This window comes from Salinarimonas ramus (genome assembly GCF_014645695.1).
Taxonomy (GTDB): Bacteria; Pseudomonadota; Alphaproteobacteria; order Rhizobiales; family Beijerinckiaceae; genus Salinarimonas; species Salinarimonas ramus.
The window spans coordinates 57,325-279,457 of the sequence record NZ_BMMF01000001.1; the positions used below are offsets into that span (position 1 = coordinate 57,325).

A 222,133-nucleotide genomic window follows, 5' to 3' on the forward strand; every position below is an offset into this window, starting at 1 on the left:
CGCGGCACCGACCCACCCCTTCTAGACTACCCCATCGAGCCGGGCGACGGAATCGCCGATCCCGGCCGATCTGGATCGTGGCCCGAGAGAGCAACGATCTATGGTGAAACTGCGGCGGCGGCCGCGGCGCGGTCCGCGAGGCGCGGCGCGAAGAAGCGCTCGACGGCGTCGCCCATGGCGGCGGTGGCGCGATCGCGCCATTCGCGCGAGGTGAGCAGCGCGATGTCGCGGCGGCTCGACAGGTAGCCGAGCTCCACCAGGACCGAGGGCACGTCGTAGGCCCGCAGCACGACGAAGGCCGCCTGCCGGTGCGGATTCTTGTTCAAGCGCGCGACGCCGTCCATCTGGTCGATGAGCGTCGTCGCGAAGACGTGCGAATAGCCGCGCGTCTCGCGCTCGGCGAGCTCGCGCAGGATGTCGGCGACCTCGTCGCGCGCCTCCTGCGTGTCGAGGCCGGCGAGCGCGTCCGCGCTGTTCTCGCGCTCGGCGAGGGTCGCCGAGGCGCGGTCCGAGGCGGTGTCGGAGTTGGTGTAGACGGTGAGCCCGCTCACCTGCGGCGCGGAGGAGAGCGAATCCGCGTGGACCGAGACGAACAGGTCCGCCTGCGCGCGCCGCGCGAAGCCGACGCGCTCGCCCAGCGGCACGAACACGTCCGCCTCGCGCGTCATCAGGACGCGGAAGCGCCCGCTCTCGGCGAGGCGGTCGCGCAGCGCCAGCGCGAAGCCGAGCACCACGTCCGCCTCCTCGACGCCGCCCTGGGCGATGGCGCCGGGATCGATGCCGCCGTGGCCGGGGTCGATGACGATGGTGGGCCGCGGATCGACGAGCGCGCCCTCGGGCGCGAGGGCGGGCCTCAGCGAGGCGAGGCCGTAGGCGTCCGCGTCGGCGGCGACGGCGGCGGCGAAATCCGTCGCTTCCACGGGTGCGAGGGTGAGCGTGAGGAGATGGGCGCCGTCGTTTCGCGAGACGAGGGCCGTCCCCACCACCCGCGCCGGCGCGGCGAGATCGATGACGACGCGCGCCCGGTCCGCCGCGAACAGGCCCCAGCGCATGGAGGCGACGACGCCGCCCGCGGCGCCGGCCTCCTCGGCGGGGACCTGGAAGTTGACGGCGGGGAGGTCGAGCACGATCCGCTGCGGGCGGTCGATGGCGAAAGCGCGGGCTTCCACGGGGGCGTTGAGCGTGAAGGTCAGGCGCGTCTCGGCGCCGACCTCCTCGATCGCCGCCGCGATGGCGACGATGCCGGCGGCGCGGGCGGGGGCGAGGAGGCCCGAGACGACGAGGATGAGGCACGCCGCGAGAACGGCCGCGAGAGGCCGCATCCTCGTCGACACACGCGCTCGCGAAAGCGCTTTGCGCATCGCCCTCTCCTCGAACCGGAACGCCGCGCCGCGACGAGGCTCCGCCCAGATCTCCACACGCACGATCTCCTACCCGATAGCCGGGCCGTGGTTAACGAAAGCTTGCCCCGCGCGGTTGCGCGTCTCGATCGCGTGTTTTTCGTGCAACATAGGTCTCGCGTCTTGCCAAAGCCGACATCCCCTCGGTAATAGAGAAGACCCCGTCCGGCTTTGCCGAATCCGGCGGCGTCGCGCGGAGACGGCCCACTCGCCCTCCGCCGGCGCGCCGAGGTCCTCCGCGGGAGCGGAGCGCCAGGACACCGAGATCCGGACAGGTCGCACGGCTCGGCATCCGCCGAGCCATGAGCGCGATGACCGGCCGAGCCGGCCCATCGAATTCGAGAGGATCGCAGGGCATGGGCGCACGCACGAGAGAGGTTGTCCTTCTCGTCGACGTGCTCGTCCGTGCGCGCAACGCCGCCTCCGCACCGCGCCCCGCGGTCGGTCGGGCCGGCTCGGCGCGCGCCACGTCCGGATCCGCGGTCAACCCCACCTGCGCCCGTACCGGGCGCCAAGCGGCGTTCGGCCCGACGTCTTCCTCCCCCGCCCCGACCCGCCCGATGCCGCGCCTCCACGCGCGCCCGGCGACGCGATCGCGGGGAGGCCACGCGACGGCCGACGCCATGTCGAGAGCTTTTCATGGCGAACAAGATGCTGATCGACGCCTCGCACCCGGAAGAGACCCGGGTCGTGGTCGTCCGCGGGTCGAAGGTCGAGGAATTCGACTACGAATCCGCCAATCGCAGGCAGCTGCGCGGTAACATCTACCTGGCCAAGGTCACCCGGGTCGAGCCGTCCCTGCAGGCGGCCTTCGTCGAGTACGGCGGCAACCGGCACGGCTTCCTCGCCTTCAGCGAGATCCACCCGGACTACTACCAGATCCCCGTCGCCGACCGTCAGGCGCTGATCGAGGACGAGGCCGCCGCCGAGCGCGAGCGCGAGAGCGAGGAGGAGAAGCGCTCCAAGCGTCGCTCCCGCTCCCGCAAGGCCAAGGGCGACGAGACCACGTCCGAGGAGACGGGCGGCGGAGACGACGACGAGAACGGCGACGACGAGGACAACGTCGAGCAGCTCGGCGGCGACGCGCTGGAGGAGATGCCCGAGCGTCCCCGCGCCCCGCGCAAGCAGTACAAGATCCAGGAGGTGATCAAGCGCCGCCAGATCCTGCTCGTCCAGGTCGTCAAGGAGGAGCGCGGCACCAAGGGCGCGGCGCTCACCACCTATCTCTCGCTCGCGGGTCGCTACTCGGTCCTGATGCCGAACACCGCGCGCGGCGGCGGCATCTCCCGCAAGATCACCTCGGCCGAGGACCGCAAGCGCCTCAAGACCATCGCGCAGGACCTCGAGGTGCCCGACGGGATGGGCGTCATCCTGCGCACGGCCGGCGCCTCGCGCACCAAGGCCGAGATCAAGCGGGACTTCGAGTACCTGATGCGCGCCTGGGAGAACGTGCGCGAGCAGACGCTCTCCTCCACGGCCCCGGCGCTGACCTACGAGGAAGGCTCGCTGATCAAGCGCGCCATCCGCGACCTCTACAACAAGGACATCGACGAGGTCATCGTCTCGGGCGACGAGGGCTATCGCGAGGCCAAGGACTTCATGCGCATGCTCATGCCGAGCCATGCGAAGGTGGTGAAGGCCTACAAGGACCCGACCCCGCTCTTCGCGGCCTTCGGCGTCGAGGCGCAGCTCGATGCGATGTTCTCCAACCAGGTTTCGCTCAAGTCCGGCGGCTACCTCGTCATCAACCCGACCGAGGCTCTGGTCTCCATCGACGTGAACTCGGGACGCTCCACCCGCGAGCACAACATCGAGGACACGGCGCTCAAGACGAACCTCGAGGCCGCCGACGAGGTGGCGCGCCAGCTGCGCCTGCGCGACCTCGCGGGCCTCATCGTCATCGACTTCATCGACATGGAGGAGAAGCGCAACAACCGCGCGGTGGAGAAGCGCCTCAAGGATGCGCTCAAGACCGACCGGGCGCGCATCCAGATCGGCCGGATCTCCTCCTTCGGCCTGCTCGAGATGTCGCGCCAGCGCATGCGCACGGGCGTGCTCGAGAGCTCGTCCGTCGTCTGCCCCACCTGCGCCGGCTCCGGCTTCGTGCGCGCGACGCCCTCCGTGGCGCTCTCGCTCGTGCGCGGCATCGAGGAGACGCTGCTCAAGGGCGCGACGCACAATCTCAACGTCCGCACCCATTTCGCGGTGGCGTTCTACGTCCTGAACCAGAAGCGCGTGCACCTGCGCGAGCTCGAGGAGCGCTTCGGGGTCGCCATCACCATCGTCGTCGACGAGACGCTCGACACCTCCACCGCCTACGCCATCGACAAGGCGGAGCCGGCGGCGGGCGGTGCCGGCCGCGCCACGGGCGTGCGGGCCGAGACCGTGCGCACCGTCGAGGTCGAGGAGGCCGAGGCCGTCGTCGTCGAGGAGGTCGAGGCGCGCGACGAGCCGGAGGAGCGCGAGGAGCGCGAGGAGCGCGACGCATCGGGCGAGGGCCGCAACAAGCGCCGCCGGCGCCGCCGTCGTCGCGGGCGCAGCAACGGCGAGGCGCGCGAGGGCGGCTACGACGCCTCCGATCGTCGCGATGACGAGGGCGACACCGGCGACGAGGGCGCCGAGGAGGCCGAAGGCTCCGAGGAGACCGTCTCCGCCGAAGGCGAGGGCTCGTCCGACGGCGAGCGGCGCCGCGAGGGTCGCCGGCGCCGCGGGCGCCGTGGCGGGCGTCGCGATCGCCGCGACGTTCTGGCCGACGGTGCAGAGGGCGGCGAGGGCGACGAGAGCGTCGCCTCCGAGGACGACGAGGATGCCGTCACCGCCGATCCGGTGACGGAGCCCGTCGCCGAACCGATCGCCGCCTCCGCGAGCGCGGACGAGACCGTCGGCGAGGTGCCCCCCGCCGAGGCGCCGGCCGCCACCGAGGCCGAAGCGGCTCCCGCCACCGAGGCCGAAGCGGCTCCCGCCGCCGAGGCCGAGGAGAAGCCGAAGAAGCCGCGCGCGCCGCGCAAGCGCCGTCCGCGCAAGGGAGAGGTCGAGGCGCAAGCCGCCGCGACCGAGGCCGTCGTCGAGACGCCGCCCGCGCCGGTCACCGTCGACGCGCCGGAGACCGCGAACGGCGCCGAGCCGGCCGCACCCGACGCGCCGCTCTCGGACGGTCTCGCCGACGGCGCGGCCGAACCCGCGTCGACCGCGTCCTCGGACGAGGGCGAGAACCCGCCCGAGCCCGTCACCGTCGTGCTGACCCCGCCCGACCCGAACCGGCCCAAGCGCGCCGGCTGGTGGTCGCGGGCGAAGTCCGTCCTCACGGGCGACGAGAGCTGATCGCTCGACCATCGCATGAAGAAGAGCCCGCACGGCATGGACCGTGCGGGCTTTTTCATGGGCCGGAGCAGACGCTCAGGCGCCTTTCGAAAGAGCCAGCGCGCGGGCGTAGACCTCGCGCTTCGGCAGGCCCGTCTCGGCGGCGACGAGGGCGGCGGCGTCCTTGATCGAGTGGCTCGCCAGCGCCCGATGGAGGGCGGCGTCGAGCCCGCTCTCGGCCTCCTCGCGCTTGGTGTCCTCAGACGCCTCCCCGATCAGGACGACGATCTCGCCCTTGGGCGGGCCTTCCTGCGCGAACTCGGCGGCGAGGCTCTCCAGCGTTCCGCGGCGCACCGTCTCGAACATCTTCGTCAGCTCGCGCGCGACGACGGCCCGTCGCGGCCCGAGCACGGCGGCCCCGTCCGCCAGCATCTCCGGCAGGCGATGGGGCGATTCGAACAGGAGCAGCGTTCCCGGTATGCCGGCGAGCGCCTCGAGCCGCGCCCGACGCGCGCCGCTCTTCGCCGGCAGGAACCCTTCGAAGAAGAAGCGGTCCGACGGCAGCCCGGAGACGACGAGCGCCGAGAGGATGGCGGAGGGCCCGGGAATCGGCACGACGCGGAGCCCCTCCCCGATCGCCTCCTGCACGAGCTTGTAGCCGGGGTCCGAGACGAGCGGCGTGCCCGCGTCCGAGACCAGCGCCAGCGCCTGGCCCTCGCGGACGCGCTGGAGCATGCGCTCGCGCACGCCCTCCCCGGAATGCTCGTGATAGGACACGAGCGGCGTCGTGATGCCGTAATGCGCCAGCAGATGGCGGGTCACCCGCGTGTCCTCGGCGAGCACGGCGTCCGCGGCGGCGAGCGTCGCCAGCGCGCGGAAGCTCACGTCCGAGAGGTTTCCGATGGGGGTCGCGACGACGTAGAGGCCCGGCTCCAGCGGCTCGGCCTCGGCGGCGAGGCCGAAGGCCGTGAAGACGCCGCCCTCCCCGCGCCCGGGCTTGGGTGCGCGGCGCGTGCGGTTGTCGATGGGACGCGGCATGACGGGTGCGATCCGTTTTTCTGGTGTGAAAGGGCGGCCTGCGGGCTGGGCAGGGCCGCGCGCTTAAGTAAAAATTGCGTCAACGCCGATCCCGTGTCACGAAACGCCGGGACGATACGCGACGCGCGGGCGGCACCTTAGGCCGACCGCGGGAGACGAGGAAAGGGTAGCGTATGGACGCGTACGGGCAGATCGCATCGCGCCGCGTCGCCACGGCGACGCGCGGCGGCGGCATCGGACGGGCGATGCGCGGGGCGCTCGCGGGCCTCGCGACGCTGGCTCTCGCCGCCTGCACGACGCCGCTGACCGGGGGCGACAATCCCTTCGCGGCGGGCCCGACGCCCGCGGCGCCCGCGGGCGAGCGTCTGAGCGAGGGCAGCGTGCCGGTCGCCATGCTGCTGCCGCTCACCGGTGCCGGGCAGGGCCAGGCGGCGGCGGAGGACATGCGCAACGCGGCGAGGCTCGCGCTCTCGGAGTTCAACACGCCCGACATCCGCCTCACCGTCTACGACACGAGCGGCACGCCCGAAGGCGCGAGCGCGGCGGCCCAGGCCGCGCTCTCCGAGGGCTCGGAGCTGATCATCGGCCCGCTCTTCGCCGGATCCGTCCAGGCCGCCGGTCAGGTCGCGCAATCGCGCAACGTGCCGGTCCTCGCCTTCTCGACGGACGCGACGGTGGCGAGCCGCGGCGTCTACCTGATGGGCTTCCTGCCCCAGCCGGAGGTGGAGCGCGTCATCGACTACGCCGCGCAGAACGGCCGGCGCGCGGTGGCGGCGCTGATCCCGCAGACGACCTACGGCAACGTGGTGGAGGCGCAGTTCCGCGAGACGGCGGCGCGGCGCGGCGTGCGCGTCGTGCAGGTGGAGCGCTATCCTGCCGGCCAGCCTCAGCAGGCGGTGACGCGCATCGCCGGCGTCGCCGCGGGCGCCGCCCCGCAGGTGGACGCGCTCTTCATTCCCGAATCGCCGCAGGGACTCGTCGCCGTCAACGCCGCGCTGCAGGCGGCCGGCTTCGACCCGGCGCGCGTGAAGCCGCTCGGCACCGGGCTGTGGAACGAGCCCTCCGTCATGGGCCTGCCGATGCTGCAGGGCGGCTGGTACGCCGCGCCCGAGCAGACCGGCTTCCAGAACTTCGCGAGCCGCTACGGGCAGGCCTTCAACGAGCAGCCCATCCGCATCGCCTCCATCGCCTACGACGCGGTGTCGCTCGCCGCGGCGCTGAACCGCACGCAGGGCACGCAGCGATTCGCCGAGGCCGTGCTCACGAACCGCTCGGGCTTCGCGGGCGTGGACGGCGTCTTCCGCTTCCGGCCCGACGGGCTGAGCGACCGCGCGCACGCGGTCTACGAGGTGCGCGGCGGCGGCGCCACCGTGGTGAGCCCCGCACCCCGGGCCCTTCCGGACGCCTGAGCCGACGGGCAGGCTGGCCCCACGGGGCCGCCGCCCTACGTCAGGCCATTCCGGTTCGCAGAAGCGCGCGCGACGGCCGGGTGCCGTCGCCGCGGAGAGGAATGACAGATGGAGTTCGACGGTATTCTCGTCGGGGTCGCGATCGGGCTCGTGCTCGTCGTGCTGGTTCTGGGTCTCGCCAACATGCTGCGCGGAGGCAGCGCCAATCGCTCGCAGCAGCTGATGCGCATGCGCGTGCTCCTGCAATTCGTCGCGATCATCGTCATCATGGGCGTGATCTGGTGGCGGGCCGCGTGACGCCCACCCGCCGCCGCCGAGGCGCTGGAGCGGCTCGCGCGCCTTTCGGGCGGGTTGTCGCCCGATTGTCGCCATATTCGGGCACGAAGCGGGGGAGAAAGGCCGCGTGATCGGGCATCGATCCGCATTTCGCCTTCCCATCGCCCGCTTCAGGCGCTACGACCCTTCTGTGAGGAGTAACGCATCCATGCGCGTCGCGATCATCGCATCGGCACTCGTCGGCGGCCTCGCCGCGGGTCCCGCTTTCGCCGCGGACGCGACCCCGATGCCCGATCCCGTGCCCGTCCCGACGCCCGTGGGCCTGCACGGCGGCTTCCTCTCCGAGGCCCGGTTCGGCGTCTTCTCCGTCGATCCCTTCAGCGAGAACGGCAGCGAGACCGCGGCGCTCCATGCCGAGCTCCTGTTCCAGAAGCCGTTCACCCCCGCCGACCTCTTCACCAGCTATTTCGTGCCGCGCCCGCATCTCGGAGCGAGCCTCGATCTCGACGGCGGCGTGAGCTTCGCCTTCGCCGGCCTCACCTGGACGTTCGATCTGGGCGAGCGCGTCTTCGTGGAGGCCTCCATCGGCGGGGCGCTGCAGGAGACGCGCGCGGCCGCCTACACGAGCGCCGGCCTCGCCGACGGCGTGGCCGCAGGGTGCGGGCCCAGCCTGCGCGAAAGCGCCTCGCTCGGCTACCGCTTCAGCGACACCTGGAGCGTCGTCGCCTCCGTGGAGCACCTGTCGAACGACGGGCTGTGCGACGAGCCGACCAGCATGACCAATTTCGGCGCGCGCCTCGGCTATTCCTTCTGAGCCGCCGCCCTATCTCCGGCTTCCGACATCGCGACGAGAAGGAGGCGGACGTGGTCGTCCTCAACCGCATCTACACCAAGACCGGAGACCAGGGCACGACGGCGCTGGCGAGCGGCGCGCGCCGCCCCAAGCACGACCTGCGCGTCGAGAGCTACGGCACGGTGGACGAGACCAACGCCTGCATCGGCATGGCGCGGCTCCACACGAAGGACGCCGGCGACCTCGACGAGATGCTCGCGCGCATCCAGAACGACCTCTTCGACCTCGGCGCCGACCTCGCGACGCCCGACACGGGCGAGCCCCTGCCCTACGAGCCGTTGCGGGTCATCGACAGCCAGGTCGAGCGGCTCGAGCGAGAGATCGACCAGCTCAACGCCGATCTCGATCCGCTGCGTTCCTTCGTGCTGCCCGGCGGCACGCCGGCGGCGGCGGCGCTCCACCTCTCCCGCACCGTCTGCCGTCGCGCCGAGCGGCTCGTCGTCGCGCTCTCGCAGAAGGAGGGCGAGCCGGTCTCGCCGGTCGCCATCCGCTACCTCAACCGCCTCTCCGACTTCCTCTTCGTGGCGAGCCGCTGGATCAACGCCAAGGGGACGGGTGACGTGCTGTGGGTGCCGGGGAAGACGCGGTGAGCGCACCTTGCGCCGCTCGTCGCATGTCGGAAAAGCGGGAGCGTTCGTCGCCTTTCGCGCGTTGACAGGGTGGAAGGCGCCTCTGTACGGTCCGCACGCTTTCGTATTCCCGCCCCACTCGGCCCTCCGGAGCGGCGGAGGACGCGGGGCCGCGGCGCAGCGCACCACGACAAGGACGGTCAGCACATGAAGATCCTCGTGCCCGTGAAGCGGGTCGTCGACTACAACGTGAAGATCCGGGTCAAGCCGGATGGATCCGGCGTCGACCTCGCCAACGTCAAGATGTCGATGAACCCCTTCGACGAGATCGCGGTCGAGGAAGCCATCCGTCTCAAGGAGAAGGGCGTCGCGACCGAGATAGTGGCCGTCTCCATCGGCCCGCAGCAGGCGCAGGAGACGATCCGCACCGCCCTCGCCATGGGCGCCGATCGCGGCATCCTGGTGAAGACCGACGGCGTCGTCGAGCCGCTCGCGGTGGCGAAGATCCTCAAGGCGATCGTCGCCAACGAGAGCCCCGATCTCGTGATCATGGGCAAGCAGGCGATCGACGACGACTGCAACCAGACGGGCCAGATGCTGGCCGCGCTGCTGGGCTGGGCGCAGGGCACCTTCGCCTCGAAGGTCGAGCCCGCCGAGGGCACGGTGGACGTCACCCGCGAGGTGGACGGAGGCCTGCAGACCGTCACGCTCAAGCTCCCCGCCATCGTCACGACGGACCTGCGCCTCAACGAGCCGCGCTACGCCTCGCTGCCCAACATCATGAAGGCGAAGAAGAAGCCGCTCGAGGAGACCACGCCGGACGCGCTCGGCGTCGACGTCGCGCCGCGCCTGCAGGTCGTCTCCACCGCCGAGCCGCCCAAGCGCCAGGCCGGCGTCAAGGTGGGCTCCGTGGAGGAGCTGGTGCAGAAGCTCAAGAACGAAGCGGGAGTGCTCTGACATGGCGATCCTCGTCCTCGCTGAACACGACAACAAGGCTCTCAAGGACGCCACGCACAAGACGCTCGCCGCCGCCGCGCAGATCGGCGGGCCCGTGCACGTCCTCGTCGCCGGCTCCGGCGCGAGCGCGGTCGCCGAGGAAGCGGCGACCCTCGAGGGCGTGGAAAAGGTGCTCGTCGCCGATGCGCCCGCCTACGAGCACTTCCTCGCCGAGCCGACGGCGGCTCTCCTCGTCTCGCTGGCGGACGGCTACGACGCCCTCGTGGCGCCGGCCTCGACCACGGGCAAGAACGTCATGCCCCGCGTCGCGGCGCTGCTCGACGTGATGCAGGTCTCCGACATCGTGAAGGTGGTGGCGCCCGACACGTACGAGCGCCCGATCTATGCCGGCAACGCCATCCAGACGGTGAAATGCGCCGAGCCGGAGAAGGTGATCACCGTGCGCACGGCCTCCTTCCAGGCGGTCGGCACCGGCGGCTCCGCCGCCGTGGAGCAGGTGACTGCGGCCGAGGACCCGGGCCTCTCCTCGTTCAAGGGCGAGGAGATCGCGCATTCGGACCGCCCAGAGCTGACGTCGGCCAAGATCATCATCTCGGGCGGCCGTTCGCTCGGCTCGACGGACAATTTCAAGACCTACATCGAGCCCATCGCCGACAAGCTCGGCGCGGCCATGGGCGCCTCGCGCGCCGCGGTGGACGCAGGCTATGCGCCGAACGACTGGCAGGTCGGCCAGACCGGCAAGGTCGTGGCGCCGGATCTCTACATCGCGGTCGGCATTTCAGGTGCCATCCAGCATCTGGCGGGCATGAAGGATTCGCGCGTCATCGTCGCGATCAACAAGGACGAGGAAGCGCCGATCTTCCAGGTGGCCGATTACGGCCTCGTGGGCGACCTGTTCCAGATCCTGCCCGCGCTCCAGGAGGAGCTCGGCAAGTAAGGCGGGGCTTCTAGGGCGGGACCCGGCGGCCGGCACCTGATCCGGCCGCGGGCGCCACCCGAAAGCGCGGCGCGGGCGGCCGAGGCGTTTCGTCGAGCCCTGCTCGCGAGGATCGCCTTTGGCATCCGCGTCGTTCGTGTCAGTGTAGGCCGGTGAGGGTGCGCCGCGGACGGCGCGACACCGGGATCGTTCGAGGAGCGAGGAACGTCGCATGGAGATCAAGACGGTCGGCGTCATCGGCGCGGGGCAGATGGGCAACGGCATCGCCCATGTCTGCGCGCTCGCGGGTCTCGACGTCCTCCTCAACGATCTCAGCGAGGACCGGGTCACCGCGGGCCTCGCCACGATCAACGGCAACCTCTCGCGCCAGGTCGCGAAGGAGCTGATCAGCGACGCCGAGCGCAAGGCGGCGCTCGACCGCATCCGCCCCGCGGTTGGGCTGGAGGCGCTCCAACCGGCGGACATCGTGATCGAGGCAGCGACCGAGAACGAGCAGGTCAAGCGCTCGATCTTCACGGCGCTCTGTCCCGTGCTGCGGCCCGAGACGATCATCGCCTCGAACACCTCGTCGATCTCCATCACCCGCCTCGCGGCGTCGACCGACCGGCCGGAGCGGTTCATCGGCATCCACTTCATGAACCCCGTGCCGCTGATGCAGCTCGTCGAGCTGATTCGCGGCATCGCGACGGAAGATCCCACCTTCGAGGCGTCGAAGGCCTTCATCGACAAGCTCGGCAAGACGACGACGGTGTCGGAGGACTTCCCGGCCTTCATCGTCAACCGCATCCTGCTGCCGATGATCAACGAGGCGATCTACACGCTCTACGAGGGCGTGGGCTCCGTCGACGCCATCGACACGGCCATGCGGCTCGGCGCGAACCATCCGATGGGCCCGCTGCAGCTCGCCGACTTCATCGGCCTCGACACCTGCCTCTCGGTGATGCAGGTGCTGCACGACGGCCTCGCGGACACGAAGTACCGTCCCTGCCCGCTCCTCGTGAAATACGTCGAGGCCGGCTGGCTCGGCCGCAAGACGAAGCGCGGCTTCTACGATTACCGCGGCGAGCACCCGATTCCCACGCGCTGAACCGACGACCGCGCGGGTCGTGCGTCAGCGCGCCCGCGTCTCCAGCGCGGCGAGGGCTTCCGGCGTGTCGACGTCGACGAGGATGCGATCGTCCGCGAAGGGCAGCTCCACCACGTCGTCGCGCGCCAGCAGGATCCCGCCAGCGCCGCGATCGCCGTCGAGCGCAGCGATCTCCGGTGCGAGCCGGCGCGCGATCAGCACAGGATTGCCGCGCCGTCCCTCGTGAACCGGCACGATCGCCGCGGCATCGGGCACCCGTTCGTGGGCCGCGATCAGCGCGTCGAGGATGTCCGGCTCGAGCAGCGGCATGTCGCCCAGGCACACGAGCGCCCCGCTGGCGTCCACCGGCAGTGCCGCGAAGCCGGCCTTCAGCGAGGTCGAGAGCCCCTGCGCGTAGTCCGCGTTCTCGACGAACGACACGGGCAGCCCGTCGAGCGCCGCACGCACCTCGGCGCCGGCGCGCCCGATCACCACGACGACCGAATCCGCTCGGGAGGCGCAGGCGGCCTCGGCGACGCGTCGCACCAGAGCCGTGCCCCCGAGGCGCGCCAGCACCTTCGGCGCCTCGCCGAAACGCGAGCCGAGCCCCGCCGCGAGCACGATCGCGGCGACGCTCACGCCTCGTCCTCGGCGGTGTCCGGCCCCGTGCTCGGCTCGCCGCTACGCGGTTGCGGGCGCGAGACGATCTCCATCAACAGCCCGCCGACGCCCATGCGCACGATGTCGGCGCGCGTCACGGGCACGTCGGCGAGGAGGCGGTGAAGCACCCAGTCGAAGCCGTTCTCCTTGGGCGAGCGCGCGCAGCCCGGCGCGCCGATCACGGGTCGGCCGGCGATCTCGCCGACGAGGAGGAGGTTTCCCGGATCGACCGGCATGCCGAAATGCATAACGTGCCCGCCGGCGGCCTCGATGGCCGCGGGAATGACGTCGCGGCGATCGGCGATGGCCGAGGCGCCGAAGACGACGATCAGCTCGGCGTCACTCGCTGCGAGGCGGCGCAGCGCATCGGCGAGCGCGCCAGGCGCGTGGGGCGTGCGCAGATCGTCGACGATGCGCGCACCCGCCGGAGCGAGGCGCGCGTCGAGGACCCGCAGCGTCTTGTCGACGATCGTGGGCTTGAGCGCAGGAAGCAGCGTCGAGACGACGCCGACCCGCGCGCGCCGATAGGGCGCGACCGCGATCCCGCCGCCTCGCGCGGCGTCGATCGCCGCTCCTAGGCATGCCTTCGGCACGGCGTAGGGGATGATCTTGACCGTCGCCACCATCTCGCCGGCGACCACGGGCTTGAAGTCGGGGAGCGTCGCGATGGTGATCGCCTCGTCGACCCCGTTGATCCGGTCGATGGCGTCGACATCGACGCGAAGTATGCCAGCGGCTTGCGCGAACAGGTTCACCCGCCCGGTGAACGGCGCGTCCGCGCGAAGCCCCTCCCCCGCGGCCGCCTGCGCGAGGCGCGCGGCGGCGGCGTCCTCGCCGACGTCCCCGGGCTCGAGCCGCACCGCGACGATCTCGTCGATCCCCGCGGCGACGAGCGCCGCGACCTCCCGCTCCCCGATCGAAGCACCCTTCTTGAGAACGATTCCCGGCGCCTTCAGCGAGTGCACCGAGAGCGTGCCGATCGCCTCGCGGACGGGGAGCGTGGCGAAGATCATGGCCGGCGCCGGCGATCGCGGCGCAGCTCGCCCACGATCTCGCCGAGCACCGAGACCGCGATCTCGGCGGGCGACACGGCGCCGATGTCGAGCCCGATCGGCGCATGGATGCGCGCGATGGCGGCCTCGTCGAACCCCGCATCGCGCAGCCGCTCGACGCGCCGCGCATGCGTCTTCTTCGACCCGAGCGCGCCGATGTAGAAGCACTCCGCGCGAAGGCCCGCATCGAGGGCGGGATCGTCGATCTTCGGATCGTGGGTCAACGCCACGAGAGCGGTGTAGCGGTCGAGCGGACGGCTCGCCAGAGCCTCGTCGGGCCACACGTCGAGCAGCTCGACGTTCGGAAACCGCTCGGGCGTCGCGAAGGCGGTGCGCGGGTCGACGATGGTGACGTCGAAGCCGGCGATTCGCGCCATGGGTGCGAGCGCCTGCGAGATGTGGACGGCGCCGATCACCAGGATGCGCGTCGGCGGGACCTGGACGTTGAGGAAGACCTCGCCTTCCGGGCTCTCGGCGACGATGCCGGACTTGCCGCGACGCAGCGCATCGTGGAGCGCGCCCGCGAGCGGATCCGCGTCGATCTCCGCCTCGCGCACGAGCCGCTGCTCGCCGCTCGCGAGATTGGTGACGAGGATCGCCGCGCGGCGGGCGGCGCGCTCGGCGTTGAGGGCGGTGAGGAGAGGAAGCTTCATGGCGAGATTCTCCTTCCCAGTAGGGGAAGGTGGCACCGGCGTGAGCCGGTGACGGATGGGGCGCGGCGCGCGAGCGACGCGTTCCGCGAAGCGGAAACCGCGGTGTCCGCTGCCGCCGTCGCTCTTCGGCTTCGCCGAACGCGCGTTCCGCGCGCCCCATCCGTCTCGGCGCTGCGCGCCGATCCACCTTCCCCTACAGGGAAGGAGAATGCGCTGCACCGGCCCGTAGCGCCCCTCATTCCACCCGCTCCACATATACCCGTATCCGCCCGCCGCAGGAGAGGCCGACGCGCCAGGCGGTCTCGTCGGCGACGCCGAACTCGAGCATTCTCGGCGCGCCGCTCTCGATGACGTCGAGCGCGTCCGAGATGACGGCGCCCTCCACGCAGCCGCCGGAGACCGAGCCGAGAAAATCACCTTCCTCGTCGATGACGAGGTGGGAGCCCACCGGGCGCGGGGCCGAGCCCCAGGTCTCGACCACGGTGGCGATGGCGACGCCGCGGCCGGCCTCGCGCCAGGCCTGGGCGGCTGCGAGGATGTCCTCGTCGGTGGCGACGGGCGTCGCTGCGTCGGTCATGGCGGACCTCCTTCGTTCGTCAAGCGACCGCACGCAGCCAGGTGCGCGGGTCGGCGTCGCGGGAGCGGCTGGCGGAGAGCGCGTCGCAGAGCGTCTCCATGCTCCCGATATTGTGGATTGGCCGAAATTCGTGGACGTGCGGCAGCATCGCACGGATTCCCGACGCCCGCGCCTCGAAACGCTCGTAGCGCAGGAGCGGGTTGAGCCAGATCAGCCGGCGGCAGGAGCGCTTCAGGCGGTCCATCTCGAATTCCAGCGTGTCGTCGACGTCGCGCTCCAGCCCGTCGGTGAAGAGCAGCACCGTCGCCCCCTGCCCCAGAACCCGACGCGACCAGTCGCGGTTGAATCCGTGGAGGCAAGTGGCGATGCGCGTGCCGCCCTCCCAGTCCTTCACCCGCCCCGCCGCGCGGGCGAGCGCCTCGTCCGGATCCCGGTTCGCCATCTCGCGGGTGACGTTCGTCAGCCGCGTGGCGAAGACGAAGGAATGGACGCGCCGCCGCCGCTCCGCCATGGCGTGGAGGAAGTGCAGGAACAGGCGCGAATAATCCGCCATCGAGCCGGATATGTCGAGGAGGGCGACGAGCGGAGGCGGCTTGATCACCGGCGCACGCCAGGCGACGTCGATGGAGGCTCCGCCGGCGCGCATGGACCGGCGCAGGGTGCGGCGCATGTCGACGACGGCACCCTTCGGGTCGGCGGCGAAGCGGCGCGTGGGACGCACGTCGTTCGGCAGGTCGAGCGCGGCGATGAGGCGCTTGGCCTTGGCGATCTCGCCGGCGGACATCTGGGAGAAGTCCTTGTCGCGCAAAACTTCGCGGTCGGAGACGGTGAGGCGCGCGGAGAAGCGCTCCTCCTCCTTCGGCGGCGGGCGCTCCTGCTTGGGCGGATTGAGCCCCGCCTCCACCCGCGCCGCGCCGGCCTTTGGCTTGTCCTCCGGCTTCTTGGCGCCCGGCGCCATGGGGGACATCTGCTGGATCAGCTTCTCGATCAGCGCCCGGCGCCGCCAGAACAGGCGAAACGCTTGGTCGAACAGGATCGTATGCTCATGGCGCTTCACGAAGACGGCGTGCAGCGTCCAGTAGAAGTCCTCGCGCTCCCCGATCCGCGCGGCCTCGACGGCGGCGATAGCGTCGAGAACGGCACCCGGGCCCACGGGCAGGCCGGCGGCGCGAAGCGCGCGGGCGAAATAGGCGATGTTGTCGGCGAGCTTGCCGGGCGTGGGGTCGGAGGCGTCAGTCATGGACGCACTCCCCCTCCTTCCCTGTAGGGGAAGGTGGCTCGGCGAAGCCGAGACGGATGGGGCGCGCGGGACGCGCGTTCGGCGAAGCCGAAACGGACACGGCAGATCGCCGGGCGGACCCCACCCCTAGCCGGCTACGCCGGTATTCCCCTCCCCTACAGGGAGGGAGAGGCGCTGCGCATGCCATCACCCCCGCGCCTCCGCGCGCACGCGATCCAGCACGTCCTTGGCCTTCGAGCCTTGCATCTTCTGGATGTCGTCCTGGTACTTGAGCAGCACGCCCAGCGTGTCGGAGACGAGATGCGGGTCGAGCGCGACGGCGTCGAGCTCGACGAGCGCGGAGGCCCAGTCGAGCGTCTCGGCGACGCCGGGGACCTTGAAGAGGTCCTCCTTGCGGATAGCCTGGACGAAGGCGACGATCTCGGCGGAGAGCGCTGCGGGGGCGCGGGGCGCCTTGGCGCGCAGGATGGCGAGCTCGCGCTCGGCGTTCGGATAGTCGACCCAATGATAGAGGCAGCGGCGCTTGAGCGCGTCGTGGATCTCGCGGGTGCGGTTCGAGGTGAGGATCACGATCGGCGGGTGCTCGGCCTTGATCGTCCCGAATTCGGGGATCGTCACCTGGTAGTCGGAGAGGATCTCCAGCAGGAAGGCCTCGAAGGCCTCGTCCGTGCGGTCGAGCTCGTCGATCAGCAGCACGGGCGGGCCGGCGGGATCGGGCTCCAGCGCCTGGACCAGCGGGCGCTTGACGAGGTGGCGCTCGGAGAAGACGTCCGATGTGAGACGCCCCTTGTCGGTCTCGCCGGCGGCCTCCGACAGGCGGATCTCCATCATCTGCCCGGCATAGTTCCATTCGTAGACCGCGGCCGAGACGTCGAGCCCCTCGTAGCATTGCAGCCGGATCAGCTTGCGGCCGAGGGCCGCCGCCAGGACCTTCGCGATCTCGGTCTTGCCGACGCCGGCCTCGCCCTCGAGGAAGAGCGGGCGCCCGAGCTTCAGCGCGAGGAAGAGCACAGTGGCGAGCGGGCGGTCGGCGACGTAGCCGGCCTGCGCGAGGAGCCGCTCGGTGGCGTCGATGTCGGCGGGGATCTGGGACACGTGAGCGCGGCCTCCTGCAACGCGATCCGGGCAGGCGCACGGAGCGCCCGCCCGGTGAACTTCACGGGACACGAAACGGCGACGCGCTCACCGCGCCGTCGCGGCCTCCACGGCGCGACGGGCCATGACGCCGACCAGGTGCGCACGATACTCCGCATCCGCGTGGATGTCCGCGTTCATCATCGAGACGTCAGCCTTCATGCCCGCGAGCGACTTCGCGGAGAAGCGCGTCTTCAGCGCCTCCTCGGCCTCGCTCCAGCGGAAGACGCCGTTGGCGCCCGCCCCCGTCACCGCGACGCGGATCTCCGAGCCACGCTTGGCCACGAACACGCCCGCCAGCGCGTAACGGGAAGCCGGGTTGCGGAACTTGGCGTAGGCCGCCTTGGCCGGCACGGGGAAGGCGACCTTGGTGATGATCTCGCCTTCCTCGAGCGCGGTGTCGAACATGCCGGTGAAGAAGTCGTCGGCCTCGATCTTGCGCTTGTTGGTGGTGATCGTCGCGCCCAGCGCGAGGCAAGCGGCGGGGTAGTCCGCGGCGGGGTCGTTGTTGGCGACCGAGCCGCCGATCGTGCCGCGCGCGCGCACGGCGGGATCGCCGATGATCTCGGCCATCTCGGCGAGGCCGGGGATCGCCTCGCGGACGACCTCGGAGGTCGCGACCGCCGCATGGGTCGTCATCGCGCCGATGACGACGGAGCGGCCCTTGCGCTCGATGCCCTTGAGATCGTCGAGGGCACCGAGATCGATCAGGTTCGCGGGCGAGGCGAGACGCTGCTTCATGGTGGGCAGGAGCGTGTGGCCGCCGGCGAGGATCTTGGCGTCCTCCGCCTTGGCCAGCATGGCGGCCGCCTGCCGCAGGCTCGTCGGCTTGTGGTATTCGAAGGCGTACATGGCTTCAGTCCTCGAAGGGTCGGGCGTGCGGCGCGCCGCCTCGGGCGCGCCGCTCGGCGAAATCGGATGATCACTCGGCGGCGATGGCCGGGGCCGCCCTGCGGACCGCGTGCCAGACGGCGCGCGGAGTCGCGGGCATGGCGATGTCCTCGTGGCCGAGCGCGTCGGTGATCGCGTTCATGACCGCCGGCGGCGCGGCGATGGCGCCGGCTTCGCCGCAGCCCTTGATCCCGAGCGGGTTCGACGGGCAGGGCGTCGAGGTCATGCCGACCTGGAAGGACGGCAGGTCGCCCGCGCGCGGCATCTGGTAGTCCATGTAGGACGCCGTCACGAGCTGCCCCGATTCGTCGTAGATCGCGCCTTCCATCAAGGCCTGGCCGACGCCCTGGGCGATGCCGCCGTGGACCTGGCCCTCGACGATCATCGGGTTGATGACGACGCCGAAATCGTCCACCGCCGTGAAGCGGTCGATCCGGGTCACGCCGGTATCGGGGTCGATCTCGACCTCGCAGATGTGGACGCCGGCCGGGAAGGTGAAGTTGGTGGGATCGTAGAACGCCCCCTCCTTCAGCCCCGGCTCGAGATCCTGGCCGGTGAACTTGTGGGCGATGTAGGCCTGGAGCGACACCTCGCCGAAGGCGAGCGAACGGTCCGTGCCGGCCACCTTGAAGCGTCCTCCCTCGAACTCGATATCGCCCTCCGACGCCTCGAGCGCGTAGGCGGCGACCTTCTTGCCCTTGGCGATCACCTTGTCGATCGCCTTCGAGATCGCCGACATGCCCACCGCGCCCGAGCGCGAGCCGTAGGTACCCATGCCGAACTGCACCTTGTCGGTGTCGCCGTGGACTATGTTCACGGTTTCGATCGGCACGCCGAGCCGGTCCGCGACGAGCTGCGCGAAGGTGGTCTCGTGGCCCTGGCCATGCGAGTGCGAGCCCGTGAGGACCTCGATGGAGCCCGTCGGGTTCACGCGCACCTCGGCCGATTCCCACAGGCCGATACCGGCGCCGAGCGAGCCGACCGCCTGCGAGGGGGCGATGCCGCAGGCCTCGATGTAGGACGAGTAGCCCATGCCGCGCAGCTTGCCGCGCTTGGCGCTCTCGCGCTTGCGCTTGCCGAAGCCCTTCACGTCGGCGATCTCCATCGCCTTCTCGAGCGAGGCAGCGTAGTCGCCGATGTCGTAGTTCATGATGACGGGCGTCTGGTGCGGGAAGCGCTTGATGTAGTTCTTCTTGCGGAACTTCGCAGGGTCCATGCCCAGCTGGCGCGCCGTCACCTCGACGAGGCGCTCGACGACGTAGGTCGCCTCCGGCCGGCCGGCGCCGCGATAGGCGTCGACGGGGGCGGTGTTGGTGTAGACGCCGTCCACCTCCGCGTAGATCGCCGGGATGTCGTACTGGCCCGAGAGCAGCGGCGCGTAGAGGTATGTCGGCACCGAGGACGAGAAGGTCGAAAGATAGGCGCCGAGGTTCGCCACCGTGTGGACGCGAAGCCCGATGATCTTGCCGTTCTCGTCCACGGCCATCTGCGCGCGGGTGACGTGGTCGCGGCCGTGGGCGTCGGCGAGGAAGGCCTCCGTGCGGTCCGAGGTCCACTTCACCGGGCGCCCGACCTTCTTCGCCGCCCAGACGCAGACCGTCTCCTCGGCGTAGATGAAGATCTTCGAGCCGAAGCCGCCGCCGACGTCCGGCGCGATCACGCGCAGCTGGTGCTCGGGCGCGATGCCGATGAAGGCCGACAGCACGAGCCGCGCCAGGTGCGGGTTCTGCGAGGTGGTGTAGAGCGTGTAGCCGCCCGTCCCCGCATCGTACTCGCCGATGGCCGCGCGGGTCTCGATCGGGTTCGGGACGAGGCGGTTGTTGGTGATGTCGAGCGTCGTCACGTGCTTCGCGCGGGCGAAGGCCGCCTCGGTCGCCCCTTTCTCGCCGAGATGCCACTCGTAGACGACGTTGTCGGGCGCCTCGTCGTGGACGACGGCGCCGGCGCCCCGGGCCTTGGCGGTGTCGACCACCGCGGGGAGCGGCTCGTAGTCGACCTCCACGGCTTCCGCGGCGTCGCGCGCCTGCGCCAGCGTCTCGGCGACGACGACGGCGACTTGGTCGCCGACGTAACGCACCTTGCCCTGCGCCAGCGCGGGATGCGGGCCCGCCTTCATGGGCGTGCCGTCCTTCGAATGGATCATCCAGCCGCAGATCAGGCCGCCGATCTTGTCGGCCGCGAGATCGTCGCCCGTCAGGATCGCGACCACGCCCGGCATCGCGGCGGCGGCGGACGTGTCGATCGACTTGATGCGGGCGTGCGCGTACGGCGAGCGCACGAAGGCGGCATGCGCCTGGCCGGGACGCGCGAGATCGTCCGTGTAGCGGCCCTGGCCGGTGATGAAGCGCTGGTCCTCCTTGCGGCGCACGGGCGCGCCGATACCGGTACTCGTCATGGCATGATCCTCCCAGAACGCCTCTTTGCGGGCGGTTCTTCAAGTCTTGCATGAAATGTCGGCGGAGCCGCGCAGTGTCGGCGCGATCGATATGGACTCCGGAAGAATGGGATCGTGGGCGCGTGCGCGATCACTCGGCCGCCTGGCGCACGGGCTCGCCGCCCGCCATCGCCTTGGCGCCGGTCTCCACCGCACGGACGATGTTGTGATAGCCGGTGCAGCGGCAGATGTTGCCCTCGAGCTCGGCGCGGATCGTCTCCTCGGAGAGATCGCCGCCGAGCCGGTTCACCATGTCGACGGCGGTCATGATCATGCCCGGGGTGCAATAGCCGCACTGCAGGCCGTGATGCTCGCGGAAGGCCGCCTGCATCGGGTGGAGATCGGCGCCGTCGGCGAGCCCCTCGATGGTCGTGACCGCGGCGCCGTCCGCCTGCAGCGCCAGGGTGGTGCAGGCCTTCACGGCGGCCCCGTTCATGTGGACGACGCAGGCGCCGCACTGGCTGGTGTCGCAGCCGACATGCGTGCCGGTCAGGCGCAGGTGCTCGCGCAGGAACTGCACGAGCAGCGTGCGCGGGTCGATGTCGGCGGTCACGGCCTTGCCGTTCACCGTCATGGAGACGATGGCCATGGGTGTGGTTCCTCCTCTCGCCCGGCGCATTGGCCGGTTGTACCGTGCGGTGAGTACCGCCGGATCGGCTTGGACGACGAGAGCGGCCGACGCCGGGATCGGCGACGCGCCACCTTCGAATGCGTCGAATTCGAGTGTGAACCGCCCGAAAACGGCGGTCAAGCGGGTGAGGTCGCGACGAAAGGACGATATCCGCGCCGCATCACACGGGATTCTCGAAAGGAAGCGCGATCAGCGCGCCAGTAGGCGGATCATCCGCACCGCACCGTCACCGTAGGTGGCGAGGGCCGGAGAGACGGCCACGTCCGGCAGGGGCTCGAAGCCGCGGCGCGCCCAGAACGCCTCCTTACCCGACACCGCCACGAGATCGATGCGCGAAACCTGCGTTCGTGCGCGCGTCTCGAGCCGTTCCAGCGCCGGCGCGGAGAGGCCCCTTCCTTGCGCAGCCGGTGCGATCGCGAGATCGTGAAGCTGAACCGTGTCGGGCGCTTCCGGCAGCTGCGCGAGCAGCGTGTCGAGGGCGGGCGGCGCCGCGATGGTCCAGGGATGCGCGATCATGTAGCCGGCAATGGACGCGTTCTCCTCCAGCACGAGGCAGAAGCCGGGCGCCAGCGCGAGGCGCTCGGCGAAGATCTCGGGGCGCTCGGGATAGGCGGGGTGGACGACCTCCGCGATCTCGATGACCGCCCGCAGATCCTCCCGCCGCATCTCCCGCCAGCGCACCTCGATCATCGCCCGATACCGTTTCGCATCCGTCGCCTTCGCCTGCGGCGCGCCCTGGCCTAATCTGCCGGCCGGCGCCCCGCAAGACGGGCGCGGGTCAGACGAGAGGAGTGCGCCATGACCATCGTCGTCGACGGAATCCGCTTCAACGTCCGGCTCGACGGGCCGGAGACCGCGCCGGTCCTCGTCCTGTCGAACTCGCTGTCCTCGAACCTCGCCATGTGGGAGCCGCAGATGGCGGCGTTCAGTCAGCGCTACCGCGTGCTGCGCTACGACCAGCGCGGGCACGGCGGGACGCAGGTGTCACCGCGCCCCTTCACCATGGATCGCCTGGCGGACGACGTCGTCGGCATCCTCGACGCGCTGGGCATCGCCAAGGCGCATTTCTGCGGCGTCTCCATGGGCGGCATGACCGGCATGAGCCTGCTGCGGCGCCATCGCCATCGCATCGACCGCGCGGTCTTGGCCAACACCGCGGCGCAGATGGGCCCGCCGGACCTGTGGAACCAGCGCATCCGCACCGTGCGCGCAGGCGGCATGGAGGCCGTGGTCCATGCGACCGTCGAGCGCTGGCTCACCGCCGGCTTCCGCGGCTCGTCGCCGGAGGCGGTGGCGATGATCCGCAAGATGATCCTCTCGACGCCACCCGAGGGCTACGCCGCCTGCTGCGCTGCGATCCGCGACATGGACCAGCGCGAATCGATCCGCGGCGTGACGAACCCCGTCCTCGTGATCATCGGCGCCCACGACCCCGCGACGACGCCGCAGGCCGGCGCCATCGTCGAGGCGGCGATCCCCGGCGCGCGGGCGCTGACGCTGGACGGCGCGCACCTGACGAACATCGAGCAGCCGCAGGCCTTCTCGCAGGCGGTGATGGACTTCCTCGCCGCGATGCCTTGACGCTCGAAACAGCAGGACTTACGTCTCATCGCGTTCGCTCACAGGAGCCTTGATGCGAGAGCTTGTCGCCGTGCGCTGACCGGGCCGCGATCGTCGCGGTCCACGAGGCACGCCCGTACGCCGATTAGACACCGGACGCCGCGACGCGGCCTTCCGGGGCGGCGGGTGCACGTCCACGCGACACGAGCTCTCCATCATCATGAACGTCTCCAAGCACGAGCAGCGCGTGCTTCACGCGCTCGCGCAGGGCGGATTCATCCGCCATGTCCGCGACGGCCGCCGCATCGTCGGCGCCGATTGCTTCAACCGGGAAGGTCACCGGCTCGCCGGGTTCTCGCTCGACCTGTTCGAGCGCATGCGCAAGCGCGGCCTGATCGCCTCGCGCGGCGGGCTGCCCTATCGCATCTCGCAACGCGGGCTCGAAGCCGTCCGAGCGCAGCTCGACAATCGGTAAGAGGTGTCGTCCGCCGCGAGCCGAGGCGTGCGGCAGACGCCCTCCCCCTCTTCGAGCTTGCTTCGTCAGGCGGCGCAGGCGAAGTCGAGCGCGGCCTCGACATGGAGCATCGTCGTGTCGAAGAGCGGCAGAGAGACGTCCTCCTGCGCGAGGAGGAGGCCGAGCTCGGTGCAGCCCAGGATGATCCCGTCGCAACCACGCCGCGCGTGGCTGGCGACGAGCGCGAGCACGCGCGCCTTCGAGCCGGGCTCGACGACCCCGCGGCAGAGTTCCTCGTAGATGATCGTGTGGACGAGCGTCCTGCCAGGCCCGTCGGGAACGACCGGCATCGCGCCGTGCACGGCGAGGCGCTCGGTGAGGAACGGCTCCTCCATGGTGAAGCGCGTCGCGAGCAGGAGCGGCCGGCGCACGCCCGCCCGGCGCAGCGCGAGCCCGGTCGCATCGGCGATGTGCAGGAGGGGCACGGGCGCTGCGCGCTCGATCTCGGCGCAGACCTTGTGCATCGTGTTGGTGCACAGGACGAGGGCGTCCGCACCCTGAGCGGCGAGGCCCGCGGCCCCGCTCGCCATCAGTCGCCCGAGCCCGTCCCAGTCGCCGCGGGCCTGCATCGCCGCGATCGGGGCGAAGTCGAAGGAATGCAGGAGGAGCGGCGCCGAGGAGAGGCCTCCGCGGCGCGCCCGGACGCCGCGATTGAGCGCCGCGTAATAGAGCGCCGTGCTCTCCCAGCTCATGCCGCCGAGCAGACCGAGCTTCCTCATCGCGCCCTCCGCGCCGACCCGACAGAGATGAAACTCCCACGGGCGCGAAAAAGGCAAGAGGAATTAAGAGACCAGAAGAAAGTCCCAGCGCGACGCTCGCACTCGGAGCGGCGTCAGAGGCTCACAGCCAGCCCTGCAGCTCGCGGGCGACGACGTGGTCGATCACGCGCATCCCCTCCTCGCTGTCGTTGAGGCACGGCAGGTAGGCGAACTTCTCGCCGCCATTGTGCTCGAAGATCTCGCGGTTCTCGCCGTCGAGCTCCTCCAGCGTCTCCAGGCAATCCGCCGAGAAGCCCGGGGCGACGATGGCGAGGCGCTTGACGCCCTTTTCGGCCAGCCCCTTCACGGTCTCGTCGGTGTAGGGTTGGAGCCACTCGTCGGGCCCGAAGCGAGACTGGAACGTGAGCATCCAGCGCTCCTTCGGCCAGCCCAGCGTCTCGCGCAGGAGCCGCGAGGTCTTGGCGCACTGGCAATGGTAGGGGTCGCCCTGGAGCAGGTACTTGCGCGGCACGCCGTGGAAGGAGGTGAGGATCATCTCCGGCTCGAAGTCGAGCTTGGCGAGCTCCTTCCTCATCGAATCGGCGAGCGCGTCGATGTAGACCGGATCGTCGTGATAGGGCGGCGCCACGCGCACGCTCGGCTGCCAGCGCATGGTCATCAAGGCCTCGAAGGCCTTGTCGCAGGCCGTCGCCGAAGTCGCGGCGGAATATTGCGGATACATCGGCACGAGCAGGATGCGGTCGCAGCCCTGGGCGAGCAGGTTCTCGAGGGCGGGCTTCACGGCGGGCTGGCCGTAGCGCATCGCCCAGTCGACGACCACGCGATCGCCGGCGATCTGCTTCAGGTGCGCCTGCGCCTGCTCGGCCTGCGAGCGGGTGATGGTCTTGAGCGGCCCCTCGTTGCGCTCCTTGTTCCAGATCAGGTCGTAGTCGCGGCCCTTCTTCTTGGGGCGCGTCTGCAGGATGATCAGGTTGAGGATCGGCCACCAGAGCCAACGCGGCGTCTCGATCACGCGCTTGTCGGAGAGGAACTCCTTCAGGTAGGCGCGCATCGGCCAGTAGGACGTCGCCTCCGGCGTGCCGAGATTCATGATCAGCACGCCCAGACGGCCGGCCTTCACCTGCGGATGGTCGGAGGGGAGCTTCACGGCGCGGAACTGCGCCTCGCGCGCGTCCGCATGGCTGCGAGCGGCCTCGACGTCGAAGGAAGAAGGCTGGACGATCTCGTTCATCGAGCGGAGGTCCTCGGTTCTCTCGTGCCGGCGCGGCCTCGGGCCGCGAGCGGGCGAACGCGCTGCGCCGCCGGGCCGTACATAGCGACCGCGACGCTCATCGCCAACGTATACGCTCGATTTAAGAACGGAGATGGCTACGCGACAAGACAAAGCGTTCCTTGGGCGCTATTGTCGCGCCCGCGATCCTTCTCGAGAGGCAATCACACATGTTCAGAGCTACCATGCGCGGCGTCCTCGCCGGCGCCGCGATCCTCGCCACGGCCGGCATCGCGGCCGCCCAGGAGGAGACGAGCGTCACGATCAGCTTCGTCTCGGTCAACGACATCGACCGCATGGGCGAGAGCCGCGACGGCCGCGGCGGCGTCGCCCGCCTCGCGGCGGTGCTCGAGGCCGAGCGCGCGGAGAACCCCAACACGTTCCTGATCCACGCCGGCGACACGATCTCGCCGTGCCTGCTGTGCGGCTTCGACCAGGGCGCGCACATGATCGCGCTCTTCAACGAGCTCGACCCCGCCGTCTTCGTGCCCGGGAACCACGAGTTCGACTTCGGCCAGGAGGTCTATCTGGAACGCGCGGGCGAAGCGACCTTCCCGCTTCTCGCCGCGAACCTGCGCACCGCCGACGGCCAGCCCCTGCCGGGCCACGAGGACGGGCGTCTCGTCGAGGTCGACGGCGTCACGATCGGCTTCTTCGGCCTGATCACCGCCACGACGGCGGAGGTCTCGAGCCCGGGCGACCTGCAATTCGCCGACGAGGTCGAGACCGCCCAGGCCCAGGCCGCGGCGCTGCGCGAGGCGGGCGCCGACATCGTCGTCGCCGTCGCCCATACCGGCTTCGAGACGGACCTGGAGATGCTGCGCGGCGGCGTCGCAGACCTGCTGCTCACCGGCCATGACCACGACCTGCGCGTCATGTACGACGGCCGCGCCGCCATGGTGGAGAGCTCGTCCCAGGCCGACTACGTCGTCGTCACCCACCTCGACGTCACCGTCGAGATCGACGGCGACGAGCGCGAGGTCTCCTGGCGCCCGCGCTTCGAGATCGTCGATTCCGCCACCGTCGAGCCGAACGCGGAGATCGCGGGCCTCGTCGCCGGCTACGAGGAGGAGCTGTCCGCCGCCCTCGACGTCGAGATCGGCGACACCGCCATCGCGCTCGATTCGCGCCGCGCCAGCGTACGCTCGATGGAGACCGCCATCGGCAACGTGATCACGGACGCCATGCGCGCCGCGACCGACGCCGACGTCGCGCTCACCAACGGCGGCGGCATCCGCGCGGACCGCACCTACGATCCCGGCACGACGCTGACGCGCCGCGACGTCTTCTCCGAGCTGCCCTTCGGCAACGCGACGGTGCTCGTCACGATCTCCGGCGAGGACCTGAAGGCCGCCCTCGAGCACGGCTATTCGCGCCTGCCCGAGCCCGCGGGCTCGTTCGCGCAGATCTCGGGCATGTCGGTGGTCGTCGATCCGTCGGAGGCGCCGGGCGCGCGCGTGCAGGAGGTGACGGTGGGCGGCGAGCCGCTCGACCCGAACGCCACCTATCGGCTGGCCACGAACGACTTCCTGCTGCGCGGCGGCGACGGCTACGGCATGCTCGCCAACGGCGAGACGCTGGTCGACGCCGCTGCGGGCCAGCTCATGGCGAGCCAGGTGATCGACTACATCGCGGCCAATGGCGGCATCGGCGAGATGACCGTCGGCGAGCGCATCGTCGTCCAGGAGTGAGCCTCGCATCCGAGGCGTCCTCCGGTCCCACGACCGGAGGAGCGATGAGCCGGGCGCTCGCGGAGTTCCGCGGGTGCCCGGACGCCGCGGGCTGGACCGCCCTGCCCTTCTTCCGCGACGGCGGCGCCGAACGCGTCGCCGCCGCGATAGACGCCCGGCTCGCGGACGGCGCCGCCCTCGTGCCGCCGCCGGATCAGGTCTTCGCGGCGCTGACGCTGACGCCGCTCGAGCGCGTGCGCGTGGTGATCCTGGGCCAGGACCCGTACCCGTCTCCCGGCGACGCCCACGGCCTCGCCTTCTCCTATGTCGGTACGCGCCGCCTGCCGCCTTCCCTCAAGACGATCCTCGCCGAATGCGCACGGAACGGCGCCGCCGTCACGCCCGGCCGCGGAGACCTGTCGGGCTGGGCGCGTCAGGGCGTGCTCCTGCTCAACACCGCGCTGACGGCGGAAGCCGGCAAGGCGGGCGCGCATCTCCGGCTGGGCTGGTCACGCCTCGCCGACGAGGCCGTCGCCGCAATCTCGGCGGAGCGCCCGCACGCCGTCTTCCTGCTCTGGGGCGAGAAGGCCCGCGCCCGCGCCGCCCTCGTCGACCGCGCGCGCCACCTGGTGCTCGAGACGGGCCACCCCTCCCCGCTCAACCGCCACCGCGACTTCACCGGCTGCGGCCATTTCGCGAAGGCGAACGCCTGGCTGGAAGGACACGGGCTCGGCGGGGTGGATTGGAGCGTGTGAGGGCGGGGAGCGGGACGACAGAACGGCCCCACCGCCCGCGCTGCGCGCGGACTCCTCCCCTCCGGGGAGGACACGGGGTCGGCATTTGTCGCCAACGTCGATGAAGCCCGCCGACCGCCACCTCCCCGCAGGGGAGGACGACGACCCGAGGGTCGGAGGGTGGGGAGGGGGCGGGCCGGCCCGCAGGACGATCGCCCCTCGCCCGAACCACTCTAGCCCCCTCCGGCCCTCGCTTCGCTCGGTCCACCTCCCCTGCGGGGAGGTTTCGCCTTACTGCCCGATCTCGGCCTTCACGGCGTCGACCTCTTCCGTCGTCATCTGCGCGACCGTGGTGATCTCGCCGTCGACGATGCGCCACTTGCGGAAGGGCCCGGTGATGTCGCCGTTCTCGTCGAACGAGACCGCGCCGATCACGCCGACGTAGCGGATCGCCTGACCGTCGGCGATGAGGCCGAGCGCGCGCTCGAACTCCTCGGGGCCCGCATGGATCACCTCGCCGCCCTCGGCGGTGACGGCGCGGATGCCTTCGACGATGGCTGCCGGCTCGGCGGAGCCGGCCTGGGCGATGGCGAGGCCGAGGATCGCGGCGGCGTCGTAGGCCCGGTCCGCCGCCGGCGCGCCGGCGTCGAAGCCGCCCGACATCGGCGGATAGGCGGCCTGGAAATACTCGGTCGAGGGCGTCGTCGTCGTGCCCGACGACGTGCCGTAGGCCTCGTTGAGGAATTGCGGGCCAACGCCCTCGATGAAGTCGCCGGAATTCATGCCGTCGTTGAGCAGGAACTTGGCCGGCCCGCCCTGCGAGATCCAGGTGCGCGCGATCGTCGTGCCGTCGCCGGGATAGGAGACGAGGTAGAGCGCGTCGGGATCGCCCGCGAGCCCGGCCGTGACTTCCGGAGCGTAGGAAGCCTGGTTCTGGTTGTAGGGCGTGACGGAGGTGATGGTGCCGCCGAGCGCCTCGTAGGCCTTGGTGAATTCCGCCACCATGTTCACGCCGAAATCGTTGTTGACGTGGATGATCGCGAGCTCGCTCAAGCCCTGGTCCATGGCGTATTTCGCCGCCGCCGTGCCCTGCAGCGCGTCCGACGTGATGGTGCGGAAGAACATGCCCTTCGACTGGCCCTCCTGCGCGATCCGCGTCAGCGTCGGCGAGGAGGAGGCCGGCGAGATCTGCACGACGCCCGCGTCCGCCGTGACGGAGGTGAGGATCGGGATCGAGACCGAGGAGATGATGCCGCCGATGATCGCCGGGACACCGACGAGATCGACGAGCTGACGCGCCTGGTCGACCGCCACCGAGCCCTGGCTCTGCGCGTCGCGCAGGTCCATCTCCAGCCGGCAGCCGGCGACGCCGCCGGCGTCGTTCAGGTCGCCGAAGGCGAGCTCCACCGACTTCGACGCCGCCTGGCCGAAGCGCCCCGCCGGCCCCGTCAGCGAGACGACGACGCCGATCGTATGCGCGCAATCCTGCGCGAGGACCGGCTGCGGCGCGACGAAGGCGCCGGTGGCCGCGATCGCCGCGGCGGACACCATGGATGCGAGACGCACGTTCTTCCCCTTCGGTTCTCTGTCTTGGGCGCCGGCCGCGAGGCCGCGCGAGACGAGTGTCGAAGACGGCGAAGCCTTTGGCAAGAGCGCGCTCACGTTGGGGAAGTGCCGGTCAGCCGGGCACGCCGCCATCGGCCCGCAGCAGCCCGGCCACCGCCTCGAAGGACGACACGATCGCCCGCCGCTCGCCGGAGGACAGGCGCGCCAGCCCGTCGAGCGCCACGGGTGGCAGCAGCGTCGGCGCGTCCGCGAGCGCGCTCTCGCCCGAGGCGGTGAGCCGCGTGTGCACGATCCGCCTGTCGGCGGCGTTGCGGTAGCGCTCGACGAAGCCGCGCTCCTCGAGCTTGTCGAGGATGGAGACCACCGTGCCGGCCGACAGGTGGCAATGGCGCGAGAGCAGGCTCGTCGTCACCTCCCCGCGCGTGGCGACGGCCTGCATCACCACGATCTGCGGGATCGTGAGCCCCGAGACCCGCGAGACCGCCTTCGAGCGCGTGTCGATCGCCTGCGCGATGACGCGCATCGCCGTCGTCAGGGCGTGGATCTCGTCCTCGATCTCGGCCGCCCGCATGTCCTCTACCGAAGCGTAAGCCTGCGCTGGAACGAAGCGCAGCCGTTCGTCGTTCGTCATCGGCAAACCTCCGGAGATCATTTGACATCAAAATGTTCGAGCTGTAAACATTCGTGCTCGAACGATCTTCGGAGAGACGCCCCGACCGCCCGCGTGCGGGGGCACAGGAGAAAGCGACGACACGACCATGTGCGGAATTTGCGGCGAGCTCACCTTCGACGGCTCACCGGCCTCGGCCGACGCCATCATCCGGATGACCTGCGCGATGGAGCGGCGGGGACCGGATTCGGAGGGCGTCGTCGCCCGCGGACGCGTCGCCTTCGGCCATCGCCGCCTGCAGATCATCGATCTCTCGTCGAAGGGCGAGCAGCCGATGGTGGACGCGGCGCTGGGCCTGACGCTCGCCTTCAACGGCTGCATCTACAACTACCCGGAGCTGCGCGCGGAGCTGGAGGGGAAGGGCTATTCCTTCTTCTCGACCTCCGACACCGAGGTGATCATCAAGGCCTACCACGCCTGGGGGCCGGACTGCGTCCAGCGCTTCAACGGCATGTTCGCCTTCGCCATCCACGAGCGCGAAAGCGGGCGCGTGGTGCTGGCGCGCGATCGCTTCGGCATCAAGCCGCTCTACTTCGCGAACACGAAGAGCGGCCTGCGCTTCGCCTCCTCGCTGCCGGCGCTCGTCGCGGCGGGCGACGTCGATCGCACGATCGACCCCGTGGCGCTGCAATTCTACATGAGCTTCCACGCCGTCGTCCCGGCGCCGTACACGATGCTCGAGGGCGTGCGCAAGCTGCCGCCTGCGACGATCCGGATCATCGAGGAGGACGGCGCCACCACGGAGCGGCGCTTCTGGTCGCTCGATTTCGGGCGCTCCGCCGAGGACGAGGAGCGCTCCTTCGAGGAATGGCGCGACCTGACGCTGGACGAGCTGCGCAAGGCGGTGGCGCGCCGCATGGTGGCGGACGTGCCGGTGGGCGTGCTCCTCTCGGGCGGCGTCGATTCGAGCCTGATCGTCGGCCTGCTCGCCGAGGCGGGTCAGTCCGGGCTGCGCACGTATTCGATCGGCTTCGAGGAGGCGAACGGCGAGAAGGGCGACGAGTTCGTCTATTCCGACCTCATCGCCAAGCACTACGACACCGACCACACCAAGATCTTCATTCCCTCCACCGACATGCTCGACGCGCTCCCCGAGACCATCCGGGCGATGTCCGAGCCGATGGTCTCCTACGACAACGTGGGCTTCTACCTGCTCTCGCGGGAAGTGGCGAAGCACGTCAAGGTCGTGCAGTCCGGACAGGGCGCGGACGAGGTCTTCGCCGGCTATCATTGGTATCCGAAGGTCGCGGGCTCGAACGATCCCGTGGGCGACTACGCCGCCGCCTTCTTCGATCGCTCGCACGCGACGTTGAACCAGCATCTCGGGCCGGAATGGCGGCTCGAGCGCGACGAGGCGCGCGCCTTCGTGGAGGCGCATTTCGCCATGGCGGGCGCGACCGACCCCGTGGACAAGGCGCTTCGCCTCGACAGCACCATCATGCTCGTCGACGACCCGGTGAAGCGCGTCGACAACATGACCATGGCCTGGGGCCTCGAAGCCCGCGTGCCCTTCCTCGACTACGAGCTCGCCGAGCTCGCAGCCCGCATCCCGTCGCGCCACAAGCTGGCGCACGGCGGCAAGGGCGTGCTCAAGGAAGCCGCGCGCAAGGTGATCCCGGCGGACGTCATCGACCGGCCGAAGGGCTACTTCCCGGTGCCGGCGCTGAAATACATCGAGGGCCCCACCCTCGACATGGTCCGCGACACGCTGACCTCGCAGAAGGCGCGAGAGCGCGGCCTGTTCTCCGACACCTACCTGAAGCGGCTCTTCGACGATCCGCGCTCGGCGATCACGCCGCTGCGGGGCTCCGAGCTGTGGCAGGTGGCGCTGCTCGAGAGCTGGCTGCAGAGCCACGGCATCTGACGCGCGTGGGGAACCCGCGCGCGCGCAGGAAGAACCGATCCGACCACCCGTGAGAGCACCCGGGGGCAGACCATGACCGACCCGACCAGCACCGAGGCCGACATCTCGCGTGGCGATCCCGCGCGCCTCGACCCTCAAGGCGCGCTCGCACGCCCCAACGCCGTGATCGATTGCGGCTGGGGGCGGCTGCTCTTCGGGCAGACCTTCGAGGATCTGCACGACCTCGCCGAGACCATGCGCGGCGAGCGGCCGGACCGGCGCGACATAGCCGTCTACGTGCGCGACCCGCACGTGGCGCTCGCCGCCGCGCCGCAGGAGATGTTCCTCGACCCGTCGCACACCTACCGCCTGGAGCTCGCCAAATACGTCCCGAGCGAGCGCGCGCATCCCGGCTTCTCGGTGCGGCGGCTCGATTCGCGGGCGGATGCGGATTCGGTCAACCGCATCTACGCCTCGCGCGCCATGGTGCCGGTGCCCCCCGAGTTCTTCTGGGCGCGTCGCGACAGCCGCGCCATCATCCACCTCGTCGCCGAGGACGACGTCTCGGGCGCCATCGTCGGCACGGTGACGGGCGTCGATCATCTCCGCGCCTTCAACGACCCGGAGAAGGGCTCCTCGCTGTGGTGCCTCGCCGTCGACCCGCAGGCGACGCAGCCCGGCGTGGGCGAGGCGCTGGTGCGCGCGCTGGCCGAGCTGTTCAAGGCGCGCGGCGCCGCGTTCATGGACCTCTCGGTCATGCACGACAACGAGCACGCCATCGCGCTCTACGAGAAGCTCGGCTTCGAGCGCCTCCACGTCTTCACCTTGAAGCGCAAGAACCCCATCAACGAGAAGCTCTTCGCCGGACCCGGCCCGGAGGAGGAGCTCAACCCCTACGCCCGCATCATCACCAACGAGGCACGCCGGCGCGGCATCGACGTCGAGGTGACGGACGCCGAGGGCGGCTTCTTCCGCCTCACCTACGGCGGGCGCTCGGTGCATTGCCGCGAGGCTTTGTGCGAGCTCACCAGCGGCGTCGCGGTCTCCATCTGCGACGACAAGGCGGTGACGCGGCGCATGGTCGAGCGGGTCGGCGTGATCGTGCCCGAGCAGATCGTGGCGGGCGACGACGTGGCGCTCGAGGCCTTCCTGCAGAAGCACGGCTCGCTCGTGGTCAAGCCCGCCCGTGGCGAGCAGGGCCGCGGCGTCGCGGTGGGCATCGAGACGATGGAGGATCTGAAAGCCGCCATCGAGGTCGCGAGGGAGCAGTGCGAGCGCGTGCTCGTGGAGCAGAAGGTGGCGGGCGAGGACCTGCGCCTCGTCGTGATCGACTACCGGCTCGTGGCCGCCGCCGTGCGCAGGCCCGCCCGCGTCGTCGGCGACGGCGAGCGCACGATCCGCGAGCTGATCGAGCGCCAGAGCCGCCGGCGCATGGCGGCGACGGGCGGCGAGAGCCGCATCCCCCTCGACGGCGAGACGGAGCGCTGCGTCGCCAAGGCCGGCTTCTCCCTCGACGACGTCGCCCCCGACGGCACCGAGGTCGTGGTGCGCCGCACGGCGAACCTGCACACCGGCGGCACCATCCACGACGTCACCGCCCACGTGCATCCGCGCCTCGTCGAGGCGGCGGTGAAGGCGGCGCGGGCGATCGACATTCCCGTGGTCGGCATCGATTTCATGGTTCCCTCCCCCTACGAGCCGACCTACGCTTTCATCGAGGCCAACGAGCGCCCCGGCCTCGCCAATCACGAGCCGCAGCCGACGGCCGAGCGCTTCGTCGACCTGCTCTTCCCCCTGTCCATCCCCGCCGCCGTGCGGCACCACCATTTCGAGCGCAGAGACTGATGCAACGGCTGACGATCGACACCGCCTATCTCCGGGACAGGCTCGCCGAGCTCCTCGGGATCCCCTCCCCGACCGGCTACACGGATTCGATCGTCCGCCACGTCTCCCGCGAGCTGGAGCGGCTCGGCCTCACCTACGAGATCACCCGGCGCGGCGTCGTGCGCACCAAGATCAGCGGGCGGCGCCGCAAGCCCGCCCGCGCGCTCGTGGGCCATCTCGACACGCTGGGCGCGCAGGTGAAGCAGCTCAAGGACAACGGCCGCATCGAGCTCGTGCCCATCGGCAATTGGTCGGCGCGCTTCGCGGAGGGCGCGCGCGCCACGATCTTCTCCGAGAAGGGCACCTATCGCGGCACGATCCTGCCGCCCAAGGCGTCGGGCCACGCCTTCAACGACGAGGTCGACACCGCGCCCGTCGGCTGGCAGCACGTGGAGCTGCGCGTCGACGCCATGAGCCGCACGCGCACCGATCTGCTGCGGCTGGGCATCGACGTCGGCGACATCGTCGCCATCGACCCGCAGCCGGAATTCCTCGAGAACGGCTTCATCGTCTCGCGCCACCTCGACAACAAGGCCGGCACGGCTGCCATGCTCGCCGCCATCAAGGCCTTGGCGGACGCGCAGCTCGAGCCCGAGGTCGACACCTACTGGCTCTTCACCATCGCCGAGGAGGTGGGGGTGGGCGCTTCCTCCGCCTTCGGCGAGGACGTCGCCGCGGTCGTCTCCATCGACAACGGCGTCACCGCGCCCGGCCAGAACTCGGACGAGTTCGGCGTGACCATCGCCATGGCCGACCAGACCGGGCCCTTCGACTACCACCTCACCCGCAAGCTCGTGCGCCTCGCCCGCGAGAACGACATCCGCTTCCAGAAGGACGTCTTCCGCTACTACCGCTCGGATTCCGCCGCCGCCCTGGTGGCGGGCCACGACGTGCGCACAGCGCTCATCACCTTCGGCATCGACGCCTCCCACGGCTATGAGCGCATCCACATGCACGCCCTGCGCTCGCTCGCCGAGCTGATGACCGCCTACGTCGCCTCCCCCGTCGAGATCACCCGCGACGTCAACGAGATCACCACGGGCCTGAGGGGCTTCACGCACCAGCCGATGTCGAGGGCCGAGCAGAAGGCGGCCCTGCCGCCGGCGGATGATGCGGGGGTGTGACGACGGCCGTCGCCTCAATCAACAACCGATATCGCCGCAGCCCTTTTTTTGGTTGTAATATGAGATTCTAAAAATCTTTGATGAGTAGGAACTGAAGCGACTGCAGTTAGTTGCGATCTCCAGAACGTACACCTGGAGACACGTATGATGGACAATCAACAATTTACGGCGCTTGCGCGCGAAGCATGGGACGAAGCCGCCCCGATCCACTGGAAGCACACCCAGCGACTGGTTGCCGCATTCGAGAATCCTGAGACCAGCTTCGTCACGCCTTTGCACGCCGCGGAGCTCGAACGGGCAGGGCTCGTCGGCGCAGAAGTGGCGCAGCTCAACTGCAACAATGGTCGCGAGCTGATCTCCATGACACGGCTCGGCGCGCGACGAGGCGTCGGCTTCGACATCTCCGCGGAGTTCATCGATCAAGCGAAGCGTCTCGCGCGCGCTGCGGATGCACCCTGCACCTTCGAAGCCACGGACGTCTACGACATAGTGGATGATCATGACGGACGCTTCGACCTCGTCGTGGTCACGTCCGGAGCGCTCTGCTTCATGCCCGATTTGAACTCCTACGTTCGCGTCGCCAGGCGTCTGCTCAAGCCGGGGGGCCGGCTTAACATCTACGATTGTCATCCGATCGTCGACATGCTCGAGCTCGACCGGGATCGTCGGAACCGGCCGGTGGAGTTCGTGAGGTCGTATTTCGACAAGACCCCGCTCCGCCACCGCTCGGGCCTCGACTATGTCGGTGGGTCTACATACGATGCGAAGGAAATCTACTATTTCCACTATACGTTAGAAGATATCCTTACTGCAGTTCTCGCGGCGGGGTTCGAGCTGGAGACTTTCAAGGAAACAGGCGAAGATCCTTCCGACGCCTACAAGTCCCTCGAAGCATCGGACATCAAGCCACCTCTGAGCTTCATGCTCACCGCGCGGGCGGTCTGATGGAGGCGAGCCGAACCGCCGCAGCGCTGATCGTCAGCGTCGCGCTCTACTCGATCGTCCTCGGCGGCGCTTACGCGGCTCTGGCGGTCGATCTCGCCTCGCGCGGCTACGGCGCGTGGGAGGTCGCGATCAATGCGGCGATGACACCGGTGGGTCTCGTCATCGCGGCGATCGCGCTGCCGCGCCTCGTTCGAGGACCGGTGTTTCCCTGGCTCGTCGTGGCCGTCGGTGTCTCGGCCTGCGTCATGGTCATGCTGGCGGCGATGCAATCCTTCGCCGCCTGGCTGGCGCTGCGCTTCGTCCTGGGGCTCTCCGCGAACACCTTGTTCGTCGTCGCCGAGAGCGCCTTGATGATCGCCATTCCTGAGCGAAACAGTGGCCGATTCCTGAGCATCTACAATGGTGTCGTCACCGGCGGCTATGCGCTCGGGCCGCTTCTGCTCGCGCTGTTGCCGACAGCGACGGCTACCGCGCTGCTTGCCGGAGCCGTCCTCATCGTCGCCGCCTCGCTTCCGCTCTTCGTCGGCGTTCCGCGTCGCGATCTTCTGCTGCCTCCACTCGAGGTGGGGTCAGGGCTCGTCGTTTTCGCGGTCGCCGCTCCCGCGCTCGTCATCGGCTCAGCGGCGACTGCGATCTTCGACAATGCCGTCCTTTCGTTGTTTCCGGTCTTCGCCATGGAGAGCGGCTCTACCCGAGAGACGGCGCTCGTGCTCCTCGCCATCCTCCTCGCAGGTGCGACCGTGCTGCAATGGCCGATCGGCGCGCTTTCGGACAAGCGGAGCAGCCTGGGCATGCTCCGTGGCTGCGCGCTCGTCACGGCCGCTTGCTGCGCGACCTTCCCGATCGCTGCGAGCAGCTTTCTCGCGCTCGCCTTCCTCGCTTTCGTGTCGGGCGGCGCCGCTTTCGGTGCGTACTCCATGGTGCTCGCGCTCGTGAAGGAACGCTTTCCCGCCGGTTCGCTCGTCACGGCGAACGCAGCGCTGGGCGTGACCTGGGGGCTGGGCGCGCTGATCGGCGTTCCAGTCGTGGGCGCGGGCATGGACGCGGTCGGGCCCGGGCTGCTCGGTCCCCTCGTCGCGCTGCCTTTCCTCGTTCTCCTCGCCGCGAGCCTCGCTCCGATCGGTGCCCGCGCAGCGCGGTCGAAGCAGAGGCAGGCACGTTGAAGGAAAACCAACGTCATGAGAAATGCGCCTCCCTCCTGGAGCTTGATCTCCATCGAGCAGCTTACGCGCTCGGATCTCGAAGAGCTGTTCGCCGCGGCGTACCGGCATCGCTCGGCGCTCGAAAGCGGTGAGCCGTGCAGCATGTCATCCGAGGCGATCGTCGCGACGCTGTTCATGCAGCCCAGCACGCGTACGCGGCTCAGCTTCGAGGCGGCCGCTCTGCGGCTGGGTGGAAAGATACTGAGCATGTCCGATCCGGCGGCGTCGCGCGCAGGATCGGAGTGGAAGGAAAGCTTGGCGGACACGGCGCGCGTGCTGAACGGCTATGCAGATGTGGTCGTGCTCCGCCATCCGGTCGTCGGCTCAGCAGCGCATTATGCGACGATGAGCACAGTTCCCGTCGTCAATGGCGGCGACGGAGCCGGACCCGGTTCCGAGCACCCGACGCAGACCATCTTAGACCTGTTCACGATCGACGACCTGTGCGGATCGGTGGACGGAGCGACCGTTTGCGTCCTCGGGGATCTGAGCCAGAGGTGCGTTCATTCGCTGTTGGCGGGCTTGAGCCTCTTCTCCGATGTCACCGTTCTCGCGAAGACCGAAGAGACCACCCGCTTGACCGAGCGCGAACTGCAGCGCCACGCCCGTCATGGCCTGAAGGTGGAATATGTCGATGACTTGGCGGAAGCCTTGCGCCGCAGCGACATCGTCTACGCCTGTGGTCACGAAGACCCGACGCACGAGATCCCTCTCGACATGCGGCTCGATCCCCGAACCCTGAGAGGAGCAAGGCCGGATCTGCGGATCCTCCATCCCTTGCCTCGCGGTGTCGAGCTGCCCACGAGCCTGGACGGCACCGCACACGCTGCCTACTTCGAGCAGGCGGCGAATGGCGTCCCGGTGCGCATGGCGGTGCTCGAACGCATCCTTTCGAGCTGCGGCTCAGCCGTCGCGTGACATCGTCACTCCAACGCCACCCTGATCGCCACATCCACCTTCACCAGCTCCGCCGCATCGAGCCGCTCGACCCGCGACTTGATCTTCTGCAGAAGCCGCGCGCGGTCGCCCTCGGGGGCGACGAGCGGGGTGCGGGAGAACAGGTCGAGGGGGTCGACGCCGAGCGCTTCGGCGACCTTCTTGATGGACTTGAGCGTCGTCTGGTTGTCGGCCCGCTCCAGGCGGCCGATGAGCTGGTCGGACACGCCGGCGCGCTCGCCGAGCTGCGCCTGGGTGAGCCCTCGCGCCTCGCGCAGGTCGCGCACGTTCGCGCCCAGAACGAATTCCACCTCCACGAGCCCCCTCCCCCGAAATTTCCCCCGCCACCCTTGTAACGTCCGCACTCCGCGCTGCGTATATATCCCGAGCGCATCGAGAGAAGGACGAGCCCGCATGAACTCCCCCGCCCGCCGAATCGCCCGCAGCCTCGCGACGGGGATCGGCGTCGCCGCGCTCGTCGTCGCCTCGGCCGCGTCGGCGCAGGACGTGCCCGAGACGCGGGACTTCCCGCAGATCCTGGAGGAGGCGCGCGGGCAGACGGTGTACTGGAACGCCTGGGGCGGGGACCCGGCGACGAACGACTTCATCGCCTGGGTGGGCGAGGAGGTGGAGGAGCGCTACGGCGTCTCCCTCGTGCACGTGAAGCTCTCCGACACGGCGGAGGCGGTCTCGCGCGTCGTCGCCGAGAAGGCGGCGGGGCGCGACGACGGGGGTGCCGTCGACCTCATCTGGATCAACGGGCCGAACTTCCTCGCCATGAAGGACCAGGGCCTGCTCTACGGCCCCTTCGTCGAGGCGCTGCCGAATTTCGATCTCGTCGACGTCGAGGACAAGCCCTCCAACGTCGTCGACTTCACCGTGCCCGTGGACGGCCTCGCCGCGCCCTGGCGCGTGGCGCAGGTGGCCTATCTCTACGATGCCGAGCGGGTCGCCGCCGACACGGTCCCCGCCTCCATCGCGGAATTGGGCGAGTGGGCGGCGGCCAACCCGGGCCGCCTCACGCATCCCACGGCGCGCGACTTCCTGGGCGCGACCTTCCTCAAGCAGGCCCTCGTGGAGCTGGTCGCGGACCCCGCCGCGCTCCAGGCGCCGGCGGCGGACGCCACCTACGAGGAGACCGTCGCGCCCGTCTGGGACTGGTACGAGGCCTTGCGCCCGCATCTCTGGCGCGCAGGCGCCGAGTTCCCCGAGAGCGGCCCGGCGCAGAACCAGCTCCTCGCCGACGGCGAGACGGACATCGCCATCACCTTCAACCCCGCGGAAGCGGCGGCGGGCGCCATCCAGGGCCGTCTGCCGGAGACGACGCGGGTGTTCTTCCTGGAGGACGGCACGATCGGCAACACCTCCTTCGTCGCGATCCCCTACAACGCGGCGAACGCCGAGGGCGCCATGGTCGTCGCCGACTTCCTGATGTCGCCGCAGGCCCAGGCTCGCGCCCAGGACCCCGCCAATCTCGGCGCCTTCACCGTGCTCGACCTCTCCGCGCTCTCCGCCGAGGAGCGCGCCGCCTTCGACGTCACCGACGCGCACCCGGCCATGCCCGCCCCGGAGGAGTTCGTGCGCGTCCTCCCCGAGCCGCACCCCTCCTGGATGACGCGCCTCGTCGAGGATTGGGAGCGGCGGATCTCGGGGTGAACGCAGACGGCATCGAGGACGACGCCCCCTCCTTCCCTGTAGGGGAAGGTGGCGCGCCGCGAAGCGGCGTGACGGATGGGGCACGCCGACAGGCGTGCTCGGCGAAGCCGAGAGGGGCGCGCCGACCTTGCGCCTCGTCTGCAGGCGACGCACCCCACCCCTAGCCGGCTTGCGCCGGCATTCCCCTCCCCTACAGGGAGGGAGACGACGACCCGCCCATGACGACCCGCCCATGACATACCGCCCATGACCACCCGCCCCGACGTCCTGCGCGCGGCGCCGGCGCTCACGCTGGCGCTCTTCCTCGTGCCGATCGGCGCGGGGCTTCTAGGCACGCTCGCGCCGGCCTTCGGCGTCCTGCCGGCGATCGGGGAGAGCGGATTCACGCTCGACGCGTGGCGCACGCTCGCCGAGCAGCCCGGCATCGACGCCTCGATCCGGCTGACGCTGACGAGCGGCCTCCTATCCACCGCGCTCGCCCTCGTCTTCGCCTGCGGCTTCGCCGCGCTCGCCTCGAGCCGGCCGGGGATCGCGCGGCTCGAGCGCGCTCTGGCGCCGCTCCTCGCGACGCCGCACGTCGCGGTGGCGATCGGCCTCGCCTTCCTCGTCGCATCGTCTGGCCTGCTGGTGCGCGTGGTCTCGCCCTGGCTCACCGGCTGGGAGCGCCCGCCCGCGCTCGCCATCGTGCGCGATCCCTACGGGCTCTCCTACGTGGCGGGCCTCGCGATCAAGGAGACGGCGTTCCTCGTCCTGATGGTGCTCGCCGCGCAGGGGCAGGTGCGCGCGGCGCAGGCGCTCGCGGCCGCGCGGGCACTCGGCTACGCGCCCCTCGTCGCCTGGGCGAAGGTGGTGCTTCCGGCGATCTACCGGCAGATCCGGCTCCCGGTCTACGCGGTGCTGGCCTTCTCGTTGTCCAACGTCGAGGTCGCCCTCGTGCTCGCGCCGGGCACGCCGCCGCCGCTCGCGGTGCTCGCCATGCGCTGGTTCTCGAGCTGGGACCTCTCGCTCTACCCGGTCGCCGCCGCGGCCGCGACGCTCCAGCTCGCCGTCGTCGTCGCGGGCATCGGCGCGTGGCGCGTGGCGGAGGCTTTCGTCAAGCGCATCCACCGGGCCTGGTGCGAACGCGGCCGGCGGACCGGGCTCGCCGGCCCGGTGCTGGCGCTCGGCGGCGCCGGCGGCGTCGTGTCGGGCGTCGCGATCCTCGCCGCCATCGGCGTCATGGCGCTCTGGTCGATCGCGGAGAACTGGCGCTACCCGGACGCCCTGCCCCGCGCGCTGTCGCTGCGGACCTGGGAGCGCGCGCTGCCGACGATGAGCGATCTCGTCTCCACGACGGCCGCCATTGCCGCGGCCGCGAGCCTGCTCGCGGTGATCCTCGCCCTCGCCTGCCTGGAGAACGAGGCGCGGCGCGACCTGAAGCCCGGCGCGCGCGCGCTCTGGCTCCTCTACGTGCCGCTTCTCGTGCCGCAGATCGCTTTCCTGTTCGGCGCGCAGGTGGCGCTCGTGCGGCTCGATCTCGACGGAACGCTCACCGCCGTGATCTGGGCGCATCTGCTCTTCGTGCTGCCCTACGTCTTCCTCTCGCTCGCCGACCCGTTCCGCGCGCTGGATCCGCGCTATGCGCGCATCGCCGCAGGACTCGGGGCGAGCCCGTGGCGGACGTTCTTCACGGTGAAGCTGCCCATGCTCGCGCGCCCGGTCGCAACCGCGTTCGCGGTGGGCTTTTCCGTCTCCGTGGCGCTCTATCTACCCACGTTGTTCGCCGGCGCGGGACGCATCATGACGCTGACCACCGAAGCCGTGACCCTCTCCTCGGGCGCCGATCGCCGGGTCGTCGGCGTCACGGCCTTCCTGCAGGCGGCGCTGCCGCTCCTCGTCTACGCCGCCGCGCTCGCCGGCCCGGGCCTGATCGCGGCGCGGCGGCGGCGCGTCACCTTGCGGGAGGGCACGCCGTGAGAGGCCTCGTTCTCGACGACGTCGCCATCACGCTCGACGCGCGCCCCCTCGTCGGGCCGCTCTCCCTCGACGTTGCGCCCGGCGAGGTCGTGACGGTGATGGGCCCGTCCGGCTCGGGCAAGTCGACGCTGCTCGCCTACGTGGGCGGCTTCCTCGCCAAGGCGTTCGCCGCGCGCGGGCGCGTCCTCGTCGACGATCTCGACGTCACCGGCATGCCGCCGGAGAAGCGGGCCGTCGGCATCCTCTTCCAGGACGACCTGCTCTTCCCCCACCTCACCGTCGGCGGAAACCTCGCCTTCGGGCTTCGCGCGGGCGTGCGCGAGGCGTCGCGCCGGCGTGCCATCGTCGAGGAGGCACTCGCTCAGGCCGGTCTCGCCGGCTTCGCGGACCGGGACCCGGCCACCCTGTCCGGCGGCCAGCGCGCCCGCGTCGCGCTCCTGCGCACGCTCCTCGCCGAGCCGCGCGCGCTCCTCCTCGACGAGCCCTTCGGCAAGCTAGACGCCGCCCTGCGCCAGGACGTGCGCGCCTTCGTCTTCGCCCGCGCCCGCGACCGCGGCCTGCCGACCCTCATGGTCACGCACGATGCCGAGGACGCCCGCGCCGCCGGCGGGCGGGTGGTGGAGGTGGGCTGAAAGGCTAGGTTCTGTTCCACCGCCGATAGACGTTGTCGTGCGGCCCTACGTCGACGGCGGTAAAGAGGTCGTCGCTCTCCTTGCGGAGGATGACGCGGTCACCATGGGCGCAGTTTATGATGAAATAGCTGTCGGCGCCTTGGAGAGCGCGAAAGCGCAGGCTCGGCAGCTTCGGCTCGCGCTGGAACTTGTCGAGCGCTGCCATGGCACCCTTGCGCCGATCGGGCGGCAGCTTTCGTGCGCCGGCGACGAATGCCGAGTCGATGGCTATGCGGATGGTCACCGACGGCTCAGAACAGCGCGCTGCGGAGGTAGCGCTCCATCTCGGCGGGGTCGTCGAAGACGGGGGCGTCCTGCCGGCTTCCTGCGAGCTCTGCACGAGCGGCCCGGAGGAAGTCGGCGAAGTTCTCGCGCTCCTCGAAGCGCCGCTCGACGACCCGCCGGACGCGGCGGTTGATCTCTCGCATGTCGTCCTGATGCGCTCTGGACACTGCGGCCGCGTCCCGGATGACACGCCGCCACACCCGCTCGTGGGCCCGTGCCTGCGCCTTCACCGATTTCTGCCGCTCGGCCAGCTCCTCGATCATCCGCTCCAGGGCGGCGATGTCGTCGGAATTCCCACGCCGCTCGGTCAGGCTGGGCCAGAGTTCCTCGCGCAGGGCACGACCCTGCCGGATCCACGCGTCCGAACGTGTCTCGAAGTCCGTGACCACCTCGCGGAGGTACGCCGCGTAATCGTCGGGGTCCCTGCCGGCGAACGGCATGAACGCCGGCGCGTCGGTCACCAGCGCATGCGAGAAGGCGTGGATCATCCGAGGCTGGAACGTCATTCACGGGCTCCCTGACGCTCGGACCATAGACCAGCCGGCACCCGCCGGAAACCGAATCCGTCGCAACGCCCTCACCGCGAGGTGCGGATCACCGGGAGGTCGAGGTCGCGGACCTTCTTGCGCAGGGTGTTGCGGTTGAGACCCAGCAGCTCGGCGGCGCGGATCTGGTTGCCGCGGGTGGCGGTGAGCGCGGCCGCGATGAGCGGGCCTTCCACCTCGCGCAGGATGCGGTGGTAGAGCCCCGGCGGGGGCAGCGTATCGCGGAAGTTCGAGAAATAGCGCGTCAGGTGGCGCTCCACCGACCCTGAGAGCGTCTCGGGCGCCTCCGGCTCGTTGGGGTCGCCGCCGACCACGCTCTCGATGGGGCGCACGTCGAGCTCGCCCTCGATGATCGGCGCGGTGATCGTGTCCTGCGGATAGAGCGCGGCGAGGCGGCGGATCAGGTTCTCGAGCTCGCGCACGTTGCCGGGCCAGCGATAGCGCTTGAGGCGGTCCATCGCCTCCGAATCCATCTGCTTTCGGGCGAGCCCCTCCTTCTCGATCTGGGCGAAGAAGTGCCGGGCGAGGTCGGGGATGTCCTCCACGCGCTCGCGCAAGGGGGGCAGGCGCAGCGGCACGACGTTGATGCGGAAGAACAGATCCTCGCGGAAGAGCCCCTGCTGGATCGAGATGCGCAGGTCCTTGTTGGTGGCGGCGACGATGCGCACGTTGGTCTTGATGGGGGTTCGCCCGCCCACCGTCGTGTACTCGCCTTGCTGGAGAACGCGCAGGAGCCGCGTCTGCGCCTCCATCGGCATGTCGCCGATCTCGTCGAGGAACAGCGTGCCGCCCTCCGCCTGCTCGAAGCGCCCGGCCGAGCGCTGGGTCGCGCCGGTGAACGCCCCCTTCTCGTGGCCGAAGAGCTCGCTCTCGATGAGATCGCGCGGGATCGCCGCCATGTTCACGGCGACGAAGGGCCCGGAGCGACGCTTGCCGTAATCGTGCAGGGCGCGGGCGACCAGCTCCTTTCCGGTGCCGCTCTCGCCGGTGATCATCACGGTGAGGTCGGTCGGCATGAGGCGCGCCAGCGCCCGGTAGATCTCCTGCATGGCCGGCGAGCGGCCCACCAGCGGGATGTCCTCCCCCTCCCCGTCCCCGGCCGAGACCGGCCCGCGCGGACGCGAGAGCGCACGCCCGACGACGGCGACGAGCTCCTTCAGGTCGAAGGGCTTCGGCAGGTACTCGTAGGCGCCCCGCTCGGAGGCCTTGATCGCCGTCATGAACGTGTTCTGCGCGCTCATGACGATGATCGGCAGCTCCGGCCGCAACCGCTTGATGCGCGGGAGCAGGTCGAAGGCGTTCTCGTCGGGCATCACCACGTCGGTGATGACGATGTCCCCGTCCCCCTGCGCCACCCAGCGCCAGAGCGTCGCGGCGTTGGAGGTCGAGCGCACCTCGTAGCCGGCGCGCGAGAGCGCCTGGTTGAGCACCGTGCGGATGGCGGCGTCGTCGTCTGCGAGGAGGATGTGTCCGCTGGGCATGTGAGGCACTCTCGGGGGATGTCGGTTACGCGTTACGAGCCGCGGCCGTCCTCGGCCGTATGCATCGGGAGCAGCATGCGGAACGTGGTCTTGCGCGGTGCGGGATCGCACTCGACGATCCCCCCGTGGTCGCCCACGATCTTCGCCACCAATGCAAGTCCGAGGCCAGAGCCGTTGGCTTTCGTGGTCACGAACGGGTCGAAGAGATCGGGAACGAGCTCGGGCGGGATGCCCGGCCCGTTGTCGCGCACCGCGATCTCGATGGGCAGGGAGACGCGCTCGGCCGAGCCCGGCACCGCGAGGCGCACGCCCGTGCGAAAGGCGGTGGAGAGCACGATCTCGCCCTCGAGCGCGTCCGGGCCGATGGCCTCGGCGGCGTTCTTGACGAGGTTGAGCACGACCTGGACCAGCTGGTCGCGGTTGGCCAGCACGTGGGGGATCGACGGGTCGTAGCTCTCGACGATGCGCAGATGGCGCGCGAAGCCCGACAGCGCGAGGCGCTTCACGTGATCGAGCACGCTGTGGACGTTCACCGGCACCCGCTCCACGGGCCGCTGCTCGCCGAACAGCTCGACGCGCTCGACGAGCTTCACGATCCGGTCCGCCTCGTCGCAGATGAGGCGCGTGAGGGCGCGGTCGTCGTCGGCCGCGGACTGCTCGAGGAGCTGCGCCGCGCCGCGGATGCCCGACAGCGGGTTCTTGATCTCGTGAGCGAGCATGGCGCCGAGCGCCGTCACCGAGCGCGCCGCCGTGCGGTGGGTGAGCTGGCGGTTCATCTTGTCGGCGATGGTCCGCTCCTGGATCATCACCACGACCTGCTCCGCGTCCTCGGGCATGGGCGAGGCGATCACGTCGACGATGCGCTCCATGCCGAGCCGCGGCCCGCCGATGTCGACCCGGTACTCGCTGACCGACACGCCCCGGCGGCGGACCTCCTCGATCAGGTTCAGAACCGGCGAGCCGAACGGCATGTAATCGCTCAGCTTCTGGCGGCGCAGGACGCGCTGGCTCGCCTCCAGGAAGGCCTCCGCCGCGGCATTGGCGGACAGGATGACGTGCTCGGGTCCGACGGTGAGGACCGGAAGCGGCAGCGCGTTCATCACCGCGTCGGTGGTGGGTGTCTTCATGCGGCGTCCCGGAGCGGATGGGTGTAGACGGCGCCGATCAGCGCGAGCACCTCGGCGGGGTCGTCGCTGGTGACGAGCCTCGCGCGCGCCGCCTGCGGCAGGGCGAAGCCGTCGGCGCGGGCGTGATCGGCGAAAGCGGCGAGGTGCTTGCGGGCGTGGCGCACGGCCATGCGTGCGCCGTAGAGCGCGAGCAGCCCCTCGTAATGCGCTCGCATCGCCGAGACCTTCGCCTCGGCGCTCGGCTCGGACGCGTACTCGCCGGCGAGACCCGCGCCGATCGTCGCGACGAGCCAGGGACGGCCCGTGGCCGCTCGGCCGATCATCACCGCGTCGGCGCCCGAGCGGGCGAGGCAGACGCGGGCGTCGTCGAGCGTGGCGATGTCCCCGTTGGCGACGAGCGGGAGAGTCGTCGCCGCGCGCACGGGGCGGATCGCGTCCCAGTCGGCGTTGCCCTTGTAGAATTGCTGGCGCGTGCGGCCGTGCACGGTGATCGCCTGCGCCCCCGCCACCTCCGCCCGGCGCGCGAGCTCGGGCGCGTTGCACGAGGCGTCGTCCCAGCCCAGCCGCATCTTCACCGTGACCGGGATCGACACGGCCGCGACCGTGGCCTCGATCAGGCCCGTCGCGTGGTCGAGGTCGCGCATGAGCGCGGAGCCCGCCCAGCCGCCGGTGACGCGCTTGGCGGGGCAGCCCATGTTGATGTCGACGGCGTCCGCGCCGTTCGCCTCGGCGAGGCGCGCGGCCTCCGCCATCCAATGCGCGTCGCAGCCGGCGAGCTGGACGACGTGGGGCGAGACGCCCTCGCCCTCCGCCCGCACCCTCGTCTCCTCGTCGCCCTTCACGAACTCGTCGGAGGCGACCATCTCGGAGACGACGAGGCCGGCGCCGAAACCGGCCGCGATGCGGCGCATGTGCAGGTCCGTCACGCCCGACATGGGCGCGAGCACCGCGCGGCGGCGGATCGCGACGGGACCGATCCGCCAGGTCGGGTCGGGACGGGTCTCGTCCGAGGGGCTGCGATTCTGCTGCATCGTCATTGTGCTCAACAATTAGCCAAGCCTGCCAAATTGGCAAGTGCGTGAAGTGCATGGCTCCCGGCCGTGTCCTGGCCTCCAGGCGTCGCGTCGGCGTCTCCGAGCGCGTTGCCTCGGGAAGCGGCATTCTCTATCACCACAGGCGTGTGACAGCGCGAACGGGAATCGTCGTGTCCGAACCCTCCCGCATCGCCGCTCTCGTCGTCGCCGCGGGCCGCGGCGCGCGCGCCGGGGCCGGCGATCCCAAGCAATACCGCCTCGTCGGCGGAGAGAGCGTCCTCGGCCGCGTCCTCGCGCTCCTCGGCGCGCATGAGGCGATCGACCGCATCCTCGTCGTCACCCATCCGGACGACGGCGACTTCTACGCCCGCACCACGACGGCGCTAGCGCCCGCGGCACGCGAGAAGCTCCTCGCGCCGGTGCAGGGCGCGGCGACGCGCCAGGGCTCCGTCGCCGCCGGCCTCGCGCGCCTGGCGGACGGGGCGGCGCCGGAAATCGTCCTCGTCCACGACGCCGCGCGCCCCTTCCTGACGCCGGATCTCGTCTCGCGCGCCATCGCGGCGGCGCAGGCGCACGGGGCCGCGATCCCGGGCATCTCCGTCGTCGACACGATCAAGCGCGTCGACGAAACGGGACGCGTCGTCGAGACGCCGCCGCGCGCGACGCTGCGCGCCGTGCAGACGCCCCAGGCCTTCCGCTTCGCTCCGCTCGCGGAGGCGCACCGCACCGCCGTCGCCGCGGGACGCGACGACTTCACCGACGACGGCGCGTTGATGGAATGGGCTGGTCACCCGGTCGTCGTGTTCGCCGGCGAGGCGGGGAACGTCAAGCTCACCCATCCGCAGGATTTCGCCGCCACGGGCGGCCCGGAGACGCGCATGATCACGAGGCTCGCCACCGGCTTCGACGTCCACGCCTTCACCGTGGGCGACCACGTCTGGCTCGGCGGCGTGCGCATCCCGCATACGCGCGGCGTGCTCGCCCATTCCGACGGCGACGTCGTGCTCCACGCGCTGACGGACGCGCTGCTGGGCGCGTTGGCGGAGGGCGACATCGGCACGCATTTTCCGCCCTCCGATCCGCAATGGAAGAGCGCCTCGTCCGACCGTTTCCTCGCCTTCGCCGCCGAGCGGGTGCGGGCGCGCGGCGGAATCATCGATCTCCTCGACGCGACGATCCTCGCGGAGGCGCCCAAGGTCGGACCGCATCGCGAGGCCATGCGCGAGGCGATCGCGCGCGCGGCCGACATTCCGGTCTCCCGCGTCTCCATCAAGGCCACGACGACGGAGAAGCTCGGCTTCACCGGCCGCGGCGAGGGCATCGCCGCCCAGGCCGCCGCGACGATCCGCCTGCCGGAGGAGGACGCGTGATCTTTCCCGACGAGATGCGCGAGCGCGCCACCGCCCTCCTCGACGCCTACGCGACGGCGGGCCTCACCATCGTCACGGCGGAGAGCTGCACGGGCGGGCTGATCGCGGGGCTCCTCACCGACATCCCCGGCTCCTCGCGCGCCGTGGAGCGCGGCTTCGTCACCTATTCCAACGAGGCCAAGATCGAGTGCCTCGGCGTGCCCGCGGCGACGATCGAGGCGCACGGTGCGGTGAGCGAGGAGACCGCCCGCGCCATGGCCGAGGGCGCGCTCGCGGCGTCGCGCGCCGACGTCGCCGTGTCCGTCACCGGCATCGCCGGCCCCGGCGGCGGCTCCGCGGAGAAACCGGTGGGCCTCGTCCATTTCGGCTGCGCCCGCCGCGGCGGCGCCGTGCGGCACCTCGAGAGGCGCTACGGCGATCTCGGCCGCTCGATGGTGCGGCTGCGGACGGTGGCGGATGCGCTGGAACTGCTGGAGGAGGCGCTGCGGGAGGGGTGACGCTTCCCAGTAGCGGCACCCGGCACCGCCCTCACCCGTAGATCGCGTCCGCCCGCTGCTCGAACGCCTCCGAGAACTTGCGGAAGGCGCGGTCGAACATCGTGCCCATGAGCATGCCGAGCGCGAAGCTCTTGAATTCGTAGTTGATGTAGAACTCCACGTCGCACTGGTCCTCGCCCGCGGGCTTGAAGGTCCAGCGGTTCTCCATGTAGCGGAACGGGCCGTTGACGTACTCGACGTCGATGCGCAGCCGCGCGCGGTCGAGCGTGACGCGGCTCGTGAAGTTCTCGCGGATCGCCTTGTAGCCGACGGTCATGTCGGCGACGAGGGTCTCGACCCCCTCCCCGCTCTGCACCTTGCGGCGGACCTTCAGGTCCTCGCAGAGCGGAACGAACTTGGGGTACTGCTCGACGTCGGCGACGAGGTCGAACATCCTCGCCGGCGTGTGACGAACGCGACGTGTGGTGCGGAATGACGGCATGGGCGGCAGGCGGATCAGCGACCGAGCTTCGCGAGACGCGCGGCCTTGAGCCGGGCGAAATCGTCCCCGGCATGGTAGGACGAGCGCGTCAGCGGTGACGCGGAAACGAGCAGGAAGCCTTTCGCGTAGGCAGTCGTCTGGTACGCCTTGAACTCGTCGGGCGTCACGTAGCGGATGACGGGATGGTGCTTGCGGGTCGGCTGCAGATACTGGCCGATCGTCAGGAAGTCGACCTCGGCCGAGCGCAGGTCGTCCATCAGCTGGAGCACCTCGTTGCGCTCCTCGCCGAGCCCGACCATGATCCCGGACTTCGTGAAGATCGTCGGGTCGAGCTCCTTGACCTGCTGGAGCAGGCGAATCGAGTGGAAGTAGCGCGCGCCGGGGCGCACCTTCAGGTACTTCGAGGGGACGGTCTCGAGATTGTGGTTGAACACGTCCGGGCGCGCCGCGACGACGATCTCGAGCGCACCGGGCTTGCGCAGGAAGTCGGGCGTCAGGATCTCGATCGTGGTCGCGGGCGCGCGCGCGCGGATCGCGCGGATGACGTCGGCGAAATGCTGCGCACCGCCGTCCTCGAGGTCGTCGCGGTCGACGGAGGTGACGACCACGTGCTCGAGGCCGAGCTTGGCGACCGCGACGGCGATGTTCTCGGGCTCCTGCGCGTCGAGCGCCTGGGGCATGCCGGTCTTCACGTTGCAGAAGGCGCACGCGCGGGTGCACGTGTCGCCCATGATCATGAAGGTGGCGTGCTTCTTCTCCCAGCACTCGCCCACGTTCGGGCAGCCGGCTTCCTCGCACACGGTGACGAGCCGGTTCTCCTTGACGATCCGGTTCGTCTCGGCCCAGCCCGGCGAGCCCGGCGCCTTGACGCGGATCCAGTCCGGCTTGCGCTGGAGCGGCTGATCCGGCCGGTGCGCCTTCTCGGGATGGCGCGGACGCGCATCCTTGGCGGCACCATCCTTGGCGCGGATGTCCTTGGCGAGGAGGTCGAGGACGACGGTCATGCTCTCCCGATCCGGCTTGACCGCGCGAGGCACCCGCGCGGCTCGTGACGTCGCCCTGATCTAGGGCGTCGCCGCGCGAGACGCAAATCCCACGCGGCGACGCAACGCACGCCCGATGCAGACCAGGCCCGCGCCGGCTGCGACCGTCGCGCCCTCAGCGGCCTCTGCGGCCCTGGATCATGCCCAGGATCCAGAGAAACACGATGGCGCCGATGGTCGCCACCACGATGGAGGCGATGTTGAAGCCCTCTCGGAACTCGAAGCCGAGCAGCGAGGCGATGAAGCCGCCGACGAAGGCGCCGATGATGCCGACGACGAGGTTCGTCAGGAGACCGTGATCGCGGCCGGTGACCTTCTCGGCGATGAAGCCGGCGATGATGCCGACGACGATCCAGGCGATGATGGACATGCTTTCAGCTCCCCGCGGGATGATGATCGTGCCCTCGCAACGCCGAGCCAAGCTCGGGCGTTCCGCCGCCGCTCAGCCTCGCGTGGCGTAGCGGTCGAAGAATCGTTGCGCCGCCGCCTGCGCCGCCGGCAACGCCGCGCGCGCCTGCTGCAGATCGAAGCGCGCCTGGTCCATCTCCCAGCGCAGGTCGTCGATGCGGTCGCGCATTTCCTCGATGCGGTCTCGCCGCTCCGTGGCGGAAATCGCGCGGTCGTCGCGCAGCTCGTCCATGCGCCGGCGCAGACGATCGCGCTCGCTCTCGCCGTTGCGCAGCCGGCTCTCCGCGGAGGCGACGCGCCGCTCCGCCGCCCCCAGGCGCGATCCGATCTCGCGCCCTTCGAGGAACGGCCCCGCGACGCCCGCCGGGCACAGGCCGTGGTAGGAATCGTTCTCGCGGCCGGTGGCGAAGCCGTTCTGCGGCGTGCAGTAGAGCAGCACGCCGGAATCCCAGCCGCTGCGATAGGCCTCGACGTCGGGCACGATGTTGAAGTTCGCGCACACCCGCGCGTGGCTCTCCAGCCGCGAGGGCGCATGCCCCTCCGCGCCGTCGCGCTGGCCGATGCTCGACCAGTCCTCGGCCTGGCACTCCTCGCGCGTGATCGTCGCGCAGCCCGACAGCCCGAGCGCCAGGACCGCCAGTGCGGGCAGCGCGAGCGCCAACGTTCTCGACCTCATGGATGTCGCCCCCGATTACGATGGGGAATGGTTAAGCTGCGATGCGGTGTGGGGCAAGAGGTGAAGACGAGCGCCGGCATGGGCGGACCGGCTCAGGCTCGCGCGTTGCGATAGCCGAGTGCCGCCACGCCGGCGGCGCCGAGGAGCGCCAGCACGACGACGCTCCAGACCGCGCCCCAATTGGCCACGGCGACGGCGACGAGCGCCCAGACGACCGCGACCGCGTAGAGCGGGATGGCCGGGAGGCGCAGGAGAACGAGCGCTGCCAGCATCAGGGCGCCGAGGAGGCTCGCGATCGCCCAGCCGATCTGCCCGAGCCAGATCCCGAAGCCCGCCCCGAAGAGCCCGATCGACACCCAGGACGCCGCCGTGAGCCAGCCCGCATAGAGCGCGACCGGCGCACGCAGGAGCCAGCGATCCGTCGCCGGCGTCCGGGCGAGCGCCACGAGCGCGAGGATCAGCATCACCCAGATCAGCACGGTGGCCCAGAGCGCGCTCGTCTGCGCCACGGCGAGCCAGGCGGCCCCGATGACGAGGCTCCCCGCGAGCGGCCAGCGCGGGCGATCCCACGCGGACTCGTCCCCGCGCCGCACGAGGCCGAAGGCGGCGGAGGTCAGGAGCCACAGATAAATCACGCCCCAGATGCCGAACGCGTAGCCCGCCGGCTGCACCGGCGGGTCCACCTGCGGGATCAGGAAGAGCTCCGGATCGAAGCCCGCGAACGGAAATGCCAGCGGCGCCGTCGCGAAGGCGAGCGACGCCGCCGCGACGAAGACGGCCTTCATGCGGCTTGTGTCGGAGGCGCTATCGCGGGGCGAGTGCGGGGGTGCGGGTTCGGGCATCGGCGAGTGCGGTCGGCGCTCCAGCGAACGGGGTTCAGCGCGCGAGCAGCTTCATGACCGCGGCGCGCGTGTCTTCTGGAGCTTCGGCGTAGCGCCGACGCAATTCTTCGAGTTCGCCATCGGTCGTTTGGCACGTCTCTCCGCCCCGCCGTCGGCCGGCGGCGCCGCCGCTCGCAGCGAACCGCATCCCCCACCAGGCCGTGATCTCCCTGCCGCGTTTGGCCAGCTCGCCCCGAAGCCCGTAGATGACGAGCACTGCGCCAATCCAGGGAAGGACGATCAGAAATTCGTGCATCTCTTCAATCCTCCGCTGTTGCGAGCCGCAGCGACAACGAGATGATAAGCAGCACTCCGACATACGACAAGACGAGAGAAACGTCGGTAATGGTCGCACCGTTCGCGCTGGCCGCGCGAAGTCCCGTGTTCCAGTGGAGCGCGATCGCGACGGTTGCCAAGCTGACGACGAGGCCTATCCAGAACGCCCATTGCAGGCGATCGTGCCGGCGTGCCGCCGCCGCGTCGAGCACGACGATCGCGCTGAGCCCGACGAGCACCAGGAGGAGATCGCTGGCGAAGGGCAGATAGGAGTCGAGCTCGCGCAGCCCGGCCAGTCCCGACGGCGTCCCACCGATCGACGTCACCAGAGGAAGAGCGACAAGAACCACGGCCGTAGCCCAGGAGCCCAATGCGTTGGGATAGCGCGCGCCCGCCCAAATCACGGCGGCAGCGCTACCAAGGAAAACGACGACCATGAGCGTCAGAAGCATGTAGGCACTCGTAGAAGTGAGTACCAGAGCCTATCAGCCGACAGCCTTGCACGCAAGAAAAGCACGCATCCTCACGTGTGGATCACCCGTCCATACGCATCCAGCACGCTCTCGTGCATCATCTCCGAGAGCGTCGGGTGCGGGAAGACCGTGTGCATCAGCTCTTCCTCGGTGGTCTCGAGGTTCATGGCCACCACGTAGCCCTGGATGAGCTCGGTCACCTCCGCGCCGATCATGTGGGCGCCCAGCAGCTTGCCGGTCTCGGCGTCGAAGATCGTCTTGACCATGCCCTCGGGCTCGCCGAGCGCGATGGCCTTGCCGTTGCCGGCGAAGGGGAAGCGCCCGACCTTGACGGACAGCCCCTGCTCCTTCGCCTTGGCCTCGGTGAGGCCCACGGACGCCACCTGCGGGTGGCAATAGGTGCAGCCGGGGATCATGCCCTTGTCCATGGGATGGGCGTGCATGCCGGCGATCGTCTCGACGCAGATGACGCCCTCGTGCTCCGCCTTGTGGGCGAGCATGGGCGGGCCGGCGACGTCGCCGATGGCGTAGATGCCGGGCACGTTGGTGCGCCCGAGGCCGTCGGTGGCGACGACGCCGCGCTCCATCTTCACGCCCAGCGCCTCGAGCCCGAGGCCCTCGACGTTGCCGACGACGCCCACCGCCGAGATCAGCTTGTCCGCCGTGATCTGCTGGGTGCCCTTGTCGGTCTCGATCGTGGCGGTGACGTCGTTCGCTCCCTTCTCCACCTTGGTGACCTTGGCGGAGGTGAGGATCTTGATGCCCTGCTTCTCGAAGCGCTTGCGCGCCATCGCCGCGATCTCGGCGTCCTCCACGGGGAGGATCTGCGGCATCACCTCGACGACGGTCACCTCGGCGCCCATCGTGCGGTAGAACGAGGCGAACTCGATGCCGATGGCGCCCGAACCCATGACGAGCAGCGACTTCGGCATCTCCTTGGGCACCATCGCCTCGAAATAGGTCCAGATCAGCTTGCGGTCCGGCTCGATCCCGGGCAGCGCGCGCGGCCGCGCGCCCGTGGCGACGATGACGTGCTTGGCCTTGTAGGTGCCCGGGCCGAGAGCGCCCTTGGGCGCGGGCACCGGCGGGCCCTCGACGGACTTGGTGGCGGGCTTGACGGTCACCTCGCCGGCCTTGGCGATGGAGCCCTCGCCCCAGATCACGTCGACCTTGTTCTTCTTCAAGAGCATGCCGACGCCGCCGTTGAGCCGGCCGGACACGCCCCGCGAGCGCTTGACGACGGCGCCGATGTCGAAGGACACGCCCTGGGCGGACAGCCCGTAATCGCCGGCATGGCTCATGTAGTGGAAGATCTCCGCCGAGCGCAGCAGCGCCTTCGTCGGGATGCAGCCCCAGTTGAGGCAGATGCCGCCGAGGTGCTCGCGATCGACGACCGCGGTCTTCATCCCCAATTGCGCGGCGCGGATCGCGGCGACGTATCCGCCGGGACCGGCGCCGATGATGATGACGTCGTAGGTGTCGGCCATGATCGCGCTCTCTCTCGTTCGTTCGTCGTCAGGCGCCCGCGACGGGGCGCGCCAGGAGGATCCAGCGGCTCTGCGGCGCATAGCGCGCGTGGAGCCGCACGGGGCGCGTGTCGCGCTCGGTGAAGCCGCGGCGCTCGAGATGCGCGCGGAAGCTCTCGTTCGTCTCGTGGGTGGTGATGGCGAGCGTCTCGCAGCCGGCGGCCCGCGCCCGTCCGACGCCCGCGTCGATCAGCGCGGAGCCGATGCCGCGGCCGCGATGCTCGGGCATCACCGCCAGGTCGCGCAGGAAGTAGGCGCCGTGGACCTGGGCCAGGAGCTCGTAATGCGAGCGCTGGTCCGGGGGCAGCCGCAGCATGGCGACGCGGCCCATCCGCCGGGTCAGCCGCAACGCCACGAGCGCGCCGACGACGTCGCCGTCGTGCTCGGCGACGACCGCGTTCTTCCACGACATCTCGCCCGCCGGCCGCCCGATCTCGTCGGCGGCATCGTCGAGCCAGCTCCGCCGCCCGCGGGCGCCGCGGGCGAACAGGCTCGCCACGTGCCCCGCATTCGCCATGTCCCACAGGACCGCGATCGTGCGCGCGTCCGCAGGGGTGGCGGGGCGCAGAGTGACGGGAGCGAGGGTCGCGGCGTCAGGCATGGGCTGCGACGGGCTCGGCGAGACGGGCGTGGACCGTGTCCATCACGCTGTCGATGTCGGTCAGGACGGTGTGGTTGGTGAAGCGCAGGAGGTCGAACCCTTGCGCCTCCAGGGCCGCGTCGCGTACGGCGTCGCGGGCCCGCTGGGCGTCGTAGGAATGGCTCGCGCCGTCGACCTCGATGATCAGCTTGTGCTTCAGGCAACAGAAATCGACGACGTAGGGGCCGAGGGGGACCTGGCGGCGGAAGTGCGTACCCTCGAGCGCGATCCTGCGCCGAAGATACCACCAGAGACGCTTCTCGGCGGGAGTCATCTGTCGACGGAGCGGGCGAGCGGCTCGGCGAGCAGCCCCCGAGGGCGATCTTGCTGGTGGCTGATTCCAAGCCATGCCGCTCTCCCTCTTCGATCCTGCGGCACTGCACCGGCGGCCGTATGGGCCGGAGAGCGCGCGCCCTGCATCACTACCCCCATCCGCCCCCTTCGGGGGCACCTTCCCCACAAGGGGGAAGGACGGCTGCCGGCATTGCTTACCGAGAAAGCTCCGACCGGACGTCCGGCGCCGGACGGTCTCCCCTCCCCCTTGTTGGGAGGGGCCGGGGGTGGGGGTCGCACAGGACGATCACCACGCCTATGCAGCGCGATGGACCGACCTGACGCCGTCCCCGGTCGTCACCTCACACCAGCATCCCCATCGGCTGCTCGATCAGCTCGCGGAAGGCCGCCAGCAGCTCGGCGCCGAGCGCGCCGTCGACCACGCGGTGGTCGCACGAGAGCGTCACGGTCATCGCCTGGACGACCGCGGGAGCGTCGTTCTTGACGACGACGCGCTTCTCGCCGGCGCCCACCGCGAGGATCGACGCGTGCGGCGGGTTGATGACGGCGGCGAACTCGCGGATGCCGAACATGCCGAGGTTGGAGACCGCCGTCGTGCCGCCGGTGTACTCCTCTGGCTTCAGGCGCTTGTTGCGGGCGCGTCCGGCGAGGTCCTTCATCTCGGCGGAGATGGCCGACAGCGTCTTCGTCTCGGCCTTGCGGATGACGGGCGTGAACAGCCCGCCCTCGATCGCCACCGCGACGCCGACGTCGGAATGCTTCAGCTTGAGGATGCGATCCTCCGCCCAGACGGCGTTGGCGTTCGGCACGCGCTGGAGCGCCATGGCGAGCGCCTTGATGACGAAGTCGTTGACCGAGAGCTTGTAGGCCGGCTTGCCGTCCTTCGACGGAGCGGCCGCATTCAGCTGAGCCCGCAGGGCGAGCGCGGCGTCGAGCTCGACGTCCACGGTCAGGTAGAAATGCGGGATCGTCTGCTTGGACTCGAGCAGGCGCTTGGCGATCGTCTTGCGCATGCCGTCGAGCTGGACCTCCTCGAAGGAGCCCGGCTCGAACATCGCCTTGACCTGATCGGCCTTGAGGCCCTGCGCCATGGTGGCGCCCGCCGTCGCGGCGGGGGGCGTGGGCACGGCCTTCTGAGGCATTGCGTCCGCCGCCGGGGCGGCAGCGGCCTGGGCCGGCGCGGCCTTCGCCGTGCCGCCGGCGAGCGCCGCGCGGACGTCGCGCTCGATGACGCGCCCGTGCGGGCCCGAGCCCTTCACCTGCGCGAGGTCGAGACCGCCCTCCTTCGCGATGCGCTTGGCGAGCGGCGAGGCGAAGACGCGCCCACCGGAGGAGGCCTGCGCGGGCTGCGCCGCCGCCGGCGCGCCGCCGGGCGCCTCGTTCACGCGGGCGTAGGACATGTGGCCCGCCTCGCCGCCGCCGGCCTTGGTCGTGTTCTCCTGCGGGGCGGCGGGAGCGGGTGAGGGAGCCGCGGCCGGCGCAGGCGCGGCGGCGCCGCCGCCGGAGGCCGGCAGCTCGACGCTCTTGGGGTCCTCGCCCTCCTCGGCGATGAGCGCGATCACGTCGTTGACCGGCACGTCCGCCGTGCCCTCGGGCACGACGATCTTGGCCAGCACGCCCTCGTCGACGGCCTCGACCTCCATGGTCGCCTTGTCGGTCTCGATCTCGGCGAGGATGTCGCCGGACTTGACCGGGTCACCCTCCTTCTTCAGCCACTTGGCGAGGTTGCCCTTCTCCATCGTCGGGGACAGGGCGGGCATCAGGATGGTGATGGGCATCGTCGCTTGATCCTGATCTCGAAGGGATCGTCAGTTCACGGCGCCGGTGGTGCCGGGATCGGTGGGGCGGTCGAGCTCGGCCTCGATGCCGGCGCGGATGGCGGCCATGGCCTCCTCCTCGCTCATGCCGGCCTCGAGCGCGTAGATCCGCGCGGCGTGGCGCGCGAGATCCACGAGGAGCAGGCCCCAGGTGAACGGGTCGTCGAAGGAGCGGCGCAGCGTCACGGAGACGCCGCCTTCCACCACGCTCGCCCGAAGCACCTCGTGCCCGCCCTTCTCCAGGGCGTCCGGCGGGGCCTCGAGCTCGTGGAAGAGGCGGGTGTCGTCCTCGTCTGCCATGCCGCTCTCCTGCTCAGCGATAGCAGACGGCCTTGACCGCCTCGACCACCTCGGCCACCGACGGCAGCGCCAGCTTCTCGAGGTTCGCCGCGTAAGGCATCGGCACGTCCTTGCCGGTGACCCGGGCGACGGGAGCGTCGAGATAGTCGAACGCGTCCGCCTGGACGCGGGTCGCGATCTCGGCGGAGACGCCCGATTGCGGGAAGCCCTCCTCGACGCACACGCAGCGCCCGGTCTTCATCACCGAGGCGACGACCGTCTCCGAATCCATCGGGCGGATGGTGCGCAGGTCGACGACCTCGCAGGAGATCCCCTCGCCTTCCAGCTCGTGCGCGGCCTTGAGCGCGTAGGTCATGCCGATGCCGAAGGAGACGATGGTGCAGTCCGTCCCCTCGCGGTGGATCTTGGCCTTGCCGATCGGCACCGTGAAGTCGTCGAGCTTCGGCACCGGGAAGGACTGGCCGTAGAGGATCTCGTTCTCGAGGAAGATCACGGGGTTGGGGTCGCGGATGGCGCTCTTGAGGAGCCCCTTCGCGTCCGCCGCCGTGTAGGGCATCACGACCTTGAGGCCGGGCACGTTCGAGTACCAGGCGGCGTAGTCGTGGCTGTGCTGGGCCGCCACGCGCGAGGCCGCGCCGTTGGGCCCGCGGAACACCATCGGCGCGCCGAGCTGGCCGCCGGACATGTAGAGCGTCTTCGCGGCCGAGTTGATGATCTGGTCGATCGCCTGCATGGCGAAGTTGAAGGTCATGAACTCCACGATCGGCCGCAGGCCCGCGAAGGCGGCGCCCACGCCCAACCCCGCGAAGCCGTGCTCGGTGATCGGCGTGTCGATGACGCGGCGCGCGCCGAATTCCTGCAGGAGCCCCTGGGTGACCTTGTAGGCACCCTGGTACTCCGCGACCTCCTCGCCCATGACGAAGACGGTCTCGTCGCGGCGCATCTCCTCGGCCATCGCGTCGCGCAGCGCCTCGCGCACCGTCATGGTCACGAGCTCGGTGCCGGCGGGGATCTCCTGCGTCGCGTCGTAGACGCCCTCGGGGCGCATGACCGCGGGCGCGGCCGGGCGGGCCACTGGCTCGGTGCCGCCCGTGGGCGCGGAGCCGGCGGGCTCGGCCGCCATGCCTTCGGCCGCCATCTGGGCCGGCGCGCCATCCTGGGCGGGCGCGGGCGCGGGCTCGACCTTCGCCGCCGACGGGCCGGCGGAGGCGGCGGCGGAGACGTCCTCACCCTCCTCCGCGATGATGGCGATCGGCGTGTTGACGGCGACGTTGTCGGTGTCCTCGGCGACGAGGATCTTGGCGAGGACGCCTTCGTCCACCGCCTCGACCTCCATGGTCGCCTTGTCGGTCTCGATCTCGGCGAGGATGTCGCCGGATTTCACCGTGTCGCCTTCCTTCTTGAGCCACTTGGCGAGCTTGCCCTGCTCCATGGTCGGAGAGAGGGCGGGCATCAGGACGTCGATGGGCATGGACCAGCGCTCTTCTATCGACGGCAGACGCGCGCCCCGCCGGGCGGGGGCGCGCTGCCGGATGGAGGGGAGATCAGTGGAGGATGTCGGTGAACAGCTCGGACACGTCGGGCTCCGGATCGCTGGTGGCGAAATCGGCCGCCTCGTTCACGATCTTGCGGATCTGCCCGTCGATGCCCTTGAGCTCGTCCTCCGGCACGCCGAACTCGCCGATGAGGCGACGGCGGACCTGCTCGATGGGATCGTGCTCCTCGCGCATGCGGGAGACCTCGTCCTTCGTGCGATACTTCGCCGGGTCCGACATGGAATGCCCGCGATAGCGGTAGGTCAGCATCTCGAGGATGTAGGGCCCCTCCCCCGAGCGGGCGTGCTCGACGGCCCGCGCGCCGGCCTCGCGCACGGCGCGGATGTCCATGCCGTCCACCTGCTCGCCGGGAATGCCGAAGGAGATGCCGCGCTTCGAGAAGTCCGACTGCGCGGCCGAGCGCGTCACCGACGTGCCCATGGCGTAGCGGTTGTTCTCGATGACGTACACGACGGGCAGCTTCCAGAGCGCCGCCATGTTGAAGCTCTCGTAGACCTGGCCCTGGTTCGCGGCGCCGTCGCCGAAATAGACCAGGCTCACCGCGTCGTCGCCCTTGTAGCGATTGGCGAAAGCGAGCCCGGTGCCCAGCGGGACCTGCGCGCCGACGATGCCGTGCCCCCCGAAGAACTGCTTCTCCTTGGAGAACATGTGCATCGAGCCGCCCTTGCCCTTCGAGTAGCCGCCGCGGCGGCCCGTGAGCTCGGCGAGGACGCCCTTGGGGTCCATGCCCGTGACCAGCATGTGGCCGTGATCGCGATAGCCGGTGATCACCTGGTCGCCGTCGTTCGACGCCATCTGCATGCCCACCACCACGGCCTCCTGGCCGATGTAGAGGTGGCAGAAGCCGCCGATGAGGCCCATGCCGTACATCTGGCCGGCCTTCTCCTCGAAGCGGCGGATGAGCAGCATCTCCCGATAGGCGTGGAGTTCCTCTTCCTTCGAGAGCGTGGGGGCGTTCGTCGCCGCCCCCTTCGCCGCCCGCCCCTTGCTGGGGCTCTTACCGGCAGCGGATTTCGCAGCAGCGGACTTGGCAGAAGCGGACGCGCCCTGCGTCCGACGTGCAGCCGTGGCCATGCACACCTCCGAACGTTATCCTCGGCCCTGTCTTAGCCCAACTAAAGTCGGAAAGCGAGAGCGCAAGAGACCGTGCGCAGATGTCTCGGCCGGCTGACAAGTTCCTTATTTGCAATGATTTTCAGCGATCAACTGTATCTCAGTTGATCGATCGCGCCGCGAGAGCCGGCGCGGGTCGCAGCTCGGGATCGACCATGATGACGACGTCGTTGCGGTGCACACGCCCGAGCATGACGCGCGCCTGCTCCTCGAGCAGGTCGCGGTCGATCTGGTGAGAGCGCACGAGACCGATGCGGTGCTCCCAGTCGGCGCGCTCCTGCTGCAGCGCGCCCAGCGTCGCCTCGATGCGGGTGCGCTCCAGCTGCAGCTCGCGCTTGGCGTCGAGCCCCCGCTGGCCCGACTGGGCGTGGTGGACGAAATAGCCGACCGCGAGGCCCGACACTCCGTAGAGCGCGAGGGGAATCAGGACGGCGCGGAGACGTTTCTTGACGACCATGCCGCGATGGTCGACGCGGGTGGTTAAGGAAGCGTTTCGCAGATGCCGCCCACGCCGACGGAGCGCGTTGCTGCGGCCCACAGCCCCGTAACCGCCCCACGGGGCGGTCGACGAGCGCAGCGAGGCGGGTGGGGCGAGGACGCCTTCGACGTGGCGCTCGCCCCCTCCGGTCCGCTGCGCGGCCCACCTCGCCTGCGGGGAGATCGCGGCCGCCTCAGAGGCGGCCCTTGAGCGCGCCGCGCCCGGCGTAGATCGCGCTCGTGCCGAGCTCTTCCTCGATGCGGATGAGCTGGTTGTACTTCGCCGTACGATCGGAGCGGGCGAGCGAGCCGGTCTTGATCTGCCCGCAATTCGTCGCGACCGCGAGATCCGCGATCGTCGCGTCCTCGGTCTCGCCCGAGCGGTGCGACATCACCGCCGTGTAGGACGCGCGGTGGGCCATGTCGACCGCCGCCAGCGTCTCGGTGAGCGAGCCGATCTGGTTGACCTTGACGAGGATCGAGTTGCCCACGCCCTCGGCGATGCCGCGCGAGAGGCGCGTGACGTTCGTCACGAACAGGTCGTCTCCGACGAGCTGACAGCGGTCGCCGACCTCGCGGGTGAGGGCCGCCCAGCCCTCCCAATCGTCCTCGGACATGCCGTCCTCGATGGAGCGGATCGGGTAGTCGGCCACGAGCTTGGCGAGATAGGCCGCCTGCTCGTGCGGCGAGCGGCGCTTGTTGCCCTCGCCCTCGTAGACGTAGGCGCCGTCCTTGAAGAATTCCGTCGCCGCGCAGTCGAGCGCCAGCACGACGTCGTCACCGGGCTTGTAGCCGGCCTTCTCGATCGCCTTCATGACGAAGTCGAGTGCCGCCTCGGCGGAGGGCAGGTTGGGGGCGAAGCCGCCCTCGTCGCCGACATTGGTGTTGTGGCCGGCATGCTTCAGCTCGGACTTCAGCGTATGGAAGATCTCCGAGCCCACGCGCACGGCCTCGGCGAGCGAGGGCGCGCCCACCGGCATGACCATGAATTCCTGGAAGTCGATGGGATTGTCCGCGTGCGCGCCGCCGTTGACGATGTTCATCATCGGGACGGGGAGCGTGCGCGCCTGCGTGCCGCCCACGTAGCGGTAGAGCGGCAGGCCGCAGGAGATCGCGGCCGCCTTCGCCACCGCCAGCGAGACGCCGAGGATGGCGTTGGCGCCCAGCCGCGCCTTGTTGGGCGTGCCGTCGAGGTCGATCATCGCCTGGTCGACGGCGACCTGGTCCTCGGCGTCCATGCCGGCGAGCGCGTCGAGGATCTCGCTGTTGACCGCGTCCACGGCCTTGAGCACGCCCTTGCCCTTATAGGCGCCGGCGACGCCGTCGCGCAGCTCCACCGCCTCGTGCGCGCCCGTGGAGGCGCCCGACGGCACCGCGGCGCGGCCCATCGCGCCGTCCTCGAGATAGACGTCGACCTCCACGGTGGGGTTGCCCCGGCTGTCGAGGATCTGGCGGGCGAGGATGTTGGCGATGGCGGTCATGCGTCTCTCCGTTCGTCGAAGGCGAGTGCCCGGGGGCGGCCATGCGCGCACTTACGCCCCACGCGCCCGGCTTGCAAGACGGGCGGCGGCACGAAGCGTCGATGAACGAAACGGCGTGGCGTCAGCGACGCAGGCTGGTAGCCGGCTGAATTGCGGCGGCGCCGAAGGTGCGGGTGAAGCCCGCGGCCGGCTGATCGGGCGCAGCGAAAAAGATGCCGACGAGATGCGTCGGATCCTGCGCGCCGCGCAGCTCCGCCGCGGGGGCGGCTCCGGGGAGCGTCGCGCCGGGAATCGGGGCCGACGGAACCGGCGCCGACGCGGATGCGGGAAGCGAGGCGTTGACCGCGCGCGGCGCCACGGAGGCGAGCTCGCTCGGGCGCAGCGGCGGGGCCGGGAGCGCCACCGTCTGCGGGGCCGAGGCGAAGGCGAGCGTCGGCGCCACGGGGCGATCCGCCGCCGCGAGCGGGATGCGGTCCACCTGCGGCACGCCGCCGGCGGAGGCGACCTGGATCGTGGTGGCGCCGTCGATGGGCATCTGCGCCAGGCGACCGTCGGTGCGCAACGTCGCCATCAGGATCTCGTCGTCGCTGCCCTCCGTCGAGGCGGGGCCGACATAGTCGACCCGCACCCGCGCCGTGCCCGCGCCGCGGAAGGCGAGCGTGTCGGCGACGGCGCGCGAGACGTCGATGATGCGGCTGCCGTGGAACGGCCCGCGATCGTTGACGCGCACGATGATCGAGCGGTCGTTGTCGAGATTGGTGACGCGCGCGTAGCTCGGCAACGGCATCGTCGTGTGGGCCGCCGACAGGGCGAAGCGGTCGAACACCTCGCCGTTGGCCGTGCGCCGGCCGTGGAAGCGCGCGCCGTACCAGGAGGCGAGACCCTCCTGCGAATAATCGGGGTCGTGACGGGGAACGTAGGTGCGCCCGGCGATGGTGTAGGGCCGCCCCACATGCTCGCGCCCGCCGCCCTTGGGCACCGCGGAATTCTCGTCGACCACCCGCTCGCTCGCCGAGACGCCGAGCTTCGGGTCCACCGCAACGCGCGTGCCGCAGGCCGCGAGCGTCAGCGCCAGGGTCCCCATCGCAGCGATCCGGATGAGATGCCCCGCCGCGCGCGTCGATCCCGTCATGTCACAAGGCCCCGTGTCCAGCCGCCCTTCCCCGGGCGATCCTCAGCCGACGCGCGAGCGAGTCGGGAGGAGGCCCGCCGTCGCGCGAAGGCACGATTTGCGCGGACTATGCCCAGATTGGGGCGGAATTGACAAGAGAATGCCGTGTTTCGGGACGCCCCGGCGAATGTTCGTGGTGGCATCCGCTTTCGTTCCTGTTCCGCCCTCGCCTCCGCGCGCGAATGCGGCCCGCCTGTGGCTTTCGCGCGACACCCGGCTGCACGAGCCTTCCCACGCGCCCCCGAGCGCGCTAGGAGTGTGCGGCCGGAAGGGTGGCCGAGTGGTTTAAGGCAGCGGTCTTGAAAACCGCCGTGGGGGCGACTCCACCGTGGGTTCGAATCCCACCCCTTCCGCCACCGACGGCGATCGACGTCACGCCCACGGGAACGAGCGTCTTCGGCCCTTCGCACACGTTCACAAGAGCCAGATGCCGTCGGCCGTCGAGGGGGCGACCAGTGCCACGTTCTCGGGGCTCTCGGAGAAGGAGACGAGGGCGTCCGCGCGGGCGAGACCCCGCGCCAGTTCTCCCTGCCAGTAGGCGGCGCCGCCCTCGTCCGGGCTCCGGCCCAGGACGTTCTGGTAGAGGGCGTCGACGAAAGCGGCATCGCTCACGCTCGTTCCGTACTTCTGCTGAAACTCCGCGCTCGTGATGAAGGCTGCCGCCGCATCGCGCAGAGCCATCCCCTGGTCGAGCGCGCGAACCCAGAAGCCCAGACCCTCGGCGTCGGGGGCGCGTGCGAAGGCGGCCTGGTAGAGGCGGTAGCCTGCACCGGCCGTTCCTGCGGTGTCGAAGGCGAGAATGCCGTCGGAGAATTGAAGCCGTTCGACCGAGAGCAGCGTATCCGTGCCGTCCCGCGTCGGGGCTGTATCGGCAACGACGAGCCGATCCGCGCTTCGCGTCACCACGTAGGCGTCGCGAAGCCCGGTGAAGGTCGCGGTGTCGGTCCCCTCGCCGCCGAAGAACGTGTCGTCGCCGCCGCGGCCGACGAACACGTCGCGCCCCGTCGCCCCGTGAGCGGTGTCGGCCAGGGCGCCGCCCAGGAACGTGTCGTCTCCGGCGAGGAGCGATCCGAGGTTCGAGACCACGAAATCCTGAAGGCTTCGGCCGATCTCCGACCAGGTCTGATAGGTCTGGTAGCCGCCGACGGCCTGGACCGACAGCACCACCTCCGACACCGTGCCGACCGCCGTCTCCGGAGACGTGCCGGAGAACTCGCCTCGAAGCTCCATGCGGAGCCGGGCGCCCGCGGGATCCTGGTAGGTGAAGGCGATGCTCGATCGCTCGAACCGCTCGACGTCGATGCTGTCGGGAATGAGCGGACCGATGAGCGACTGCGCGGTGTAGCCCAAGACGTTCGTTCCGACGACCTCGATACGCATTTCACGAGCCCCCTCGATTGATCTTGGGTCTCGTTAGCATTCATTACTTAATTTATGTCGAAAGTGCTCGGTCGAAATTGGTAGAGTCCGTCTCGAACGGACTGATCGGCGATACCGCCTTGCCTCTGCGCGTCCAGCGACGTCGGAGCGCACGCCCGCGCTGCTTGCACGAACGAGGAACGCCGCGCATGGTTCGACCTGCAGTCACCAGGCCGTGCGGATCGTCGGCGGCCGGGGTCCCGCGTACGCGAGAGCATCATGCGCAAGCTCGTCAAGATCCTCCACTCCGTCGCCGCCGCGGGCCTCATCGGGGGGCTCGCGTGCTACATGGTGCTGCTGGTCGCGGTGCCGGTGGAGGATGCGGCGGCCTATGCGGGCTTGCGGGCGGCGATCTCGGCGTTGAGCAGCTGGGTGCTCCTGCCCTCGCTTGCCGTCGGGCTCGTGTCCGGACTCCTGTCGATGATCGTGCACAGGCCTTTCCAGGAAATGGGCTGGGTGTGGATCAAGGCCGGGCTCGGCATCCTCATGTTCAAGGGCACGCTCACCATCGTCAGCGCCAAGGCGGACGCCGCCGCGGCCATCGCGCAGCGCATCGCCGCCGGCGCCGCGGGGCCGGAGGCGCTCGACGAGCTCCTCGTGCTCGAATGGGGCACGCTCGCCGTCGTCATGGCGATCGCGGTCGCGAATGTCGTGCTCGGCATCTGGCGCCCGCGCCTCGTGCGCATTCCCGAGCGGCCGCGCGAGACGAGCCGCGCGCCGTCCTGAGGACGCGAAGCGGCGCGCCCGCGAAGGCGCGCCGCCGATCGTCGCGTCACATCTGCTCCTTCTGCGCGCCGCTGTCGGGGCGCGCCTTGCCGAGCGAGGGCTCCTGCCCCATCGGCTGGGCCGGGCGCATGCTGAACTGGCCGCGGCCGTCCAGCGAGGGACCGGAGGTCCAGCGGCCCTGCGGGGCCTCCTTGTCGAGGGAGGTGTTGAGGAAGACGTAGGAATGCTCCGTCGCCTCGGCGCTCTGGGGCGTCGAGTTCGGGATCGGCAGCGTGCCCTCGAAGCCGCCGTTCTCCTCGATCACCGCGAGCCATTGCTGCTGGTGCATCGTGTCGCGCGCGATGAGGAAGGAGAGCATGTCCTTCATGCCGGGATCGTCCGTGAGCTCGTAGAGCCGCGAGGCGAGCACGCGCCCGCCCGCTTCCGCCGTGGCGTTGGCGAGCATGTCGGCGCCGAGATTGCCCGTGGCGTAGACGTGGCTCATGTCGAAGGGCACGCCGTTCGCGTTCACCGGCATGGCCGAGAGGCCCGACGAGAGCAGGTGGCGCGGGTTCATGCCGCCCAGGATCGCCGCGACGACCGGGTCCTTGGCCGCCTCGTCCTTCATGTGGGCCGGAGCCTTCTCGAGGTTGAGCGCGACCGCGTGGCCGAGGAACTCGATATGCGAGAGCTCCTCGGTGGCGGTGGCGATGAGGAGGTCGCGGTACTTCGGATTGCCGCGCGCTCCCATGGCCTGGAAGAAGTACTGCATGGCCACGCGGATCTCGCCCTCGACCCCGCCGATCGCCTGCTGGAGCATCTTGGCGAAGAGGGGGTTCGGCTTCTCGACGCGGACCTCGTACTGAAGCTTGCTGTTGTGGAAGAACATGGTCGCTCCTCGTTGGCGTTTCAGGCACCGCCCGAACCGCCTGAGGCGATCATGGTTCCCCAACGAGAGGAGGCAATGAACCAGCCTGGGTAGCGTGACCATTCGCGATCCCGCAACGCGCGCGAGGCGCGCCGCGAGACCGCGCGGCTGGAGCGTTCCGCCTCAGGCGATGCCGACGTCGAGAACGATGCCCGACGCGATGGCCGGCGCCACGAGGGCGACGTTCTCCGGGCTCTCGGAGAACTGCACCAGCACGTTCTCCCGCGAGCGCCCGCCGGCGAGCTCGCCGAGCCAGAAGGCGTTGCCGCCGTCGTCCGGCCCGCGGCCGAGGACGTTCTGATAGAGGAGCGCGACGAAGGCCGCGTCGCTCACGGTGCCGGGGCTGCCGTAGGTCGCCGCGAATTCCGGCGAGGCGAGGAAGAAGGTCGCCGCGCCGATCAGGTCCTGCTCGCCGCGATCGAAGGCGTTCGTCCAGAAGGAGACGCCGCCCTGGTCGGGCGTGCGGGCGAAAGCCGCCTGGTAGAGCCGATAGGCCTGCCCAGCGGTGCCGTCGAAGTCGAAGGCGAGCGTCGAATCCGTGAAGACGAGGCGCTCGACGTTCGTCAGTCGATCGATACCGTCGCGGCCGGACGTGGTGTCGCTGACGATGAGCCCCGCCGCGCCGCTCGTCACGGCGTACTCGCCGCGCGCGCCGGAGAACACGGCGGCGTCCCGGCCGGCGCCGCCGTCGATCGCATCGTCGCCGCGCCCGCCCTCGAGCCGGTCGTTGCCGCCCGCACCCGCGAGCTCGTCGGCGCCGTCGAGCCCACGCAGCCGGTTGTCGGCCCCGTCGCCCATCAGGCGATCGGCGAAATCCGTGCCGCGCACCTGCTCGACGCCGATCAGCGTGTCGCGATCGCCGAAGCCGTCGATGGCGAAGCCCGCGGCGAGATCCACCATGACGCCGGCGGCGCCCCCCTCGTTGGCGTCCATCTCATAGCGGACCTCGTCGACCCCGCCGCCGAGATCGATGATGTCATCGCCCGCGAGCCCGCGAACCTGGTTACGGCCGTCGTCACCTACGAAGCGATCGGCGAGGAGCGTACCGCGCACGAGGTCGATGTTCGAATGCCGATCCTCGTGCCCGAACGTGTCGATCGCCGTTCCCGTCGACCAGTCGAAGACGATGCCCCTGTCCCCGCCGAAGAACCGCTCTCCCGCGTAGGACACCTGCTCGAACCCGGATCCGCCCTGGAACGTGTCGTTGCCGGCATACCCGACGAAGAAGTGGTCGCCGTTCTCGGTCAGCGCGATGAAGACGTCCGCGCGATTCGTCCCTTCGGCATTCTCCATGCCGGAGAAGCGATCCACCTCGTCCTGGCGCGCGGCGCCGCCGTGACGGGCGGTCCCGGCGTTGAAGTCGACGATGACGCCGATCGCCGTCTGGTCGATGGTCTGAGCGCCGGTCTCCAGGATGAAGTGCATGCTGTCGTAGCCGCCGCGCCCGTCGAACACGTCGTTGCCCGCATTGCCGGCGAACTGGTTGTCTCGGTCGTCGCCGACGAAGCTGTCGTCGAAGCGCGTCCCGCGCACGCGCTCCACGCCGATCAGCGTGTCGCGGTCGCCGAAGCCGTCGATGGCGAACTGGCGGGAGAGATCGACCTGGATGCCGCTCGTGCCGCCGTACTCCTCGTCGAACGTGTAACGGACGTCGTCGAAGCCGTCGCCGAGATCGAAGATGTCGGCGCCCGCGAGCCCGGCCGCGCCGTTGGACCCGCTGGTCCCGCGGAACTCGTCGGCGAAGGCCGTGCCGAGGGCGAACTCGATCGATTGCAGGCGATCCGCCGCGCCGAACGTGTCGCGCCCCGGCCCGCCGCCGAAATCGACCAGTACGCCTCCCGGCCCGCCCTCCTCGGCGTAGTTCACCCTGTCGAACCCCGCTCCTCCCTGGAGCGTGTCGGCGCCGTCGCCACCGATGAAGCTGTCGTCGCCGTCTGTGCCGGGAAGGGTCTCGGACGCGGGCGTACCGTTGATGTCGGCCATGGGCGTATCTCCGAAGGGTGGAAAGCGGCAGGAAGCGGGTCGCGGCGCGCGGGTCAGTCGAAGATCAGGATCGTCCCGTTCGACGTCTCGTAGCGGGTGTCCGACTGCGGCGTGACGGTCTGGCAGGATTCGTCGCCGTTGCGGATCTTGGTCCAGCGCGAGCACAGCTCGTTCCCGGCGATGCGCCAGCTGCCGGTGTCGGTCTCGATGCCGGGGATGTTGCTCGTCAGCGCCTGTGCGCCGTCGGCGTCGATCGTCGTCGTTCTCGCGAAGCCGCGCTGAGGCACCTCGAAGCGATAGGTCTTGCCGTCGACGAGCGCGCGGATCTCCTCGCGGCTCAGCGTGCCTTGCGCCCGCGCGTCAATATCGGCGGCGGCGAGGCCGGCGAGCACGATGAAAGCAGCGGACAGGTTGATGATCGAGCGCGCCGGCATCGGACGTTTCTCCATCTCCGCGAACGGCCGTTCCGGCCATCACGGAGCGTTCGCCCACATGGAGCGGGAGCGCATGACCCAGATGGGTCATGGTCGCCATTCGACGAAACGACACGCGGGTAGCATTACGTCAGACGTCCGTGAGCCGGGTCATCAGCTCGAGCAGGTCCGCCTGTCGACCGGTGCCGGTCTTGGCGTAGACGCGCTTGAGGTGATTGCGCGCCGTCTCGTAGCTGATGCCGGCGCGGCTCGCGGTCTCGCGCAGGTCGCGATGGTGCCCGAGCAGCGTGCACAGGCGTGCCTCCGCGGGCGTGAGGCCGAAGGCGTCCGCGAGGCCGCCGGCGGAGGTGCTCGCGCGGGGTGCGTCGACAGGGGTCGCGAGGCACAGGAGCCGCGCGCCGAGGAACGGCTGGGCGAGCGACGGCGGGACCGAAGCGAGCCGCAGCGCGAGCGCGGGCAGGCCGCTCGCGTCGCGCAGGAGGATCGGCGCGCCCGTGCCGAGATCGAGCGGGCGGCGCGCGGCACCGGCGATCGCCTCGTCGAGCTGCACGCGCGCACGCTCGTCCGCCGGCTGGAGACGCCTGCCGCGGACGAGGAGGTCGCGCCCGAGCAGCGCATCCGCCGCCTCGTTCCGGGCGACGACGACGCCCCGGAAATCGAGGGCGAAGACGGCCTTGCCGATGAGCGCGAGGCCGTCGAGGGTTCCGGCGAGCGCGCGGCGACCGACGAGCTCCGAGAGCGTCGCGGCCTGGGTCATCTGCGCGCGCAAGGCGCCGACCGCCCGTTTGTCGGCCTCCTCGAACCGCCCCTGCCCCATCGTGCGCTGGAAGGAGAGGCCCCACCAGGACGCGCCCGCGCGAAAGCCCACGGCGCAGAACCAGCCGAAGCCGTTCGCGCGCACGAAGTCGTTGTAGTAGTCGGAGCGCGCGATCTCGTCCTCGGTGGCGACGTTCTCGTCCGAGACGACCTGCCCCAGCCGCGTCAGCGGCGCGCCGCGGGCGCGCAGGTCCCGCAGGCACCAGCCCTCCTCGAAGAAGACCCTCGCGAGATCCGCGAGTCCCGGCGAGAACGGCACGTCGCCCGGCGCCACGCCCATCGGCAGGAGGATCGCGCCCTCGCTGCCCGCCATGCGCGAAAGTCGGTCGAGCGTCGCCGGCCACGTCCGCGGGTCCGCGACCGAGGTTGCCAGCAATTCAGAAACGTTCTCGTCGCTTCGGCCCAATTCCATCGTGGCGGCCCCCACGTCGCCTTCGGTCTCCCATCTTGCTGTCGCGGCGCGCAACGGGCAACAGTCTCTCCCGCGGACGAGCGCATCGTTCGCCCACCCGCGAACGGAGCCCCCATGGAAGACCAGAAAGCAGCCGCGCGGCGCGATGCGGTGAGAGATCTCCTCGAGGAGGCGCACCACGTCCTCTCCCCCGGCTTCGGCTTCCGGCTCTGGGACGGGACGCGCGTACCGGCCGCCTGGCCCGCGGACGGCCTCGTGGTGACGCTGGCCGACGAGGGCGTCGTCGCCGCGCTGGTGCGGCGCCCGCGGCTCGACACGCTGATCAAGCTGCACGTGGACGGGCGCATCGAGCTCGAGAACGGCACCTTCTTCGACCTCGCCGCCGCGCGCCCGAAGGGCAAGGTCGGGCGGCTCGCCAAGGGCATCTCGAAGACGAAGGCCCTTCGGGTCGCGACCGCCTTCTGGCGCGTCGACCGCGGGCCGGTGAGCGTACTCGACCGGGTGCGCGGCGACGAGATCGACCGCGACGGTCGCCCCGAGACCAACCGCGCCAACGTCGCTTACCATTACGACGTCTCGAACGAGTTCTACCGCCTCTTCCTCGATGCGGAGATGGTCTATACCTGCGGCTACTTCACCGAGGATCACGAGGACATCGACCGCGCGCAGGCGGACAAGCTCGACATGATCTGCCGCAAGCTACGTTTGAAGCCTGGCGAACGCTTCCTCGACATCGGCTGCGGCTGGGGCGCCCTCGTCTGCCACGCGGCGCGGCATTACGGCGTCGAGGCGCACGGCGTCACGCTCGCCGCGGAGCAGCTGGCTCTCGCCAAGGAGAAGGCGGAGCGCCTGGGCATCGCCGATCGCGTGACCTTCCACTTCAAGGACTACGTCCAGATGGAGGGCACCTTCGACAAGATCGCCTCCATCGGCATGTTCGAGCAGGTCGGCATCGCCAACCACCCGACCTATTTCGCCACGGTGAACCGCCTGCTGCGCCCGCAGGGCCTCTATCTGCACCACACCATCGCGCGGCGCGCCAAGAAGAGCGACAAGCGCTTCATGAAGATGACGGCGGAGTATCGCGCGCTGGTGCGCTACATCTTCCCCGGCGGCGAGCTCGACCATCTGGGCATGTCCATCACGAACCTCGAGCGCGCCGGCTTCGAGGTGCACGACGTGGAGGGCTGGCGGGAGCACTACCAGCGCACGACCTATCTCTGGTGGAAGCGCCTGCTCGAGCGCCGCGGCGAGGCGGAGGCGCTGGTGGGGCCGGAGAAGGTGCGCATGTGGCTCCTCTACCTCGCCGGCTGCTCCATGGCCTTCGCCCGCGGCGGCGCCTACATCAACCAGACGCTCGCGTCGAAGCGCATCCGCGGCCCCTCCGGCCTGCCCTGGACCCGCGCGGATCTCTATCGCTGAGGCGGTTCAGGCGCGGTTCAGGTGGCGAGGACGAGAGTGGTGCCCGAGCCGCCGGAGCGGCTCTTGCCTCCACTTTCGCCCGCCCGTCGCGCCTGCCGGCACGGGCGGGCGCTTTTTCGCCCTCAGTAGAAGATCAGCATCAGCACGACGACGAGCCCCACGATCGCGAGCAGCAGCCGCGCGAAGGGCGGCGGCGCGCGGCGGGCGGGGGGCGGGCGTCTGGGATTGCGCATGATCGAATCGCGGGCTCGGCCGATGGCGGGAGCGGGAGGATAGCGCGATTCGCTCGGACCGGGGGCGCGGAGGCGCGATCCATCGCCGCGGCCCTGTTGCCGAACGGTGACGATCCGGCCTCCCCTGGGTTCGCTCCTGCGTGGCGATAAAGACCTGTTAACCATGATTGCCGAGTCTGCTGGGCGTGACCTCGAACGGACCCGGCCCGATGACCAGACGCCTCGCCCTGACGCTCCTCCTCGCGGCGCCGCTGCTGGCCGCCTGCGGCACCGCCGATCGCCAGCGCTACGGCTTCACGGAGCCCACCCGCAATCCGCTTCTGGCGCAGCTGCGGGCCTGGAGCCGCCCCCTCGCCGAGCCCGCGCCGCCCGCGATCGAAATTCCGCCGGACTACGCCGTCGTCGAGACATCGGTCTGGATCGAGGCCCCGCCCGCGGCTGCGGGCTCGGCGCAGCCTGGCTTCGGCGAATTCCCGGCCGAGGCCCTGGCGAGCATCTCGTCCGACGTGCCGCCGCGACGTGATCCGGGCATACTCGTCCAGCCGATGCTGGAGGTGCGCCTCCCCGCAGCGGAGGAAGCGCCTGCGGCTGCGGATCCGCCCGCGACGCTGCCCGCTCCCGCCGCCCGGCCCGCGGCGACCGCCTCGCCGGCTCCCGCGGCCCGCGCGGCGGCGGCACCGGCGGTGCGCGCCGCTCCCACGCTCCCGATCGATCCCGCACCCGCGCCGGCACCCGGCGAGCGTCTGCAACGGCGGAACGGGAGCGGGTACGACGTGCTGTGATCGATAGCGGGCGTTGAACCAAATAAAGTCAAGGAGCAATTCATTGGAGCTGGTGTTCGCGGCCACCAGGCCTGCGACAGCGTGTGAAAGCGTCGGGCGCGCGGATACGCTGCGCCGCGTCACCTCTGCTTTCGGAACATCCGATGACGACCGACGCTCCCGCCCCCGCCGCCGACATCCGTATCGATGCCCTGATCTCCGCAGACCCGCTGCGCTGGAACGTCGAGAACCCCTACGGCACCGGTGTCCGCCTCACCTTCTCCTTCCCCTCCGCGCCGCCGGCGCATGCGGGCGCGGACGATCTCGTCGGCTGGCGTCCCTTCGACGCCACCGAGATCGCGGTCACGCGCGCGATCTTGCGCGACCTCTCGCTCCTCGTCGGCATCGACTTCGTCGAAGTCCAGGGGACCGGCGACCTCGTCTTCGCCAACAACTACAATCCCGGCGTCCTCGACGGCGGCTATGCGGGCTATGCCTATCTCCCGAACTCCACGGGCGGCGCGTCGGACGGCGACGTCTTCATGAACCACAACGAGACCGCCAGCATCGGCGAGGGTGCCTACGCGCCCGGCGGTCGGCAATTGTCGACGCTGGTCCACGAGATCGGGCATGCTCTGGGGCTCAAGCATCCGCGCGACTACCAGCCGCGCGAGCCCATCGAGAACAAGACCGACGTCCCGCCCTTCCTGCCGGAGGAGCTCGACACCAGCGCCAACACGGTTATGACCTATGTCGACCCGGCGCTCGGCAACCAACGGGTCGATTTCGGGCCCTTCGACATCCTCGCGCTCCAGTTCCTCTACGGTGCGCGGCGCGTCGCCGAGGGCAACGACGTCTACCGCTTCACCGACGCCGACGGCGCGACGTTCCGCACGATCCACGACAACGGCGGCATCGACACGATCGACCTCTCCGCGCTGACCAGCGCCGCCACGATGGATCTGCGGGCGGGCGCGCTCTCCGGAATCGGCGTCTCGCCGTCGGGCGCGCCGAACGTGGGCAACGTCTCGATCATGCTCGACAACCCGCGCGTGGGCCTCACGACGCTCATCGAAAACGTCGTCGGAACCGCCTTCGGGGACACGCTCGTCGGCAACGCCGCCGCCAACCGCTTCACGCCGGGCGCGGGCGCCGACCGGGTCGACGGCCTCGCCGGCCTCGATGTCGTCGTCGCGAACGTGCAGCGCGCCGAGGTGACGGCAGCGCGCACCGCCGCCGCGGACTGGACGGTCACCCTCCCCGACGGCGCGGACACGCTCGTCAACGTGGAGCGCATCGTCTTCTCGGACGGCGTCCTCGCTCTCGACATCGAGCTCGGCACCGACTTCTCCAACGCCGGCACGGCCTACCGGATGTATCAGGCGGCCTTCGCCCGCACGCCCGACGCGGGCGGCCTGGGCTTCTGGATCAACGCACTCGACAAGGGCCTGTCCGTGCGCGACCTCGCCGGCGGCTTCGTGACCTCGGCGGAGTTCGCCCAGACCTACGGCGCCGCCCCGACGACGGAGGCGCTCGTCGACGGCTTCTACCGCAACATCCTCGGTCGCGAGGCGGAAGCCGGCGGACGCGCCTTCTGGATCGGCGTCATGGACAGCGCCCCCACCGGCCGCTTCGACGCGCTGGCCGGCATCTCGAACAGCGCCGAGAACCAGGAGCGGCTCCTCCCCACCATCGGCCAGGGCATCTTCCTGCCCGGAGACGTGCTGGTGGCGTGACGTCCGCCGACTGGGCGAGCGTGGGGCGCGGCCGGGAACGGCCGCGCCCCTCTTCATGTCGCCTCCATCGATTCCCCCGCGCTTGAAACCTCCGCCTCCGCCGCTCCGTAGCTGCCTGCCGTCGTCACGACCAAGCGACGGACGGCCAGACCTACGCCTGCGTCCCGCACCCGCGGCGGCGCGGGTCCACGGAGCAACCGACCTCGGCCGGGCATCAGGCCGGCCGGGCGTCCAGGAGGAACAGCAACATGGCGCATCTCTCGCAAGGGACCATCCCCGCGGCTCGTCTGGGCAGCCTCGGTGCGAGCTACGACCAGCTCATGGCATCGGACGCCTTCTACAAGGTCGATCTCGTCGCGCTGAACAATTCAGGCGTCATCGGCGGAGCCTTCCTCGCCCTCGACTTCGAGACCAACATGCTGACGGTGATCACCGCGGCGGCAGGCGTCGAAGCCGGGCAGATCCATCCGCAGCACATCCACGGCTTCCCCTCCGCCACGCAGGACGCGAACGTGCCCTCGATCGCGCAGGACGACGACGGCGACGGTTTCGTCGAGCTCATCGAGGGCTTCGAGACCTACGGGCCGGTGCTCCTGAACCTCACCTCGCCCGCGGGTGCGGGCGCCGAGGGCTTTCCCGCGCCGACGGACGGCGACTTCGTGTTCCTGCAATCCTACGACCTCGACGCCCTGATGTTCGATCAGGACCCCGACGACGCCACTCCCGCGGTGGCGCTCTCGCAGATCCTCACCGGCGACAACCTCGTCTCGCGCGAGATCGTGCTGCACGGCCAGAGCCTGCGGGAGGGCCAGGGCTCGGGCGAGGGCGAGGCCGACGGCACCGCCGGCTACAAGCTCGTCCTGCCGATCGCCGCGGGCGAGATCGAGGCGCTCAGCGGCGAGGAGGTCGCCTACCAGTTCGGGGCGGGCCGCTTCCAGGCGGGCGACCTCGTCGCCGCGCTCGACGTCCAGGGCAATGCCGGCCAGGCTTTCCGGCTCTTCGACGTGTTCGACCGCGATCCCGATCGGGCCGGCCTGAGCAGCTGGGTCGAGTTCCTGGACGAGGGCGGATCGTTGGCGAGCATGGCGAGCGCGTTCCTCCTGTCGAACGAGTTCGCGACGAAGTTCGGCGCGGCGAGCGCGCTCTCGAACGAGGAGTACGTGAACATCCTCTTCGCCAACGTGCTCGACCGCGAGGCCGACGCCGAGGGCGCGGCCTTCTGGAGCGGCCAGCTCGACGCGGGCCTCAGCCGCGAGGCGGCGCTCGTCGCCTTCACCGAGAGCGCCGAGAACCAGGCCCAGGTCGCCCCGCAGATCTCCGCGGGCATCCTCCTGGACGCGACGACGATCATCTGAGGGAGCGGCACGCCGGCGCGGGGGCGCCGGCGTGCTTTCGCCGCAAGGCCTCGCACGCCGCTTCGCCGACCCTGCGCCAGCTTGACCATTGGAGGCTGCCACCACATAACGAAAGGCGATAGGGGGTCTCGCATGCCACTTCCGGGAGAGGACGCCGGTGCACCGGTACCGATGTCGTCGAAACGCCTCGAGAAGATGCGGACGAACCCCCGGAACGACTGGACCATTGAAGACATTGTTAAGGTCTGCCGAGATCTCGGGATGAATTGTCATAGGCCGAGCAGTGGTAGCCACTATACTGTGTCTAGCGGCTTCCTCGTCGGTGCTTTGACCGTACCATACAAAAGGCCGATTAAGCCTGTCTACATCAGGCAGCTTGTAAGCTTGGCGGACGCGCATGTGCGAGCGTCCTCGGGAGGAGCAGGGGAATGACCAACAGGTTCTATCCCGCGATCATTGTCGAGCTGTCCGAGGAGGACGGCGGCGGCTACCTCGCCTACGCTCCCGATCTCGTCGGGTGCATGGGTGACGGCGATACGCCCGAGGCGGCGCTCCACGACCTCCAGGCCGCAGTGATCACGTGGTGCGAGGAGATGGTGCGGCTCGGACGAGACATTCCCGCTCCCGGAGCCGCGCGCCGAGCCGCCAAAACCCGCGAGGAAACGCTCCTGAAGATCATCCGAGAGCAGCAGGACGCTCTCGATCGGCAGGGACGCCAATACGATCAGCTGAGGGCCGAGATCCACGAGCTTCGTGAGCAAGTCGACCGGATCTTCGCAGAGATGCAGGAGACTGCCGCGACTGAAGGCGATTGGCCCTATGCGGCGAGAGGTAATCGAGCCGTCCTGTCGGGTGTCGTCGAGGTTCGTCACTGATTCGGACTAGGCGTTGTCTAGCTGGCCTCGATCAACCTTCCGCCGCTCGCGGCTGCACCCACTCGGCCCAGGTCGGATGCGGAATCTACCCGATTCCCTGCGCCTCGAGCGCCGCGCTCAACGTCCCCCCTCCCCCGTCAGAAATCCTTGCGCGCGCAGCCACTCGGCGAGAGCACGGCGAATGAGCTCGGGACGCGTTGGCTTCGGCTCCTCGGACGCCGCAATCGCCGCGTCGACGGCCTGCTCCATCTCAGGGCGCAGCCGAACCTGTACCGGCGCCCCCTTACCGATCGCGGGCCTGCCGCGCGATTTTCTGGTCGGCTGGATCGGGTCGGCAGGCATCACCCATCCTTCGCGCGCGGCTGCACCCATTCGGCCCAGGTCGGATGCGGCACGAACTCGACGCCGTGCGCCTCGAGCGCCGCGCGAATTTTGCGCACGGTCGCCGGCTTCAGCTCCTCACCACTCTCCAGCCGCGTCAGCGTGTTCGTCGAGACGCCGGCCTCGACCGAGAGATCGCGCACGGTGAGCCCAGCCAGGGTGCGCGCGATCTTGTAGAGCATCATCCGCTGGAATTCGGGGGTGGTGGGAAGGAGCGTCATTCGCGTCACCGTCGCGCTTTTTCGCTTGTCCGAAGCGAATCTTCTTGTATGCTCCGAATCGCTACAGCGTTGCGCATCATCGCGAGATCATAGCGGCTTCGGGCCGCAATGGAGTCCTCCATGCATGAAACCAAACGAGACCCGGCGCCCGCCGCCGGCCGACCCCGCGCGCCCGAGCTCGCCGACGCCCTCACCTTCCTCCAAACCGCCGCCCACCTTCTCGCCGGCCTGAGCATGGCCATCGGCAGCCTCGACGAAGAGGAGGCGCAGGCGCTGTCAGCGATCGTGGCGCCGGCCCGGGAGGCGGTGGGGAATGCGGCTTGGCTGGTGGAGGCTGTTCAGGGGCGCGCGAACGGCTGCGCAGCGATGCCTCACGCTCAAGCCACTCAAACGTCATCCTTTGCGGAGTGATGAACGACTACCCCGCAATGATGTGCACGTACCGCGAGTGGACCCATCCGTATCGGCACGGACCGGTATAGGGTTGCCGGATCGGCCAGGACGTGGAAACCCCGCACTGTGTCAAGTCGTGACCAGGCTCATAGACGACGGCGAGCCAAGGACCGCTCTCGTCGCAAATCGCAACGACCTGTCCGTTGAAGACACGCGAGATCTCCGAGAACTGGCGCCCCCCTGGACCGCTGCGTACGGACAAGAAGCCGTCACCGTTGGGATCGAGACCGATAACCTGTCCATACCCCCAGCAGGCATCGTAATCCGAACTCCCACCGACCATCACCGGGACGTCGATATACGACTGCGCGGCTGCTTCCTCTTGGCAGACGAGCGCGGCGAAAACAAAACTCAGGGCAATCCAGTTCTTGGAGGAAGGCATTCGACGGCTCCGGGCTCGAGCAGCGCACCATCATCGACGAATGCACCGAAGCTATGCAACGAAAATCACCGATGGCGACCCCGGCAGGGCTCGAACCTGCGACCTAGTGCTTAGAAGGCACTTGCTCTATCCAGCTGAGCTACGGGGCCGTGGGGGAAGGGATAGCAAGGGATCGGAGGCGGTGCAAACCGTCGCCGCGCACGCGCCGCGCGTCCGATCCCGGCGCGCGCCGTCAGTGCGTCCAGGGCGTGACGCGGTTGTGCTTGAAATTGTCGGAATACGAGATGACCTTGCGGGTCGGCTCCTCGGGCTCGTCCACCACGTAGGCGATGCCCTCGCGCTCGGCGTAGGCGATGGCCTGCTCCTTCGTGTCGAAGGTCAGCTGCACCTGCTGGCGGGTGTCGGTGGAGCTGGTCCAGCCCATCAGGGGCTCGATCTGGCGGGGGCTCTCGTTGTCGAAGCGCAGGACCCAGCGCTTGGTCCGCGCCTTGCCCGAGGAGGTCGCCCCGCGAGAGGGCTTGAAGATCCGTGCCGTCATGTCTCGCCTCGCCTGCAAGCCGGCTGGTCGGGGCGGCCGGATTCGAACCAGCGACCCTCTGCTCCCAAAGCAGATGCGCTACCAGGCTGCGCTACGCCCCGACACGGCCGGCACCCTTCGCGAGATAGAAGGTCGAGCCCGCCTGCGCAAGCTCTTTCCCACACCCCGCATCACCACTGCGCGTCGCGGAACGGGCGTATCGCCCCTCACTCCGCGAAGAGCGGATGCTCCACCCGGTCGCCGGGCTCGATGCCGAGACGGCTCGTCACGCCGCCGTTCAGCTCGAGCACGGACAGGACCGGCTGGCCCGAGGGGATGGTGCGCTCGGACAGAGGCTCGGTGTTCTGCGCGATGCGCACGATCGTCCCGTCCGCATCGATGAACAGCATGTCGAGCGAGATGTAGGTGTTGCGCATCCACATGGCCAGCGGCTGGACGCGCTGGAAGTCGAACAGCATGCCCTGGTCCTGCGGCATGGAGCGGCGGAACATCAGCCCCCGCGCGCGCTCCTCCGGCGTCGCCGCGAGCTCCACCTGGAAGTCGTGGCGCCCCTCGTCGGTGACGATGACGAGCGGCTGCAGCTCCTGCGCCGAGAGCGGCCGCTGGGCGGCTGCAGCGAGCATCGCCAGCGCGACGAGAGCGGCCGCGGCGAGGCCGCGCGCATGGGCGAAGAAACGGTTACGCATCACGCGGGGGAGACCCTCTGTCGAGCGGCGGATCGATGCCGCGGAACCCTCAATGCGACGACGGCATGGCACTCTCGGCCATGCGCACCTCGGCCGCCATCAGGCCCTTGGGCCCGTCGCCGAAGCGCACGTAGACCTGCTCGCCGGGCTTGAGCTCGGCGATGCCGTAGCGCCGCAGCGTCTCCATGTGGACGAAGATGTCCGGCGTGCCGTCCCCGCGGGTGAGGAAGCCGAAGCCGCGCAGGCGGTTGAACCACTTGCACACCGCGAGCTCGAGGCCCGACGTCGGCGTCACCGTCACGTGGGTGCGCGCCATCGGCAGCTCTGACGGGTGGATCGCGGCGCTCTCGTCCAGCGAGAGGATGCGGAAGGCCTGGTAGCCCCGCGGCCGCTGCACGGCCTCCACCACGATGCGCGCGCCCTCGGCCGCCGTCTGGTAGCCGTCGCGCCTCAGGCAGGTGACGTGGAGGAGGACGTCCGACATGCCGTTGTCGGGGACGATGAAGCCGAACCCCTTGGCCACGTCGAACCACTTGATCACGCCGGCGATCTCGATCAGCTCGAGCGGCCGGTCGGCGGCCGCCTCGCTCTCCCGCGCCGGGCGTGCGGAGGTGCCGGCCTGGAGACCCACCTCGCTCTTGCGACCGACATTCACGCTCCGCGCGTCCGCCGATCCCGGGTCGATTTCGTCAGACATGCACTACACCGATCGAACCACGCCGCTTGATTCTTAAGATCAGGATAACACCCAAATCGGCGAACGAAAGCCCGAAAGAGCGTCATTGTCGCGCTGGTGCGACAGTCGAATCGAAAGTACTGGCGTCTCATGCACTTGCGGGGACGTACCGAGAATTGGATTCGCATTCGCCGGAGCAGGTGCTGGCCGCGAGGCGGCTCGCGAGAGCACAATGTCGCCACACGATGCCGCCGCATTGGCCATCCGGCGGTCGACGAGGAGGACAGGATGAAGGTCGTCGGCGCGGGCGAGACGAAGGGAGCCGGGCGCGAGCGCTTCGCGGCGGTGGATGCCGCACGCGGCGTCGCGCTGGTCGCGATGATCGTCTACCATTTCGCCTGGGACCTGTGGTTCTACGGCCTCGTCGCCGTCGAGGTGCCCTTCGATCCCGCCTGGCGGGCCTTCGCGCGCACCATCGCGTCCTCGTTCCTGATCCTGGTGGGCGTCGGCCTCGTCCTCGCCAGCGACGCCGGCCTCGACGCCCGCGCCTACCTGCGGCGTCTCGCGAAGATCGCGGGCGCGGCCGCGCTCGTGACGGCGGCGACCTTCGTCGCCTTCCCCGACAGCTTCATCTTCTTCGGCATCCTGCACATGATCGCGGTGGGGAGCGTGCTCGCCCTGCCCTTCCTGCGGCTCCACCCGGCGCTGACGGTGCTCGCGGCGGCGGCGGTGCTGGCCGCGCCGTTCCTCTATGCCTCGCCCGCCTTCGACACGCGCTGGCTCGCCTGGATCGGCTTCTTCGAGACGGCGCCCGACACGAACGACTTCGAGCCGGTCTTCCCCTGGCTTTCCGCCGTGCTCGCCGGCGTGGCGCTCGGGCGGGTGCTGCTCGATACGCGGCTGCGACCGCGCCTCGCGGCGATCCGGCTGGACGGGCGCCTCGGGCGCGGGCTCGTGGCGATGGGGCGCTGGAGCCTCGTGATCTACCTCCTGCACCAGCCGATCCTGCTCGGCGCGCTCTACCCCGTCGCGCTGCTGGCGGGGGACGGCGTGCGGGCCGAGCAGACGATGAATTCCTGCCGGCGGACTTGCACGGAGGCGGGCCGCGACGAGGCGTTCTGCACGCGCTATTGCGACTGCGCGCTCGGCACGCTGGAGGCGGAGGGGCTGATGAGCGCGCTCGACGGCCCCATGAGCGAGGCGGAGCAGACGCGGGTCGACGTCATCGTCAACGGCTGCGTTGCGCAGAGCCTCCGCGCGAGCCCCCCGCCGGAATGAGGCGGCGTCAGTGCGTCGCGAATTCCCGCCGTACGCCGTCGAACAGCTCCGCGTGCGCGCTGCCCTCGCGCCAGAAGACCGGCGGCTCGCCGAAGGGGGCGGAGACCTCGACGTCACGGCCGCCCTCGTGGGTCTCGCCGGACCAGAGATGGACCCAGCGCTCGCCCGCCGGCAGGTACGCCGTCCACGAGCGCTCGCCGGCGCGCCAGACCGGCGCGACGAGGAGGTCGCGACCGTAGAGATAGGCGTCCTGGATGTCGTAGGTGCGCGCATCGTCCTCGTAGTGCAGGAAGAGCGGGCGCTGGCACGGCAGGCCGGTCTCGCCCGCCTCGGCGACGAGGGTGCGCAGGTAGGGCACCAGCGCCTTCCAGATCCGCGTCGCGCGGGCGAAATGCGCGAGGAGCTCCGGGCTCTCGTCGAACTGGATGTTCTCGCGCGGGCGGTTGCCCTCGTGCGTGCGCATGACGGGCGTGAAGGCCGCCATCTCCGCCCAGCGGATCATCAGCTCGGCGGTGCGCACGTTGCCGAACAGGCTCGTGTACCCGCCGATGTCCGAGTGGTGATAGGCGTTGCCGACGAGGCCCGCCGAGAGCGCGCCGCAGATCACGGTGACGAGCCCGTCGTGGCGGGAGAAGTCCACCGACTGGTCGCCCGCCCACAGGAGCGGGCAATGGCGCTGCACGCCCGTGAAGCCCGCGCGCATGAAGAACAGGGCCTCGCCGGTCATGCCGCGGTTCTCGACGGCGCGGGCGTTCACCTCCGCCCACAGCACCGGCCAGGCATTGTGCATCAGCATCGGGTCCGAGCCGTCGGAGAGGACGACGTCGACGGGCAGGTACTCGCCGAAATCGGCCATCCAGCCGGACAGGCCGAAATCCAGCATCTCCTGCCCGATCACCCGCTCCTCGAACCAGGCGCAGGCGCCGGGCGAGGTGAAGTCGACGACGCCGCAATCGAACTCGCCGAAATCGACGCGGTAGGTCTCCCCCGCATGGTTCTTCGCGAGGTGCCCCGCCGCCTCGGCCTCGGGAAAGAGCGTGCCGTCGACCGCGAGATAGGGGTTGACGTAGCCCATGAAGCGGACGCCGCGGTCCTTCAGCGCCGCGATCGCGTCGGCGAGGCCGGGGTACCAGCTCTCGTTCGCCCGCCAGTCCCAGAACAGGCGCCGACCGAAGGAGGTGTCGCGGATGCCGACCCAGTCCTCGCACCAGAGCGCGGAGACGGCGCAGCCGGCCTCGAGATATTTCTCGAGCCGCGCGAAGGAATTGGCGCCGTCCTTCAGCCCGATGATGGCGCCGTTCATCACCCAGTCCGGCAGCGGCGGCTGGCGGCCGAAGCGCTCGAAGAGGCGCGAGACCAGCGTCTCGAGGCGCGGCGCGCCGAAGAGCTCGATGCGGCTCGGCACCGCCCACGCCTCGATCTCGTGGAAGGTGCGGCGGCGGAAGTCGAAGGCGGAATAGGCGGTGGTCTCGACGTGCAGCGCGTAGCGGCGGGTGGAGAGCCAGGTCGGCTGGGGGTAGTTCGTGTGCCAGTAATCGCCGCCGGCGCCGCCCATCTTGTCGGCCTGGAAGGTGATCTCGCTCTTCTTGTCGCGCCCGACGCCGGGCTCGGACGTCCAGAGCGGGAACTTGCGGCCCGAGAGGTCGAAATACGACATCTGCTCGCCGCCGCCGTAGACCCGCTCGAAGGGCTCGGCCTCGATGCGCAGCCAGAACCGATCGATCGCCGCATCCGCCTCGACGAAGACGATGGCGCCGGCATCCGCGTCACCCTCGATTGCGGCGACGAGGCGCGGCTTCGCCTCGGGGCTCGTCGAGAAGGCGATCAGACGCCCGGCGATCGCGGCATGGCGCAGGCCGACACGCTCCTCGACATGGTCCTCGATCTCGAAATTGCCCCGATACATGGCGATCCGCGGCTCGCCGCGACCGACATAGATGCAGGGCCGGTCCGGCCGGTGGCGCAGGATCAGGCGCTCGCCGAGATAGAGATCGAAGCCGTCGTCGACGTCGACGATGTGCATGGAGGGCCGCTTTCGTGTCGCTGTGGGGTGGTTCGTGTCAGTTCTGGGTGAGCCCGGCATCGACGAGGAAGTTCGAGCCGGTGCAGCCGGCGCTCTCCTCGGAGGCGAGGAAGAGCGCCATGCGCGCGACGTGGCTCGCGTCGAGGCGGAATTTCAGCGCCTGCAGGTCGATGAATTGCTGGTTCAGCTCCGGCGTCAGCCAGAGCTTCTCCTGGCGCTCGGTGAGGATGGCGCCGGGCACGATGCAGTTGACGCGGATGCCCGCCGGTCCGAGCTCCCGCGCCAGCGTCTTCGTCAACCCGTTGATGGCGGCCTTCGCCGTCGTGTAGCCCACCATGCCCGGCCGCCCGCGCATCCAGGAGATCGAGCCCAGCATGATCACCGAGCCGCCGCCGCGCGCGGCCATTCCCGGCGCGAGCGCCTGGGTGGCGAAGAAATGGTGGTCGAGGTTGAGCGCGAGCGCGCGGCGCCAGTAATCCGGCTCGACGCTCTCGATGGCGTGCCGGTCGTCGCGCCCCGCATTGTTGACGAGCGCCGCCACGCCCTCGTAGCGCGCCTCGATCCGCGCCAGCGTCTCGCGCAGGGCCGCGATATCGGTGATGTCGCAGGCGTCGAAGGCGGCGCCGGTCTCCTCGGCGAGCGCGCGGCCGGTGTCCTCGTCGATGTCGATGAAGGCGACCTGCGCCTCCTGGGCGGCGAAGGCGCGCACCATCTCCGCGCCGATGCCCGAGGCGCCGCCGGTGACGACGACGGCGCGGCCCTTCAGCGAGCGGTAGCGGGCGGTCTCGTAGTCGTGGGTGTGGTGCGCCATCTCAGACGTCCGGATCGAAGAGGGGCTCGAGCCGCCCCGGCACGTCCACGTCGAGCGCGAAGAGCCCGCCCGCATGCGGCTCGCGGGCGAGCTCGTCCGCGGGGCGTCCCGCGCGGGCCGTGGTGACGTAGAGCGTCTTCAGCTCGCGCCCGCCGAAGGCGACCATGGTCGGGCAGCGGGCGTGGATCGCGATCTCGGCGAGGAGCGCGCCGTCGGGCGACCAGCGCTGGATTCGCCCGCCCTCGTAGAGCGCGGTCCAATAGCAACCGTCGACGTCGAGCGCCGCCCCGTCCGGCCGCGCCCGATCGACGGCGTCGGCGTCGAGCCGGCAGAAGACGTCGCCGTCGCCGAGCGTGCCGGTCGCGGGGTCGTAGGCATAGCGCGTGACGGTGAAGCGCGGCGTGTCCGCGTGAAAGACGCTGCGCCCGTCGGCGGAGAAGGCGAGGCCGTTCGAGGTCATCAGGCCGTCGAGGAGCCGCGTCAGCCCGGAGCGATCGAGCCTGTAGAGCCCCGCGCGCCCGCCCCGCTCCTCGTCGATCGTGCCCACCAGGAAGCGCCCCGCCGGGTCGACGGCGCCGTCGTTGAAGCGCGACCAGGCCTGATCCTCGGGATTGTCGGCGAGCTTCCTCAGGATCTCCCCGTCGCGCCCGACGAGAAAGACCCCCGAGCGCATCCCGGCGATCAGCGCTCGGCCCTTGGTCAAGCCGATGCAGCCGATGTCCTCGGGCACGCCCGCCACCGCGTGCGCCCCGCTCGCGGGATGAAAGCGGTGGATCGCGCGGCCCTTGATGTCGACGAAGTAGAGCGCCTCCTCCTGCGCGTCCCAGAGCGGGCTCTCGCCGAGCTCGGCGGCGCAGTCGAGGACGAGGCGGACCTCGTGGGAGGCGGCGTTCATGGCAGGCGCTCCACGGCGATACGGGCGCTCGCGACGATGCGCTCGTTGGGCGCGAGAATGCGCAGGCCGTGGTCCTTGACCTCCGGCATGCGGTTGATCGCGTCGGGCATGTGCGACACGGGCTCGACGCAGAAGAAGTCCTTGCCCGGCGGCACGAACACGACGCAATGCGTGAACGCGGCGTCGGCGGAGATCGCGAGCGCGAGCCTCAGGTCCGGGAAGACGATGTCGGCGCGCCCGCCGAATCCGGAGAAGGCGTTGTCGAGGGTGACGCTCGCCACCTCCTTTGCCGCCGAGAAGTCGAAATCGCCGGTCGGCGCCTCGCGTCGCACCGGGATCTCGCGCTCGTCGGAGATCCAGACATTCGTCGCGCGAAAACGCAGCGTCGTGCCCGGGCGACGTGGGAAATAGGGGTGGAAGCCCAGCCCGCAGGGCATGGGCCGCGCATCGCGGTTCTCCACCGCGAGCGTCATGACGAGGGAATGGGGCTCGAGCGCGTAGGTCAGCTCCGCGCGCATGCGGAAGGGCCACGAGCCGGCAGCGTCGCCCTGCGCATCGTGATCCAGGACGAGCGTCACGGCGTTCTCCGAGCGCGGTCCCACGGCCCAGGCGCTGCGCCAGCCGAAGCCGTGGAGATAATGCGGGCTCTCGCCGAAATTCGGGACGAGCCGATGCTCCTCGCCGCAGAAGGCGAAGCGGGCGCGGTCGATGCGCCCCGAGAACGGCACGAGGGGGAAGGAGGCGGTCTGCGTGGCGTCGGCGCTCGCCAGCATCTCGGGCGTCGTCTCGCGCATGACCGCAACGTCGCCCACGCGAAAGCCGGTTATCGCCCCGCCGATCTCGGGGGCGAGGTCGAGGGCGAGCTCGCCGTTCGTGAGCGTCAGGATGTCGGTCATGGCGGCTCTCCCCTCTTCGCGCCTGTCGGCAGACGATCAATAGGCGGCGGTCGGGCCGCCAGCTGGGGACGCGTTCGCGCCGCGCAACGTTCCGAGCCAATCGGCGGCGCGGCCCGTCATCATGGCGACGTCGGACGCCACCGCCGCGAACGCGTAGCCGTAATCGAGGAAGCGGGCGACCATCTCCGGGTTGGGGCCGACGATGCCGATGGGCTTGCCGACGGCCGCCGCACCCTTCGCGGCATCGGCGATGAGGGCCTGCACCTCCTCGTGCCCCACCTGCCCCATCCGTCCCATGGCGGCGGAGAGGTCGCCGGGGCCCACGAAGAGCGCATCGACGCCGGACACCGCCGCGATCTCGGCGAGCCGCGAGATGGCGCGCGGCGTCTCGAGCTGCACGATGACGAAGGTCTCGGCGTCCGCGCGCCCGAGATAATCGCTCGCGCGCCCGAAGCGCGAGGCGCGGTGCACGGCGGCGACGCCGCGCACACCCGCCGGCGGATACTTGGCGAAGGAGACGGCGTTGCGCGCCTCCTCGGCGCTCTCGACGAAGGGCACCATCACGGTCTCGGCGCCGAGATCGAGAACCCGCTTGACCATCACCTGGTCGTTCCAGGGCAGCCGCACTACGGGCGCCGCGCCCGTGCAGCCGATGGCGCGCAGGATGTGGGCGAGGTCGCCGAGGTCGATCGGCACGTGCTCCATGTCGACGACGAGGAAGTCGAAGCCGACATGCCCCATCGCCTCGGCGGTGGAGGGCGCCGCCGCCATCAGCCAGGAACCGAGCGGCGCCGACGGGCCTGCCGCGAGGCGGCGCTTGAAGCGGTTGGTGATGTCGATCATGACGGCCTCAATAGATCGGCGGCTCGGGGACGGAGGGTCCCGCGGCGAGGAAGTCGAAGTCGCAGCCCTCGTGCGCCTGGCTGACGTGGCGCTGGTAGAGGGCGGCGAAGGAGCGGTCGTAGCGGTAGGCGGTGGGTGTCCATTCCGCGCGGCGCCGGGCGATCTCCGCCTCGTCGACCTTCATGTCGATGCGCCCGGCCGCGACGTCGAGCACGACGATGTCGCCGGTGCGGAGCAGACCCAGCGGCCCGCCAATGGCGGCCTCCGGCGAGACGTGGAGGACGCAGGTGCCGTAATGCGTGCCGCTCATGCGTCCGTCGCAGATGCGGACCATGTCGCGGATGCCGGCCGCGAGCAGCTTCTTGGGGATCGGCAGATTGCCCCATTCCGGCATGCCGGGCGCGCCGACGGGGCCGGCGTTGCGCAGGACGAGAATCGTGTCCTCGGAGACGTCGAGATCGGGATCGTCGAGCGTTTTGTTCATCTCGCCCGGGCTGTCGAAGACGAGCGCGGGCCCCTCGTGGCGCAGGAATTTCGGGTTTGCGGCGGAGGTCTTCATCACCGCGCCGTCGGGGGCGAGGTTGCCGCGCAGGACGGCGAGCGTGCGGCCCTTCTCCAGCGGCACGGCCGGGTTCTCGAGATCGCGGATGACGTCGTGGTTCCAGCACTGCGCGCCAGCGAGCGCCTGACCGAGCGTCCGTCCCTCGATCGTCGGGCGCGAGAGGTCGAGATGCGCCTCGAGCTTCGCCAGGAGCGCCGGCAGCCCGCCCGCGAACCAGAAGTCCTCCATCAGGTAGTCGCCCGACGGGAACAGGTTGGCGAGAACCGGGATGCGCGCGGAGACCTCCGCCATGTCGTCGAGCGTGAGATCCACGCCAGCGCGCCGCGCCATGGCGACGAGATGGACGGCGGCGTTGGTCGAGCCGCCCATCGCCATGTAGGCGACAAGCCCGTTCTGGAAGGTCTCGCGCGAGAGGATGGTGGAGGGGCGAACGTCGTCCCAGATCATCGCGACGATGCGCTCGCCGCAGGCGGCGGCCATGCGCGAATGGCCCGAATCGACGGCCGGGATCGAGGACGCGCCGAACAGCGTGAGCCCCATCGCGTCGACGATGGAGGTCATGGTGGAGGCCGTGCCCATCGTGTTGCAGGTGCCGGCCGAGCGCGTCATGCGGCTCTCGAGGTCGACCCAATCCTGCGCGGAGAGGCGGCCGGCGCGGTACTCGTCCCAGTATTTCTTGGTGTGGGTGCCCGCCCCGGTCTTCACGCCGCGCCATTGCCCGTTGGACATCGGGCCCGCGGGGCAGAAGATCACCGGCAGGTCCATGGAGATCGCGCCCATCAGCAGGCCCGGCGTGGACTTGTCGCAGCCGCCGAGCAGCACCGCGCCGTCGACCGGGTGCGAGCGCAAGAGCTCCTCCGCCTCCATGGCGAGGAAGTTGCGGTAGAGCATGGTGGTCGGCTTCACCATCACCTCGCCCACGGAGAGCGCCGGCAGCTCCACGGGATAGCCCCCCGCCTGCCACACGCCCCGCTTCACCGCCTGCGCGCGCTCGCGCAGATGGGCGTGGCAGGGGCTCATGTCGGACCAGGTGTTGAGGATCGCGACGACGGGCTTGCCCATGAACTCCTCGCGGCGCATGCCCATCTGCTGCGTGCGCTGGCGATGCGCGAAGGCGCGCATGTCGTCGGCGGCGTACCAGCGCTGGGAACGCAGGCTCTCGAGGGTGCGGCGGGTCATCGTGTCCTCCCGTCATCCATCTTAGCGCTGCGAAATTTCGGCGCAAGACGGCTCGTGAGCGACGGGGATGGGCGGGGATGCACGCGCATCCAGATGTCATCCCGGGCGCCGAACGGCGACCCGGGACCCAAGAACACCGGTGCTCGCTGTAGCGTGCGCGATAGCGGGCGCGGCCACGAACGGTCTGCATCATCGGCACATGGACGGACGCGCTTCCGCGCGCCCTGAGGCCGACCATGCGTGTTCTGGGTCCCGGGTCCGCTTCGCGGCCCGGGATGACAGAGGGAGCGTTTGACACCGCACCGCTCATCCGCCAACGTCGCATCATCATAGCGCTACGATCAGGGACCGAGCATGGACGATGCGGGGCCGATCCGGCGGCGAGCGCGCCGTAAGATGCAGGCGGTGACCATGTCGGAGGTCGCCGCCGCCGCGGACGTGTCCGCATCCACCGTCTCGCTCTATTTCCGCCGTCCCAAGAGCGTCTCGCCGCCTGCCCGCGAGGCCATCGCCAGGGCGGTGGCCGAGCTCGGCTACGTGCCGAATCTCGTCGCCGGGGGGCTCGCGGCCGCGTCCTCGCGGGTGGTGAGCCTCATCGTGCCCTCCGTGCGCAACGCCTTCTTCGCCGAGACGGTCTCGGCGCTCGAGGCGGCTCTGGTGCCGCACGGCCTGCAGGTGCTGCTCGGGCATACCGAATACGACCTCGCCCGCGAGGAGGCGCTCGTGCGCGCCGCCCTCGCCTGGGCGCCGGCGGCGATCGTGCTCACGGGGCTCGAGCACAATCAAGACACGCGCACGCTCCTCGAGAAGGCACGCGTGCCGATCGTCGAGATGTGGGAGCGCGGCGCGGCGCCGATCGACATGGGGGTGGGGTTCGACCACGGCGCGGTCGGCGCCTTGGCGGCGCGACGGCTGATCGCGCGCGGGCGCCGGCGCCTCGTCTTCTGCGGGGCACGCATGCAGGAGGATCGGCGCGCGGCGCAGCGCGCGGAGGGCTTCGCCGCGGCAGCCCGGGAGGAAGGAATCGACGCCGCGATCCTCAACCACCCGGGTCCAGCGGACCCGCAGGCGGGCGCCCTCCTCCTCGACCGGGCGCTGCGCGAGGTGCCCGGCATCGACGCCATGGCGGCGTCGAACGACTTCGTCGCCATGGGCGCCCTGTTCGAGGCGCAGCGCCGCGCGCTCGCCGTGCCCGACACGCTCGCCCTCGTCGGCTTCGGAGACCTGCCCTTCGCCGCCGCTTGCGTTCCCCCGCTCACCACGATCCGCCCCGCGGGCGACCTCGTCGGGCGCGAGGTCGCCCGCCTCGTGATCGCGCGCATACGCGGCGAGACGGTGCTGGACCGGGCGGTCGACACCGGCTTCGTGCTCGTCGAGCGCGTCTCGGGCTGATCCGCCCGCCGAGGCTCACGCTGTCGTCGCCAGGAAGTCCCGCGCGAGGTCGAGATCCGGCCGGGTGAGGCCGTGGCCGACGGGAAGCGTCTCGTGGGTCACGGCGGCCCCGGCCTCGCGCAGACGAAGGGCGAGATTGCCCACGTCGGCGGCGGGCACGATAGGGTCCATGGCGCCGCTGACGATCAGCACCGGCGTCGCCTCGAGCCCGCCTGCAGGCGCTTCGCGCAGCGGCGTCATCGCCCGCCACAGCACGGCGCCGGCGAAGACACCGGGATGGCGCCACATCAGGGCCGCCGCGATGTTCGCGCCGTTGGAGAAGCCCACGGCCACCGGCGCGGCGAGCCCGTAGGCCTCGCGCATCTCGACGACGAAGCCGGCGAGCTCGTCGGCGCGGGCGCGCACGTCCGCCTCGTCGAAGACGCCCTCGGAGAGGCGCCGAAAGAAGCGCGGCATGCCGTTCTCGAGCACCTTGCCGCGCGGGGAGACGTATCCGCGGCCCGGCGCGATCTCCGGCACGAGGGGCACGAGGTCGTGCTCGTTCCCGCCCGTTCCGTGCAGGAGGAGGAGGGGCGCACGCGCCGGATCACCCGGCGCGTGCGTGTGGACGAAGGAGAGGTCGGCCATGGTTCGGGCACTCCTCACAGGGGCGGCAGGACGGCCTCGATGCGCGCGCGCTGCGGCTCGAGGAAGGCGGGGAGCTTGAGCGACTCGCCCAGGCTCTCCGCCGGCTCGTCGGCGGCGAAGCCGGGTTCGTCGGTGGCGATCTCGAAGAGGACGCCGCCGGGCTCGCGGAAGTAGATCGAGCGGAAATAGTTGCGATCCTTCTGCTCGGTCGCCGGCAGGCCCATCGCCGCGAGGCGCTCGGCCATCGCCGCCTGATCCGCGTCGCTCGCGGCGCGGAAGGCGACGTGGTGGACCGAGCCGGCGCCGAGCCGAGGCCGCGCGGCCGCGCTCTCGACGAGCTCGACGGCCGCACCGACGGACGCCGTGCCCTCGAAGCGCACGCGGCCCGCCTCGCGCGCGGTCTCGGTGAAGCCGAGCACCTCGGTGAGCACGGCGGCCGTGCCCTCGATGCCGCCGACTTCCAGCGTCACGCTCTCGAAGCCGCGGATGGCGTCGGCGGGGTCGATCCCCTCCACCGCCCAGGCGGGTTCGTTCTCGGCGCCCTCGACGCCGACGAGCGCGAGGCGCATGCCGTCGGGATCGCGGAAGGTCACGACGGGCCGGCCGAAGCGGGTCGTCGGCCCCTCGTGATCGACGGACGCCTGCACGAAGCGCGCGAGCCAGAAGCCGATCGCGGCCTTGGGCACGCGAAACGCCGTCTCGCCGGTCTCGCCCGCACCCGCCCGGCCCGGAGCGGCGTTCGCCCAGGGGAAGAAGGTGAGGATCGTCCCCGGCGCGCCGTCGGCGTCGCCGAAATAGAGGTGGTAGGTGCCGGGATCGTCGAAGTTGACGGTCTTCTTCACCAGCCGCAGCCCGAGGATTCGGGTGTAGAAGTCGCGATTGCGCCGGGCCTCGCCCGAGATCGCGGTGACGTGGTGGAGGCCGGTGCTCTTGGTGTCGCCCAGGGTATGGCTCATGGCGCATCTCCGAAGAAAGGTGGCGCGCGGTGCACGCCTGTCTTGCCGAAGAATGTGCGATGAGGAAAGCAGAATGGGAGCCTGGAAAGGTCGTTCTTGCGCCGACGCAATCGCGCGCCTTGCCCTCAGCCGGCGAAATACGCCTCGAGCACCCGCCCGTAGATCGCCTGGAGCTGCTCGAGCTCGGCGACAGGCACGCGCTCGTCGATCTGGTGCATGGTCTGGCCCACGAGGCCGAATTCCAGGACCGGGCAATGATCCTTGATGAAGCGCGCGTCCGAGGTCCCGCCCGTCGTCGAGAGCGCTGGGCGGATGCTGGTCTGCGCCTCGATCGCGTCCTGCACCTGGCCCACGAAGGCGTTGGGCTCGGTGAGAAAGGCGACGGCGTTCGTGTCCTCGAAGCTCGCCTCGAAGCTCACCGCGTTGCCGGCGGCCTCCTCCAGCCGACGGCGGATCTCCGCCTCTAGCGACGCGGGCGTCCACAGGTCGTTGAAGCGGATGTTGAAGGCGGCGCGCGCCTCGCCCGGGATGACGTTGGTCGCCGGGTTGCCGACGTCCACCGTCGTCACCTCGAGGTTCGAGGCGCCGAAATGGTCCGTCCCCTCGTCGAGCGGCGTCGCCTTCAGGCCCGCGAGCAGCCGCACCATGCCCTCGATCGGGTTTCGCGCGAGGTGCGGATAGGCGACGTGTCCCTGCTTGCCGTGAACGACGAGCGTGCCGGAGAGCGAGCCGCGCCGGCCGATCTTGATCATGTCGCCGAGCCGCTCGGGATTGGTCGGCTCGCCGAGGATGCAGGCGTCGAAGCGCTCGCCCTTCGCCTTCGCCCAGTCGAGCAGCTTCACGGTGCCGTTGATCGCCGGCCCCTCCTCGTCGCCGGTGATCAGCACGGCGATGGAGCCGGGGAAATCCGGGCGCGTCGCCACGAAGTCGAGGGCGGCCGCGAGCATCGCGGCGATGCCGCCCTTCATGTCCACCGCGCCGCGCCCGTAGAGCACGCCGTCGACGATTTCGCCGGAAAAGGGCGGATGCGTCCAGCGGCCCTCGTCGCCGGGGGGCACGACGTCCGTGTGGCCGGCGAGGACGAGGACGGGCGCCTGGGTGCCGATGCGCGCGTAGAGGTTCTCGACGTCCGGCGTGCCCGGCGCGGAGAAGACGGGACGCTCGACGGCGAAGCCGGCGGTTTCCAGCACGTGCGCGAGGAGCGCGAGCGCGCCGCCTTCCGCGGGCGTCACGGAGGGGCAGCGGATGAGCGCCTGGGCGAGATCGACGGCGGAGCGGGGGTTCATCGGGCGATCAATCGCGCAGGAGCTCGTTGATGCCGGTCTTGGCGCGCGTCTGCGCGTCCACGCGCTTGACGATGACGGCGCAGGAGAGCGAGGGGCCGGGCGAGCCGTCCGGCAGCGGCTTGCCGGGCAGCGCACCGGGCACGACGACGGAATAGGGCGGGACCTTGCCGCGGAAGACCTCGCCCGTCTCGCGGTCGATGATCTTGGTCGAGGCCGAGATGAAGACGCCCATCGAGAGCACGGAGCCCTTGCCCACGACCACGCCCTCGACGACCTCGGAGCGCGCGCCGATGAAGCAATCGTCCTCGATGATGGTGGGGCTCGCCTGCAGCGGCTCCAGCACGCCGCCGATGCCGACGCCGCCGGAGAGATGCACGTTCTTGCCGATCTGCGCGCAGGATCCGACGGTCACCCACGTGTCGACCATCGTGCCCTCGTCCACGTAGGCGCCGAGGTTCACGAAGGAGGGCATGAGCACGACGTTCTTCGCGACGAAGGCGCCGCGGCGCACGACGCAGTTCGGCACGGCGCGAAAGCCCGCGTCCCGGAAGCGGCCTGCGTCCCAGCCGTCGAACTTCGAGGCGACCTTGTCCCACCACACGGCGCCGCCCGGCCCGCCCTCGATCACCGCCATGTCTGCGAGGCGGAACGAGAGGAGCACGGCCTTCTTCAGCCATTCGTGGACGACCCAGTTCTCGCCCACCTTCTCGGCGACGCGGGCGCGGCCCTCGTCGAGCGCGGCGAGCGCCTCCTCGACGGCGGCGCGCACGTCGCCCGTCGTCGACGGGGAGATGCTGGCGCGGTCCTCGAAGGCGGCCTCGATGGTGCTGGCGAGGGCGGAGAGGTCGGTCATGGGCGCGGGCTCCGGCGATTGGCTCGCCGGTGCTTAGCAACGCCCGCGCCCCAGGTGAAGCGCTAATGCGCCCTCCCCGCCTGCGCCGGTCGCGCGGAGGGCGTCAGAAGCGGCGCTCGACCTCGTTCGTCACCGGCGGTCCCGCGAGAACGCCGACGCCGGCGCCGACCGGGCCGGCGACCGCGGCGCCCACGGCGGCACCGCCGATGCGCTCTTCGGTGGTGGAGCAGGCGCCGAGCGCGAGACCCGCGGCGGCGACCAGTATGAGTGCGATCCGGTTCATTGCTTATTCTCCCTCGCGACAAGGCTCTGCGCCCGCAACGCGCGAGAGCCGGAGGGGGTTCGCCGGAGAGGTTCGCCCCTTGCATTATGGCGGAGGAGCTAACGAATGTTGTGGACGTCCGGACGCCGATGGCTGCAGATCGACGGGGTATCTCACGCTCCTGGTCGAGAACCGGTGAGGATCATGAACGTCGTCTCACTCGCCTTAACGAGAAGAAATCGCGCGATGAATTCCGACGAGCCGGCCTACAACCTGTTTCGTCGGCGTGAGGAGCCGCAGCTCTACTGCGCGGTGCCCGAGGATTATCCCGTGCCCGCCTTCATCGAGGCGGAGGCCTGGGATTTCGGCGGCAGGCTCGACAACGCCATGGCTTCGCCACTGGGCTTCGACCCCGAGGCCGCCCGCCACGGCGTCACGCTGACAGGCTACTATCTCTTTCTCGCGAACCACGCGAGCAATCTGCGCGCGATGCCGGAGACGGCAGGTCGTTGAGCGGACTGTTTTGCACCCTTGCCCTCGCTGCGGGAAGCGCGCACCCTCACGGCACCGTGCCCGTGACGCCGTCGCTCAGGGCGCGCGCGAGGACGAGGCCAATGCCCCATGAACGCTCGCGGGACGCCGAGCACCGATGAACGCACAGCCTCTCATCAGGCGCCTGTCCCGCTATGTCGCGCTCACCCCGGACGACGAACGTCTCGTCGAGGAGGCGGCGCGCGAGCGCGTACGCCGCGTCGGCCCTCGCGAGGACGTCATGCGCGAGGGCGAGCGCCCGCGTTGCCTCTACCTGCTCGTGGACGGGTGGGGCATGCGCTACAAGTCGCTGGAGGACGGGCGCCGGCAGGTGCTGACCTTCGCCCTGCCGGGGGACCTCTGCGAGCAGACCGCGCTCCTCCTCGAGCATGCGGACCACAGCCTCGCGGCGATCACGCCGATCACCGTCGCGGAGATCGCGGGGCCGCGCCTCGCGGAGCTGACGACGGCGAGCCCCCGGCTCGCCACCGCGCTCGCCTGGTCGGACCTATGCGGGCATGCGCTCCAGCGCGAATGGACGGTCAATCTCGGCCAGCGCACGGCGCTCGAGCGCATGGCGCATCTCATCTGCGAGCTGTACTACCGCCTGCGCGCCATCGGCCACACACACGGGCTCGCCTATGAGCTGCCCGCGACGCAGGCCATGCTGGCGGACGCCACCGGCATCTCCGCGGTCCACGTCAACCGCACGCTCCAGGAGCTGCGCGCCGCCGAGCTGATCACGCTGCGCGGCCGGCACATGACGATCCACGATCTGGAGGCGCTCGAGACCGCCGGCTTGTTCAACGCCTCCTACCTCCATCTCGACCAGAGCGCACGTAGCACCTCGGGCCAGGCGGACGTCACGCCGATTCCCGCGCGCTCCGTCGCAACAGAGCCGTGACGGGGCGCGCGCGATGATCGACCCCGACGCCTGGCCCGCTGGTGATTGCGATGCCGCCCGCGCCATCCGGGCGCACGATTGGGCGGCAACGGCGCTCGGGCCCCTCGACACGTGGCCGGAGGCGCTCAAGGGCGCCGTGGGCACGATCCTCCACGCGCCGATCCCCATGGCGATCGTGTGGGGCGAGGACAGCATCCAGATCTGCAACGACGCCTTCGACGAGAAGATCGGCGGCGACGGCCGCGCCTGCGTCGGGCGCCCGGCCTCCGAGGTGTGGGCCGACGTCTGGCCCACCGTCGCCGCCGACGTGGCGCGCGTGCGCGCCGGCGAGAGCGCCGTCGAGCGCGAGGACGTGCGCCTCGCACGCAGAAGCGGCGAGCGCACGGAAGAGACCTGGTGGCGCTGCTCCTTCTCCTCGGTGCCGGACGCGCGCGCGCCGAACGGCGTAGGCGGCGTCCTCTTCGTCGCCGTGGAGATCAGCGACCGCGTCCGCGCGCGGGAGGACGCGGATCGCACAGGCGCGCGCCTGCGGGCGCTCGTCGAGAACCTCCCACACCTCGTCTGGCAGTCGCGCGACGAGGGCCGCTGGACCTGGGCGAGCGCGCAATGGATCGAGGCGACGGGCCTCTCCTACGAGGCGAGCCTCGATCTCGGCTGGCTCGCCGCCGTCCACCCCGAGGATCGCGAGCGGGTGCGCGAGGCCTGGGCCGAGGCCGGCCGCACGGGACGCCTGGAAGTCTCCCACCGTCTCCTCCTCGCCGACGGCCGGACGCGCTGGTTCCAGACCCGCGCCCACGCCTCGACGCCGTGCGCCGGAGGCGAGCGGGAGTGGGTCGGCTCGTCGAGCGACATCGACGAGATGCGCCGCCTGCAGGACCAGCAGAAGCTGCTGCTCGGGGAATTGCAGCACCGCGTACGCAACATGCTCGCCATCGTCCGCTCCATCGCGCGGCGCACCGGCGAGACGGCGCAGGACGCGGCCGATTTCGGCTCCCATTTCGAGGGGCGCCTCAACGCCTTCGCGCGCACGCAGGCTCACGTCGCCCGCGATCCCCGCGCGGGGCTCGACCTCGAATACCTCGTGGCCGAGGAGCTCACCGCCTGCGCCGCCCGCGAGGGCGCGCGGGTGACGATCGGCGGGCCGAAGGTGCAGATCAAGAGCAAGGCGGCGGAGACGCTGACGCTCGCGATCCACGAGCTCGCCACCAACTCGGTGAAGTTCGGCGCGCTCGCCGGGGAGACCGGCGCCGTCGCCGTCGTCTGGGACGTGGAGCGCGAGGCCGATCCGCCGCTCCTGCGCCTGACGTGGCGCGAGACCGGCATCGCTCCCGATCCGCGCCGCCCGGCGCGGGAGGGCTTCGGCACGGAGCTCTTGCGCCGCACCCTCCCCTACGAGCTCGACGCGGCTGTGCGCTACGAGATCGGCGCGGAGAGCGTACTGTGCGAGATCGTCATGCCGCTAAACCGCCGCACGCTCGCCTGAGCGCGCCTCACCAACGCAACCAGCGCCGCCCGGCGAGCGCCCCGGCGCCCGCCACGACGAAGGCCGCGAGCGTGTACCAGGTGGCGACGAACAGCGGGCTGTCGTCCGTGCAGTGCATCGCGTAGAGCACCGCGCCCACCCCCGCCGCGGCGAGACCGGCGACCGCTCCCGCCAGCCGCGGGCGAACCGGCGCGCCCCGCCGGAGCACCACGATCAGCGCGGCGAGGACGGGTGCTGCGAGCAACGGGATCGAGACGAGGCAGGCGATCGCGTTCTCGCCGATCCAGGCGTCCGCCCAGACGGTCGCGGGAAGCGCGGCGAGCTCGAGCCCCGCGAAGATCGAGGCCGCCGCCGGGGCGGCGAGGAGCGCCGTCGCCCAGCCGCTCGCCGGCGCGCCGGGGCGCGCGAGACGCAGCGCGAGGCCCATCGCGGAGATCGCGAGGACGAGGCCCAGGAGCGGCTTCGCCAGAAAACGCAGCGTCTGCGCCGCGCTCGCCACGTCCGCTCGCGGCCCGAAGCCGACGAGGAAGAGCGCGAGCGTGCCGGCGATACCGAGCGCCAGGGCGGGAGCGGCCGAAGCCGCGAGAGACCGCCGCGGCGCGAGATCCGCCGCCAGCGCGTCGATCAGGTCGTCCGTACGCATCGCTGTCGTCCTCATCCCACCATGCCCGCTCGAAGATCGGCCAGCTTGCGCAGGCCTCGATGCAGCGCGACCCGCACGGCGCCCTCGGTCATGCCGAAGCGCTGCGAAGCCTCCGCCACGCTCGCGCCCTCGAGGCCGATGGCGCGGACGACCTCGCCCGCGCGGCCCGAGAGACGCGCCACGACGCGATCCATGTCGGACGCCGTCGTCGGATCCTCGTCCGGCTCGGCCGGCAGGATCTCGGTGAAGTCGGAGATGTCGACCTCCGCGTGCCGATACCGCCGGCGCATCTGGTCGACGATCTTGTAGCCGGCGATCGCGAACACCCAGGGGCGGATCGGCTCGCCCTCGCGCCAGGTGTGGCGCTTGACGTGGATCGCCAGCAGCGTCTCCTGCACCGCGTCCTCGACGTCCGCCCCCGAGAGCCCGTAGCGCGCGCCCTTCGCCCGGATCGAGGCCCGGATGGCGGGTGCGAGCTCCGCGAGCAGACGACGATAGGCGCCCTCCTCGCCGCGGTTGGCGGCGCGCATCAGGCTCGACCAGTGCGTCTCGACCGGATTCGTCATGGCAGACCTCTCTTCGTGCCAAGAGGTCTCCCTGTTACACCCGATCGTGCCTCACGCGTCGTCACGGGCCCGTGCGGCATGCGCACGAGCGCGTGAGCCGCTTCGTGAGGATCGCTCACGGAAGCGGGAGCATCGGTCCCGAAGAGGGGGAGATCAGTCGAACTCGCTCGCGCCGTCCTGCGGGAAGTACGGGTCGTAGGCGGTCGGGCGCGCGTCGTCCGCGGGGGGGCGCGCGGCGGGGAAGTAGGGATCGTAGGCGACGACGGCGGGGCGCTCCCCGTCCGCGGGAGCGCGGGCTCGGTCGTCTCGGCGGTCGAGATCGTCGTCGTTCATGGAATCGCCTCCGCACGCGAGGCGTCCGTCCTACACCCGTGCGGCGGCTGTGGTTGTTGCTTGCCGGCAACAGGAGCCGGCGAAGCGCCCGGCGGCCCGCCTCAGCCTGTGACGAAGTCCCGCTCCGTCACGCTCTCCGGCGCGACGTCCTCCACCGAGAGATTGGCGACGGAGGCGGACGGCGGGCCGCTGCGCAGGGCCACGAGATAGGCCTCGATCGCCTCCCGCGATCCCGCGACGACGCTCTCCACCGAGCCGTCCGCGCGGTTTCGCGCGTGCCCGCGCAGGCCCAGCTCCCGCCCGCGGGCGGCGGCGAAGGCGCGAAAGCCCACGCCCTGCACCCGCCCCGCCACCACGATCCGCACCGCCGCGTCCGTCATGAGAGCCCTCCCGCTCGCTGAGGCCGTCTTCCGTCACATGGTGCGAACGCACCCGGAGGGCGAGGGATGCGCCTCAGCGCTTCGGCCAGATCCAGATCGGCGTGGGCGGATCGTCCGCGAGCCGCGTCTCGCCGAGGCTCTTCTCGAGGCGGTGGACCATCGCCTCGGGCGTGCGCGCGAGCGCCTCCGCCAAGGCGGCGGCGTGGGTGACGACGAGCACCTGCGTGCGCGCGCTCGCCGCCACGACGAGCCGCGCGAGGGGCGCGATCAGGTCCGGATGGAGGCTCGTCTCCGGCTCGTTGAGCACGAGCAGCTCCGGCGGGCGCGGCGAGAGCAGCGCGGCGACCAGCGCGAGATAGCGCAGGGTCCCGTCCGAGAGCTCGCGGGCGCCCAGCGGACGCAGGAGGCCGGGCTGGCGCATCGCCGTCTCGAACAGCCCGCCCTCCATGCCGATCTCGACGCGCGCTCCGTCGAAGGCGTCGGCGACGGCGTCGTCGAGAGCCCGCCCGTCGCCGATCTCGCGGATGGTCTGCAGCGCGGCGGCGAGATCGCCGCCGTCGCTCGCGAGAACGGGGGTACGGGTGCCCACCCGCTTGCCGCGCATGGGGGCGTCGGGATCGGTGCGCAGGTGGTCGTAGAAGCGCAGCCGCCGCATGCGCTCGCGAAGCGCGAGGAGCTCGGGCGCGCCGCGGGGATCGGCGGCGTGGGTGAGCATGCCGTCGTAGGGCGCGAGGTCGGAGAGGACCACGCGCAGCCGCCCCTCGTCGTCGGCCACCCGCACCGCCGGTCCTCGCCGATCGGCGAGAATCACCGGGCGCGCCCGCATCGGGCCGGAGAAGACGGTCTCGAGCTTGTATTCGGGATCGAGCCCGAAGGCCGAGGAGGACTTGATCGGCATGCCGAGATCGACGGCGTAGCCGAGCCCCTCCCCGCTGAAGCCGAGCTTGAGCGCCACGCTCTCGCGCCGCACCGTGCCCTGCACCGGCACGGAGCCGTCGCGCATGCCCAGCGAGATCCGCTCCGGCCCCGCCCAGAGCGTCGAGGCGAGGCCGCCCTCCTGGGCGAGCGAGGCGACGAGCCGACCTTGCGCCGCGTCGGCGAGGAGGCGCAGCGAGCGGTAGAGGCTCGACTTGCCCGATCCGTTCGGCCCGGTCACCACCGTGACGCGCGAGAGCGGCACGACGATCTCGCGCAGCGAGCGATAGCCCGAGACGGCGATGGCGGTGAGCATGGGGCGTCGTCCTGTCCGGGGGTGTGGCGCCACTATGCCGAGCCCGTCGGCGCGCGTCAGCCCGGGACACGACGGGAGCGGGAGGCGCGGGAGCAGGACCGGATGAGCAGCCGCGCACCTTTGCCTCGGCGCGTCGCTTCGCTACACATCGAAGCCGAGCGCCCGCCAGCGGCGCGCCGGAGGAGCCCCAGGAGGAGCCCCATGCCCAAGGCCTACATCATCGCCCGCGTGACGGTCACCGACCCGGAGCGCTACGCCAATTACGTGAAGGGCGCCACCGAGGCGATCCGCAAGTACGGCGGTCGGGCGCTCGCACGCGGCGGGCGCATGACGAGCCTCGAGGGCGAGGCGCGCCCGCGCAACGTCGTGCTCGAGTTCGACTCGCTGGAGCAGGCGGAGCGGTACTACAACTCGCCGGAATACCAGGCGGCGAAGTCGGAGCGCGAGGGAGCGGCGATCGCCGAGATCGTCGCCGTAGAGGGAGCGGAATGATGGCCAAGGGCTTCTGGATCGCGCGCGTCGACGTCCGCGACGCGGACGCCTACAAGAACTACGTCGCCAAGAACGGCCGGGCCTTCGCGAAGTACGGCGGCCGTTTCCTGGTGCGCGGCGGCGCCTTCGAGACGGTGAAGGGCGAGGCGCGGGCGCGCAACGTCGTCATCGAGTTCCCGTCCTATCAGGCGGCGCTCGACTGCTTCCACTCGCCCGAGTACCAGGAGGCGCTCGCCGAGCAGAAGGGCGGCGCCGACGTCGACCTCATCGTCATCGAGGGCTACGAGGGACCCCAGCCCGGTGAGGGCTGATCCGCCCGCCGGCTACCGGATCCGATCCGCGGCGGAGGCCGACGTGCCGCTCCTGCCGGGGATCGAGGCTTCGGCCGCCGCGCTCTTCGCCGGCTGGCCGGGAGCGCTCGCGGGCGACGGGCCGACGGCGCCGCCGGAGGCGCTCGACCTGTGCCGCGTGGCGGGCACGCTGTGGGTCGCCGCCGACCGGGAGGACGCGCCCGTGGGCTTCCTCGCGGCGGGCGATCTCGACGGCTTCCTGCACGTGCACGAGATCTCGGTGGCGCGCGAGCACCAGCGCCGCGGCCTCGGGCGCGCGCTGATGGCGGCGGCGATCGATTTCGGGCGCTGGGCCTTCATCCCCGCCGTCACGCTGACGACGGACCGGATCGTGCCCTGGAACAAGCCCTTCTACGCCACCCTCGGCTTCGTCGAGCTCACCCGCGACGGGCTTCCGCCGGGCCACGCCGCCAAGCTCGCCCACGAGCTCGACCTCGGCTTCGACCCCGCCCGTCGCTGCGTCATGGCGAAGGTGCTCTGAGACGCATTTCCCCTTCCGCCGCCTTCCGAGACGGACCGAACCGCCCGCTTCGTGCGTTCGCCGAGCGAAACGCCACGCGAGATGGGGGAGGTCAGGCGTGATCGACGAGATCCTCTATTCCGGCGAGATCCCGCTCTGGGACGTCACGATCCGGCTCGCCGCCGCTGCGCTGGGCGGCATGCTGCTGGGGCTCGATCGGGAGCTGCGCGGGCGCGCGACGGGGCTGCGCACGCACGGCATGGTCAGCCTCTCCTCGTGCGTGATCACGATCTCGGCCTTCCTGGTCTACGAGCAAGCGATCGCCACGGGAGACCAGGTGACGGTGGACCCGCTGCGCGCCATCCAGGGCCTCGCGCAGGCGATCGGCTTCATCGCCGCGGGCGCGATCTTCGTCTCCAAGGGCGACGTGCGAAACCTCACCTCGGCGGCCAATCTCTGGCTCGCGGCCGCCTTCGGCATCGCGCTCGGCGCCGGCCAGTACACGCTCGCCGCCGTCGCCGTCGTGTTCGGCGTGATCATGATGTCGGTCGTGCGGATCGTCGAGCTCAAGCTCCACCTGAAGCACCCGCGCGACCAGGATTGACCGGCGACGCCCGCCTCATTCGCACAGGCGATAGTCGTTCCTGCGCTCGCGCTGGTCGAAGTGCAGGTGGTCGTCGTGATAGGCGTCGGAGCCCGGGCCGAGCACGGTGCGGAAATGCGCGCAGGCTCCGCGGCGGATCTCCCGCTGGAAGCGCGCCTGCGGGCTCTCGACGCCGCCCCGCGGCTCGACGGCGAAGGCCTCGCCCTCGGCGAAGTCCATGCCCGTGATGTCGACGGCGTTGGCGAAGGCGTGCTCGGAGAGACGGGCGTTCGGCTGCCGGTTGCGCCCGCGGCAGACGTAGGCGCCCGCCGTGTAGAGCGTCTGCGGCTCGGCATCGAGATGCTCGCGCGCCGCCGGCAGCAGCGCCTGCTCGCTCCAGTGCGCGAGCGCCAGCGCGACGTCGCACTGCACGGTCACCGCGGGCTGGAGCGCGATGCCGTCGAGCGCGCTCACCCGCAGCGGCAGCGCCGTGCCGCAGCGCCCGTCGCCGTCGATGGCGGGACGCTCCTCGAAGGCGACGTCGAGTGCCGCGAGATCGCCGAGGCAGGCCTCGTAGGCGGCGCGCTCCTCGGGCGTCGGGGAGAGCGGCGCGCGCGGCTCGTCGGGAAGGACGGCCTCGGGCTCCTCGACGACGGGGCGGCGGGGCGGATGGGGCGCGTCGTCGGTGCGGGCGTCCTCGAGGGCGGTTTCCTCGTCCGGCACGGCGCCCTCCCCGCTCTCCGCCTCGTTCTCGTTTTGCGGCTCGCTCGCGTCCTCCTCCGCGAGCTCGTCGGCATCGTCCGGCCGCGCCACCGGTAGCGGCGGATCGAGGGCGAGGCGCCGCGCGTCCGCTGGCCGCTCGGGGGGCGCGGGAGGTGTCCCGCCGTCCGCCTCCTGCGCGAGCGCGCCGCCCGCGGCGAGCGCCAGGGCGGCGGCGCCGGCGAGACGCAGAGCCCGCAGCCTCATTGCACGAACTCCACGGGGATGCCCTGCTCGACGAGGCCCGCCAGCTCCTCGGCGTCCCAGTTCGTCAGGCGCACGCAGCCGTGGCTGTAATCCTTGTCGATTTCGTCGGGCGTCGGCGTGCCGTGGATACCGTAGGTCGGCTCGCTGAGGTCGATCCACACCGTGCCGACCGGATTGTTCGGACCGGGCGGGATCTCGAGCTGCCGGTCGAGATCGCCCTGCTGGAAGTTCACGTCCGGGCGATAATAGTAGGCCGGGTCCATCGCCACGGCGACGATCTCGTGCGTGCCCGAGGGCGAGGGCGTTTCGGCGCTGCCGATCGTGGCGGGATAGAAGACGACGATCTCGCCCGCCTCGTCGAGCGCGCGCAGCGCCCCGAGCGAGCGGTCCACCGCGATCCGCGCGATCGTGCCCTCCTCCAGTGCCTCGCCGGGACGCGCCACCAGGATCTCGGTGCCGGCGCTGCCGAAATCGGCGTCCGGGTTGAGCGCCTCGAGCAGCTCCTGGTCCATGTGGAAGCGCTCGGCCAGCATCTCCTGCGGCCCGCGATAGGCGAGACGCTCCATCTCCGCGAGCTGCGCATAGTCGTCCGGGATGCTCTCGACGAAGGGTCCTTCCAGGTCGTCGGCCGTGATGACGTAGCGTTCGAGCACCGGCTCCACGTCCCCGGCGAGGAGCGCCTCGACGATCTCCGGCGCCAGCGGATCCGCGTCGGCGAACCCCTCGCGCCGTGCATAGGCGGAGAGCGCCTTCTCCACGTTCTCGCCGAGATAGCCGTCGACGACCCCTGGCGAGACATTCGCACGGTCGAGCAGGACCTGCAGGCGGAGAATCAGCGGGTGACGCTCGCCGGCCACCGGTCGCTCCTCGCCGAGCCGCGCAGCGTTCACTTCTGCCGGATCGAGCGCGGGCTGCGCGAAGGCCGGTCCGGCGAACGTGGCGGCGCAGCCGATGAGGAGTGCGCGAAGGCTGTTTCGGGCGATTTCGGGACGCATCGGGGCTCGGCTCCGCATCGTTGAGACGCTCCATCAACGCGCGCGGCACGATTCGGGCTCCGCCGATTCGATCCTGCGTAAACGTCGTTTCGCTCCCGGCGCGACGTGTGGTAGACGGCTTGCGCCGTCCCGAGCGGCCCCGTGGCGAAATTGGTAGACGCACCGAACTTAAAATTCGGAGCCCGCAAGGCGTGCCGGTTCGAGCCCGGCCGGGGCCACCACCGCAACGGATTCCTCGCACAGCAAGAGATTTGCGCGATGTCGTCCGCGGACGACGCGTTGCGCCAGCGCAATGCGCGGCAATCCTGCGAAGCAGTATTTCATAGACCCTAATTAAAATTTGGTCGATTTTGGTCGTGAGAATTGCTCGGTACGGTCCTCGCACAGTGTCCGGTACGCGTCGCGTTCGGTTTCATTCGGAAACAGTGAGCAAGGCGCCTTGGCATACGTTGGTGAGGAGGCGTTTCGATATGGCGAACTTCAGAGATGGACGTTTAACATTGAGAAAACCAATCTGCGCCAAAGTTCGGTGCGATTGGGGAATTAAGGGGGGCGCAGAGGCCGCGTGCAACACAGCGCGGTGCAATCGCGATCGGAGAACCGTCGGCGTGCGCCATAATCCAACCACTGTTCACGTTTTTCTCGAAAGCCGAGGTTCCCTGCCAACTGCGCGCAGGTTCGTGAGGGTGCCGCGCGGGCGAGCGGCGCCTGCGCCCAGACCGCGAGGATGCGAGTGATGCAGGGACGCTCCAACGCCCCCGAACCGCCGGCCAAGCCGGCGAAAGAGCGGACGCTCCCCATCGACAAGGACGCGTTCGCCCAGCGCCTCTGGCACGCCATCAAGCGCAGCGGCCTGACCTACAAAGAGACGGCGCGGCGCGCGCAGGAGCACCTGCCGCCGGGCATGCGCATCTCCGACGTCAGCGTCTGGTCCTACGCCAAGGGCCGCAGCCTGCCCCGGCGCATGACGCACGTCGAGGCGCTCGGCCGCGTGCTCGGCGTCGAGACGCAGGAGCTGCTCGGCTCGGTCGACCTGCACGGGCCCGGCGCCGCGAACCAGGACGAGCCGAACTTCACCGGCGTCCACGTCGACGATCTCGGCGACGGCCGCGCCATGCTGCGCATCGCCACCGCCGCGCCCTGGCCCGTCGCGCTCGAGGTTCTGCGCCTTCTCAAGGGCGAGGAGAGCGAGGACGACGGGTCGGACGATCCCGTCGACGCGGATCCGCACGAGCGCGACGCGGATACCACGGAAAACCGCGACGACACTATCTGACTTTAACGACCCGCTCTCAGAATCGACGCAATGTCCCCCGACCGTTCGGCCGCGTGCCGGACGGTCCGGGAACGCCGGAACCGACATCGGAACAGGGCGACGGGGCCCGCACGGCTCTCATGCCGGCCGGCCCCGCGCGGCAGCGTCGAGAGTACCCATGAAGCAGCAACGTCGATTCGCCATCGCGCCGTCCTTCGTGCGCCTGATCCGCCGCGAGCGGCCGGGCACGCGCATTCTGGAAGGCCATTTTCCGGACCAGCCGGACCGGCGCTCGCACGTGCGGCTGGAGGGCGAGCGGTGCGAGCTCGTCCTCGAGACGCTCCAGGACGGTGCCGTCGCCGGCGAGGAGCGTACGGAGGTCTCGCGCGCCCAGGGCGAGATCCTGCTCGACGTGTGCGCGGGCAAGGTCAGCTACGAGCGCATCCGCATGGATTCGGGCGACGGGCCGATCATGGTCGTCGACCGCTATCTCGCGCCCTCCACGGCGGCGCTGGTGCGCGTCGCCTTCGACGGGCCCGACGAGGGGGCGGCGTTCAAGCCGCTGCCCTGGTTCGGGCCGGAGCTCGGCGCGGAGGACGCCATCGAGCCGCGCGCCCTCGCGCTCGGCGCGCGCCCCGCGCTCTACGAGGGGCCGATCCCGGACGCGGCGCTCGATTCGCTCCTCGATCTCCTCGACCAGCGTGCGCCGCGCTTCTCCGGCCGCGGCGGCGACGACGCGGTGCTGAACGCGCTCAAGCGCCTCGCCCGTACGGACGCGCCGCCGCGGCAAGCACCTTCGCAGACTGTGCCCGCACCGGCCGCTTCGGCTTCACCGGCGGTCCCGCCGGCCGCTGCCAAGGCTCCGCCCTCACCCGCCCCCTCCCCGGCTCCGTCTCCGGCTCCTTCCAACAACGGCACCAAGCCCGCGGCGAACGGCGCCCGCCCCGCCGCGCCGCCGCCGGCGGAGGCGTCCGAAGCCGGCGCCGAGGACGCGCTGTTCGAGCCGATGGAGCCCACGCGCCCCACGAAGCCCGGCAACGGCTCGGCCGAGCGCTCCTCCTGACCGCGCGGGCCGTGCGCCAGCCGTGAAGCTCCGACCTTGTCACCGCGCCAAGCTCGGGCCATGTCTGGCCCGGGCGCGCCCACGCTCGCGTGCCCGAGAGCCCGCGCCGACATCCATCTCCGAGAGGCCCCGCGCATGATTCGCTTCGAGACGCCCGCGCGCCCGACCCCGGCCGCGCCAGAGCGCCCGCACGTCGTCTCCCTGCACGGCCGCGAGGTCCGCGACCCCTTCGCCTGGATCAAGGCCGAGAACTGGCGCGAGGTGCTCGACGATCCCGCCGCGCTGCCGGCGGACGTGCGCGCCTACGTCGAGGCCGAGAACGCCTACGGCGAGGCGGTCCTCGCCGGCACGCAGGCGCTGCGCGAGACGCTCGTCGAGGAGATGCGCGGGCGCATCAAGGAGGACGATTCCTCCGTCCCCGAGCCCGACGGACCCTTCGCCTACTACACGCGCTTTCGCGAAGGCGGCGAGCATCCCCTCGTGTGCCGCCAGCCGCGCGACGGCGGCGAGGGAACGATCCTCCTCGACGGAGACGCGCTGGCGGAGGGCCACGGCTACTTCGCCTTCGGCGACATCGCCCATACCCGCGATCACGCCCGCCTCGCCTGGTCCTGCGACACGGAGGGCTCGGAGAGCTACGTCGTGCGCGTGCGCGAGCTCGCCACCGGCGAGGACCTGCCGGACCGGCTGGAGCGCGTGGCCGGCGGCCTCGTGTGGAGCGCCGACGGGCGCGCGCTCTACTACGTGGAGCGCGACGACAACCACCGCCCCGCGCGCGTGCGCAGGCATCTGCTCGGCACGGCGCAGGAGGACGACCTCCTCGTCTATTCCGAGGGCGATCCGGGCTGGTTCGTCAACCTGGCGGAGACCCGCTCGCGGGAATACGGCGTCATCGCCCTCGGCGATCACGAGACCTCGGAGGCCTGGCTTCTCGACCTCTCCGACCCGGAGGCGACGCCCCGCCTCGTGGCGAAGCGCGAGCGCGAGGTGCGCTACGACGTCGAGCAGCGGGGCGACGCGCTGATCATCCTCACCAACGCCGACGGGGCGGAGGACTTCAAGCTCGTCACCGCGCCGCTCTCGGAGCCGCAGCGGTCGAACTGGCGCGATCTCGTGCCCCATCGCCCGGGCACGATGATCCTCGACCACGCGGCCTTCTCGCGCCATCTCGCGCGGCTCGAGCGCGAGGACGCGCGCCCGCGCATCGTCCTCCTCGACCTCGCCACCGGCGAGGAGCACGCGATCCGCTTCGACGAGGAGGCCTATTCGCTCGGCATGAGCGGGGGCGCGGAATACGACACGACGCGGCTTCGCTTCGTCTATTCCTCGCTGACGACGCCGAGCGAGACCTACGATTACGACATGGCGAGCCGCGAGCGCACGCTGCGCAAGCGCCAGGAGGTGCCGAGCGGCCACGACGCGTCCGCCTACGTCACGCGCCGGCTGTTCGCCACGGCGCCGGACGGGGCGAGCGTGCCGATCTCGCTCCTGCACCGGGCGGACACGCCCATCGACGGATCCGCTCCGGCGCTGCTCTACGGCTACGGCTCCTACGGCATCGCCATGCCGGCGTCCTTCCGCGCCAACGTGCTCTCCCTCGTGGATCGCGGCTTCGTCTTCGCCATCGCCCACATCCGCGGCGGGACGGAGAAGGGCTGGCGCTGGTACACGGACGGCAAGCGCGAGAAGAAGGCGAACACCTTCAAGGACTTCATCGCCTGCGCCGAGACGCTGTGCGAAGCGCGCTACACGACGCGCGGGCGCATCGTCGCCCATGGCGGCAGCGCCGGCGGCATGCTGATGGGTGCCGTCGCCAACATGGCGCCGACGCTCTTCGCCGGCATCGTCGCGGAGGTACCCTTCGTCGACGTGCTGAACACCATGCTCGACGCCGAGCTGCCGCTGACCCCGCCGGAATGGCCCGAATGGGGAAACCCGATCGAGAGCGCGGAGGCGTTCGACCAGATCCTCGCCTACTCGCCCTACGACAACGTGGCGCCTCAGGCCTATCCCGCGATTCTCGCCATGGGCGGCCTGACCGACCCGCGGGTGACCTATTGGGAGCCGACGAAGTGGGTGGCGCGGCTGCGCGCCACGATGACGGGCGGCGGGCCGGTCGTGCTGCACATGAACATGGGCGCGGGCCACGGCGGCGCCTCCGGGCGCTTCAAGCACCTGGAGGAGGTGGCGCTCGCCTACGCCTTCGCGCTGGCGAGCGTGGAGAGCGCGCGATGATCATCGGCATCGGCTCGGATCTGTGCGACATCACCCGCATCGAAGGCACGCTCGGGCGCTTCGGCGAGCGCTTCACGCACCGCGTCTTCACCGAAGGCGAGCGGAGGAAGAGCGACCGGCGCGCGGCGCGCGCGCCCTCCTACGCGCGGCGCTTCGCGGCCAAGGAGGCCTGCGCCAAGGCGCTCGGCACGGGCTTGAGCAGCGGCGTGTTCTGGCGGGACATGGAGGTGGTCAACCTGCCCTCCGGTGCGCCGACGATGAAGCTGACGAACGGCGCCGCCGCGCGCCTCGCCGCCATCACCCCCCCGGGCCACCGCGCGATCGTCCACGTGACGCTCACCGACGACCCGCCGCTGGCGCAGGCCTTCGTGATCATCGAGGCCCTGCCGGAGACCGGCGGCGCCTGAGTCTCACGCCCTGCGGCAACGGCGAATTCCACCGGCGACCCGACGCGATTGCGGGGCGGGCGCCTTTCGGATAGACCCGGCGGGGGGAGTTCACCCGCGCGCCCGCGCCGCGGGCTCGGTGAGGACCAGCGAGTTGACGAACGACGTGAACGACGAGGCGCAGGCCCCCGGCACGAAAGGCCGCCCCGTGAAGACGAAGCACAAGAGCGACGGCGGCATTCTCGAGACGGTGAAGGTCGTCGTCCAGGCGCTGCTCATCGCGCTCGTCGTCCGCACGCTGCTGTTCCAGCCCTTCAACATTCCCTCGGGCTCGCTCGTGCCGACGCTGCTCGTGGGCGACTACCTCTTCGTCTCGAAATACTCCTACGGCTATTCGCGCTACTCGATCCCGTTCGGCCCGCCCGTCCTCGACGGGCGCGTGTGGGGATCCGAGCCGCAGCGCGGCGACATCGCCGTCTTCAAGCTGCCGGCGGACAATTCCACGGACTACATCAAGCGCGTCGTCGGCCTGCCGGGCGACCGCGTGCAGATGATCGACGGGCGCCTCTACATCAACGGCGAGATCGTCGAGCGCGAGGAGGCGGAGCCCTTCGTGACCACCGACGCCTTCGGCCGCACGGTGAGCGTGACGCGCTACCGCGAGACCCTGCCGGACGGCACCGAGCACTTCATCATCGAGCGCGACGGCGATCGCGGCTTCTGGGACAACACCGAGGTCTACACGGTGCCGGAGGGCCACTACTTCATGATGGGCGACAACCGCGACAATTCCACCGATTCGCGCGACCTCTCCAGCGTCGGCTTCGTGCCTTACGAGAATTTCGTCGGGCGCGCGGAGATCATCTTCTTCTCGATCGACGAGGACGCCTCCGCCTGGCGCCTCTGGGAATGGCCCTGGACGGTGCGCTGGGAGCGCATCCTCGACCAGATCCGCTAGAGAGCGCGGCATGGGCGCCGAGAAGCGAGGCAAGGAGACGGCCGGCGCCCTGGAGGCGCGCATCGGGTACGCGTTCGCCGACGGCGAGCTGCTGACGGAAGCGCTCACCCACATGAGCGCGACGAAGGAAGGCCGCGGCGCGCATTACCAGCGCCTCGAGTTCCTCGGCGACCGGGTGCTCGGCATCGTCGTCGCCTCGCTCCTGTTCGAGACCTACCCCGACGCCAACGAAGGCGAGCTCTCCAAGCGCTTCTCGGAGATCGTGCGCAAGGAGACCTGCGCGGAGGTGGCGCTGGGCTGGGACGTCGCGCCCCACATCGTCTTCGGGCACGGCATCGGCCGCACCGCGGCGCGGGCGAACAAGTCCATCCTGGGCGACGTGTGCGAGGCGATCATCGGCGCGGTCTACGTCGACGGCGGCCACGAGGCGGCGCGGCGCGTGGTGGAGGCCGGCTTCGGCGACATGATCCGCCAGACGCGCCCGGTGCCGCGCGATCCCAAGACGGTGCTGCAGGAATGGCTGCAGGGGCGCGGCAACCCGCCGCCGCGCTATGCGCTCCTCGATCGCTCGGGTCCCGAGCACGCTCCGCTCTTCACCGTGGGCGTCGAGATCGAGGGGATGGACACGATCAGTGGCGAGGGACCGAGCAAGCGCGCCGCCGAACAGGACGGCGCCCGGGCGGTTCTCGTCAGGCTGGGGCTTTGGAAGGACGCCGATGGCGGAGCATGAGGACGACCTCCCGCAGGAGGGAGAGGACACCGCGGACGCGCAGCCGACGGGCCCGACCCGCGCCGGCTTCGTCGCGCTGATCGGCGCGCCGAACGCCGGCAAGTCGACCCTCCTCAACCAGCTCGTGGGCACGAAGGTGTCGATCGTCTCGCGCAAGGTGCAGACGACGCGCGCGCTGGTGCGCGGCATTGCGATCGAAGGCCGATCGCAGATCGTGTTCGTCGACACGCCGGGCATCTTCAAGCCCAAGCGGCGCCTCGACCGGGCGATGGTCGGCTCCGCCTGGGGCGGCGCCGCGGACGCGGACGCGGTGTGCCTTCTGGTCGATGCGCGCAAGGGCGTCGACGAGGAGGTCGAGGCCATCCTCGAGAAGCTCGCCGAGGTGCGCCGCCCCAAGATGCTCGTCCTCAACAAGATCGACGTCATCGAGCGCTCGAAGCTCCTCGCGCTCGCCGCCCAGCTCAACGAGAAGGGCACGTTCGAGCACACGTTCATGATCTCGGCGCTCAAGGGCGACGGCACGGCCCGCCTGATGGAGACGCTCGCCGGGATGATGGCGGAGGGGCCCTGGCTCTACCCGGAGGATCAGGTCGCGGACGCGCCGCTGCGCATGCTCGCCGCCGAGATCACGCGCGAGAAGATCTACGAGCGCCTGCACGAGGAGCTCCCCTACGAGAGCCACGTGGAGACCGAGAGCTGGGAGATGCGCAAGGACGGCTCCGCACGCGTCGAGCAGACGATCTACGTGGCGCGCGAGAGCCAGCGCAAGATCGTCCTCGGCGAGAACGGCCGCACCATCAAGGCCATCGGCCAGGCGGCGCGCATCGACATCGCGGAGGCGGCGGAATACCCGATCCACCTCTTCCTCTTCGTCAAGGTCCGCGAGCGCTGGATCGACGATCCGGAGCGCTACCGGGCGATGGGGCTCGAGTTCCCGCGGGGTTGAGAAGGCCGCCGACGGCGAGCCGCGAGGGCCCGACGCCGATGCAGGGCGCTGCAGATCTCCCCTCTCCACGGGGGAGAGGGGAGCAGGTCGGCACATGAGGGTTTGCCCATGGAGTGGACCGACGAAGGCATCGTTCTCGGGGCGCGCTCCCACGGCGAGACCGGGGCCGTCGTCGATCTGCTCACCCGCGCGCACGGCCGGCATCTCGGCTACGTGCACGGCGCCCGCTCGAAGCGGCTCGCTCCCGTCGTCCAGCCCGGCAACACCGTCTCCGCCTCCTGGCGGGCGCGGCTCGACGAGCAGATGGGGACATACACGCTGGAGGGCGTCACCCTGCGCTCGGGAGCGCTGATGGCCTCGCGCCTCGCGCTCTACGGGCTCGCGACCATGAGCGCGCTCCTGCGCCACCTGCCCGAGCGCGATCCGCATCCGGGCCTCTACGCCGCGGCGGACGCGCTCGTGACGCATCTCGACGATCCCGAGCTTTCGCCACGGCTGTTCGTTGCGTTCGAGCTCGTCCTGCTCGCGGATCTCGGCTTCGGGCTCGATCTCGGCCGCTGCGCCGTGACCGGCACGAGCGAGGATCTCGTCTACGTCTCGCCCAGGACCGGCCGCGCCGTCTCGCGCGACGCCGGCGCGCCCTATGCCGAGCGCCTCCTCCCCCTTCCCGCCTTCTTGGGCGCGCGTGACGACGGCGAGGACCCGACGCCCGAGGAGATCGCGCAGGGCTTCGCGCTGACGGGCTTCTTCCTCGAACGCCACGTCTTCGCGCCCCAGAACATCCCGGCCCCGCCGGAACGCACGCGCCTCCTCGCTGTCGCGACGAACCAGACGGGCTGAGGGAGCGGCGAGGGAGGTCTCGCCGGCGGCCTCACTCCATCACGGCGGCCTTGAGGATGCAGACCATGGTCGCGCGCCCGGTCTCGTCGCCGACGCAGCGCACCGTGTGCGGCCGATCGCAGCGATAGCGCAGGGTCTCGCCCTTGCGCGCCCGCTGCACGACGCCCGCGACCTCCACCTCGAACTCGCCCTCGAGCACCGAGAGATGCTCCACCGAGCCGCGCTGGTGCGCGTCCGAATCGAGGACGCCGCCCGGGTCCGAGGTGATGTCGTACCATTGCAGCCATTCGACGGTCTTGATCCAGCCGATGATGGCGAGCTTCATCTTGCCGTCGTCGGAGACCAGGATCGGCGTGTCGGGCCGCGAGGACTTCTGGATGAAGGGCTCGTCGTCCACGGTGGCGAGCACGCGCTCGATCGAGACGTCGAGCGCCTGGGACAGCCGCCAGATCGTCGCCAGCGTCGGGTTCGTCTCGTTGCGCTCGATCTGGCTGATGATCGACTTCGCGACGCCCGACTGCTCGGCGAGCTCGGAGAGCGAGAGATTGTAGGCCTTGCGCAGCCGCTGGATCGTCTTGCCGAGCTGTCCCGAGAGCACCTGCGCTCCCGCCTCGAGCTCACGCGTGCGCTCCCTGCCCTCGACGCCCATCGTCTCTTTCCCGCTCGCCGGGGCGTTCCTTCGAACGAACGCCCGTTTGTCACTTCAAACGCACCATGCCGAACGGCGCCGGCCGGCGCAAGGGATTCGGGAGGGATTCGCAACCATTCCCGGGCCTCTACGGGGTGTCCACGCGTGCCGACGCTTCAATCGGCCTCGAGCCCGAAGCGCGCCACGACCCCGGGCTGGATGGCGCCGGCGTGCATCGTCAGGAGAACGAGTCGCGCATCCAGGCTCTCCCCCTCCTCCAGCGCGCGCTCGACCCGCGCCTCGACCCGCTCGAGGGCCGCCTCGCCGTTGGCGTGGAGGAAGGCCTCCGGGCCCACCATGCAATAGGCGAGGATCTCCGCCGCCGGCCCGTAGGCCAAGGGCGAGGGCTCCGCCCCGCCCGCCTCGTCCTTCATCAGCGAGACGGCGGCGAGCTTGATCGGCTCGCGCACGATCGCCGGATGGACGTCCACGCGCCGAAGCGCCTCGTCGAGGCGCCGCAGGTCCTCCGAGCGGCCGAACCGGCCGAACAGCCCGATGGAGGATCCGCGCTTCACCGCCTCAGAGCGCGCGTTCGAGCACGAGCTCGCCGCGCGGCCCCTGGATCGTCAGGCGCGGGCCTTCCGTGTCCCAGCGCTGGGCGGCGCGCAGCGCCTCGAGGAAGCCGCGCTCCTTCTGCATCGTGGCGTTGTCGCACTCCCGCCGCGTCAGCGCGAACGGCCCGACCGCGAAGCCCTGGTCGCGCAGGGGATAGGCGGTGGCCGAATAATTGTTGCAGCCCGAGAAGCCGCGCAGGCGCAGCGTCTCGTCCAGCGTCAGCGCCGGGCGCTCGCCCTCGAAGGCGCGCCCGTTGAGGCTCGCCGCCTCGAAGGTGACGCCCGTGGGGAATTGCTTGGGCATCATCGGCGGCGGCACGGCGCTGCCGGGCTGCGGCTGCTGGGACGGGTCGGGCGGACCGAAGCCCTGGGCCAGCCCCTGCGGCGCATAGGCGAGCGCGGCGAGAAGGGCGAAGGTCGCGAGGCGCGACACGGTCATGGGCGGGAAACTCCGGTCTGACGAGACGCGCGGGACATTAATGAGACCCGCGCCCGCACGCAAGAAATTGCGGGGCTCGCGTGATCCGCCTGCGCGGGGCGGGCGTAAGCCTCATCGAAGTTCGGTCATGAGCTTCCTTCCCGCGGCGCTCCCCCTTCCCGCGCGCGCCGCATACTTCGAGGCCGCCCGCTCACCGGGCGGCCTTTTTTTGGCGAAACGCCCTTTCGTCAGGCCTGGCCGTCGAGCCTCGCCTCCAGGCGGGCGAGAAGCGGGTTCTCCGAGCGGAAGACGTAGTCGAGGCTGCGCACCGTCACGTCGGCGCCGCCGGAGGCGACGAGGGCGTCGACGAGGGCGAAGACCTCGGCCTTCGGGCAGTGCAGGACGACCTCCGGCGCCGTGATGCCATAGGGCGCACGCGCGCCGAGACCTTCCGCAGCGGCGATCGCCGCCTCGGCGGCATCCGACGCGATCCGCGCGCGGACCTCACGCGTGGTGCGCGCCTCCTCCTCCGCCGCGATCCGGCCGAGGATCGTGCGCGCCGCCGCCCGCGCTTCGGGCGTCCAATCCGCGCGCAGCGAGGCGACGAGGTTCGCCTCCGAGCGCAGCATCACCCCGTCGTCGAGCACCTTGAGCGCGTTGGCGACGAGGGTCGCCCCCGTCGTCGTGATGTCGACGACGATCTCGGCCGCGCCCGCGGCCGGCGCGCCTTCGGTGGCACCCAGCGATTCGACGATTCGGTAATCGGCGAGCCCGTGCTCCGCGAAGAAGCGGCGCGTCAGGTTCACGTACTTGGTCGCGACGCGCATCTTGCGCCCGTGGCGCACGCGCAGGTCCACCGCGACCTCGTCGAGGTCGCTCATCGTGCGCACGTCGATCCAGGCCTGCGGCACCGCGACGACGACGTTCGCCTGCCCGAAGCCCAGCGGCGTGAGCATCGTGACGACCCGGTCGGCGTCCTCCACCTGCTCGCGCACGAGATCCTCGCCGGTGATGCCGAGATGCGCCTGACCGGTGGCGAGCTGGGTCGTGATCTCGCTCGCGGAGAGGAACTTCACCACGACGCCGGGCAGGCCGGCGATGATCCCGTGATAGTCCCGCGCGCCGCGGCTCTGCTGGAAGGCGAGCCCGGCGCGGGCGAAGAAGGCGGCCGCGTTCTCCTGCAGGCGCCCCTTGGACGGAACGGCGATGACGAGGGGAGCACTCATCCGGGCGCTCATCGGGCCACCTCCGGGCTTGCCGCGATGCGGTCGATCCAGAACGAGCAGCCCACCGCCGGCACGGGCTCGTGCGCGCCGAGCCGCGTGAGGAGCCGGTCGTAGCGCCCGCCGCCGACGAGCGGCTTGCCGCCGCTCTCCCCGGTCGACACGGCCTCGAAGATGAAGCCGGTGTAATAGTCGAGGTTGCGCGCGAAATCCGCGCGGAAGGCGAGCGCCGAGACGTCGACGCCGCGCGCCGCGAGGAAGCCGGTGCGCTCCTCGAAGAGCGCCAGCGCCGGCTCGACGGCGAGCCCCGCCTGGCCGGCGAGATCGCGCACGCGCCCGGCGACGTCGTCGGGATCGCCCGAGATTGCGAGATAGGCCGAGAGCACGTCGCGCGCCTCCGCCGAGAGGCCGTTGCCGCGCCGCCCCGCGCGGGCGAGGAAGCGCTCGGCGATCTCCCCGGCGCTGCGCCCGCCCACCGTGCTGATCCCGGCGATGGCGAGCACGTCCTCGACGAAGGCGTGGGCGGCCTGCGGATCCTGCCCCTCGAGCGCGGCGAGGAGGCCGGCATGCTCGACGAGATCGGGCGCGGGCTCGGCCTCCAGGATCGTCGCGGCGTGGCCGGAGACGATGGCGCGGATGAGCCGGCTCTTCGTCGCGGGCGCGACGCCGAGCGCGTCGATCATCGCCTCGAGCAGGCCGACGTCGCCGAGCTTCACGCCGCCATGGGCGATACCGAGCGCGTCGAGGGCCTCGAGCGCGAGCGCCAGCACCTCCGCGTCCGCGGCGGCGACGTCGGCGCGCCCGATCGACTCGATGCCCGCCTGGCGGAACTCCCCCGTCTCTCCGGCGCGCAGCCGGAAGACCGGCCCGCGATAGCAATAGGCGGCGCTCCCCGTGCCGTGGGCTGCGAGGTGCGCCCTGCAGACGGGGATCGTGTATTCCGGCCGCAGGCACAGCTCCGCGCCCTGCGCGTCGCTCGTGACGAACATGCGCCGGCGGATGTCCTCCCCCGAGAGGTCGAGGAACACCTCCGCCGGCTGCAGCACCGGCGGCTCGAGCGGCGCGTAGCCCTCGCGGTCGAAGAGGCCGAGGAGGATCTCCTCGGCACGTGTCTCAGATGCGTTCATGGTCCCGCTCCCGGCGCGACCTCTAGCAGCACCCGCGCCCCGGGGGAACGGGGAAGTCCGCGCAGGGTGAACGGGTGGTGGCGGGCGCGCGACCTTTCCGGAGGGGGGAGCCTGCGGTGGGGGCGTTTCGGTCGTCCTGCATGCCGGCCCGCCCCCGCCCCACCCTCCGACCCAAGGGTCGTCGTCCTCCCCTGCGGGGAGGAGACGCGTCGCGCCCGTCTTCGGCGTTTTCCTCTTCGGCGTTTTCCTCAGGACCAGTAGCGCTCGGGGTCGGTCAGGCGGGCGTGGAGGTCGTCCATGACGTCGGGCAGCTCTTGCAGCACCTGGCCGTTCCAGTAGCGGGCGATCCGGAAGCCCTCGCGCCGCAGATGGGCGTCGCGCGCCCGGTCGCGCGCCTCGAACGGGGCCTCGCCGTGATGCGCGCCGTCGATCTCGACGAGGAGACGCGCCTTGAGGCAGGCGAAATCGACGACGTAGGGGCCGATCGGCACCTGCCGGCGGAAATGATAGCCCGCGGGCCGCAGACGACGCAGCGCCGCCCACATCCGGCGCTCCTGCGGCGTCGCCTCGAAGCGCAGCCGCTGCGCCGTGGCGGTGGAGACGGTGCTCGACGGGCGGCCGACGGCTTGTCTGGGCATGGGCGATGATCCTGTTTTGTTCTCGCTGGACCGTAGCACAAGCGGGGCGAAATGCAACCCCATACCGTCAGCCGCATCCTCCCCGCAGGAGAGGAGTCCGCGAAGCGGACGGTGGGGCCGCTCCGTAATCCGATACACTGGCCCGCCCCCACCCCACCCTCCGACCCTCGGGTCGTCGTCCTCCCCTGCGGGGAGGTGGCGCTCCCGGCCATCGCGACGCGTTGCGCCCACCGCCTGCGCGTGGGACAAACGCGGACGCACCACCCGCCCCCACCCGTCCCGCATCGTCCACGAGAGCCGCCCCATGCGCTTTGCCGGAACCGCCGACTACGTCGCGACCGAGGATCTCTCGGTCGCCGTCAACGCCGCGATCGCGCTCGAGCGCCCGCTCCTCGTCAAGGGCGAGCCCGGCACGGGCAAGACGGTGCTGGCGGAGGAGATCGCCAAGGCGGTCGGTGCGCCGCTCCTCACGTGGTCCATCAAGTCGACGACGAAGGCGCAGCAGGGGCTCTACGAGTACGACGCCGTCTCGCGCCTGCGCGACAGCCAGCTCGGCGACCCGCGCGTGTCGGACATCGCAAACTACATCCGCCGCGGCAAGCTGTGGGAGGCCTTCACGGCGCCCGAGCGGCCCGTGCTCCTCATCGACGAGATCGACAAGGCCGACATCGAGTTCCCCAACGACCTCCTGCAGGAGCTCGACCGGATGGAATTCCACGTCTACGAGACCGGCGAGACCGTGAAGGCGGCGCGCCGGCCGATCGTGGTCATCACCTCCAACAACGAGAAGGAGCTGCCCGACGCCTTCCTGCGCCGCTGCTTCTTCCACTACATCAAGTTCCCCGACCCGGAGACCATGGCGGCCATCGTCGAGGTGCATTATCCCGGCATCAAGCAGCGGCTGGTGAAGGAGGCGCTCGACGTCTTCTTCGCGCTTCGCGAGGCGCCGGGGCTGAAGAAGAAGCCCTCCACCTCCGAGCTGCTCGATTGGCTGAAGCTGCTCCTCGTCGAGGACGTCGCCCCCGAGGTGCTGCGCGAGACGAGCGCGCGAAAGCTCATCCCCCCGCTCCACGGCGCGCTCCTCAAGAACGAGCAGGACGTGTCGCTGTTCGAGAAGATCGCGTTCATGACCCGCAAGGGTGGGTGACGCACAAGAGTGAGGCGGACGGGTCGCCGCGCCCGGCGCCTCAGCGGTCGATGGCGGTGCCGTCCTGGAGGGCTTCGCCGGCGCCTTCCAGCGCCTGGCCGACGGAGTTGCGGGCGCCTTCGAGGGATTGCTCCGCCTGGGGGCTCAGCGAGACGAAGTCGAAGGACACCAGGATGCCGACGACGACCACGACGGCGACGGCCAGAACGAGAAGAGAGCGGATCACGGGGGACCTCCCGAACCTCGGGTGACGGGGAATTCGGGGGCGAGAACGCCGACCGAGCGTGGCGGTTCCCGCGCGCCCTTTCCCGACACCCCTCCCCTCGCCGCCCGCGTCAGGGGCTGCCGCCGCCGCGCACCCGCTCCCGCTCGATCGCCCGCGCCTGCCGCGCGAGAGACGCCGCCCGCTCCTCCGGCGGCAGCCGCCGCAGGCGCAGATGCTCGAGGAGGCGGACGAGCCAATACGTGGCGAGCATGAGGGCGGCGGTGGCGAGGATCCAGAGGAGGAGGTGGAGGATGGCGGACATGGGATGGGCCTCGTTCCGTCGGCGGGATGACGGAAAACCTACGTCAGAAGGGTTAGCCAAGCAAGCTGACCATTCTCGCGTTCTTTCGCTGATCGGCACTCCCGCACAGCTTCGCGCCGAGGTGGAGACTCGGCGTGACGCTCAAGGAATTGCTAGGTTCTAACGTGAGGGCCGCGCGCAACGCGCGGGGTTGGTCCCAAGCGCTTCTCGCGGAGAAAGCCGGGATGGCCGTCAACTCCGTCGGACGGATGGAGCGCGGCGAGATGGGCCTGTCGTTCAAGCGCATCGACGCGGTCGCCAACGCGCTCGACGTCGAGCCCGCGGCCCTTTTCGCCGTCGAGCCACCCGTCACCCCCACGCCCGAGAAGGCGCGCCTCCTCCACCGCATCCAGGTGCTGCTTCACCGGATGAGCGAGGAGGAGCTGCTCCGCTTGATGCGGGTGGTCAAGGCGGTGGAGACCTGATGCAGGGGGAATAGCCCCTCTCCCCTCGGGAGAGGGGTTGGGGTGAGGGCCTGCCCCGCCCCGGCCGACGCCCGCCCCCGCTCCGCCGGCACCGAGCGCACAGGCCGCCCCCTTGCACCTCTCCCGCGGGGAAAGGGGTTCTGCCGGCGAGCGCCGGCACAGGGGAGCCCCTCGACCCCGTACCCATCCCCCTGGTGGGTCGGGGACCCGTCATCCCCCCCGGAGCCGTCGCGCCCGGCAGGATGGTGGGTGTTGACGGTGGGCCGCGAGGGGCGAGGATCACCGATCGTCACAGCGATCGTACCGGACATGCAGCGAGCCGCTTATTTGTGGATCTTCCGATTGGAACTCAGCTATCAGCTGCCCAACTGTGACGCGTGGCCAAAGATGACTGATAAAGTGTACGTGTGGTCCCGCCGCCCAGTGGTTTCCGCGCCGCTGCGCGTCGCGTTGGTCGAAATATATCAAGTGCCACTCATCGAGGCGGATAAACAGATGACCCCTCAGGACTCTGCGTTCCTTAAAGGTGGTCGCTATCTTTGTGGCAGCTTTATCCGCTCTTCCACTCAACACGGAACCTACGCCGGTACTGCATAGAGCGAGCAGCTCCTCAGCTGAGGGGTCTAAGTGCTTCGGCACAAAATCTCGCTTAAGCAAGTGGTATTGCCATGGAAGAAAACCTTGCTTGCATGCGAGGACAATTTGAGCAAGCGCCGGGCGTGTGAACACGGCGTTACGAGCAAGCCTCCTTATCTCGCTTTTCCGCTTAGCCGAGAAGAAAGAAAGAATGGCCGCGACTTCATCCCTCTCCGCAGCGGCATCCATTCAGGTATCCTCTTCGGGTTAGGCCAGTAGAGGCGAGCAACAGTGTGACAGAATTTATTGCCTAGCTGCACCATACCACAAGCCCTCGCCCCCTGTTGAGTCGAGAACCCGTCATCCCCCTGGAGCCGTCGTGCCTCGGCTTTCGCCGACGCGCGCAGCGCAGGTCACCGCGCCCGCAGGCGGATGCCTGCGGGCGCGAGGCATTTCAACCTACGCGATCGGCCACACAATTGAAATTTGTATCAGCAGATTAGCGACCGCGAGAACAAGTGGTATCAATCGGATCCAGCTTGGCTTCCCTCGATTAGGAGGCCGCACTCGTCGCTTTCTCCTCTTACTGCCCATGGATGCACCTCAGTTGGCTCAGACGCGCTCCGGTATTCTCCGGTAGCAGAGGCCCGCAACATGCGCCCCTAAAGCCTGAACCGTGCAATCGGCAGAACGTTCACTCGAAAAATTTCGGAATTTTCCTAGTGCAGCTTTTGTTCCAACGCTGCTAAAATATCGTAAGTAGCTAACCCGCTCGTCGAGCACGTGACAGGCTAAGAGCACGTCAGCGCCGCTACGCGCAATTGTTTCAACATACATTCCGAAGAGCGCATCAGCGCCAGCCTACATCCAAATGAAACTAAGTTTGAGGATGCCGGTCCTTATCAACCCCTGGTGCTGTTGGATTGCGATCGATCGGATGCCTGAACTCGATTCTGGTGCTGGCCGATAATGAGCTCGATGGAACGGATCACCGTTGTTGTCTGGGCTACGATCTCTCTGTGGAAAGTTAGTTTGCGTGAGCGGCTATCATGGTGACCCTGTTGATAATGGGGAAATTGGGTGTTCTCTTGTGTGTGGGCGAGAATCGTGCCCCAACATGTAGGGACTGGCAGCCTGTTGCGTTTCTCATCGAACCAAGCTATGGCCGGCCCCTGCGAGAAACATGCTATCGCTACCGGAGCAGCGGGGACGGGAGAGAGCGATGCACAGCCGCACGATATCGGTGACGATCGAAAGAGGAGAGAGCGGACGCTATTTCGCTAGAAGCTCCGACCTACCGGGCTTCGCAATGACGGACTTAGATCGAATCCGCCTTATATCAGACGTTCCAATCGGAATTGAAGAGCTTCTTACAGCACAATTCGGTGCGGTGTTAGTCACAGCACTGCCGAGTGAGGCAGACGACGACACGCTGAAATTTCAAGCGACTTTAGACGACGAGCAGGTCCGCGCGTTCGAACATCATTAATCGCAGAGTTCGCCGAGGCGACGAATCTCGTCCTCGCGCTCCGCAGCGGTAAGCGTGACCGGATCGAGGACGTGAACGAAATCGTTTGTCCTCAAGCTCTTGTAGACGCTCGTTCGCCCCTCGGAGTGGCGCACAAGCCCGAGCTGCTTAATCTTGGCCCAGAATTGATCGATCGTAAGGCCTTCAGTGATCTCGTCCATCAGCGCCTCCGCGGAGCATGGCTGCACGATCGATTCGTCGCGCCATACTGATTAGTACCACTGAACAGATCGGAGGTCCCAAATGCGCACAAGCCATATTGGTCCCATCCACATTGTTTTCCACACCAATCGACAGCCGGCCACCTAGGGAAAACGATTCTCCATTGCAATTTCGTGACAGCGCGAATGGAGACACGTTCTTTGTTCGTTCTGAAGCCCACTCGATGGCACCGCCTCAGTAGCTTCCTCACCAGTTTAAACATGAAAGACGTCGCTACAGAACTGATGCCAGAGACTCCCGCGTGCCCATGTTTTTTTCTAATGCGGCGCTTCAATTATCTGCTTTGCCTCTCACAGGATGAGCAAGCGCCGGAAGTTGACGACATGCTCGAAAGAAAATCGCCACATTTCCGGCAAAGCGCACCAGGTGGCAGGCAACGTGATGAAAACACAGCTTCATGACGCTCGACCGCAACCCATTCCGGCACTTGGCATACCTCAACTATTCGCTCAATCTCTCTCAGAGATTTTACTTCATCTTCTGTAACAAGGAGTCCAACGGCATATCGATCCGCTTGCCATTCAGTGGTCTGCCAAGGCTCCGCGCCTTTGACGGCAAATTCACCTTGTTGACTGAAGAAATGCGCGTCTCCTTCATGAAGAACTAAATGCGCGCACTCGTGCGCCAACGCGAACCTGCTTTCGGCATCACCAAGCCTCGCGTCGCGCAGGATATCCGAGTCGACATGAACACTGAGGTTCACGAGATCCGCGTAAGCCGGCGCGCCGCATTCCTCTATCATCGCCACTACATGCGTCTTTCTTCCCCCGAAAAAACGTGGCAATGCGCTTTCGATGAATTCTGCTACATCGAAATTCGACTCCAGGACGCCCAACGCGTAGTGCCGAAGCGATGCTGCCCTGCTGTAAAGGCGCTCCTCCGCCCATATATGCCGAGCTTTGTAGTTGCGGAAGAGCATGGACGCAGTCGCCTAGATTCAAGAGCACCCGGTAGTGCCACCGCAGGTGTCGCATTTTAGACAAGTACCATTTCTGACGAGTGTGAAGTTTGCGCACTCCGGGCACGCCTCGCCCTCATAGCCCTTCAAGCGAGCCTCTGCTCGGCGGCTTGCAACACCAGCGTCTGCGCTGGAGAACCCCATCTTCACACCTTCGCTCGGCGCCGCAGAAGCAGCCGCAAGCTCCCGCTCCGCCACCGGCTCGGCCTTCAGCGCCGTCGCCGTGCGCGCGCCGCCGCTCGACCCCGGCATGCCGGCGTCGCGGGCGAGCGCCATCACCAGGGGCTGGGGCACGGGGCCCCCGGCCCCGCCGGGGATGAGCATCAGCTTGTCGGTCTTGCCGCGGGTGAAGCCGCGGGAGACGAAGGTGGCGGCCGGGCTCGGCGCGGGGGCCTGCTCGGAGAGGCTCGACTGGCTCTCGCCCTTGCCGAGCACGTCGTGGCCGATCTCGCTCGGGTCGACATGGGCGAGGTCGTAGCGGCCGAGATAGGAGATCGCGAGCTCGCGGAAGACGTAGTCGAGGATGGAGGTCGCGTTCTTGATCGACTCGTTGCCCGTGACGAAGCCCGACGGCTCGAAGCGGGTGAAGGTGAAGGCCTCGACGTATTCCTCGAGCGGCACGCCGTACTGGAGGCCGAGCGAGATGGCGATGGCGAAGTTGTTCATCATCGCCCGGAAGGCCGCGCCCTCCTTGTGCATGTCGATGAAGATCTCGCCGAGGCGCCCGTCGTCGTACTCGCCGGTGCGCAGGTAGACCTTGTGGCCGCCCACGTTCGCCTTCTGGGTGTAGCCCTTGCGGCGGCCGGGGAGCTTCTCGCGATCGCGCACGCGCTCGACGCGCTCGATCACCCGCTCGACGATCTTCTCGGCGACCTCCGCCGCGCGGGCGGGGGCGGCCTTGGCGATGAGGGCCTCGACGGCGTCCGCCGCCTCGTCCTCCTCCGCCTCGTCCTCGATGAGGGCGGCGTTGAGCGGCTGGGAGAGCTTCGAGCCGTCGCGATAGAGGGCGTTGGCCTTCAGCGCCAGGCGCCAGGAGAGCATGTAGGCGCTCTTGCAATCCTCGACCGTGGCCTCGTTGGGCATGTTGATGGTCTTGGAGATGGCGCCCGAGATGAAGGGCTGCGCCGCCGCCATCATGCGGATGTGGCTCTCCACCGAGAGGTAGCGCTTGCCCACGCGCCCGCAGGGGTTGGCGCAATCGAAGACCGGGTAGTGCTCGGGCTTCAGGTGCGGCGCGCCCTCCAGCGTCATCGCCCCGCAGACGTGGATGTTGGCGGCCTCGACGTCCTTCCTCGAGTAGCCGAGATGGGCGAGGAGGTCGAAGGCGGGGTCGGCGAGCCGCTCGGCGGGGATGCCGAGGGTGCCCGTGAGGAAGTCCTCGCCGAGCGTCCACTTGTTGAAGACGAACTTGATGTCGAAGGCCGACTTCATGCCCGCCTCGAGGGCCGCGATCTTTTCCTCCGTGAAGCCCTTGGACTTCAGGCTCGTCGGGTTGATCGCGGGCGCCTGGGCGATGGAGCCGTGGCCGAGCGCGTAGACCTCGATCTCGGCGATCTCGTGCTCGCGATAGCCGAGCGTGCGCAGGGCGTCGGGGACGGCGCGGTTGATGATCTTGAAGTAGCCGCCGCCGGCGAGCTTCTTGAACTTCACGAGCGCGAAATCGGGCTCGATGCCGGTCGTGTCGCAATCCATGACGAGGCCGATCGTGCCGGTGGGCGCGATCACGGTCGCCTGGGCGTTGCGGTAGCCGTGCGTCTCGCCGAGCGCGAGGGCGCGGTCCCACGCCGCCTTGGCGCGGTCCACGAGGTTCGGCTGCGGGCACGAGGCGTGGTCGAGCGGGACGGGGGTGACGGACAGCCCCTCGTAGCCCGCGCTCTCGCCATGGGCCGCGCGGCGGTGGTTGCGCATGACGCGCAGCATGTGATCCGCGTTGTCGGCATAGCCCGGGAAGGCGCCGAGCTCGGAGGCCATCTCCGCGGAGGTGGCGTAGGCGACGCCCGTCATGATGGCGGTGAGCGCCCCGCCGAGCGCGCGGCCCTCGTCGGAATCGTAAGGCAGGCCCATCGTCATCAGGAGCCCGCCGATATTGGCGTAGCCGAGCCCCAGCGTGCGGTAGCGGTAGGAGAGCTCGGCGATCTCCTTCGAGGGGAACTGCGCCATCAGGACCGAGATCTCGAGGACCATGGTCCACAGCCGGCAGAGGTGCTCGAAACCCTCGACGTCGAAGGTCTTGGCGTCGCGGTGCCAGAACTGCAGCAGGTTCGCGGAGGCGAGGTTGCAGGCCGTGTCGTCGAGGAACATGTATTCCGAGCACGGATTCGAGCCGCGGATGCGGCCGGATGCCGGGCAGGTGTGCCAGTCGTTCATCGTGGTGTTGAAGTGCAGCCCGGGATCCGCCGAGGCCCAGGCGGCGTGGCCGATCTTCTCCCACAGCTCACGGGCCTTGAGCGTCTTCTTGGTCTTGCCGGTCTGGCGCCAGGTCAGCGACCAGTCGCCGTCCTGCTCGACGGCGCGCAGGAAGTCGTCCGTGATGGAGACGGAATTGTTGGAGTTCTGGCCGGCGACGGTGAGGTAGGCCTCCGAGTCCCAATCGGTGTCGTAGATGGGGAAGTCGATCTCGGTGTAGCCCTGGCGCGCGAACTGGATGACGCGCTTGATGTAGTTGTCCGGCACCATCGCCCGGCGCGCGAGCTTGATCTCGCGCTTGAGGACGGGGTTCCTCTCGGGGTCGAAGCAGGCCTCGCCCGTGGCGTCGCCCTCGACCTCGCAATTGATGCAGGCCTTCATCACGGCCTTGAGGTGCTTGGCGTTGAGCTTGGAGCCGGTGACGAGGGCGGCGACCTTCTGCTCCTCCTTCACCTTCCAGTCGATATAGGCCTCGATGTCCGGGTGGTCGATGTCGACGACGACCATCTTCGCCGCGCGGCGCGTGGTGCCGCCGGACTTGATGGCGCCCGCCGCGCGATCGCCGATCTTGAGGAAGGACATCAGGCCCGACGACTTGCCGCCGCCCGACAGCCGCTCGCCCTCGCCGCGCAGGCGCGAGAAGTTCGAGCCCGTGCCGGAGCCGTACTTGAACAGGCGCGCCTCGCGCACCCACAGGTCCATGATGCCGCCCTCGTTGACGAGGTCGTCCTCGACGGACTGGATGAAGCAGGCGTGCGGCTGCGGGTGCTCGTAGGCGGTCTTCGACTTCGTCAGCTTACCCGTCTTGTAGTCGACGTAGTAATGGCCCTGCGAGGGACCGTCGATGCCGTAAGCCCAGTGCAGCCCGGTGTTGAACCATTGCGGCGAGTTCGGCGCCACCATCTGGTTGGCGAGCATGTAGCGCAGCTCGTCGAGGAACGCGGCCGCGTCCTCCTCCGAGGTGAAGTAGCCGCCCTTCCAGCCCCAATAGGTCCAGCAGCCCGCGAGCCGGTCGAAGACCTGGCGCGAGGAGACCTCGGAGGTGTAGCGCTCCTCCTCGGGGAGCTCGGCGAGCGCCTTCGCGTCGGCGACGGAGCGCCACAGGAAGGAGGGAACGTCGTTCTCCTCGACCTTCTTGAGACGCGCCGGCACGCCGGCCTTGCGGAAATACTTCTGCGCGAGGACGTCGCAGGCGACCTGCGACCAGGTCTCCGGCACGTCGATGTCCGCCAGCCGGAACACGACCGAGCCGTCCGGATTGCGGATCTCGCTCGTCGCCTTCCGGAAGGTGATGCCGGCATAGGGATCACGCCCCGCACTGGTGTATCGCCGCTCGATCCGCATCGTCCCGTATCCCTGGTTCTCGCCGGGTCGCCGCATGCGACCCCGTTGTCAGCCCGAGCGACCGTGTGCCGGTCGCCCCCTCCTCGTCACCGCCGTCACGCCGCGCGGGTTCCCGAACAGGCGCGCGGACCCGTTCGCGCGAGCATCTGGGCTCGCGCGTGATGGGATGCCGCATCCGTTCTGGATGTCGCCCGACGTGAGGCCTTCCGGCCCGCCGCCGCTCGTGTCGGTCGGACGAGGGAAAGCTGTCACCAGCCGGGGCGGACGTCAACACCTAGTGCTGCGGCTCGTCCCCAGCCCTAGATATGGTGTGGGCTGTTAAGATTGTGGATAGTTCGAAGACGGCCCGTTAAGCCGTTCTCAGCGTTCGAATTTTCCGAGCCCGCAGCGTGACGCGGGCGCCTCGCGGGGGAAAGCTTCGCCGGCTGGCCATCCACAAGAGCTTGCGGGGAATTGCGCCGGCGCCGCGACGGCCCGCTCCGGCCGACGGCCTCCCACCGGGGCTGCGCGAGCGGCGCCAAGCCACTCGTTTTCAAGGTTTTGAAGGCGCTGGCGGCGGGATCCACCCGCAGAGAATCGGTTGGCGGCGAAAGGAATCCGATTCGGCCACGAAAACGGCTGGATCGGGGTGCGTTCAGGCTCCGCTCAGGATTTCCACCGTAATGTCGCGGGGATCGCACCCCGCCCTCCCGCCGAGCCCTCCGATGTCGCTCCCCTCCTCCAGCCGCTTACGCGCCACCGCCTGCGCCACCCTCGCCCGGCTCGGGCTCCTCGGCCTCGTCCTCCTCGCCGGATTCGGCATCGGCGAGACCCGCGCCGCTCGCGCGCCGGCGCTCGACGTGACGCCGACGCAGGCGCTCGTCGACCCCGCGCCGTGAGGGCGGTCTTCTCCGCCTGCGGGACCTACCGCTACCGGCTCGAGCGCGATGCGCCGGACGAGACGAGCGGCGGGCCCGTCGCCTTCGTCATGCTCAACCCGTCGACCGCCGACGCGGACCGGGACGACCCGACGATCCGGCGCGTGCGCATCCTCGCGCGCGGCTTCGGCTTCGGGCCGATCGTCGTGGCGAACCTCTACGCGCTGCGGGCGAGCGACCCGCGGGCGCTCGCCGCCCATCCCGATCCCGTGGGCCCGCAGAACGCGGCGCACCTCGCCGCCCTGGCCCGAGAGGGACGCGACGTCGTCTGCGCCTGGGGCGTCCACGCCGACCCCGCGCGGGCCGCGGCGACGATCGCGCTCCTCGGGCGAGCCGGCGCGCGGCTCTGGCATCTCGGCCTGACGAAAGCGGGCGCGCCGCGCCACCCGCTCTACGTCCCGCGCGACGTGCCGCTCACTCCACTCTCGCCCGCGTAGGGGAAGCCGGCGCTTGACAGCCCGGGATCGCGGCGGCACTCTTCCAAAACGTTTCGGACGAATGCCGCGCAGACGGTGCCGCCGTAGCGTCTCGCATTCGCGATCCGAAACGTTTCGGGAGCGTCCGCGAGCCGGAGGAAACGCGTGGGAGGAGAGGCGTCATGGAGCGCCGTCAACCGCGGCTGAAGGAATTGTCGAGCGAGCTCGGCCTGTCGATCACGACGGTGTCGCGCGCGCTCGCCGGCTATTCCGACGTCTCGCCGGCCACCCGCGAGCGGGTGCGCGAGGCGGCCGCGCGCTCGGGCTACGTCCCCAACCGCGCCGGGCGCGCGCTGAAATCAGGCCAGACCGGCTTCGTCGGCCTCGTCGTGCCGGTGCGCGACGCGCAGTTCATCGACGCTTTCCTCGGCGAGTTCGTCATGGGGCTCGGCGAGGCGCTGGCGGAGGCCGGGCGCGACCTCGCGCTCACCACCGCGACGCGCCGGCAGGACGAGCTCGACGTCCTCGCCCACGTCGTGAACGCGGGCCAGGTCGACGGGATGGTGGTCAGCCGCACCACCTGCGACGACCCGCGGGTGCGTTTCCTCGTCGATCGCGGCGTGCCCTTCGTGCTGCACGGACGCGTGCTCGGCGAGAGCCGGCCTCACGTGTGGCTCGACACCGACGGCGAGGCCGCCTTCGCCGAGGCCGCGCGCCGGCTCATCGCGCTGGGGCACCGCCGCTTCGGGCTCGTCACCTTCTCCGACCCGATGACCTTCGTGCATTACCGCCGCGCGGGCCTCGAGGCGGCGCTGCGCGACGCGGGTCTCGCGCTCGCGCCGGAGGCCGTCGCCGCCGCGCCCCGCGGCGATCGGGAGGCGCTCGCCGCCGCCATCGCGCGCGTCCTCGACATGCCGGCGAGCCAGCGGCCCACCGCGATCCTGTGCATGACGGACACGCTCGCCATCGCGCTGATGGAGGCCGCGCGCGAGCGCTCCATCGCCGTCCCGGCGGATCTCTCCGTCATCGGCTTCGACAACCTGCCGGTCTCGTCCTTCGCGCGGCCCGGCCTCACCACCTTCGACGCCCGCATCCACGAATGCGGCGTCGACGTCGCGCGCATGCTGCTCGACGTCATCGCCAACGGTCCCGCCGCGGTCGAGCCGAGGCTCGTCGCGGCGGACTTCATCGCGCGCGACAGCCACGGCCCGGCGCCGGGAGGACGTGGCCCCTAGCGCGCGCCGGCGGCCGCCGGGCCGCATCCCGCATCGCGGAAGAGACGGCCCGCAAAGAGGCCTTCGCGAGACGGACACCCGAGACCGACACCAGACACCGTAACGGGAGGACACGACATGAGACGCCACCTGACGACGACTTCAGCCCTCGCCACCCTGACGCTCGCCGCCTTCGCCGCGACCTCCGCGCCCGCCCCCGCGGCCGCCCAGGAGCTGCTCTTCTGGTCGACGCAGGCGCGGCCCGTCGAGGAGGCGCAGGGCATGCGCGAAGAGGTTCTCTCCGGCTTCGAGGGCGGCGCCGTCGACTACCAGCCGCAGGACGCCGGGCCCTTCATCACGCGCCTGCGCGCCGAGACCGAGGCGAACGAGGGCACCATCGCCGTCGTCGGCGCGCTCCATGGCGAGCTGACCGCCTTCGCCGACGCCTTCGCCGATCTCTCCGCCATCGACGTCTCCGCCGCGAGCCCGGCGCTCGTCGAGCTCGGCCGGCTCGGGACCGACGAGCAGCGCTACGTGCCCTGGATGCAGGCGACCTACCTGATGGCGGCGAACCGCGCGGCGCTCGAGCACCTGCCCGAGGGCGCGGACGTGAACGCGCTCACCTGGGACCAGCTGATCGAATGGGGCCGCGCCATGGAAGAGGCCACCGGCTCGCCGAAAATCGGCCTGCCGGCGGGCCCGCAGGGCCTGCGCCACCGCGTGGTGCAGGGCTATTTCTACCCGTCCTTCACCGATTCCATGGTGACGCGGTTCCGCTCCGACGACGCGGTGGCGATGTGGGAGACGGTCAAGGAGCTGTGGGAGGTCACGAACCCGCGCTCGACCTCCTACAACTTCATGCAGGAGCCGCTTCTCGCCGACGAGGTCTGGGTCGCCATCGACCACACGGCGCGCCTGGCGGAAGCCTTCAACCAGCGCCCCGACGACTTCATCGCCTTCCCCGCGCCCGCCGGCCCGACGGGCCGCGGCTTCATGCCGGTCGTCGCCGGCATCGCCGTGCCCGCGACGGCGCCGGACCAGGAGGCGAGCCTCGCGCTCGTGCGCTACATGCTCCAGCCGGACACCCAGATCGCGACGCTGCGGGCCACGAACTTCTTCCCCGTCGTCGACGTGGAGCTGCCCGAGGACATGCCGCCGTCGGTGCGCGCGGCGGGCGCCGCGATCGCGCTCCAGTCCGGCGCGCCCGACGCCAATCCCGGCCTCCTGCCGGTGGGTCTCGGCGATCTCGGCGGCCAGTTCAACCAGGTCTACGTGGACACGTTCGAGCGCATCGTGCTCGCCGGCCAGCCGATCGAGCAGGTGCTCGACGAGGGCGCGCAGGAGCTGCGCCGCATCGTCGACGAAGCCGGCGCGCCGTGCTGGGCGCCGGACGCCGCCTCCGAGGGCCCCTGCCCGGTGGAATGAGCCTCGCCACCCGGGCCGCACATCGTGCGGCCCGGGTCCCCACCCGCTGACGCGGGAGCGCCGTCGCGCGCTTCCGAGGAGCCGATCCATGCCCTCGCGCGCCCTGCCCTACCTCCTGCTCGCGCCGGCCGCCCTCTTCCTCGCCGCCTTCTTCCTCTATCCGGCGGTGCAGGTGGCGGTGATCGCGTTCACGCGGGGAGACGAGGTCGGTCTCGCGAACTTCGCCCGCATGGCCGGGCACTGGAAGTTCGACACGGCCTTGTGGAACACGATCCTGCTCGCGGCCGTGGTCGTGCCGCTGCAGCTCGCGCTCGCCCTCTTCATGGGGCAGATCGTGACGCAGATGGGCCGCGGGCGCGATCTCGTGCTCTACGTCTTCACGATCCCGCTCGGCATATCGGATCTCGCGGCGGGCATCATCTGGCTCGCGATCCTCGAGCAGAACGGCTTCCTCAACTCGTTCCTCTACCATCTCGGGCTCCTGGACAGCCCGGTGGCGCGCCTCTCCTATCAGAACACGCTCGGCCTCTTCGTCGCCGTCGCCATCGCCGAGATCTGGCGCGCGACCGCGATCATGCTCGTGATCCTGGTCGCCGGCATGGGCCTCATCCCCAAGGAATACAACGAGGCGGCCGAGGTGTTCGGCGCCTCGCCCTGGCAGCGCTTCGTCAAGGTCACGCTGCCGCTGCTCAAGCCCAGCCTGCAGACGGCGCTGATCCTGCGCACCATCCTCGCCTTCGAGGTCTTCGCGGTCGTCGCCGCCCTCGCGGGCACCTCGATGCCGATGCTGATGGGCGAGACCTACGCCTGGGAGTTCCAGCTCCAGGACCGCGGCGTCGCCGCCTCCTACGCCCTGGTGATCCTGGGCATCTCCATCGCCTCCACGCTGGTCTTCCTGTGGTGGCTACGCACCCCCGAGGAGGCGCGCGCATGACGGCGACGGCCCCCCTCCCCGCCCACGGCGCGGCGCCCTCAGACGAGATCGCCCGCGCCCTCGATCTCGCCCGCGCCAAGCGTTGGCTCGTCGCCGCCGTCGTGACGATCCTGTGCCTGTGGGTGCTCGTCCCGATCTATCTCGTGCTGGTCAACGCCCTCTCGACCCCCTCGGAGGTCTCCGGCTGGCCCAAGAGCTTCGTGCCCTCCTTCGCCATGGAGAGCCTCGCCTTCTTCGCGGGGTATCGCGGCGTCGCGGAAGCGCTGCTGAATTCCGTCATGGTCGCGGCGATCACGATGGTGCTCTCCATCGTCATCGGCGCGCCCGCGGGCTACGCGCTCGCGCGCTTCGACTTCGCGGGCAAGAACGCCTTCCGCATCCTCGTCCTGATGACGCGCGCCTTCCCGCTGCCGCTCCTCGCTCTCCCTCTGGCGGTCGCCTACATCCAGATCGGGCTCGACGACACGATCCTCGGCCTCGCCTTCGTCCACACGATGCTGGCGATGCCCTTCGCCGTCCTGATCACGGCCTCGCTGTTCATGGGCGTGCCCTTCGAGCTCGAGGAGGCGGCCTGGACGCTCGGCTGCACGCGGCTCCAGGCCTTCGTGAAAGTGGTTCTGCCGCTGGTGAGCCCCGGCATCGCGGCCTCGGCCGTCTTCGCCTTCGTGGTCTCCTGGAACGAGGTCTTCGCCGCCGCGGTGCTGACCATCGAGAACCGCACGCTGACCGCCTTCCTCCTCCAGAGCCTGAACGTCAGCCCGCTCCACCTCAAGTTCGCAGGCGCGGCGGTGCTGGTGCTGCCCGCCCTCCTCTTCCTCTTCGCGGTGAGGAAGTACCTCTTCGCCATGTGGGGGATCGCCAACCGATGAGCGCGAGCCCGGCCACCTTCTCCTCGCCCCCTCCGGTCCGCTGCGCGGCCCACCTCCCCTACGGGGAGATCGCGGCGTCACGCCTCGCAACCACGTCGACGACGGCCGCCGACCCGACACCGCCCCACGGGGCGGTCGGCGAGCGCAGCGAGACGGGTGGGGGCGAGCGCACACGCCTCCTGCCACCTTCGAAGGAGCGCACCCATGGCTGAGATCACCGTCGCAGGCCTCGAGAAGTCCTACGGCTCCTTCACGGCGCTCCACGGCATCGACCTGCACGTGGAGGACCGCGAGTTCCTGGTGCTGCTCGGCGCGTCCGGCTGCGGGAAGACGACGCTCCTGCGCTGCATCGCCGGGCTGGAGACCGCGAGCCGGGGCGAGATCGCCATCGGCGGACGGCGGGTCGACCCGCTGCCGCCCCGGGCGCGCAAGATCGCCATGGTCTTCCAGAACTACGCCGTCTTCCCCCACCTCACCGTGTTCGAGAACATCGCCTTCGGCCTGCGCATGAAGAAGATGCCCAATGCCGAGGTGGACGAGAAGGTCCGGCGCGCCGCCACGATGATGCACATCGAGCAGTTGCTCGCGCGCTATTCGGGCCAGCTCTCCGGCGGCCAGCGCCAGCGCGTCGCGGTGGCGCGCGCGCTCGCCATGGAGCCGGAGGTGCTGCTGATGGACGAGCCGCTCTCGAACCTCGACGCGCTCTTGCGCCTCGAGATGCGCGCCGAGCTCAAGGGCGTGCTCCAGGAGAGCAGGACGACGACGATCTACGTCACCCACGACCAGGTGGAGGCCATGAGCCTCGCCGACCGGATCGCCGTCATGCACGGCGGGCACATCGTCCAGCACGCCTCGCCCCTCGACGTCTATCGCGATCCCGCGACGCGCTTCGTCGGCAGCTTCATCGGCAATCCGCCGATGAACTTCCTGCCGGCGACCCGCACGACGGCCGGCTGGGAGGTCGCGGGCCTGACGATGCCGGGACCCGCGATCGATGCGCACACGATCGAGTTCGCCGTGCGCCCGGAGGACCTGACGCCCGCCGAGACCGGCCTGACCGGCCGGGTCAAGGTCGTCGAGCCGCTCGGCGCGCATCAGCTCGTGACGATGGACGTCGCGGGCCACCATTTCCGCGTCGTGCTGGAAAGCGATCTCGTCGTGCGCCCGGGCGAGACCCTCCGGCTCGCGCCGCGCCCCGAGCGCGTGCGCTGGTTCGACCCGACGAGCCAGACCGCCATCGACCGCTCCCTCGTGCCCTCCTGAGAAGCCGTAGCCATGACGACCTCCCCCCGCGACGACGACCGCCTGCGCGCCGAGGCGATCGCGATCCTGCGCGAGAACGACCTCGGCGCCTACACCATCCCGACGAAGGGGCTCTACCCGTTCCAGTGGAACTGGGATTCCTGCCTCGTGGCGCTCGGCCTCGCGCGGATCGACGAGGACCGCGCCTTCCGCGAGATCGAGACGCTGTTCGCGCACCAATGGGAGGACGGCTTCGTCCCCCACATCGTCTTCCACGCCGACGCGCAGAGCTACTTCCCGGGTCCGGACGTGTGGGACACGCGCCGCGCGACGCCGACGAGCGGCATCACCCAGCCGCCGGTCGCGGGTTTCTGCCTGCGGCGCCTCTACGAGACGGCATCCGACCGGGAGGCGGCCGCCGCCCGCACCAAGGCGCTCCTGCCGCGGATCGCCGCCTGGCACCGCTGGTTCCACGCGACCCGCGACCCCGAGGCCACCGGCCTCGTCGCGATCCTCCATCCCTGGGAGAGCGGGCGCGACAATTCGATGGATTGGGACGAGGCCCTCGCGCGCGTCTCGCCCGAGGGCGTGGGCGAGTACGTGCGCCGCGACACGAGCCACGTGGACGCCGCGCAGCGCCCGACCAAGGCCGAGTACGACCGCTATTTGCGGCTCGTCCAGATCTTCCGCGGGCTCGGCTGGGATCACGGGGCGCTGCACGAGGCCTCGCCCTTCAAGGTCGTCGATCCCGGCTTCAACGCGATCCTGATCCGCTCGGCCGAGGATCTCGCTGCGCTTGCGGAGGCGCTGGACGAGCCGGCGATCGCGGAGGAGGCCGCCCGCCACGCCGCCGCAGGCCGCGCGGCGCTGGAGGGCCTGTGGCACGAGGGGCTCGGGCAATACGCCTGCTTCGACCGGGCGGCGGGCGCGCTCGTCGAGAGCGCCTCCATCGGCGGGCTGCTGCCGCTCTTCGCCCTGGAGCCGGGACATGCCCGCGCCGCCGTCCTGGCGAAGCGCATCGAGACCGTCTGCGCACGCGCGCGCCACCCGGTCCCCAGCCACGACCCGGCCGATCCGCGCTTCGATCGCCTGCGCTATTGGCGCGGCCCGCTCTGGCTCGTCGCCAACCGCATGATCCTCGACGGCCTCGCCCGCCACGGGCACGTCGACGCCGCGACGGCGATCGCGCGCGACGGCCTCGCGCTCGTGGCGCGGCGCGGCTTCGCCGAATATTTCGACCCGCTCGACGGGCGCCCGCTCGGCGGCGGGCGCTTCAGCTGGACGGCGGCGATGGTGCTGGAGTTCCTGGACCTGATCGAGGAGTGAGCCGAGCTCACCCGACGAAGGCGCGCTCGACCACGAAGTGGGCGGGCTTGGCGTTCGAGCCCTCCTCGAGGCCCGCCGCCTGGCAGAGCGCGCGGCAATCCCTCGTCATCTCGATGGAGCCGCAGATCATCACGCGGTCGGTCGCGGGATCGAGGGGCGGCAGGCCGAGATCGGCGAAGAGCCGGCCGGACGAGATCGCATCCGTGATGCGGAAGGGGTGCGGGTGCGGCTCGCGCGTCACCGTCGTGTAGAAGGTCAGGCGCGGCGCGGCGATCTCGCCCACGAGGGGATCCTCGACGAGCTCGCGCACGGTGCTCTCGCCGTAGGCGAGTTCCGCCACCCGCCGGCAGCTCTGCGTGAGAATCACCTCGTCGAACTTCTCGTAGGTCTCGGGATCGCGGATGAGGCTCGCGAAGGGCGCGATGCCGGTGCCGGTGGAGAGCATGTAGAGCCGCTTGCCGGGCGCCAGCGCGTCGAGGACGAGCGTGCCCGTGGGCTTCTTCTTGATCAGGATCTCGTCGCCGATCTCGATGCGCTGCAGGCGCTCGGTGAGCGGGCCGCCGGGGACCTTGATCGAGAAGAACTCGAGCTCGTCGTCCCAGCTGGGGCTCGCGATGGAATAGGCGCGGAAGACCGGGCGCTCGCCGCCGGGCAGGCCGATCATCACGAACTCGCCGGACCGGAAGCGCAGCGACGAAGGACGCGTCGTGCGGAAGCGGAAGAGCCGGTCGGTGTAGTGCTCCACGAGCGTGACGCGCTCGACGTGGCAGTCGACGGGCAAAGCGGTGATGGCGCCGGCGGCGGCGTTGTCCGACATCGGATCCTCTTCGTGCAGGGCCTCGGGGCGTGATTACGCCCCAACGAGCTGGACGGTTCGCGAAGCGATAGCACATCGCCGTTTCGCAGCGCACCACGTACGAAACCAGACCCGCCGGCGCAAGCCCGCGTTCCGGACGCACCCTTTATGCCAAATCAAGGGTTGCGATGCAACGCCTCAGGCGCGTGGAACGCCTCAGTCCGTGCCGGTGGACAGCCCGAGCCCGCCCTCGCCTTTGGCGAAGGTCTCGTCGAAGGAATAGCCGGCGCCGCGAACGGTGCGGATCGGGTCGAGCGTCTCGCGGGTGTTGATCGCCTTGCGCAGGCGCCCGACATGGACGTCGACCGTCCGCTCGTCGATATAGACGTCGTGGCCCCAGACACCGTCGAGCAGCTGCTCGCGTGTGAAGACGCGGCCCGGGCTCTGCATCAGGAACTCGAGCAGCCGGAACTCGGTGGGGCCGAGATGCAGCTCGCGCCCGGCGCGACGCACGCGATGGGTCTCGCGATCGAGCTCGATGTCGCCGGCGACGAGCAGGTTCGCGATATGGGCTGGCTTCGTGCGTCGCAGGAGCGCGCGCACCCGGGCGAGCAGCTCGGGGACGGAGAAGGGCTTGACGATGTAGTCGTCCGCGCCGGTGGCGAGGCCGCGGACGCGGTCGCCCTCCTCGCCGCGAGCGGTGAGCATGATGACCGGCAGCCGCTCGGTCTCGCGCCGCGCGCGAATGCGCCGGCACAGCTCGATGCCCGACAGGCCCGGCAGCATCCAGTCGAGCAGGACGAGGTCGGGGATCTGCTCGCGCAGCCGCACCTCGGCCTCGTCGCCGCGCACGACGGAATCGACCTTGTAGCCCTCGGCTTCCAGATTGTAGCGCAGGAGGAGCGTCAACGGCTCCTCGTCCTCGACCACGAGGATACGCGTGCTCATGGGACCCCGACCCTCATGGCCCTACCGTCCAGCCTCCCTCACGCGCCCGCGGCGCCGCCGGCCTGCTCGGGCTGGCCGGTCTCGTAGGCGGTGCGATCCATCTTCGGCCGCTCGGCGGTGATGGGCTGGCCGGTGACGAGATAGTGGATCGTCTCGGAGATGTTCGTCGTGTGATCGCCGATGCGCTCCACGTTCTTGGCGCAGAACAGGAGGTGCGTGCAGAAGGTGATGTTGCGCGGATCTTCCATCATGTAGGTGAGCAGCTCGCGGAAGAGCGAGTTGTAGAGCGCATCCGTCGCCCCGTCGCGCCGCCACACCTCGAGCGCCTTGTCGACGTCGAGCGTCGTGTAGGCGTCGAGCACGTCCTTGAGCTGGCCGAGCACCATGTCCGACATGCGCTCGACGCCGAGCACCACGCGCTGGGGCTCGAACTGGCCGGAGATCGCGAGCGTGCGCTTGGAGATGTTCTTGGCCATGTCGCCGATCCGCTCGATGTCGGAGGCGATGCGGATGGCGGAGATCACCTCACGCAGGTCGATGGCCATGGGCTGGCGCCGGGCGATGGTGAGGATCGCCTTCTCCTCGATGTCGCGCTGGATCGTGTCCAGGCGATAGTCGCTCGTCACCACCGATTGCGCGAGGCCGACGTCGCGGCGCACCAGGGCCACGGTGGCGTCCGCGAGCATCTTCTCGGCGATGCCGCCCATCTCCATGATCGAGCGGCGCAGCTCCTGGAGCTCGGCGTCGAACGATGCGACCGTATGTTCGGACATGGGCCCGTCTCCTCGAGAGCGTTTCGCCGGCCTCAGCCGAAGCGACCGGTGATGTAGTCCTGGGTCCGCTTGTCGCGCGGATTGGTGAAGATCTGATCGGTGTCGCCCTCCTCCACGAGGTCGCCCAGGTGGAAGAAGCAGGTCTTCTGCGAGACGCGAGCGGCCTGCTGCATGGAGTGCGTGACGATGACGATCGTGTAGTTGCGGCGCAGCTCGTCGATCAGCTCCTCGATGCGCGCGGTCGCGATCGGGTCGAGCGCCGAGCAGGGCTCGTCCATCAGGATCACCTCGGGCGAGACCGCGATGGCGCGGGCGATGCACAGGCGCTGCTGCTGGCCGCCGGAGAGGCCGGTTCCCGGCTCCTTCAAGCGGTCCTTCACCTCGTCCCACAGGCCGGCGCGCTTGAGCGAGCGCTCGACGATGTCGGCGAGCTCGCCCTTCGACTTGGCGAGGCCGTGGATGCGTGGGCCGTAGGCGATGTTCTCGAAGATCGATTTCGGGAAGGGGTTCGGCTTCTGGAAGACCATGCCCACGCGCGCGCGCAGCAGCACCACGTCGAGGCTCTTGTCGTAGATGTCCTCGCCGTCCATCAGGATCTTGCCGGTGACCCGCGCGCCCTCGATCGTGTCGTTCATCCGGTTGAGGCAGCGCAGGAAGGTGGACTTGCCGCAGCCCGAGGGACCGATCAGCGCCGTCACCTGATTGGCGGGGATTTCGGTCTGGATGCCGTGGAGCGCTTCCGAAGACCCGTAGAAGACCTTCACGTCCGTGGTGGTGACCTTGGGCTCCACACGGTTGGCGCCGTGCGGCTGCGCACTCGGCGCGCCCGCGCCGTCCGCTGCGACGACGGGCTTCGTCAGGTCGGTCATGGCGGTTCCGGTCTCGACGGGGGAAGAAGGCGGTTGCTTGGGTTCGGCTTGCGCGGACATGGGATCACCACCTCTTCTCGAAACGCTTGCGCAGGATGATCGCGATCGTGTTCAGGCTCAGGAGCAGGGCGAGGAGCACGATGATCGCCGCCGACGTACGGGCCTCGAAGAAGTTCCGCAGCTCGTTACCCTGCCAGAGGTAGATCTGCACCGGCAAGGCCGTCGACGCGTCCATCGGCGATGCCGGGACCTGAGCGACGAACGCGCTCATGCCGATGAGGAGCAGCGGAGCCGTCTCGCCGAGCGCCTGCGCGACGCCGATGATGGCCCCGGTCAGGATGCCGGGGACCGCGAGCGGCAGGACGTGATGCGCCACCGTCTGCACCCGCGAGGCGCCCAGCCCGATGGCCGCCTGCCGGATCGACGGCGGGATCGCGCGCAGCGTCGAGCGCGTCGCGATGATCACCGTGGGCAGCGTCATCAGCGTCAGCACCAGGCCGCCGACGAGCGGCGCCGACAGCGGCAGGCGGAACCAGTTGATGAAGACCGCCGCGCCGAGCAGGCCGAACACGATCGAGGGGACGGCCGCCAGGTTGTTGATGTTCACCTCGATGAGGTCCGTGAACCGGTTGCGCGGCGCGAATTCCTCGAGGTAGATCGCCGCCGCGACGCCGATGGGCACCGACAGCACGATGACGATCAACATCATGAACAGCGAGCCGACGAAGGCGCCGGCGAGGCCGGCCGAGGCCGGGGACGACCGGGAATCGACGTTGAACAGGAGCGAGCTCGCGAATTCCTGCGTCAGCACGCCCTGCTCGAGCAGGATCTCGACCCAGGCCCGCTGATCGCTGGTGAGCGGAAGGCGGTCGTCGGGCAGGCTGCGATCGATGTTGCCCTTCACCCAGACGTCGATGTTCGCGTCCGCGAGGCCCTGGAAGGTGATGGTCTCGCCGATCAGCCCGGGATCCTCCTGGATCAGCGCGCGCAGCTCGAAGCGCTCGTTGGAGGCGATCAGCCCCTCCACCGCGCGCCCGCTCTCGGCCGCCTCGGGAGGCAGGTAGGCGAGGAGCGCATTGCGCAGGACGCGGCCCCAATTGGTCCGCGCGAGCTCGGTCTGCCAGCCGAGGAACGCCTCCTCGTAGGCCGCCTGGCTGTCGAACGCGGCCGCGTCGGGAGCCGGCGAGACGTCGACGATCTCGGGGTCGATGTAGACCTCGAGCGTGAGCGTCGCCTGCCAGAAGGCCGGCAGGCCCCGCGACAGGATCGAGGCGAAGAGCAGGGCGACGAGCCCGATGCCGAGGATAACGGCGGACAGGCCGATCAGCCGGAAGCGGGTCTCCGCCGCACGACGGCGCGCCAGCGTCGCCTGCACGCGCTGCGTCGTCGGGCTCGCGGCGCGGGCGGCGCCGATCGTCGTGTCTGCGGTTCCGGTAGCCATGGCCGGTTTCCTCATTCGTACTGTTCGCGGTACTTGCGCACGATGTAGAGCGCGAGCACGTTCAACCCGAGCGTCAGCACGAACAGCGTCAGGCCGAGCGCGAAAGCGACGAGAGACTGGGGGCTGGCGAAGTCGATGTCGCCGGTGAGCTGCTTGACGATCGTCACCGTCACGGTGGAGACGGATTCGAAGGGGTTGGGCTGGAGCACCGGCGCGTTGCCGGCGGCGAGCACCACGATCATCGTCTCGCCGATCGCGCGCGAGACCGCGAGCAGGAAGGCGCCGACGATGCCGGGCAGCGCCGCGGGCAGCACGACGCGCTTGATCGTCTCGGATCGCGTGGCGCCGAGCCCCAGCGACCCGTCGCGCATCGTGCGCGGCACCTGCGTGATGATGTCGTCGGACAGGGACGAGATGAAGGGGATGATCATGATCCCCATGACCACGCCGGCGGTCAGGGCCGAGGTCGCGCGGATGTCGAGACCGACGAGCGCGCCCGCCCCGGACAGTGCCGGGCCCGCGATCGTCAGCGCGAAGAAGCCGTAGACGATGGTGGGCACGCCGGCGAGGATCTCGATCAGCGGCTTGGCGACGGCGCGCAGCTTCGGCGGCGCGTATTCCGCCATGTAGATGGCGATCATCAGCCCGACCGGCAGCGAGACCAGCATGGCGATCGCCGCGATGAGCACCGTCCCCCACAGGAGCGGCAGGAGGCCGTAGCCGTCCGCGCTGCCCGACCCGACCGTCACGAAGCGGGGGTTCCAGACCGTGCCGAAGAAGAAGTCGACCGGGCTGACGTAGCTGAAGAAGCGCAGCGTCTCGCCCACGAGCGACATGACGATGCCGACCGTCGTCAGGATCGCGACCGTGGAGCACCCGATCAGCAGGATCTTGACGACCGCCTCGACCTCGTTTCGAGCACGCAGGCTCGGCGAGATCCGCCGCAGGGCGAAGACGAGGCCCGCGGCCGCGGCGGCCGCGACCCCGGCGACGAGGGCGAGGTCGCGCGTCGTCTGCAGCGTGCGCAGCCGCTCGGCGGCGGAGAGCTCGTAGGCGGCGGGCTCGCCCAGCACGCCGAAGCCGCTTGCGAGCGCCTGGATCCGCTGCATCACCGTGAGCAGCTCCGCCTGCGGGAGCGCCAGGATGTCGGGCGGCAGCGCGCCCATGACGAGCGAGCGCACGACGGTGTCGCCGAACAGCGCGAAGAGCAGGATCACGGCGAGCGCGGGAATACCGAGCCAGAGTGCGACCAGCATGCCGTAATGACCCGGCAGCGAGTGCAGCTTCGTGGCGCTCGACACCGCTGCGCGACGGCTGGCTTGCGTCCCGAACTGATACGCGAAGCCCATCGCGACGAGCACGACGATCGCGAGCCAGACAGTGTTCATGTCCCCGGTCCCCGGCGGCGAGACGACGCCGCGTCTTGCGCTGCGCGGCTCCGAAAAGCAAGACGCGGACGCCGGGTGACCCCGGCGTCCGCTCTCATGCGATGGCGATCAGAGCGCCTCGCGCTCCTCGACGATGCGGATCGCCTCTTCGCGCTGCTCGTCGGAGAGCGGGATGAGGCCCGCCTCGACCAGAACGCCCTCGGGGCCGGCCATCTCGTCGGAGAGGAAGTACGTGGCGTACTCCTCGATGCCCGGGATGACGTCCATGTGCTCGCCCTTCAGGTAGAAGAAGAGCGGACGCGAGACCGGGTAGTCGCCCGAGCCGATCGTCTCGAGCGAGGGCTCGACGCCGTTCACGGTGGCGACCTTCAGGCGATCGCGGTTCTGGTCGTAGAACGACAGGCCGAACACGCCCATCGCCTGCGGCTGGGCCTCGAGGCGCGCGAGCGTCTCGGTGTAGTCGCCGGCGATCTCGATCACGCGGCCGTCCTGACGGAAGCCGAGGCAGGCCTCCTCGGCGGCGTCCTCTTCCATCGACGTGATGACGTCGAAGGTCTCGCAGCCCGGGAGCACGACGCGCTCCTCGAACACCTCGCGGGTGCCGTGGTTCGACGCCGGGATGGCGACGACGATGTCCTGCTCCGGCAGGCTCTCGTCGATCTGGTTCCAGCTGGTGTAGGGGTTGTCGACGAGCGCGCCGTCGACCGGCACCTGGGCGGCGAGCGCCTGGTAGACGTGCTCGGGCTGCAGGTCGAAGGTGCCGTCCTGGCTCTGGTTCGTCGCGAAGACGATGCCGTCGAAGCCGAAGCGCACGGGGATGATCTGCTCGACGCCGGCGGCGGCGCAGGCCTCGACCTCGCCGTCACGGATCGGGCGCGAGGAATTGGCGATGTCGATCGTGTTCTCGCCGACGCCCGCGCAGAACTGGCGCAGGCCGCCCGAGGAACCGCCGGAGCCGACGACCGGCGTGTTGAACTGCGGGAAGGCGTTGCCGAACTCCTCGGCGACGATGCTGGCGAAGGGCAGCACCGTGGAGGAGCCCGCGATCTGGATGGTGTCGCGGGTCTGCGCGTTGGCGGAGCCGGCGGCGAGGACGCCGGCGGCCGCGATCGCGAGCACGCTCGTAACGGTCATGAGCTTCACGGGTAGTCTCCCTGCGATTCGTCGTATGTCGCCCGCGCACCGCCCGGCCTCCATCGGCCCGCGGCGCGCCGCAGCATCGGGGGGCACGTTCGCCGCTCCCGGGACGCCGCGGAACCTAGGGGCCTTTTGCGACAGTCGGATGACACGCACAGCCCTCCCGCCGAACGCGCACGACGCGCCTCGGATCCCGCATGATCCTTGTCCGGCTTCACGAAAAACGGCCCGGAGCCGTGGGGCTCCGGGCCGTTCTCGACGTCGCGTGCTCGTCATGATCGGGGCGAATTCCAGGCGGCCCCACCACCCGGGCGGGCCGCCTCGACGCGATCCGTCGCTCAGCCGGTCGCCTCGGCGGCGGCGAAACGCAGGGCGACGCCGTTGTTGCAATAGCGCAGCCCGGTGGGCGCCGGGCCGTCGTTGAAGACGTGCCCCTGATGCCCGCCGCAGCGCGCGCAATGGTACTCCGTGCGCGGCAGGATGAGCTTGAAGTCGCGCTTGGTCTCGACGGCGCCCTCGATCGTCTGGAAGAACGACGGCCAGCCGGTGCCCGAATCGAACTTCATGTCGGCGGTGAACAGCGGCAGGTCGCAACCCGCGCAATGGTAGGTGCCCTCGCCGTACTGCTTGTCGAGGGGGCTCGTGCCCGCGCGCTCCGTGCCCTCCTTGCGCAGGACGTGGAATTGCTCGGGGGTCAGCCGCTCGCGCCACTCGGCCTCGCTCAGCTTCCAGGTTTCCTTCTCGGCGACGCTCACGCTCGTCACTCCCTTGCTGGCGGCGCCCTCGCGCCGCGTCGTGCTGTCTGCGCTCGCGATCTCCTCGCCGCATCCGGCGAGAACGATCGCGGCCGTGCCGCCCATGAGGACCTGGCTCAGGAAGCGGCGGCGGTTCGGCATGCTCGATGTCGTCATGGATCGCATATGGCGAGCCCAGCGCCGCGGACAAGGCTTTGACGGCCCACGCGAAACAGTCCGCGATCGAAACACCCGAGGGCGTGCCGCGTTGTCGCGGCGGGAGGTGCACGAGGTGACCCTGATCGACCGCAAGACCGCCCGCGATCTCGCTCGCGTCGGCCTGCAGACCGGCGCGGCGGTGACGCTCGTCTATTTCGTCATGCGCTGGTACGGGATCGACCACCTCTCGTGGGCGATCATCTCGGCGCTCTTCTCCATCCGGCTCGCCTCCGATTCCACGGTGTCGGTGGGCGTCACCCGCGTCACCGCGGCGCTGATCGGCACGGCGCTGGGTCTCGCGAGCGTGTTCGTCTTCGACAGCCTGCTGCCGGGCTCCTGGCCGGTCCTCGCGGCCGTGCTCGTCGCGAGCGTCGCCGCGAACCTCATGACCACCTTGTGGCCGAGCCTCAACTACATCGCCGTCGCCGCCGCGATCGTGGCGGTCAACGCGGACGCGGAGATCGTGGAGGCGCTCGAGCGAGCGCTCGCGATCATGATCGGCTCGACGGGGGCGGCGATCGCCTCCTTCGTCGTCTGGCCCGAGAGCGCCCGCTCGCGGGCGATCCGCAACATCGCCTATGCGCTGGAGGATTGCCGACGACTGGTGGAGGCCTCGCTCGGCGGCCTCTCGGGCGCGGACGCGGAGGACACGCGGCAGATCGACGGCGACTTCCAGCGCCACATCGGCACCGCCCGCGCCATCGCGGGAGACGCGCGTTTCAGGAAGGGGCTCGCCGGCGGTCATTCGCTGGCGGAAGGCCTCATCGCCATCGAGCGGCTGTGGCACGCCACCATCGTGCTCGACCGCGCCGCCGAGGAGCGGCGCGAGGGCCTGCGCCGGGAGGAGCGCGGCCTGAGCCTGCGCATCGATCGCATTCGCCAGGAGGTGGCCGACTATCTCGCGAGCGTCGTCGCCCATCTGCGCCAGGACGGGCACGAGGAGACGCCTCCCAACGAGGACAGCGTCGTCCAGTGCCTCTGCGAGGCCGAGGATGCACTGCGCCATACCAAGAGCGAGACGAGCCTCACGGACGACGCCGACCACGAGCGCGCCGTCTCGGCGCTGCGCTTCGGCATCGACGAAGTGCGCAAGAACATCATCGAGATCGCAGAGCTGATCGCGCCGGGTCGCGAGGCGCTGCACCGTGGCGACAGGGACGAGCGCGGCATCTTCAAGCGCATCGACGATGCGGCATGAAGGATGCGACCCTGGAGCACCTGCGAAAAAGCATTGACACCGGAGAGCGACATAATTCAGGGTAGTGCACCCCGCCTCCGAGGACCCTCCCCATGCTCGATCATTCCAGGCTCACCGCGATCCATACGCTGGGGCCCACGGGTACCAATTGCGAAGCCGCTGCGAAGCATTACGCACAGGCGCACGGTCTCGACGTACAGGTCGTGCTGCACAGGACCCTCGAAGAGGGCATGGTGCACGTGCTCCAGGATCCCGGCGCCGCACTGCTCGGCTGCGTCGTCTATCCGGACCTGCACGGGCTCGTGTTCCCCTATCTCGACCGCATGACGCTCGCGGACCAGTTCATCTTCGACACGTTCCCGATGGTCCTCGCGGCACGGTCCGCGGATGCCGAGATCCGGCTCGTCGGCACGCATCCGGCACCGCGCTCGCTCGTGCCGGCGCAATACGAGGTGCGGCTCGTGACGAGCAACGCCGAGGCCGCGCGTCTGTGTGCGGCGGGCGAGGTCGACGCCTGCATCACGACCGGCGTCGCCGCTCGGAGCCACGGCCTCGTGGTCATCGAGGACAACGGGCCCGTGCCGATGGGCTTCACGATCCACACGCACCACGCGATCGCGAGGCGTGCGGCATGATCGACGAGCTGGTTCGCCTCGCCGATGCCGTCGGCGCCGTCCAGGCGCGCGACGGATCGCTGCCCGGCGGCGCCGACGGCGAGCGGGCGCGCGAGAGTGCGAGACGGGCGGCGGGCATCGCCGCGGACATCGCCACGTCGCTCGGCGCGCCGGAACAGGCTCGGACGATCGTCGCGGACACGATGGACTGGCTCGCCGCCGGCGCGTCGAAGCGCCCGGACTTCAGCCGCACGCGCGACGCGATGCGCGCACCGGACGACGGTCGCCCGTTCTTCTTCTTCGGCCCGCTGCGCCTCGCCAACGGCGGGCGCACGGGCTATCGCTTCGAGACCTTCCTCGCCATGCGCGAGGAACCGACCGATGCGCCCTATCGTGCGCTCTACGAGGCCTATCCCCACCCCAAGAACATCTGCCAGTCCGCGCACCTGCTGGCGGGTAGTGCAGGCCTGACGCGCGGCAACAACATCGTCTTCTTCCCGGAGAACATCGCCGCGCCCGACGTGCCCGATCGGCAGCTCTACGCGCTGTTCTTCTTCAACAAGTTCAAGCGGATCTACGGCACGATCACCGTGCCGACCTGGGATGCCGTCGGCAACGCGGACGCCCTTCGCACATCCCGTGACGCGGACCCGCGGCGCCTCTACGAGGCGCGCTGCGTCTGGGGCTACCTGCACGACTACTACCACCACCGCGGCCCCCGGCCCTTCGACGAGCAGATCGGGCTCAAGACGCGCTGGTTCACCGGCCTGCTCGAAGAGCTGAAGGTGGATCTCGCCTCCTATCTCGCCTGCCGGAAGGGAGGCGTGCCGCAGGGCGACACGGTCGCCGATTTCATCCTGTTCGACCGCACGATGCGCTATCCCGGCGAGCCGGACTGGTCGCGCAACTTCGATTCGGGTACGGGGCTGCTGCTCCTCGCCCATCTGCACGAGGCGGGCGCGCTCGAGGTCGGCGCAGACGGACGTCTCGTCCTCGACCTCGACGGCGTGGACGCGGCGGCAGCGAGCTTCGTCTCGCGGGTCGAGGCGCTCGAAGCGCTGGACGACGCACGGTACCTCGCCGCCGCGGAGGCGATGGTGAGGCATTATCTCCCGGCGCCCGAAGGGGAGGAGATCCGCTTCGGCGCACCCGCCTTCCTGCGGGCGAGCGCTTTCGCCGAGCGTATCGGCAAGGCGCCGTCCGTCTCCTTCACCTTCGAGGAGGAGGCCTGCGGGGCCGGCGTGCGCGAGGCGATCCACGCCTTGCGCGGCCGAGTTCCGGACGCTACGAGAAGTCGATAGAGGGGCGCCGGAGCGTGCTGCGCGCTTCGGCGGCTCGTCCCGTTTCGCAAGGCGTCCCATGATCACCACGACCTGGCTCGTCGCGATCGTCCTGTTCGCGATCTCCACCTCGTTCTCGCCCGGCCCGAACAACCTGCTCCTCGTGACGTCGGGGGCGAATTTCGGCCTCAAGCGCACGTGGCGGCACATTCTCGGTATCAATGTCGGCTTTCCTGCGATGGTGGTGATCGTCGGCGTCTTCCTCGGCGCCGTCTTCCAGCGCTATCCGTGGCTCCACGACACGCTGGCGATCGTCGGATCGGCCTACCTCCTCTATCTCACGTGGAAGCTGCTGATGGCGAGCGGCTCGGTCGAGCGTGGGGCGATGGGCAAGCCGATCGGCGTCGTCGAGGCGGCGCTCTTCCAATGGGTGAACCCGAAGGCGTGGGTGATGGCGACGGGCGCCATCGCCGCCTACACGACGACCTCGGGCTTCGGGGTGGAGCTCGGGGTGATCGCGGCCGTGTTCCTCGTCGTCGGCTTCCTCTCGTCCACCACTTGGGCGGCCTTCGGCGAGCTGATCGCGCGCTTCCTCGACACGCCCGGGCGCATCCGCGCCTTCAACATCGCGCTCGGCCTGATGCTGCTCGCCTCGATCGTACCGATCCTGCTCAGCCGCGCGCCGGTGTGAGCGTCCCGTCGCTGCGCATGTCGGGCACGTCCGCGTGGCGGGCCGCGAGCGTGCGGGGGCCGGCGAGCATGCCGTAGAAATCGTACCAGTGGATGCGCTCGTTCGCCCGCAGGAAGCGGAAATGGGTGCGAAAGAAGAAGAGCCGCTCGCGAAAGAGCCCGAGCCTCCCCGGCGCGACGAGCTGGGGCATCGACAGCCGCATCAGCTTGGGCCAGCGCGTCGGCGCGGCGACGAGGCCGCTCAGCGCCACGGGATCGGCGGGGCAGACGTTCATGGCGTCGTGGCGGCTCTGGACCTCGTGCCAGACGATGCCCGCCTCGTCGGCGAGGCGCGCGACGGCCGCGCGATAGCGCCCGCAGGTCTCGTCGACCAGCATCAGCGGCGCCACCGTCCCGATGGTGAGGATCGAGACGACGGGCCCGCGCCGGCCGAGATCGGGATCGCGCTCGAGCGCGGCGGCGAGCGTCTCGGGAGCGAGGAAGGCGCCCGAGGAATGGCCGACGACGAGGATCTCGTCGATCTCGGGCCGGCGCGCCGCCGCGACGATCGCCTGCGCGAAGACATCGAGGCGCTCAGCCAGCGCGTCCGTCTCCCCGCGCTCGTGCGCGAAGGAGAAGAGCCAATCCTCGAGCAGGTAGCGCAGGAAGAGCGGCCGCTCGAGCCGCAGCGCGAGCCACGTCCCGAGCGCCGCCGCGGCGAGCGCGCCGGGGATCGCCGCGAGCGGCGAGAGGCTCCACAGGGCTGCCGCCGCGCCGAGCGCGGCGGCGAGGACGAGGAGGCCGAGGACGAGCGTCGCCACGTAGGGATAGAGGACGAAGGCGGCGAATTGCTTGTCGATGCGCGCGAGCCGCGAGACGACACCGCGCCGCACGAGATCCCCGCCGGTGCCCAGGAGCTTCGCCAGCCGCTCCCCGAGCGGCGCGTGGAAGGCGGGGCGGGCGAGATCGTCCCAGCGCAGGATGGCGACCTCCGTCGTCGTCGCCCATGCGTCCGCGCCGGCGCCCCGCGCCTCGATGCGGAAGGCGGGCATGGGCCCGTCGTCGCCCGAGAGCCCGCTCGCCTCCGCCGTGAAGCCGCGAAGCGGGCCGGCCGTGGCCAGCTCCTCGGTGATCAGCGCATGGTAGACGCGCGGCCGGCGCGGATCGTAGCCCGGCAGGTAGAACGCCGCGCGCCGCCACACCGCGCGCTCCTCCGCCTCCACCGCCACATCCGTCATGAGTAGATCGCCCTCGCGCGAGCCGCCGATCGCGCAGGGCGCGTAGCATGGGCGCACATACGTGTCGATTGCGCGGCGTTCGCGCCCCTGGCGTCGGGGCGCGTTCTCGCTTATGTGACGCGCTTCCCCGGCTCAATCCAGCGAACCGTCCGCATGACCGCTCCCGCGCGCAAGATCTCGTTCGTCTCCCTCGGCTGCCCGAAGGCCCTCGTCGATTCCGAGCGGATCATCACGCAGCTGCGGGCGCAGGGCTACCAGCTCTCGCGCGAGCACGACGGCTCCGATCTCGTGATCGTGAACACCTGCGGCTTCCTCGACAGCGCCAAGGCGGAATCGCTCGACGCCATCGGCGAGGCGATGTCGGAGAACGGCCGGGTGATCGTGACGGGCTGCATGGGGGCCGAGCCCGAGCAGATCCGCGAGCGCTTCCCGGACGTGCTCGCCATCACCGGCCCGCAGGCCTACGAGAGCGTGCTCTCGGCGGTGAACGAGGCGGTGCCGCCCGCGCACGACCCCTTCCTCGATCTCGTGCCGCCGCAGGGCGTGAAGCTGACGCCGCGCCACTACGCCTACCTGAAGATCTCGGAGGGCTGCAACAACCGTTGCTCCTTCTGCATCATCCCCAAGCTCCGCGGCGATCTCGTCTCGCGCCCCGCCGCCGACGTGCTGCGCGAGGCGGAGCGGCTGGTGAAGGCGGGCGTGCGCGAGCTGCTCGTGATCTCGCAGGACACCTCCGCCTACGGCGTCGACGTGAAGTACGCGCCCTCCACCTGGCAGGGCCGCGAGGTGCGCACGCGCTTCCTCGATCTCGCCCGCGAGCTCGGCACGCTCGGCGCCTGGGTTCGGCTGCACTACGTCTACCCCTACCCGCACGTCGACGAGGTCATCCCGCTGATGGCGGAGGGCAAGGTGCTGCCCTACCTCGACATTCCCTTCCAGCACGCCTCGCCGAAGGTGCTGCGCGCCATGAAGCGCCCGGGCAACGTCGAGAAGACCCTAGACCGGATCAAGGCCTGGCGCGCGGTCTGCCCCGACCTCGCCATCCGCTCCACCTTCATCGTCGGCTTCCCCGGCGAGACCGAGGAGGACTTCCAGCTCCTGCTCGACTGGCTGGAGGAGGCCGAGCTCGAGCGCGTGGGCTGCTTCAAGTACGAGCCCGTCGCCGGCGCGCCCGCGAACGCCATCGCGGAGCCCGTGCCCGACGAGGTGAAGGAGGAGCGCTGGCATCGCTTCATGCAGGCGCAGGCGGCGATCTCCGCGCGCATCCTCGCGCGCAAGGTGGGGCGCACCATCCCTGTCATCCTCGACGAGGTCGGCCCGACCGTGTCCGTCGGCCGCTCGCAATGGGACGCGCCCGAGATCGACGGCAACGTCTTCGTCAGGACCCGCTCGACCAAGATCAAGCCGGGCGACGTGGTGAACGTGACGGTAAAGCGCGCGGACGCGTACGATCTGCACGGGGTGCTGGGGTAAGCGGGGGCTACCGCAGCACCACCCCCAGCCGCTCCCACTCCCCCTCCCCGCCCGGCAGGCCGAACCTGAGCCGGCGCGGGTCGTCCTGAAAACGGCGTACCCAGATCCCCGCCTCGCCGAGCCGCCGGAAGAGGTCCGGGGCGGCGTCGGTCCGAATCGTCCGGAACAGCGTCGTGCCGCGGACGTCCCCGTCGGCGTGGGGCGCGAGCAGCCGGTCGAGGCGGGCGGCGTCGCCGGCGCGAGCGCGGCGGGTCTGCGCGAGCCAGGCGGCGTCCGACAGAGCGGCTCGGCCGATCGCGAGCGCCGGGCCCGAGACGGACCACGGCCCCAACGCCGCGCGCAGCCGCTCTGCGAGCGTGCCGCGGGCGAGCGCGAAGCCGAGGCGGATGCCGGCGAGGCCCCAGGTCTTGCCGAACGACCGCAGCACGATCGCGCCCTCGGGCGGATCGGCCGCCAGGCTCTCCGCATCGTCGAGATCCGCGAAGGCCTCGTCGATCACGAGGAGCCCACCGCGCGTCGCGCACCCGGCGGCGACGCTGCGCAGCGCGGCACGCGAGAGAAGCCGGCCGTCGGGATTGTTGGGGTTCACGACGACGATCACGTCGGCGCGCTCCGCCTCCTCCAGCCCGGCGACCATGCGCACGTCCGCCCCCGCGGCGGCCCAGGCGCGGGCGTGCTCGCCGTAGGTCGGCCCCACGATCGCGACCTCTCGTGCGACGTCCCGCGCGGGCACGACGAAAGGCAGCAGGCTGATCAGCACCTGCGTCCCCGGTGCCGCGACGACCAGCGCCGGATCCGCGCCGCCATAGACGCGCGCCGCCGCCTCCTCGAGCGCGGCGTGCTCCGCCGGCTCCGGCAGGCGCGTGAAGGCGGAGGCTGGCAAGGCGGGCAGCGGATAGGCTATGGGGTTGATGCCGGTCGAGAGGTCGATCCACGGGGCGGGCGCGTGCGGAAACAGCGCGCGCGCCTCGCCGAGATCGCCTCCGTGCCAGATCCGCTCGCTCAACCCCATACCTCCCGCCCGTCGGTCCCCGATGCTCGCCGAACCGCTCGCACTCCTCACGCTCGCGCTCATGGTCGAGGCGGCGATCGGCTATCCAAGGCGGGTGTACAATGCGATCGGCCACCCCGTCACCTGGATCGGCGCGCTCATCGCCGCCCTCGATCGCGACCTGAACCGCGAGGACGCCTCGCCCGCAGCCCGCCGCATCGCCGGATTCCTGGCGCTGATCGCGATCCTCGCCGTACCCGGCGCGCTCGCCCTCGCCGTGCAGACGATCCTCGCCGGAATCGGCCTCGTCGGCCTCCTCGTCGCGGCGGTGCTCGCCTCGAGCCTGCTGGCTCAGCGCTCGCTCCACGAGCACGTCGCCGCGGTGCGCGACGGCCTGCGGGAGGGCGGCCTCGAGGGTGGACGCTGGGCGGTGTCGATGATCGTGGGGCGCAACCCCGAGAGCCTCGACGCGGCGGGCGTCTCGCGCGCGGCCATCGAGAGCCTGGCGGAGAATTTTTCCGACGGCATCGTCGCGCCCGCCTTCTGGCTGGGGGTCGGCGGCCTTCCCGGTGGCGTCCTCTACAAGGCGGCGAACACCGCCGACAGCATGATCGGCCATCGCACGCCCCGCCACGAGGCCTTCGGCTGGGCGGCGGCGCGGTTCGACGACCTGATCAACCTCCCCGCCTCGCGCCTCGCCGCGCTCCTGATCGTCGGCGCGGCCGCGCTCCATCCGCACGCGTCCGCCGGCAAGGCATGGTCCGCGATCCGGCGGGACGCGGGCAAGCATCGCTCGCCGAACGCGGGCTGGCCCGAGGCCGCAATGGCCGGCGCGCTCGGCCTGCGTCTCGCGGGGCCGCGCACCTACGGCGACACGACCGTCGAGGATCACTGGATGGGCGACGGCCGTGCGGAGGCCGACGCGGCCGACATCGACCGCGCGCTCGCCCTCTACCGCACGGCCTGCGGCCTGCTCCTCGGGCTCGCCGCGCTCCTCGCGGTCACGGCGCTCGCGCTGTCTCGCTGATGGCGAGCAGCCGATCGCAATCGACATGCGCCGCGAGGTGGTCGGCGAAGCGGTCGAGGATGTCGTCGACGAGCGTCTCGTAGGCGAGATCGCTGGTCTTCGCCCCGAGGCGCGCCAGCCAGGCGGCGCGCTGCACGTCGTCGGCGAAGAGGCCGTGGACATAGGTGCCCACCACGCGGCCGTCCCGCGAGACCGCGCCGTCCGCCCGCCCGTCGGCGAGGCGGGCGAAGGGGCGCGCGGCGTCCGGCCCCGTGGTCTCGCCCACATGCATCTCGTAGCCGGAGAAGGGCGCACCGTCCGCGAGCGCCGTGCCGATGACCGCGTGGAGCGCCTTCGTGCCCGTGAGCCGCGTCTCGAGGTCGAGCAGCCCGAGCCCCGGGACGACGCGCCCCGCCGGCCCCTCGATCCCGTCGGGGTCGGCGATCGTGCGCCCCAGCATCTGGAAGCCGCCGCACAGGCCGAGCACCCGGCCGCCGCGGCGCACGTGGGCGGCGATGTCGACGTCCCAGCCCTGCGCGCGGAGGAAATCGAGATCGTCGATCGTCGTCTTCGAACCCGGCAGCAGCACGAGCGCCGTCTCGGCGGGGATCAACGTGCCGGGCTCGACGAGGAGAAGCCGCACGCCGGGCTCCTCGCGCAGCGGGTCGAGATCGTCGAAATTGGAGATGCGCGGCATGACGGGCACGGCGATGGTGACGCCGTTTGCGCCCCCCTGCCCTCGCGACGGCTCGCGCTCGAGCCCGAGCCGGTCCTCCGCGGGCAGCCGCGCGGCGTCGGCGAAATGCGGCACGAGGCCGAGCGGCGCCCAGCCGGTGTGCTCCGCGACGATGCGCATCCCGTCGGCGAACAGGCTGGGGTCGCCCCTGAAGCGGTTGACGACGAAGCCCGCGATCATCGCGGCGTCGGCGGGATCGATCACCGCTTTCGTCCCCACCAGGCTCGCGATCACCCCGCCGCGGTCGATGTCGCCCACGAGGATCACGGGCGTGCCGGTGGCGCGGGAAAAGCCCATGTTGGCGATGTCACCCGCGCGCAGGTTCACCTCGGAGGCCGAGCCCGCGCCCTCGACGAGGACGAGATCCGCCTCCCCCCGCAAGCGCCCGAAGGACGCGAGCACGGCCTCCATCAGGCGCGGCTTCCAGGCCTGGTATTCCCGCGCCTTCGCGGTCCCGACCATGCGCCCCTGCACCACGATCTGCGAGCCGATCTCGCTCTGGGGCTTGAGCAGCACCGGGTTCATGTGCACCGAGGGCGCGACGCCAGCCGCGCGCGCCTGCAGCGCCTGCGCCCGCCCGATCTCCCCGCCGTCGGCCGTCACTGCGGCGTTGTTGGACATGTTCTGCGGCTTGAACGGCCGCACGACGAGCCCCTTTCGCGCGAAGTGACGGCACAGGCCGGCGACCAGCAGGGACTTGCCGACGTTAGACCCCGTCCCCTGCACCATCAGCGCGCGCGCCATCAGAACTCGATCCCTTCCTGGGCCTTCACGCCCGCCGCGAAATGGTGCTTGACGAGCGCCATCTCGGTCACGAGGTCGGCGGCCTCGATCAGCTCGGGCTTGGCGTTGCGGCCGGTCACCACGACGTGGAGGTCCGGGCGGCGCACCCGGAGCGTGGCGACCACCTCGTCGAGGGGAAGGTACGCGTAGCGCAGCGCGATGTTGAGCTCGTCGAGGATCACGAGGCGGATGCCGGGATCTTCCATCAGCTCCTTCGCCTTCGCCCAGGCGCGCTCGGCGGCGGCGACGTCGCGGGCCTTGTCCTGCGTCTCCCAGGTGAAGCCCTCGCCCATCGTGTGCCAGGAGATCTGGTCGTCGAAACGGGCGAGGGCGAGCTTCTCGCCGGTCTCCCAGGCGCCCTTGACGAATTGCACGACGCCCACGCGGAAGCCGCGACCGAGCGCCCGCAGCATCAGCCCGAAGGCCGCCGTCGACTTGCCTTTTCCCGGCCCCGTATTGACGATGAGCAGACCCTTCTCGATCGTCTTGCCGGCGACCTCGGCGTCCTGCACGGCCTTGCGCTTGGCCATCTTCTCGCGATGGCGCCTCGCCTCGTCGTCCTCGATCGTCATCGGACCTCCAATTCTTCGCGACGCCACCGTGACGACGCGGGCGCTCCGGTCAAGTGGGCGAGAAGCCCGCGGACGCGGACGCTCGCAATTTCCGCTCGCCCGCCCTATACTCCTCATCCGGGGCCACATCGGCCCCTTTTTCGTCGGGACCATGAAGCACATCGCAACCCCCGCTCCCGCAGCGACCGGCCGCCATCATTTCGTCGCGCCAGACGCGCGCGGCTTCGCGCATGTCGAAACCTGGATCTTCGATCTCGACAACACGCTCTATTCGCACGAGGCGAAGGTCTGGCCGCAGATCGACGAGCGGATCACGCTCTACGTCGCGAACATGTTCGGCATCGACGGCATGTCCGCCCGGGCACTGCAGAAGCACTACTACCTGAAATACGGCACCACGCTGCGCGCACTGATGACCGAGCACGCGATCGACCCCTACGCCTTCATGGACTTCGTCCACGACATCGACCACCGGCACATCGAGCTCAACCCGGTGCTCGGCGCCGCCATCGAGCGGCTGCCGGGGCGAAAGCTCATCCTCACCAACGGCTCGCGCCGGCATGCGGAGGCGGTGGCCGGCAAGCTCGGCATCCTCGACCATTTCGAGGACGTGTTCGACCTCGCCGACGCGGACTTCACGCCCAAGCCCAACCGCGAGGCCTACGACATCTTCCTGAAGCGCCACGCCGTGGACCCCGCCCGCTCGGCCATGTTCGAGGACATCGCCAAGAACTTGCGCGCGCCCCACGATCTGGGCATGACGACGACGCTCGTCGTGCCGCGCACGCCCGATCCCTATCGCGAGAGCTTCGAGCAGGAGGCGGTGGCCGAGCCGCACGTCGACTACATCACCGACGACCTCGCCGGCTTCCTCGTCGAGCGCACGCCCGCCTGAGCCGATGATCGACGTCGCCATCCCGCCCGACCTCGAGCCGCGCTTCACGGCGCCGGACGGGCTGGTCTTCGGGACGTTCGATGGGCCCGACGGGATCGCGATCCGCCACGCGCAGGTCGCGCCCGTCGCGCCGTGGGCCACCGTCGTTCTCTTGCCGGGCTTCACCGAGTTCATCGAGGCCTATCACGAGACGATGCGCGAGCTGCTCGAAGCCGGCATTGCGGTCTTCGCCATGGACTGGCCCGGCCAGGGCGGCTCGGGACGCTACCTCGACGATCCCGAGAAGGCGCACGCGCGCGGGTTCGAGGCGCATGTCGCGGACCTGCGCACCTTCATGGAGACGATCGTCCTGCCGGCCGAGACGCCGCGCCCGCTGACGCTGGTCGGCCACTCCATGGGAGGGCACCTCGCGACCCGCTTCCTGGAGGACGCGCCCGGCCTCGTCGATGCGGCGGCGCTCTCCGCGCCGGCCTATGCGGTGGGCGTCGACAGCCCGCTGCCCCCTGGCCCGACCCGGATCGTCGTCGACCTCGTGAACGCGCTCGGCTTCGGCGAGCGCTACGCGCTGGGAGCCGGCCCATGGGAGGCGGGCCGAAAGCGCCGTGCGCGCCTGCGCCCACGCCTCTCCTCGGACGCCGAGCGCGCCGCGATCCTGGAGCGCTGGACGCAGATCAATCCCGCGATCCGCGTCGGCGGCCCGACCTGGGGCTTCGGGCAGAGCTTCATCCGCTCGGCCCGGCATGTCGTGGAGCCGTCGCGGCTCGCCGGCATCCGCGTGCCTGTGCTGATCGGCTCCGCCCGCCAGGACGCCTTCACCGATCCGGCCCTGCACGACGTCGTCGCGCGCGACATGCCGGAGGCCCGCGTCATGCGTTTCGAGCGCGCGCAGCACTGCCTCTTCCTGGAGCGCGACGACATCCGGAATGCGTGGATGAGCGCCATCGTCATGCTGGCGACGACGGGGCGGCTTTCCTAAGGTGAGGCTCGTCCGCCCCCTCAGCGAGAGCGCTTTTCCATGTCCGACGCCCACCGCCCGCCCCGCATCGCCCTCGCCGACGGGCTCGAGATCTCCCGCGTCGTCACGGGCCTCTGGCAGGTGGCCGACCAGGAGCGCGACGGCGGCCTGCTCGATCGCGAGGCGGCGGCGCGGGCCATGGCGGACTATGCCGAAGCCGGCTTCGACGCCTTCGACATGGCGGACCATTACGGCTCGGCCGAAGAGATCGCAGGCAGCTTCCTGAAGCGCCACGCCGGCCCCGGGGCGGCCTGCTTCACCAAGTGGTGCCCCGAGCCCGGGCCGATGACCCGCGAGGTCGTTCGCGCCGGCGTCGGCCGCTCGATGGAGCGGCTCGGCGTCGAGACCGTGGACCTGATGCAGTTCCACTGGTGGAGCTTCGCCCATCCCGGCTATCTCGACGCCATGCGCGAGATGGCCGTCATGAAGGAGGAGGGCCTCGTCCGGGCGCTGGGCGTCACGAACTTCGACACCGACCACCTGCGCGTCCTCGTCGGCATGGGCGTGCCCGTGGCGACGAACCAGGTCTCCTTCTCCCTCGTCGACCGGCGCGCCCGCGAGGACCTCTCCGCCTTTTGCCGGGAGAGCGGCACGCGGCTCCTCGCCTACGGGACGCTGTGCGGCGGCTTCCTCACGGACCGCTGGGTCGGCCGGCCCGAGCCGACGGCGGCCGAGATCCCCGATTGGTCGAAGTCGAAGTACAAGCGCTTCATCGATGCGATCGGCGGCTGGAGCGCGCTGCAGACCATCCTCTCCGCCGCGAAGGCGATCGCCGACAAGCACGGCGTGTCGGTGGCGAACGTCGCGACGCGCTGGGTGCTGGAGCAGGAGATGGTCGCCGCCATCATCGTCGGCGCGCGCCTGACCGAGCGCGAGCACCGCGCCGACACGATGCGGCTCTTCGGCTTCTCTCTCGACGCCGAGGACCACGCGCGGCTTGAGGACGCCTTCGCCCGCACCGGGCGCGTGCCCGGCGATTGCGGGGACGAGTACCGCAAGCCGCCCTTCCTGACGGCGTCGGGCGACCTCAGCCATCACCTCGACGCCCTCCCCCCGGTCTACCAGCCCTCGCCCGTCCCCGGCCGACCGGACCGCCTGCGGATCGATACGGGCAGCGTCTGGGAAGACATAGCCGGCTATGCACGCGCCATGCGGATCGGCGAGCGCATCCTGGTCTCCGGCACGACGGCGACCCACGGCGCCGGCGAGGTCGTCTGCCCCGGCGATCCGGCAGGCCAGGCGGTCTACATCCTCGACAAGATCCGCGCCTCCGTGGAGGCGCTGGGCGGGCGCATGGAGGACGTGGTGCGCACCCGCGTCTACCTCGCCGACGTGTCCGAATGGGAGCCCGTCTCCCGCGTACACGGGCGCGTCTTCGCGGACGTGCGACCGGCGAACACGCTCCTCGCGGTCGGGGCGCTCGTCGGCGATTACCGCGTCGAGATCGAGGCGGAGGCGATCGTCGGCTGAGGCGCCGGCGGCGCGCGCCCGTGCCGAAAAAGCCGGCGGTGACGGTCGGTTAACCATGCACGGATAATCCTTCGTCCGGACAACGGACGGCTGCCACGCATGATTCACCGCCGAAACGCTCTCGCTCTCATCCTCGGCGCGCCGCTGCTCGCGGGCTGCGTCACCGCGCGGCCGACCTATCTGGAAGCCGGCATGGAGGGCGAATACCGCCTCGCCGCCGGAGACCGGCTGCGCGTCATCGTCTTCGGGCAGGACGACCTCTCGAACCTCTACACGGTGGAGCCCGGCGGCACGATCGCCATGCCGCTGATCGGCGCCGTGCCCGTGGCGGGCGCTACGACCCGCATCGTCGAGGCCCGCGTCGCCGAGCGGCTCCGGCAGGGCTTCCTGCGCGATCCGCAGGTCGCCGTCGAGGTGGACACCTACCGCCCCTTCTTCATCCTGGGAGAGGTCGCGAGCCCGGGGCAATTCCCTTACGTCGATCAGCTCACGGTCCAGACCGCGGTGGCCATCGCGGGCGGCTTCACGCCCCGCGCCGACAGGACGAATGCCGAGATCAGCCGCACGATCGGTGACGCAATCGTAACGGAAGCCGTGCCAATGACTTTTCCGGTCCGGCCGGGAGACACGATCGTCGTCGCGGAGCGCTGGCTCTGAGCGAAGTCCCCGCCCCCGCGCCGGTCGGCTCGGAGGCGACATGAACAAGAATCCCCACCTGCGCATCCTGCACGTCTTCCGCGCGCCCCTCGGGGGCCTGTTCCGGCACGTGCTCGACCTCACCCGCGCCCAGCTGGCCCGCGGCTACGACGTCGGGATCTTCTGCGATTCCACCACCGGCAACGCCGTGACCGAGGCCGCTCTCGCCGAGCTGGCCCCGCGCCTGCCGCTCGGCCTGCACCGCGTGCCCATCGCGCGCAATCCGGGCTTCGGCGACCTCTCGGCGCTGCGTGCGCTGGCGAAGGTGCGCCGCGCCACCGACGCCAACATCCTCCACGCTCACGGCGCCAAGGGCGGCGCCTTCGCCCGCCTCGTGCCGCTGCCGTCGGGCAGCCGCGTCGCGCGGCTCTACACGCCCCACGGCGGCAGCTTCAACTATCGCCCCGGCTCCATGACCCACCGCGCCTACATGGCGGTCGAGGGGCTGCTGGCGCACCGCACCGAGATCTTCACCTTCGAGAGCGCCTTCATCGCCGGCCGGTTCGAGACCTATGTCGGCGGCTCGCAGGAGAAGATCCGCGTCATCTACAACGGCATCTCGGACACCGAATTCGAGCCCGTCTGCACGGCGAAGGCGACCTTCGACCTGCTCTACATCGGCGAGCTGCGCGCGGCGAAGGGCATCGACACGCTGCTCGACGCGCTCGCGCGTCTGCGAAACCAGGGCCGCACGCTCACCCTTCTGGCCGTGGGCTCCGGCCCCGATCGCGAGCAGCTGGCAGCGCGCGTCGCGACGCTCGGGCTCGACGGCTCGGTCGTTTTCGAGGATCCCCGCCCGATCCGCGAGGCGCTGGGGCGCGCGCGGGTGATGGTGGTGCCGTCTCGGGCGGAATCGCTGCCCTACGTGGTGCTCGAGGCCGCCGCCGCCTGCCAGCCCCTCGTGTCCACGGACGTGGGCGGCATCCCGGAAATCTTCGGGCCCTTCCACGAGACGCTGATCCCGCCCGACGACGCGGACCGGCTCGCCGAGGCCATCGCCGCGAAGCTCGACGAGGGCGAGGAGAGCCGGCGCGCCTCCGCGCTCGCGCTCACCGAGCACGTGCGGGCGCGCTTCGCCCTCGACAAGATGGCCGACGGCGTCCTCTCCGCCTACGTCGACGCTCTCGGGCTCGGGGCGAGCGCCCCCTTCGCCAACGCGGAAGTGCGCCCGGCTTAAGTCTTCCCTCACGTCCACGCTTTACAATCGAGAACATTCGCAAGCACCACGACCCGAGATCGAAGATCATGAGCGGCCTGAACATTCGCGACCTGATGGCGGCGGCGGCGGGCGCCGCGGCGGAGAGCGGGGCGGGCGTACGCGCGCCGCGCCTCGCCGGCACGCCGCTCGCGGAGAGCGCGGCGACGCTGCCCGTCTCCCGAAGCCTCTCGCCCGTCGTCCTCGTGGGCGTGGTGCGCGCGCTCGAGGCCTTCATCGTCGTCGCGAGCGGGCTCGTGGCGCATTCGGTCTATCTCGGCGGCGTCGTTTCCTTCCACTACTGGATCGCGCTCGCCTCCATCGGCGTGCTCGCCCTCGTCACCTTTCAGGCGCTAGGCGTCTACTCGATCGGCGCCTTCCGTGCCTTTTTCCGCGTCGGCACGAAGCTCGCGCTCGGCTGGACCGTCGTCTTCCTCCTCGCGCTCGCCGCCGTCTTCCTCCTGAAGGTCGGCGAGGCCTTCTCGCGCGTGTGGCTCGTGAGCTGGTTCGCGGCGGGTCTCGCCTGCCTGACGATCGCGCGCATCGGCATCGCCATGGTGTTCACCGCCATGACGCGCGCGGGGCGCTTCGACCGGCGCACCGCCATCGTCGGCGGCGGGCCGTCGGCCGAGAGCATGATCAAGGCGCTCGACGCCCAGCCCGACACCGGCGTGAAGATCGTCGGCGTCTTCGACGACCGCTCCGACGAGCGCTCGGCGGACGTGGTGGCGGGCTATCCGAAGCTCGGGCGCGTCGACGACCTCGTCGACTTCGCCCGGCGTACGCAGCTCGATCTCGTCATCTTCACGGTGCCGATCTCGGCGGAGGAGCGCATCCTGCAGATGCTCTCCAAGCTCTGGGTGCTGCCCATCGACATCCGCCTCGCCGCGCACACCTCGAAGCTCAGGCTGCGCCCGCGCTCCTATTCCTACATCGGCTCCGTCCCCGTCCTCGACGTCTTCGATCGGCCGATCGCGGATTGGGACCTCGTGCTCAAGTGGATGTTCGACAAGGTCGTCGGCACGCTCCTCCTCGTCATGCTTTCGCCCGTGCTGCTGGCCACCGCCATCGCCGTGAAGCTCGATTCGAAGGGGCCGGTCTTCTTCAAGCAGAAGCGCTACGGCTTCAACAACGAGCTGATCGAGGTCTTCAAGTTCCGCTCGATGTACACCGACATGTCGGACGCGACCGCGGCGAAGCTCGTCACCAAGGACGACCCGCGCGTGACGCGGGTGGGACGGATCATCCGCAAGACCTCCATCGACGAGCTGCCGCAGCTCTTCAACGTGGTCTTCTTCGGCAACCTCTCCCTCGTCGGCCCGCGCCCGCACGCGCTCCACGCCAAGGCCGCGGACAGGCTCTACGACCAGGTCGTCGACGGCTATTTCGCCCGGCACAAGGTCAAGCCCGGCATCACCGGCTGGGCGCAGATCAACGGCTGGCGCGGCGAGACCGACACGCAGGAGAAGATCCAGCGGCGCGTCGAGCACGACCTCTACTACATCGAGCACTGGTCGGTGTTCTTCGATCTCCAAATCCTGGCCATGACGCCGGTGTCGCTGCTCTCCAAGAACGAGAACGCGTATTGAGCCTCGCCCCGACCATCGGCCCGGCCCCCACGTCGACGCGCGGGCCGACCGTCGCGGCACCCGTCCGCCGCCGGTTCTCCGCACGCGTGGAGCACGGGGCGCTGTGGCTCATGGGCTACGGCGGCGGCTTCGCCTTCGTCGAGCCCTCGCCCTGGGAGCTCGGCTTCTTCCTCGTCCTCGTCGTGCTCGGCATCGGCGGCCTGCGGCTGCATCGCTCCAGCCTGCCGATGGTCGTCTTCCTGGCGCTGTTCAACATCGGCGGCGTCTTCAGCCTCGCGCCGTTCCTGCATGACGGCGATTCGGTGATGTTCATCGCCGTCTCGATCTACCTGATGGCGACGAGCATCCTGTTCGCCTCCATGGTCCTCGACGACGGCGCCGCCCGCGTCGCCGCCCTGCGCGGCGGGCTGACCTGGGGCGCCGCGACGGCGAGCGTCGCGGGCATGGTCGGCTATTTCGACATCGCGGGGCTCGGCGCCCTCTTCACCGTCAACGACCGCGCCTCGGGCACCTTCAAGGATCCGAACGTGCTCGGCACCTTCGTGATCTTCCCCCTCGTGCTGCTGGCTCAGGACATCCTGACGGGCCGGGGCCGATTCTGGCGCAACGCGATCCTGTTCACGGTCATCTTCACGGGCGGCGTCTTCCTGTCCTTCTCCCGCGGCGCGTGGGGGCACGCGGTCGTCTCGCTCCTGATGATGACGGCGCTCACCTTCCTCTTCGCCGCGACGCCGAAGATCCGCATGCGCATCCTCGGCCTCGTCGCCCTGGCGCCCGTCGTCGGCGTCGGCGCGCTGGGCGCCGCGCTCTCGATCGAGCCGATCCGCGAGATGTTCGAGGTGCGCGCGAGCCTCAACCAGTATTACGACGTCGGGCCCACGGGGCGCTTCGGCAATCACGCCCGCTCGCTGCCCACGCTCTTCGAGAAGCCCAACGGCTACGGGCCGCGGCAATTCCGCTACCACTGGCCGGAAGACCCGCACAACGTCTACATCAACGCCTTCGCCTCCTACGGCTGGCTCGGCGGCATCGCCTATCTCGCGCTCACGGCGGCGACGCTCGTCGTCGGCTTCACGACGGTGGCGATGCGCTCCTCCCTGCAGCCCGTCGCCATTGCGGTGTGGTCGACGCTGTTCGTCCAGATGCTGCAGGGCTTCCTCATCGATACCGACCATTGGCGCCATTACTACCTGCTGCTCGGGCTGATCTGGGGGCTCTTCGCCCTGGCGCGGCTCGAGGCGGCGGGTCTCGTGCGAGGACAGCCCCGATGAACGAGATGCGACCGCTTCCCCACTCGCTCGCCGCCGCGGCCCCGCCGGCCATCGCACCGGTGACGATCCTCGGCTCGGACGCGCGCGTCACCTGCGGGGTGATGGACTATTCCCGGAGGCTCGTGGAGGCGATCGACGCGATCGCGCCCGGCCTCGTGCGCATCGAGGCGGTGGAGACCACGCGTCCCCTCGCCTTCCTGCGCGCCATCGTCTCGCGCCTGCGCCGGGGCGAGACCGTGCACGCGCAGCTCCCGATCGAAGGCTGGGGCAACTCGCTCCTGCCGGGCGTCGCGCTCTTCCTCGCGCGCCTCGCGACCCGGCGCGGGCGCATCGTCGTCACCCTGCACGAATGGATGTCGCTCAACCGGCTGCGCTACCTCTCGCTCCTGCCCGATGTCGTCGCCACGGACGCCTTCGTCTTCGTGTCCGAGCAGCAGCGCGCGGCCTTCCGGAGCTCACCGGTGGTCTCGCACGCCAAGCGCGACGCGGCCGCGATGATCCCCATCGGCCCCAACATCCTCGCACGCCCGGGCGACGAGGCCGCGATCGCGGCGCAGCGTGCGCGCATCCTCGCGAACGGCGACGGGCGCCCCACCTTCGCCTTCGGCTTCTTCGGCGTGCTCTACGCCTCCAAGCGTCCCGAGCTCCTGCTGGAGACGCTCGCCGCGCTCCGTGCGAAGGATCTCGACGCGCGGCTCGTCGTGTGCGGCGACTTCCTCCACGACAAGCCCGAGGATCGCCCCGCCTTCCTCGCCAAGGCGGAGGCGCTGGGCGTTCGCTCGGCGCTCGACTTCCGCGGGCGCATCGACGACGAGACCGAGCTGATGACCGTGCTCGCCGCCTGCGACGCCTTCCTGCTGCCCTACACGGACGGCGTGAGCGTGCGGCGCGGCACGTTCCATGCCCTCGCTCAGATCGCGCGCCCGATGGTGACGACGCTGCCGGAGCGCGCGGACGAGTTCGCGCCCTTCCCCGCCCTCGCGCGCAAGATCGAGAACCCGGCGACGAAGCTCGTGCCCGTCGACGCGCCGGCCGAGCGCTTCGCGGAGGCGCTCCTCGCGGCGCACGCTGCGCGCGAGGAGGCGATCGGGGTGGACCTGATGGCGCTGTGGGAGGAGGCGGCGCGCGGCCACCTCGCGCTCTACGAGGCGCTGCGCGGATAGGCCGGCTCCGCGGTGGCGCGGACCGCGAGGAGGCTCGCGCCCAACATCGCCGCCGCCGCGACGATCTCCACCCCGAGCCGCACCCAGGCGAGCCGCGTCGGCTCCCCTCCCGAGGCGAGCAGCGCCGCGCCGGCGAAGACGAGCGCCGCGCTCGCGAGCTGGATCGCCATGATCTGCCGATCGCGCCCGTACACGACGAGAACGCCGTTGTTGCAGGCGCTGTTGACGGCGATGAGCGGCAGGATGAAGGCAGCGATGCGCAGCACGTCCGCCGCGCCCGCGTAATCCGCGCCGAACAGGATGTGCACGATCGGCTCCGCGAAGACGAAGAGGAAGCCACCGAGCGCGAGGCCGAGCGCGGTGAGCGCCGCGGCACCACGGCGGAAGACTCGCGCGGCGCCGGCGGGATCGCGCATGCGTCGGCTCGCGATCTCGGGCATGACCACCTGCATCACGGGCCAGAGCGCGTTCGCGGCGCCCATCACCACGCGCTCGGCGGCGGCGTAGATCGCGACCTGCGCGGGGGCCATGAGGAAGCCCGCGAGATAGACGAGGCCGAGGCCCGGCGCCGCGCTCGCGGCCTTGGCGACGAAGAGGGACGCCCCACCGGTCAGATGCGCGCGAATTCCCCGCCAGGCGGGACGCGCCAGACCCACGCGCCGTGCCATCATCGTATGCCCGACGAGCACGGCGATCGCGAGAGGCCCCGCCTGCAGGGCGAGGACGAGCGCCGCGTCACGCGGGCCGTAGGGCACGAGGAAGACGAGCAGGAGGAAGGCCGCGAGCGCACCGATCTCGAGGAAGGCGTAGACCTGCGCACGTCCGATCCCCTGGAAGAACCAGCCGGGGGCGAGGCCCAGCGTCAACCCGAGCGCTGCGGTCAACGCGACGAGCGCGCCGTCGCCCTGGAGCGTCGGCAGGAAGAGGCCCGCGAGCGCGCCGGCGAGCGCCGCCGGCAGGCAGAGCACGAGCTTCGCGGCGACGATCTCCCGCGTCGCCCGCCCCGCCCGCTCCGCCTCGGATCGCGCCTCGGCGACGGCGCGGGCGCCGTAGCTGGAGAAGCCGTATTCGGGGGCGAGCATGACGAGGTAGGCGAGCGCCTGCGCGCTCATCAGGGCGGCGAAGGCGTCCACCTCGAGCCGCCGCGCGACGATGGGCAGGACGAGGACGGGAATCACCAGCCGCGCCAGTTGGGCGCCGTAGACGGGAATGAAGGTGCGCAGGATCACGGGGCAGCTCGCACGGAGGGCGCTCGGCGCCGGGTCTGCGAGCATCTCACCCGATCGCGCTTGAGAAAGCGTTGCGGCGCGGCGATTCGCGCCGCGTGAAATCGTATGCATCGAAAAAGGGGGCCCGCCGGCGGATGCCGGCGGGCCCAAGGTGCTCTCGATGTACGCCCCCACAGGCGCACGTGGCACTCTATGACGTCACGCGATCCCGAGCAACAGCAATCTTCGCATATGTTAGCGCATTTTGCCCGAGCGCGCGCTCAAACCTTGCGCATACGGCGCACGCGGCGCTGCACCTGAGGGGGGCGATGGATGGCGGCGGCGACCGTCGTCGCGAGCTCGACCAGCTTGCGGCGCACGCCCGTGTCCTCGATGTCGATGAAGGCCTGGACCAGCGCACGACCGTCCTCGGTGGAGAGGATGCGGCGCGCCTCGATGTCGGTCTCGTACGGCGTGCCGGCCTCCTCCAGCCCGTCTTCGCCGACGAAGAAATTGCCGATCGGGTAGTTCAGCGCCCGTGAGACGGCCCACAGACGGACCGCGCCGATGCGGTCGGTGCCGTTCTCGTATTTCTGTACCTGCTGGTAGGAGACGCCGATCTCACGCGCCAGGCTCTGCTGATTCATCGAGAGCTCTGCGCGGCGGCTCTTCATACGCGCACCGATTTGGTAGTCCAGCTCTCCGGTCTGCTTGGTCGAAGAACGCTTACGGCCACCATCCGACATGTTCGCCCCTCCATCTGCACCGCAACGTCCGCTCTGCGTCGTCTTCGCGACACCCGGTCCCACGCCGGGCCGATCAGCCGCGGCGTGTCCGGCGAAAGAGATGTGACATCGAAAGCCAGCCAACGCGTTCGCTGCCGAGTGGAGCCTGCGCGGACCGGTTCCGAGCACCGGTGTTCCGCAGTATCTGTCGTAGCAATCTTCGCGTGTCAAACGAAAACGAGCAAAAAAGCCCTCGGAGGTTCATTTTGCGCGCTATTCGGGAAATCATTCCGAGTAAACGTTAAAGTTGAATTGCTTCTCTGCACCTACGGCGGGCGCAGATCGCGCCTGGATCGTTCGATTGACGCTATCTAATACTACCATCGCACGCAAGTCTTCGGATTGGGAATTGTGGTCACGCCGCACGCGGCCCCGATCTTCTGCTTCGGGCACGCCTCCGCATAGGCATCACCGCGCAACCCGCGCTGGACCCGCCGCCGGCGCACGGCGGTGATCGATGGAAATCGAGATCGATGCGAGTCGGCGCTTGCGTCCGCCGGCCCGACGGGTTATCCCCTCCCCACGTCGGAGCGTAGCGCAGCCCGGTTAGCGCACTTGTCTGGGGGACAAGGGGTCGTGGGTTCAAATCCCGCCGCTCCGACCATTCTTTCGAAATCGCAGGCTTCAGAAATCGAGGGACGACCAGCTCGCCCGCTCATCGCGCGCGCGAGCGCGATCGGCTAGGCTCCAGGGCACGACGATTCGCCCGCAACGAGCCCGGAGAGCCGCCCCGTGACGTCCGCTTCCACGAGCCGCACCCTGCCCTCCCTCGTCTTCGTCGCGCTGGCGGCCCTGGCGCTGGGCGCCTGCACGCAGACGAGCGCACCCGAGCAGGCGAGCGGCCCCTCGGCCCGAGCCGCGAGCCTCGCCCTGCCGGGCTCCTCCGCGTGCGCGCGCGAGATCCGCGCCTTCCGCGATCTGCTCGATCGCGACAACGAGACCGGCTTCGTCGGAGCGAGCGTCTATCGGGACGCCACGCGCGACCTCGAGGGCCCGGCCGCCACCTGCCGTGCCGGCGACGACGCCGCCGCGCGGGCCGCTCTTCGGGCGGTGAAGACGCGCTACGGCTATCCCGCCTGAGACGCGAACGCGCGCGCGAGGAAGAGCGGCATGAAGGGCGGCGTCCGCGCCGGATCGAGCGCGTCCGCCCGGCGCACCACGTGCACCGCCGCGAGCTCCGGCTCCGCCTCCTCGGCGAGATGTCGGCGGATGCGCGCGGCGAGCGGCTCGGCGTCCTCGCGCGCGCAGACGTGCCGGAGGAGCGCGCAATAGCCGTCGATGCGCACGATCGTCCAGCCCGTCGCCTCCACCTCGTCCGGCCGGATGCCGGTTTCCTCCGCGAGCTCGCGCAGAGCCGAGCCGGCGAGATCGACGCGGCCGTCGGGCGTCACGTCGTCCATGTCGGGCGTGCCGCCGGGAAAGTAGAGCCGCCCGCCGTTCGCCGTGTGCCCCGCCATCTCGCCCACGATGAAGGCTCCGTCGCGCCCCCGCAGGGCCGCGAGAGCGAAGCCGTTGACGACGCTCGGATCGGGAAAGCCCTGCGCCTTGAAGGCGAGGAGCGTCGCGTAATCCACGGGGAAGTAGGTCGCCTCGTAGAGCCCCCGAGCGATTCGGGGCGCGCGCGCCATCAGCACCGTGCCGTTGAACAGGCGCGGCTTCGCGGCCGACGCCCGCTCCCAATGCGCCGCGATCGCCGCTTCGTTCGCCGCGCGCCAGTCCCAGCGGAAATGCGGGTCGTAGCGCGCCTCGACCCGGGCCACCTCGGCGAGGAGGGGCTCGCCGGTCATGCGAAGAGCTCGCCGCGGGCGACCACGACCGCGCCGCCGCCGATCTCGGCCGAGACGAGCGCGCCCGTCTCGATGACGAGCTGGAGCGCGATGACGCTCGGCCGGCCCATCTCGACGCCCTGCTCGATGAGGACGTCGTGCGTGCCGTCGCCCATGGGCTCGTGCTCCATCAGCGCGCCGGCGAAGGCGGCGGCGGCGGAGCCCGTCGCGGGGTCTTCGCGCACGCCGGCGCCGAGCCCGGTCCCCACCATGCGCGCGCGGAAGGCGAGCCCCTCTCCCTGAGGCACGCGCGTGTAGACGTAGGCGGCCGGATGCGTGCTGTCGCTGAACACCGCCTCGAAGTGCGGACCCGGCGCGATCCGCGCGAGCGCCTCGGGAGAGCGAACCGGCACCAGATCGTAGGGGACGCCGGCCGTATGCCGGCTCGGCGCGTGGCGGTCGAAACCGACGTCCTCGGGATCGAGGCCGAGCGCCATGGCGCAATCGGCCGCGCTCTTGCCCTCGCCGAACGGCGTCGGGAGCTTGGGCAGCCGGAAGCGCGCGCGCCCGGAACGCTCGCCCGTGAGCTCGGCGACGCAGGGCACGATGCCGACGGTCTCTTCCAGCCCGAAGGCCTGCGCGTCGGCGCCGCCCGAGCCGTGCTTGAGCGCGAGCAGGACCGCGGAGCCCACCGTCGGGTGGCCGGCGAAGGGAAGCTCCAGCATCGGCGTGAAGATGCGCACCCGTGCCCGATGCCGCGAATCCTCCGGCGGCAGCAGGAACACCGTCTCCGAGAGATTGAACTCGCGCGCGATGCGCTGCATCGCCTCGGTATCGAGGCCCTGCGCGTCGAGCACGACGGCGAGCGGGTTGCCCTCCAGCGCTGTGTCGGTGAACACGTCGAGGACGGCGTAGCGGCGGGACATGCGGGGCCTCTGGCTGCGTGAAGGGAGTGTGGTCCGATCCGCCCTTCTTGGATCAGGCGGGTGCGGGAGGCAAATCGATCTCGACCACGACCGGGCAATGATCGCTCGCCCGCGGCCGGTCCCAGCCGATCCGCGGATAACGGTCGGCGCGGGTGGCGAGGTGGCCGATGGAGCGGTCCGGATGAGCCGGATCGAGGGGCACGCGGTAGGGCAGCCCGCGCCGGAGGATCTCGACCCGAGCGCCCGGGTTCGCAGCCGCGAGCGCGGGCGAGAGGAGCACGCGATCGAGCTGGACGTGCCGCTCGGCGAGGACGCGCCCCTCCGCCGTCTCGCGATGGAAATAGGTCCAGCGCTCGCCCGGCGGCAGGCTCCGCGCGGGATCGACCGCGAAGTCGTCGAGCAACGGCTCGAGGCCGCTGTCGGAGACGTCGACGATCGCGCCCCCCGGCAGGATCGCCGAGGTCGCCGCGTTGAGGTCGCCGGCGACGATCCACGACGCCTCGCGCCAGCCCGCGCCGAACCGGCGCTCGACGATGGCACGCACCGCCCGCGCCTCGGCGCGCCGCAGGACGGGCGAGCCGCTGCGCGGGCCGTAGCCGGTGGACTTGAAGTGACAGATGAAGATCGTCAGCGACGTCTCGCCGAGATCGAGGTCGACCTCGAGGCAGTCCCGGTTGAACACGCGCGACTCGGCCGCGATACCCATGGCGGCGAGATCGTCGTCGTGGACGCCGAGATCGGCGAAGGTCGCCTCCCGCCACGAGCGCGAGCGGATCCGCGCCTCGTCGTCGACGAGGTCCTTGCGCGCGCAGAAGGCGACGTCGATGCCCCGCGGGTCGTTGCCGGGCTCGAGGCGCATGTGCCCGTAGCGGATGTCGCCGAGCGCATGCACGTAGTTCGAGAGGAAGGGCGCGAGGACGCCCAGCCCGTCGACCTCCTGCAGGCACAGGATGTCGGCGCGGGTCTCCGCGATGGCGAGCGCGGTCGCCAGGCGCTCGTCGTCCTCGAGCGCGACCGCGATCGCCGCCTGGATGTGATCGCGCATCTCGGGGTCGGCGAAGTCGAAGAGCGAGAGCGCCGGCCCCGTCTGCGGCCGCGCCTTCGGGCCGTAGGCGTTACGCGAGACCAGGTTCTCGACGTTGAAGGTGGCGATCCGCAGGCGCATGCGCGCGATGCTACCCGAGACCCACCGTCTGCGCAGCCTTGGCGAGGAGCCCCTTCTTGTTCGGGTCCTCGATGATCTCGACGATGTTGCCGTCGGGATCGCGGAAATAGGCGAACTTCAGGCCCTTCAGGTCCGGCGTCTCGTCCTCGAAATGGCACGGGTCGCCGTGGAAGACGTAGCCCTCGCCCTTCATCGTCTCGTAGGTGGCGTCGACGTCGTCGACGAGGAAGCAGACGTGCTTGGAGCCCGGTACGTAGGCTTGGGGCTGCACCTTCGGCTCCTGGGGCGTGCGCATCTCGATGAGCTCGACGGCGACGCCGCCGGAGACCTCGTAGAAGGCCACCCGCGCCTCGCCGTGCTCCGCCTGGATCTGGCGCGAGAAGCCCTCCGAGCGCGTGATGGTGCCGCGCTGCGTGGGGCTCTTGCCGAGCAGCTTGTCGTAGAAGGCCATCGCGACGTCGAGGTCGCTGACGATCATGCCCACGTGGTGCAGGCGCGTGAGGGTCGTTGTCATGGGACGCTCCCGTTGCGGTTCGAACGTCCCGCGCCAACGGGAGCGCACCGCTTCGGTTCCGACCTGCACCCGCGCTGCGACCTCAGACCGGCTCGACGGGGAAGCGGCGCGTGGGGGCGACGAACTCGTCCTGCGCGGCCACCGTCAGGATCTCGCGCGAGCCGTCGTCCTGCGTGCGCTTCAGGAGCCCGAAGACCGACGCGCCCGCCTCCGCGAGCGCCGTCTCGGCGGAGCCGGTGCGGGCGCGGTGCACGAAGAAGAGCGCCGCGATGGCGTCCCCCGCGCCGTTGACGTCGACCGAGAGCTTGGGCGTACGCAGCCGCCAGAAGCGACCGCCCTCCCCCGCCAGCATGTCGATCGAGCCCGCGGGCGTATCCGCCACGTGGAGCGAGGTGACGAGCACGACGCGCGGCCCGCGCGCCTGCACGGCGGCGACCGCCGCCTTCGCCTCGTCGAGCGTGCGCGTCTCACGACCGGCGAGGAAATCGAGCTCGAACTGGTTGGGCGTCACGATGTCCGCGGCGGGGACCGCGTGGTCGCGCATGAATTCCGGGATACCGGGGCGAACGAAAACGCCGCGGCCGACGTCGCCGATCACCGGATCGCAGCAATAGAGCGCATCGGGGTTCGCCGCGCGCACCCGCGCCACGGCGGCGAGGATCGCCGTGCCGATGTCCGAGGAGCCCATATAGCCCGAGAGCACCCCGTCGCAGCGCGGCAGCACCCCGCGCTCGGCGATGCCCTCCACCAGCTCCTCGATCGCCGGCCCGTCGAAGACGCGGCCCTTCCAGGCGCCGTAGCCGGTGTGGTTCGAGAACTGCACGGTGTGGATCGGCCAGACCTCGCAGCCGAGCCGCTGCATCGGGAACACGGCCGAGGCATTGCCGACATGGCCGTAGGCGACGTGGGACTGGATGGAGAGGATGTTCATCGAAACCTCCGACGGCGCGCGCGTCTCCCCTGTAGCAAAATCGCACGAGGGGTGACAGTCGCTCATCGCGCGGAGGGAAGGGGCCGCTCGTGCGGCCCCTCCCGAGCTGCGCGATCAGAAGGTCTGGAACGTCCCGCGCTCGCGCAGCTGGTCCACCGTGAAGACCTCGCCACCGAACTCGAAGTTCTCGACACCGGTCAGCGTGTCGGTCCCGTCGTTGCCGATCACGACCACGTCGCCCTCGTCGTTCACGCTGATCATGTAGGCCTCGATCGGCCCCTCGAACACGGCCGTGTCGTTGCCTTCGCCGCCGATGATCACGTCGTCGCCGGCACCGCCGGTCAAGATGTCGTCGCCGCGGTCGCCGAAGAGGACGTCATCGCCCTCACCACCGGACACCTCGTCGTCGCCCTGGCCGCCGAACAGCGTGTCGTTGCCGACGCCGCCGTCGATGAAGTCGTCGCCCTGGTTGCCGAAGATGAGATCGTTGCCGCCCTGGCCGAACATGATGTCGTACCCGCCCATGCCGTAGGCGGTGTCGTCGCCCTCACCGGTGAAGAAGCGCTCGCGCGGGGCGTCGCTGCCGGTGAGGGTCTCGGTATCGTTCGTCCCGGTGACCGGCATCGCGCCCGCATCGAGCGCGAGGCCCGGCGGGATGACCGGCGGGCCGCCCATGACCTTCTCCAGCTTGGCGGCATCCGGGTTGCCGAGGTCCAGGCTGAAGCCCGTGTCCGTCCCGCTCGGCGTCGTCTCCAGGACGACGCCCGTATTCTGGTTGCTCGATCCGATTTCCATGCTCGTCTCTCTCGTGTGCTGAACGCCGGCCGCCGGGCGACCGACCTCGTTTCAGGCGGCGGGGCGCAGGTCAGCCCCGCCGGGTCGCGTCGTCGCGTCAGGCGTTCTCGGCCATGGCGCGCAGGTCGTCGGCGGAGTACATCGTGCCGGCGAAGTTGAAGGCCTCGACGTTGGAGACGAGGTCGGAGCCGTCGCCGGTCCCGTCGTCGTCGCGCTGCGTCACGCGGATCGCATCGCCCTCGATGAGGATGCGGTACTGCGCGATGTCGAGGCCGAACTGGGCGATGTCGATGCCCTCGCCGCCGTCGATCACGTCGTCGCCGCGATCGCCGACCAGCGTGTCGTCACCGAGGTCACCGTTGAGCATGTCGTTGCCCTGCCCGCCGAACAGGGTGTCCATGCCCTGTCCGCCGTTGACCACGTCGTCACCCTGGCCCGCACGCACGACGTCGTCGCCCTGCCCGGCCGAGACGGTGTTCGCGCCCGCGTCACCATCCAGCGTATCGGAGGTCGGCGCGCTCGCGTTCATGGCGTAGGCCCGCAGGTTCTCGACCGAGATGGTCGCGTTGCCGAACTGGAAGCTCTCCACCCCGCTCACGAGATCCGATCCGTCCGCACCACCGTTCTTGTGCGTCACGCGGATCTGGTCGCCCTCGATGGTGATGTCGTACTGCGACAGGTCGCCGGAGAACCGGGCCGCGTCGAAGCCTTCGCCGCCGTCGATCACGTCGTCGCCCTTGTCGCCCGAGAGGACGTCGTCGCCGGCATCGCCGAACAGCATGTCATTGCCCTGGCCGCCGTAGACCATGTCGTTGCCCTGGCCGCCGTGGACGTTGTCGTCGCCCTGGCCGCCGAAGACGTCGTCGTCACCAGCCCCGCCCGTCACCACGTCGTTGCCGAGATCGCCGAAGACCTGGTCGAACCCGTCACCGCCATGGACCTGGTCGGCGCCCTGGCCGCCGTGGACCGAGTCGTTGCCCGCGTCACCATGGAGCACGTCGTCGCCCAGGTTGCCGAGCAGCTCGTCGTATCCGATGCCGCCGAAGATGGTGTCGTTGCCGTCGTCGCCGAAGAGTCGATCGAAGCCGGAATTGCCGTAGACGACGTCGTTGCCCTGGCCGCCGAGGATCGCATCCGCACCGCCCATGCCGACGAGGTTGTCGTCGCCCTGGTTGCCGTAGATCGTGTTCACGGCGTCGGTTCCGGTGATGGCGTCGTTGCCGCCGAGCCCGAAGACCGCGTCGCGAGCGTCGGACATCAGATACACGTCATCGCCCTCCGTCAGGCGCGCAGGAGCGAGCTCCACGACCTCCGCGAGAGCGGCGGTCAAGGGATTGGCTTCGGGGTCGATCGTCGCCGGGTCGATCACACCGGCCTGGAGAAGCAGCGTGTCGAGCTCCAGCTGGTTGGCGATGGTCGCCTCCTGCACGACGGTGCGGGATCCGTCGGGCGCCACGGAGACGACGGTGGCCTCGACCCGCACATCACCGCCCGGCTCGGACGGCCCGAAGGTCTTCGTGTCGACCTCGAAGGCGCCGTCGCGGCTCGTCATCGTCCCCGTGCCGATGGGCCGGCCCTCGGCCTGCCCGAAGTTCACGTAATGCTCCACGGCCCTGAACGTGTTGCCGTTGTACATGGCCGCGACGTCCGGGTTGGCCTCGAGATACGCCTGCGGATCGAAGCCGATGGAGAGGGCCGACTCACCCGTTACAGGATCGACGGTATCGGCCAGGGTGAGCATCTGCGCATGCGCCTCCAGCAGGCCCTGAGGCTTGCTCAGAAGGTCGAACCGCGCCGGATCGGACGCGATCCAGTTCATGATCGTCGGGATCAGGGGTGCGAACTCCCGTGCCACCGCCTCGTTGGGGAACTGGATCGGCGCGACGACTTGCTCGAGCCCTGTTCCCGGCGCGTTCTGGGTCACGCCCGGGAAGCCCGGCACCGGCACCGCAGGCGGGATCGACTGGATCTCCATGGTCACGCCGGCCTCGGGGTGCATCTTGAACAATGCCGCGAAGGGTGTGCCGCCACTCTCCTCCGGGGCCGAGAAGGTCTCCACGGCGTAGAAGGCGGTGCGATCCGTGTTGATGAACTCCCACAACAGCTGGTCATCCGACTTCGGGGGGATGCGCGGATCGAGAAGGTCGCCGAGCATCGTCGGCTGGAGCAGGAAGTTGCGCACCTCCGCCAGTGCCGGCCCTGTCACGACGGCCTCCCAGGGCCAGCCGCCGACAGGCATCTCGACCGGCTCACCTCCAGGTGTCGTAGGATTGGCGAAGATCGGCGGGTTCTCGCCGAACGGCGTCTTCACCTGGCCGCTCAGGAACACCGCCGCCACGTCGTCCACCCAGCCGTCCAAGTCGCCCTCGGCGAACTCCTCGTCCGTGGTCTGGGCGGGATCGATCCGGGAGGAGGCGAGGCCAGTGAGCAGCGCGTCCGACCCGACGATCTCCATGAGCCTCTTGTCCTCCTTGGGAAGGTAGATGTAGGGGATCAGGCCCTGCGGTCCGTTCTTGACGATCTCGGACTTGAGAATGTCGTCGGGTATATATCCCGATGTAATGACGAGCATGTCGGAGAAGTTGCGCTCGACGTCGAACGTCGATTCCCTCTTCTCGCGATCGTAGCCGTCGATGATCTTGCCGGTGTCGACGCTGTAGAGCACTAGCTCCGGTACGTCGTGAGCGATAGCGAAGTTGTCCAGATCCGGGACGAAGTCCGAGCTAACAGGCTGACCGTCTATCTTCAGTGTCTCTTCGTGGCGGTTGAACATCACCTCCTTACGACCACCCGGAAGATCAACTTTGCCGATGGCGAACTCGTCCGGGATCGGCTTGAACACGTCCATGTAGAAGTTGTTGATCACGTCGTCGAGGCCGATGATCTTCATCAACGAGCCCACGGCGAGGCTCAGGCCGGCGGTCGCGGCCGCTTTCGTGGTCGCGAAGGCCGTCGCCAGGCTGCCGAGCGCGAATTGCGCCTCGTCGGACGCGCCGAGCGCGTCCAGGACCGCGCTCGCAGCGACCACGAAGGCGTCCGGCGTCGGCTTGATCAGGTACTGCGACACGGCATTCATCGTGTTCACGATCTTCCCGGCCTCGCCGCCGAGCTGCTCCGCGAGGGCGCTCAAGCTCGCGTCGAGCAGGCTCGCACCCGTGAGCTGGCCACGCTGCTCCGCGACGTTCAGGTTGAACGCGTCGCGAGCGAAGGAGGCGACATCGCTCAAGCCGTCCGGCAGATTGTCCTCCAGCAGACGGTAGATGTGGTTGCCGACGTCGAAGCCCGAACCTGGCTCGCCGTTGGCGAAATCCTTGAGGGCGTTGGTGAAGTCCGCATTGTCGAACATGCCCTCGAAGAACTGCCGCGCAGGCCCGTCACCCAGCCCGTCGAGGAAGCCGGACACGAACGGGTTCGACTGAATGTCCCTCAGCGTACGCTCGAAAGGATCGACGAGGTCGTTGATCTCAACGCCGAGCAGCGTCTCGGTCACCGCCTGCGGGTCGGCAACACCCAACTTTTGATAGTGCTTGAAGACGTCGTAGGTCGGGCTCTCGAACTCGGCCTTCGTCAGGCCGGGATTGGACAGGCGCTGCGCGATGTCGGGCGGCAGCGTTGAGCCCGGAAGGGCCGGGTCCGGCACGTTCAGCCAGTCCGACGGCACGTCGATCGTGCCGAAGGTCGTGTTGTCGTCGATCACGAGCTGGTCGACGGGCACCTCCTCGCCCGGGGCCAGCACGCCGTCGAGATCGCCGGCACCGGCATTGGCCAGGAAGGTGCTGCCCGGATCGACGATCGAGAGATCGCTCTGGAGGTCCTCACCGAACTTCGGCGTGGCGTCCTTCTCGAAGGTCTGCGGAATGTCGCCCCGCAGGATCCGGCCCACCTCGTCGGGCGTGAAGGTGACCGTACGGCCGGCCATCGCATCCGACTGCGCGATCTGATTGCGGATGTTCTCCAGCTCCGACTGGAGCTGCTCGTCGCTCATGGTGCGCGCATCGGGACCGAGAACCGCCCGCAGCCAGTTCAGGTCCTCCTGCGTGCTGACGAAGTGGTCGAACAGCGAGAGGTGGGACACCTGCTCCAGGCCCGCTCCGGCCTTGGCCTGGGCGGCGGCGTCGATGTTGAAGTAGCCGTTGCCGCCGAAGGGCAGGCGCAGGCGCTCGAGGCCCTCGAAGCTGAGCGTGCCGCCGGATGCGTAGTTGTTGTTGTAGGCGTCGATCGAGCGCTCGCCGTCCGCCACGAGATCGTTGAACTGCGAGACGTCGAAGGAGTCCTGCGAGAGCTGCGCGGACTGCTCGCTGAGCTCGTTCGAGCGCTGCGACGTCGTCGCGTTGAGCTTCTGGTTGTCGATGTTGGAGATCTGGGTCTGCTTCTCGCCGATGGCCGCGGTTATGTCGTTGAGCGCGGCGATCAGCGGGTCGCGCTGCTCGGGCGGCGCGTTGGGCCCGAAATCGTCGAGGATGCGGTTGAGCCGCGCCTGCTCCTGGTTCAGCTCGTCCAGCTGGTCCGTGAGCACCTCGCGCTGACCGTCGAGATTGCCGATGTAGCTGTCGAAGTCGGGTGCGTTCGGGTCGAGCTCGGGCTGGTTCGCGAAGAGATCCGTCGTCTCGGCCGCCTGCTCCTGCAGGAGATCGTCGGACGGGCGGGTATATTCGTACATGTCCTCGCTGACCTGCGCCTGGCGCACCTCGCGCTCGTCGGCGAGCATTTCGGGGATGCGGCCCTCGAGCAGACGCAGCTGCGTGAGCGAATTCTGGACGTTCGTCACGACCTCCTGGACCGTGGGATGCAGCGTTATGATCATGGACGCTCCCATCTTCGAACCGCCGTTGGCGAGGTTCTGGATCTGGTCCAGGGCGATCTGGACCGACTGTGCATCCGCGATGCCGCGCGTCCGCTCCAGCGCCTCGTTGCCGACGTTGAGGATCTCGTTCTCGTACGTCTTGATCAGGTCGACTCCGTTCGCGAGCGCTTGCTGGTAGTCGTCGGCATAGAGAAGATCGAGCTGGCGCGTCGTGCCGTCGGGATTCATGGCGGTCAGCAGCTGATCGAGCGTCGGCAGCGGAATGGCGAGCGGGATGTCGACGCCGCCGGGAAGCTCGGTCGTCTGGACGCCGGTCGGATCCTGGGTCGGGGGAGCCGTCGTCGCGTCGGGCTGCTGCTCGCCGCCGCCCGGGAGCCAGCCCTGCACGCGATTGTAGAGCTCCGCGACGAATTCCGGCGCGAGCGTGACGGCTGCGCCGCCCAGGCCGATGAGGCCCGCACCCCACTGGAATGGCGTTCCCCAGTTCGACGTCGCCGCGGGAGGTGTCGCCGACCCCGCCTGCGAGACGATCTGCGTCGTGTTCAGATATTGCTTGGCGAAGGCGTTGCGGAAGAACTCGACCTTGTCCGCAAGGTTCTGCCCCTTGAAGCCCTGATTCTGCAGCGCTTTGGTAACGTCGTCCTTCAGCTGCGAATCGAACTCCTCGCGACGCCTGCGCTCCTCTTCTTCCGGATCGGGCGGGGGGCCGCCCGTGCCCGAAGCCGCCTGCGAACCCTGGCCGGCCTGAGTGTTGCCCTGCCCGGCCTGCGTATTGCCCATGCCGGTCTGGCCCGACCCCGTGCCGACCGGCGGCTGTCCGGTTCCGGGAATCGGCTGCCCTCTCGGGCCGAGGACGGTCCCCGGCGGAAGGTTGTTCCCGGGATTCTGCCCGGGATTGAGGCCGCCCTGGCCGCCCACGTTGAAGAGCGGCTGGCTCGGATCCCAGATATCGCCGAGCGGATTGAGCTCGAAGCCGCCGTCGATCGGATTGGTGAAGTCGACGGTGATCGGGTCGGAGGGCAGCGACGTGACGTCCTGCTGGGGCGTGGTCGGGACGGGATCGCCGACGATGCGCCTGTTGATGCCCTCGGCGCTCAAGCCGACATATTCGAGAGGCAGGGCGGTCACCAGAGACGGCGTGCTGGGGACGAACCGCTCGAAGAACGCGGACGCGGCCTCTGCCGGGATACCTTCGTACACGCGGAACTGGCCGTCCGCACCCACGGCGACGAGCGCGACCTTGTCCGGGTTCGCCCGATTGTAATCGAAGGCGCGCCTCTGCGCCTCGCCCTGGGTCGCCACGACGACAGGAGCGATCTGGCCGTCCGCCGGCGCGGGCGTCTCGACGACCGGCGCCTCGACGACCGGCGTCTCGGTGACGGGGGGCGCCGTCTCGGCACCGGGATCCCAGATCGTGCCGTTCGGATTGCCGGTGTAGCTCGGATCGCCGATCGGGTTGTCGAAATTGACCGTCGGCGGTGCGGGGGTCGTCGGCGCCGGGATGGACGGCAGCGCCCGATTGATCTCGCGCTGGATATCCTCGGAGACGCCGAAATTGCCCTGGGCGTCACGGCCGAAGATCTGCCGACCGTCGACCCTGATCTCCTCGAGCGTCCCGTCCTGACGGAAGAACGCCTGCGCTCCCGGGATCTGTTCCTGGACGAGGCTCGCAAAAGCGTTCTGCGCCTCCGGCGTACGGAACTCCTCGCTGGCGAACGCGCGCTCCATGTCCGCCCAGGTCGTCGTGACGGTCTCCGCGCCCTTGTTCACGAGGTAGGAGCCGAAGCTCGCGGTACCGACGAGGAGCGCACCGATGAGCTCGCCCGTGCCGACGACGGCATTGCGGGCCCACTCCCACCAAGGAATGTCGCCCGCCAGTTGGAAATCCGGCTGTCCGGAATCGATGCCCAAGCCGCTCGCGTCGGCGGTGCCCACGCCGTTCTGGTTGAAGGGGCCGTAGATGTTGGTGTTGACGGAGTCCATGGCCGATGCCCTCAGCTTGAATTATGCTGAATGCATCTATGTCATGGTTTATGATTACGTCAATGAAAATTGTATACAAAAGGCTTATGGATTACTCCAAAACATATGTCATGCATGAGTATCATCGCATATCGTAGAGCCCAGCACATCCAGCGACAAAGGGCACGCACCAGACCGTCCGAGCAACGAGAACGGGGCGAGACGCGGATCGCAGCTCGTGCGCCCGCCTCTCGCCCCGTCGGGGTCGCTCACGCGACCGGTGACCGCTTCGAAGGTCCGTGCCGTCGATCAGTTCTTCGACTTGTCGACGAGGGCCTTCTCCTTGATCCACGGCATCATGTCGCGCAGCCGCGCGCCGACCTCCTCGATCGGGTGCGCGGCGTTGCGGGCGCGGGTCGCCTTGAAGGAGGTCTGCGCCACCTTGTTCTCGAGCATCCAGTCGCGGGTGAACTTGCCCGACTGGATGTCGTCGAGCACGCGCTTCATCTCGGCCTTCGTCTCGGGCGTGATGATGCGCGGGCCGGTGACGTACTCGCCGTACTCCGCCGTGTTGGAGATCGAGTAGTTCATGTTGGCGATGCCGCCCTCGTAGATGAGGTCGACGATGAGCTTCACCTCGTGCAGGCACTCGAAATAGGCCATCTCCGGCGAGTAGCCCGCCTCGGTCAGCGTCTCGAAGCCCGCGCGGATCAGCTCGACGAGGCCGCCGCAGAGCACGACCTGCTCGCCGAACAGGTCGGTCTCGCACTCCTCGCGGAAGGTCGTCTCGATGATGCCGGCGCGCCCGCCGCCGATGGCGGAGGCGTAGGAGAGGCCGAGATCGTGGGCGTTGCCCGTCGCGTCCTGGGCGATGGCGACCAAGCACGGCACGCCGCCGCCGCGCAGGTACTCGGAGCGCACCGTGTGGCCCGGGCCCTTCGGCGCGACCATGAGCACGTCGAGGTCGGCGCGCGGCGTGATCAGGTTGAAGTGGACGTTCAGCCCGTGCGCGAAGAGGAGCGCGGCGCCCTCCTTCATGTTCGCCTCGAGGTGGTCCTTGTAGATGTCCGCCTGCAGCTCGTCGGGCGTGAGCATCATGACGACGTCGGCCCAGCGCGCGGCATCGGCGACGTTCATCACCTTGAGGCCGGCGGCCTCGGCCTTCTTGGCGGTGGGCGATCCCTCGCGCAGGCCGATCGCGACCTCGCCGACGCCGGAATCCTTCATGTTCAGCGCATGGGCGTGGCCCTGGCTGCCATAGCCGATGACGGCGACCTTCTTGCCCTTGATCAGGTTGATGTCGGCGTCGCGATCGTAATAGACGCGCATGGTCTCGTTTCCCTTCTTGCCGGGGGGCGCGCCCCCTCGTCTCCAGTCCTGCCGGGGCTCGCCCCGCCCGCTTGCGGTTCGTTGCGCGAGCAGCCCGCCTCGCGCAACATCGCTACGCGCTCGGGCTCGCTTGTAGCCGGGATGTCGCCGCGCGCAAGGCCGGGCTGAGCGAAATCGTTTCCCACCCGCGAAATCGGCCGCCCACGCGCGACGCGTCGCCGCTCGCGTGTTATCGAGGGACGCGCGCGAGCGCAATCACGAGATCGGAGGATGCGGCATGGATCGGGACGCGGGTGGAGGGCCGAGCGCTGGCGAGATCGTCGCCTTCTGGCGCGATGCGGGGCCGCAGAAGTGGTTCTCCAAGGACGAGGCGCTCGACGCCGAGATCCGCGAGCGCTTCCTCTCGACCTACGAGGCCGCGGCCGCCGGGCGTCTCGACGAGTGGGAGCTCGAGCCCGAGGGCTCGCTCGCGCTGCTCATCCTGCTCGATCAGTTCCCGCGCAACATGTTCCGCGGCACCAAGGACGTCTACCGCTCCGATCCGCAGGCGGTGCTGCTCGCCGAGCGGGCGATCGAGCGCGGCCACGACAGCGCCTTCGATCCGCCGATGTGTCGCTTCTACTACCTGCCCTTCCAGCACGCCGAGGACCTCGCCGCACAGGACCGCGCGATCGCCCTCAACGAGGCGGCGGGGGACGAGGACGGCGTGAAATGGGCGCGCCACCACAGGGACATCATCGCCCGCTTCGGCCGCTTCCCGCATCGCAACGCGATCCTCGGCCGCGAGACGACGCCCGAGGAGGCGGCGTTTCTCGCCGAAAGCGATTTCCGAGGCTGACGAAGGCGCGGGCTCAGGTCTGGTCGCGCTCGATCCATTTGGGCACGACGGGCGGAACCCACGCGTCGAAGGCGTCGAGCAGCGCGCCCGGCTCGTACGCCGAGAGCAGCATGCCGCGATGGCCCTCGCGCATGAAGCCCTCGGCGACCACGTGGTCGAGGAAGGCCTCGAGCTTGCTCCAGAAGCCCAGCACGTCGAGGACGCCCACGGGCTTCACGTGCGTGCCGAGCTGCGCCCAGGTCCAGATCTCGAAGAGCTCCTCCAGCGTGCCGACGCCGCCCGGCAGCGCGACGAAGCCGTCGGAAAGGTCCGCCATCTTGGCCTTGCGGGTATGCATGCTGTCGACGACGTGGAGCTCGGTGAGCCCCGGATGCGCGATCTCCTTGTCGACGAGCATCTGCGGGATGACCCCCACCACCTCCCCGCCCTTGGCGATGACGGTGTCGGCGATGACGGCCATCAGCCCCACCGACGCCCCGCCGTAGACGAGGCCGATGCCGCGGTCGGCGAGAGTCTCGCCGAGCTTGACCGCCGCCTCGCGGTAGGCGGGATCGCGTCCCGGATTGGAGCCGCAGAAGACGCAGATGCGAGGCATGACGGTCGGTTCCCGGTGGTGGTCGCTGACGGATGCGATGCTCCGTAGCCGGTGGCGGGCGCCCTGTCGAGCACCCGCCGCCGCTCGTCACGGGCTCAGTCGACGTCCTCGACGTCCGCCGTCGTGCCGTAGACGCGCTGCGCCAGCGCCGCTTCCATGAACGGGTCGAGCTCGCCGTCGAGCACGTCGCCGGGGCTCGTCGACTGCACGCCGGTGCGCAGGTCCTTCACCATCTGGTAGGGCTGCAGCACGTAGGAGCGGATCTGGTGGCCCCAGCCGATGTCGCTCTTGGACGCGCTTTCGGCGTTGGCCTTCTCCTCGCGCTTCTTCAGCTCCGCCTCGTAGAGGCGCGCGCGCAGCATGTCCCAGGCCTTGGCCCGGTTCTTGTGCTGCGAGCGCTCCTGCTGGCAGGCCACCACGATCCCCGTGGGGAGGTGGGTGATGCGCACGGCGGAATCCGTCGTGTTGATGTGCTGGCCGCCGGCGCCGGAGGCGCGGTACGTGTCGATGCGGCACTCGCTCTCGTTCACCTGGATGTCGATCTTGTCGTCGACGACCGGGTAGACCCAGACCGAGGCGAAGGACGTGTGGCGGCGGGCCGCAGAATCGTAGGGCGAGATGCGCACCAGGCGATGCACGCCCGATTCGGTCTTGAGCCAGCCGTAGGCGTTGTGGCCCTTGATCGCGAGCGTGGCGCCCTTGATCCCGGCCTCCTCGCCCTCGGAGATCTCGAGCACCTCGACCTTGAAGCCATGGCGATCCGCCCATCGCGCGTACATGCGCTGGAGCATCTGCGCCCAATCCTGGCTCTCGGTGCCGCCGGCGCCGGAATGGACCTCGAGATAGGTGTCGTTCGAGTCCGCCTCGCCGGAGAGCAGCGTCTCGACCTGGCGGCGCTGCGCCTCCGCCTCGATGTTGCGGATGACCGCCTCGCCCTCCTGGATCGTCGCGTCGTCGCCCTCGGCGTCGCCGAGCTCGATGAGCGTGATCGCGTCGTCGAGCTCCTGCTCGAGACGGCGGATGGCGGCGATGCTGTCCTCGAGCGAGGTTCGCTCGCGCATCACCTTCTGCGCGGCGTCGGGGTCGTTCCAGAGGTCGGGGTTCTCGGAGAGCGCGTTCAGCTCCGCGAGGCGGCGTTCTGCGGTATCCCAGTCAAAGATGCCTCCTCAGCAGCCCTATGGACTGCTTGGCGGTCTCGACCAGCGATTCGATCTCGGCGCGCATGGGCTCGAAGCTCGTTCGGTGGTGGGGTGAAACGGATGCGCGGCCCAAAGGCCGCGCCGCACGGTGATACAGGGATCGGGCGGGGGGTGTAAACCCGCTCCTCAGGCGAGGAGCTTGCGCACCGCGTCCTTCCAGCCGGCGAGCTTGCGCTCGCGCTCGCCCGCCGACATCGAGGGCTCGAAGCGCCGCTCCAGCCGCCAGCGATCGGCGAACTGCTCGGGCGGCGGATAGAAGCCGACGTCCATCCCGGCGAGATAGGCCGAGCCGAGCGCGGTGGTCTCCTTCACCTCGGGCCGGTCCACCGGCGCGGCGAGGAGATCGGCCAAGCGCTGCATGGTCCAGTCGGAGGCGACCATGCCGCCGTCGACGCGCAGCACCGTCTCGCCGTCCTTGGGGGCGTGCGCCGCCCAGTCCGCCTGCATGGCTTCGAGCAGGTCCGCCGTCTGGTAGCAGACGCTCTCCAGCGCGGCGCGGGCGAGCTCGCGCGGGCCGGTGTTGCGGGTGAGCCCGAAGAGCGCGCCGCGCACGTCCGGGTTCCAGTGCGGGGCGCCGAGCCCGACGAAGGCGGGCACGAGATAGACGTCCTGCGTCGGGTCCGCCCCCTCCGCCATCGTGCCGCTCTGCGAGGCCTCCTCGATGATGCCGATCCCGTCGCGCAGCCATTGCACGGCGGCGCCGGCGACGAAGATCGAGCCTTCCAGCGCGTAGGTCGTCTTGCCGTTCAGGCGATAGGCGATCGTCGTGAGCAGCTTCGACTTCGAGGCGATGGGCGTCTCGCCGGTGTTGAGCACGGCGAAGCAGCCGGTGCCGTAGGTCGACTTCACCATGCCCGGCGTGAAGCAGGCCTGCCCGATCGTCGCGCCCTGCTGGTCGCCGGCGACGCCGCGGATCTTGATCGGCGCGCCGAACAGCTCCGCCTGGGTCTCGCCGAAATCGCCGGCGGAATCGCGCACTTCCGGGAGCATCCGCGGCGGCACGCCGAAGAGGGCGCACAGGTCCTCGTCCCAGCGATTGGCGTGGATGTCGTAGAGCAGCGTGCGCGCGGCATTGGTGGCGTCGGTGACGTGCAGGCCGCCGGTGAGGCGCCAGAGCAGGTAGGTGTCCACCGTCCCGAAGGCGAGCTCGCCGCGCTCGGCGCGGGCGCGCGCGCCCTTCACCTGGTCGAGCATCCAGCCGATCTTGGAGGCGGAGAAATACGGGTCGAGCAGAAGGCCGGTCTTGGCGGTGATCGCCGCCTCGTGCCCCTCCCCCTTCAGCTTGGAGCAGAAGGCGGCGGTGCGCCGGTCCTGCCAGACGATGGCGCGGTGGATCGGCTCGCCGGTGCGGCGGTCCCAGACGAGCGCGGTCTCGCGCTGGTTGGTGATGCCGATGGCGGCGATGTCGCCCGGCCCGACGCCCTTCTCCTTCATCGCCCGGCGCACGGTGGCGACGCTCGTCTCCCACAGGTCGTCGGGCTCGTGCTCCACCCAGCCCGAGGCCGGGTAGTGCTGGGCGAATTCCTGCTGCGCGATGCCGGCGACGTGCATGTGGTCGTCGAACAGGATGGCGCGGGTCGAGGTCGTGCCTTGGTCGATGGCGAGGGTGTAGCGGGCCACGGGCGTCCTCCGGGTTCGTTTCCTGCGACCCGCCCATGCATGCGTGCGGGTTCGTATTTGTTCGCTGCCGTTCGCCGCGAACATACGCCCCCAGGCCGGACGAGGCTAGCCCCCTGTGTTCCGGCGATCCGAATGCCTTCAGCCGAGGAGATCCCCGGTCTCGCAGATGCGCACGCCCGCGCGCTCGAGATCGGCCAATGCCTTCGCCAGCGAGCCGTTCGTGTCGATGGCGCGGCAGGCGTCGAGGACGACGTAGGTGTCGAAGCCCTCCGCCTGGGCGTCGAGGGCGGTCCAGGCGACGCAGAAATCGGTGGCGAGGCCCGCGCAGAAGACGCGCCGCAGCCCCCGCTCGCGCAGATAGCCGGCGAGCCCCGTATGGGTATGCCGGTCGGCCTCGCGGAAGGCGGAATAGGAATCGACGTCCTTGTTGAACCCCTTGCGCACGACCATCTCCGCGCCGACGGCGCATTCGAGCCCGCGCGTGATCTCCGCGCCGCGGGTGCCCTGCACGCAATGGTCCGGCCACAGCACCTGCGGGCCGTAGGGCATCTCGATCGTCTCGAACGGAGCCTTGCCCGTGTGGCTCGAGGCGAAGGAGGAATGGTGGGGCGGGTGCCAGTCCTGGGTCAGGACGAGGTGGCCGTGGTGCGATGCGAAGCGCCGGGCGAGCGCGTTGATCGGGGCGACGACCGCGTCGCCGTCGGGCACCGCGAGAGCGCCGCCGGGCAGGAAGTCGTATTGCACGTCGATCGCGAGGAGCACGTCCTCCCCGCCGAGCGTCAGGTCCATCGGGCGCTCCCTCACTCTTGTCGTTGTGCGAGAGGGCGCGCGCGGCGGGATGCGCCGCGCGCGCCGATGCCGGAACGCGAAGGACGCGTCAGTTCGGCAGCTGGGCGTCGATGCCCTGGACGTAGAAGTTCATGCCGAGGATCTGCGCGTCCGAGAGGACGCCGTCGCCCTCGCACGGCACCTCGGAGCCGTCCTGCGCGAAGACCGGGCAGGTGAACGGATGCAGCTCGCCGGAGGCGATGGCCGCCTCGGTGGCCTCTGCCTGGGTCTTCACCTCGTCGGGCATGTTCTTGTAGTCGGACATGTGCACCATGTCGGTGTCGATGCCGCCCCACACGTCCGTCGATTCCCAGGTGCCGTCGAGCACCATGCCGACGCGCTCGACGTAATAGTCGTTCCAGTTGTCGACGATGGCGGTGAGCTGCGCCTCGGGGGCGAAGCGCTCCATGTCGGAGGCCTGGCCGAAGCCGAGCGCGCCGCGATCGGCGGCGGCCTGGAGCGGCGCCGGGCTGTCGGTGTGCTGGGTGATGACGTCGACGCCCTGGTCGAGCAGCGCGGTGGCGGCATCGGCCTCGCGCGCGGGATCGTACCAGGAATTCACCCACACGACGCGAAGCTCGATGTCCGGGTTGATCGACTGCGCGCCGAGCATGAAGGCGTTGATGCCGGCGATGACCTCCGGGATCGGGAAGGCGCCGACATAGCCGATGACGCCCGTCTCCGACATCTCGGCGGCGATCTGGCCGATGATGTAGCGGCCCTCGTGGAACTTCGCCGCGTAGGTCGCGACGTTGTCAGCGCGCTTGTAGCCGGTGGCGTGCTCGAACTTCACGTCCGGATAGCGCTCGGCGACGGCGAGCGTCGGCTCCATGAAGCCGAAGGACGTCGTGAAGATGATGTCGTGGCCCGTGCGGGCGAGCTGCTCGATGGCGCGCTCGGCGTCCGACTCGGGCACGCTCTCGACGAAGGTCGTCTCGACCCGGTCGCCGAAGGCGGCCTCGACGGCCTGGCGGCCCTGGTCGTGCTGGTAGGACCAGCCGTGGTCGCCCACCGGGCCCACGTAGATGAAGCCGACCCTGGCCGTGTCCTGCTGCGCGAGCGCACCCGTCGCGCCGAAAGCGAGCGCCGCGAGAGCGGCGATCAGCGAAGTCCCTGTCTTCATGACGACCTCTTGTTCTGGGGGTACTCGAACTTTGGCATTCATCCCGCGCCCACGCAACGACGCGGTTGCGCGCCGGCCGACCCTACCGCGCGATCTCCACCGCCGCGGCGACGAGAGCGGCATTGCCCGACGCGGGCGTCCCGTCCGGGAGGACGAGCACGTCCTCCAGACCGATGCGAAGATCGTGCCCAGCGCGCCGGGCCGCCGCGAGAACGGGCCAGAAACCGGTGTCGAGCCCGTGCGAGAGCACCGGCCCGGCATGGCCGCCCTCGTCGAGCTCCGCCATCACGCCCTCGAAGGCGCCGAGCGCCGCGTCCTCGCCTTGCTCGTTGATCTCGACGAGCACGCGCAGCACACGGTCCGCCCACGGCTCGTGCAGGAATCGCGCGACGTCCCCGCGCGACCAGAGGCCTGCCTCGATGCCGATGCCCATCTCGAGGGCGATTGCCGCGATTTCGGGCGCATCCGCCTCGACGAGGTTGATGGAGACATAGTCCGGCAGCACCCGCCATCCGCGCATCGCCGCGCGCCGCGCAGCGCCGCCGGGGGCGATCCACTGCCCCGTCGAGACGCCGACGGGCACGCCCGGGCAGGCGGCGCGGATCGCCTCGAGGGCGGCGGCGATCGTCTCCGCGTCGAGGCTCTCCGCCCCAGACGCGTCCCGCGGATGCACGTGCAGCGCCCCGGCGCCGGCGGCCACAGCCGCGGCGGCGTCCGCGGCGAGCTCGTCGGGCGTCAGCGGGATCGCGGGATGCGCCGCGCGGGCGCGGGCGCCGTTGAGGGCGGCTTGGAGGAGCATCGGTCGTCTCCCGTCGTCTGTGCTCTACCTGTCCGGCACGAACGGCGTCCCCAGCGAGCCCGGCGCGCCGACCGCGCGGCCGCGCCGGATCGAGAGGAGCACCAGCGCGAGGATCGTCGCGATATAGGGGGCGGCGGCGAGGAGCTGCGAGGGCAGGCCCACCTGCGCCGCCTGGGCGTGGAGCTGGAGCACGGTCGCCGCGCCGAAGACGAGCGCCCCGACGAGCGCCCAGGTCGGCCGCCAGGCGGCGAAGACGACGAGCGCCACCGCGATCCAGCCGCGTCCGGCGGTCATGTTGGGCGCCCAGAAGCGGGTGTAGACGAGGGAGAGGTAGGCCCCCGCGAGCCCGGCGCAGATGCCGCCGAAGATCACCGCCATCACGCGCATCTTCAGGACCGGCAGGCCGAGCGCATGGGCGGAGGCGTGGTTCTCGCCGATGGAGCGCAGGCGCAGGCCCGCGCGGGTGCGCGCGAGGAAATAGGCCGTGCCGACGACGAGCCCGAAGGCGACGTAGACGAACGGATCCTGCGAGAACAGCGCGTGCCCGACGAGGGGGATGTCCGAGAGGATCGGGATCGGCCATTCCTCGATGCGCGGGCGCGTCTGACCGACGAAGGGCGCGCCGATGAGGCCTGACAGGCCGAGCCCGAAGATCGTCAGCGCGAGGCCGGCGCCCACCTGGTTCGCGGCCAGGCCGAGCACGGCCAGCGCGAACAGAGCCGCCATCAGCCCGCCCGCGACCATGCCCATCACGATGCCGATGAGCGTCGAATCGAAGGTGAAGGCGGCAGCGAAGGCGCAGACGGCGCCCATCGCCATCATGCCCTCGACGCCCAGGTTGAGCACGCCCGCACGCTCGGCCACGAGCTCGCCGATGGCCGCGATGAGGAGCGGCGTCGAGGCCGTGACGATGGTGAAGAGGATCGCCTCGAAGGTCGTCATGCTTTCGCCCCCACCCGGCGCACGAGCCGCACGCGATAGCTCACGAGCGCGTCCGCCCCGAGCACGAAGAGCAGGACGAGGCCCTGGAAGGCGACCGTCAGGTCGAAGGGCAGGCGCAGCAGGATCTGCGCGTTCTCGCCGCCGATGAAGGTGAGCGCCAGCACGAGCCCCGCGGCGAGGATGCCGAACGGGTTGAGCCGGCCGAGGAAGGCCACCGTGATCGCCGTGAAGCCGTAGCCCGGGGAGATGTCCGGTATGACGCGCCCGATCTGGCCCGACACCTCGGCGATCCCGGCAAGCCCGGCGAGGCCCCCCGAGATCAGGAAGACGATAAAGGTCGTGCGCTTGGCGTCGAAGCCCGCGAAGCGCGCGGCGCGCGGAGCGTCGCCCGTGAGCTTCAGCCGGTAGCCGAAGAGCGTGCGCCCGAGCACGATCGCGGTGACGAGGACGGCGATCACCGCCAGGATCACGCCGACATGGACGCGGTCGAGCCCCGGGATCTCGGGCAGGCGCGCGGCGCTCTCGAAGACGACGGATTGCGGGAAGTTGAAGCCCGCCGGGTCGCGCCACGGCCCGCGGGCGAGCCAGTCGAGGAAGAGCTCGGCGATATAGACGAGGAAGAGCGAGGTGAGGATCTCGCTGACCCCGAAGCGCACCTTCAGGAAGGCGGGGATGGCGCCCCAGGCCGCGCCGCCGAGGATCCCGGCGATCATCATGGCGGGCAGGAGCCAGGGCCCGGGATCCGAGCCGTGGGTCGCGAGCGCGAGCGCCGCGCCGGCGACGCCGCCCATGATGAACTGGCCCTCGGCGCCGATATTCCACAGGCCCGCGCGGAAGCAGTAGGACAGCCCGATGGCGATGAGGATCAGCGGCGTCGCCTTGACCAGCATCGCCCGCAGCGACCAGGGGTCGGTCAGCGGCTGGAGGACGTAGACCTCGAAGGCCGAGACCGGCGAGCGGCCCATCAGCGCCACCACGAGGCCGGCCACGAGGAAGGCGACGACGAGGGCGGCGAGCGGCGCGAGCGCGCGTGCGACCGGCGACGGATCGGGGCGTGGGAGCAATTCGAGGCGCATCAGGCGGGCTCCCGCGCCAGCACGGCGTCCGCTTCCGCGTGCGCGCCGATCATCTCGAGCCCGATCGCCTCGCGCGTCCACTCGGCGGCGGGGCGCAGCGGCGAGAGCGCGCCCTCCGAGATCACCGCCATCCGGTCGGCGATCTCGAAGAGCTCGTCGAGGTCCTGGCTGATCACGAGGACGGCGGCGCCCTTTGCGGCGAGATCGACGAGCGCCTGGCGGATGAGCCGGGCGGCACCGGCGTCCACGCCCCACGTGGGCTGATCGACCACGAGGAGCTTCGGGCCGCGCAGGATCTCGCGGCCGACGACGAATTTCTGCAGGTTTCCGCCCGACAGCTTGCGCGCGGCGGGATCGTCCGAGGGCGTGCGCACGTCGAAATGACCCACGACGGAGCGCGCGATCTTGGCGGCTTCCGAGAAGGCGACGAAGCCCGCGCGCACGAGCCCGCTCGTCGCGTGGTGGGAGAGGACCGTGTTGTCCGACAGGCCGTGGCCCGGCGCGGCGGCATGGCCGAGGCGTTCCTCCGGCACGAAGGCCGCGCCGATCCGCCGGCGCGCATCGATGCCGAGGCGTCCGGCGCCGGTGCCCGCGATGACGACGTCGCCCGCGTTCGGCGAAAGCCGCTCGCCCGACAGCGCGGCGAACAGCTCGCTCTGGCCGTTGCCGGCGACGCCTGCGATGCCGACGACCTCGCCGGCGCGAACCGAGAGCGCGACGTCCCGCAGGTGCTTGCCGTGGAGCGCCTCGGGGGGCAGCGACAGGCTCTCGACCCGCAAGACCTCGTCGCTCAGGCCCTTGGAGAGGTGCGCGCGCACCGCGCCCACCTCGCTGCCCACCATCATCGCAGCGATCTCGCGGGCGCTCTTCGCCCGGGGGTCGAGGGTCGCCACGACCTTGCCGCCCCGCAGGATGGTGGCCGAGCGGCACAGCCGGCGCACCTCCTCGAGCTTGTGCGAGATGTAGAGGATCGCGGTCCCCTCCGCCGAGAGCCGCGTCAGCGTTTCGAACAGCCGCTCGCTCTCCTGGGGCGTGAGGACCGAGGTCGGCTCGTCGAGCACGATGAGGCGGGGCTTCTGCAGGAGGCAGCGCACGATCTCGATGCGCTGGCGCTCGCCCGCGGACAAGGTCCAGACCGACCGGTCCGGCTCCAGCGCGAGGCCGTAGCCGCGGGAGACCTCCGCCAGCTCCTCGCGTACGGTCTCGAACGACCGCTCGGGCAGCGCGACGGCGACGTTCTCGGCGACCGTCATCTCCTCGAAGAGCGAGAAGTGCTGGAACACCATGCCGATGCCGAGCGCCCGCGCCGCCACCGGCGAGGCGATCGTCACCGGGCGCCCCTCCCACAGGATCTCGCCCGCGGTGGGCTCGATGACGCCGTAGAGGATCTTGACCAGCGTCGACTTGCCCGCGCCGTTCTCGCCGAGCAACGCGTGGATCTCGCCCGGCGCGAGCGTCAGGTCGATCGAATCGTTGGCGAGGAGGTCCCCGTAGCGCTTGGAGACGCCGCGCAGGGAAACCAGCGCGGACGCCTCGTCGGCGGGCGGGACGGATGCGGGAGGGAGGTCGGCCAAGGCGGTCGCTGCAATCAAGGGGTGAGAACGGTCACGCCTGTAGTCTTACGACCTTCCAGCGCGCGATGCACGTCCCCAATGTCGGCGAGTTTCGCGCGGGCGTTGATTGGGATCTCGACGGCACCGCTGCGCACCACCTCGAACAGGTCGTTTGCCGTCGCAACGAGATCGTCGCGCTTTGCGACGTAGGTGAACAATGTCGGGCGCGTGGCGAAGAGCGAGCCCTTCTGCGCGAGGAGGCCGATGTCGAAGGCCTCGACCTTGCCCGACGCCGAGCCGTAGCTCGCGAACATGCCGAGCGGGGCGAGGCAATCGAGAGAACCCGGGAACGTCGCCTTCCCCACGCCGTCATAGACGACCTGGCACTTGGCGCCGTTGGTGATCTCGCCGACCCGCGCCGCGAAATCCTCCTTGCCGTACTCGATGACGTGGTCGCAGCCCTTGGAGCGGGCGAGCTCGCCCTTCTCCGGCGAGCCCACCGTGCCGATGACGGTGGCCCCGAGATGCTTCGCCCATTGCACCAGGATGAGCCCGACGCCGCCCGCGGCGGCGTGGACGAGGACGGTGTCGCCCGCCTTCACGCGGTAGGTGCGCCGCAGCAGGTACTGCGCGGTCATGCCCTTGAGCATCATGCCCGCCGCCTGCTCGTCGGACACGCCCTCGGGGATCTTGACCAGGCGGTCGGCGTCGATCAGGCGCACCTCGGCATAGGCGCCGAGCCCCGCCGCGTAGGCGACCCGGTCGCCCGGCGCGACGTCGCTCACGCCCTCGCCCACCGCCTCGACCACGCCCGCGCCTTCGTTGCCGGGCGTGAACGGCAGCGGAGCGGGATACGCGCCGGTGCGGAAATAGACGTCGATGAAGTTGACGCCGATCGCCGTGTGGCGCACCCGCGCCTGGCCCGGCCCGGGCGCGCCGACCTCCACGTCCTCGTAGGACATCACCTCGGGCCCGCCGACGGCATGGATTCGAATCGCCTTGGTCATCGCTCGTTACTCCTCGATCGGCGGCCATCATAGAAAGCGCCCCGCCCGCGCGGCAATGCCGAACCCCGCCTTCCCCACGATGCACCGCGCACGAAGGCACGCGTCGTGCCATGATGCGGTGCGCGAGGGGGCGTCGGCGATGCACGGGAACCTGAAGGAGCACGGGAGAGGCCGCTGGCCGGAGGCCTTCACGCCCAAGCTCGTGACCGTCCTGCGCGAGGGCTATGGCGGGCCCGCCCTCGCCCGCGACGCCATCGCCGGGCTCACCGTCGCCATCGTCGCGCTGCCGCTCTCCATGGCCATCGCCATCGCGTCCGGCGCGAGCCCGGAGAGCGGGCTCTACGCCGCGATCGTGGGCGGCGCCATCGTCTCGGCGCTCGGCGGCTCGCGCTACCAGATCGGCGGGCCGGCGGGCGCCTTCATCGTGCTCGTCGCAGCCATCATCGCCCGCCACGGCTTCGACGGCTTCCTGCTCGCGACCATGATCGCGGGGCTGATCCTGATCGCGCTCGGCGCGCTGAGGCTCGGCACCTACATCCGCTACATCCCCCACCCCGTCATCGTCGGCTTCACCGCCGGCATCGCCGCGATCATTTTCGTGAGCCAGCTGAAGGATCTCTTCGGCATCACGCTCGCCGGGCCGGAGCCCGGGCCGGTGCTCGACAAGCTCGCGGCGCTCGGCGCGGCGGCGGGGACGGCGAGCCCGCTCTCCTTCGCGGTGGCTGCGGCGACCATCGCCGTCATCGTCGGCATGAAGCGCCTGAAGCCGACGGCACCGGGCATGCTGATCGCGGTGGCGCTCGCGGCCGCCGCCACGGCAGTGCTTTCGTTGCCGCTCGAGACGATCGGCACCCGCTTCGGCGGCATCCCGAACGGCCTTCCCGCGCCGGCGCTGCCGACCGTCACCTGGGAACGGGTGATCACGGTCCTCCCCGACGCCTTCGCCATCGCGCTCCTCGGCGGCATCGAATCGCTGCTCTCGGCGGTGGTCGCCGACGGCATGAGCGGCCGGCGCCACCGCTCGAACGTGGAGCTCGTGGCGCAGGGGTTCGCGAATATCGGCTCGGCGCTGTTCGGCGGCCTGTGCGTCACGGGCACGATCGCGCGCACGGCGACGAACGTGCGCTCCGGCGCGGCTGGCCCGATCGCCGGCATCCTGCACGCGGCCTTCCTGCTCGGCTTCATGCTGATCGCCGCCCCGCTCGCCTCCTACGTGCCGCTGGCAGCGCTCGCGGGCGTCCTCGCCCTCGTCGCCTGGAACATGGCGGAGAAGCACGAATTCGCCGCCATCATCCGCCGCTCGCGCTCGGAGGCGGTGGTGCTGCTCGTGACCTTCCTCGTCGTCGTCTTCCGGGACCTGACGGAGGGCATCCTCGTCGGCGTCGTGCTCGGCGCCTTCGTCTTCATGCACCGCATGGCGACGATGGTCGGCGTCGAGGGCGCCGAGCCCGCTGGCGGAGCGAGCCCCGACGAGAGCGAAACCGCGAGCGGGCGCGACGTGATGGTCTACCGCTTCACGGGCCCGCTCTTCTTCGCCGCCTCTTCCACGGTGGCTGCGACCCTCGAGCGGATCGGGCGCTTCCCGCCCTTCGTCGTCCTCGACCTCTCCGCCGTTCCGTTGGCCGATTCCTCCGCGATCCAGGGGCTCGCGAGCTTCGTCGCGCGGGTGCGGATGTCGGGGGCGAGCGTCGTCGTCGCGGGCGCGCGGCCGGACCTGCGTCGCTTCCTCGCCCGCGCCGGCCTCAAGCCGCCGATCGTGCGCTACGCCGCCGACGTCGCGGCCGCGCGCGCCTATGCCGAGCGGGCGCTCGCGGGGGAGCCGAGGACGGATGCCGGCGGCGAGGAAGACGCCGACGAGGGCGGCTCGCGCAGGGGCGCGTAGCCGATCATCTCGGCGGCGCGCTCCGCCGCCTCCGCGAAGGGCTGGAGCACGAGGTCCGCGCCCGCGTGCATGAGCGCGCGCGCGTCGTTGGTGTCGTGGCTGCGCACGGCGATCCGCCCCTCGAATCCCGCCTCCCGCAGAGCGTGCATGACGACGAGCCGGCTGTCGCCGTGGACCACGCTCGGCCCCGCGGGCGGCGGGGTCGCGATGACGGCCCAGCGCGCGCCCGTCAGCGGCAGGCTCGCGGGGAACTCGGCGTCGAGCGCATCCCCGAACAGGCCGTCGTGACCGCGCTTGCGCCAGCGCTCGAGCGCTTCCGGGTCGAAGTCGACGCCGAGCATGGCGACGTCGTGGGCGGCGAGCACCTTGGCGATCTCGCGGCCGTAACGGCCCACGCCGAAGATCAGCACCTCGTAGCGCGCGCTCGCCGGCAGCGCCTGCTCGCGCTCGCGGAACGGGTCGCGCCGCTCCGCCCAGCCGACGAAGGGCTCGCACCAGGCGTAGAGGCGGTGCGAGTAGAGGATCATGTAGGTGGAGAGCGTGATCGTGAGCAGCCCCACGAGGGTGACGAGGCCGATCGCTTCGCCCGGCGCATGGCCGAGCGTCACGCCCATGGCCATGAAGATGAGCGAGAATTCCGAGATCTGCGCCACCGTGAGGCCGGCGAGGAAGCCCGTGCGCTTGCGGTAGCCGAGCGCGGCCATGATGATCATGACGATGAGCGGGTTGCCGACGAGCACGAAGGCGGCGAGCACCAGCGCCGGCAGCACCTGGTCGCCCAGCGTGTCGATCCCCAGCCCCGCACCGAGGCCGACGAAGAAGAACAGGAGCAGGAAGTCGCGCAGGCTCGACAGCCGTGACGCGATCGCCTCCCGGAACGAGGTCGAGGCGAGGGAGACGCCGGCGAGAAGGCCGCCGAGCTCCTTGCCCAGCCCGATGAGATCGCACAAGGCGGCGAACATCACCGCCCAGGCGAGGGCGAAGGTGACCATCAGCTCCGGCGTGCGCGAGATGGCGCGCACCAGCCGCTCGGCCCCGTAGCGCACGAAGACGAGGACGGCGCCGACGAGCGCGAAGCCCGCCGCGAAGGTGCCGACGAGCCCCAGGCCGAGACCGCCCTTGGCGCCCGCGCCGACGCCGAAGGTCGAGAGCACGATCATCGCGACGACGACGACGATGTCCTGCACGATGAGGAAGCCGATGGCGATGCGCCCATGCAGGGCGTCCACCTCCCTCTTGTCCGAGAGCAGCTTCACGATGATGATCGTGGACGAGAAGGTCAGCGCCACGGCTACGTACAGGCTCGTCAGCGCGTCGAGGCCGAGCGCGAGGCAGATCAGGTAGCCGACGCCCGCGGTGAAGGCGACCTGGCCGAGGCCCGTCGCCAGCGCCACGGCGCCGAGGGAGCGCACGACGGCGAGGTCGAGCTTGAGCCCGACGAGGAAGAGCAGCACCGCGATGCCGATCTCCGCGAGGAGATCGACGTGCGCGCTCGTCTGGATGACGCCCAGCACGTCCGGCCCGGCGAGGATGCCGGTGGCGATGAAGGCGACGATGAGCGGCTGCTTCAGGACGAGCCCGACGATGCCCGCCGCGGCGGCGAGCGCGAGCAGCGCGGCGACTTCGTGGAAGATTTCGGCGTCCGGCATCGGGGGCTGTCGGACCTCGCGTCGGGTCGATGGGATGCGCGAACGCTAGCGCGAGCCGTGCGCGCTCGAAACCTCGGAGGTTCCCCGTGAGGGCTCGCCCTCACGGGCGCGGCTTGCGGTTCAGGAGCGCGAAGACCGGCGCGGCGCCCGCCATCACCAGCACGATGCGGATGATGTGATGGGCCGCGACGAAGGCGACCTCCGTCTGCACCGCGATGGCGACGAGGCTCATCTCGGCGAGGCCGCCCGGCGAATAGGCGAGGATGAGCGGCACGGTGCCGATCCCCATGATCCGGCCCACCACGCTCGCGAAGGCGACGGTGAGCGCGAGCAGGATCACCGTGGAGCCCACGGAGAGCGCGAGGATGCGCAGGATCTCGCGCGGCGGGGTGCCGAGGAAGCGCGCGCCGATGGTGACGCCCAGGACGACCTGCGCCGCCGAGACGATCTCCACCGGCGGGTGGAAGTCGCTCACGCCCGTGACGTGGACGCCGGCGCTGACCAGCATGGGGCCGAGCAGCACCTTCGCGGGAAGCCGCAGGACGTGGCCGAGGAAGGCGCCGGCGAGGCCGCACACGAGGATCCACGCCTCCGCCGAGAGCGGCGCGTCGAACATGGACGGGCCCGCCGCCGGTCGTGCGCCGAGCGAGACGCCCTCGACCCATTGGATGACGAAGGGCAGCGTCATGACGACGAGGAGGATGCGCGCGGAATGGATGAGCGCGATGGTGCGCCCGTCGCCGCCCTTCGCCTCGCCGACGATCACCATCTCGACGAGCCCGCCCGGCATGCCGGAGAAGTACGCCGTGACGGGGTCGAACTTCGCCACCTTGCGGAAATAGACCACGACGACGAGCCCCGACACCGCCACGAAGGCGGCGAGCCCGACGACGGCGACGAGCCATTCGCCGAGCCGCCCCAGGACGTCGGGCGTGAAGGCGGCACCCAGCAGCACGCCGATGACGGCGCTCATGGGCGGGCGCACGACGGACGGCGCGGCGATGGGCGCGCTCAGGAGGGCGGCGACGGTGCACACCGTCATCGGCCCCAGCATCCAGGGCAGCGGCGTGCCGGCGCTGTAGAAGAGCCAGCCGCCGAGCGTGCCGAGCACGAGGGCCGCGAGGAAGCGCGCATAGGGGAAGCGGGAGGGCGCCATCTTCGCGAATCCGTCGCGAAGCTCGGCCAAGAAGCTACCCGCCCAGCTACCCACCCGTGATCCCTCCCCGTCTCGTCTGCTCACCGCCTTCGTGGTCTATCGCGTGCGGCGGGGAAAGCCATGGGAGGGAACGCGAGACGAGATCGGCATGCGCCGCGCGCATGGCGCCAGGGGGGTCAGCGCCCCTCGCGCTCCGCAAGCCAGGCGGCGACGATGCGGCGCTCGTCGGGGGTCATCTCGGTGATGTTGTTGGGCGGCATCGCGTCGGTCAGCACGGATTGCGCGCGGATCGCGCTCGCGTGGCGCAGGATGTCGTCGGGGCTCTCGAAGCGGATGCCTTTGGGCGCCGAGGCGAGGCCCGGCCAGGCGGGCTCGGTGGCGTGGCACATGGCGCAGCGCCCCTGGACGACGACCATCGCCTCCTGGAAGGCCGCGCTCTGGGCCTCCGGGCGGTCGATGCCGGCGTTCCAATCGACGGTGTCGAAGGTCGGCCGCCCCGCGACGGAGAGGAAGGCCGCCACCGCGAGTGCCGCCGCGGCGCCGCCCCAGGTCCACCACACGTAGCCCTTGCCCGCGTGCATCGTGTTGAAGAAGTGCCGCACGAGCGCGCCCGAGACGATCACCATGGCGACGATCGCCGGCGCGTAGGAGCTGGACCACGCGAGCGGGTAGTGCGTGCCCAGCATCAGGAAGAGCACCGGCAGGGTCAGGTAGTTGTTGTGCAGCGAGCGCTGCTTCGCCTGCTTGCCCAGTGCCGGATCGGGATCGCGCCCCGCCAGCAGGTCGGCGACCACCTTCTTCTGGTTGGGAATGATGACGAAGAAGACCGAGGCGGACATCCAGGTCGCGATCATCGCGCCGGTGTGCAGGAAGGCCGCGCGATCGGAGAAGACCTGCAGGAACAGGACGTTCATCGCGATGATGAAGCCGAACAGCACGGCGCCGAGCGCGACGTCGTTACGGCCGAGCGGCGACTTGCACATCCGGTCGTAGACGATCCACGACAGAGCCAGCGCGCCGATGCCGACCAGCGCCGCCTGCCAGCCGGTGAGCACGAGCTTCGCGGGGTCGACGGTGTAGAGCTCCGCCTGGACGTAGTAGATCCACACGATGAGGAAGAAGCCCGTCAGCCAGGTGGCGTAGCTCTCCCACTTGAACCAGGTCAGCTCGCTCGGCATCTCGGCGGGCGCGACGAGGTATTTCTGCATGCGGTAGAAGCCGCCGCCGTGCACCTGCCAGCTCTCCCCGCCGACGCCCTTCGGCAGGCCGTCGCGCTTCCTCAGCGAGAGATCGAGCGCGATGAAGTAGAAGGACGAGCCGATCCAGGCGACGGCCGTGATGACGTGGATCCAGCGGCCGATCTGGCTCGCCCATTCGGTGGTGACGGCGTCGATCATCGTGTCTGCTGCGCTGCGAAAGAGATCGGTCGAGCCTAGTGTGGCGCGCGCGCGGAGGGAAGTGGGCGTTTTCGCGCGCGACCGACGGGACGGTTAACAAAGGTGTCTTGCCGCGGCCGCGCCACTCGTGTATCGGAGCGTGCATCGAAACCTGACGGATCGGGAGGTGTGCATGGACATGCGCGAGATCATCCTCCCGGCGCTGACCGCGATGGTCGCGATCTCCCCGGATCGCCCTCGTCGCTGAGCCCGCGCCGGATTGCGGACCACGCGTCCGGCCATCATCGCAGCTAGATCCGTTCGACGGCGGTGCGCCCGGCGCCCGCCACCCGTCAGGAGCCGGCCCTTTTCGCGGCCGCGATCGATCCATGTCCCTCCGTTCCGAACGCCGCGGCGACCCGCTGCGCGACATCGCCCGTTTCGTCGGCGGCCATTGGCGCCGGCGCGCGAAGGCGACGCTCCTCATCGTCGGGATGATGATCCTCTCGACGCTCGCCGAGATCGCGGTGCCCTATTATGCCGGGCGCATCATCGACGCCGTCGCCGCCGGGCCGCAGGCGCCGGGCGCCGGGCGCGCGGCGCTGGTCGCGCTCTTGGTGACGATCGGGCTCGGCATCCTTTCCGTGGCCTTTCGCCACAAAGCCTTCCGCGGCCTCGAGCGGCTGACGATCTTCGTGATGAGCGACGTCGCGCAGGAGAGCTTCGCGCGCGTCCAGCGCTTCTCCTCGGACTGGCACGCCAGCAATTTCGCGGGCTCCACGGTCCGCAAGATCACCCGCGGGATCTGGGCGCTCGACACGTTCAGCGACACGGTTCTCGTCGCCCTCCTGCCCTCCGCGGTGGTGCTCGTCGGCACGATCGTGCTCATGAGCACGCAATGGCCGGCCATGGGCGCCGTCGTGCTCGTCGGCGCCATCGCCTACGTCGCCACCGTCGTCGCGATGTCGAGCCGCTGGGTCGCGCCGCGCGCGCGCCTCGCCAACAAGCAGGACACCGCCATGGGCGGTCTCCTGGCGGACGCCATCGGCTGCAATGCCGTGGTGAAGGCCTTCGGCGCGGAGGCCCGCGAGGACGCACGCTTCGCCAAGCTCCTCGACAAGTGGCGGCTGCGCACGCAGGGCGCCTGGCTGCGCTACTCGACCACCTGGAGCACGCAGCTCGCCATCCTCGTCGTCCTGCGCGCCGTGGTGCTCGGCCTCGCGCTCTGGCTCTGGTGGCGCGGTCAGGCGAGCGCCGGCGACATCGCCTACGTGCTCACGGCCTTCCTCGTCGTGAACGGGTACCTGCGCGAAGTGGGCATGCATCTCAACAACTTGCGCCAATCCGTGAACGAGATGGAGGAGCTCGTCGCCATCATGGAGGCGCCCATCGGCGTCCTCGATCGCCCCGACGCGCGGCCGATCGCGATCGCGCGCGGCGAGATCGCCTTCGAGCGCGTGACGTTCCACTACAAGGGGCACGACGCGCCGCTCTTCCGCGATCTCGACGTGCGTATCCGCGCAGGCGAGCGAGTGGGCCTCGTCGGCCGCTCGGGCTCGGGCAAGTCGACCTTCGTCAAGCTGATCCAGCGGCTCCACGACGTCGAGGCGGGGCGCATCGCCATCGACGGGCAGGACGTGGCCGCGGCGACGCAGGCCTCGCTGCGCCAGCAGATCGCCATCGTGCCGCAGGAGCCGATCCTCTTCCACCGCACGCTCGCGGAGAACATCGCCTACGCCAAGCCCGGCGCGCGCATGGAGGAGATCGAGGCGGCGGCGCGGCTCGCCAACGCCCACGACTTCATCACGCGCCTGCCCAAGGGCTACGGCACGCATGTGGGCGAGCGCGGGGTGAAGCTGTCGGGCGGCGAGCGCCAGCGCGTGGCGCTCGCCCGCGCGTTCCTCGCGGACGCGCCGATCCTGATCCTCGACGAGGCGACGTCGAGCCTCGATTCGGAATCGGAGCGGCTGATCCAGGAGGCGATGGAGCGGCTGATGGCGGGGCGCACCGCGATCGTCATCGCCCATCGGCTGTCGACCGTGCGCACCCTCGACCGCATCCTCGTCTTCGACCGCGGGCGGATCGTCGAGGAAGGCCCGCACGCGACGCTGCTCGGGCTGCCGGACGGCGCCTATCGCCGGCTGTTCGAAGCGCAGGCCGAGGATATGGGCCGCGCCGCCTGAGGCGGGCCCGCAGTCACCACAAGGATCGGGGCTGCCTCACGAGCCGCCCCGCTTCGCCTTGCCGCCCTCGCCCACTCGCTCGCCGATCAGCCCGCGCGGGCGCCAGACCAGCATCGCGCACAAAGCGATGCCGATGAGCACCACCTGCAAAGCGGCGCCGCGCGCCTGCTCCGCCTGCGGCGTGAGCTCGCGCAGCAGGTTGCCCGAGAGCGTCCAGACGCCCCAGACCACGAAAGCGCCGAGCACCGCGCCGCGATTGTTGCCGGCCCCGCCGACGATGAGCATCGCCCATAGCTGGAAGGTGAGGATCGGCAGGAAGTCCTCCGCCGCGACGAAGCCGACGAAATGCGCGTAGAGCGCGCCGCCGAGCCCCATCACGGCGCAGCCGATGACGAAGGACTGGAGCCGGAAGACGAAGGCGCGCTTGCCCAGCGACTGCGCAGCCGTCTCGTCCTCGCGGATCGCCCGCAGCACGCGGCCGAAGGGGCTGCGCACGAGCCGCTCCAGGGCGACGTAGACGAGGGCGAGGATGGCGAGGCACAAAGCGAGATAGGCGGCGTTGGCGCCCAGCGTCGTCCCGAAGGTCTCGGTGAAGGGCCGCGGCACGAATTGCAGGCCGAAGGCGCCGCCGGTGAGCCATTGCGCGTTCAAGGCCACGAGCTGGATCGTCATGGCGATGCCGAAAGTGGTGATGGCGAGGTAATCGTGCCGCAGCCGCAGCGCCGCGACCCCGACGACGAGCGCCGCGAGCCCGGACGTGACCATCGCCCCGACCATGCCCACGACGACCGGCAGCCCGAAACCGCCGACTTGGTTCGGATAGTCGGGCGCCGTGAGGATCGCGGAGGTGTAGGCGCCGATGGCGACGAAACCCGCGACGCCGACGTTGAAGAGCCCGGTGAAGCCCCATTGCAGATTCAGCCCGAGCACGATGACGGCGAACACGCTCACGAAGACGAGGAAGAAGGTCGCGTAGGAGAGCACCGGCAGCAGGGCGTCCATCAGGTGCGCTCCCCCAGAAGGCCCTGCGGGCGCACGAGCAGGATCGCGATGATGACGAGGAAGGACACCGCCGCCCGGTATTCCGCGCCGATCAGCGGCACGGCGAGGCTCTCGGCGAGCCCGACGATGAGCCCGCCGAGCACCGCGCCGTAGACGTTCCCGATCCCGCCGAGGATCGCCGCCGCGAAGAGCGGCAGCAGGAGATCGAAACCGAGCTGCGGGCGCAGCTGCACGGTCAGCCCCGCGAGCACGCCCGCGATCGTGGCCAGCACGGCGCCGATGATCCAGGTCGCGCGGATGACGCCGTCGACGTCGACGCCGGCGACACGGGCGAGCTGCGGGTTCAGCGCGGTGGCGCGCATGGCCTTGCCGAGCGTCGTGCGGGTGAGGAAGAGATGCAGCCCCACTACCGTCGCCGCCGCGAGCGCGAGGACGAGGAGTTGATCGGGCGTGATGCGCATGCCGCCGAGCACGTCGCGCGGGACGAGCGGGATCGCGATCTGCAATTCGCGGGAATAATAGGTGGGGATCGGCCCCCAGAGGAATTGCAGCAGGTTTCGGAGCGCCAGCGCCGCGCCGAAGCTCGCGATGACGAGCGTGATCGCCGCGCCGTGGCGAAGCCGCGAGAACAGGAGCTTGTCGAGCACGAGCGCGATGGCGGCGGCGCCGACGCAGGCGACGAGCGCCGCGACGACGAGCTCCCACCCGAACGAGAACGGGGAGAGCGGCACCATCCGCTCCGCCCCGCCGATGGCGAGCAGGATGCCGAGCATCGAGAGTGCGAGATAGGCGCCCCAGGCGAGGAGCTCGCCATGGGCGAAGTTCGCGAAGCGCAGGATGGCGTAGGTCATGGTCAGCCCCACCGCGCCCAGCGACACGACGGAACCGACGACGAGACCATCGGCGATCAGCTGGAGCATCCTCGGCCTCCGGGACCGGCTGCGGAAGGGATCTCGCCCGAACGATCACGCGCGACCCGCTCCCCTCTCCCTCCTGGAGAGGGGCTGGGGGTGTGGGGCGTGCAGGAATGGACACGCCGCTGATGCCGTCCAAGGAGCCCGCGACCACCCATCCGAGAGCCTCCGACGCCCCACACCCCCCACCCCTCTCCACGAGGGAGAGGGGAGACACGCGTGCATGCCACCGACCGACGCGCCATCACGCCCCCTCCCCCGCATGGCGGCCGGAGCGGCCGAGGTAGAGCTCGGCCACCGCAGGATCGTCCATCAGGCTCTGCGCCTCGCCCATCACCCGCTCCTTGCCCTCCACCAGGATCACGCCGCGATCGGCGATGGCGAGGGCCGCCTTCACGTTCTGCTCGACGAGCACGATGGTGACGCCGCTCGCGCGGATCTCGAGGAGCTTCTCGAAGACCTGTCCGACCAGCTTCGGCGAGAGCCCGGCGGAGGGCTCGTCGAGCATCAGCACGCGGGGCGCGACGACGAGGGCGCGGGCGACGGCCAGCATCTGGCGCTGCCCGCCCGACAGTCGTCCCGCGGCGAGGCGACGCTGGCGGGCGAGATCGGGAAACAGGTCGTAGAGCGCGCCGACCCGGGCCCTGGGCGCCTTCACGATGGCGGCTGCGAGGTCGAGGTTCTCGGCGATGGAGAGGTTCGCGAAGACGTTCTCCGTCTGCGGCACGAAGGCGAGGCCCCGGCGCACCATCGTGTGTGCCGGGGCGTTGGTGATCTCCTCGCCTTCGAGCAGCACGCGTCCGCCGTAGACGCGAACGAGCCCCGCGATCGCCTTGATCAACGTCGACTTGCCCGCCCCGTTGGGGCCGAGCACGGCCAAAATCTCCCCCGGCGCCACCGCGAGCGAGGCCTCGCGCACGATCGGCAGGTCCGGCTCGTAGCCGGCGATCAGCCCCTCGACGGCGAGCGCGCTCATGCGATCGCGCCCCCGAGATAGGCCTCGATCACGCGCGGGTCGGCCTGCACGCTCTCGGCGTCGCCTTCGGCGAGGAGCCGCCCCTGCGCCATCACCATCACCGGCCGGCACAGGCTCATGACGAGATCCATGTTGTGCTCGATCACGAGGAAGGTGACGCCGCCCGCGTTGAGCTTGGCGATGGTCGCGACGATCTCGTCGAGGAGGCGCGGGTTGACGCCCGCACCCGGCTCGTCGAGCAGGACGAGCTTTGGCTCGGCGACGAGGACGCGGGCGAGCTCGAGGAGCTTGCGCTGGCCCCCCGACAGCACCCGCGCGGGCGCCTCGACGAGGGGCTCGAGCCCGACGAAGGCGATCCAATGGCGCGCCTTCTCGCGCAAGGTCGCCTCCTCGCGCGCGACCCGGCCGGGCGTCAGCCACGGCGCCCAGAAGCGCTCGCCGTGCTGGCTCGTCGGCGCGAGCATGACGTTCTCGAGAACGGTCATCTCGGGGAAGGGACGCGGGATCTGGAAGGTGCGCGCCAGGCCTGCGCGGAAGATGCGGTCGCTCGACAGCCCGTCGATGCGCGTGCCGTCGAGGGTCAGCGTGCCGGAGGTGGGCGGAAAGAGGCCGGCGAGGCAGTTGAAAAGCGTCGTCTTGCCCGCGCCGTTGGGGCCGATGAGCCCCGTGATCGTGCCGCGCTCGATCGTGAAGGACACGCCGTCGACGGCGCGCACGCCGCCGAAGGACTTCACCAGGTCGCGGGCGACGAGCATTCCATTTCCGTTACGTCAGAAATCGTGGCCGAGAGCGTAGACGGCACGCGGCGCGCCCCGCAAGCGGCGGCGCGCCGCAGTCCCCAGCTCGCGCTCACACGCCCGGCGCCGCCTTACACGCCCGGCGCGTCAAACACCCTTGTCGCGGCAATAGCCGAAGCTCTCCAGCCGCCACTTGTCGCGCGGGTCGCAATCGCTGGCGAGGAAGGCCTCCCATTCGCGCTCGGTGCCGTAATAGGCGTTGCGGTCAACCTCGCCGCGGATGCCGGGGATCGTACCGGTCTGCGTCCATTGCCAGAAGGTGAAGCGCCGGTCGCGATAGCGCTCGTGCGGCTCGGCGGCCACCGAACGCAGCCAGAAGGTGGCGTCGAAATGCTCGCCTTCGAACACGTCGCGGTGGAAGTTGATGTCGGTGTAGATGATCGGCAGGCGGCCGTAATGCTGGTGGAGCATGGCGAGGATGATGCGCGTCTTCTCGAGCGCCTCCTCGCGCGGCACGCGCCTCGTGCACGAGCGGGAATGGTTGTTCCACTCCATGTCGAGCACGGGGGGCAGCATGTCGGGCTCGTTGGGCACGTTGTCGATGAACCATTGCGCCTGCTCGTGCGCCGGGCGGCACCAGTAGACGAAATGGTAGGCGCCCCGCGGGATGCCGGCGCGACGCGCGCCCTCCCAGTTCTGGCGGAAGTTCGGGTCGATGTGGTCGCCGCCCTCGGTCGCCTTGATGAAGGCGAAGCGGGTTCCCGCCTGGCGCACGCGGTTCCAATCGATGTCGCCCTGCCAGCGCGAGACGTCGATGCCGTGGACCGGCAGCGAATGCACCCGGCGCACCCCGGGATGGGGATCGTTGTCGCCCTTGGCCGGATAGTAGTCCGGCGCCAGCGAGCAGCTCGCGACGACGAGGCCGAGCGCGAGCGCGGCGAGGCGGGCGAGGCTGCGGGCGGGCGCGAGGGACGGCGCCGAGGGGAATACGAAGGGCATGAGGCTTTCCGGACGGGGACGCACGGGGCCGAGGATTCGCTCGGCGATCCCTACGATCCGGTAAACAGGATAGCGTCACGATGCCGAAAGGCGAGATCGCCACGAGGCTTGCCCGGTCAGCCCGCCTCAAATCCCGAACCACAGGCTCGCGATCCCGAGGAACGCGAAGAAGCCCACGACGTCCGTCACCGTCGTCACGAACGGTCCCGAGGAGACCGCCGGGTCGACGCCGAAGCGGTCGAGGAGGAGCGGGATGACGATGCCGCCGAGAGCCGCCGAGACCAGCGTGATCACGAGCGCGAGGCCGATGACGGGCCCGAGCGTCGGCAGGTCGAACCAGATCGCCGCGATGATCCCCATCACCACCGCGAAGGCGACACCGTTGAGGAGCCCCACGATCATCTCGCGCCGCACGATGCGCATGGCGTTGGCGCGGCCGAGCTGCCGCGTGCCGAGCGCGCGTACGGCGACCGTCATGGTCTGCGTCCCGGCATTGCCACCCATCGAGGCGACGATGGGCATGAGCACGGCGAGCGCCACCATCTGCTCCAGCGCGTCCGCGAAGAAGCCGATGACCAGCGAGGCGAGGATCGCCGTCAGGAGGTTGACGAACAGCCAGGTGAAGCGCGAGCGCGTGATGTACCAGACCGAGTCCGAGAGCTCCTCGTCCGCCTTGACGCCGCCCAGCGCCTTGATGTCGGCGTCTGCCTCCTCCTCGAGAACGTCGACGATGTCGTCGACGGTGATGACGCCCACCATGCGGCCGGCGGCGTCCACCACGGCGGCGGAGACGAGGTTGTAGCGCGTGAAGACGCGCGCGGCCTCCTCCTGGGTGTCGGTGGCGAGGATGGCGTGCTCGGCCGGGTTCATGATCTCGGCGATGCGCTTGGGGCGCTGGGTGCGCAGGATCTTGTCGAGCGACACCGAGCCCTTGAGGCGCACGGCGGGGTCGACGACGTAGATCTCGTAGAACGTGTCCGGCAGGTCCTGGCTCTCGCGCATGAAGTCGATCGTCTGCCCCACGGTCCAGAACGGGGGCACGGCGATGAACTGCGTCTGCATACGCCGGCCGGCGGCATCTTCCGGCAGGTCGAGGGAGCGCTGCAGCGCCGCCCGCTCCATGGCGGGCAGCTTCTGGAGGATCTCGAACTTCTCCTCGTCCTCCAGGTCCTCGAGGATGTAGACCGCGTCGTCGATCTCGAGCTCGCGCATGCCCTCGACCACGAGCTCGGTGGGCAGCTCGCGCAGGATCGCGAGGCGGATCGTCTCGTCCACCTCGGTGAGCGCGGTGAAGTCGAGGTCCGGCCCGTAGAGCACGAAGAGCGCGATGCGCTCCTCCTGGAACAGGATCTCCAGGAGATCGCCGAAATCGGATTCGTGCAGGTCCCCCACGAGCGCGCGCAGGCCCTCCGCGTCCTGCGCCTCGAGCGTTCCGCGCACCGCCTCGACGAAGGCGCGGGAGACGCCGTCGTCCTCCTCGTCGCGGAAGACCGGCGGCGGCGTGGGCTCGTCGAGGCCGAGCGGCGGCGCCTCGGGCGCGAGCGTGTCGTCGGCCTCTGCTGCCATGCGCCACTCCTTACGCGATTCGGGGGATACGCGTTCGTTCTAGGGTCGTGAGCCCGGGCTGGCAACGCCCCGACCGCCGGAACCCGCGCCTTCGGCACGAGCCGGGTCGCGTTCGACGGCGATCCGCGCAGCGACGGATCTCGTCTCGTTTACGATGTCGTGCTAGCGTCATCGGCAACGAAGAATATGGGCGGATACGCGGGGCACACACGGGGCGGGAGACCGCCGCCGTCGTTCTGGAGGAGGTCATGTCGACGATCCCGACGAGACGGCGCGGCCTCGGCCGCACCAGGTCCACGCGACGGCACGATCCGCGCGCCGACGCCGCGCCCGTGGCGCTGGAGGCGCACGCCTCGCATCTCAAGCGCGCCGCCCAATCCGCCGGCGAGGCTTTCGCCTGGAGCGCGGAGGAGAACGTCCCGCCACCGCGCGGCTACGGCTCCACCGCCATGTGGCTCGCCGTCGGCGTGGTCGCGGGATTGGGGCTCTACGTGGCGTTCTGAGCGCAACGCGGGTAGTCCGGGGGACGATGCAAGACGACGCGACGTTTTTTACGTTGCCGTCGGCGGGCGCCGTGCACTAAGCGGCGGGGGTCGCCCCTCTCCTCCCCCGATCTCACGAGAGCCGCACCATGCCCGTTCCGGCGCCCGACACCGCGACCTGGTGGCAGCAGGGTATCGTCTATCAGATCTATCCGCGCTCCTTCCAGGACACGAACGGCGACGGCGTCGGCGATCTCGCCGGCATCGTGCGGCGGCTCGACCACGTCGCGGCGCTGGGTGCGGACGCGGTCTGGATCTCGCCGATCTATCCCTCGCCCATGAAGGATTTCGGCTACGACGTCGCCGATTATTGCGGCGTCGATCCGCTCTTCGGCTCGCTCGCCGATTTCGACGCGCTGGTCGCGGCGGCGCGGGAGCGCGGGCTCAAGGTGCTGCTCGACTTCGTGCCGAGCCACACCTCCGACGAGCACCCCTGGTTCCGCGAGAGCCGCGCCTCGCGCGACAGCGCCAAGCGCGACTGGTACGTCTGGGCCGACCCGAAGCCGGACGGCGGGCCGCCCAACAATTGGCTCTCGGAATTCGGCGGGTCGGCCTGGAGCTTCGACGAGACCACGGGCCAGTACTGGCTTCACATCTATCTGCGCGAGCAGCCGGCGCTGAACTGGCGCAACCCGGACGTCCGCGCCGCCATGCTCGACGTCATGCGCTTCTGGTTCGACCGGGGCGTCGACGGCTTTCGCGTGGACGCGGTCGAGCATCTCGTGCCCGCCGTCGCCCTCACGGACAACCCGCCCGATCCCGATTGGCGCCCGGGAATGCAGGAGGCGCGCGCGCTGCATCGCGCCTTCACGGCGCATCAGCCGGAGGTCTTCGATGCCGCCCGCGCCATGCGCGCCGTCGCGAAGGAATACGCGCCCGAGCGGCTCCTGATCGGCGAGGCCTACGGCACGCTCCCCGAGGTGATGGCCTATTACGGCGGCGAGGGGCTCGACGGCTTCCAGCTGCCCTTCAACTTCCAGCTGATCTTCGCCGAATGGCGGGCCGACGCCATCGCCCGCATGGTGGACGGCTACGAGGCCGCGCTGCCGCCCGGCGCCTGGCCGAACTGGGTGCTCGGCAACCACGATCGCCCGCGCATCGCCGGGCGCGTCGGCGCCGCGCAGGCGCGGGTGGCGGCCATGCTGCTCCTCACGCTCCGCGGCACGCCCACGATCTACCAGGGCGACGAGCTCGGCATGGTCGACGTGCCGATCCCGCCCGAGATGGTGCAGGACCCGATGGAGAAGAACGCGCCAGGCCAGGGCTTCGGCCGCGATCCCGTGCGCACGCCGATCCCCTGGGACGAGAGCCGCAATGCCGGCTTCACCACGGGTACGCCCTGGCTCCCCATCGGCGGCGCGCCACCGGCCTCCGTGCAGGCCATGGATGACGCCTCGATGCTCGCGCTCCATCGGCGGCTGATCGCGCTGCGGCGCGCCGAGCCGGCGCTCGCGCTGGGCTCCTATCGCACGCTCTCCGTCGAGGACGACGTCATCGTCTTCGAGCGCGTGCATGGCGATCGACGGCTCGTGGTCGCGCTGAATTTCGCAAATACCCCGCGTCCGCTCGCGATCGCCGGCGAGGTGCTCCTGTCGACGCATGACGGGGCGCACGAGACGGGCATGCTCGCGGCGAACGAGGGGCGGATCCTGGTCGGCTGAGGCGTCACTTCGCGAGTGGCGTTCTCGGCCGGACGCGGGGGGCGTGCGTTGTCGGCCAGGAGGTTCGCCATGCAGATACCCCCCGGCACCGCGCCGCTCCGCGTCGAGGGCCTCGACGAGCCCGTCGGCACCATCGGCCCCGGCGTCGCCGCATGCCTCGACGGGCTCGCTCGCACGACCGGCGACGGCTGGCTCCTGCCCTCCCCCGGGCACGACCTTCAATCGGCGCTCGACGCGAGCGTCGAGCGGCTGATCGCGGCCGGCCTGTGCGATGCCCCGCGAGGCGAGGCGATCGACGTTCGGGCGACGCGGGACGGGACAGCCCTGGCGCAGGTCGACCGCGCGGCCGCAGCCCCGCTCGGGCTCCTCGTGCGAAAAGTCTGCCTCGTCGCCCGCATCGCGGGCGATCGGCCGGGCGTCTGGCTCGCGCGCCGGGGCCCGAACCAGCGCACGGCGCCGGGCCTCCTCGACACAACCGTCGCAGGCGGCGTCAAGGCGGGCGCGAGCGACGCGGACACCCTCGCCGAGGAGGCGTTCGAGGAGGCGAGCCTGACGCGAGACGTCCTCGCCGCCGCACGCTTCGCCGCGAGGCTCGACCGGGTCGCGCCCATGGCGGAGGGGCTCGAGCGGGAGGACCTCCTCGTCTGGGATCTCGATCTGCCCGCCGACGTGATGCCCCGCCCGCGCGACGAGGAGATCGCCGGCTTCCTCGTCATGCCCCTTCCCGACCTCGCCGACGCCCTCGTCGCTCCCCGCGCCTTCAAGCCCGGCGCAGCGATCGTCCTGCGCAACGCGTTGGCGCGATGGGGCGTGTGACGGCGGGGCCCTCTACCCCCACCCGCCGAGCCACGCCTTCGCCGCCGCGCGTTGGGCGCGGGCGAAGCTCTCGGCGATGCGGGCGGTCTCCTCGAAGCTGCGGGCGACGCTGTCATGGGCGAGCGCGAGCTGCGTCCGCGAAAAATCCATCGGCGTGCGGCAGGCGGCGAGGCGGACGAGGCCGGCGACCTGGCGCTCGGCCGGACCGCGCCAGGCGGCGGCGCAATCGCGCTGCAGCTGGCCGAGGCATTCGCCGAGCGACGGCTCGCCTCGCTCCGGCATCGCGGGAGGGGGCTGCGGGCACGTGCTGGCGGCCACCACCGCCGCACCCGAGACCCAGGCGTCTGCCGAAAGCCTCGCACGCGGCTCGACGGAGCGGACACGACGGACGGCGCCGATGCGGCGGGCGGCGGGCTCGAACTCGACGACCTTGCTCACGCGGCGTCCCTCCGGGCATGGCGGCTGGCGATCTCCTCGACGAGGGCCGCGATCTCGCGCGCGGCCTCGCTCGCGGGAGCCGCCTCGGCCACCGAGAGCCCCTGCGCCGCGCTCTCGGCATAGACGACCCGCTGGCACAGCGCGGCGTCGAGGACGGGCATCTCGAAGGGTTCGAGCGCGCCCGCCACGTCGCGCCCGATGGCGGTGTTGGCGATCTTGCGGTTGATGACGAAGGCGCCCGTGAGCGTCTCCTTGTAGATCTGCGCCTCGCGGATCAGCTCCACGGTCTCGCGCGCGGCCCAGATGTCGTAGGGCGAGGGCTGGACCGGGATCAGCACCGTCTCGCTCGCGAGGATCGCCGCGCGGGCGAGCTCGTTGGCCCGCGGCGCACCGTCGATGACGACGGCGTCGTAGGCGGCGGCCAGCGAGGGCAGATCGCGGTGGAGGGTCGGCTTCGCCATGCCGACCACGGGAAAGAGCGGGTCGCGCTCGCGCGCGCTCGACCAGGCCAGCGCCGAGCCCTGCGGGTCCGCGTCGACGAGCAGCACGCGGGCGCCGCGCGCGACCAGGCCGGCGGCGAGGTTCACGGCGATCGTGGTCTTGCCCACGCCGCCCTTCTGGTTGAGCACGCCGACGATCATGGCTGCCGCGCCTCCTCGGTCGCGTCGAGAAGACGACGATACCAGAGCCGTCCGCCCGCGTCAGCGCGAAAGCCGCCCGCGCGAACGGCAGCGGCGCTGAACTTTCGGACGGGTGGCCGCAGATATGGGCAGCCGACGACCGCGTGGGCGCGGATGGGCCCGAGAGGTCTCAGGCGTTCAGCACCACCCGCCCCGCTTCCGCGATGTCGTAGCCGCCGAGCCGCTCGGCCGTCTCGGCGAAGGCGGGATCGAGCAGGAAGCGCATCAGGGCCTGCACCGGCGGCTCGAAATAGTCGCGTCGGCGCATGACGACGTCGAAGGGCTCGACGATGCCGAGCGGCACGAAGCCGAGCCCGGCGCCGACGGCGGCGGCGCGCACGCCGATGCCCGCGTCCGCCTCGCCGGACGCGATCAGCGCGGCGAGGTCGCCCTGCGTCTGCGCCGGGCGCGCCACCGTCTCGAGCGCGTCTGGCGCGATGCCGGCGCGGGCGCACAGGACATCGAGGAGCAAGCGCGAGCCCGCGCCCTCCGGCCGCAGGGCGACACGCGCGTTCACGCGGGCGACGTCCTCGATCCCGGAGAGCCCGAGCGGGTTGCCGGCGGCGACGAGGAGCCCCTGCTCGCGCGCGCACAAGCGGATGGAGACCACGTCCGGAAACGGCAAGGCGCGACGGATGGCTTCGACGTTGTAGGTTCGCGTCTGCGCGTCGAGGAGGTGGATGCCCGCGAGCGCGGCCTCTCCGCGGGCGAGCCGCTCCAGGCCGTCCGCGGAGCCGCGCGCCAGGACGGCGAGGCCGCTGTCGCAGGCGCGCAGCGCCCATTCCAGCAGCGGATCGGACGAGCCCGCGTAGATCGGCGGCGGCGCCGCGACGCGCGCGCCCGGCACGTCGGTATGGGCTTCGAGCCAGCGATCGACGAGGCGGCGCGGGAAGAGCAGCTTGCCGGTGGCGCGGGTGCAGGGGATCTGCCCGCGCGAGGCCATCTCGTAGACGGTGCGCTCCTTGAGCCGCAGGTAGGCCGCGACCTCGGCCGTCGTCATCAGGTCCACCGCATCCTCGCCCGTTCTGCCGCGATGCTCGCGCCGCGCGCATGTTGTGCACGCCGGCGCGGATCGGTGGAAGCGCGAATGGCGCCCGGCCGCAAGCACGGCTAGCCTCGTCTCGGGAGCCGGGCGCGTCGCGACCCGGAACGAGGAGAGGACATGCGTCAAGTCTACCCGTTCTCGGCGATCGTCGGCCAGGACGAGATGAAGCGCGCGCTCGAGATCGCGGCCGTCGACCAGTCCGTCGGCGGCGTTCTCGTCTTCGGGGATCGCGGCACCGGCAAGTCCACGGCCGTGCGTGCGCTGGCGGGGCTCCTGCCGGCGATGAAGGCCGTCGCCGGCTGCCCCTACAATTGCGATCCGGCCAAGCCCCGGGGCGCCTGCCCGTCCTGCGCTGTGCGCGAGGCACAGGGCGCGACGTTCCAGGCGGTGGAGGTCCCGGTCCCGGTGATCGACCTGCCGCTGGGCGCCACGGAGGACCGCGTCGTCGGCGCCCTCGACCTGGAGCGTGCCATCACCAAGGGCGAGAAAGCCTTCGAGCCCGGCCTGCTGGCGCGCGCCCATCGCGGCTTTCTCTATATCGACGAGGTGAACCTCCTCGAGGACCATCTCGTCGACCTCCTGCTCGACGTCGCCGCATCCGGCGAGAACGTGGTCGAGCGCGAGGGGCTTTCGGTGCGCCACCCCGCGCGCTTCGTCCTCGTCGGCTCCGGCAACCCGGAAGAGGGCGAGCTGCGCCCTCAGCTGCTCGACCGATTCGGCCTTTCGGTCGACGTCTCGACGCCGACCGACATCCCGTCCCGCGTCGAGATCGTGCGCCGGCGCGACGCCTTCGAGCGTGATCCCGACGCCTTCGTCGCCGCCTATGCGGATGCGGACGGCCGGCTTCGCCAGCGCATCGCCACGGCCCGTCGTCGCCTGCCGGAGACGACCGTCACGGAGGAGGCGTTGGAGGCCGCCGCGCGGCTGTGCGTGGCGCTGGGCACCGACGGGCTTCGCGGCGAGATCACCCTCGTGCGCGCGGCCCGCGCGCTCGCCGCGCTTGAAGGCGTGGAGGATGTCGGCACGGCGGAGATCCGCGCCGTCGCGCCGCTGTCGCTCCGCCATCGCCTGCGGCGCAATCCCCTCGACGACGCGGGCTCGGGCGTGCGCGTCGAGCGGGCGCTGGCCGAGGTGCTCCCGGAGGCGATCGCCGACACCGACGAAGCACGAACGGCGACGCCGTGAACGCGGAGGCGCCGCGCTCGATTTCCGACACCTGGCGCGCGGCGACCCGGGCGGCGGCGCTCGTCGCCATCGATCCCGTCGGCCTCGGCGGCGCCTCCCTGCGCGCCGGGCCGGGACCCGTCCGCGAGCGCTGGCTCGCGCTCCTGCGCCATCTCCTGCCGGAGGGTACGCCGATCCGCCGCGCGCCGGCGGGCATCGACGACGACCGGCTGCTCGGCGGGCTCGATCTCGTGGCGACGCTCGCGGCCGGGCGCCCCATCGTCGGGCGCGGCATCCTCGCGGAGGCGGACGGCGGCATCGTCGTCCTCGCCATGGCGGAACGCCTGCCCGGGGCCGTCGCGGGCCGGCTCGCCTCGGTGCTGGACGGGCGTGCCGTGCGGCTCGAGCGCGAGGGGCTCGCGGCGACGCTGGAGACGCATCTGGGCATCGTCGCCCTCGACGAGGGTCGCGAGGACGACGAGCGCCCGCCCGAAGCGGTGCTCGACCGCCTCGCCTTCCTGATCGACCTGGGCGACGTCTCCTTCCGCGAGACCGGCGATCCCGGCCTGACGCCGGAGGCCGTCGCCGCCGCACGCGCACGGCTCGCCGGCACGAGCGTGTCCGACGCGCAGCTCGCGGCGCTCTGCGGAGCGGCAGCGAGCGTCGCCATCCCGTCGCTGCGTGCGCCGCTCCTCGCGCTCCGCGCCGCCCGCGCGCTCGCAGCGCTCGATGCGCGTGCAGACGTGTCCGACGAGGACGTGGCGGAGGCGTTCCGGCTCGTCCTCGCCCCGCGCGCCCGCGCCTTTCCGCCGGCGGAGGCCGACGTGGACGAAGGCGAGGACGGCGCGGACGAACCCCCTCCTCCGCCCGACGATCCGCCGCCCGAGAACGACGAACCCGCAGACGAGACTTCCGAGGAGCCCGCGCAAGAGCGTCCGCTCACGGCCGACGAGCTCCAGAACCTCGTGCTGGAAGCCGCGAAGGCCGTCCTGCCGGAGGATCTGCTGGCGCAGCTGCGCTCGGGCCTGTCGGGACTCAAGACGTCGCGCGTGCGCGGCGAGACGACCGCGCGCGCCAAGGCCGGCGTGACGGGCCGCCCTGCGGGCTCGCGCCCCGGCGAGCCCAAGCGCGGCGCGCGCCTCGACCTCGTCTCCACCTTGCGTGCGGCCGCGCCCTGGCAGCCCCTGCGCAAGCGCTCGGAGCCGACCGGCCCTGGCACGCCCCGCGTCGCCGTGCGCCGCGAGGATTTCCGGGTCGGGGTGAGGAAGCCCACGATCCGCCGCACCACGATCTTCGCGGTCGACGCATCGGGCTCCTCCGCGCTCAACCGCCTCGCCGAGGCCAAGGGCGCCGTCGAGCTGCTGCTCGCGCAATGCTACGTGCGCCGCGACCGCGTCGCCCTCGTCGCCTTCCGCGACCGCGCGGCCGAGCTCGTGCTCGAACCCACCCGCTCGCTCGCCCGTGCGAAGCGCGCGCTCGCCGGCCTCGCCGGCGGCGGGGCGACGCCGCTGGCGCGCGGCATCGACGCGGCGCTCGCCTGCGCGGACGCCGTGCGGCGCAAGGGCGAGGACCCCGCCATCGTCCTGCTCACCGACGGCAAGACCAATATCGGCCGCGCCGGCACGCCCGGCCGCGAGGCCGCACGCGAGGACGCGCTGGCGGCGGCTCGGGAGGCGCGGGCGCGCGGCGTCGTCGGGCTCGTCGTCGACATCTCGCGGGCCGGCCAACCGCTGGCGCAGGAGATCGCCGCCGCCATGGGTGCCCGCTACCTCGCGCTCCCCTATGCCGACGCCGAGCGCCTCTCGCAGGCGGTCAGCGCCGCCCTGCCCCCGCAGGGCGGGTGAACGCCATGCGAAGCCGGCTCGACTGGGAGCGGGACGGGCGAGACTGGCCCAACCGCGAGGCCTCGTCCTTCGTGCGCGCCGCGGGCATGACCTGGCACGTCCAGCGCATGGGCCCCGTCTCCGCGGGAGACGCGGGCCGCCCCACCCTCCTCCTCGTCCACGGCACCGCCGCCGCGACGCATTCCTGGCGCGACCTGATGCCGGCGCTCGCGGCGGAATGCGACGTGATCGCCTGCGACCTCCCCGGCCACGGCTTCACCGAGCCCATGGCCCACGGGCGCCCGAGCCTCCACGACATGGCGCGGGCGCTGGCCGATCTCCTCGCCGCGCTCGACGCGCGCCCGGACCTCGTCGTCGGGCATTCAGCCGGGGCGGCGCTCCTCGTGCGCATGGCGCTCGATCGGCTGATCGCGCCGGCGGGCATCGTCTCGCTCAACGGCGCGCTGATGCCCTTCGACGGCATGGCCGGGCGCTTCTTCTCGCCGCTCGCCAAGATGATGGCGCTCAACCCCTTCGTGCCGCGCTTCGTCTCGGCGAGCGCGTCGGACCGCGCGGGCGTCGAGCGCCTCATCCGCAACACCGGCTCGAGCCTCGACGAACGCGGCGTCGAGCTCTATCGCCGCCTCGTCGCCGATCCCGGCCATGTCCAGGGCGCGCTCGCCATGATGGCGCATTGGGATCTCGACGCGCTCGGCCGCGACCTGCCCAAGCTCGCGACGCCGCTCCTCCTCGTCGTGGGCGATCGCGACAAGGCCGTCTCGCCGGAGGACGCGCGGCGCGTGCGCCGCCTCGTGCGCCATGCGGAGATCCGCACGATGAAGGGCGCGGGCCACCTCGCCCACGAGGAGCGGCCGCAGGAGGCGGCGGAGCTGATCCTCGGCGAGGCCCGCGTGCGCGGGCTTTTCACGGAATCTCCGGGTTGATCCTCCTTCGAACCGCTCCATAAAACTCCCCCGTGCGGCTGTGCTTTTCCCGGGCTCGCGCGTTGTCCAGCGGCTCCGGGAGCGCGCACAGGCACGCACCGGCGACCAAGACCGATCGACAGGGAGACGGAAACCCCATGCGTATCAGCACTCTCGCCGCCGCGCTCGCGGCGACCCTCGCCGCCCCCGGCTTCGCGCTCGCCCAGGATGCGGCGGGTGATCCGGAGGCGGGCCAGCGCGTCTTCAACCAGTGCCGCGCCTGCCATCAGGTGGGCGAGAACGCCCGCAACATGGTCGGGCCCGTGCTCAACAACCTCTTCGGCCGCGAGAGCGCGAGCATCGAGGACTACAATTATTCCCAGGCCATGCAGGACTACGACGTGACCTGGACCCACGAGACCTTCCGCACCTACATCAAGGACCCGCGCGGCGAGGTGCCCGGCACCAAGATGGTCTATCCGGGCCTGAAGGACGACGAGCAGATCACCAACCTCATCGCCTATCTCGAGCAGTTCGACGAGGACACCTCCGACAACACCTCCCAGTGAGGCGACCCGGCCCCGAGACGGGGCCCGTCGCGGCGCGCGGAACGGCCGCGCGCCGCCGAGCGTTGCCGTCGCGCCGATCACCGAGGAGAGCGCGATGGCTGACGAGACGCGAAACGAGTTCACCCGCCCAATACCCCTCACGCTCGCCATCGTGGCCGCCATCGGGTGGGTCGTCGCGATCTGGGCGCTCGTTTCCGCCAACACCACGGAACAGGATTTCGCGAGCCGCCTCGCCATGCTCGAGGAGGAGCGCACGGTCGCCGTGAGCTCGCTCGAGGAGCAGCGGGCCGCGACCGGCGACCTCGAGGCGATCGAGGTCCGCGTCGCCGATGCCGAGACGCGCCTGTCCGAGATCGAGACGCAGGAGACCGCCGCCACCGAGCGTGCCGAGGCGTTGCAGGCCGACATCACCGCCCGCGAGGAGCATCTCGCGGCGCTCGAGGAGGACATCGCCGCGCAGGAGGAGACCTATTCCGCCCGCCAGGAGGAGATCACCGGCTGGCGCGAGGAGATCGAGGCGGCGCGTGCCCAGCTGAGCCAGCTCGAGAACGACCTCGCGGCCCGGTCGCAGGAGGTCGCCGACGTCGGAGGTCGCCTGGAGGAGCTGCGCGCTCAGGAGGCGGAGGTCCGCGACAACCTCGCCGGCTTCGCCGACGAGGCAGCCACTCGCTCGCAGGCGGCCGCCGACGCGGAGGCGCGCATCCAGGCCGCCCGCGAGGCCGAGGCCGCGGCGCGCGAGCAGATCGCCGCGCTGGAAGAGCAGCTCCAGGCGCTGGAGGCCCAGGTCGACGCCGCCCGCGAGCGCATCACGCCGGCGCTCGGCACCACCGAGCCGCAGCCCGCGGCGCAGCCGCAGGCCGAGCAGCAGGGCCAGGCGCCGTCGCAGCCCGACACGAACACGACGCAGTCGCTCTCGCAGGGCACGACGGACGGCACCACGGGTGCCGGGCGTCCCGACTGCCGCTTCGGTGCGGACGGCTGGACCTGCGAACCCGCCGAGTGACGCCGATCGGAGGCGCGGGCCGCCCGCGCCTCCTTTTCACCCGCGCACGCCTCGTCTATCGTCGGCTCGACCGCGCCCCCCGGGCGCCACCCACCGACAGCCGCGAGAGACCATGCAGCGCGCCATTTCCGTCGTCCGCCGTGCCGCCGTGAAGCCGGAGAAGGTGGTCGACACCGTCACCCTCGACCACGAAGGCCGCAACCGCCGGCGCATCGCGCTCACGGGCGATGACGGCCTCGCCTTCCTCCTCGATCTCGACAAGGCGATCGCGCTCGCCGACGGCGACGCCGTGAAGCTCGAGGACGGCTCCCTCGTGCGGGTGAAGGCGGCGGCGCAGCCGCTCCTCGAGATCACCGCCGAGAACCCGCTGCGCCTCGTGCGCCTCGCCTGGCACATCGGCAACCGCCACACGCCCGCCGAGATCACGGCGGAGGCGATCTACATCGAGCGCGACCACGTGCTGGCCGAGATGGTCCGCGGCCAGGGCGGCCTCGCCCGCGAGGTCGAGCGCCCCTTCCACCCCGAGCGCGGCGCCTACGACCACGATTGCGGGCACGACCACGGGCATGGTCACTCGCACGGGCATTCGCACGGGCACGGGCATCACCACCATCATCATGGCCACGATCACGCGCACGATCATGGCCATGCCCACGGCCACGGCCACGGTCACGATCACCATCACGACCACTGACCGGCGGTCCGGACGCCGATGGCCCTCTCCCTCCCCCTGCTGATCTGGACCTCCCCCTCCTTCCCCGTGGGCGCGTTCGCCTACTCGCACGGGCTCGAATGGGCGCAGGAGGCGGGGGACGTGACGGATGCGGAGAGTCTCGCGAGCTGGCTCGGCGATCTCCTCGCCCACGGCGCGCCGCGCAACGACGCGATCCTGTGCGCCGAGGCCTGGCGCGGCGCGCAGGAGCCGGCGCGGCTCGCGGAGCTGGCCGAGCTCGCCGTGGCGCTCTCGCCCTCCGCCGAGCGGCGGCTGGAGACGATCACCCAGGGCAACGCCTTCCTCTCCGTGTGCGCGGCCTCCTGGCCCTGCCCGGCGCTCGACGCGTATCGCGCGGACGCCGGCGAGGCGGACACGCCGCTTCCCGTCGCCTTCGGCCTCGTCGCCGCGGGGCACGGGCTGCCGCTCGACGAGACGCTCGACGCGCTCGGGCTCGGCTTCGTGCAAAACCTCGTCTCGGCCGCGGTCAGGCTCGGCATCGTCGGGCAGACGCGGGCGCAGGCCGTGGTGGCCTCGCTCTTGCCTACGATCCGCGAGCGCGCGGAGGCCGCCGCCGGCGAGACGCTCGACGATCTCGGATCGGCGGTGTTCCGCGCCGACCTCGGAGCGCTGCTCCACGAGACGCAATACACACGCCTGTTCCGATCCTGAGAGGAAAACGCCCGATGGCCCCGACGTCCCCCTCCCCCCACGGTCCGCTCCGCGTCGGGATCGGCGGCCCCGTCGGCACCGGCAAGACGGCGCTGATGGAGGCGCTGTGCAAGCGCTTCGCCGGGCGTTACGACCTGTGCGCCATCACCAACGACATCTACACCAAGGAGGACGCGCGCCTCCTCACGGTGGCCGGCGCGCTTCCCGAGGAGCGGATCATGGGCGTGGAGACGGGCGGCTGCCCGCACACGGCGATCCGCGAGGACTGCTCCATCAACCTCGCCGCCATCGACGCGATGACGAAGCGCTTCCCCACGCTCGACCTGATCCTGCTCGAATCGGGCGGCGACAATCTCGCCGCCACCTTCTCCCCCGAGCTCGCGGACATCACCGTCTACGTCATCGACGTGTCGGGCGGCGAGAAGATCCCGCGCAAGGGCGGGCCGGGCATCACCCGCTCGGACCTCCTCGTCATCAACAAGATCGACCTCGCCCCCCACGTGGGCGCGAGCCTCGCGGTGATGGAGGAGGATTCCGCCCGCATGCGCGGCAAGCGTCCCTTCGTCTTCGCCAACATGCGCACCGGCGAGGGCGTGGACGCCATCGCACGCTTCATCGAGGAGGCGGGCGGGCTGGCGGCGAAGGCCGCCTGAGGGCGCGCTTCTTGCGAGCCGCGTCGATACGCGGATCGAGTGACGAACGAGACGAGGGGGCGATGATGAAGTTTTCGGCATTGGGCGCGGCAGCGCTGCTCGTCATGGCTGCGAGCCCGGCACTGGCCCATGTGGGCCACCATCCGACGGACGGCTTCGCCGCCGGGCTGACCCATCCGCTGACGGGCCTCGACCATCTCCTGGCGATTGTGGCGGTGGGGCTGTGGGCGGGCCTCGTCGGCGGACGGGCGCTCTGGGCCTGGCCCGCCGCCTTCGTCGCGGCGATGACGGCCGCCGCGCTCTACGGCATGGTCGGACCCTGGCTGCCGGGCGTCGAGCTCGCCATCGCGGGCTCCGTCCTCGCCCTCGGCCTCGCGGTGGCGCTGCGGCTCTCGGCGCCCGTCGTCCTCGGCGCCGTCACCTGCGGAGCCTTCGCGCTGGCCCACGGCTACGCCCACGGTGCGGAGCTTCCCCTCGGCGCCGGCGCGGGCGCGTACGTGGCGGGCTTCGTCCTGGCGACGGCCGGGCTGCACGGGCTCGGGCTGGCGCTCGGGCGGCTTCTCGCCAGGGACGTGCCGCACTGGGCCACGCGCGGCGCCGGCGCGGCGGTGGCAGCCACGGGTCTCGTGCTGATGATGGGGTGAGCAGCCCCGACCGCCACGCGCCTCAGAGGTAGTTCACCAGCGACAGGCGCGAGAGGATCGCGGTCGTCTGGAAGCTCGCCTGCAGGCGTGTCTGCAGGTTCAGGAGGGAGACGGCCGCCTCCTCGGTCGACACCAGCTCGACGTCGTCGAGCGCCTCGCGCAGGAGCGAGGAGCTCGCCTCCTGGCGCTCCTTCACGGCGGCGATGCTGGCCTGGGCGCGCCCGAGATCCATGGCGATGTCGCGCGGCTGCGGGTGGCTCGGCGACAGCAGGTCCGCCACGCGCGCGGAGAGCGCGGCGTAATCCTCCTGCGTCATCTGCGTCTCGTCGGCGGCGGCGAGCGCGCCGAGCGAGATCAGGAGATTGCGGAAGCCCGGCTCGTCGACGCGCGCACCGATGGCGACGCTCTGTCCCTCGTCCACGCGGGCCGTCACGCTCGCACGCGCATCCGCCGTCTCCGCCGCCGGCGTGCCGAGGGCGGGCGTCGATTCGGAGCCCGCCGGGCGCCAGTTCGCGCCGTCGAAATAGTTCGTCACCGCCGTGATGATGGCATCCGGATCGGTGGGATCGGGCACGATCGCCGCGACGGCCGCGCGCAGGTCCGTGAATATCTCCTGATAGGCCTCCATCGGCCGCGTGTCGCTGGCGCGCCCGGCGAAGACGTAGCGGCCGTTCACGTCGGAGTTCAGGATCTCGACCGCGAAGGCGAGGTTGTTGCGCGCGAGCGCGGCCTCCTGCGGCGTGCCGGTGGCGTCGACGATGCCCGAGAGCGGCTCCATGGCGGCGGAGCGCGTCTTCGAGGCGATCTTCTCCAGCCCCTCGACTGAGCTCATCATCACCTTGAGCCGCAGGTCCGCGCTCGTGATCGTATCGCCGTAGCTCTCGTAGGCGGAGAGCCGCGCGCGCAGGTCGAGCGAGGCGCGCCGCTCGAAGCCGAGGCCGGAATAGGTGTCGGATCGCTTGCCGGTGGCCATCTGCCGCTCGAGCGTCTCGGCGGACTTGCGCATCTCGACGAACATCCGCGCGGTCTCGCGGGAGTTGAACGAGCCGGCGGCGAACGGGGTGATCGTGCTCATCTCTCAGTCCCCTCAGATCCGCATCAGAACGTCCATCATCTCGCGCACCGCCGACATCACCCGGGCGTTCGCCCCGTAGGCGGTCTGCAGCTGCACGAGCTGGGCCATCTCCTCGTCGACGTTGACGCCCGAGACGTTCGCGAAGCGACCCTCCACGGCGGCGAGCGCGACGCGCTGGCCCTCGTCGAGGCGGGACGCGCTCGCGGCGGCGGCGCCCTGGACCTCGATGGTCCGGCGCACCGCCGAGGAGAGGTCCGCGCGGAAGGGCGAGGCGCCGGAGAGCCCGGCGTCGGAGGCGATGGTCTGCGCGCGGGCGAGGCCGTCGCGCATGGCGGCGGGGCGCGTGGCATCGCCGGCGAGGCCGTTGACGAGGAGGCTCGGGTCGTTGCGCACCGTCCCGTTCACCTGGATGCGCTGCGCGAAGCCGGTGATCGGGTCGGGCGTGCCGACGCCGGTGAAGGGAGCGTTCCCCGCATCCGTGAAGAAGGCGAAGGGGCCGGTGCCGGCGAGCGTCGGGTCGGCGTTGGTGCTCGACGCCGAGACGACGAGGCCGCCGGCCGGCACCGTCACCGTGCTACCGGCGAAGCCGCCGCCGATGGCGCCGAGCGCCGTATCGAGCTCGGCCTGCGTGCCGCTGAAGCGCTGGAAGCGACCGTTCACCGTCAGGTCTACCGTGAGCGGCTCGGTGAAGGCGGAGAGGTCGAAGGTCGTGCCGCCCGTCTGCGTGACGGTGAGCCCCGTATCCGAGAAGGCGCGGGAAAGGCCCGCCGCCAGCTCGTCGAGCTGGCGCTGCGCCTGGACCAGCGTCTCGTCGCGCATCTCGAACGCGGCGGCGAGAGCGCCCGAGCGCAGCCCGCCCGCGGCGAGGAGATCGGTGGGCGTGCCGCCCGGCGACATGATCGACAGCACGCCAACCGAAGGCGGGCTCGTATCGGCGCGCATGGCGGGCGTGAGGGTCGAGCGCGCGTCGAAGCGCAGCTCCAGCGCCCGTACGCCGTCGAACAGCGCCTGGCCGGCTCCGGTGGAGACCGTGACGCTGCCGTCCGCCGCCGGCTGGACGCGAATGTCCATGAGCCGGGAGAGCTCGCCGACGAGCCGGTCGCGCTCGTCCGCGAGCGGCGCCGTCGACCCGCCCTCGACGATGGTGCGGTTCACGCGCTCGATGCCGCCGAGGAGCGCGTTCGCCTCGTCGACCATGGTCGCGATGCGCCCCTCCGCCTCCGTGCGCAGCGCCTGGACGCCGTTCGCGATGTTGCCGATGCGCGCGGCGAGCGTGCCGCCGGCCTCGATGACGCCGGAGCGCGTGGTGGGGTTGGCGGGGTCGTCGACGAGGCGATCGACCGCGCCCGAGAGCGCGTTCGTCAGCGTGTCGAGGGCGCTGGCGGAGCCCGGCGGGCCGTAGAGCCGCTCGAGCGCGCCCGACATGGTCGCGCGAAGGCCCGTGTATCCGGCGCCCGAGGTCTCCTGCCAGAGGCTGCGCTGGAGAACGCGGTCGAGCACCCGCTGGATCTCGCCCGTGCGAACGCCGGCGGAACGATCGCCGGCGACCTGCTCGACGGGCTGGAGGCGCCGCTTGGTGTAGCCGGCGCTGTCGGCGTTGGCGACGTTCTGAGAGACGAGCGCGATGCCGGCCTGCGTCGACCGGAGGCCCGACACGGCACTGCTCAAAGCGGACATCAATGTCATGGCCCGACCTCGCTCTCGACCCGGGGGGCGAGACCCGGGTGGCTTTCTGCCAGCAAGGACGATGCCACGGGAAAAGTGTTATTTTTGCTTTGCAGCGATCGCCGAGAGGCTTGCGCATCCGGCAGATTCTGCCCGGTCGCGGGAAGAATCTGCCGGACGAGGTGCTCGCCGGACGTCAGGCGGCGGCGCGGACCTCCGCCAGGGCCTCGAGCATCAGCGCCGCGGCGCGCTCGCTCGACATCGGGTTCTGGCCCGTGACGATGCGCCCGTCGCGCACCGCATAGGACGTGAAGGGTCCGCCCTTCTCGAAGCGGGCGCCGAGCGCGACGAGGCGGCTCTCCAGCAGGAAGGGCACCGTGTCCACGAGCCCGACCTTCGCCTCCTCCTCGTCGGTGAAGCCGTTGATGCGCACGCCCTCGACGAGCGGGCGCCCGTCGGGCCGCGTCGCGCCGACGAACCCGGCGGGTCCGTGGCACACCGAGCCGACGATTCCGCCGGCGGCGTGAATCGTCGAGACCGCACGAGCCAAGGCCGCGTTGTCGGGAAAGTCCCACATCGTGCCGTGGCCGCCCGGCAGGAAGACGGCGTCGTAGCCCGACGGATCCACGTCGGCGATCGCGATGGTTCGGGAGAGCGCATCCATCGCGGCCTCGTCGGCGAGGAGGCGGCGCACGTCGGAGGGGCGCTTGGCCTCGTCGGCATCGAGGCTCGCGGGATCCGCCTTCGGCGCGCCGCCGGCGATCGAGGCGATCTCCACGGTGTGGCCGGCGTCGACGAAGGCGTAGTAGGGCGCGGCGAGCTCCTCGTAATAGTAGCCCGTCGCCTTGCCCGTGTCGCCGAGCGTGTGGTGGGACGTCAGCACGATGAGGATGCGAGCCATGGGGGAATATCTCCTTTGCGGACGCACGTCCGCGCGTTCTCGGGTGATCGGAAGACACGGGAACGCGCGCGGCCGCGGAAAGGTCGACCGCATCGCGGGGCGTTGCGGTCACGGTCGCGCGAGCGTCGGCGGCGAGAGATCCGGAGAGGGGGGCGAAGGCCAGGCGTGCCGGCTGGAGCCGAGGCGCGCCGTCACTCCTCCACGCGGGTCCAGCCCTGCGAGAGGAGGCGTTCCTGAGGCATGAAGCGGGCCTTGTAGGCCATCTTGCGCGAGCCGCGCACCCAATAGCCGAGATAGACGTACGGCAGACCCATGGCGCGGGCGCGGGCGATGTGGTCGAGGATGACGAAGGTGCCGAGCGAGCGCGAGGCGAGCTCGGGATCGTAGAACGAGTAGACCATGGACAGCCCGTCGGCGAGGACGTCCGTCAGGCACACGGCGACGATCGGCCCCTCCCCGCGCCCGTTGATGAACGTGTCCGGGCCGCGGCGGCGATACTCGACGACCTTCGTCTCGATGTGGCTGTCCTCCACCATCATCGCGTAGTCGAGCACGGTCATGTCCACCATGCCGCCGTCGGAATGGCGGCTGTCGAGATAGCGGCGGAAGAGGGAATATTGATCACTCGTCGCCTGGTTCGGCATGGTGGCGCCGACGAGGTCGGCATTGGCCTTGCCGATGCGGCGCAGGTTGCGCGAGGGCTCGAACTCCGCCACCGGCACGCGCACGGACACGCAGGCCCGGCAGGTCTCGCAGGCGGGCCGGTACGCGATCGTCTGCGAGCGGCGAAAGCCGCCATGGGTGAGGATGTCGTTGAGCTCGCCCGCACGCCGCCCCACGAGGTGCGTGAACACCTTGCGCTCCTCCTGACCGGGAAGGTAGGGGCAGGGCGAGGGTGCCGTCAGGAAGAATTGCGGCGTTTCGCGGGAATGGCTCGTCACGCGGGTCTGACCTCGGCGAAGCGCGTCCGAACGGCTTTGACTGACGATACCATTCCCGGACGCGCCAACAAGCGCTTTTGCGTGCGCGATGCACGCCCGACGCTGCAATTTCGGGACGATA

213 protein-coding genes and 5 tRNA genes are annotated in these 222,133 nt (G+C 70.4%); 91 read left to right on the forward strand and 127 right to left on the reverse strand.

Going from position 1 to position 222,133, the window contains the following annotated elements; all coding sequences use genetic code 11:
- Positions 1-98: 98 nt before the first annotated feature.
- Positions 99-1,322, reverse strand: a complete 1,224-nt coding sequence (locus IEX89_RS00260; RefSeq protein WP_188908258.1) for an N-acetylmuramoyl-L-alanine amidase — start codon at positions 1,320-1,322, stop codon at positions 99-101.
- Between the two features lie 717 nt (positions 1,323-2,039).
- Here IEX89_RS00260 and IEX89_RS00265 point away from each other — a divergent pair.
- Positions 2,040-4,721, forward strand: a complete 2,682-nt coding sequence (locus IEX89_RS00265; RefSeq protein WP_188908260.1) for an Rne/Rng family ribonuclease — start codon at positions 2,040-2,042, stop codon at positions 4,719-4,721.
- Between the two features lie 75 nt (positions 4,722-4,796).
- Here IEX89_RS00265 and rsmI read toward each other — a convergent pair whose 3' ends face one another.
- On the reverse strand, positions 4,797-5,738 hold the full coding sequence (rsmI, locus tag IEX89_RS00270; RefSeq protein WP_188908262.1) for a 16S rRNA (cytidine(1402)-2'-O)-methyltransferase: 942 nt from the start codon (positions 5,736-5,738) through the stop codon (positions 4,797-4,799).
- A gap of 173 nt (positions 5,739-5,911) precedes the next feature.
- Between rsmI and IEX89_RS00275 the strand changes: the two genes are divergently transcribed.
- The 7 genes from IEX89_RS00275 to IEX89_RS00305 all read left to right on the forward strand — a co-directional run bounded on the left by IEX89_RS00275 (position 5,912) and on the right by IEX89_RS00305 (position 11,826).
- On the forward strand, positions 5,912-7,147 hold the full coding sequence (locus IEX89_RS00275; protein ID WP_244645040.1) for a penicillin-binding protein activator: 1,236 nt from the start codon (positions 5,912-5,914) through the stop codon (positions 7,145-7,147).
- Positions 7,148-7,255: 108 nt separating this feature from the next.
- Positions 7,256-7,444: a twin transmembrane helix small protein gene (locus IEX89_RS00280; RefSeq protein WP_188908264.1), complete on the forward strand. Its 189-nt coding sequence runs from the start codon at positions 7,256-7,258 to the stop codon at positions 7,442-7,444.
- Positions 7,445-7,631: 187 nt separating this feature from the next.
- Positions 7,632-8,237: an acyloxyacyl hydrolase gene (locus tag IEX89_RS00285; protein ID WP_188908266.1), complete on the forward strand. Its 606-nt coding sequence runs from the start codon at positions 7,632-7,634 to the stop codon at positions 8,235-8,237.
- Between the two features lie 50 nt (positions 8,238-8,287).
- Positions 8,288-8,866: a cob(I)yrinic acid a,c-diamide adenosyltransferase gene (locus IEX89_RS00290; protein ID WP_188908268.1), complete on the forward strand. Its 579-nt coding sequence runs from the start codon at positions 8,288-8,290 to the stop codon at positions 8,864-8,866.
- 186 nt (positions 8,867-9,052) lie between these two features.
- Positions 9,053-9,802, forward strand: coding sequence for an electron transfer flavoprotein subunit beta/FixA family protein (locus IEX89_RS00295; RefSeq protein WP_188908270.1), 750 nt, complete (start codon positions 9,053-9,055; stop codon positions 9,800-9,802).
- A 1-nt stretch (position 9,803) separates the two neighbouring features.
- On the forward strand, positions 9,804-10,739 hold the full coding sequence (locus IEX89_RS00300) for an electron transfer flavoprotein subunit alpha/FixB family protein (protein ID WP_188908272.1): 936 nt from the start codon (positions 9,804-9,806) through the stop codon (positions 10,737-10,739).
- 211 nt (positions 10,740-10,950) lie between these two features.
- Complete coding sequence (locus IEX89_RS00305) at positions 10,951-11,826, forward strand: 3-hydroxybutyryl-CoA dehydrogenase (RefSeq protein ID WP_188908274.1); 876 nt, start codon at positions 10,951-10,953, stop codon at positions 11,824-11,826.
- Between the two features lie 24 nt (positions 11,827-11,850).
- Here the strand turns inward: IEX89_RS00305 and IEX89_RS00310 are convergent, their stop codons facing one another.
- From IEX89_RS00310 to IEX89_RS00355, 10 genes are all read right to left on the reverse strand, one after another.
- Positions 11,851-12,444 (reverse strand): nucleotidyltransferase family protein, encoded by a 594-nt coding sequence (locus tag IEX89_RS00310; RefSeq protein ID WP_188908276.1) that lies wholly within the window; start codon positions 12,442-12,444, stop codon positions 11,851-11,853.
- Positions 12,441-13,478: a molybdopterin-binding protein gene (locus tag IEX89_RS00315; RefSeq protein WP_188908278.1), complete on the reverse strand. Its 1,038-nt coding sequence runs from the start codon at positions 13,476-13,478 to the stop codon at positions 12,441-12,443. Before IEX89_RS00315 ends, IEX89_RS00310 begins: the two co-directional genes overlap by 4 nt.
- A complete protein-coding gene (locus tag IEX89_RS00320) occupies positions 13,475-14,170 on the reverse strand; it encodes an XdhC family protein (protein ID WP_188908280.1) in 696 nt (231 codons plus the stop codon). The genes IEX89_RS00315 and IEX89_RS00320 overlap by 4 nt, the downstream gene beginning before the upstream one ends.
- Positions 14,171-14,405: 235 nt before the next feature.
- Complete coding sequence (locus tag IEX89_RS00325) at positions 14,406-14,747, reverse strand: XdhC family protein (protein ID WP_188908282.1); 342 nt, start codon at positions 14,745-14,747, stop codon at positions 14,406-14,408.
- Positions 14,748-14,766: 19 nt separating this feature from the next.
- The gene (locus IEX89_RS00330; RefSeq protein WP_188908284.1) at positions 14,767-15,987 is read right to left on the reverse strand and encodes a vWA domain-containing protein; all 1,221 of its coding nucleotides are present in this window, start codon (positions 15,985-15,987) and stop codon (positions 14,767-14,769) included.
- Positions 15,988-16,173: 186 nt separating this feature from the next.
- Entirely contained in the window at positions 16,174-17,082 is a 909-nt protein-coding gene (locus tag IEX89_RS00335) for an AAA family ATPase (protein WP_188908286.1), read from the reverse strand.
- A gap of 87 nt (positions 17,083-17,169) precedes the next feature.
- Entirely contained in the window at positions 17,170-17,973 is an 804-nt protein-coding gene (locus IEX89_RS00340) for an FAD binding domain-containing protein (RefSeq protein WP_188908288.1), read from the reverse strand.
- Between the two features lie 70 nt (positions 17,974-18,043).
- Complete coding sequence (locus IEX89_RS00345) at positions 18,044-20,407, reverse strand: xanthine dehydrogenase family protein molybdopterin-binding subunit (protein WP_188908290.1); 2,364 nt, start codon at positions 20,405-20,407, stop codon at positions 18,044-18,046.
- 130 nt (positions 20,408-20,537) lie between these two features.
- Positions 20,538-21,035 carry a (2Fe-2S)-binding protein gene (locus IEX89_RS00350; RefSeq protein WP_188908292.1) on the reverse strand — a complete coding sequence of 166 codons (498 nt, stop codon included), beginning with the start codon at positions 21,033-21,035 and terminating at the stop codon, positions 20,538-20,540.
- Between the two features lie 231 nt (positions 21,036-21,266).
- Positions 21,267-21,767 carry a GNAT family N-acetyltransferase gene (locus IEX89_RS00355; protein ID WP_188908294.1) on the reverse strand — a complete coding sequence of 167 codons (501 nt, stop codon included), beginning with the start codon at positions 21,765-21,767 and terminating at the stop codon, positions 21,267-21,269.
- Between the two features lie 108 nt (positions 21,768-21,875).
- On the opposite strand from IEX89_RS00355, the gene pcaD reads away from it, so the two are divergent.
- Both pcaD and IEX89_RS00365 read left to right on the forward strand, forming a co-directional pair.
- Positions 21,876-22,658 (forward strand): 3-oxoadipate enol-lactonase, encoded by a 783-nt coding sequence (gene pcaD, locus IEX89_RS00360; protein WP_188908296.1) that lies wholly within the window; start codon positions 21,876-21,878, stop codon positions 22,656-22,658.
- 199 nt (positions 22,659-22,857) lie between these two features.
- On the forward strand, positions 22,858-23,112 hold the full coding sequence (locus IEX89_RS00365) for a YjhX family toxin (protein WP_188908298.1): 255 nt from the start codon (positions 22,858-22,860) through the stop codon (positions 23,110-23,112).
- 65 nt (positions 23,113-23,177) lie between these two features.
- Here the strand turns inward: IEX89_RS00365 and IEX89_RS00370 are convergent, their stop codons facing one another.
- Both IEX89_RS00370 and hemH read right to left on the reverse strand, forming a co-directional pair.
- Positions 23,178-23,870: an aspartate/glutamate racemase family protein gene (locus IEX89_RS00370; RefSeq protein WP_188908300.1), complete on the reverse strand. Its 693-nt coding sequence runs from the start codon at positions 23,868-23,870 to the stop codon at positions 23,178-23,180.
- Positions 23,871-23,991: 121 nt separating this feature from the next.
- A complete protein-coding gene (hemH, locus tag IEX89_RS00375; protein ID WP_188908301.1) occupies positions 23,992-25,101 on the reverse strand; it encodes a ferrochelatase in 1,110 nt (369 codons plus the stop codon).
- Between the two features lie 209 nt (positions 25,102-25,310).
- On the opposite strand from hemH, the gene IEX89_RS00380 reads away from it, so the two are divergent.
- A complete protein-coding gene (locus IEX89_RS00380; RefSeq protein ID WP_188908303.1) occupies positions 25,311-26,831 on the forward strand; it encodes a bifunctional metallophosphatase/5'-nucleotidase in 1,521 nt (506 codons plus the stop codon).
- Between the two features lie 44 nt (positions 26,832-26,875).
- Positions 26,876-27,565 (forward strand): uracil-DNA glycosylase, encoded by a 690-nt coding sequence (gene ung / locus IEX89_RS00385; RefSeq protein WP_188908305.1) that lies wholly within the window; start codon positions 26,876-26,878, stop codon positions 27,563-27,565.
- 270 nt (positions 27,566-27,835) lie between these two features.
- On the opposite strand, the gene IEX89_RS00390 is transcribed toward ung, so the two are convergent.
- Together IEX89_RS00390 and IEX89_RS00395 are read right to left on the reverse strand one after the other, a co-directional pair.
- Positions 27,836-29,095 (reverse strand): ABC transporter substrate-binding protein, encoded by a 1,260-nt coding sequence (locus IEX89_RS00390; protein ID WP_188909090.1) that lies wholly within the window; start codon positions 29,093-29,095, stop codon positions 27,836-27,838.
- 127 nt (positions 29,096-29,222) lie between these two features.
- On the reverse strand, positions 29,223-29,741 hold the full coding sequence (locus tag IEX89_RS00395) for a MarR family winged helix-turn-helix transcriptional regulator (RefSeq protein WP_244645041.1): 519 nt from the start codon (positions 29,739-29,741) through the stop codon (positions 29,223-29,225).
- A 127-nt stretch (positions 29,742-29,868) separates the two neighbouring features.
- Here IEX89_RS00395 and IEX89_RS00400 point away from each other — a divergent pair, with 127 nt between their 5' ends.
- From IEX89_RS00400 to IEX89_RS00425, 6 genes are all read left to right on the forward strand, one after another.
- Positions 29,869-31,644, forward strand: coding sequence for an N-acetylglutaminylglutamine amidotransferase (locus tag IEX89_RS00400; RefSeq protein WP_188908307.1), 1,776 nt, complete (start codon positions 29,869-29,871; stop codon positions 31,642-31,644).
- Positions 31,645-31,716: 72 nt separating this feature from the next.
- The gene (gene ngg, locus IEX89_RS00405) at positions 31,717-33,468 is read left to right on the forward strand and encodes an N-acetylglutaminylglutamine synthetase (RefSeq protein WP_188908309.1); all 1,752 of its coding nucleotides are present in this window, start codon (positions 31,717-31,719) and stop codon (positions 33,466-33,468) included.
- The gene (locus IEX89_RS00410) at positions 33,468-34,631 is read left to right on the forward strand and encodes an osmoprotectant NAGGN system M42 family peptidase (RefSeq protein WP_188908311.1); all 1,164 of its coding nucleotides are present in this window, start codon (positions 33,468-33,470) and stop codon (positions 34,629-34,631) included. Before ngg ends, IEX89_RS00410 begins: the two co-directional genes overlap by 1 nt.
- 144 nt (positions 34,632-34,775) lie before the next feature.
- Positions 34,776-35,576 (forward strand): class I SAM-dependent methyltransferase, encoded by an 801-nt coding sequence (locus tag IEX89_RS00415; RefSeq protein WP_210317542.1) that lies wholly within the window; start codon positions 34,776-34,778, stop codon positions 35,574-35,576.
- Positions 35,576-36,739, forward strand: a complete 1,164-nt coding sequence (locus IEX89_RS00420) for an MFS transporter (RefSeq protein WP_188908314.1) — start codon at positions 35,576-35,578, stop codon at positions 36,737-36,739. The genes IEX89_RS00415 and IEX89_RS00420 overlap by 1 nt, the downstream gene beginning before the upstream one ends.
- 42 nt (positions 36,740-36,781) lie before the next feature.
- The gene (locus IEX89_RS00425; protein WP_188908316.1) at positions 36,782-37,696 is read left to right on the forward strand and encodes an aspartate/ornithine carbamoyltransferase family protein; all 915 of its coding nucleotides are present in this window, start codon (positions 36,782-36,784) and stop codon (positions 37,694-37,696) included.
- Positions 37,697-37,701: 5 nt separating this feature from the next.
- On the opposite strand, the gene IEX89_RS00430 is transcribed toward IEX89_RS00425, so the two are convergent.
- A complete protein-coding gene (locus IEX89_RS00430) occupies positions 37,702-38,031 on the reverse strand; it encodes a helix-turn-helix domain-containing protein (protein ID WP_188908317.1) in 330 nt (109 codons plus the stop codon).
- Positions 38,032-38,128: 97 nt separating this feature from the next.
- Between IEX89_RS00430 and IEX89_RS00435 the strand changes: the two genes are divergently transcribed.
- The 3 genes from IEX89_RS00435 to IEX89_RS00445 all read left to right on the forward strand — a co-directional run bounded on the left by IEX89_RS00435 (position 38,129) and on the right by IEX89_RS00445 (position 41,958).
- Positions 38,129-39,370 (forward strand): ABC transporter substrate-binding protein, encoded by a 1,242-nt coding sequence (locus tag IEX89_RS00435; RefSeq protein ID WP_188908319.1) that lies wholly within the window; start codon positions 38,129-38,131, stop codon positions 39,368-39,370.
- A gap of 246 nt (positions 39,371-39,616) precedes the next feature.
- Positions 39,617-41,326, forward strand: a complete 1,710-nt coding sequence (locus IEX89_RS00440) for an ABC transporter permease (protein ID WP_188908321.1) — start codon at positions 39,617-39,619, stop codon at positions 41,324-41,326.
- Positions 41,323-41,958 carry an ATP-binding cassette domain-containing protein gene (locus tag IEX89_RS00445; protein ID WP_188908323.1) on the forward strand — a complete coding sequence of 212 codons (636 nt, stop codon included), beginning with the start codon at positions 41,323-41,325 and terminating at the stop codon, positions 41,956-41,958. Before IEX89_RS00440 ends, IEX89_RS00445 begins: the two co-directional genes overlap by 4 nt.
- Before the next feature lie 4 nt (positions 41,959-41,962).
- On the opposite strand, the gene IEX89_RS00450 is transcribed toward IEX89_RS00445, so the two are convergent.
- The 5 genes from IEX89_RS00450 to dusB form a co-directional block, all read right to left on the reverse strand.
- A complete protein-coding gene (locus IEX89_RS00450; protein ID WP_188908325.1) occupies positions 41,963-42,241 on the reverse strand; it encodes a hypothetical protein in 279 nt (92 codons plus the stop codon).
- 7 nt (positions 42,242-42,248) lie between these two features.
- Positions 42,249-42,788 (reverse strand): hypothetical protein, encoded by a 540-nt coding sequence (locus IEX89_RS00455; RefSeq protein WP_188908327.1) that lies wholly within the window; start codon positions 42,786-42,788, stop codon positions 42,249-42,251.
- A gap of 71 nt (positions 42,789-42,859) precedes the next feature.
- A complete protein-coding gene (gene ntrC, locus IEX89_RS00460) occupies positions 42,860-44,308 on the reverse strand; it encodes a nitrogen regulation protein NR(I) (protein ID WP_188908329.1) in 1,449 nt (482 codons plus the stop codon).
- Positions 44,309-44,340: 32 nt separating this feature from the next.
- The gene (locus IEX89_RS00465) at positions 44,341-45,435 is read right to left on the reverse strand and encodes a two-component system sensor histidine kinase NtrB (protein WP_188908337.1); all 1,095 of its coding nucleotides are present in this window, start codon (positions 45,433-45,435) and stop codon (positions 44,341-44,343) included.
- Complete coding sequence (gene dusB / locus IEX89_RS00470; protein WP_188908339.1) at positions 45,432-46,466, reverse strand: tRNA dihydrouridine synthase DusB; 1,035 nt, start codon at positions 46,464-46,466, stop codon at positions 45,432-45,434. Before dusB ends, IEX89_RS00465 begins: the two co-directional genes overlap by 4 nt.
- A gap of 173 nt (positions 46,467-46,639) precedes the next feature.
- Here dusB and IEX89_RS00475 point away from each other — a divergent pair, with 173 nt between their 5' ends.
- The gene (locus tag IEX89_RS00475; RefSeq protein WP_244645042.1) at positions 46,640-47,839 is read left to right on the forward strand and encodes a bifunctional 2-C-methyl-D-erythritol 4-phosphate cytidylyltransferase/2-C-methyl-D-erythritol 2,4-cyclodiphosphate synthase; all 1,200 of its coding nucleotides are present in this window, start codon (positions 46,640-46,642) and stop codon (positions 47,837-47,839) included.
- Between the two features lie 14 nt (positions 47,840-47,853).
- Positions 47,854-48,336, forward strand: a complete 483-nt coding sequence (locus tag IEX89_RS00480; RefSeq protein WP_188909096.1) for a CinA family protein — start codon at positions 47,854-47,856, stop codon at positions 48,334-48,336.
- Between the two features lie 31 nt (positions 48,337-48,367).
- Here the strand turns inward: IEX89_RS00480 and IEX89_RS00485 are convergent, their stop codons facing one another.
- The 17 genes from IEX89_RS00485 to IEX89_RS00565 form a co-directional block, all read right to left on the reverse strand.
- Positions 48,368-48,817: a type II toxin-antitoxin system RatA family toxin gene (locus IEX89_RS00485; RefSeq protein ID WP_188908348.1), complete on the reverse strand. Its 450-nt coding sequence runs from the start codon at positions 48,815-48,817 to the stop codon at positions 48,368-48,370.
- A gap of 14 nt (positions 48,818-48,831) precedes the next feature.
- A complete protein-coding gene (gene lipA / locus IEX89_RS00490; protein ID WP_188908356.1) occupies positions 48,832-49,821 on the reverse strand; it encodes a lipoyl synthase in 990 nt (329 codons plus the stop codon).
- A gap of 154 nt (positions 49,822-49,975) precedes the next feature.
- A complete protein-coding gene (locus IEX89_RS00495) occupies positions 49,976-50,230 on the reverse strand; it encodes a GlsB/YeaQ/YmgE family stress response membrane protein (protein WP_188908358.1) in 255 nt (84 codons plus the stop codon).
- 72 nt (positions 50,231-50,302) lie between these two features.
- The gene (locus tag IEX89_RS00500; protein WP_188908360.1) at positions 50,303-50,944 is read right to left on the reverse strand and encodes a DUF2799 domain-containing protein; all 642 of its coding nucleotides are present in this window, start codon (positions 50,942-50,944) and stop codon (positions 50,303-50,305) included.
- A gap of 92 nt (positions 50,945-51,036) precedes the next feature.
- Positions 51,037-51,729 carry a TspO-related membrane protein gene (locus tag IEX89_RS00505; RefSeq protein WP_188908362.1) on the reverse strand — a complete coding sequence of 231 codons (693 nt, stop codon included), beginning with the start codon at positions 51,727-51,729 and terminating at the stop codon, positions 51,037-51,039.
- Positions 51,730-51,820: 91 nt separating this feature from the next.
- The gene (locus tag IEX89_RS00510) at positions 51,821-52,081 is read right to left on the reverse strand and encodes a hypothetical protein (protein ID WP_188908363.1); all 261 of its coding nucleotides are present in this window, start codon (positions 52,079-52,081) and stop codon (positions 51,821-51,823) included.
- 4 nt (positions 52,082-52,085) lie between these two features.
- Positions 52,086-52,553, reverse strand: coding sequence for a hypothetical protein (locus IEX89_RS00515; RefSeq protein ID WP_188908365.1), 468 nt, complete (start codon positions 52,551-52,553; stop codon positions 52,086-52,088).
- Positions 52,554-52,624: 71 nt separating this feature from the next.
- Positions 52,625-54,061, reverse strand: a complete 1,437-nt coding sequence (gene lpdA, locus IEX89_RS00520) for a dihydrolipoyl dehydrogenase (RefSeq protein WP_188908367.1) — start codon at positions 54,059-54,061, stop codon at positions 52,625-52,627.
- A 28-nt stretch (positions 54,062-54,089) separates the two neighbouring features.
- Positions 54,090-54,701: a GNAT family N-acetyltransferase gene (locus IEX89_RS00525; protein ID WP_188908369.1), complete on the reverse strand. Its 612-nt coding sequence runs from the start codon at positions 54,699-54,701 to the stop codon at positions 54,090-54,092.
- Positions 54,694-55,089, reverse strand: a complete 396-nt coding sequence (locus IEX89_RS00530) for an endonuclease domain-containing protein (protein ID WP_188908372.1) — start codon at positions 55,087-55,089, stop codon at positions 54,694-54,696. The genes IEX89_RS00525 and IEX89_RS00530 overlap by 8 nt, the downstream gene beginning before the upstream one ends.
- A gap of 286 nt (positions 55,090-55,375) precedes the next feature.
- Complete coding sequence (locus IEX89_RS00535; RefSeq protein WP_188908374.1) at positions 55,376-56,812, reverse strand: pyruvate dehydrogenase complex dihydrolipoamide acetyltransferase; 1,437 nt, start codon at positions 56,810-56,812, stop codon at positions 55,376-55,378.
- 30 nt (positions 56,813-56,842) lie between these two features.
- On the reverse strand, positions 56,843-57,151 hold the full coding sequence (locus IEX89_RS00540; protein WP_188908376.1) for a DUF5076 domain-containing protein: 309 nt from the start codon (positions 57,149-57,151) through the stop codon (positions 56,843-56,845).
- Between the two features lie 13 nt (positions 57,152-57,164).
- Positions 57,165-58,622, reverse strand: a complete 1,458-nt coding sequence (locus IEX89_RS00545; RefSeq protein ID WP_188908378.1) for a pyruvate dehydrogenase complex E1 component subunit beta — start codon at positions 58,620-58,622, stop codon at positions 57,165-57,167.
- 73 nt (positions 58,623-58,695) lie between these two features.
- Complete coding sequence (gene pdhA / locus IEX89_RS00550; protein WP_188908380.1) at positions 58,696-59,781, reverse strand: pyruvate dehydrogenase (acetyl-transferring) E1 component subunit alpha; 1,086 nt, start codon at positions 59,779-59,781, stop codon at positions 58,696-58,698.
- Positions 59,782-59,920: 139 nt separating this feature from the next.
- Positions 59,921-60,277, reverse strand: coding sequence for an FtsB family cell division protein (locus IEX89_RS00555; RefSeq protein WP_188908382.1), 357 nt, complete (start codon positions 60,275-60,277; stop codon positions 59,921-59,923).
- 214 nt (positions 60,278-60,491) lie between these two features.
- The gene (eno, locus tag IEX89_RS00560) at positions 60,492-61,778 is read right to left on the reverse strand and encodes a phosphopyruvate hydratase (protein WP_188908384.1); all 1,287 of its coding nucleotides are present in this window, start codon (positions 61,776-61,778) and stop codon (positions 60,492-60,494) included.
- A 121-nt stretch (positions 61,779-61,899) separates the two neighbouring features.
- Positions 61,900-62,910, reverse strand: a complete 1,011-nt coding sequence (locus IEX89_RS00565) for a septal ring lytic transglycosylase RlpA family protein (protein WP_188908386.1) — start codon at positions 62,908-62,910, stop codon at positions 61,900-61,902.
- Positions 62,911-63,215: 305 nt separating this feature from the next.
- Here IEX89_RS00565 and IEX89_RS00570 point away from each other — a divergent pair.
- Positions 63,216-63,305 (forward strand) — tRNA-Ser (locus IEX89_RS00570).
- Between the two features lie 58 nt (positions 63,306-63,363).
- On the opposite strand, the gene IEX89_RS00575 is transcribed toward IEX89_RS00570, so the two are convergent.
- Positions 63,364-64,329, reverse strand: coding sequence for a DUF4214 domain-containing protein (locus tag IEX89_RS00575; protein ID WP_188908388.1), 966 nt, complete (start codon positions 64,327-64,329; stop codon positions 63,364-63,366).
- Positions 64,330-64,587: 258 nt separating this feature from the next.
- On the opposite strand from IEX89_RS00575, the gene IEX89_RS00580 reads away from it, so the two are divergent.
- Positions 64,588-65,094, forward strand: coding sequence for a DUF2269 family protein (locus IEX89_RS00580; RefSeq protein ID WP_188908390.1), 507 nt, complete (start codon positions 64,588-64,590; stop codon positions 65,092-65,094).
- A 46-nt stretch (positions 65,095-65,140) separates the two neighbouring features.
- On the opposite strand, the gene IEX89_RS00585 is transcribed toward IEX89_RS00580, so the two are convergent.
- From IEX89_RS00585 to IEX89_RS00600, 4 genes are all read right to left on the reverse strand, one after another.
- Complete coding sequence (locus IEX89_RS00585; RefSeq protein WP_188908392.1) at positions 65,141-65,962, reverse strand: manganese catalase family protein; 822 nt, start codon at positions 65,960-65,962, stop codon at positions 65,141-65,143.
- A gap of 162 nt (positions 65,963-66,124) precedes the next feature.
- Positions 66,125-67,984, reverse strand: coding sequence for a DUF4214 domain-containing protein (locus IEX89_RS00590; RefSeq protein WP_188908394.1), 1,860 nt, complete (start codon positions 67,982-67,984; stop codon positions 66,125-66,127).
- Between the two features lie 53 nt (positions 67,985-68,037).
- Positions 68,038-68,418 carry a hypothetical protein gene (locus tag IEX89_RS00595; protein WP_188908396.1) on the reverse strand — a complete coding sequence of 127 codons (381 nt, stop codon included), beginning with the start codon at positions 68,416-68,418 and terminating at the stop codon, positions 68,038-68,040.
- 130 nt (positions 68,419-68,548) lie between these two features.
- Positions 68,549-69,547: a helix-turn-helix transcriptional regulator gene (locus IEX89_RS00600; RefSeq protein ID WP_188908398.1), complete on the reverse strand. Its 999-nt coding sequence runs from the start codon at positions 69,545-69,547 to the stop codon at positions 68,549-68,551.
- 213 nt (positions 69,548-69,760) lie between these two features.
- Here IEX89_RS00600 and IEX89_RS00605 point away from each other — a divergent pair, with 213 nt between their 5' ends.
- From IEX89_RS00605 to IEX89_RS00625, 5 genes are all read left to right on the forward strand, one after another.
- Positions 69,761-71,068, forward strand: coding sequence for a class I SAM-dependent methyltransferase (locus tag IEX89_RS00605; protein WP_188908400.1), 1,308 nt, complete (start codon positions 69,761-69,763; stop codon positions 71,066-71,068).
- Positions 71,069-71,510: 442 nt separating this feature from the next.
- On the forward strand, positions 71,511-72,083 hold the full coding sequence (locus IEX89_RS00610; RefSeq protein ID WP_188908402.1) for a hypothetical protein: 573 nt from the start codon (positions 71,511-71,513) through the stop codon (positions 72,081-72,083).
- A 143-nt stretch (positions 72,084-72,226) separates the two neighbouring features.
- Positions 72,227-73,798 (forward strand): DUF4214 domain-containing protein, encoded by a 1,572-nt coding sequence (locus IEX89_RS00615; RefSeq protein WP_188908404.1) that lies wholly within the window; start codon positions 72,227-72,229, stop codon positions 73,796-73,798.
- Between the two features lie 248 nt (positions 73,799-74,046).
- Complete coding sequence (locus IEX89_RS00620) at positions 74,047-75,153, forward strand: DUF4214 domain-containing protein (RefSeq protein ID WP_188908406.1); 1,107 nt, start codon at positions 74,047-74,049, stop codon at positions 75,151-75,153.
- Between the two features lie 428 nt (positions 75,154-75,581).
- Entirely contained in the window at positions 75,582-76,028 is a 447-nt protein-coding gene (locus IEX89_RS00625) for a type II toxin-antitoxin system HicB family antitoxin (protein ID WP_188908408.1), read from the forward strand.
- Positions 76,029-76,369: 341 nt separating this feature from the next.
- Here the strand turns inward: IEX89_RS00625 and IEX89_RS00630 are convergent, their stop codons facing one another.
- Complete coding sequence (locus IEX89_RS00630; protein WP_308423799.1) at positions 76,370-76,630, reverse strand: helix-turn-helix domain-containing protein; 261 nt, start codon at positions 76,628-76,630, stop codon at positions 76,370-76,372.
- Between the two features lie 120 nt (positions 76,631-76,750).
- Between IEX89_RS00630 and IEX89_RS00635 the strand changes: the two genes are divergently transcribed.
- Positions 76,751-77,041, forward strand: coding sequence for a hypothetical protein (locus IEX89_RS00635; RefSeq protein ID WP_188908410.1), 291 nt, complete (start codon positions 76,751-76,753; stop codon positions 77,039-77,041).
- A gap of 496 nt (positions 77,042-77,537) precedes the next feature.
- On the opposite strand, the gene IEX89_RS00640 is transcribed toward IEX89_RS00635, so the two are convergent.
- From IEX89_RS00640 to IEX89_RS00660, 5 genes are all read right to left on the reverse strand, one after another.
- Positions 77,538-77,614 (reverse strand) — tRNA-Arg (locus IEX89_RS00640).
- Positions 77,615-77,697: 83 nt separating this feature from the next.
- Complete coding sequence (locus tag IEX89_RS00645; protein ID WP_188908412.1) at positions 77,698-78,003, reverse strand: ETC complex I subunit; 306 nt, start codon at positions 78,001-78,003, stop codon at positions 77,698-77,700.
- Between the two features lie 24 nt (positions 78,004-78,027).
- Positions 78,028-78,104: transfer RNA gene (locus tag IEX89_RS00650), tRNA-Pro, on the reverse strand.
- A gap of 105 nt (positions 78,105-78,209) precedes the next feature.
- Entirely contained in the window at positions 78,210-78,689 is a 480-nt protein-coding gene (locus tag IEX89_RS00655; protein ID WP_188908413.1) for a DUF192 domain-containing protein, read from the reverse strand.
- 49 nt (positions 78,690-78,738) lie between these two features.
- Positions 78,739-79,386, reverse strand: a complete 648-nt coding sequence (locus IEX89_RS00660; protein ID WP_188908416.1) for a cold-shock protein — start codon at positions 79,384-79,386, stop codon at positions 78,739-78,741.
- Positions 79,387-79,653: 267 nt separating this feature from the next.
- On the opposite strand from IEX89_RS00660, the gene IEX89_RS00665 reads away from it, so the two are divergent.
- Positions 79,654-80,643 (forward strand): heparan-alpha-glucosaminide N-acetyltransferase, encoded by a 990-nt coding sequence (locus tag IEX89_RS00665; protein ID WP_188908418.1) that lies wholly within the window; start codon positions 79,654-79,656, stop codon positions 80,641-80,643.
- Between the two features lie 7 nt (positions 80,644-80,650).
- Here IEX89_RS00665 and IEX89_RS00670 read toward each other — a convergent pair whose 3' ends face one another.
- The 6 genes from IEX89_RS00670 to araD are packed head-to-tail and all read right to left on the reverse strand — an operon-like array spanning position 80,651 to position 87,852.
- Positions 80,651-82,726, reverse strand: coding sequence for an alpha-glucosidase (locus IEX89_RS00670; RefSeq protein WP_280513899.1), 2,076 nt, complete (start codon positions 82,724-82,726; stop codon positions 80,651-80,653).
- The gene (locus IEX89_RS00675; protein WP_188908422.1) at positions 82,704-83,477 is read right to left on the reverse strand and encodes an SDR family NAD(P)-dependent oxidoreductase; all 774 of its coding nucleotides are present in this window, start codon (positions 83,475-83,477) and stop codon (positions 82,704-82,706) included. Before IEX89_RS00675 ends, IEX89_RS00670 begins: the two co-directional genes overlap by 23 nt.
- Before the next feature lies 1 nt (position 83,478).
- Positions 83,479-84,372: an SMP-30/gluconolactonase/LRE family protein gene (locus tag IEX89_RS00680; RefSeq protein ID WP_188908424.1), complete on the reverse strand. Its 894-nt coding sequence runs from the start codon at positions 84,370-84,372 to the stop codon at positions 83,479-83,481.
- On the reverse strand, positions 84,369-85,268 hold the full coding sequence (locus tag IEX89_RS00685; protein ID WP_188908427.1) for an aldose 1-epimerase: 900 nt from the start codon (positions 85,266-85,268) through the stop codon (positions 84,369-84,371). The genes IEX89_RS00680 and IEX89_RS00685 overlap by 4 nt, the downstream gene beginning before the upstream one ends.
- Before the next feature lie 36 nt (positions 85,269-85,304).
- The gene (locus IEX89_RS00690) at positions 85,305-86,111 is read right to left on the reverse strand and encodes an HpcH/HpaI aldolase family protein (protein WP_188908428.1); all 807 of its coding nucleotides are present in this window, start codon (positions 86,109-86,111) and stop codon (positions 85,305-85,307) included.
- A gap of 7 nt (positions 86,112-86,118) precedes the next feature.
- Positions 86,119-87,852 (reverse strand): L-arabinonate dehydratase, encoded by a 1,734-nt coding sequence (araD, locus tag IEX89_RS00695; RefSeq protein WP_188908431.1) that lies wholly within the window; start codon positions 87,850-87,852, stop codon positions 86,119-86,121.
- Positions 87,853-88,248: 396 nt separating this feature from the next.
- Here araD and IEX89_RS00700 point away from each other — a divergent pair, with 396 nt between their 5' ends.
- Complete coding sequence (locus IEX89_RS00700; RefSeq protein WP_244645043.1) at positions 88,249-89,244, forward strand: LacI family DNA-binding transcriptional regulator; 996 nt, start codon at positions 88,249-88,251, stop codon at positions 89,242-89,244.
- Positions 89,245-89,259: 15 nt separating this feature from the next.
- Here IEX89_RS00700 and IEX89_RS00705 read toward each other — a convergent pair whose 3' ends face one another.
- The 5 genes from IEX89_RS00705 to IEX89_RS00725 form a co-directional block, all read right to left on the reverse strand.
- Positions 89,260-89,871, reverse strand: coding sequence for an alpha/beta hydrolase (locus tag IEX89_RS00705; RefSeq protein ID WP_188908434.1), 612 nt, complete (start codon positions 89,869-89,871; stop codon positions 89,260-89,262).
- A 14-nt stretch (positions 89,872-89,885) separates the two neighbouring features.
- The gene (locus tag IEX89_RS00710; RefSeq protein WP_188908436.1) at positions 89,886-90,827 is read right to left on the reverse strand and encodes a ring-cleaving dioxygenase; all 942 of its coding nucleotides are present in this window, start codon (positions 90,825-90,827) and stop codon (positions 89,886-89,888) included.
- A gap of 125 nt (positions 90,828-90,952) precedes the next feature.
- Positions 90,953-92,113 carry a succinyl-diaminopimelate desuccinylase gene (dapE, locus tag IEX89_RS00715; RefSeq protein WP_188908445.1) on the reverse strand — a complete coding sequence of 387 codons (1,161 nt, stop codon included), beginning with the start codon at positions 92,111-92,113 and terminating at the stop codon, positions 90,953-90,955.
- A 7-nt stretch (positions 92,114-92,120) separates the two neighbouring features.
- A complete protein-coding gene (gene dapD, locus IEX89_RS00720; RefSeq protein ID WP_188908447.1) occupies positions 92,121-92,966 on the reverse strand; it encodes a 2,3,4,5-tetrahydropyridine-2,6-dicarboxylate N-succinyltransferase in 846 nt (281 codons plus the stop codon).
- 103 nt (positions 92,967-93,069) lie between these two features.
- Positions 93,070-93,249 carry a hypothetical protein gene (locus tag IEX89_RS00725; protein ID WP_188908449.1) on the reverse strand — a complete coding sequence of 60 codons (180 nt, stop codon included), beginning with the start codon at positions 93,247-93,249 and terminating at the stop codon, positions 93,070-93,072.
- Between the two features lie 225 nt (positions 93,250-93,474).
- Between IEX89_RS00725 and IEX89_RS00730 the strand changes: the two genes are divergently transcribed.
- The 3 genes from IEX89_RS00730 (at position 93,475) to IEX89_RS00740 (ending at position 96,146) form a co-directional block, all read left to right on the forward strand.
- The gene (locus IEX89_RS00730; protein WP_188908451.1) at positions 93,475-93,741 is read left to right on the forward strand and encodes a hypothetical protein; all 267 of its coding nucleotides are present in this window, start codon (positions 93,475-93,477) and stop codon (positions 93,739-93,741) included.
- A 136-nt stretch (positions 93,742-93,877) separates the two neighbouring features.
- A complete protein-coding gene (locus IEX89_RS00735) occupies positions 93,878-94,663 on the forward strand; it encodes a Crp/Fnr family transcriptional regulator (protein WP_188908453.1) in 786 nt (261 codons plus the stop codon).
- A gap of 13 nt (positions 94,664-94,676) precedes the next feature.
- Positions 94,677-96,146, forward strand: coding sequence for a sensor histidine kinase (locus IEX89_RS00740; RefSeq protein WP_188908456.1), 1,470 nt, complete (start codon positions 94,677-94,679; stop codon positions 96,144-96,146).
- Positions 96,147-96,153: 7 nt separating this feature from the next.
- Here IEX89_RS00740 and IEX89_RS00745 read toward each other — a convergent pair whose 3' ends face one another.
- From IEX89_RS00745 to IEX89_RS00765, 5 genes are all read right to left on the reverse strand, one after another.
- Positions 96,154-96,789 carry an NrsF family protein gene (locus IEX89_RS00745; RefSeq protein ID WP_188908458.1) on the reverse strand — a complete coding sequence of 212 codons (636 nt, stop codon included), beginning with the start codon at positions 96,787-96,789 and terminating at the stop codon, positions 96,154-96,156.
- 11 nt (positions 96,790-96,800) lie between these two features.
- Entirely contained in the window at positions 96,801-97,355 is a 555-nt protein-coding gene (locus IEX89_RS00750) for a sigma-70 family RNA polymerase sigma factor (protein WP_188908460.1), read from the reverse strand.
- 153 nt (positions 97,356-97,508) lie between these two features.
- On the reverse strand, positions 97,509-97,688 hold the full coding sequence (locus IEX89_RS00755) for a hypothetical protein (protein WP_188908462.1): 180 nt from the start codon (positions 97,686-97,688) through the stop codon (positions 97,509-97,511).
- 101 nt (positions 97,689-97,789) lie between these two features.
- Positions 97,790-98,068 carry an acylphosphatase gene (locus tag IEX89_RS00760; RefSeq protein ID WP_188908464.1) on the reverse strand — a complete coding sequence of 93 codons (279 nt, stop codon included), beginning with the start codon at positions 98,066-98,068 and terminating at the stop codon, positions 97,790-97,792.
- Positions 98,069-98,141: 73 nt separating this feature from the next.
- Positions 98,142-99,299, reverse strand: a complete 1,158-nt coding sequence (locus tag IEX89_RS00765) for an AAA family ATPase (RefSeq protein ID WP_188908466.1) — start codon at positions 99,297-99,299, stop codon at positions 98,142-98,144.
- Positions 99,300-99,500: 201 nt separating this feature from the next.
- Between IEX89_RS00765 and IEX89_RS00770 the strand changes: the two genes are divergently transcribed.
- From IEX89_RS00770 to IEX89_RS00785, 4 genes are all read left to right on the forward strand, one after another.
- Complete coding sequence (locus IEX89_RS00770) at positions 99,501-99,791, forward strand: DUF1330 domain-containing protein (protein ID WP_188908468.1); 291 nt, start codon at positions 99,501-99,503, stop codon at positions 99,789-99,791.
- Positions 99,791-100,102 carry a DUF1330 domain-containing protein gene (locus IEX89_RS00775; protein ID WP_188908470.1) on the forward strand — a complete coding sequence of 104 codons (312 nt, stop codon included), beginning with the start codon at positions 99,791-99,793 and terminating at the stop codon, positions 100,100-100,102. Before IEX89_RS00770 ends, IEX89_RS00775 begins: the two co-directional genes overlap by 1 nt.
- A complete protein-coding gene (locus IEX89_RS00780) occupies positions 100,092-100,622 on the forward strand; it encodes a GNAT family N-acetyltransferase (protein ID WP_210317544.1) in 531 nt (176 codons plus the stop codon). The genes IEX89_RS00775 and IEX89_RS00780 overlap by 11 nt, the downstream gene beginning before the upstream one ends.
- Before the next feature lie 97 nt (positions 100,623-100,719).
- Positions 100,720-101,205 carry an MgtC/SapB family protein gene (locus IEX89_RS00785; RefSeq protein ID WP_244645044.1) on the forward strand — a complete coding sequence of 162 codons (486 nt, stop codon included), beginning with the start codon at positions 100,720-100,722 and terminating at the stop codon, positions 101,203-101,205.
- 15 nt (positions 101,206-101,220) lie between these two features.
- On the opposite strand, the gene IEX89_RS00790 is transcribed toward IEX89_RS00785, so the two are convergent.
- Together IEX89_RS00790 and IEX89_RS00795 are read right to left on the reverse strand one after the other, a co-directional pair.
- Positions 101,221-102,150, reverse strand: coding sequence for an extensin-like domain-containing protein (locus IEX89_RS00790; protein WP_188908472.1), 930 nt, complete (start codon positions 102,148-102,150; stop codon positions 101,221-101,223).
- The gene (locus IEX89_RS00795) at positions 102,147-103,145 is read right to left on the reverse strand and encodes a L,D-transpeptidase family protein (protein ID WP_188908473.1); all 999 of its coding nucleotides are present in this window, start codon (positions 103,143-103,145) and stop codon (positions 102,147-102,149) included. The genes IEX89_RS00790 and IEX89_RS00795 overlap by 4 nt, the downstream gene beginning before the upstream one ends.
- A gap of 135 nt (positions 103,146-103,280) precedes the next feature.
- Here IEX89_RS00795 and IEX89_RS00800 point away from each other — a divergent pair.
- From IEX89_RS00800 to recO, 9 genes are all read left to right on the forward strand, one after another.
- A tRNA-Leu gene (locus tag IEX89_RS00800) sits at positions 103,281-103,366 on the forward strand.
- Positions 103,367-103,881: 515 nt separating this feature from the next.
- Complete coding sequence (locus IEX89_RS00805) at positions 103,882-104,421, forward strand: hypothetical protein (protein WP_188908476.1); 540 nt, start codon at positions 103,882-103,884, stop codon at positions 104,419-104,421.
- Positions 104,422-104,578: 157 nt separating this feature from the next.
- Positions 104,579-105,463, forward strand: a complete 885-nt coding sequence (locus tag IEX89_RS00810) for a hypothetical protein (protein WP_188908478.1) — start codon at positions 104,579-104,581, stop codon at positions 105,461-105,463.
- 135 nt (positions 105,464-105,598) lie between these two features.
- Complete coding sequence (locus IEX89_RS00815; protein WP_188908480.1) at positions 105,599-107,698, forward strand: S9 family peptidase; 2,100 nt, start codon at positions 105,599-105,601, stop codon at positions 107,696-107,698.
- Positions 107,695-108,105, forward strand: coding sequence for a holo-ACP synthase (acpS, locus tag IEX89_RS00820; RefSeq protein WP_188908483.1), 411 nt, complete (start codon positions 107,695-107,697; stop codon positions 108,103-108,105). Before IEX89_RS00815 ends, acpS begins: the two co-directional genes overlap by 4 nt.
- A gap of 187 nt (positions 108,106-108,292) precedes the next feature.
- Positions 108,293-109,042, forward strand: a complete 750-nt coding sequence (gene lepB, locus IEX89_RS00825; protein ID WP_244645058.1) for a signal peptidase I — start codon at positions 108,293-108,295, stop codon at positions 109,040-109,042.
- A gap of 10 nt (positions 109,043-109,052) precedes the next feature.
- Positions 109,053-109,772, forward strand: a complete 720-nt coding sequence (rnc, locus tag IEX89_RS00830) for a ribonuclease III (RefSeq protein WP_188908485.1) — start codon at positions 109,053-109,055, stop codon at positions 109,770-109,772.
- Positions 109,759-110,718: a GTPase Era gene (era, locus tag IEX89_RS00835; protein ID WP_188908487.1), complete on the forward strand. Its 960-nt coding sequence runs from the start codon at positions 109,759-109,761 to the stop codon at positions 110,716-110,718. Before rnc ends, era begins: the two co-directional genes overlap by 14 nt.
- 108 nt (positions 110,719-110,826) lie before the next feature.
- Positions 110,827-111,558, forward strand: a complete 732-nt coding sequence (recO, locus tag IEX89_RS00840; RefSeq protein ID WP_188908489.1) for a DNA repair protein RecO — start codon at positions 110,827-110,829, stop codon at positions 111,556-111,558.
- 31 nt (positions 111,559-111,589) lie between these two features.
- On the opposite strand, the gene IEX89_RS00845 is transcribed toward recO, so the two are convergent.
- The 6 genes from IEX89_RS00845 to IEX89_RS00870 all read right to left on the reverse strand — a co-directional run bounded on the left by IEX89_RS00845 (position 111,590) and on the right by IEX89_RS00870 (position 116,206).
- The gene (locus IEX89_RS00845) at positions 111,590-112,207 is read right to left on the reverse strand and encodes a helix-turn-helix domain-containing protein (protein WP_188908492.1); all 618 of its coding nucleotides are present in this window, start codon (positions 112,205-112,207) and stop codon (positions 111,590-111,592) included.
- 155 nt (positions 112,208-112,362) lie between these two features.
- A complete protein-coding gene (locus IEX89_RS00850) occupies positions 112,363-112,761 on the reverse strand; it encodes a hypothetical protein (RefSeq protein ID WP_188908494.1) in 399 nt (132 codons plus the stop codon).
- Positions 112,762-112,765: 4 nt separating this feature from the next.
- Entirely contained in the window at positions 112,766-113,239 is a 474-nt protein-coding gene (locus IEX89_RS00855; RefSeq protein ID WP_188908496.1) for an META domain-containing protein, read from the reverse strand.
- Positions 113,240-113,466: 227 nt separating this feature from the next.
- On the reverse strand, positions 113,467-114,456 hold the full coding sequence (hisG, locus tag IEX89_RS00860) for an ATP phosphoribosyltransferase (RefSeq protein ID WP_188908498.1): 990 nt from the start codon (positions 114,454-114,456) through the stop codon (positions 113,467-113,469).
- Entirely contained in the window at positions 114,453-115,568 is a 1,116-nt protein-coding gene (locus tag IEX89_RS00865; RefSeq protein ID WP_188908500.1) for an ATP phosphoribosyltransferase regulatory subunit, read from the reverse strand. Before IEX89_RS00865 ends, hisG begins: the two co-directional genes overlap by 4 nt.
- 248 nt (positions 115,569-115,816) lie before the next feature.
- The gene (locus IEX89_RS00870) at positions 115,817-116,206 is read right to left on the reverse strand and encodes an endonuclease domain-containing protein (protein WP_188908503.1); all 390 of its coding nucleotides are present in this window, start codon (positions 116,204-116,206) and stop codon (positions 115,817-115,819) included.
- A gap of 304 nt (positions 116,207-116,510) precedes the next feature.
- Between IEX89_RS00870 and IEX89_RS00875 the strand changes: the two genes are divergently transcribed.
- Complete coding sequence (locus IEX89_RS00875; RefSeq protein ID WP_188908504.1) at positions 116,511-117,353, forward strand: AAA family ATPase; 843 nt, start codon at positions 116,511-116,513, stop codon at positions 117,351-117,353.
- 40 nt (positions 117,354-117,393) lie between these two features.
- Here IEX89_RS00875 and IEX89_RS00880 read toward each other — a convergent pair whose 3' ends face one another.
- Positions 117,394-117,579: a hypothetical protein gene (locus tag IEX89_RS00880; RefSeq protein WP_188908506.1), complete on the reverse strand. Its 186-nt coding sequence runs from the start codon at positions 117,577-117,579 to the stop codon at positions 117,394-117,396.
- A gap of 109 nt (positions 117,580-117,688) precedes the next feature.
- Positions 117,689-117,880 (reverse strand): hypothetical protein, encoded by a 192-nt coding sequence (locus tag IEX89_RS00885; protein ID WP_188908509.1) that lies wholly within the window; start codon positions 117,878-117,880, stop codon positions 117,689-117,691.
- Positions 117,881-118,044: 164 nt separating this feature from the next.
- Here IEX89_RS00885 and IEX89_RS00890 point away from each other — a divergent pair, with 164 nt between their 5' ends.
- A complete protein-coding gene (locus IEX89_RS00890; protein WP_244645059.1) occupies positions 118,045-118,344 on the forward strand; it encodes a helix-turn-helix domain-containing protein in 300 nt (99 codons plus the stop codon).
- A 1,798-nt stretch (positions 118,345-120,142) separates the two neighbouring features.
- Complete coding sequence (locus IEX89_RS00895; RefSeq protein ID WP_188908513.1) at positions 120,143-120,409, forward strand: hypothetical protein; 267 nt, start codon at positions 120,143-120,145, stop codon at positions 120,407-120,409.
- On the opposite strand, the gene IEX89_RS00900 is transcribed toward IEX89_RS00895, so the two are convergent.
- From IEX89_RS00900 to IEX89_RS00910, 3 genes are all read right to left on the reverse strand, one after another.
- Entirely contained in the window at positions 120,406-120,609 is a 204-nt protein-coding gene (locus IEX89_RS00900; RefSeq protein ID WP_188908515.1) for a hypothetical protein, read from the reverse strand. The genes IEX89_RS00895 and IEX89_RS00900 overlap by 4 nt on opposite strands.
- Before the next feature lie 335 nt (positions 120,610-120,944).
- A complete protein-coding gene (locus IEX89_RS00905; RefSeq protein ID WP_188908521.1) occupies positions 120,945-121,589 on the reverse strand; it encodes an ImmA/IrrE family metallo-endopeptidase in 645 nt (214 codons plus the stop codon).
- Positions 121,590-121,607: 18 nt separating this feature from the next.
- Positions 121,608-125,378 carry a vitamin B12-dependent ribonucleotide reductase gene (locus tag IEX89_RS00910; protein WP_188908523.1) on the reverse strand — a complete coding sequence of 1,257 codons (3,771 nt, stop codon included), beginning with the start codon at positions 125,376-125,378 and terminating at the stop codon, positions 121,608-121,610.
- A gap of 704 nt (positions 125,379-126,082) precedes the next feature.
- On the opposite strand from IEX89_RS00910, the gene IEX89_RS00915 reads away from it, so the two are divergent.
- From IEX89_RS00915 to IEX89_RS00950, 8 genes are all read left to right on the forward strand, one after another.
- Entirely contained in the window at positions 126,083-126,256 is a 174-nt protein-coding gene (locus IEX89_RS00915; protein WP_188908525.1) for a hypothetical protein, read from the forward strand.
- Positions 126,253-126,732, forward strand: coding sequence for a DUF1643 domain-containing protein (locus IEX89_RS00920; protein WP_188908527.1), 480 nt, complete (start codon positions 126,253-126,255; stop codon positions 126,730-126,732). The genes IEX89_RS00915 and IEX89_RS00920 overlap by 4 nt, the downstream gene beginning before the upstream one ends.
- Before the next feature lie 161 nt (positions 126,733-126,893).
- Complete coding sequence (locus IEX89_RS00925; protein ID WP_188908529.1) at positions 126,894-127,946, forward strand: LacI family DNA-binding transcriptional regulator; 1,053 nt, start codon at positions 126,894-126,896, stop codon at positions 127,944-127,946.
- Between the two features lie 117 nt (positions 127,947-128,063).
- The gene (locus IEX89_RS00930) at positions 128,064-129,350 is read left to right on the forward strand and encodes an ABC transporter substrate-binding protein (protein WP_188908531.1); all 1,287 of its coding nucleotides are present in this window, start codon (positions 128,064-128,066) and stop codon (positions 129,348-129,350) included.
- An 88-nt stretch (positions 129,351-129,438) separates the two neighbouring features.
- A complete protein-coding gene (locus IEX89_RS00935; RefSeq protein WP_188908533.1) occupies positions 129,439-130,284 on the forward strand; it encodes a carbohydrate ABC transporter permease in 846 nt (281 codons plus the stop codon).
- A complete protein-coding gene (locus IEX89_RS00940; protein ID WP_188908535.1) occupies positions 130,281-131,153 on the forward strand; it encodes a carbohydrate ABC transporter permease in 873 nt (290 codons plus the stop codon). The genes IEX89_RS00935 and IEX89_RS00940 overlap by 4 nt, the downstream gene beginning before the upstream one ends.
- Positions 131,154-131,357: 204 nt before the next feature.
- The gene (locus IEX89_RS00945) at positions 131,358-132,416 is read left to right on the forward strand and encodes an ABC transporter ATP-binding protein (RefSeq protein WP_188908537.1); all 1,059 of its coding nucleotides are present in this window, start codon (positions 131,358-131,360) and stop codon (positions 132,414-132,416) included.
- A 12-nt stretch (positions 132,417-132,428) separates the two neighbouring features.
- Positions 132,429-133,721, forward strand: a complete 1,293-nt coding sequence (locus tag IEX89_RS00950) for an MGH1-like glycoside hydrolase domain-containing protein (RefSeq protein WP_188908539.1) — start codon at positions 132,429-132,431, stop codon at positions 133,719-133,721.
- 7 nt (positions 133,722-133,728) lie between these two features.
- On the opposite strand, the gene IEX89_RS00955 is transcribed toward IEX89_RS00950, so the two are convergent.
- From IEX89_RS00955 to msrB, 8 genes are all read right to left on the reverse strand, one after another.
- Entirely contained in the window at positions 133,729-134,538 is an 810-nt protein-coding gene (locus tag IEX89_RS00955) for a ferredoxin--NADP reductase (protein WP_188908541.1), read from the reverse strand.
- Between the two features lie 195 nt (positions 134,539-134,733).
- The gene (gene phoB / locus IEX89_RS00960) at positions 134,734-135,465 is read right to left on the reverse strand and encodes a phosphate regulon transcriptional regulator PhoB (RefSeq protein ID WP_188908543.1); all 732 of its coding nucleotides are present in this window, start codon (positions 135,463-135,465) and stop codon (positions 134,734-134,736) included.
- Between the two features lie 38 nt (positions 135,466-135,503).
- The gene (gene phoU / locus IEX89_RS00965; protein ID WP_188908544.1) at positions 135,504-136,238 is read right to left on the reverse strand and encodes a phosphate signaling complex protein PhoU; all 735 of its coding nucleotides are present in this window, start codon (positions 136,236-136,238) and stop codon (positions 135,504-135,506) included.
- 32 nt (positions 136,239-136,270) lie between these two features.
- The gene (gene pstB / locus IEX89_RS00970) at positions 136,271-137,107 is read right to left on the reverse strand and encodes a phosphate ABC transporter ATP-binding protein PstB (protein WP_188908547.1); all 837 of its coding nucleotides are present in this window, start codon (positions 137,105-137,107) and stop codon (positions 136,271-136,273) included.
- Positions 137,108-137,171: 64 nt separating this feature from the next.
- Complete coding sequence (gene pstA, locus IEX89_RS00975; RefSeq protein ID WP_188908549.1) at positions 137,172-138,548, reverse strand: phosphate ABC transporter permease PstA; 1,377 nt, start codon at positions 138,546-138,548, stop codon at positions 137,172-137,174.
- Between the two features lie 11 nt (positions 138,549-138,559).
- Positions 138,560-139,936: a phosphate ABC transporter permease subunit PstC gene (gene pstC, locus IEX89_RS00980; RefSeq protein ID WP_188908551.1), complete on the reverse strand. Its 1,377-nt coding sequence runs from the start codon at positions 139,934-139,936 to the stop codon at positions 138,560-138,562.
- Positions 139,937-140,044: 108 nt separating this feature from the next.
- Positions 140,045-141,070 (reverse strand): substrate-binding domain-containing protein, encoded by a 1,026-nt coding sequence (locus tag IEX89_RS00985; protein WP_188909109.1) that lies wholly within the window; start codon positions 141,068-141,070, stop codon positions 140,045-140,047.
- Positions 141,071-141,411: 341 nt separating this feature from the next.
- A complete protein-coding gene (gene msrB, locus IEX89_RS00990; RefSeq protein ID WP_373290541.1) occupies positions 141,412-141,969 on the reverse strand; it encodes a peptide-methionine (R)-S-oxide reductase MsrB in 558 nt (185 codons plus the stop codon).
- A gap of 130 nt (positions 141,970-142,099) precedes the next feature.
- On the opposite strand from msrB, the gene IEX89_RS00995 reads away from it, so the two are divergent.
- The 4 genes from IEX89_RS00995 to IEX89_RS01010 all read left to right on the forward strand — a co-directional run bounded on the left by IEX89_RS00995 (position 142,100) and on the right by IEX89_RS01010 (position 145,809).
- Positions 142,100-143,224 carry an FUSC family protein gene (locus IEX89_RS00995; RefSeq protein WP_188908553.1) on the forward strand — a complete coding sequence of 375 codons (1,125 nt, stop codon included), beginning with the start codon at positions 142,100-142,102 and terminating at the stop codon, positions 143,222-143,224.
- Positions 143,225-143,316: 92 nt separating this feature from the next.
- Complete coding sequence (locus IEX89_RS24300) at positions 143,317-143,859, forward strand: type 2 periplasmic-binding domain-containing protein (protein WP_188908555.1); 543 nt, start codon at positions 143,317-143,319, stop codon at positions 143,857-143,859.
- Positions 143,856-145,139 carry a DUF6421 family protein gene (locus IEX89_RS01005; RefSeq protein ID WP_188908557.1) on the forward strand — a complete coding sequence of 428 codons (1,284 nt, stop codon included), beginning with the start codon at positions 143,856-143,858 and terminating at the stop codon, positions 145,137-145,139. The genes IEX89_RS24300 and IEX89_RS01005 overlap by 4 nt, the downstream gene beginning before the upstream one ends.
- A 58-nt stretch (positions 145,140-145,197) precedes the next feature.
- Positions 145,198-145,809: a LysE family translocator gene (locus IEX89_RS01010; protein WP_188908559.1), complete on the forward strand. Its 612-nt coding sequence runs from the start codon at positions 145,198-145,200 to the stop codon at positions 145,807-145,809.
- On the opposite strand, the gene IEX89_RS01015 is transcribed toward IEX89_RS01010, so the two are convergent.
- The gene (locus tag IEX89_RS01015) at positions 145,790-147,025 is read right to left on the reverse strand and encodes a hypothetical protein (protein WP_188908561.1); all 1,236 of its coding nucleotides are present in this window, start codon (positions 147,023-147,025) and stop codon (positions 145,790-145,792) included. The genes IEX89_RS01010 and IEX89_RS01015 overlap by 20 nt on opposite strands.
- Before the next feature lie 153 nt (positions 147,026-147,178).
- Between IEX89_RS01015 and rimO the strand changes: the two genes are divergently transcribed.
- Positions 147,179-148,498 (forward strand): 30S ribosomal protein S12 methylthiotransferase RimO, encoded by a 1,320-nt coding sequence (gene rimO / locus IEX89_RS01020; protein ID WP_188908563.1) that lies wholly within the window; start codon positions 147,179-147,181, stop codon positions 148,496-148,498.
- A 7-nt stretch (positions 148,499-148,505) separates the two neighbouring features.
- Here rimO and cobD read toward each other — a convergent pair whose 3' ends face one another.
- Positions 148,506-149,510: a threonine-phosphate decarboxylase CobD gene (cobD, locus tag IEX89_RS01025; RefSeq protein ID WP_188908565.1), complete on the reverse strand. Its 1,005-nt coding sequence runs from the start codon at positions 149,508-149,510 to the stop codon at positions 148,506-148,508.
- Between the two features lie 22 nt (positions 149,511-149,532).
- Here cobD and cbiB point away from each other — a divergent pair, with 22 nt between their 5' ends.
- Positions 149,533-150,516, forward strand: a complete 984-nt coding sequence (gene cbiB, locus IEX89_RS01030; RefSeq protein WP_188908567.1) for an adenosylcobinamide-phosphate synthase CbiB — start codon at positions 149,533-149,535, stop codon at positions 150,514-150,516.
- Here the strand turns inward: cbiB and IEX89_RS01035 are convergent.
- Together IEX89_RS01035 and cobO are read right to left on the reverse strand one after the other, a co-directional pair.
- Positions 150,491-151,975, reverse strand: coding sequence for a cobyric acid synthase (locus IEX89_RS01035; RefSeq protein ID WP_188908569.1), 1,485 nt, complete (start codon positions 151,973-151,975; stop codon positions 150,491-150,493). The genes cbiB and IEX89_RS01035 overlap by 26 nt on opposite strands.
- Positions 151,975-152,586, reverse strand: coding sequence for a cob(I)yrinic acid a,c-diamide adenosyltransferase (gene cobO / locus IEX89_RS01040; protein ID WP_188908571.1), 612 nt, complete (start codon positions 152,584-152,586; stop codon positions 151,975-151,977). Before cobO ends, IEX89_RS01035 begins: the two co-directional genes overlap by 1 nt.
- A 151-nt stretch (positions 152,587-152,737) precedes the next feature.
- On the opposite strand from cobO, the gene IEX89_RS01045 reads away from it, so the two are divergent.
- The 8 genes from IEX89_RS01045 to IEX89_RS01080 all read left to right on the forward strand — a co-directional run bounded on the left by IEX89_RS01045 (position 152,738) and on the right by IEX89_RS01080 (position 161,880).
- Entirely contained in the window at positions 152,738-153,481 is a 744-nt protein-coding gene (locus tag IEX89_RS01045) for a pyrimidine 5'-nucleotidase (RefSeq protein WP_188908573.1), read from the forward strand.
- A 4-nt stretch (positions 153,482-153,485) separates the two neighbouring features.
- Positions 153,486-154,457, forward strand: a complete 972-nt coding sequence (locus IEX89_RS01050; RefSeq protein ID WP_188908575.1) for an alpha/beta fold hydrolase — start codon at positions 153,486-153,488, stop codon at positions 154,455-154,457.
- A 39-nt stretch (positions 154,458-154,496) separates the two neighbouring features.
- The gene (locus tag IEX89_RS01055; protein WP_188908577.1) at positions 154,497-155,966 is read left to right on the forward strand and encodes an aldo/keto reductase; all 1,470 of its coding nucleotides are present in this window, start codon (positions 154,497-154,499) and stop codon (positions 155,964-155,966) included.
- Positions 155,967-156,065: 99 nt separating this feature from the next.
- Positions 156,066-156,623, forward strand: coding sequence for a polysaccharide biosynthesis/export family protein (locus tag IEX89_RS01060; protein WP_188908579.1), 558 nt, complete (start codon positions 156,066-156,068; stop codon positions 156,621-156,623).
- Positions 156,624-156,663: 40 nt separating this feature from the next.
- A complete protein-coding gene (locus IEX89_RS01065; RefSeq protein WP_188908582.1) occupies positions 156,664-157,839 on the forward strand; it encodes a glycosyltransferase family 4 protein in 1,176 nt (391 codons plus the stop codon).
- A 68-nt stretch (positions 157,840-157,907) separates the two neighbouring features.
- Positions 157,908-159,446, forward strand: a complete 1,539-nt coding sequence (locus tag IEX89_RS01070) for an undecaprenyl-phosphate glucose phosphotransferase (protein ID WP_188908584.1) — start codon at positions 157,908-157,910, stop codon at positions 159,444-159,446.
- A complete protein-coding gene (locus IEX89_RS01075; RefSeq protein WP_188908586.1) occupies positions 159,443-160,717 on the forward strand; it encodes an O-antigen ligase family protein in 1,275 nt (424 codons plus the stop codon). Before IEX89_RS01070 ends, IEX89_RS01075 begins: the two co-directional genes overlap by 4 nt.
- On the forward strand, positions 160,714-161,880 hold the full coding sequence (locus IEX89_RS01080) for a glycosyltransferase (protein WP_188908588.1): 1,167 nt from the start codon (positions 160,714-160,716) through the stop codon (positions 161,878-161,880). The genes IEX89_RS01075 and IEX89_RS01080 overlap by 4 nt, the downstream gene beginning before the upstream one ends.
- On the opposite strand, the gene IEX89_RS01085 is transcribed toward IEX89_RS01080, so the two are convergent.
- Complete coding sequence (locus tag IEX89_RS01085) at positions 161,859-163,109, reverse strand: lipopolysaccharide biosynthesis protein (protein ID WP_188908590.1); 1,251 nt, start codon at positions 163,107-163,109, stop codon at positions 161,859-161,861. The two genes, IEX89_RS01080 and IEX89_RS01085, sit on opposite strands and share 22 nt — an antisense overlap.
- Positions 163,110-163,369: 260 nt before the next feature.
- Positions 163,370-163,834 carry a helix-turn-helix domain-containing protein gene (locus IEX89_RS01090; protein ID WP_188908592.1) on the reverse strand — a complete coding sequence of 155 codons (465 nt, stop codon included), beginning with the start codon at positions 163,832-163,834 and terminating at the stop codon, positions 163,370-163,372.
- 565 nt (positions 163,835-164,399) lie between these two features.
- On the opposite strand from IEX89_RS01090, the gene IEX89_RS01095 reads away from it, so the two are divergent.
- Together IEX89_RS01095 and IEX89_RS01100 are read left to right on the forward strand one after the other, a co-directional pair.
- A tRNA-Pro gene (locus IEX89_RS01095) sits at positions 164,400-164,477 on the forward strand.
- Positions 164,478-164,605: 128 nt separating this feature from the next.
- On the forward strand, positions 164,606-164,953 hold the full coding sequence (locus IEX89_RS01100) for a hypothetical protein (protein ID WP_188908594.1): 348 nt from the start codon (positions 164,606-164,608) through the stop codon (positions 164,951-164,953).
- Here IEX89_RS01100 and IEX89_RS01105 read toward each other — a convergent pair.
- From IEX89_RS01105 to ilvC, 8 genes are all read right to left on the reverse strand, one after another.
- Positions 164,941-165,660 carry an NUDIX hydrolase gene (locus tag IEX89_RS01105; protein WP_188908596.1) on the reverse strand — a complete coding sequence of 240 codons (720 nt, stop codon included), beginning with the start codon at positions 165,658-165,660 and terminating at the stop codon, positions 164,941-164,943. The genes IEX89_RS01100 and IEX89_RS01105 overlap by 13 nt on opposite strands.
- A complete protein-coding gene (locus tag IEX89_RS01110) occupies positions 165,657-166,565 on the reverse strand; it encodes a PhzF family phenazine biosynthesis protein (RefSeq protein ID WP_188908598.1) in 909 nt (302 codons plus the stop codon). Before IEX89_RS01110 ends, IEX89_RS01105 begins: the two co-directional genes overlap by 4 nt.
- A gap of 52 nt (positions 166,566-166,617) precedes the next feature.
- A complete protein-coding gene (locus IEX89_RS01115) occupies positions 166,618-167,730 on the reverse strand; it encodes an endonuclease/exonuclease/phosphatase family protein (protein ID WP_188908599.1) in 1,113 nt (370 codons plus the stop codon).
- Positions 167,731-167,740: 10 nt separating this feature from the next.
- On the reverse strand, positions 167,741-168,244 hold the full coding sequence (locus IEX89_RS01120) for a VOC family protein (RefSeq protein ID WP_188908601.1): 504 nt from the start codon (positions 168,242-168,244) through the stop codon (positions 167,741-167,743).
- Positions 168,245-168,326: 82 nt separating this feature from the next.
- The gene (gene pdxY / locus IEX89_RS01125; protein ID WP_188908603.1) at positions 168,327-169,175 is read right to left on the reverse strand and encodes a pyridoxal kinase PdxY; all 849 of its coding nucleotides are present in this window, start codon (positions 169,173-169,175) and stop codon (positions 168,327-168,329) included.
- Between the two features lie 114 nt (positions 169,176-169,289).
- Positions 169,290-169,970, reverse strand: a complete 681-nt coding sequence (locus tag IEX89_RS01130) for a calcium-binding protein (RefSeq protein ID WP_244645045.1) — start codon at positions 169,968-169,970, stop codon at positions 169,290-169,292.
- Between the two features lie 97 nt (positions 169,971-170,067).
- Complete coding sequence (locus tag IEX89_RS01135; RefSeq protein WP_188908605.1) at positions 170,068-176,757, reverse strand: hypothetical protein; 6,690 nt, start codon at positions 176,755-176,757, stop codon at positions 170,068-170,070.
- Positions 176,758-177,045: 288 nt separating this feature from the next.
- Positions 177,046-178,065: a ketol-acid reductoisomerase gene (ilvC, locus tag IEX89_RS01140; protein ID WP_188908607.1), complete on the reverse strand. Its 1,020-nt coding sequence runs from the start codon at positions 178,063-178,065 to the stop codon at positions 177,046-177,048.
- A gap of 277 nt (positions 178,066-178,342) precedes the next feature.
- On the opposite strand from ilvC, the gene IEX89_RS01145 reads away from it, so the two are divergent.
- Complete coding sequence (locus IEX89_RS01145) at positions 178,343-178,903, forward strand: DUF924 family protein (protein ID WP_188908608.1); 561 nt, start codon at positions 178,343-178,345, stop codon at positions 178,901-178,903.
- Positions 178,904-178,916: 13 nt separating this feature from the next.
- Here IEX89_RS01145 and IEX89_RS01150 read toward each other — a convergent pair whose 3' ends face one another.
- The 10 genes from IEX89_RS01150 to IEX89_RS01195 form a co-directional block, all read right to left on the reverse strand.
- The gene (locus IEX89_RS01150) at positions 178,917-179,498 is read right to left on the reverse strand and encodes an LOG family protein (RefSeq protein WP_188908611.1); all 582 of its coding nucleotides are present in this window, start codon (positions 179,496-179,498) and stop codon (positions 178,917-178,919) included.
- A gap of 95 nt (positions 179,499-179,593) precedes the next feature.
- A protein-coding gene (prfB, locus tag IEX89_RS01155) for a peptide chain release factor 2 (protein ID WP_188908613.1) occupies positions 179,594-180,722 on the reverse strand; the annotation gives its coding sequence in 2 pieces (ribosomal slippage) (positions 179,594-180,652 and positions 180,654-180,722; 1,128 coding nt in all).
- A gap of 101 nt (positions 180,723-180,823) precedes the next feature.
- Positions 180,824-182,317, reverse strand: a complete 1,494-nt coding sequence (glpK, locus tag IEX89_RS01160) for a glycerol kinase GlpK (RefSeq protein WP_244645046.1) — start codon at positions 182,315-182,317, stop codon at positions 180,824-180,826.
- Between the two features lie 138 nt (positions 182,318-182,455).
- Positions 182,456-183,106 carry a bifunctional nicotinamidase/pyrazinamidase gene (pncA, locus tag IEX89_RS01165; protein ID WP_188908617.1) on the reverse strand — a complete coding sequence of 217 codons (651 nt, stop codon included), beginning with the start codon at positions 183,104-183,106 and terminating at the stop codon, positions 182,456-182,458.
- 88 nt (positions 183,107-183,194) lie between these two features.
- Positions 183,195-184,268, reverse strand: coding sequence for a BMP family ABC transporter substrate-binding protein (locus IEX89_RS01170; protein WP_188908619.1), 1,074 nt, complete (start codon positions 184,266-184,268; stop codon positions 183,195-183,197).
- Between the two features lie 82 nt (positions 184,269-184,350).
- Positions 184,351-185,067 (reverse strand): 3-keto-5-aminohexanoate cleavage protein, encoded by a 717-nt coding sequence (locus tag IEX89_RS01175; protein WP_188908627.1) that lies wholly within the window; start codon positions 185,065-185,067, stop codon positions 184,351-184,353.
- A 24-nt stretch (positions 185,068-185,091) separates the two neighbouring features.
- Entirely contained in the window at positions 185,092-186,009 is a 918-nt protein-coding gene (locus IEX89_RS01180) for an ABC transporter permease (RefSeq protein WP_188908629.1), read from the reverse strand.
- On the reverse strand, positions 186,006-187,085 hold the full coding sequence (locus IEX89_RS01185) for an ABC transporter permease (protein WP_188908631.1): 1,080 nt from the start codon (positions 187,083-187,085) through the stop codon (positions 186,006-186,008). The genes IEX89_RS01180 and IEX89_RS01185 overlap by 4 nt, the downstream gene beginning before the upstream one ends.
- Positions 187,085-188,659, reverse strand: coding sequence for an ABC transporter ATP-binding protein (locus IEX89_RS01190; protein WP_373290542.1), 1,575 nt, complete (start codon positions 188,657-188,659; stop codon positions 187,085-187,087). Before IEX89_RS01190 ends, IEX89_RS01185 begins: the two co-directional genes overlap by 1 nt.
- Before the next feature lie 14 nt (positions 188,660-188,673).
- Positions 188,674-189,645, reverse strand: coding sequence for a quinone oxidoreductase family protein (locus IEX89_RS01195; RefSeq protein WP_188908633.1), 972 nt, complete (start codon positions 189,643-189,645; stop codon positions 188,674-188,676).
- A 139-nt stretch (positions 189,646-189,784) separates the two neighbouring features.
- Here IEX89_RS01195 and IEX89_RS01200 point away from each other — a divergent pair, with 139 nt between their 5' ends.
- Positions 189,785-191,527 carry a SulP family inorganic anion transporter gene (locus IEX89_RS01200; protein ID WP_188908635.1) on the forward strand — a complete coding sequence of 581 codons (1,743 nt, stop codon included), beginning with the start codon at positions 189,785-189,787 and terminating at the stop codon, positions 191,525-191,527.
- Here IEX89_RS01200 and IEX89_RS01205 read toward each other — a convergent pair.
- From IEX89_RS01205 to IEX89_RS01215, 3 genes are all read right to left on the reverse strand, one after another.
- Positions 191,437-193,176 carry a cation:proton antiporter gene (locus IEX89_RS01205; RefSeq protein ID WP_188908637.1) on the reverse strand — a complete coding sequence of 580 codons (1,740 nt, stop codon included), beginning with the start codon at positions 193,174-193,176 and terminating at the stop codon, positions 191,437-191,439. The two genes, IEX89_RS01200 and IEX89_RS01205, sit on opposite strands and share 91 nt — an antisense overlap.
- 100 nt (positions 193,177-193,276) lie before the next feature.
- The gene (locus tag IEX89_RS01210; protein ID WP_188908639.1) at positions 193,277-194,332 is read right to left on the reverse strand and encodes an AbrB family transcriptional regulator; all 1,056 of its coding nucleotides are present in this window, start codon (positions 194,330-194,332) and stop codon (positions 193,277-193,279) included.
- A gap of 176 nt (positions 194,333-194,508) precedes the next feature.
- Positions 194,509-195,729 (reverse strand): urate hydroxylase PuuD, encoded by a 1,221-nt coding sequence (locus tag IEX89_RS01215; protein ID WP_188908641.1) that lies wholly within the window; start codon positions 195,727-195,729, stop codon positions 194,509-194,511.
- Between the two features lie 368 nt (positions 195,730-196,097).
- Here IEX89_RS01215 and IEX89_RS01220 point away from each other — a divergent pair, with 368 nt between their 5' ends.
- Positions 196,098-197,891: an ABC transporter ATP-binding protein gene (locus IEX89_RS01220; RefSeq protein ID WP_188908643.1), complete on the forward strand. Its 1,794-nt coding sequence runs from the start codon at positions 196,098-196,100 to the stop codon at positions 197,889-197,891.
- A gap of 36 nt (positions 197,892-197,927) precedes the next feature.
- Here IEX89_RS01220 and IEX89_RS01225 read toward each other — a convergent pair whose 3' ends face one another.
- The 6 genes from IEX89_RS01225 to mgtE form a co-directional block, all read right to left on the reverse strand.
- Positions 197,928-198,893 (reverse strand): branched-chain amino acid ABC transporter permease, encoded by a 966-nt coding sequence (locus tag IEX89_RS01225; protein WP_188908646.1) that lies wholly within the window; start codon positions 198,891-198,893, stop codon positions 197,928-197,930.
- Positions 198,893-199,813: a branched-chain amino acid ABC transporter permease gene (locus tag IEX89_RS01230; RefSeq protein ID WP_188908648.1), complete on the reverse strand. Its 921-nt coding sequence runs from the start codon at positions 199,811-199,813 to the stop codon at positions 198,893-198,895. The genes IEX89_RS01225 and IEX89_RS01230 overlap by 1 nt, the downstream gene beginning before the upstream one ends.
- A gap of 238 nt (positions 199,814-200,051) precedes the next feature.
- The gene (locus tag IEX89_RS01235; RefSeq protein WP_188908649.1) at positions 200,052-200,783 is read right to left on the reverse strand and encodes an ABC transporter ATP-binding protein; all 732 of its coding nucleotides are present in this window, start codon (positions 200,781-200,783) and stop codon (positions 200,052-200,054) included.
- Positions 200,780-201,538, reverse strand: coding sequence for an ABC transporter ATP-binding protein (locus IEX89_RS01240; RefSeq protein ID WP_188908651.1), 759 nt, complete (start codon positions 201,536-201,538; stop codon positions 200,780-200,782). The genes IEX89_RS01235 and IEX89_RS01240 overlap by 4 nt, the downstream gene beginning before the upstream one ends.
- Positions 201,539-201,667: 129 nt before the next feature.
- Positions 201,668-202,519: a glycoside hydrolase family 25 protein gene (locus IEX89_RS01245; RefSeq protein ID WP_188908652.1), complete on the reverse strand. Its 852-nt coding sequence runs from the start codon at positions 202,517-202,519 to the stop codon at positions 201,668-201,670.
- 126 nt (positions 202,520-202,645) lie between these two features.
- A complete protein-coding gene (gene mgtE, locus IEX89_RS01250; RefSeq protein ID WP_188908654.1) occupies positions 202,646-204,085 on the reverse strand; it encodes a magnesium transporter in 1,440 nt (479 codons plus the stop codon).
- A gap of 248 nt (positions 204,086-204,333) precedes the next feature.
- Between mgtE and IEX89_RS01255 the strand changes: the two genes are divergently transcribed.
- The 3 genes from IEX89_RS01255 (at position 204,334) to IEX89_RS01265 (ending at position 207,104) form a co-directional block, all read left to right on the forward strand.
- Positions 204,334-204,588, forward strand: a complete 255-nt coding sequence (locus IEX89_RS01255; protein ID WP_188908657.1) for a hypothetical protein — start codon at positions 204,334-204,336, stop codon at positions 204,586-204,588.
- Between the two features lie 128 nt (positions 204,589-204,716).
- Entirely contained in the window at positions 204,717-206,288 is a 1,572-nt protein-coding gene (locus IEX89_RS01260) for an alpha-amylase family glycosyl hydrolase (RefSeq protein WP_188908659.1), read from the forward strand.
- Positions 206,289-206,357: 69 nt separating this feature from the next.
- A complete protein-coding gene (locus IEX89_RS01265) occupies positions 206,358-207,104 on the forward strand; it encodes an NUDIX domain-containing protein (protein WP_188908660.1) in 747 nt (248 codons plus the stop codon).
- A 12-nt stretch (positions 207,105-207,116) separates the two neighbouring features.
- Here the strand turns inward: IEX89_RS01265 and IEX89_RS01270 are convergent, their stop codons facing one another.
- The 3 genes from IEX89_RS01270 to IEX89_RS01280 form a co-directional block, all read right to left on the reverse strand.
- Positions 207,117-207,542: a hypothetical protein gene (locus tag IEX89_RS01270; protein ID WP_188908662.1), complete on the reverse strand. Its 426-nt coding sequence runs from the start codon at positions 207,540-207,542 to the stop codon at positions 207,117-207,119.
- Positions 207,539-208,183: a ParA family partition ATPase gene (gene parA, locus IEX89_RS01275; RefSeq protein ID WP_188908664.1), complete on the reverse strand. Its 645-nt coding sequence runs from the start codon at positions 208,181-208,183 to the stop codon at positions 207,539-207,541. Before parA ends, IEX89_RS01270 begins: the two co-directional genes overlap by 4 nt.
- 169 nt (positions 208,184-208,352) lie before the next feature.
- The gene (locus tag IEX89_RS01280; RefSeq protein ID WP_188908666.1) at positions 208,353-209,222 is read right to left on the reverse strand and encodes a substrate-binding domain-containing protein; all 870 of its coding nucleotides are present in this window, start codon (positions 209,220-209,222) and stop codon (positions 208,353-208,355) included.
- Between the two features lie 162 nt (positions 209,223-209,384).
- Between IEX89_RS01280 and bchI the strand changes: the two genes are divergently transcribed.
- The 9 genes from bchI (at position 209,385) to IEX89_RS01325 (ending at position 217,430) form a co-directional block, all read left to right on the forward strand.
- Complete coding sequence (bchI, locus tag IEX89_RS01285) at positions 209,385-210,452, forward strand: magnesium chelatase ATPase subunit I (protein WP_188908668.1); 1,068 nt, start codon at positions 209,385-209,387, stop codon at positions 210,450-210,452.
- A complete protein-coding gene (locus tag IEX89_RS01290; RefSeq protein ID WP_188908670.1) occupies positions 210,449-212,275 on the forward strand; it encodes a magnesium chelatase subunit D in 1,827 nt (608 codons plus the stop codon). Before bchI ends, IEX89_RS01290 begins: the two co-directional genes overlap by 4 nt.
- 5 nt (positions 212,276-212,280) lie before the next feature.
- Positions 212,281-213,198: an alpha/beta fold hydrolase BchO gene (gene bchO / locus IEX89_RS01295; RefSeq protein WP_188908672.1), complete on the forward strand. Its 918-nt coding sequence runs from the start codon at positions 212,281-212,283 to the stop codon at positions 213,196-213,198.
- Positions 213,199-213,335: 137 nt separating this feature from the next.
- Positions 213,336-213,746 (forward strand): c-type cytochrome, encoded by a 411-nt coding sequence (locus IEX89_RS01300; RefSeq protein WP_188908674.1) that lies wholly within the window; start codon positions 213,336-213,338, stop codon positions 213,744-213,746.
- A gap of 94 nt (positions 213,747-213,840) precedes the next feature.
- Entirely contained in the window at positions 213,841-214,749 is a 909-nt protein-coding gene (locus IEX89_RS01305) for a coiled-coil domain-containing protein (RefSeq protein WP_188908676.1), read from the forward strand.
- Between the two features lie 112 nt (positions 214,750-214,861).
- Positions 214,862-215,443 (forward strand): urease accessory protein UreE, encoded by a 582-nt coding sequence (locus tag IEX89_RS01310; protein WP_188908678.1) that lies wholly within the window; start codon positions 214,862-214,864, stop codon positions 215,441-215,443.
- Positions 215,444-215,461: 18 nt separating this feature from the next.
- Complete coding sequence (locus IEX89_RS01315; RefSeq protein WP_188908680.1) at positions 215,462-216,133, forward strand: urease accessory protein UreF; 672 nt, start codon at positions 215,462-215,464, stop codon at positions 216,131-216,133.
- 14 nt (positions 216,134-216,147) lie between these two features.
- On the forward strand, positions 216,148-216,786 hold the full coding sequence (ureG, locus tag IEX89_RS01320) for an urease accessory protein UreG (RefSeq protein WP_188908681.1): 639 nt from the start codon (positions 216,148-216,150) through the stop codon (positions 216,784-216,786).
- 62 nt (positions 216,787-216,848) lie between these two features.
- Positions 216,849-217,430 carry a HupE/UreJ family protein gene (locus tag IEX89_RS01325; RefSeq protein WP_308423800.1) on the forward strand — a complete coding sequence of 194 codons (582 nt, stop codon included), beginning with the start codon at positions 216,849-216,851 and terminating at the stop codon, positions 217,428-217,430.
- A gap of 22 nt (positions 217,431-217,452) precedes the next feature.
- Here the strand turns inward: IEX89_RS01325 and IEX89_RS01330 are convergent, their stop codons facing one another.
- The 4 genes from IEX89_RS01330 to IEX89_RS01345 form a co-directional block, all read right to left on the reverse strand.
- Positions 217,453-218,505, reverse strand: a complete 1,053-nt coding sequence (locus IEX89_RS01330; protein WP_188908683.1) for a flagellin family protein — start codon at positions 218,503-218,505, stop codon at positions 217,453-217,455.
- 12 nt (positions 218,506-218,517) lie between these two features.
- Positions 218,518-220,191 carry a flagellar hook-associated protein FlgK gene (gene flgK / locus IEX89_RS01335; protein WP_188908685.1) on the reverse strand — a complete coding sequence of 558 codons (1,674 nt, stop codon included), beginning with the start codon at positions 220,189-220,191 and terminating at the stop codon, positions 218,518-218,520.
- Positions 220,192-220,366: 175 nt separating this feature from the next.
- Positions 220,367-221,071 carry a type 1 glutamine amidotransferase domain-containing protein gene (locus IEX89_RS01340; protein ID WP_188908687.1) on the reverse strand — a complete coding sequence of 235 codons (705 nt, stop codon included), beginning with the start codon at positions 221,069-221,071 and terminating at the stop codon, positions 220,367-220,369.
- Positions 221,072-221,262: 191 nt separating this feature from the next.
- Positions 221,263-222,012, reverse strand: a complete 750-nt coding sequence (locus IEX89_RS01345; protein WP_188908688.1) for an arginyltransferase — start codon at positions 222,010-222,012, stop codon at positions 221,263-221,265.
- Positions 222,013-222,133: the final 121 nt, after the last annotated feature.

Bases quoted from the DNA above. Each gene is read 5' to 3' on its own strand.
- pstC (WP_188908551.1), bottom strand. From the start codon at position 139,936: ATGAACACTGTCTGGCTCGCGATCGTCGTGCTCGTCGCGATGGGCTTC.
- IEX89_RS01120 (WP_188908601.1), bottom strand. From the start codon at position 168,244: ATGACAACGACCCTCACGCGCCTGCACCACGTGGGCATGATCGTCAGC.
- cobD (WP_188908565.1), bottom strand. From the start codon at position 149,510: ATGGGGTTGAGCGAGCGGATCTGGCACGGAGGCGATCTCGGCGAGGCG.
- IEX89_RS00455 (WP_188908327.1), bottom strand. From the start codon at position 42,788: ATGACGTTCCAGCCTCGGATGATCCACGCCTTCTCGCATGCGCTGGTG.
- pdxY (WP_188908603.1), bottom strand. From the start codon at position 169,175: ATGAACATCCTCTCCATCCAGTCCCACGTCGCCTACGGCCATGTCGGC.
- IEX89_RS00700 (WP_244645043.1), top strand. From the start codon at position 88,249: ATGCAGGCGGTGACCATGTCGGAGGTCGCCGCCGCCGCGGACGTGTCC.
- dapD (WP_188908447.1), bottom strand. From the start codon at position 92,966: ATGACCGACCTCTCCGCCCTCGCCAGCACCATCGAGGCCGCCTTCGAG.
- IEX89_RS00275 (WP_244645040.1), top strand. From the start codon at position 5,912: ATGGACGCGTACGGGCAGATCGCATCGCGCCGCGTCGCCACGGCGACG.
- IEX89_RS00265 (WP_188908260.1), top strand. From the start codon at position 2,040: ATGGCGAACAAGATGCTGATCGACGCCTCGCACCCGGAAGAGACCCGG.
- IEX89_RS01105 (WP_188908596.1), bottom strand. From the start codon at position 165,660: ATGACCGGCGAGCCCCTCCTCGCCGAGGTGGCCCGGGTCGAGGCGCGC.
- IEX89_RS00510 (WP_188908363.1), bottom strand. From the start codon at position 52,081: ATGCACGAATTTCTGATCGTCCTTCCCTGGATTGGCGCAGTGCTCGTC.
- IEX89_RS00745 (WP_188908458.1), bottom strand. From the start codon at position 96,789: ATGCGTACGGACGACCTGATCGACGCGCTGGCGGCGGATCTCGCGCCG.
- eno (WP_188908384.1), bottom strand. From the start codon at position 61,778: ATGACCGCCATCGCCAACATCCTCGCCCGCCAGATCCTCGACAGCCGG.
- IEX89_RS00925 (WP_188908529.1), top strand. From the start codon at position 126,894: ATGGAGCGCCGTCAACCGCGGCTGAAGGAATTGTCGAGCGAGCTCGGC.
- cobO (WP_188908571.1), bottom strand. From the start codon at position 152,586: ATGACGATCGAGGACGACGAGGCGAGGCGCCATCGCGAGAAGATGGCC.
- IEX89_RS01260 (WP_188908659.1), top strand. From the start codon at position 204,717: ATGCCCGTTCCGGCGCCCGACACCGCGACCTGGTGGCAGCAGGGTATC.
- ntrC (WP_188908329.1), bottom strand. From the start codon at position 44,308: ATGCCCAGCGGACACATCCTCCTCGCAGACGACGACGCCGCCATCCGC.
- IEX89_RS00410 (WP_188908311.1), top strand. From the start codon at position 33,468: ATGCAACGGCTGACGATCGACACCGCCTATCTCCGGGACAGGCTCGCC.
- bchO (WP_188908672.1), top strand. From the start codon at position 212,281: ATGCGAAGCCGGCTCGACTGGGAGCGGGACGGGCGAGACTGGCCCAAC.
- IEX89_RS00755 (WP_188908462.1), bottom strand. From the start codon at position 97,688: ATGAACGACGACGATCTCGACCGCCGAGACGACCGAGCCCGCGCTCCC.
- IEX89_RS00900 (WP_188908515.1), bottom strand. From the start codon at position 120,609: ATGGACGAGATCACTGAAGGCCTTACGATCGATCAATTCTGGGCCAAG.
- pstA (WP_188908549.1), bottom strand. From the start codon at position 138,548: ATGGCTACCGGAACCGCAGACACGACGATCGGCGCCGCCCGCGCCGCG.
- ilvC (WP_188908607.1), bottom strand. From the start codon at position 178,065: ATGCGCGTCTATTACGATCGCGACGCCGACATCAACCTGATCAAGGGC.
- IEX89_RS00295 (WP_188908270.1), top strand. From the start codon at position 9,053: ATGAAGATCCTCGTGCCCGTGAAGCGGGTCGTCGACTACAACGTGAAG.
- cbiB (WP_188908567.1), top strand. From the start codon at position 149,533: ATGCTCGCCGAACCGCTCGCACTCCTCACGCTCGCGCTCATGGTCGAG.
- IEX89_RS01280 (WP_188908666.1), bottom strand. From the start codon at position 209,222: ATGACGACGGCCGAGGTCGCGGCCTACCTGCGGCTCAAGGAGCGCACC.
- IEX89_RS00730 (WP_188908451.1), top strand. From the start codon at position 93,475: ATGAATTCCGACGAGCCGGCCTACAACCTGTTTCGTCGGCGTGAGGAG.
- IEX89_RS00760 (WP_188908464.1), bottom strand. From the start codon at position 98,068: ATGACGGACGCGGCGGTGCGGATCGTGGTGGCGGGGCGGGTGCAGGGC.
- IEX89_RS00725 (WP_188908449.1), bottom strand. From the start codon at position 93,249: ATGAACCGGATCGCACTCATACTGGTCGCCGCCGCGGGTCTCGCGCTC.
- IEX89_RS00485 (WP_188908348.1), bottom strand. From the start codon at position 48,817: ATGCCGTCATTCCGCACCACACGTCGCGTTCGTCACACGCCGGCGAGG.
- IEX89_RS00575 (WP_188908388.1), bottom strand. From the start codon at position 64,329: ATGCGTATCGAGGTCGTCGGAACGAACGTCTTGGGCTACACCGCGCAG.
- IEX89_RS00770 (WP_188908468.1), top strand. From the start codon at position 99,501: ATGCCCAAGGCCTACATCATCGCCCGCGTGACGGTCACCGACCCGGAG.
- mgtE (WP_188908654.1), bottom strand. From the start codon at position 204,085: ATGGCAGCAGAGGCCGACGACACGCTCGCGCCCGAGGCGCCGCCGCTC.
- IEX89_RS00930 (WP_188908531.1), top strand. From the start codon at position 128,064: ATGAGACGCCACCTGACGACGACTTCAGCCCTCGCCACCCTGACGCTC.
- IEX89_RS01325 (WP_308423800.1), top strand. From the start codon at position 216,849: ATGATGAAGTTTTCGGCATTGGGCGCGGCAGCGCTGCTCGTCATGGCT.
- IEX89_RS00705 (WP_188908434.1), bottom strand. From the start codon at position 89,871: ATGGCCGACCTCTCCTTCGTCCACACGCACGCGCCGGGTGATCCGGCG.
- IEX89_RS00710 (WP_188908436.1), bottom strand. From the start codon at position 90,827: ATGAGCCATACCCTGGGCGACACCAAGAGCACCGGCCTCCACCACGTC.
- IEX89_RS00675 (WP_188908422.1), bottom strand. From the start codon at position 83,477: ATGGCGCACCACACCCACGACTACGAGACCGCCCGCTACCGCTCGCTG.
- IEX89_RS01245 (WP_188908652.1), bottom strand. From the start codon at position 202,519: ATGCCCTTCGTATTCCCCTCGGCGCCGTCCCTCGCGCCCGCCCGCAGC.
- IEX89_RS00340 (WP_188908288.1), bottom strand. From the start codon at position 17,973: ATGTACGCCTTCGAATACCACAAGCCGACGAGCCTGCGGCAGGCGGCC.
- IEX89_RS01035 (WP_188908569.1), bottom strand. From the start codon at position 151,975: ATGGCGCGCGCGCTGATGGTGCAGGGGACGGGGTCTAACGTCGGCAAG.
- IEX89_RS00685 (WP_188908427.1), bottom strand. From the start codon at position 85,268: ATGACCGACATCCTGACGCTCACGAACGGCGAGCTCGCCCTCGACCTC.
- IEX89_RS00345 (WP_188908290.1), bottom strand. From the start codon at position 20,407: ATGACGAGTACCGGTATCGGCGCGCCCGTGCGCCGCAAGGAGGACCAG.
- IEX89_RS01055 (WP_188908577.1), top strand. From the start codon at position 154,497: ATGTCCGACGCCCACCGCCCGCCCCGCATCGCCCTCGCCGACGGGCTC.
- IEX89_RS01090 (WP_188908592.1), bottom strand. From the start codon at position 163,834: ATGTCGGATGGTGGCCGTAAGCGTTCTTCGACCAAGCAGACCGGAGAG.
- IEX89_RS00555 (WP_188908382.1), bottom strand. From the start codon at position 60,277: ATGGTCGTCAAGAAACGTCTCCGCGCCGTCCTGATTCCCCTCGCGCTC.
- IEX89_RS01315 (WP_188908680.1), top strand. From the start codon at position 215,462: ATGGCCCTCTCCCTCCCCCTGCTGATCTGGACCTCCCCCTCCTTCCCC.
- IEX89_RS00545 (WP_188908378.1), bottom strand. From the start codon at position 58,622: ATGCCCATCGACGTCCTGATGCCCGCCCTCTCTCCGACCATGGAGCAG.
- IEX89_RS00985 (WP_188909109.1), bottom strand. From the start codon at position 141,070: ATGACCGTTACGAGCGTGCTCGCGATCGCGGCCGCCGGCGTCCTCGCC.
- IEX89_RS01175 (WP_188908627.1), bottom strand. From the start codon at position 185,067: ATGCTCCTCCAAGCCGCCCTCAACGGCGCCCGCGCCCGCGCGGCGCAT.
- IEX89_RS01010 (WP_188908559.1), top strand. From the start codon at position 145,198: ATGATCACCACGACCTGGCTCGTCGCGATCGTCCTGTTCGCGATCTCC.
- msrB (WP_373290541.1), bottom strand. From the start codon at position 141,969: ATGCCGAACCGCCGCCGCTTCCTGAGCCAGGTCCTCATGGGCGGCACG.
- IEX89_RS00660 (WP_188908416.1), bottom strand. From the start codon at position 79,386: ATGTCTGACGAAATCGACCCGGGATCGGCGGACGCGCGGAGCGTGAAT.
- IEX89_RS00300 (WP_188908272.1), top strand. From the start codon at position 9,804: ATGGCGATCCTCGTCCTCGCTGAACACGACAACAAGGCTCTCAAGGAC.
- phoB (WP_188908543.1), bottom strand. From the start codon at position 135,465: ATGAGCACGCGTATCCTCGTGGTCGAGGACGAGGAGCCGTTGACGCTC.
- IEX89_RS01180 (WP_188908629.1), bottom strand. From the start codon at position 186,009: ATGACGACCTTCGAGGCGATCCTCTTCACCATCGTCACGGCCTCGACG.
- IEX89_RS01230 (WP_188908648.1), bottom strand. From the start codon at position 199,813: ATGCTCCAGCTGATCGCCGATGGTCTCGTCGTCGGTTCCGTCGTGTCG.
- IEX89_RS01205 (WP_188908637.1), bottom strand. From the start codon at position 193,176: ATGCCGGACGCCGAAATCTTCCACGAAGTCGCCGCGCTGCTCGCGCTC.
- dapE (WP_188908445.1), bottom strand. From the start codon at position 92,113: ATGAACCCCCGCTCCGCCGTCGATCTCGCCCAGGCGCTCATCCGCTGC.
- IEX89_RS00465 (WP_188908337.1), bottom strand. From the start codon at position 45,435: ATGAAGACACCCACCACCGACGCGGTGATGAACGCGCTGCCGCTTCCG.
- IEX89_RS00810 (WP_188908478.1), top strand. From the start codon at position 104,579: ATGAAGCAGCAACGTCGATTCGCCATCGCGCCGTCCTTCGTGCGCCTG.
- IEX89_RS00440 (WP_188908321.1), top strand. From the start codon at position 39,617: ATGACCACCCGCCCCGACGTCCTGCGCGCGGCGCCGGCGCTCACGCTG.
- IEX89_RS01050 (WP_188908575.1), top strand. From the start codon at position 153,486: ATGATCGACGTCGCCATCCCGCCCGACCTCGAGCCGCGCTTCACGGCG.
- lipA (WP_188908356.1), bottom strand. From the start codon at position 49,821: ATGACCGTCGTCCTCGACCTCCTCGCCAAGGACATCCGCGCCAAGGAT.
- IEX89_RS01215 (WP_188908641.1), bottom strand. From the start codon at position 195,729: ATGATCGACGCCGTCACCACCGAATGGGCGAGCCAGATCGGCCGCTGG.
- IEX89_RS00935 (WP_188908533.1), top strand. From the start codon at position 129,439: ATGCCCTCGCGCGCCCTGCCCTACCTCCTGCTCGCGCCGGCCGCCCTC.
- IEX89_RS00595 (WP_188908396.1), bottom strand. From the start codon at position 68,418: ATGCCGGCGCGCTCGATCATCAACCTGTCCGCTGCTTTCATCGTGCTC.
- IEX89_RS01060 (WP_188908579.1), top strand. From the start codon at position 156,066: ATGATTCACCGCCGAAACGCTCTCGCTCTCATCCTCGGCGCGCCGCTG.
- IEX89_RS00815 (WP_188908480.1), top strand. From the start codon at position 105,599: ATGATTCGCTTCGAGACGCCCGCGCGCCCGACCCCGGCCGCGCCAGAG.
- rsmI (WP_188908262.1), bottom strand. From the start codon at position 5,738: ATGCCGCGTCCCATCGACAACCGCACGCGCCGCGCACCCAAGCCCGGG.
- IEX89_RS00635 (WP_188908410.1), top strand. From the start codon at position 76,751: ATGCATGAAACCAAACGAGACCCGGCGCCCGCCGCCGGCCGACCCCGC.
- IEX89_RS01310 (WP_188908678.1), top strand. From the start codon at position 214,862: ATGCAGCGCGCCATTTCCGTCGTCCGCCGTGCCGCCGTGAAGCCGGAG.
- IEX89_RS01305 (WP_188908676.1), top strand. From the start codon at position 213,841: ATGGCTGACGAGACGCGAAACGAGTTCACCCGCCCAATACCCCTCACG.
- IEX89_RS00895 (WP_188908513.1), top strand. From the start codon at position 120,143: ATGCACAGCCGCACGATATCGGTGACGATCGAAAGAGGAGAGAGCGGA.
- IEX89_RS00530 (WP_188908372.1), bottom strand. From the start codon at position 55,089: ATGGCTTGGAATCAGCCACCAGCAAGATCGCCCTCGGGGGCTGCTCGC.
- IEX89_RS00845 (WP_188908492.1), bottom strand. From the start codon at position 112,207: ATGGGCGTCGAGGGCAGGGAGCGCACGCGTGAGCTCGAGGCGGGAGCG.
- IEX89_RS00395 (WP_244645041.1), bottom strand. From the start codon at position 29,741: ATGACGAACGACGAACGGCTGCGCTTCGTTCCAGCGCAGGCTTACGCT.
- IEX89_RS00775 (WP_188908470.1), top strand. From the start codon at position 99,791: ATGGCCAAGGGCTTCTGGATCGCGCGCGTCGACGTCCGCGACGCGGAC.
- IEX89_RS01005 (WP_188908557.1), top strand. From the start codon at position 143,856: ATGATCGACGAGCTGGTTCGCCTCGCCGATGCCGTCGGCGCCGTCCAG.
- IEX89_RS00630 (WP_308423799.1), bottom strand. From the start codon at position 76,630: ATGACGCTCCTTCCCACCACCCCCGAATTCCAGCGGATGATGCTCTAC.
- IEX89_RS00565 (WP_188908386.1), bottom strand. From the start codon at position 62,910: ATGACGGGATCGACGCGCGCGGCGGGGCATCTCATCCGGATCGCTGCG.
- IEX89_RS01135 (WP_188908605.1), bottom strand. From the start codon at position 176,757: ATGGACTCCGTCAACACCAACATCTACGGCCCCTTCAACCAGAACGGC.
- IEX89_RS01200 (WP_188908635.1), top strand. From the start codon at position 189,785: ATGCACGGGAACCTGAAGGAGCACGGGAGAGGCCGCTGGCCGGAGGCC.
- IEX89_RS00525 (WP_188908369.1), bottom strand. From the start codon at position 54,701: ATGCCTGACGCCGCGACCCTCGCTCCCGTCACTCTGCGCCCCGCCACC.
- IEX89_RS00380 (WP_188908303.1), top strand. From the start codon at position 25,311: ATGTTCAGAGCTACCATGCGCGGCGTCCTCGCCGGCGCCGCGATCCTC.
- IEX89_RS00260 (WP_188908258.1), bottom strand. From the start codon at position 1,322: ATGCGGCCTCTCGCGGCCGTTCTCGCGGCGTGCCTCATCCTCGTCGTC.
- IEX89_RS00325 (WP_188908282.1), bottom strand. From the start codon at position 14,747: ATGACCGACGCAGCGACGCCCGTCGCCACCGACGAGGACATCCTCGCA.
- acpS (WP_188908483.1), top strand. From the start codon at position 107,695: ATGATCATCGGCATCGGCTCGGATCTGTGCGACATCACCCGCATCGAA.
- IEX89_RS00400 (WP_188908307.1), top strand. From the start codon at position 29,869: ATGTGCGGAATTTGCGGCGAGCTCACCTTCGACGGCTCACCGGCCTCG.
- IEX89_RS00940 (WP_188908535.1), top strand. From the start codon at position 130,281: ATGACGGCGACGGCCCCCCTCCCCGCCCACGGCGCGGCGCCCTCAGAC.
- IEX89_RS00285 (WP_188908266.1), top strand. From the start codon at position 7,632: ATGCGCGTCGCGATCATCGCATCGGCACTCGTCGGCGGCCTCGCCGCG.
- ung (WP_188908305.1), top strand. From the start codon at position 26,876: ATGAGCCGGGCGCTCGCGGAGTTCCGCGGGTGCCCGGACGCCGCGGGC.
- rimO (WP_188908563.1), top strand. From the start codon at position 147,179: ATGACCGCTCCCGCGCGCAAGATCTCGTTCGTCTCCCTCGGCTGCCCG.
- IEX89_RS00580 (WP_188908390.1), top strand. From the start codon at position 64,588: ATGCGCAAGCTCGTCAAGATCCTCCACTCCGTCGCCGCCGCGGGCCTC.
- IEX89_RS00355 (WP_188908294.1), bottom strand. From the start codon at position 21,767: ATGATCGAGGTGCGCTGGCGGGAGATGCGGCGGGAGGATCTGCGGGCG.
- IEX89_RS00280 (WP_188908264.1), top strand. From the start codon at position 7,256: ATGGAGTTCGACGGTATTCTCGTCGGGGTCGCGATCGGGCTCGTGCTC.
- IEX89_RS01170 (WP_188908619.1), bottom strand. From the start codon at position 184,268: ATGAAGACAGGGACTTCGCTGATCGCCGCTCTCGCGGCGCTCGCTTTC.
- IEX89_RS00350 (WP_188908292.1), bottom strand. From the start codon at position 21,035: ATGGCCATCGTCTCCATGACGGTGAACGGCAAGGCCGTGACCGCCGAC.
- IEX89_RS01130 (WP_244645045.1), bottom strand. From the start codon at position 169,970: ATGGAAATCGGATCGAGCAACCAGAATACGGGCGTCGTCCTGGAGACG.
- IEX89_RS00305 (WP_188908274.1), top strand. From the start codon at position 10,951: ATGGAGATCAAGACGGTCGGCGTCATCGGCGCGGGGCAGATGGGCAAC.
- ngg (WP_188908309.1), top strand. From the start codon at position 31,717: ATGACCGACCCGACCAGCACCGAGGCCGACATCTCGCGTGGCGATCCC.
- IEX89_RS01045 (WP_188908573.1), top strand. From the start codon at position 152,738: ATGAAGCACATCGCAACCCCCGCTCCCGCAGCGACCGGCCGCCATCAT.
- IEX89_RS01210 (WP_188908639.1), bottom strand. From the start codon at position 194,332: ATGGCGCCCTCCCGCTTCCCCTATGCGCGCTTCCTCGCGGCCCTCGTG.
- pncA (WP_188908617.1), bottom strand. From the start codon at position 183,106: ATGGACCTGACGCTCGGCGGGGAGGACGTGCTCCTCGCGATCGACGTG.
- IEX89_RS01240 (WP_188908651.1), bottom strand. From the start codon at position 201,538: ATGCTCGTCGCCCGCGACCTGGTGAAGTCCTTCGGCGGCGTGCGCGCC.
- pdhA (WP_188908380.1), bottom strand. From the start codon at position 59,781: ATGGCCACGGCTGCACGTCGGACGCAGGGCGCGTCCGCTTCTGCCAAG.
- IEX89_RS01195 (WP_188908633.1), bottom strand. From the start codon at position 189,645: ATGACCAAGGCGATTCGAATCCATGCCGTCGGCGGGCCCGAGGTGATG.
- pcaD (WP_188908296.1), top strand. From the start codon at position 21,876: ATGACCATCGTCGTCGACGGAATCCGCTTCAACGTCCGGCTCGACGGG.
- phoU (WP_188908544.1), bottom strand. From the start codon at position 136,238: ATGTCCGAACATACGGTCGCATCGTTCGACGCCGAGCTCCAGGAGCTG.
- IEX89_RS00415 (WP_210317542.1), top strand. From the start codon at position 34,776: ATGATGGACAATCAACAATTTACGGCGCTTGCGCGCGAAGCATGGGAC.
- IEX89_RS24300 (WP_188908555.1), top strand. From the start codon at position 143,317: ATGCTCGATCATTCCAGGCTCACCGCGATCCATACGCTGGGGCCCACG.
- ureG (WP_188908681.1), top strand. From the start codon at position 216,148: ATGGCCCCGACGTCCCCCTCCCCCCACGGTCCGCTCCGCGTCGGGATC.
- IEX89_RS00795 (WP_188908473.1), bottom strand. From the start codon at position 103,145: ATGCGTCCCGAAATCGCCCGAAACAGCCTTCGCGCACTCCTCATCGGC.
- IEX89_RS00435 (WP_188908319.1), top strand. From the start codon at position 38,129: ATGAACTCCCCCGCCCGCCGAATCGCCCGCAGCCTCGCGACGGGGATC.
- IEX89_RS01145 (WP_188908608.1), top strand. From the start codon at position 178,343: ATGGATCGGGACGCGGGTGGAGGGCCGAGCGCTGGCGAGATCGTCGCC.
- IEX89_RS00505 (WP_188908362.1), bottom strand. From the start codon at position 51,729: ATGAAGGCCGTCTTCGTCGCGGCGGCGTCGCTCGCCTTCGCGACGGCG.
- IEX89_RS01070 (WP_188908584.1), top strand. From the start codon at position 157,908: ATGAGCGGCCTGAACATTCGCGACCTGATGGCGGCGGCGGCGGGCGCC.
- IEX89_RS01015 (WP_188908561.1), bottom strand. From the start codon at position 147,025: ATGACGGATGTGGCGGTGGAGGCGGAGGAGCGCGCGGTGTGGCGGCGC.
- IEX89_RS01255 (WP_188908657.1), top strand. From the start codon at position 204,334: ATGTCGACGATCCCGACGAGACGGCGCGGCCTCGGCCGCACCAGGTCC.
- pstB (WP_188908547.1), bottom strand. From the start codon at position 137,107: ATGACCGACCTGACGAAGCCCGTCGTCGCAGCGGACGGCGCGGGCGCG.
- IEX89_RS00370 (WP_188908300.1), bottom strand. From the start codon at position 23,870: ATGAGGAAGCTCGGTCTGCTCGGCGGCATGAGCTGGGAGAGCACGGCG.
- IEX89_RS00315 (WP_188908278.1), bottom strand. From the start codon at position 13,478: ATGATCTTCGCCACGCTCCCCGTCCGCGAGGCGATCGGCACGCTCTCG.
- IEX89_RS01265 (WP_188908660.1), top strand. From the start codon at position 206,358: ATGCAGATACCCCCCGGCACCGCGCCGCTCCGCGTCGAGGGCCTCGAC.
- IEX89_RS00620 (WP_188908406.1), top strand. From the start codon at position 74,047: ATGGCGCATCTCTCGCAAGGGACCATCCCCGCGGCTCGTCTGGGCAGC.
- bchI (WP_188908668.1), top strand. From the start codon at position 209,385: ATGCGTCAAGTCTACCCGTTCTCGGCGATCGTCGGCCAGGACGAGATG.
- IEX89_RS00665 (WP_188908418.1), top strand. From the start codon at position 79,654: ATGAAGGTCGTCGGCGCGGGCGAGACGAAGGGAGCCGGGCGCGAGCGC.
- IEX89_RS00365 (WP_188908298.1), top strand. From the start codon at position 22,858: ATGAACGTCTCCAAGCACGAGCAGCGCGTGCTTCACGCGCTCGCGCAG.
- hisG (WP_188908498.1), bottom strand. From the start codon at position 114,456: ATGAGCGCCCGGATGAGTGCTCCCCTCGTCATCGCCGTTCCGTCCAAG.
- IEX89_RS01150 (WP_188908611.1), bottom strand. From the start codon at position 179,498: ATGCCTCGCATCTGCGTCTTCTGCGGCTCCAATCCGGGACGCGATCCC.
- IEX89_RS01225 (WP_188908646.1), bottom strand. From the start codon at position 198,893: ATGGACGCCCTGCTGCCGGTGCTCTCCTACGCGACCTTCTTCCTCGTC.
- IEX89_RS01185 (WP_188908631.1), bottom strand. From the start codon at position 187,085: ATGCGCCTCGAATTGCTCCCACGCCCCGATCCGTCGCCGGTCGCACGC.
- IEX89_RS00670 (WP_280513899.1), bottom strand. From the start codon at position 82,726: ATGCCGGGCTCACCCAGAACTGACACGAACCACCCCACAGCGACACGA.
- era (WP_188908487.1), top strand. From the start codon at position 109,759: ATGGCGGAGCATGAGGACGACCTCCCGCAGGAGGGAGAGGACACCGCG.
- IEX89_RS01115 (WP_188908599.1), bottom strand. From the start codon at position 167,730: ATGCGCCTGCGGATCGCCACCTTCAACGTCGAGAACCTGGTCTCGCGT.
- IEX89_RS00600 (WP_188908398.1), bottom strand. From the start codon at position 69,547: ATGGCGGGCAGCGAGGGCGCGATCCTCCTGCCGATGGGCGTGGCGCCG.
- IEX89_RS01330 (WP_188908683.1), bottom strand. From the start codon at position 218,505: ATGAGCACGATCACCCCGTTCGCCGCCGGCTCGTTCAACTCCCGCGAG.
- IEX89_RS00605 (WP_188908400.1), top strand. From the start codon at position 69,761: ATGGAAGACCAGAAAGCAGCCGCGCGGCGCGATGCGGTGAGAGATCTC.
- IEX89_RS00390 (WP_188909090.1), bottom strand. From the start codon at position 29,095: ATGGTGTCCGCCGCGGCGATCGCGGCCACCGGCGCCTTCGTCGCGCCG.
- IEX89_RS00945 (WP_188908537.1), top strand. From the start codon at position 131,358: ATGGCTGAGATCACCGTCGCAGGCCTCGAGAAGTCCTACGGCTCCTTC.
- IEX89_RS00515 (WP_188908365.1), bottom strand. From the start codon at position 52,553: ATGCTTCTGACGCTCATGGTCGTCGTTTTCCTTGGTAGCGCTGCCGCC.
- IEX89_RS00885 (WP_188908509.1), bottom strand. From the start codon at position 117,880: ATGTCCGCCATCCTCCACCTCCTCCTCTGGATCCTCGCCACCGCCGCC.
- IEX89_RS00735 (WP_188908453.1), top strand. From the start codon at position 93,878: ATGAACGCACAGCCTCTCATCAGGCGCCTGTCCCGCTATGTCGCGCTC.
- IEX89_RS01080 (WP_188908588.1), top strand. From the start codon at position 160,714: ATGAACGAGATGCGACCGCTTCCCCACTCGCTCGCCGCCGCGGCCCCG.
- IEX89_RS01065 (WP_188908582.1), top strand. From the start codon at position 156,664: ATGAACAAGAATCCCCACCTGCGCATCCTGCACGTCTTCCGCGCGCCC.
- IEX89_RS00590 (WP_188908394.1), bottom strand. From the start codon at position 67,984: ATGGCCGACATCAACGGTACGCCCGCGTCCGAGACCCTTCCCGGCACA.
- IEX89_RS00680 (WP_188908424.1), bottom strand. From the start codon at position 84,372: ATGAACGCCGCCTCCCACGAGGTCCGCCTCGTCCTCGACTGCGCCGCC.
- IEX89_RS00910 (WP_188908523.1), bottom strand. From the start codon at position 125,378: ATGCGGATCGAGCGGCGATACACCAGTGCGGGGCGTGATCCCTATGCC.
- IEX89_RS01340 (WP_188908687.1), bottom strand. From the start codon at position 221,071: ATGGCTCGCATCCTCATCGTGCTGACGTCCCACCACACGCTCGGCGAC.
- IEX89_RS00330 (WP_188908284.1), bottom strand. From the start codon at position 15,987: ATGACTGACGCCTCCGACCCCACGCCCGGCAAGCTCGCCGACAACATC.
- IEX89_RS00865 (WP_188908500.1), bottom strand. From the start codon at position 115,568: ATGAACGCATCTGAGACACGTGCCGAGGAGATCCTCCTCGGCCTCTTC.
- IEX89_RS00870 (WP_188908503.1), bottom strand. From the start codon at position 116,206: ATGCCCAGACAAGCCGTCGGCCGCCCGTCGAGCACCGTCTCCACCGCC.
- IEX89_RS00950 (WP_188908539.1), top strand. From the start codon at position 132,429: ATGACGACCTCCCCCCGCGACGACGACCGCCTGCGCGCCGAGGCGATC.
- flgK (WP_188908685.1), bottom strand. From the start codon at position 220,191: ATGACATTGATGTCCGCTTTGAGCAGTGCCGTGTCGGGCCTCCGGTCG.
- IEX89_RS00915 (WP_188908525.1), top strand. From the start codon at position 126,083: ATGTCGCTCCCCTCCTCCAGCCGCTTACGCGCCACCGCCTGCGCCACC.
- IEX89_RS01220 (WP_188908643.1), top strand. From the start codon at position 196,098: ATGTCCCTCCGTTCCGAACGCCGCGGCGACCCGCTGCGCGACATCGCC.
- IEX89_RS00765 (WP_188908466.1), bottom strand. From the start codon at position 99,299: ATGCTCACCGCCATCGCCGTCTCGGGCTATCGCTCGCTGCGCGAGATC.
- IEX89_RS00750 (WP_188908460.1), bottom strand. From the start codon at position 97,355: ATGACGAATCCGGTCGAGACGCACTGGTCGAGCCTGATGCGCGCCGCC.
- IEX89_RS01110 (WP_188908598.1), bottom strand. From the start codon at position 166,565: ATGTCCCGCCGCTACGCCGTCCTCGACGTGTTCACCGACACAGCGCTG.
- IEX89_RS00480 (WP_188909096.1), top strand. From the start codon at position 47,854: ATGCGCGAGCGCGCCACCGCCCTCCTCGACGCCTACGCGACGGCGGGC.
- hemH (WP_188908301.1), bottom strand. From the start codon at position 25,101: ATGAACGAGATCGTCCAGCCTTCTTCCTTCGACGTCGAGGCCGCTCGC.
- IEX89_RS00955 (WP_188908541.1), bottom strand. From the start codon at position 134,538: ATGTCGGACAACGCCGCCGCCGGCGCCATCACCGCTTTGCCCGTCGAC.
- IEX89_RS00905 (WP_188908521.1), bottom strand. From the start codon at position 121,589: ATGCTCTTCCGCAACTACAAAGCTCGGCATATATGGGCGGAGGAGCGC.
- rnc (WP_188908485.1), top strand. From the start codon at position 109,053: ATGGGCGCCGAGAAGCGAGGCAAGGAGACGGCCGGCGCCCTGGAGGCG.
- dusB (WP_188908339.1), bottom strand. From the start codon at position 46,466: ATGCAGCAGAATCGCAGCCCCTCGGACGAGACCCGTCCCGACCCGACC.
- IEX89_RS00320 (WP_188908280.1), bottom strand. From the start codon at position 14,170: ATGAAGCTTCCTCTCCTCACCGCCCTCAACGCCGAGCGCGCCGCCCGC.
- IEX89_RS00740 (WP_188908456.1), top strand. From the start codon at position 94,677: ATGATCGACCCCGACGCCTGGCCCGCTGGTGATTGCGATGCCGCCCGC.
- IEX89_RS00655 (WP_188908413.1), bottom strand. From the start codon at position 78,689: ATGCGTAACCGTTTCTTCGCCCATGCGCGCGGCCTCGCCGCGGCCGCT.
- IEX89_RS00610 (WP_188908402.1), top strand. From the start codon at position 71,511: ATGACCAGACGCCTCGCCCTGACGCTCCTCCTCGCGGCGCCGCTGCTG.
- IEX89_RS00855 (WP_188908496.1), bottom strand. From the start codon at position 113,239: ATGACCGTGTCGCGCCTCGCGACCTTCGCCCTTCTCGCCGCGCTCGCC.
- IEX89_RS00500 (WP_188908360.1), bottom strand. From the start codon at position 50,944: ATGAGGTCGAGAACGTTGGCGCTCGCGCTGCCCGCACTGGCGGTCCTG.
- IEX89_RS00790 (WP_188908472.1), bottom strand. From the start codon at position 102,150: ATGAGGCTGCGGGCTCTGCGTCTCGCCGGCGCCGCCGCCCTGGCGCTC.
- IEX89_RS00540 (WP_188908376.1), bottom strand. From the start codon at position 57,151: ATGGCAGACGAGGACGACACCCGCCTCTTCCACGAGCTCGAGGCCCCG.
- IEX89_RS00535 (WP_188908374.1), bottom strand. From the start codon at position 56,812: ATGCCCATCACCATCCTGATGCCCGCCCTGTCCCCGACGATGGAGAAG.
- recO (WP_188908489.1), top strand. From the start codon at position 110,827: ATGGAGTGGACCGACGAAGGCATCGTTCTCGGGGCGCGCTCCCACGGC.
- IEX89_RS00875 (WP_188908504.1), top strand. From the start codon at position 116,511: ATGCGCTTTGCCGGAACCGCCGACTACGTCGCGACCGAGGATCTCTCG.
- parA (WP_188908664.1), bottom strand. From the start codon at position 208,183: ATGATCGTCGGCGTGCTCAACCAGAAGGGCGGCGTGGGCAAGACCACG.
- araD (WP_188908431.1), bottom strand. From the start codon at position 87,852: ATGACCCGCCGCACCCTCGAGAGCCTGCGTTCCCAGCGCTGGTACGCC.
- IEX89_RS00495 (WP_188908358.1), bottom strand. From the start codon at position 50,230: ATGTCCATCATCGCCTGGATCGTCGTCGGCATCATCGCCGGCTTCATC.
- IEX89_RS01300 (WP_188908674.1), top strand. From the start codon at position 213,336: ATGCGTATCAGCACTCTCGCCGCCGCGCTCGCGGCGACCCTCGCCGCC.
- IEX89_RS00625 (WP_188908408.1), top strand. From the start codon at position 75,582: ATGACCAACAGGTTCTATCCCGCGATCATTGTCGAGCTGTCCGAGGAG.
- IEX89_RS00645 (WP_188908412.1), bottom strand. From the start codon at position 78,003: ATGACGGCACGGATCTTCAAGCCCTCTCGCGGGGCGACCTCCTCGGGC.
- IEX89_RS00805 (WP_188908476.1), top strand. From the start codon at position 103,882: ATGCAGGGACGCTCCAACGCCCCCGAACCGCCGGCCAAGCCGGCGAAA.
- IEX89_RS01235 (WP_188908649.1), bottom strand. From the start codon at position 200,783: ATGAGCGCGCTCGCCGTCGAGGGGCTGATCGCCGGCTACGAGCCGGAC.
- IEX89_RS00420 (WP_188908314.1), top strand. From the start codon at position 35,576: ATGGAGGCGAGCCGAACCGCCGCAGCGCTGATCGTCAGCGTCGCGCTC.
- lpdA (WP_188908367.1), bottom strand. From the start codon at position 54,061: ATGGCCGACACCTACGACGTCATCATCATCGGCGCCGGTCCCGGCGGA.
- IEX89_RS00615 (WP_188908404.1), top strand. From the start codon at position 72,227: ATGACGACCGACGCTCCCGCCCCCGCCGCCGACATCCGTATCGATGCC.
- IEX89_RS00585 (WP_188908392.1), bottom strand. From the start codon at position 65,962: ATGTTCTTCCACAACAGCAAGCTTCAGTACGAGGTCCGCGTCGAGAAG.
- IEX89_RS00690 (WP_188908428.1), bottom strand. From the start codon at position 86,111: ATGATCGACATCACCAACCGCTTCAAGCGCCGCCTCGCGGCAGGCCCG.